The sequence below is a fragment of the Bacillus tequilensis genome, assembly GCF_012225885.1.
GTDB lineage: Bacteria > Bacillota > Bacilli > Bacillales > Bacillaceae > Bacillus > Bacillus tequilensis.
This window is the reverse complement of the sequence record NZ_CP048852.1, coordinates 1,021,836-1,248,774: the sequence shown is the minus strand read 5'-3', so window position 1 is coordinate 1,248,774 and position 226,939 is coordinate 1,021,836. Positions and strand designations below refer to the sequence as shown.

At 44.6% G+C, this 226,939-nt stretch carries 247 protein-coding genes, 1 tRNA gene, 11 pseudogenes, 3 riboswitches and 1 other annotated feature (2 of these 263 only partly in view); of the genes and pseudogenes, 111 read left to right on the top strand and 148 right to left on the bottom strand.

All coding sequences use genetic code 11. The annotated features are described in order from the left end of the window. The 15 genes from G4P54_RS06665 to G4P54_RS06595 form a co-directional block, all read right to left on the bottom strand. A protein-coding gene (locus G4P54_RS06665; RefSeq protein ID WP_167872162.1) for an HK97 gp10 family phage protein crosses the window boundary here: on the bottom strand, positions 1-154 show its beginning. The gene continues 332 nt to the left of window position 1, outside the view; 154 of the gene's 486 nt are visible here — the first part of the coding sequence; the start codon lies at positions 152-154; the stop codon falls past the left edge of the window. Continuing rightward, positions 151-507 carry a YqbH/XkdH family protein gene (locus G4P54_RS06660; protein ID WP_167872161.1) on the bottom strand — a complete coding sequence of 119 codons (357 nt, stop codon included), beginning with the start codon at positions 505-507 and terminating at the stop codon, positions 151-153. The genes G4P54_RS06665 and G4P54_RS06660 overlap by 4 nt, the downstream gene beginning before the upstream one ends. Beyond that, a complete protein-coding gene (gene yqbG, locus G4P54_RS06655; protein WP_167872160.1) occupies positions 504-887 on the bottom strand; it encodes a protein YqbG in 384 nt (127 codons plus the stop codon). Before yqbG ends, G4P54_RS06660 begins: the two co-directional genes overlap by 4 nt. A 21-nt stretch (positions 888-908) precedes the next feature. Further along, positions 909-1,844, bottom strand: a complete 936-nt coding sequence (locus tag G4P54_RS06650; RefSeq protein ID WP_024716390.1) for a phage major capsid protein — start codon at positions 1,842-1,844, stop codon at positions 909-911. Between the two features lie 24 nt (positions 1,845-1,868). After that, on the bottom strand, positions 1,869-2,696 hold the full coding sequence (locus tag G4P54_RS06645; RefSeq protein ID WP_167872159.1) for an XkdF-like putative serine protease domain-containing protein: 828 nt from the start codon (positions 2,694-2,696) through the stop codon (positions 1,869-1,871). Between the two features lie 19 nt (positions 2,697-2,715). Then, complete coding sequence (locus G4P54_RS06640; protein WP_167873837.1) at positions 2,716-4,203, bottom strand: phage portal protein; 1,488 nt, start codon at positions 4,201-4,203, stop codon at positions 2,716-2,718. A gap of 3 nt (positions 4,204-4,206) precedes the next feature. Beyond that, positions 4,207-5,508 (bottom strand): PBSX family phage terminase large subunit, encoded by a 1,302-nt coding sequence (locus G4P54_RS06635; protein ID WP_167872158.1) that lies wholly within the window; start codon positions 5,506-5,508, stop codon positions 4,207-4,209. Then, a complete protein-coding gene (gene xtmA, locus G4P54_RS06630; protein ID WP_167872157.1) occupies positions 5,505-6,302 on the bottom strand; it encodes a phage terminase small subunit in 798 nt (265 codons plus the stop codon). Before xtmA ends, G4P54_RS06635 begins: the two co-directional genes overlap by 4 nt. A gap of 117 nt (positions 6,303-6,419) precedes the next feature. Further along, positions 6,420-6,929: a sigma-70 family RNA polymerase sigma factor gene (locus tag G4P54_RS06625; RefSeq protein ID WP_024716395.1), complete on the bottom strand. Its 510-nt coding sequence runs from the start codon at positions 6,927-6,929 to the stop codon at positions 6,420-6,422. 114 nt (positions 6,930-7,043) lie between these two features. Beyond that, the gene (locus G4P54_RS06620; protein ID WP_167872156.1) at positions 7,044-7,250 is read right to left on the bottom strand and encodes an XtrA/YqaO family protein; all 207 of its coding nucleotides are present in this window, start codon (positions 7,248-7,250) and stop codon (positions 7,044-7,046) included. Continuing rightward, entirely contained in the window at positions 7,237-7,596 is a 360-nt protein-coding gene (locus G4P54_RS06615) for an XkdD/Y8K6 family phage-associated protein (RefSeq protein ID WP_167872155.1), read from the bottom strand. Before G4P54_RS06615 ends, G4P54_RS06620 begins: the two co-directional genes overlap by 14 nt. An 84-nt stretch (positions 7,597-7,680) precedes the next feature. Beyond that, complete coding sequence (locus tag G4P54_RS06610) at positions 7,681-7,848, bottom strand: hypothetical protein (protein WP_032682200.1); 168 nt, start codon at positions 7,846-7,848, stop codon at positions 7,681-7,683. After that, positions 7,848-8,648 (bottom strand): ATP-binding protein, encoded by an 801-nt coding sequence (locus G4P54_RS06605; RefSeq protein ID WP_167872154.1) that lies wholly within the window; start codon positions 8,646-8,648, stop codon positions 7,848-7,850. The genes G4P54_RS06610 and G4P54_RS06605 overlap by 1 nt, the downstream gene beginning before the upstream one ends. Then, a complete protein-coding gene (locus G4P54_RS06600; RefSeq protein WP_167872153.1) occupies positions 8,548-9,384 on the bottom strand; it encodes a phage portal protein in 837 nt (278 codons plus the stop codon). Before G4P54_RS06600 ends, G4P54_RS06605 begins: the two co-directional genes overlap by 101 nt. Next, entirely contained in the window at positions 9,371-9,550 is a 180-nt protein-coding gene (locus G4P54_RS06595) for a hypothetical protein (RefSeq protein WP_167872152.1), read from the bottom strand. Before G4P54_RS06595 ends, G4P54_RS06600 begins: the two co-directional genes overlap by 14 nt. A 177-nt stretch (positions 9,551-9,727) precedes the next feature. Between G4P54_RS06595 and xre the strand changes: the two genes are divergently transcribed. Together xre and G4P54_RS06585 are read left to right on the top strand one after the other, a co-directional pair. Further along, a complete protein-coding gene (gene xre, locus G4P54_RS06590; RefSeq protein ID WP_003232719.1) occupies positions 9,728-10,069 on the top strand; it encodes an HTH-type transcriptional regulator Xre in 342 nt (113 codons plus the stop codon). Positions 10,070-10,229: 160 nt separating this feature from the next. After that, a complete protein-coding gene (locus tag G4P54_RS06585; protein WP_167872151.1) occupies positions 10,230-10,826 on the top strand; it encodes an ImmA/IrrE family metallo-endopeptidase in 597 nt (198 codons plus the stop codon). 44 nt (positions 10,827-10,870) lie between these two features. On the opposite strand, the pseudogene G4P54_RS06580 reads toward G4P54_RS06585, so the two are convergent. Together G4P54_RS06580 and G4P54_RS06575 are read right to left on the bottom strand one after the other, a co-directional pair. After that, positions 10,871-11,535 (bottom strand): annotated as a pseudogene (locus tag G4P54_RS06580) (manganese catalase family protein). Between the two features lie 72 nt (positions 11,536-11,607). Next, a complete protein-coding gene (locus G4P54_RS06575) occupies positions 11,608-12,210 on the bottom strand; it encodes a poly-gamma-glutamate hydrolase family protein (protein ID WP_024716404.1) in 603 nt (200 codons plus the stop codon). A 106-nt stretch (positions 12,211-12,316) separates the two neighbouring features. Here G4P54_RS06575 and G4P54_RS06570 point away from each other — a divergent pair, with 106 nt between their 5' ends. Continuing rightward, entirely contained in the window at positions 12,317-12,694 is a 378-nt protein-coding gene (locus G4P54_RS06570; RefSeq protein ID WP_167872150.1) for a PH domain-containing protein, read from the top strand. 41 nt (positions 12,695-12,735) lie between these two features. Here G4P54_RS06570 and G4P54_RS06565 read toward each other — a convergent pair whose 3' ends face one another. Further along, the gene (locus tag G4P54_RS06565; protein ID WP_167872149.1) at positions 12,736-13,689 is read right to left on the bottom strand and encodes an N-acetylmuramoyl-L-alanine amidase; all 954 of its coding nucleotides are present in this window, start codon (positions 13,687-13,689) and stop codon (positions 12,736-12,738) included. A gap of 139 nt (positions 13,690-13,828) precedes the next feature. Between G4P54_RS06565 and G4P54_RS06560 the strand changes: the two are divergent. Further along, positions 13,829-14,057 (top strand): annotated as a pseudogene (locus G4P54_RS06560) (YciI family protein). 29 nt (positions 14,058-14,086) lie between these two features. Here G4P54_RS06560 and G4P54_RS06555 read toward each other — a convergent pair. From G4P54_RS06555 to G4P54_RS06545, 3 genes are all read right to left on the bottom strand, one after another. Next, positions 14,087-14,224, bottom strand: coding sequence for a PhrA family phosphatase inhibitor (locus tag G4P54_RS06555; protein WP_024716407.1), 138 nt, complete (start codon positions 14,222-14,224; stop codon positions 14,087-14,089). Then, on the bottom strand, positions 14,214-15,350 hold the full coding sequence (gene rapA / locus G4P54_RS06550; protein ID WP_081719943.1) for a response regulator aspartate phosphatase RapA: 1,137 nt from the start codon (positions 15,348-15,350) through the stop codon (positions 14,214-14,216). Before rapA ends, G4P54_RS06555 begins: the two co-directional genes overlap by 11 nt. Before the next feature lie 144 nt (positions 15,351-15,494). Continuing rightward, complete coding sequence (locus tag G4P54_RS06545) at positions 15,495-16,766, bottom strand: ATP-binding protein (RefSeq protein WP_167872148.1); 1,272 nt, start codon at positions 16,764-16,766, stop codon at positions 15,495-15,497. 148 nt (positions 16,767-16,914) lie between these two features. Between G4P54_RS06545 and G4P54_RS06540 the strand changes: the two genes are divergently transcribed. Beyond that, positions 16,915-17,379 (top strand): DinB family protein, encoded by a 465-nt coding sequence (locus G4P54_RS06540; protein ID WP_024716409.1) that lies wholly within the window; start codon positions 16,915-16,917, stop codon positions 17,377-17,379. A 225-nt stretch (positions 17,380-17,604) separates the two neighbouring features. Continuing rightward, positions 17,605-18,369 (top strand): sulfite exporter TauE/SafE family protein, encoded by a 765-nt coding sequence (locus tag G4P54_RS06535; RefSeq protein ID WP_024716410.1) that lies wholly within the window; start codon positions 17,605-17,607, stop codon positions 18,367-18,369. A 176-nt stretch (positions 18,370-18,545) separates the two neighbouring features. Here the strand turns inward: G4P54_RS06535 and G4P54_RS06530 are convergent. From G4P54_RS06530 to G4P54_RS06515, 4 genes and pseudogenes are all read right to left on the bottom strand, one after another. Continuing rightward, a pseudogene (locus tag G4P54_RS06530) lies at positions 18,546-18,761 on the bottom strand (glucuronate isomerase); the annotation flags it as partial. 119 nt (positions 18,762-18,880) lie between these two features. Then, a complete protein-coding gene (locus G4P54_RS06525; RefSeq protein WP_167872147.1) occupies positions 18,881-20,059 on the bottom strand; it encodes an NAD(P)/FAD-dependent oxidoreductase in 1,179 nt (392 codons plus the stop codon). A 39-nt stretch (positions 20,060-20,098) separates the two neighbouring features. After that, positions 20,099-20,521, bottom strand: coding sequence for a DUF1641 domain-containing protein (locus G4P54_RS06520; RefSeq protein WP_024716413.1), 423 nt, complete (start codon positions 20,519-20,521; stop codon positions 20,099-20,101). A 392-nt stretch (positions 20,522-20,913) separates the two neighbouring features. Beyond that, positions 20,914-21,411, bottom strand: a complete 498-nt coding sequence (locus G4P54_RS06515; RefSeq protein WP_167872146.1) for a cupin domain-containing protein — start codon at positions 21,409-21,411, stop codon at positions 20,914-20,916. 130 nt (positions 21,412-21,541) lie between these two features. Between G4P54_RS06515 and G4P54_RS06510 the strand changes: the two genes are divergently transcribed. The 3 genes from G4P54_RS06510 (at position 21,542) to G4P54_RS06500 (ending at position 24,137) form a co-directional block, all read left to right on the top strand. Next, positions 21,542-22,516 carry a DMT family transporter gene (locus tag G4P54_RS06510; RefSeq protein ID WP_167872145.1) on the top strand — a complete coding sequence of 325 codons (975 nt, stop codon included), beginning with the start codon at positions 21,542-21,544 and terminating at the stop codon, positions 22,514-22,516. Positions 22,517-22,632: 116 nt separating this feature from the next. Then, a complete protein-coding gene (locus tag G4P54_RS06505; RefSeq protein ID WP_167872144.1) occupies positions 22,633-23,385 on the top strand; it encodes an ABC transporter ATP-binding protein in 753 nt (250 codons plus the stop codon). Beyond that, positions 23,385-24,137, top strand: a complete 753-nt coding sequence (locus G4P54_RS06500) for an ABC transporter permease (RefSeq protein ID WP_167872143.1) — start codon at positions 23,385-23,387, stop codon at positions 24,135-24,137. Before G4P54_RS06505 ends, G4P54_RS06500 begins: the two co-directional genes overlap by 1 nt. Positions 24,138-24,182: 45 nt before the next feature. Here the strand turns inward: G4P54_RS06500 and G4P54_RS06495 are convergent, their stop codons facing one another. Continuing rightward, positions 24,183-24,995 (bottom strand): uroporphyrinogen-III synthase, encoded by an 813-nt coding sequence (locus G4P54_RS06495; RefSeq protein WP_167872142.1) that lies wholly within the window; start codon positions 24,993-24,995, stop codon positions 24,183-24,185. Positions 24,996-25,161: 166 nt separating this feature from the next. On the opposite strand from G4P54_RS06495, the gene G4P54_RS06490 reads away from it, so the two are divergent. Further along, positions 25,162-25,350 carry a DUF8096 family protein gene (locus G4P54_RS06490; RefSeq protein ID WP_003232781.1) on the top strand — a complete coding sequence of 63 codons (189 nt, stop codon included), beginning with the start codon at positions 25,162-25,164 and terminating at the stop codon, positions 25,348-25,350. 41 nt (positions 25,351-25,391) lie between these two features. Here G4P54_RS06490 and G4P54_RS06485 read toward each other — a convergent pair whose 3' ends face one another. Beyond that, a complete protein-coding gene (locus G4P54_RS06485; RefSeq protein ID WP_167872141.1) occupies positions 25,392-26,570 on the bottom strand; it encodes a macrolide family glycosyltransferase in 1,179 nt (392 codons plus the stop codon). Positions 26,571-26,589: 19 nt separating this feature from the next. Continuing rightward, complete coding sequence (gene yjiB / locus G4P54_RS06480) at positions 26,590-27,786, bottom strand: monooxygenase YjiB (RefSeq protein ID WP_167872140.1); 1,197 nt, start codon at positions 27,784-27,786, stop codon at positions 26,590-26,592. Positions 27,787-28,177: 391 nt separating this feature from the next. Here yjiB and G4P54_RS06475 point away from each other — a divergent pair, with 391 nt between their 5' ends. Next, positions 28,178-28,456: a hypothetical protein gene (locus G4P54_RS06475; protein WP_024716420.1), complete on the top strand. Its 279-nt coding sequence runs from the start codon at positions 28,178-28,180 to the stop codon at positions 28,454-28,456. A gap of 32 nt (positions 28,457-28,488) precedes the next feature. Here the strand turns inward: G4P54_RS06475 and G4P54_RS06470 are convergent, their stop codons facing one another. The 4 genes from G4P54_RS06470 to fdhF all read right to left on the bottom strand — a co-directional run bounded on the left by G4P54_RS06470 (position 28,489) and on the right by fdhF (position 33,540). Then, the gene (locus G4P54_RS06470) at positions 28,489-29,115 is read right to left on the bottom strand and encodes an NUDIX hydrolase (RefSeq protein ID WP_167872139.1); all 627 of its coding nucleotides are present in this window, start codon (positions 29,113-29,115) and stop codon (positions 28,489-28,491) included. Between the two features lie 75 nt (positions 29,116-29,190). Beyond that, on the bottom strand, positions 29,191-29,832 hold the full coding sequence (locus G4P54_RS06465; protein WP_024716421.1) for a DUF4352 domain-containing protein: 642 nt from the start codon (positions 29,830-29,832) through the stop codon (positions 29,191-29,193). Positions 29,833-30,029: 197 nt separating this feature from the next. Then, positions 30,030-30,590, bottom strand: a complete 561-nt coding sequence (locus G4P54_RS06460) for a helical membrane plugin domain-containing protein (RefSeq protein ID WP_024716422.1) — start codon at positions 30,588-30,590, stop codon at positions 30,030-30,032. Next, a complete protein-coding gene (gene fdhF / locus G4P54_RS06455) occupies positions 30,583-33,540 on the bottom strand; it encodes a formate dehydrogenase subunit alpha (RefSeq protein WP_167872138.1) in 2,958 nt (985 codons plus the stop codon). Before fdhF ends, G4P54_RS06460 begins: the two co-directional genes overlap by 8 nt. A gap of 148 nt (positions 33,541-33,688) precedes the next feature. Here fdhF and G4P54_RS06450 point away from each other — a divergent pair, with 148 nt between their 5' ends. Together G4P54_RS06450 and G4P54_RS06445 are read left to right on the top strand one after the other, a co-directional pair. Further along, positions 33,689-34,261, top strand: a complete 573-nt coding sequence (locus tag G4P54_RS06450; RefSeq protein WP_167872137.1) for a YjgB family protein — start codon at positions 33,689-33,691, stop codon at positions 34,259-34,261. A 100-nt stretch (positions 34,262-34,361) separates the two neighbouring features. Then, complete coding sequence (locus G4P54_RS06445; RefSeq protein WP_024716425.1) at positions 34,362-34,760, top strand: ribosomal maturation YjgA family protein; 399 nt, start codon at positions 34,362-34,364, stop codon at positions 34,758-34,760. A 9-nt stretch (positions 34,761-34,769) separates the two neighbouring features. Here G4P54_RS06445 and G4P54_RS06440 read toward each other — a convergent pair whose 3' ends face one another. After that, positions 34,770-35,669, bottom strand: coding sequence for a DUF2268 domain-containing putative Zn-dependent protease (locus G4P54_RS06440; protein ID WP_167872136.1), 900 nt, complete (start codon positions 35,667-35,669; stop codon positions 34,770-34,772). A gap of 125 nt (positions 35,670-35,794) precedes the next feature. Between G4P54_RS06440 and G4P54_RS06435 the strand changes: the two genes are divergently transcribed. Then, positions 35,795-35,962, top strand: coding sequence for a YjfB family protein (locus tag G4P54_RS06435; RefSeq protein WP_032682202.1), 168 nt, complete (start codon positions 35,795-35,797; stop codon positions 35,960-35,962). Positions 35,963-36,090: 128 nt separating this feature from the next. Next, a complete protein-coding gene (locus G4P54_RS06430; RefSeq protein WP_167872135.1) occupies positions 36,091-36,564 on the top strand; it encodes a YjfA family protein in 474 nt (157 codons plus the stop codon). Between the two features lie 50 nt (positions 36,565-36,614). Here G4P54_RS06430 and G4P54_RS06425 read toward each other — a convergent pair whose 3' ends face one another. Further along, positions 36,615-38,015 carry a polysaccharide deacetylase family protein gene (locus G4P54_RS06425; protein WP_167872134.1) on the bottom strand — a complete coding sequence of 467 codons (1,401 nt, stop codon included), beginning with the start codon at positions 38,013-38,015 and terminating at the stop codon, positions 36,615-36,617. Between the two features lie 249 nt (positions 38,016-38,264). On the opposite strand from G4P54_RS06425, the gene G4P54_RS06420 reads away from it, so the two are divergent. The 3 genes from G4P54_RS06420 (at position 38,265) to G4P54_RS06410 (ending at position 40,855) form a co-directional block, all read left to right on the top strand. After that, on the top strand, positions 38,265-38,477 hold the full coding sequence (locus G4P54_RS06420; protein ID WP_167872133.1) for a spore coat protein: 213 nt from the start codon (positions 38,265-38,267) through the stop codon (positions 38,475-38,477). A gap of 121 nt (positions 38,478-38,598) precedes the next feature. Continuing rightward, positions 38,599-39,588 carry a heme o synthase gene (gene cyoE, locus G4P54_RS06415; RefSeq protein WP_167872132.1) on the top strand — a complete coding sequence of 330 codons (990 nt, stop codon included), beginning with the start codon at positions 38,599-38,601 and terminating at the stop codon, positions 39,586-39,588. A gap of 116 nt (positions 39,589-39,704) precedes the next feature. After that, positions 39,705-40,855, top strand: a protein-coding gene (locus G4P54_RS06410; RefSeq protein WP_167871594.1) for an IS3 family transposase whose coding sequence is annotated in 2 segments (ribosomal slippage) — positions 39,705-39,978 and positions 39,978-40,855 — 1,152 coding nt in all. Because the reading frame shifts where the segments join, the coding sequence is not laid out codon by codon here. A 42-nt stretch (positions 40,856-40,897) separates the two neighbouring features. On the opposite strand, the gene G4P54_RS06405 is transcribed toward G4P54_RS06410, so the two are convergent. Then, positions 40,898-41,092 (bottom strand): hypothetical protein, encoded by a 195-nt coding sequence (locus G4P54_RS06405; protein ID WP_167871451.1) that lies wholly within the window; start codon positions 41,090-41,092, stop codon positions 40,898-40,900. A gap of 563 nt (positions 41,093-41,655) precedes the next feature. Here G4P54_RS06405 and G4P54_RS06400 point away from each other — a divergent pair. Further along, positions 41,656-42,026, top strand: a pseudogene (locus tag G4P54_RS06400) (YjdJ family protein). 144 nt (positions 42,027-42,170) lie between these two features. Further along, a complete protein-coding gene (locus tag G4P54_RS06395; RefSeq protein WP_167872131.1) occupies positions 42,171-42,365 on the top strand; it encodes a DUF4177 domain-containing protein in 195 nt (64 codons plus the stop codon). A gap of 56 nt (positions 42,366-42,421) precedes the next feature. Here the strand turns inward: G4P54_RS06395 and ybaK are convergent, their stop codons facing one another. Continuing rightward, positions 42,422-42,904 carry a Cys-tRNA(Pro) deacylase gene (gene ybaK / locus G4P54_RS06390; RefSeq protein ID WP_024716433.1) on the bottom strand — a complete coding sequence of 161 codons (483 nt, stop codon included), beginning with the start codon at positions 42,902-42,904 and terminating at the stop codon, positions 42,422-42,424. Positions 42,905-43,093: 189 nt separating this feature from the next. On the opposite strand from ybaK, the gene G4P54_RS06385 reads away from it, so the two are divergent. Then, positions 43,094-43,492 carry a hypothetical protein gene (locus G4P54_RS06385; RefSeq protein ID WP_167872130.1) on the top strand — a complete coding sequence of 133 codons (399 nt, stop codon included), beginning with the start codon at positions 43,094-43,096 and terminating at the stop codon, positions 43,490-43,492. A 217-nt stretch (positions 43,493-43,709) separates the two neighbouring features. Here G4P54_RS06385 and G4P54_RS06380 read toward each other — a convergent pair whose 3' ends face one another. After that, positions 43,710-44,012 carry a putative quinol monooxygenase gene (locus G4P54_RS06380; protein WP_024716435.1) on the bottom strand — a complete coding sequence of 101 codons (303 nt, stop codon included), beginning with the start codon at positions 44,010-44,012 and terminating at the stop codon, positions 43,710-43,712. A gap of 217 nt (positions 44,013-44,229) precedes the next feature. Here G4P54_RS06380 and G4P54_RS06375 point away from each other — a divergent pair, with 217 nt between their 5' ends. The 8 genes from G4P54_RS06375 (at position 44,230) to G4P54_RS06345 (ending at position 48,477) form a co-directional block, all read left to right on the top strand. Then, positions 44,230-45,393 carry a response regulator aspartate phosphatase gene (locus G4P54_RS06375; RefSeq protein WP_167872129.1) on the top strand — a complete coding sequence of 388 codons (1,164 nt, stop codon included), beginning with the start codon at positions 44,230-44,232 and terminating at the stop codon, positions 45,391-45,393. Further along, complete coding sequence (locus G4P54_RS21460) at positions 45,380-45,502, top strand: hypothetical protein (RefSeq protein ID WP_255210057.1); 123 nt, start codon at positions 45,380-45,382, stop codon at positions 45,500-45,502. Before G4P54_RS06375 ends, G4P54_RS21460 begins: the two co-directional genes overlap by 14 nt. A gap of 49 nt (positions 45,503-45,551) precedes the next feature. Further along, entirely contained in the window at positions 45,552-45,725 is a 174-nt protein-coding gene (locus G4P54_RS06370; protein WP_167871450.1) for a hypothetical protein, read from the top strand. A gap of 436 nt (positions 45,726-46,161) precedes the next feature. Further along, positions 46,162-46,407 (top strand): spore gernimation protein GerQ, encoded by a 246-nt coding sequence (locus tag G4P54_RS06365; protein ID WP_167872128.1) that lies wholly within the window; start codon positions 46,162-46,164, stop codon positions 46,405-46,407. Between the two features lie 16 nt (positions 46,408-46,423). Next, positions 46,424-46,792: a spore coat protein gene (locus tag G4P54_RS06360; RefSeq protein ID WP_167872127.1), complete on the top strand. Its 369-nt coding sequence runs from the start codon at positions 46,424-46,426 to the stop codon at positions 46,790-46,792. An 18-nt stretch (positions 46,793-46,810) separates the two neighbouring features. Then, entirely contained in the window at positions 46,811-47,947 is a 1,137-nt protein-coding gene (locus tag G4P54_RS06355) for a zinc-dependent alcohol dehydrogenase (protein ID WP_167872126.1), read from the top strand. Between the two features lie 17 nt (positions 47,948-47,964). Further along, a complete protein-coding gene (locus G4P54_RS06350) occupies positions 47,965-48,159 on the top strand; it encodes a hypothetical protein (protein ID WP_024716441.1) in 195 nt (64 codons plus the stop codon). An 18-nt stretch (positions 48,160-48,177) separates the two neighbouring features. Then, positions 48,178-48,477 (top strand): spore coat protein, encoded by a 300-nt coding sequence (locus G4P54_RS06345; protein ID WP_024716442.1) that lies wholly within the window; start codon positions 48,178-48,180, stop codon positions 48,475-48,477. A gap of 148 nt (positions 48,478-48,625) precedes the next feature. Here G4P54_RS06345 and G4P54_RS06340 read toward each other — a convergent pair whose 3' ends face one another. Further along, positions 48,626-49,723 (bottom strand): L-dopachrome tautomerase-related protein, encoded by a 1,098-nt coding sequence (locus G4P54_RS06340; RefSeq protein WP_167872125.1) that lies wholly within the window; start codon positions 49,721-49,723, stop codon positions 48,626-48,628. Positions 49,724-50,231: 508 nt separating this feature from the next. Between G4P54_RS06340 and G4P54_RS21625 the strand changes: the two are divergent. Then, a pseudogene (locus G4P54_RS21625) lies at positions 50,232-50,554 on the top strand (contact-dependent growth inhibition system immunity protein). A 170-nt stretch (positions 50,555-50,724) separates the two neighbouring features. Here G4P54_RS21625 and G4P54_RS06330 read toward each other — a convergent pair. The 3 genes from G4P54_RS06330 to G4P54_RS21455 all read right to left on the bottom strand — a co-directional run bounded on the left by G4P54_RS06330 (position 50,725) and on the right by G4P54_RS21455 (position 52,463). Further along, complete coding sequence (locus G4P54_RS06330) at positions 50,725-51,291, bottom strand: cysteine hydrolase family protein (protein WP_167872124.1); 567 nt, start codon at positions 51,289-51,291, stop codon at positions 50,725-50,727. 248 nt (positions 51,292-51,539) lie between these two features. Continuing rightward, positions 51,540-51,911 carry a YrdB family protein gene (locus tag G4P54_RS06325; RefSeq protein ID WP_167872123.1) on the bottom strand — a complete coding sequence of 124 codons (372 nt, stop codon included), beginning with the start codon at positions 51,909-51,911 and terminating at the stop codon, positions 51,540-51,542. Between the two features lie 417 nt (positions 51,912-52,328). Beyond that, positions 52,329-52,463: a hypothetical protein gene (locus G4P54_RS21455; RefSeq protein WP_255210045.1), complete on the bottom strand. Its 135-nt coding sequence runs from the start codon at positions 52,461-52,463 to the stop codon at positions 52,329-52,331. A 57-nt stretch (positions 52,464-52,520) separates the two neighbouring features. On the opposite strand from G4P54_RS21455, the pseudogene G4P54_RS21540 reads away from it, so the two are divergent. Next, positions 52,521-53,098, top strand: a pseudogene (locus tag G4P54_RS21540) (site-specific integrase); the annotation flags it as partial. 415 nt (positions 53,099-53,513) lie between these two features. Next, positions 53,514-53,706: pseudogene (locus G4P54_RS21230) on the top strand (hypothetical protein). Positions 53,707-53,735: 29 nt separating this feature from the next. Here G4P54_RS21230 and G4P54_RS06320 read toward each other — a convergent pair. Together G4P54_RS06320 and G4P54_RS06315 are read right to left on the bottom strand one after the other, a co-directional pair. Continuing rightward, entirely contained in the window at positions 53,736-54,485 is a 750-nt protein-coding gene (locus G4P54_RS06320; protein WP_167872122.1) for a Panacea domain-containing protein, read from the bottom strand. A 2-nt stretch (positions 54,486-54,487) separates the two neighbouring features. After that, positions 54,488-55,195 carry a RelA/SpoT-related domain-containing protein gene (locus G4P54_RS06315; protein WP_167872121.1) on the bottom strand — a complete coding sequence of 236 codons (708 nt, stop codon included), beginning with the start codon at positions 55,193-55,195 and terminating at the stop codon, positions 54,488-54,490. A 608-nt stretch (positions 55,196-55,803) separates the two neighbouring features. On the opposite strand from G4P54_RS06315, the gene G4P54_RS06310 reads away from it, so the two are divergent. The 4 genes and pseudogenes from G4P54_RS06310 to G4P54_RS21535 form a co-directional block, all read left to right on the top strand. Then, entirely contained in the window at positions 55,804-57,675 is a 1,872-nt protein-coding gene (locus tag G4P54_RS06310) for a T7SS effector LXG polymorphic toxin (protein WP_167872120.1), read from the top strand. 20 nt (positions 57,676-57,695) lie between these two features. After that, a complete protein-coding gene (locus G4P54_RS06305) occupies positions 57,696-58,004 on the top strand; it encodes a hypothetical protein (protein ID WP_100740753.1) in 309 nt (102 codons plus the stop codon). 53 nt (positions 58,005-58,057) lie between these two features. Beyond that, positions 58,058-58,357 carry a contact-dependent growth inhibition system immunity protein gene (locus tag G4P54_RS06300; protein WP_114168520.1) on the top strand — a complete coding sequence of 100 codons (300 nt, stop codon included), beginning with the start codon at positions 58,058-58,060 and terminating at the stop codon, positions 58,355-58,357. An 88-nt stretch (positions 58,358-58,445) separates the two neighbouring features. Further along, positions 58,446-58,741, top strand: a pseudogene (locus G4P54_RS21535) (tyrosine-type recombinase/integrase); the annotation flags it as partial. 129 nt (positions 58,742-58,870) lie between these two features. Here G4P54_RS21535 and G4P54_RS06290 read toward each other — a convergent pair. Continuing rightward, positions 58,871-58,943, bottom strand: a tRNA-Val gene (locus tag G4P54_RS06290). 173 nt (positions 58,944-59,116) lie between these two features. Between G4P54_RS06290 and G4P54_RS06285 the strand changes: the two genes are divergently transcribed. Further along, a complete protein-coding gene (locus tag G4P54_RS06285; RefSeq protein WP_167872119.1) occupies positions 59,117-60,307 on the top strand; it encodes a DUF819 family protein in 1,191 nt (396 codons plus the stop codon). A 55-nt stretch (positions 60,308-60,362) separates the two neighbouring features. Then, positions 60,363-60,911 (top strand): GNAT family N-acetyltransferase, encoded by a 549-nt coding sequence (locus tag G4P54_RS06280; RefSeq protein WP_167872118.1) that lies wholly within the window; start codon positions 60,363-60,365, stop codon positions 60,909-60,911. A 29-nt stretch (positions 60,912-60,940) separates the two neighbouring features. Here the strand turns inward: G4P54_RS06280 and metC are convergent, their stop codons facing one another. Together metC and metI are read right to left on the bottom strand one after the other, a co-directional pair. After that, on the bottom strand, positions 60,941-62,113 hold the full coding sequence (gene metC, locus G4P54_RS06275) for a cystathionine beta-lyase (protein WP_167872117.1): 1,173 nt from the start codon (positions 62,111-62,113) through the stop codon (positions 60,941-60,943). Then, positions 62,106-63,227: a cystathionine gamma-synthase/O-acetylhomoserine thiolyase gene (gene metI, locus G4P54_RS06270; protein WP_167873836.1), complete on the bottom strand. Its 1,122-nt coding sequence runs from the start codon at positions 63,225-63,227 to the stop codon at positions 62,106-62,108. The genes metC and metI overlap by 8 nt, the downstream gene beginning before the upstream one ends. A gap of 67 nt (positions 63,228-63,294) precedes the next feature. Further along, positions 63,295-63,416, bottom strand: a riboswitch (SAM riboswitch). Between the two features lie 167 nt (positions 63,417-63,583). On the opposite strand from metI, the gene G4P54_RS06265 reads away from it, so the two are divergent. The 3 genes from G4P54_RS06265 to G4P54_RS06255 are packed head-to-tail and all read left to right on the top strand — an operon-like array spanning position 63,584 to position 65,281. Continuing rightward, a complete protein-coding gene (locus tag G4P54_RS06265; protein ID WP_024714151.1) occupies positions 63,584-64,306 on the top strand; it encodes an esterase family protein in 723 nt (240 codons plus the stop codon). Positions 64,307-64,342: 36 nt separating this feature from the next. Beyond that, positions 64,343-64,858, top strand: a complete 516-nt coding sequence (locus tag G4P54_RS06260; RefSeq protein ID WP_167872116.1) for a YjcG family protein — start codon at positions 64,343-64,345, stop codon at positions 64,856-64,858. Positions 64,859-64,861: 3 nt separating this feature from the next. Further along, positions 64,862-65,281 carry a GNAT family N-acetyltransferase gene (locus G4P54_RS06255; RefSeq protein WP_167872115.1) on the top strand — a complete coding sequence of 140 codons (420 nt, stop codon included), beginning with the start codon at positions 64,862-64,864 and terminating at the stop codon, positions 65,279-65,281. A 40-nt stretch (positions 65,282-65,321) separates the two neighbouring features. Here G4P54_RS06255 and G4P54_RS06250 read toward each other — a convergent pair whose 3' ends face one another. Together G4P54_RS06250 and G4P54_RS06245 are read right to left on the bottom strand one after the other, a co-directional pair. Beyond that, the gene (locus G4P54_RS06250) at positions 65,322-65,678 is read right to left on the bottom strand and encodes a hypothetical protein (RefSeq protein WP_024714148.1); all 357 of its coding nucleotides are present in this window, start codon (positions 65,676-65,678) and stop codon (positions 65,322-65,324) included. 292 nt (positions 65,679-65,970) lie between these two features. Continuing rightward, the gene (locus tag G4P54_RS06245; protein ID WP_024714147.1) at positions 65,971-66,225 is read right to left on the bottom strand and encodes a hypothetical protein; all 255 of its coding nucleotides are present in this window, start codon (positions 66,223-66,225) and stop codon (positions 65,971-65,973) included. 116 nt (positions 66,226-66,341) lie between these two features. Between G4P54_RS06245 and G4P54_RS06240 the strand changes: the two genes are divergently transcribed. Beyond that, complete coding sequence (locus G4P54_RS06240; protein WP_167872114.1) at positions 66,342-68,621, top strand: ATP-dependent helicase; 2,280 nt, start codon at positions 66,342-66,344, stop codon at positions 68,619-68,621. 73 nt (positions 68,622-68,694) lie between these two features. On the opposite strand, the gene spoVIF is transcribed toward G4P54_RS06240, so the two are convergent. The 4 genes from spoVIF to yjcA all read right to left on the bottom strand — a co-directional run bounded on the left by spoVIF (position 68,695) and on the right by yjcA (position 70,158). Further along, positions 68,695-68,949: a sporulation-specific transcription regulator SpoVIF gene (spoVIF, locus tag G4P54_RS06235; RefSeq protein ID WP_024714145.1), complete on the bottom strand. Its 255-nt coding sequence runs from the start codon at positions 68,947-68,949 to the stop codon at positions 68,695-68,697. 132 nt (positions 68,950-69,081) lie between these two features. Further along, positions 69,082-69,234 carry a sporulation protein YjcZ gene (gene yjcZ, locus G4P54_RS06230; protein ID WP_032681920.1) on the bottom strand — a complete coding sequence of 51 codons (153 nt, stop codon included), beginning with the start codon at positions 69,232-69,234 and terminating at the stop codon, positions 69,082-69,084. 81 nt (positions 69,235-69,315) lie between these two features. Continuing rightward, on the bottom strand, positions 69,316-69,522 hold the full coding sequence (locus G4P54_RS06225) for a hypothetical protein (RefSeq protein ID WP_167872113.1): 207 nt from the start codon (positions 69,520-69,522) through the stop codon (positions 69,316-69,318). Positions 69,523-69,801: 279 nt separating this feature from the next. Further along, positions 69,802-70,158 carry a sporulation protein YjcA gene (gene yjcA / locus G4P54_RS06220; RefSeq protein ID WP_024714143.1) on the bottom strand — a complete coding sequence of 119 codons (357 nt, stop codon included), beginning with the start codon at positions 70,156-70,158 and terminating at the stop codon, positions 69,802-69,804. Between the two features lie 158 nt (positions 70,159-70,316). Here yjcA and cotV point away from each other — a divergent pair, with 158 nt between their 5' ends. From cotV to cotZ, 5 genes are all read left to right on the top strand, one after another. Beyond that, the gene (gene cotV, locus G4P54_RS06215) at positions 70,317-70,703 is read left to right on the top strand and encodes a spore coat protein CotV (RefSeq protein WP_167872112.1); all 387 of its coding nucleotides are present in this window, start codon (positions 70,317-70,319) and stop codon (positions 70,701-70,703) included. Between the two features lie 41 nt (positions 70,704-70,744). After that, positions 70,745-71,071 (top strand): spore coat protein CotW, encoded by a 327-nt coding sequence (gene cotW / locus G4P54_RS06210; RefSeq protein WP_167872111.1) that lies wholly within the window; start codon positions 70,745-70,747, stop codon positions 71,069-71,071. Between the two features lie 94 nt (positions 71,072-71,165). Then, positions 71,166-71,687: a spore coat protein CotX gene (cotX, locus tag G4P54_RS06205; protein WP_167872110.1), complete on the top strand. Its 522-nt coding sequence runs from the start codon at positions 71,166-71,168 to the stop codon at positions 71,685-71,687. A gap of 152 nt (positions 71,688-71,839) precedes the next feature. Further along, positions 71,840-72,328 carry a spore coat protein CotY gene (cotY, locus tag G4P54_RS06200; RefSeq protein ID WP_024714139.1) on the top strand — a complete coding sequence of 163 codons (489 nt, stop codon included), beginning with the start codon at positions 71,840-71,842 and terminating at the stop codon, positions 72,326-72,328. Positions 72,329-72,455: 127 nt separating this feature from the next. Then, on the top strand, positions 72,456-72,905 hold the full coding sequence (gene cotZ, locus G4P54_RS06195; protein ID WP_024714138.1) for a spore coat protein CotZ: 450 nt from the start codon (positions 72,456-72,458) through the stop codon (positions 72,903-72,905). 92 nt (positions 72,906-72,997) lie between these two features. Here the strand turns inward: cotZ and cotO are convergent, their stop codons facing one another. From cotO to G4P54_RS06145, 10 genes are all read right to left on the bottom strand, one after another. Beyond that, entirely contained in the window at positions 72,998-73,675 is a 678-nt protein-coding gene (cotO, locus tag G4P54_RS06190) for a spore coat protein CotO (RefSeq protein WP_167872109.1), read from the bottom strand. Between the two features lie 101 nt (positions 73,676-73,776). Beyond that, the gene (fabI, locus tag G4P54_RS06185) at positions 73,777-74,553 is read right to left on the bottom strand and encodes an enoyl-ACP reductase FabI (protein WP_024714136.1); all 777 of its coding nucleotides are present in this window, start codon (positions 74,551-74,553) and stop codon (positions 73,777-73,779) included. Positions 74,554-74,689: 136 nt separating this feature from the next. Then, positions 74,690-75,505 carry a bifunctional hydroxymethylpyrimidine kinase/phosphomethylpyrimidine kinase gene (gene thiD / locus G4P54_RS06180; RefSeq protein WP_167872108.1) on the bottom strand — a complete coding sequence of 272 codons (816 nt, stop codon included), beginning with the start codon at positions 75,503-75,505 and terminating at the stop codon, positions 74,690-74,692. 18 nt (positions 75,506-75,523) lie between these two features. Beyond that, positions 75,524-76,534, bottom strand: a complete 1,011-nt coding sequence (gene thiF / locus G4P54_RS06175; protein ID WP_167872107.1) for a thiazole biosynthesis adenylyltransferase ThiF — start codon at positions 76,532-76,534, stop codon at positions 75,524-75,526. Beyond that, positions 76,531-77,301, bottom strand: coding sequence for a thiazole synthase (gene thiG, locus G4P54_RS06170; RefSeq protein WP_167872106.1), 771 nt, complete (start codon positions 77,299-77,301; stop codon positions 76,531-76,533). The genes thiF and thiG overlap by 4 nt, the downstream gene beginning before the upstream one ends. Beyond that, a complete protein-coding gene (gene thiS / locus G4P54_RS06165) occupies positions 77,298-77,498 on the bottom strand; it encodes a sulfur carrier protein ThiS (RefSeq protein ID WP_167873835.1) in 201 nt (66 codons plus the stop codon). Before thiS ends, thiG begins: the two co-directional genes overlap by 4 nt. Then, positions 77,498-78,607, bottom strand: a complete 1,110-nt coding sequence (gene thiO / locus G4P54_RS06160; protein ID WP_167872105.1) for a glycine oxidase ThiO — start codon at positions 78,605-78,607, stop codon at positions 77,498-77,500. Before thiO ends, thiS begins: the two co-directional genes overlap by 1 nt. Continuing rightward, on the bottom strand, positions 78,591-79,208 hold the full coding sequence (tenI, locus tag G4P54_RS06155; protein ID WP_167872104.1) for a thiazole tautomerase TenI: 618 nt from the start codon (positions 79,206-79,208) through the stop codon (positions 78,591-78,593). Before tenI ends, thiO begins: the two co-directional genes overlap by 17 nt. Further along, on the bottom strand, positions 79,183-79,896 hold the full coding sequence (tenA, locus tag G4P54_RS06150) for a thiaminase II (protein WP_024714129.1): 714 nt from the start codon (positions 79,894-79,896) through the stop codon (positions 79,183-79,185). Before tenA ends, tenI begins: the two co-directional genes overlap by 26 nt. 80 nt (positions 79,897-79,976) lie before the next feature. Continuing rightward, positions 79,977-80,085: riboswitch (TPP riboswitch) on the bottom strand. Positions 80,086-80,145: 60 nt separating this feature from the next. Continuing rightward, positions 80,146-81,990 carry a monovalent cation:proton antiporter family protein gene (locus tag G4P54_RS06145; RefSeq protein ID WP_167872103.1) on the bottom strand — a complete coding sequence of 615 codons (1,845 nt, stop codon included), beginning with the start codon at positions 81,988-81,990 and terminating at the stop codon, positions 80,146-80,148. A gap of 232 nt (positions 81,991-82,222) precedes the next feature. On the opposite strand from G4P54_RS06145, the gene prpE reads away from it, so the two are divergent. Next, complete coding sequence (gene prpE / locus G4P54_RS06140) at positions 82,223-82,957, top strand: bis(5'-nucleosyl)-tetraphosphatase PrpE (RefSeq protein ID WP_167872102.1); 735 nt, start codon at positions 82,223-82,225, stop codon at positions 82,955-82,957. A gap of 12 nt (positions 82,958-82,969) precedes the next feature. Here the strand turns inward: prpE and G4P54_RS06135 are convergent, their stop codons facing one another. The 4 genes from G4P54_RS06135 to G4P54_RS06120 are packed head-to-tail and all read right to left on the bottom strand — an operon-like array spanning position 82,970 to position 85,735. Further along, entirely contained in the window at positions 82,970-83,869 is a 900-nt protein-coding gene (locus tag G4P54_RS06135; protein WP_024714126.1) for an RluA family pseudouridine synthase, read from the bottom strand. 14 nt (positions 83,870-83,883) lie between these two features. Then, a complete protein-coding gene (locus tag G4P54_RS06130) occupies positions 83,884-84,684 on the bottom strand; it encodes an NAD kinase (protein ID WP_024714125.1) in 801 nt (266 codons plus the stop codon). Positions 84,685-84,702: 18 nt separating this feature from the next. Continuing rightward, the gene (gene yjbM / locus G4P54_RS06125; protein WP_024714124.1) at positions 84,703-85,338 is read right to left on the bottom strand and encodes a GTP diphosphokinase; all 636 of its coding nucleotides are present in this window, start codon (positions 85,336-85,338) and stop codon (positions 84,703-84,705) included. 28 nt (positions 85,339-85,366) lie between these two features. Further along, a complete protein-coding gene (locus G4P54_RS06120; RefSeq protein WP_167872101.1) occupies positions 85,367-85,735 on the bottom strand; it encodes a UPF0738 family protein in 369 nt (122 codons plus the stop codon). A gap of 123 nt (positions 85,736-85,858) precedes the next feature. On the opposite strand from G4P54_RS06120, the gene G4P54_RS06115 reads away from it, so the two are divergent. From G4P54_RS06115 to G4P54_RS06095, 5 genes are all read left to right on the top strand, one after another. Next, positions 85,859-86,431, top strand: a complete 573-nt coding sequence (locus G4P54_RS06115; protein ID WP_167872100.1) for a CYTH domain-containing protein — start codon at positions 85,859-85,861, stop codon at positions 86,429-86,431. Positions 86,432-86,445: 14 nt separating this feature from the next. Then, positions 86,446-87,180 (top strand): bifunctional muramidase/murein lytic transglycosylase, encoded by a 735-nt coding sequence (gene cwlQ / locus G4P54_RS06110; RefSeq protein WP_277348618.1) that lies wholly within the window; start codon positions 86,446-86,448, stop codon positions 87,178-87,180. 254 nt (positions 87,181-87,434) lie between these two features. Beyond that, complete coding sequence (locus G4P54_RS06105; protein WP_003224612.1) at positions 87,435-87,833, top strand: globin domain-containing protein; 399 nt, start codon at positions 87,435-87,437, stop codon at positions 87,831-87,833. Further along, on the top strand, positions 87,830-88,729 hold the full coding sequence (gene spxH, locus G4P54_RS06100) for a protease adaptor protein SpxH (RefSeq protein WP_024714120.1): 900 nt from the start codon (positions 87,830-87,832) through the stop codon (positions 88,727-88,729). The genes G4P54_RS06105 and spxH overlap by 4 nt, the downstream gene beginning before the upstream one ends. Positions 88,730-89,042: 313 nt before the next feature. Further along, positions 89,043-89,210, top strand: coding sequence for a hypothetical protein (locus G4P54_RS06095; RefSeq protein ID WP_019713977.1), 168 nt, complete (start codon positions 89,043-89,045; stop codon positions 89,208-89,210). Positions 89,211-89,248: 38 nt separating this feature from the next. On the opposite strand, the gene pepF is transcribed toward G4P54_RS06095, so the two are convergent. From pepF to G4P54_RS06075, 4 genes are all read right to left on the bottom strand, one after another. Next, positions 89,249-91,078: an oligoendopeptidase F gene (pepF, locus tag G4P54_RS06090; protein WP_167872099.1), complete on the bottom strand. Its 1,830-nt coding sequence runs from the start codon at positions 91,076-91,078 to the stop codon at positions 89,249-89,251. Between the two features lie 228 nt (positions 91,079-91,306). After that, positions 91,307-92,428 carry a competence protein CoiA gene (locus G4P54_RS06085; RefSeq protein WP_240939774.1) on the bottom strand — a complete coding sequence of 374 codons (1,122 nt, stop codon included), beginning with the start codon at positions 92,426-92,428 and terminating at the stop codon, positions 91,307-91,309. A 187-nt stretch (positions 92,429-92,615) separates the two neighbouring features. Continuing rightward, positions 92,616-93,272, bottom strand: coding sequence for an adaptor protein MecA (gene mecA, locus G4P54_RS06080; RefSeq protein WP_167872097.1), 657 nt, complete (start codon positions 93,270-93,272; stop codon positions 92,616-92,618). After that, positions 93,239-93,379, bottom strand: a complete 141-nt coding sequence (locus G4P54_RS06075) for a hypothetical protein (protein ID WP_141770187.1) — start codon at positions 93,377-93,379, stop codon at positions 93,239-93,241. The genes mecA and G4P54_RS06075 overlap by 34 nt, the downstream gene beginning before the upstream one ends. A 168-nt stretch (positions 93,380-93,547) precedes the next feature. On the opposite strand from G4P54_RS06075, the gene G4P54_RS06070 reads away from it, so the two are divergent. Further along, a complete protein-coding gene (locus G4P54_RS06070) occupies positions 93,548-94,207 on the top strand; it encodes a TerC family protein (protein ID WP_167872096.1) in 660 nt (219 codons plus the stop codon). Between the two features lie 158 nt (positions 94,208-94,365). Here G4P54_RS06070 and spx read toward each other — a convergent pair whose 3' ends face one another. The 8 genes from spx to G4P54_RS06030 form a co-directional block, all read right to left on the bottom strand. Then, positions 94,366-94,761: a transcriptional regulator Spx gene (gene spx, locus G4P54_RS06065; RefSeq protein ID WP_003224599.1), complete on the bottom strand. Its 396-nt coding sequence runs from the start codon at positions 94,759-94,761 to the stop codon at positions 94,366-94,368. A 180-nt stretch (positions 94,762-94,941) separates the two neighbouring features. Beyond that, positions 94,942-95,520: a GNAT family N-acetyltransferase gene (locus G4P54_RS06060; RefSeq protein WP_024714115.1), complete on the bottom strand. Its 579-nt coding sequence runs from the start codon at positions 95,518-95,520 to the stop codon at positions 94,942-94,944. A 173-nt stretch (positions 95,521-95,693) separates the two neighbouring features. Next, on the bottom strand, positions 95,694-96,911 hold the full coding sequence (locus G4P54_RS06055) for an MFS transporter (protein ID WP_167873833.1): 1,218 nt from the start codon (positions 96,909-96,911) through the stop codon (positions 95,694-95,696). Between the two features lie 105 nt (positions 96,912-97,016). After that, on the bottom strand, positions 97,017-97,934 hold the full coding sequence (gene oppF / locus G4P54_RS06050) for an oligopeptide ABC transporter ATP-binding protein OppF (protein WP_024714113.1): 918 nt from the start codon (positions 97,932-97,934) through the stop codon (positions 97,017-97,019). A gap of 1 nt (position 97,935) precedes the next feature. Then, a complete protein-coding gene (gene oppD, locus G4P54_RS06045) occupies positions 97,936-99,012 on the bottom strand; it encodes an oligopeptide ABC transporter ATP-binding protein OppD (RefSeq protein ID WP_081719799.1) in 1,077 nt (358 codons plus the stop codon). 4 nt (positions 99,013-99,016) lie between these two features. Beyond that, positions 99,017-99,934: an oligopeptide ABC transporter permease OppC gene (gene oppC, locus G4P54_RS06040; protein ID WP_024714111.1), complete on the bottom strand. Its 918-nt coding sequence runs from the start codon at positions 99,932-99,934 to the stop codon at positions 99,017-99,019. Between the two features lie 3 nt (positions 99,935-99,937). Further along, positions 99,938-100,873, bottom strand: a complete 936-nt coding sequence (gene oppB / locus G4P54_RS06035; RefSeq protein WP_167872095.1) for an oligopeptide ABC transporter permease OppB — start codon at positions 100,871-100,873, stop codon at positions 99,938-99,940. Between the two features lie 94 nt (positions 100,874-100,967). Next, positions 100,968-102,608 carry a peptide ABC transporter substrate-binding protein gene (locus G4P54_RS06030; protein ID WP_024714109.1) on the bottom strand — a complete coding sequence of 547 codons (1,641 nt, stop codon included), beginning with the start codon at positions 102,606-102,608 and terminating at the stop codon, positions 100,968-100,970. Positions 102,609-103,079: 471 nt separating this feature from the next. Beyond that, positions 103,080-103,293 (top strand) — a binding site (T-box leader). A 58-nt stretch (positions 103,294-103,351) separates the two neighbouring features. On the opposite strand from G4P54_RS06030, the gene trpS reads away from it, so the two are divergent. After that, positions 103,352-104,344 (top strand): tryptophan--tRNA ligase, encoded by a 993-nt coding sequence (gene trpS / locus G4P54_RS06025; protein WP_167872094.1) that lies wholly within the window; start codon positions 103,352-103,354, stop codon positions 104,342-104,344. A gap of 34 nt (positions 104,345-104,378) precedes the next feature. Here the strand turns inward: trpS and G4P54_RS06020 are convergent, their stop codons facing one another. From G4P54_RS06020 to fabH, 9 genes are all read right to left on the bottom strand, one after another. Next, entirely contained in the window at positions 104,379-105,131 is a 753-nt protein-coding gene (locus G4P54_RS06020) for a YjbA family protein (protein ID WP_024714107.1), read from the bottom strand. Positions 105,132-105,336: 205 nt separating this feature from the next. Then, on the bottom strand, positions 105,337-106,248 hold the full coding sequence (gene appC / locus G4P54_RS06015; RefSeq protein ID WP_024714106.1) for an oligopeptide ABC transporter permease AppC: 912 nt from the start codon (positions 106,246-106,248) through the stop codon (positions 105,337-105,339). A 16-nt stretch (positions 106,249-106,264) separates the two neighbouring features. After that, positions 106,265-107,215: an oligopeptide ABC transporter permease AppB gene (gene appB / locus G4P54_RS06010; protein ID WP_024714105.1), complete on the bottom strand. Its 951-nt coding sequence runs from the start codon at positions 107,213-107,215 to the stop codon at positions 106,265-106,267. Between the two features lie 75 nt (positions 107,216-107,290). Then, entirely contained in the window at positions 107,291-108,919 is a 1,629-nt protein-coding gene (locus tag G4P54_RS06005) for a peptide-binding protein (protein WP_024714104.1), read from the bottom strand. An 86-nt stretch (positions 108,920-109,005) separates the two neighbouring features. Beyond that, positions 109,006-109,995, bottom strand: a complete 990-nt coding sequence (appF, locus tag G4P54_RS06000) for an oligopeptide ABC transporter ATP-binding protein AppF (protein ID WP_167872093.1) — start codon at positions 109,993-109,995, stop codon at positions 109,006-109,008. After that, positions 109,992-110,978: an oligopeptide ABC transporter ATP-binding protein AppD gene (gene appD, locus G4P54_RS05995; protein WP_024714102.1), complete on the bottom strand. Its 987-nt coding sequence runs from the start codon at positions 110,976-110,978 to the stop codon at positions 109,992-109,994. Before appD ends, appF begins: the two co-directional genes overlap by 4 nt. Before the next feature lie 187 nt (positions 110,979-111,165). Then, positions 111,166-111,951: a DUF2268 domain-containing putative Zn-dependent protease gene (locus tag G4P54_RS05990; protein ID WP_167872092.1), complete on the bottom strand. Its 786-nt coding sequence runs from the start codon at positions 111,949-111,951 to the stop codon at positions 111,166-111,168. 74 nt (positions 111,952-112,025) lie between these two features. Beyond that, a complete protein-coding gene (fabF, locus tag G4P54_RS05985) occupies positions 112,026-113,267 on the bottom strand; it encodes a beta-ketoacyl-ACP synthase II (RefSeq protein WP_167872091.1) in 1,242 nt (413 codons plus the stop codon). A gap of 21 nt (positions 113,268-113,288) precedes the next feature. After that, positions 113,289-114,227, bottom strand: a complete 939-nt coding sequence (gene fabH, locus G4P54_RS05980; protein WP_024714099.1) for a beta-ketoacyl-ACP synthase III — start codon at positions 114,225-114,227, stop codon at positions 113,289-113,291. A 163-nt stretch (positions 114,228-114,390) separates the two neighbouring features. Here fabH and yjzB point away from each other — a divergent pair, with 163 nt between their 5' ends. Beyond that, positions 114,391-114,624: a spore coat protein YjzB gene (yjzB, locus tag G4P54_RS05975; RefSeq protein WP_081719798.1), complete on the top strand. Its 234-nt coding sequence runs from the start codon at positions 114,391-114,393 to the stop codon at positions 114,622-114,624. 29 nt (positions 114,625-114,653) lie between these two features. On the opposite strand, the gene comZ is transcribed toward yjzB, so the two are convergent. From comZ to G4P54_RS05955, 4 genes are all read right to left on the bottom strand, one after another. Continuing rightward, positions 114,654-114,845 (bottom strand): ComG operon transcriptional repressor ComZ, encoded by a 192-nt coding sequence (gene comZ / locus G4P54_RS05970; RefSeq protein ID WP_024714097.1) that lies wholly within the window; start codon positions 114,843-114,845, stop codon positions 114,654-114,656. Position 114,846: 1 nt separating this feature from the next. Next, positions 114,847-115,812, bottom strand: coding sequence for a transcriptional regulator Med (med, locus tag G4P54_RS05965; protein ID WP_024714096.1), 966 nt, complete (start codon positions 115,810-115,812; stop codon positions 114,847-114,849). A 90-nt stretch (positions 115,813-115,902) separates the two neighbouring features. Further along, a complete protein-coding gene (locus tag G4P54_RS05960) occupies positions 115,903-116,460 on the bottom strand; it encodes a hypothetical protein (RefSeq protein ID WP_167872090.1) in 558 nt (185 codons plus the stop codon). 79 nt (positions 116,461-116,539) lie between these two features. Then, on the bottom strand, positions 116,540-117,274 hold the full coding sequence (locus G4P54_RS05955; protein WP_167872089.1) for a hypothetical protein: 735 nt from the start codon (positions 117,272-117,274) through the stop codon (positions 116,540-116,542). A gap of 249 nt (positions 117,275-117,523) precedes the next feature. On the opposite strand from G4P54_RS05955, the gene G4P54_RS05950 reads away from it, so the two are divergent. Beyond that, positions 117,524-117,709: a YjzD family protein gene (locus G4P54_RS05950; protein WP_024714093.1), complete on the top strand. Its 186-nt coding sequence runs from the start codon at positions 117,524-117,526 to the stop codon at positions 117,707-117,709. A 45-nt stretch (positions 117,710-117,754) separates the two neighbouring features. Here the strand turns inward: G4P54_RS05950 and G4P54_RS05945 are convergent, their stop codons facing one another. The 13 genes from G4P54_RS05945 to G4P54_RS05885 all read right to left on the bottom strand — a co-directional run bounded on the left by G4P54_RS05945 (position 117,755) and on the right by G4P54_RS05885 (position 131,021). Then, positions 117,755-117,934 (bottom strand): YjzC family protein, encoded by a 180-nt coding sequence (locus tag G4P54_RS05945; RefSeq protein ID WP_010329358.1) that lies wholly within the window; start codon positions 117,932-117,934, stop codon positions 117,755-117,757. Positions 117,935-118,034: 100 nt separating this feature from the next. Next, positions 118,035-118,979 (bottom strand): ornithine carbamoyltransferase, encoded by a 945-nt coding sequence (argF, locus tag G4P54_RS05940; RefSeq protein WP_167872088.1) that lies wholly within the window; start codon positions 118,977-118,979, stop codon positions 118,035-118,037. Further along, a complete protein-coding gene (carB, locus tag G4P54_RS05935) occupies positions 118,967-122,059 on the bottom strand; it encodes a carbamoyl-phosphate synthase (glutamine-hydrolyzing) large subunit (protein ID WP_167872087.1) in 3,093 nt (1,030 codons plus the stop codon). Before carB ends, argF begins: the two co-directional genes overlap by 13 nt. After that, a complete protein-coding gene (locus G4P54_RS05930; RefSeq protein ID WP_167872086.1) occupies positions 122,052-123,113 on the bottom strand; it encodes a carbamoyl phosphate synthase small subunit in 1,062 nt (353 codons plus the stop codon). Before G4P54_RS05930 ends, carB begins: the two co-directional genes overlap by 8 nt. A 69-nt stretch (positions 123,114-123,182) precedes the next feature. Beyond that, positions 123,183-124,340 (bottom strand): acetylornithine transaminase, encoded by a 1,158-nt coding sequence (gene argD / locus G4P54_RS05925; RefSeq protein ID WP_167872085.1) that lies wholly within the window; start codon positions 124,338-124,340, stop codon positions 123,183-123,185. Beyond that, positions 124,337-125,113, bottom strand: coding sequence for an acetylglutamate kinase (argB, locus tag G4P54_RS05920; RefSeq protein ID WP_167873832.1), 777 nt, complete (start codon positions 125,111-125,113; stop codon positions 124,337-124,339). Before argB ends, argD begins: the two co-directional genes overlap by 4 nt. A 14-nt stretch (positions 125,114-125,127) precedes the next feature. Next, entirely contained in the window at positions 125,128-126,348 is a 1,221-nt protein-coding gene (gene argJ / locus G4P54_RS05915) for a bifunctional ornithine acetyltransferase/N-acetylglutamate synthase (protein ID WP_167872084.1), read from the bottom strand. A 19-nt stretch (positions 126,349-126,367) separates the two neighbouring features. Beyond that, entirely contained in the window at positions 126,368-127,405 is a 1,038-nt protein-coding gene (gene argC / locus G4P54_RS05910) for an N-acetyl-gamma-glutamyl-phosphate reductase (protein WP_167872083.1), read from the bottom strand. Positions 127,406-127,608: 203 nt separating this feature from the next. After that, the gene (locus G4P54_RS05905) at positions 127,609-128,148 is read right to left on the bottom strand and encodes an MFS transporter (RefSeq protein WP_024714085.1); all 540 of its coding nucleotides are present in this window, start codon (positions 128,146-128,148) and stop codon (positions 127,609-127,611) included. Further along, positions 128,148-129,578, bottom strand: a complete 1,431-nt coding sequence (locus tag G4P54_RS05900; protein ID WP_167872082.1) for an FAD-binding oxidoreductase — start codon at positions 129,576-129,578, stop codon at positions 128,148-128,150. Before G4P54_RS05900 ends, G4P54_RS05905 begins: the two co-directional genes overlap by 1 nt. A gap of 63 nt (positions 129,579-129,641) precedes the next feature. Continuing rightward, complete coding sequence (locus tag G4P54_RS05895) at positions 129,642-129,812, bottom strand: YqaE/Pmp3 family membrane protein (protein WP_032681906.1); 171 nt, start codon at positions 129,810-129,812, stop codon at positions 129,642-129,644. Between the two features lie 68 nt (positions 129,813-129,880). Beyond that, positions 129,881-130,189: a metal-sulfur cluster assembly factor gene (locus G4P54_RS05890; protein ID WP_014663505.1), complete on the bottom strand. Its 309-nt coding sequence runs from the start codon at positions 130,187-130,189 to the stop codon at positions 129,881-129,883. A 64-nt stretch (positions 130,190-130,253) separates the two neighbouring features. Continuing rightward, positions 130,254-131,021, bottom strand: coding sequence for a prolyl oligopeptidase family serine peptidase (locus G4P54_RS05885; RefSeq protein ID WP_024714083.1), 768 nt, complete (start codon positions 131,019-131,021; stop codon positions 130,254-130,256). Between the two features lie 120 nt (positions 131,022-131,141). On the opposite strand from G4P54_RS05885, the gene yitU reads away from it, so the two are divergent. From yitU to G4P54_RS05870, 3 genes are all read left to right on the top strand, one after another. Continuing rightward, positions 131,142-131,954: a 5-amino-6-(5-phospho-D-ribitylamino)uracil phosphatase YitU gene (gene yitU, locus G4P54_RS05880; RefSeq protein WP_167872081.1), complete on the top strand. Its 813-nt coding sequence runs from the start codon at positions 131,142-131,144 to the stop codon at positions 131,952-131,954. Positions 131,955-132,057: 103 nt separating this feature from the next. Beyond that, entirely contained in the window at positions 132,058-132,210 is a 153-nt protein-coding gene (locus G4P54_RS05875) for a hypothetical protein (protein WP_167872080.1), read from the top strand. Beyond that, positions 132,211-132,408, top strand: coding sequence for a DUF3813 domain-containing protein (locus G4P54_RS05870; protein ID WP_003233010.1), 198 nt, complete (start codon positions 132,211-132,213; stop codon positions 132,406-132,408). It abuts the gene before it with no gap. A 31-nt stretch (positions 132,409-132,439) separates the two neighbouring features. Here G4P54_RS05870 and G4P54_RS05865 read toward each other — a convergent pair whose 3' ends face one another. Then, positions 132,440-132,895, bottom strand: coding sequence for a BsuPI-related putative proteinase inhibitor (locus tag G4P54_RS05865; RefSeq protein WP_338083794.1), 456 nt, complete (start codon positions 132,893-132,895; stop codon positions 132,440-132,442). A 17-nt stretch (positions 132,896-132,912) separates the two neighbouring features. Next, entirely contained in the window at positions 132,913-133,755 is an 843-nt protein-coding gene (locus G4P54_RS05860; protein ID WP_167872079.1) for a YitT family protein, read from the bottom strand. 137 nt (positions 133,756-133,892) lie between these two features. Here G4P54_RS05860 and G4P54_RS05855 point away from each other — a divergent pair, with 137 nt between their 5' ends. Next, positions 133,893-134,744 carry a DegV family protein gene (locus G4P54_RS05855; protein WP_167872078.1) on the top strand — a complete coding sequence of 284 codons (852 nt, stop codon included), beginning with the start codon at positions 133,893-133,895 and terminating at the stop codon, positions 134,742-134,744. A gap of 44 nt (positions 134,745-134,788) precedes the next feature. Here the strand turns inward: G4P54_RS05855 and G4P54_RS05850 are convergent, their stop codons facing one another. Both G4P54_RS05850 and G4P54_RS05845 read right to left on the bottom strand, forming a co-directional pair. After that, entirely contained in the window at positions 134,789-135,079 is a 291-nt protein-coding gene (locus G4P54_RS05850; protein ID WP_167872077.1) for a DUF3784 domain-containing protein, read from the bottom strand. A gap of 103 nt (positions 135,080-135,182) precedes the next feature. After that, positions 135,183-136,080, bottom strand: a pseudogene (locus G4P54_RS05845) (CvfB family protein). A gap of 98 nt (positions 136,081-136,178) precedes the next feature. Between G4P54_RS05845 and G4P54_RS05840 the strand changes: the two are divergent. The 7 genes from G4P54_RS05840 (at position 136,179) to G4P54_RS05810 (ending at position 143,456) form a co-directional block, all read left to right on the top strand. Beyond that, the gene (locus G4P54_RS05840; protein ID WP_024712986.1) at positions 136,179-136,670 is read left to right on the top strand and encodes a YajQ family cyclic di-GMP-binding protein; all 492 of its coding nucleotides are present in this window, start codon (positions 136,179-136,181) and stop codon (positions 136,668-136,670) included. Positions 136,671-136,776: 106 nt separating this feature from the next. Continuing rightward, positions 136,777-136,894: riboswitch (SAM riboswitch) on the top strand. 90 nt (positions 136,895-136,984) lie between these two features. Beyond that, positions 136,985-138,823: a bifunctional homocysteine S-methyltransferase/methylenetetrahydrofolate reductase gene (locus G4P54_RS05835; RefSeq protein ID WP_167872076.1), complete on the top strand. Its 1,839-nt coding sequence runs from the start codon at positions 136,985-136,987 to the stop codon at positions 138,821-138,823. A 90-nt stretch (positions 138,824-138,913) separates the two neighbouring features. Further along, on the top strand, positions 138,914-139,363 hold the full coding sequence (locus tag G4P54_RS05830; RefSeq protein WP_167872075.1) for a GNAT family N-acetyltransferase: 450 nt from the start codon (positions 138,914-138,916) through the stop codon (positions 139,361-139,363). 4 nt (positions 139,364-139,367) lie between these two features. After that, entirely contained in the window at positions 139,368-140,225 is an 858-nt protein-coding gene (locus G4P54_RS05825) for a GNAT family N-acetyltransferase (RefSeq protein WP_167872074.1), read from the top strand. Positions 140,226-140,336: 111 nt separating this feature from the next. Further along, entirely contained in the window at positions 140,337-141,605 is a 1,269-nt protein-coding gene (locus G4P54_RS05820) for an MFS transporter (RefSeq protein ID WP_167872073.1), read from the top strand. Positions 141,606-141,613: 8 nt separating this feature from the next. Further along, complete coding sequence (locus G4P54_RS05815; protein ID WP_167872072.1) at positions 141,614-142,729, top strand: mandelate racemase/muconate lactonizing enzyme family protein; 1,116 nt, start codon at positions 141,614-141,616, stop codon at positions 142,727-142,729. Between the two features lie 97 nt (positions 142,730-142,826). Further along, complete coding sequence (locus G4P54_RS05810) at positions 142,827-143,456, top strand: YitT family protein (protein WP_167872071.1); 630 nt, start codon at positions 142,827-142,829, stop codon at positions 143,454-143,456. Between the two features lie 44 nt (positions 143,457-143,500). On the opposite strand, the gene G4P54_RS05805 is transcribed toward G4P54_RS05810, so the two are convergent. After that, on the bottom strand, positions 143,501-144,259 hold the full coding sequence (locus G4P54_RS05805) for a phosphosulfolactate synthase (protein WP_024712979.1): 759 nt from the start codon (positions 144,257-144,259) through the stop codon (positions 143,501-143,503). Beyond that, the gene (locus G4P54_RS05800) at positions 144,256-144,942 is read right to left on the bottom strand and encodes a 2-phosphosulfolactate phosphatase (protein WP_167872070.1); all 687 of its coding nucleotides are present in this window, start codon (positions 144,940-144,942) and stop codon (positions 144,256-144,258) included. The genes G4P54_RS05805 and G4P54_RS05800 overlap by 4 nt, the downstream gene beginning before the upstream one ends. Before the next feature lie 185 nt (positions 144,943-145,127). Here G4P54_RS05800 and G4P54_RS05795 point away from each other — a divergent pair, with 185 nt between their 5' ends. The 3 genes from G4P54_RS05795 to cysC all read left to right on the top strand — a co-directional run bounded on the left by G4P54_RS05795 (position 145,128) and on the right by cysC (position 147,683). After that, on the top strand, positions 145,128-145,841 hold the full coding sequence (locus G4P54_RS05795) for a phosphoadenylyl-sulfate reductase (protein WP_024712977.1): 714 nt from the start codon (positions 145,128-145,130) through the stop codon (positions 145,839-145,841). A gap of 76 nt (positions 145,842-145,917) precedes the next feature. After that, entirely contained in the window at positions 145,918-147,087 is a 1,170-nt protein-coding gene (gene sat / locus G4P54_RS05790; protein ID WP_167872069.1) for a sulfate adenylyltransferase, read from the top strand. Then, positions 147,084-147,683, top strand: a complete 600-nt coding sequence (gene cysC, locus G4P54_RS05785) for an adenylyl-sulfate kinase (RefSeq protein WP_024712975.1) — start codon at positions 147,084-147,086, stop codon at positions 147,681-147,683. The genes sat and cysC overlap by 4 nt, the downstream gene beginning before the upstream one ends. A gap of 27 nt (positions 147,684-147,710) precedes the next feature. Here cysC and G4P54_RS05780 read toward each other — a convergent pair whose 3' ends face one another. Continuing rightward, the gene (locus tag G4P54_RS05780; RefSeq protein ID WP_167872068.1) at positions 147,711-148,517 is read right to left on the bottom strand and encodes an alpha/beta fold hydrolase; all 807 of its coding nucleotides are present in this window, start codon (positions 148,515-148,517) and stop codon (positions 147,711-147,713) included. A 203-nt stretch (positions 148,518-148,720) separates the two neighbouring features. Between G4P54_RS05780 and G4P54_RS05775 the strand changes: the two genes are divergently transcribed. Beyond that, a complete protein-coding gene (locus G4P54_RS05775) occupies positions 148,721-149,359 on the top strand; it encodes a pentapeptide repeat-containing protein (RefSeq protein ID WP_167872067.1) in 639 nt (212 codons plus the stop codon). A gap of 7 nt (positions 149,360-149,366) precedes the next feature. Here the strand turns inward: G4P54_RS05775 and G4P54_RS05770 are convergent, their stop codons facing one another. Beyond that, positions 149,367-150,818: an aminotransferase-like domain-containing protein gene (locus G4P54_RS05770; RefSeq protein ID WP_167872066.1), complete on the bottom strand. Its 1,452-nt coding sequence runs from the start codon at positions 150,816-150,818 to the stop codon at positions 149,367-149,369. Between the two features lie 79 nt (positions 150,819-150,897). On the opposite strand from G4P54_RS05770, the gene G4P54_RS05765 reads away from it, so the two are divergent. Together G4P54_RS05765 and G4P54_RS05760 are read left to right on the top strand one after the other, a co-directional pair. Continuing rightward, positions 150,898-151,548 carry a LysE family transporter gene (locus G4P54_RS05765; RefSeq protein WP_205781569.1) on the top strand — a complete coding sequence of 217 codons (651 nt, stop codon included), beginning with the start codon at positions 150,898-150,900 and terminating at the stop codon, positions 151,546-151,548. A gap of 49 nt (positions 151,549-151,597) precedes the next feature. Beyond that, complete coding sequence (locus G4P54_RS05760; RefSeq protein ID WP_167872064.1) at positions 151,598-152,107, top strand: DinB family protein; 510 nt, start codon at positions 151,598-151,600, stop codon at positions 152,105-152,107. Between the two features lie 101 nt (positions 152,108-152,208). On the opposite strand, the gene G4P54_RS05755 is transcribed toward G4P54_RS05760, so the two are convergent. Both G4P54_RS05755 and G4P54_RS05750 read right to left on the bottom strand, forming a co-directional pair. Then, a complete protein-coding gene (locus G4P54_RS05755) occupies positions 152,209-152,754 on the bottom strand; it encodes a GNAT family N-acetyltransferase (RefSeq protein WP_167872063.1) in 546 nt (181 codons plus the stop codon). Positions 152,755-152,987: 233 nt separating this feature from the next. Further along, positions 152,988-153,851 (bottom strand): AraC family transcriptional regulator, encoded by an 864-nt coding sequence (locus G4P54_RS05750; RefSeq protein WP_167872062.1) that lies wholly within the window; start codon positions 153,849-153,851, stop codon positions 152,988-152,990. Between the two features lie 123 nt (positions 153,852-153,974). Here G4P54_RS05750 and G4P54_RS05745 point away from each other — a divergent pair, with 123 nt between their 5' ends. After that, a complete protein-coding gene (locus G4P54_RS05745) occupies positions 153,975-155,342 on the top strand; it encodes an MATE family efflux transporter (RefSeq protein ID WP_167872061.1) in 1,368 nt (455 codons plus the stop codon). 36 nt (positions 155,343-155,378) lie between these two features. Here the strand turns inward: G4P54_RS05745 and G4P54_RS05740 are convergent. Beyond that, positions 155,379-156,183 (bottom strand): annotated as a pseudogene (locus G4P54_RS05740) (phytoene/squalene synthase family protein). A 266-nt stretch (positions 156,184-156,449) separates the two neighbouring features. Between G4P54_RS05740 and G4P54_RS05735 the strand changes: the two are divergent. After that, positions 156,450-156,929 carry a DinB family protein gene (locus G4P54_RS05735; RefSeq protein WP_167873830.1) on the top strand — a complete coding sequence of 160 codons (480 nt, stop codon included), beginning with the start codon at positions 156,450-156,452 and terminating at the stop codon, positions 156,927-156,929. 128 nt (positions 156,930-157,057) lie between these two features. Here the strand turns inward: G4P54_RS05735 and asnB are convergent, their stop codons facing one another. Then, the gene (gene asnB / locus G4P54_RS05730; protein ID WP_167872059.1) at positions 157,058-158,902 is read right to left on the bottom strand and encodes an asparagine synthase (glutamine-hydrolyzing); all 1,845 of its coding nucleotides are present in this window, start codon (positions 158,900-158,902) and stop codon (positions 157,058-157,060) included. 149 nt (positions 158,903-159,051) lie between these two features. Here asnB and G4P54_RS05725 point away from each other — a divergent pair, with 149 nt between their 5' ends. Beyond that, positions 159,052-159,609: a DUF2777 domain-containing protein gene (locus G4P54_RS05725; RefSeq protein ID WP_167872058.1), complete on the top strand. Its 558-nt coding sequence runs from the start codon at positions 159,052-159,054 to the stop codon at positions 159,607-159,609. 31 nt (positions 159,610-159,640) lie between these two features. Here G4P54_RS05725 and wprA read toward each other — a convergent pair whose 3' ends face one another. The 3 genes from wprA to G4P54_RS05710 form a co-directional block, all read right to left on the bottom strand. Beyond that, positions 159,641-162,325 carry a cell wall-associated protease WprA gene (wprA, locus tag G4P54_RS05720; RefSeq protein WP_167872057.1) on the bottom strand — a complete coding sequence of 895 codons (2,685 nt, stop codon included), beginning with the start codon at positions 162,323-162,325 and terminating at the stop codon, positions 159,641-159,643. A gap of 166 nt (positions 162,326-162,491) precedes the next feature. Further along, a complete protein-coding gene (locus G4P54_RS05715) occupies positions 162,492-162,848 on the bottom strand; it encodes a YisL family protein (protein WP_024712962.1) in 357 nt (118 codons plus the stop codon). 116 nt (positions 162,849-162,964) lie between these two features. Then, entirely contained in the window at positions 162,965-163,870 is a 906-nt protein-coding gene (locus tag G4P54_RS05710; protein ID WP_167872056.1) for a fumarylacetoacetate hydrolase family protein, read from the bottom strand. 154 nt (positions 163,871-164,024) lie between these two features. Between G4P54_RS05710 and G4P54_RS05705 the strand changes: the two genes are divergently transcribed. The 8 genes from G4P54_RS05705 (at position 164,025) to G4P54_RS05670 (ending at position 167,588) form a co-directional block, all read left to right on the top strand. After that, positions 164,025-164,948, top strand: coding sequence for a CotH kinase family protein (locus tag G4P54_RS05705; protein ID WP_167872055.1), 924 nt, complete (start codon positions 164,025-164,027; stop codon positions 164,946-164,948). Positions 164,949-165,090: 142 nt separating this feature from the next. Next, positions 165,091-165,261: an aspartyl-phosphate phosphatase Spo0E family protein gene (locus G4P54_RS05700; RefSeq protein ID WP_167872054.1), complete on the top strand. Its 171-nt coding sequence runs from the start codon at positions 165,091-165,093 to the stop codon at positions 165,259-165,261. A 393-nt stretch (positions 165,262-165,654) separates the two neighbouring features. Continuing rightward, a complete protein-coding gene (locus G4P54_RS05695; protein ID WP_167872053.1) occupies positions 165,655-165,876 on the top strand; it encodes a spore germination protein in 222 nt (73 codons plus the stop codon). A 14-nt stretch (positions 165,877-165,890) separates the two neighbouring features. Further along, positions 165,891-166,124 carry a spore germination protein GerPB gene (locus tag G4P54_RS05690; protein WP_024712957.1) on the top strand — a complete coding sequence of 78 codons (234 nt, stop codon included), beginning with the start codon at positions 165,891-165,893 and terminating at the stop codon, positions 166,122-166,124. 22 nt (positions 166,125-166,146) lie between these two features. After that, entirely contained in the window at positions 166,147-166,764 is a 618-nt protein-coding gene (locus G4P54_RS05685; protein WP_167872052.1) for a spore germination protein GerPC, read from the top strand. Continuing rightward, positions 166,761-166,937, top strand: coding sequence for a spore germination protein GerPD (gene gerPD, locus G4P54_RS05680; protein WP_024712955.1), 177 nt, complete (start codon positions 166,761-166,763; stop codon positions 166,935-166,937). Before G4P54_RS05685 ends, gerPD begins: the two co-directional genes overlap by 4 nt. After that, positions 166,937-167,338, top strand: a complete 402-nt coding sequence (locus G4P54_RS05675; RefSeq protein ID WP_167872051.1) for a spore germination protein GerPE — start codon at positions 166,937-166,939, stop codon at positions 167,336-167,338. Before gerPD ends, G4P54_RS05675 begins: the two co-directional genes overlap by 1 nt. Before the next feature lie 31 nt (positions 167,339-167,369). Further along, the gene (locus G4P54_RS05670; RefSeq protein ID WP_010333667.1) at positions 167,370-167,588 is read left to right on the top strand and encodes a spore germination protein; all 219 of its coding nucleotides are present in this window, start codon (positions 167,370-167,372) and stop codon (positions 167,586-167,588) included. Between the two features lie 36 nt (positions 167,589-167,624). Here G4P54_RS05670 and hlpB read toward each other — a convergent pair whose 3' ends face one another. The 5 genes from hlpB to addB all read right to left on the bottom strand — a co-directional run bounded on the left by hlpB (position 167,625) and on the right by addB (position 179,773). Next, positions 167,625-167,927 carry an HNH nuclease-like protein HlpB gene (gene hlpB, locus G4P54_RS05665; RefSeq protein WP_167872050.1) on the bottom strand — a complete coding sequence of 101 codons (303 nt, stop codon included), beginning with the start codon at positions 167,925-167,927 and terminating at the stop codon, positions 167,625-167,627. 14 nt (positions 167,928-167,941) lie between these two features. After that, positions 167,942-171,337 (bottom strand): exonuclease subunit SbcC, encoded by a 3,396-nt coding sequence (gene sbcC / locus G4P54_RS05660; protein WP_167872049.1) that lies wholly within the window; start codon positions 171,335-171,337, stop codon positions 167,942-167,944. Continuing rightward, on the bottom strand, positions 171,334-172,509 hold the full coding sequence (gene sbcD, locus G4P54_RS05655) for an exonuclease subunit SbcD (RefSeq protein ID WP_167872048.1): 1,176 nt from the start codon (positions 172,507-172,509) through the stop codon (positions 171,334-171,336). The genes sbcC and sbcD overlap by 4 nt, the downstream gene beginning before the upstream one ends. A 72-nt stretch (positions 172,510-172,581) precedes the next feature. Continuing rightward, entirely contained in the window at positions 172,582-176,286 is a 3,705-nt protein-coding gene (gene addA / locus G4P54_RS05650) for a helicase-exonuclease AddAB subunit AddA (RefSeq protein ID WP_167872047.1), read from the bottom strand. Next, a complete protein-coding gene (addB, locus tag G4P54_RS05645) occupies positions 176,273-179,773 on the bottom strand; it encodes a helicase-exonuclease AddAB subunit AddB (protein ID WP_167872046.1) in 3,501 nt (1,166 codons plus the stop codon). Before addB ends, addA begins: the two co-directional genes overlap by 14 nt. A 185-nt stretch (positions 179,774-179,958) precedes the next feature. Between addB and G4P54_RS05640 the strand changes: the two genes are divergently transcribed. Both G4P54_RS05640 and G4P54_RS05635 read left to right on the top strand, forming a co-directional pair. Then, entirely contained in the window at positions 179,959-180,396 is a 438-nt protein-coding gene (locus G4P54_RS05640) for a ferritin family protein (RefSeq protein WP_167872045.1), read from the top strand. 118 nt (positions 180,397-180,514) lie between these two features. Continuing rightward, complete coding sequence (locus G4P54_RS05635) at positions 180,515-180,844, top strand: four-helix bundle copper-binding protein (RefSeq protein ID WP_167872044.1); 330 nt, start codon at positions 180,515-180,517, stop codon at positions 180,842-180,844. A 36-nt stretch (positions 180,845-180,880) separates the two neighbouring features. Here G4P54_RS05635 and G4P54_RS05630 read toward each other — a convergent pair whose 3' ends face one another. Beyond that, on the bottom strand, positions 180,881-182,608 hold the full coding sequence (locus tag G4P54_RS05630) for an SgrR family transcriptional regulator (protein WP_167872043.1): 1,728 nt from the start codon (positions 182,606-182,608) through the stop codon (positions 180,881-180,883). 113 nt (positions 182,609-182,721) lie between these two features. Here G4P54_RS05630 and G4P54_RS05625 point away from each other — a divergent pair, with 113 nt between their 5' ends. Beyond that, positions 182,722-183,924, top strand: coding sequence for an MDR family MFS transporter (locus tag G4P54_RS05625; protein WP_167872042.1), 1,203 nt, complete (start codon positions 182,722-182,724; stop codon positions 183,922-183,924). Positions 183,925-184,032: 108 nt separating this feature from the next. After that, complete coding sequence (locus G4P54_RS05620; protein ID WP_167872041.1) at positions 184,033-185,187, top strand: AbrB family transcriptional regulator; 1,155 nt, start codon at positions 184,033-184,035, stop codon at positions 185,185-185,187. Positions 185,188-185,492: 305 nt separating this feature from the next. On the opposite strand, the gene ntdR is transcribed toward G4P54_RS05620, so the two are convergent. Next, the gene (gene ntdR / locus G4P54_RS05615; protein ID WP_167872040.1) at positions 185,493-186,482 is read right to left on the bottom strand and encodes an NTD biosynthesis operon transcriptional regulator NtdR; all 990 of its coding nucleotides are present in this window, start codon (positions 186,480-186,482) and stop codon (positions 185,493-185,495) included. A gap of 104 nt (positions 186,483-186,586) precedes the next feature. Here ntdR and ntdA point away from each other — a divergent pair, with 104 nt between their 5' ends. The 5 genes from ntdA to G4P54_RS05590 all read left to right on the top strand — a co-directional run bounded on the left by ntdA (position 186,587) and on the right by G4P54_RS05590 (position 191,517). Next, positions 186,587-187,912, top strand: a complete 1,326-nt coding sequence (gene ntdA, locus G4P54_RS05610) for a 3-dehydro-glucose-6-phosphate--glutamate transaminase (protein WP_167872039.1) — start codon at positions 186,587-186,589, stop codon at positions 187,910-187,912. Next, positions 187,884-188,729: a kanosamine-6-phosphate phosphatase gene (ntdB, locus tag G4P54_RS05605; protein WP_167872038.1), complete on the top strand. Its 846-nt coding sequence runs from the start codon at positions 187,884-187,886 to the stop codon at positions 188,727-188,729. Before ntdA ends, ntdB begins: the two co-directional genes overlap by 29 nt. A gap of 17 nt (positions 188,730-188,746) precedes the next feature. Beyond that, positions 188,747-189,799: a glucose-6-phosphate 3-dehydrogenase NdtC gene (gene ntdC, locus G4P54_RS05600; RefSeq protein WP_167872037.1), complete on the top strand. Its 1,053-nt coding sequence runs from the start codon at positions 188,747-188,749 to the stop codon at positions 189,797-189,799. A 71-nt stretch (positions 189,800-189,870) separates the two neighbouring features. Then, positions 189,871-191,079 carry an MFS transporter gene (locus G4P54_RS05595; protein WP_024712939.1) on the top strand — a complete coding sequence of 403 codons (1,209 nt, stop codon included), beginning with the start codon at positions 189,871-189,873 and terminating at the stop codon, positions 191,077-191,079. Positions 191,080-191,319: 240 nt separating this feature from the next. Next, a complete protein-coding gene (locus tag G4P54_RS05590; RefSeq protein ID WP_167872036.1) occupies positions 191,320-191,517 on the top strand; it encodes a hypothetical protein in 198 nt (65 codons plus the stop codon). Positions 191,518-191,543: 26 nt separating this feature from the next. On the opposite strand, the gene G4P54_RS05585 is transcribed toward G4P54_RS05590, so the two are convergent. From G4P54_RS05585 to G4P54_RS05570, 4 genes are all read right to left on the bottom strand, one after another. Then, positions 191,544-192,071 carry a MarR family transcriptional regulator gene (locus G4P54_RS05585; RefSeq protein WP_167873829.1) on the bottom strand — a complete coding sequence of 176 codons (528 nt, stop codon included), beginning with the start codon at positions 192,069-192,071 and terminating at the stop codon, positions 191,544-191,546. A gap of 75 nt (positions 192,072-192,146) precedes the next feature. Then, on the bottom strand, positions 192,147-193,646 hold the full coding sequence (locus G4P54_RS05580; RefSeq protein WP_167873828.1) for a monooxygenase: 1,500 nt from the start codon (positions 193,644-193,646) through the stop codon (positions 192,147-192,149). Between the two features lie 174 nt (positions 193,647-193,820). Continuing rightward, positions 193,821-194,327, bottom strand: a complete 507-nt coding sequence (lepB, locus tag G4P54_RS05575) for a signal peptidase I (protein ID WP_167872035.1) — start codon at positions 194,325-194,327, stop codon at positions 193,821-193,823. Between the two features lies 1 nt (position 194,328). Further along, positions 194,329-194,952: a TVP38/TMEM64 family protein gene (locus G4P54_RS05570; protein WP_081719735.1), complete on the bottom strand. Its 624-nt coding sequence runs from the start codon at positions 194,950-194,952 to the stop codon at positions 194,329-194,331. A gap of 148 nt (positions 194,953-195,100) precedes the next feature. Between G4P54_RS05570 and G4P54_RS05565 the strand changes: the two genes are divergently transcribed. The 3 genes from G4P54_RS05565 (at position 195,101) to G4P54_RS05555 (ending at position 197,334) form a co-directional block, all read left to right on the top strand. Next, a complete protein-coding gene (locus tag G4P54_RS05565) occupies positions 195,101-195,463 on the top strand; it encodes a YhjD family protein (protein WP_167872034.1) in 363 nt (120 codons plus the stop codon). A 204-nt stretch (positions 195,464-195,667) separates the two neighbouring features. Further along, positions 195,668-195,868, top strand: a complete 201-nt coding sequence (locus tag G4P54_RS05560) for a DUF3311 domain-containing protein (RefSeq protein WP_024712932.1) — start codon at positions 195,668-195,670, stop codon at positions 195,866-195,868. After that, positions 195,865-197,334, top strand: a complete 1,470-nt coding sequence (locus tag G4P54_RS05555; RefSeq protein ID WP_167872033.1) for a sodium:solute symporter family protein — start codon at positions 195,865-195,867, stop codon at positions 197,332-197,334. The genes G4P54_RS05560 and G4P54_RS05555 overlap by 4 nt, the downstream gene beginning before the upstream one ends. 38 nt (positions 197,335-197,372) lie before the next feature. Here G4P54_RS05555 and G4P54_RS05550 read toward each other — a convergent pair whose 3' ends face one another. Further along, on the bottom strand, positions 197,373-197,642 hold the full coding sequence (locus tag G4P54_RS05550; protein ID WP_024712930.1) for an excalibur calcium-binding domain-containing protein: 270 nt from the start codon (positions 197,640-197,642) through the stop codon (positions 197,373-197,375). A gap of 204 nt (positions 197,643-197,846) precedes the next feature. Between G4P54_RS05550 and G4P54_RS05545 the strand changes: the two genes are divergently transcribed. Beyond that, positions 197,847-198,746 carry an SDR family oxidoreductase gene (locus tag G4P54_RS05545; RefSeq protein ID WP_024712929.1) on the top strand — a complete coding sequence of 300 codons (900 nt, stop codon included), beginning with the start codon at positions 197,847-197,849 and terminating at the stop codon, positions 198,744-198,746. Positions 198,747-198,787: 41 nt separating this feature from the next. Here the strand turns inward: G4P54_RS05545 and comK are convergent, their stop codons facing one another. After that, positions 198,788-199,366, bottom strand: a complete 579-nt coding sequence (comK, locus tag G4P54_RS05540) for a competence transcription factor ComK (RefSeq protein WP_167872032.1) — start codon at positions 199,364-199,366, stop codon at positions 198,788-198,790. Between the two features lie 292 nt (positions 199,367-199,658). Between comK and G4P54_RS05535 the strand changes: the two genes are divergently transcribed. After that, positions 199,659-199,892, top strand: a complete 234-nt coding sequence (locus tag G4P54_RS05535; protein WP_024712927.1) for an IDEAL domain-containing protein — start codon at positions 199,659-199,661, stop codon at positions 199,890-199,892. Positions 199,893-199,918: 26 nt separating this feature from the next. Here the strand turns inward: G4P54_RS05535 and G4P54_RS05530 are convergent, their stop codons facing one another. After that, the gene (locus G4P54_RS05530; RefSeq protein ID WP_167872031.1) at positions 199,919-200,776 is read right to left on the bottom strand and encodes an SDR family oxidoreductase; all 858 of its coding nucleotides are present in this window, start codon (positions 200,774-200,776) and stop codon (positions 199,919-199,921) included. Positions 200,777-200,888: 112 nt separating this feature from the next. Here G4P54_RS05530 and G4P54_RS05525 point away from each other — a divergent pair, with 112 nt between their 5' ends. The 7 genes and pseudogenes from G4P54_RS05525 to phoE all read left to right on the top strand — a co-directional run bounded on the left by G4P54_RS05525 (position 200,889) and on the right by phoE (position 207,743). Then, the gene (locus G4P54_RS05525; RefSeq protein ID WP_167872030.1) at positions 200,889-202,418 is read left to right on the top strand and encodes an FAD-dependent oxidoreductase; all 1,530 of its coding nucleotides are present in this window, start codon (positions 200,889-200,891) and stop codon (positions 202,416-202,418) included. 254 nt (positions 202,419-202,672) lie between these two features. Further along, positions 202,673-203,050, top strand: a pseudogene (gene hemAT, locus G4P54_RS21620) (heme-based aerotactic transducer HemAT); the annotation flags it as partial. Between the two features lie 288 nt (positions 203,051-203,338). Further along, positions 203,339-203,854, top strand: a complete 516-nt coding sequence (locus G4P54_RS21615) for a methyl-accepting chemotaxis protein (protein ID WP_376746285.1) — start codon at positions 203,339-203,341, stop codon at positions 203,852-203,854. Between the two features lie 134 nt (positions 203,855-203,988). Further along, positions 203,989-204,549: a biotin transporter BioY gene (locus tag G4P54_RS05515; protein WP_167872028.1), complete on the top strand. Its 561-nt coding sequence runs from the start codon at positions 203,989-203,991 to the stop codon at positions 204,547-204,549. Positions 204,550-204,555: 6 nt separating this feature from the next. Next, positions 204,556-205,995 (top strand): acyl-CoA synthetase, encoded by a 1,440-nt coding sequence (locus tag G4P54_RS05510; protein ID WP_167872027.1) that lies wholly within the window; start codon positions 204,556-204,558, stop codon positions 205,993-205,995. 1 nt (position 205,996) lies between these two features. Next, positions 205,997-207,103 (top strand): acetyl-CoA C-acyltransferase, encoded by a 1,107-nt coding sequence (locus G4P54_RS05505; protein ID WP_167872026.1) that lies wholly within the window; start codon positions 205,997-205,999, stop codon positions 207,101-207,103. 58 nt (positions 207,104-207,161) lie between these two features. After that, on the top strand, positions 207,162-207,743 hold the full coding sequence (gene phoE / locus G4P54_RS05500) for a phosphatase PhoE (RefSeq protein WP_167872025.1): 582 nt from the start codon (positions 207,162-207,164) through the stop codon (positions 207,741-207,743). Positions 207,744-207,773: 30 nt separating this feature from the next. On the opposite strand, the gene G4P54_RS05495 is transcribed toward phoE, so the two are convergent. From G4P54_RS05495 to G4P54_RS05485, 3 genes are all read right to left on the bottom strand, one after another. Next, positions 207,774-208,745, bottom strand: coding sequence for an ABC transporter substrate-binding protein (locus G4P54_RS05495; protein WP_167872024.1), 972 nt, complete (start codon positions 208,743-208,745; stop codon positions 207,774-207,776). 226 nt (positions 208,746-208,971) lie between these two features. Continuing rightward, the gene (locus G4P54_RS05490; RefSeq protein WP_167872023.1) at positions 208,972-209,964 is read right to left on the bottom strand and encodes an acrylyl-CoA reductase family protein; all 993 of its coding nucleotides are present in this window, start codon (positions 209,962-209,964) and stop codon (positions 208,972-208,974) included. A gap of 72 nt (positions 209,965-210,036) precedes the next feature. Continuing rightward, complete coding sequence (locus tag G4P54_RS05485) at positions 210,037-210,486, bottom strand: GNAT family N-acetyltransferase (protein ID WP_167872022.1); 450 nt, start codon at positions 210,484-210,486, stop codon at positions 210,037-210,039. A 441-nt stretch (positions 210,487-210,927) separates the two neighbouring features. Here G4P54_RS05485 and aprE point away from each other — a divergent pair, with 441 nt between their 5' ends. Beyond that, positions 210,928-212,073, top strand: a complete 1,146-nt coding sequence (aprE, locus tag G4P54_RS05480; RefSeq protein WP_167872021.1) for a subtilisin AprE — start codon at positions 210,928-210,930, stop codon at positions 212,071-212,073. A 37-nt stretch (positions 212,074-212,110) separates the two neighbouring features. Here aprE and G4P54_RS05475 read toward each other — a convergent pair whose 3' ends face one another. Beyond that, a complete protein-coding gene (locus tag G4P54_RS05475) occupies positions 212,111-213,400 on the bottom strand; it encodes a M48 family metallopeptidase (RefSeq protein ID WP_167872020.1) in 1,290 nt (429 codons plus the stop codon). A 149-nt stretch (positions 213,401-213,549) separates the two neighbouring features. Between G4P54_RS05475 and G4P54_RS05470 the strand changes: the two genes are divergently transcribed. After that, the gene (locus tag G4P54_RS05470) at positions 213,550-213,945 is read left to right on the top strand and encodes a YhfM domain-containing protein (RefSeq protein ID WP_167872019.1); all 396 of its coding nucleotides are present in this window, start codon (positions 213,550-213,552) and stop codon (positions 213,943-213,945) included. A gap of 39 nt (positions 213,946-213,984) precedes the next feature. Here G4P54_RS05470 and G4P54_RS05465 read toward each other — a convergent pair whose 3' ends face one another. The 4 genes from G4P54_RS05465 to G4P54_RS05450 form a co-directional block, all read right to left on the bottom strand. Then, positions 213,985-215,526 carry a fatty acid--CoA ligase family protein gene (locus tag G4P54_RS05465; protein ID WP_167872018.1) on the bottom strand — a complete coding sequence of 514 codons (1,542 nt, stop codon included), beginning with the start codon at positions 215,524-215,526 and terminating at the stop codon, positions 213,985-213,987. Between the two features lie 117 nt (positions 215,527-215,643). Next, entirely contained in the window at positions 215,644-216,288 is a 645-nt protein-coding gene (locus tag G4P54_RS05460; RefSeq protein ID WP_167872017.1) for an SDR family oxidoreductase, read from the bottom strand. 64 nt (positions 216,289-216,352) lie between these two features. Further along, positions 216,353-217,348, bottom strand: coding sequence for a lipoate--protein ligase (gene lplA / locus G4P54_RS05455; RefSeq protein ID WP_167872016.1), 996 nt, complete (start codon positions 217,346-217,348; stop codon positions 216,353-216,355). Positions 217,349-217,360: 12 nt separating this feature from the next. Beyond that, a complete protein-coding gene (locus G4P54_RS05450; protein WP_167872015.1) occupies positions 217,361-218,095 on the bottom strand; it encodes an MBL fold metallo-hydrolase in 735 nt (244 codons plus the stop codon). 157 nt (positions 218,096-218,252) lie between these two features. Here G4P54_RS05450 and yhfH point away from each other — a divergent pair, with 157 nt between their 5' ends. Both yhfH and gltT read left to right on the top strand, forming a co-directional pair. Next, on the top strand, positions 218,253-218,387 hold the full coding sequence (yhfH, locus tag G4P54_RS05445; RefSeq protein ID WP_003244802.1) for a protein YhfH: 135 nt from the start codon (positions 218,253-218,255) through the stop codon (positions 218,385-218,387). Positions 218,388-218,656: 269 nt separating this feature from the next. Then, positions 218,657-219,946: a glutamate/proton symporter GltT gene (gene gltT, locus G4P54_RS05440; protein WP_024712909.1), complete on the top strand. Its 1,290-nt coding sequence runs from the start codon at positions 218,657-218,659 to the stop codon at positions 219,944-219,946. Between the two features lie 36 nt (positions 219,947-219,982). Here gltT and G4P54_RS05435 read toward each other — a convergent pair whose 3' ends face one another. The 4 genes from G4P54_RS05435 to G4P54_RS05420 form a co-directional block, all read right to left on the bottom strand. Then, entirely contained in the window at positions 219,983-220,390 is a 408-nt protein-coding gene (locus G4P54_RS05435; protein ID WP_167872014.1) for an ASCH domain-containing protein, read from the bottom strand. A 12-nt stretch (positions 220,391-220,402) separates the two neighbouring features. Next, positions 220,403-221,443: a M42 family metallopeptidase gene (locus G4P54_RS05430; protein ID WP_167872013.1), complete on the bottom strand. Its 1,041-nt coding sequence runs from the start codon at positions 221,441-221,443 to the stop codon at positions 220,403-220,405. Positions 221,444-221,577: 134 nt separating this feature from the next. Beyond that, a complete protein-coding gene (locus G4P54_RS21530) occupies positions 221,578-221,763 on the bottom strand; it encodes a hypothetical protein (RefSeq protein ID WP_309222365.1) in 186 nt (61 codons plus the stop codon). 96 nt (positions 221,764-221,859) lie between these two features. Continuing rightward, positions 221,860-222,636, bottom strand: coding sequence for a YhfC family intramembrane metalloprotease (locus G4P54_RS05420; protein WP_024712905.1), 777 nt, complete (start codon positions 222,634-222,636; stop codon positions 221,860-221,862). A gap of 128 nt (positions 222,637-222,764) precedes the next feature. Between G4P54_RS05420 and fabHB the strand changes: the two genes are divergently transcribed. Further along, a complete protein-coding gene (gene fabHB, locus G4P54_RS05415; RefSeq protein WP_167872012.1) occupies positions 222,765-223,742 on the top strand; it encodes a beta-ketoacyl-ACP synthase III FabHB in 978 nt (325 codons plus the stop codon). A 41-nt stretch (positions 223,743-223,783) separates the two neighbouring features. Here the strand turns inward: fabHB and G4P54_RS05410 are convergent, their stop codons facing one another. The 3 genes from G4P54_RS05410 to hemY all read right to left on the bottom strand — a co-directional run. Further along, positions 223,784-226,111 (bottom strand): YhgE/Pip family protein, encoded by a 2,328-nt coding sequence (locus G4P54_RS05410; RefSeq protein WP_167872011.1) that lies wholly within the window; start codon positions 226,109-226,111, stop codon positions 223,784-223,786. A 70-nt stretch (positions 226,112-226,181) separates the two neighbouring features. Further along, the gene (locus G4P54_RS05405; RefSeq protein WP_167872010.1) at positions 226,182-226,757 is read right to left on the bottom strand and encodes a TetR/AcrR family transcriptional regulator; all 576 of its coding nucleotides are present in this window, start codon (positions 226,755-226,757) and stop codon (positions 226,182-226,184) included. A gap of 144 nt (positions 226,758-226,901) precedes the next feature. Next, positions 226,902-226,939, bottom strand: the final stretch of a protein-coding gene (gene hemY, locus G4P54_RS05400) for a protoporphyrinogen oxidase (RefSeq protein WP_167872009.1). 1,375 nt of this gene lie beyond the right edge of the window; only the last 38 of its 1,413 coding nucleotides appear in the window; its start codon lies off the right edge, out of view; it ends in the stop codon at positions 226,902-226,904.

Genomic DNA, 226,939 nt, shown 5'->3' with positions numbered 1-226,939 from the left:
TATCAATCGTTTGTGTGCTGATGAGTTCAGATTGAACGATCTCCAGAAAATCTTGCCCGCACTCCTCGAGCCAACGGGACGCCTGTTGAGAAAAGGCGCCTGTGGCCGCTTCTTTTAATGACTTGTTTAGCTGTTTCAGCCCCGCTATTTTCATAGGCTTTCATCCCTGACTGCGATGACTTCCCAATGATGATGTCTGATCCTTTTCGGCAGCTTTAATTTATAGTTATGATTCTCCCAAATGACTTTATCGTTCACGCGGATGTCCGCGGACAACGGAAAATGGACGAGAAAGCTATGATATACCGTTTGATTCGGCTCCTTCTGGATCAGCTGCTGCGTTTTTTCTGTAAAATAACAAGGGACATCTTGTTCATCAGGTGTGTCAGGATATGAAATGACCGGCTGCAGCTTGTCCGCCGGAATCCCGAACCGGCCAGCAGACGGCGCTTGAGCCTCTTCATGATAAATGTCGCAGCGGTGAATGAGCATGTGCTGATAGCTCATAAGGACCTCACCTTCAGTATGGAGGACTCAGGGACGTAGCCCGGCGTAATAAACTCTTCGAGCAAATGATACACCTCCGGCCGCTGAATGCCGCCTTCTCCGGAAACCGTATAGGAATAATCGCCCATTTTTTCAGACTGATAGCTTGATGAGGCTGATTCATCGCTATTCACAAGTGCAAAATACTGGGCAAGCTTTACTAAAGCCAATTTCACCTTGTCGGGCAGCGGATCATACACACTGTCTTCAAAGCGGTGCCCTGTAATCAGAGCCGCTTCTGCTTCCGCCTCGATGATATCCTGGGCCAGCAGTTCCTCCGGTCTGTTTTTTACTCGATCATAGATCGAATAGGAGGCTACGTCAGTCGGTTTAATGAGCATGAGCTGACCACCCCGTTTCTATTATTCTTTTACGTTAATTAATTTCGCGCAGGCATCCTCTTCCTCGAACTTGCTGTCGAGCTTGGCCGTTAAGACGATAATGAATTTACGGGAGCGGATGTCTTTATCGACTTCAATTCGGATATTGCGGGAGAAGCCGAGAATGATATTTTTCGGATGTGTGAGAATGATATCAGAAGCGTCATATTGCGCGTCTCCCTCACCGACTGTGTACGGCTGGATATTGGATACCCCTTTGACCGGCACGCCGAACGCTGTTGACAGGCCGCCCTGAACAGCCTGGTCCCCTAGGTTTGTCTGGCGGTCCGCCACGCGGTCCTTCCATTCAACTTCTAAGCCGTGAGACGTATAAAATCTGAACTCCTGAGGAATACGCAAATATTTCGGCGGAACAGCCTTTAAGCCTTTCTTGAATGTCGCTCTGGACAATTCTTCACCGTTCATGTCAACGATGTGGGACACCGCTTGCTTGCGAATGCCGTCCAGCTGCGCCAGATACGGATCAGCTGATGCTGTATCGCCATTTACAATCAGCTCTTCAATATCAACGGCTGCACGCTCTGCTAAAATTTGCATGATCGTCTGCTGCAGGCCGTCTTTTTCAATGTTGTTTTCGAGTGTGTCATACGTAATGTTGATTTCCGCAATGACTTCCTTCGTGTTCAGCTGAACAGTGCTTGTCGTCGGAACTGTCAGCTCGTCGTTTGACAGTGCTTTTCCTTCTTGAGCAGCCCGCAGAATACGCTGGCCGAAGCCGATTTTCTCAAATTTTTGCGAGTCATTTTCCATTTGAATCACGCGGGATTCACTGAAAATGGTCGGCGTGTTTTGCACCATGCGGATAAAAGCCGATGCTTGCGCAGGGTTCATGAGTCCGCCGCTTTTTAAAGCAGAAAGCGACATTTCCGCTTTCCGAATGATATCTTGATTTCTCAATTGATTTCCTCCTCTTTGACTGGTTTACAGCAGTCCGCTCCAGATTGATTTTTTGACTTGCTCTGTATTACTGCCCGCTTCGTCCGCTGTCTGTTTAGACGCGCCTCGCGCTTTTTCCAACGCCTCGATGCGTTCGATCAGCGGGGCAAGCATATCCTCAACGAGCTTTTTCAGACGCTCGTCATCACCCGTCTGCTCAGGCTTTTCCTCCGTGTCTGTGTTTTTTTCAATCCGCTCAAGCCGTTTGAGCAGAGGGTAAAGCGCATGCTCGAATGATTCTTTCATGTCTTCTTTTCTCATTTCTTCAGTCTCCTTTCCTGTTTTGTCAGCCAGCATCTGCTTGAATACACTGAAGAATCCCGCTTTTTCAACCGGTTCTTCCTCATACACATCAGCAGTGCCCGCCATGCTGTAGCCAGTGATGATTCCAGCCTTGATCTGTTCCCACACCTCGTCAGACGCTCTTGTCACGAGCACCCACGAGCCTTTTGCAATCTGCTTTGACCCGATCATAAAATCATCGGGTGCCACATATGACTCGACTACAACGCCGGTTCCGCCCTCAAAGCTGTGATTGATATCAATCTCCCGCGCCTCCGCGAGAAAGCCGTGGGCCGCTTTTTCAATTTCCTCGGCGGTCATGAAATCGCCGTGGGCATCAGGAACATCAGGCTCATACACGATTCCGTACACGAGCTTTTGTTCATCCAGCTCACTCTTAGTAAATACCCGAACCTTTTTTTCAAATGACGGAGGTCCGGCTGACTTCGTAAAGAAAAATTCTGTCTGGTTAGCTGCCTTGTCCACATAACTGACAAAGCTGATTTTCGCATTTCTTAATTCCCGCGCCACCTGCTTGATTCACCTCCCTTCAGGACGTTTTGATAGCTTCGATGCTTTCTTTCAGCTCCTGCATGAGCGCAGCCAGATTTGTCTTTTCCGCATTCTGTCCTGCGGGCCGTTTATAGATTTCCTCAGGCCATTCCTCAAGCGTTTTGCCAAGCACCCGCCCCGCAAGGTCGCGTAAATCATTCGGCGAAACGGCTCCGGCTGTAATAAAAGGACCGAGCACTTTCGCAATCTCAAGCGGATCGCGAAAGTCCGGTCCTTTTAATGTCAGCCTGACGTCATGGATATTCAGCTCCGGCAAAAGCAGCGTGTTCAGTTTATTTACGAGCGTTTTTCGCTCCGGCTGAAAAACCTGCTCCTCCGTAATTTTTCTGGCGGTATCAGCTGTCGCCCGGTTGTATTCCTGAGCTTCGCCTGTGTACAGCGGCGGGAGGCGGAACGCCGAGCGGAGCTTATTTCTGCTTTTTTCATCATACTCAAGAAACAAGGCGTCGTTTTGGAGAATTTCCGCCAAAGATTTGATTTCCACGGACACCGGCGTAATATCCTCGCCCCCGTGGAGATCCTTCTCTTTCGCGATTCCTTCCGCTTCAATCAGGAGAAATTTATGGGCGTTTTCCACGCCTTCAAGGTCATTCATGTACTCTTGCAGCTCCCGGTAAGAAGCTTCCGACAGCATCCCGTTTTCCACTGTGATGGCAGCGGGTACGTGACGGCCCTGCTTAAAATACATAAAATTGAGCTCTTCCGCTTTTCGTGCTCCGTACAAATTGACGATATTGCCAACCCAGCGGGGCACGCCGTATACACCGCTTCCGATTTTGAGGTGAATGGCTTCATTTGCTTGATACTTCTCCGCCAATGTGCTCACATATTCACCTGTGCGCATGTCCATTTTTCGCGGATCGCCGTATTCTTTGAAAAATACTTTCTTTCCATTGATCAGCTGCACAAATTTCCGGAAGCGTTTTTGCCGTTTGATTTGTTTCATTTTTCCGTTTTCTTCATACATAAAAGATACTTCGACAGGGGCACCTGCTCCGCATACACGCATATTTTTCACATCTAAATATTCGATGCCGGCCGGTTTTCCCATCCCGTCGCGCAGCACTTCCATAAAGCCGTTGCCTGTTTTTTCCCTGTCTTCAATGGCATAGCCTAAAATCATTTCAGCTGATTCGTCAAAATGAAGACATTTGTAAAATGCCTCAAGTCTTGCCCAGTCTTTTTCCGCTCTTTTCTTTTTTGCCTGGTCGACGTCAGTAGCGTTGACATCAAACGTGTACTCAACATCGAAGCCAAAGCCTGTGATGTTGACTCTGTACGCATCAATGCATTGCTGAAGAATCGTCGAGTACTCAGCAATGGTTTTGAGCTCAGTAATATTGTAGGGCGGTGCGATAATATCCTCTCCGTACAGCTCAGAAAAGTCATCTTCATAGATTTGCTTTGTCTGAGGAGCGGCGGCATTGGCTTTGAATACTGTCGCTCTGACTGTTTGATTGTGTATCATTTATGACCTCCTCCTTTCCCTGTTCGGCCGAATTCGTTTGTGTGCTGTCTCTTTCATATCAGCCACCTCATAATCATCAAGCGCATACCAAATCGCAGATAGCGTATGCGGGTCAATCGTGAAATCATCCTCTATCAGCGCGCCGTTTTTATCTTTTGCGTACGTCAGCGTCTTGAGCTCATAGATGACATTTTCACAGCGGTCCGAACAGAAGATCTTTTTGAATCGTTTCACCTTTTTCGTGTATTGAAGCCTGGAGCCGGGAAACTTTCTGGCTCCGACCATTCGAAAGCCCTGCTGGCGGAAGTATTGGATGCTTTTCGGCTCAGCGGAGTCGGCTTTGATCAATTCCTGTGTGTCAATAAACTCACGCAGTTCCTCAGCGGTCCTGTCATCTGTCATTTTGTTTTGATAATACTCCCAATAAATGTAGAGATATTTTTTTTCTGGGTCGACAGCGAGCCGGACGACGGCATTATAAGATTCCTCAAACCCAAAATCCATGCCTGTGCGAAAAATCGGCTTGCTGATAGCTGCGATAGATTTTTTTACTTGATCATGCGGGAGCACCTCGAACTGCGGCAGCACCCTGATCCCGTTGACGCCGAATCGTCCTTTGCGGGCAATCCGGTACAGGTCAGGATCATACGCCTTGAGTCCGTCAAGCTGCTTCACATAGCTTTTCGGGAGAAAGAGGTTGTCGTTTGCTGTGGAATGATGATAATACGTATCCCCCTTCACAATCGTCCGCTTTTCGTAAAGTTCGCTGTCATCCAGTACAAACCGTTTATTTCGTTCATCACGAAAAAAATGCCGGTACGTCCAATTGGAGGTGCCGACAGGATTGGTGGTGCAGATCATATGAAGCTTCAGCTCAGGATGGCGAAGACGGCCGATTAATTCCTTGAAGCCTTCATACTTCACCTCTGAGCACTCTTCAATCCATATTAATGAAATATTATGAACCGATTTTAATTTCGCCGGATTGTCCATGCCTTTGAACATGATCCGGCTGCCGTTTTGAAATCGCAGCTGGAGCGGAGAAGAAAGGGATGCCACAGCCTTTGTGAGGCCAAGCTCTTCAATCACCTCTTGAAACAAGGCGAAAGTTGAATCCCGATGGGTGTCGAACACCTCGCGGATGACAAGGGCGGTCCGTTTTTCCTCCAGCAGCTTTAGCACGATTTTCAATGCCGTATGATAGCTTTTGGATGAGCCGTAGCCGCCGACGAGAAACTGGTACGTCTGCTCCCAATTGAACACGTAATCTTCGAAATGAGGGTTGATTTCTTTCACAATCATGACTTGTCCTCTTTTCGTTTGATCATGATTTCAATCGGCGCTTGGCTGTCATCCGTTTTCTCCGCTTTTTGTTTGGCAAGCTTCAATTTCTCGTTTTCAATTTTTTGTTTAAATTGATCCGGGAACAAATCAAAATATAAGGACAGCTTCTCGAGCGCCTTCATTTTATCGGCTAGTTTGATGGCGATGCCTTCTTTGCCAAGTTTTGCTTCCGTCACAATGGTGCCGTCCACGAGCCCGGAGTCTTTGACATCGACAAAGCTGATTTCCTTCATAATCGGATTATCATCTTCATCAAACAGCGGACCTGATTTCCCGACAGCCTGAACCTCTTTTTTTCCGAAGGTCACATAGTCCGTAATATCCGCAAACGCGATCTTGATATAAACCTGCAGCACGTCCATCGCTTCAATAAACATTTCATTGACCATTTCTTTTTTAATGCGTTTGATTTCAGCTGCAACCTTTTCATTCTTTAACAGACGGCTGCCCGTCACATGGGCGCTGTCCGGAGAATAGCCCGCTTTGATTGCTGACTGTGTGGCATTGAAGCTTTTGACGTAATACAGGCAAAACAGCCGCTGGCGTTCATTTAATTCATCATTGTCTATCCGGCGCTGTTTTGGTTCATTTCCAGCTTCAGAAAACAAGGCCGTTTTCCATTTGTCTTGTTTTTTCCATATGCCGATTGTTTTTGCGGAAACACCAATGATGTCCGCAATCGCTCGATTTGTGATCTTTCCCTGATGTTGTTGATAGATTGCTAATGCTTGTTCGCGCTGTTGTGTTTTCATGCTACGGCATCACCGCCACCTCCAGCATGGATGTCTATTCATAAAAGCGGCTGATCTTGCCAGCCGCTTATGTGTCATGCTCTATTCACTTATAGGTGGCAAACGTATGACAAGCTTTCAGGCAAGCGATCGATTCATTTCCTCCTGCTGTCTTTGCATCTTTATGATCGCCCGTTTGATGGTTGTTTGCACAGTGGATTTTTTTACGCCGAGAAGATCAGCGATCCGCTCATAGGAAAAGCATTCTACCTTGTGCAGCAAAAACATTTCTTTTTCCCTGTCCGTCAACAGGGATAATGCTTCTTGGATTCTCTCTCTGTCTTCTTCTGATACCTGGCCGTCCGGCTCAAACATCATAGCGCTGGAAAATGATTCGATGATTCTCGGGTCTTTGATCATCAGCCGCTGGTAGGCGTCACGCCGGTCAATCGCCCGTCTGATGCCGGGCTGTCTTCCTTTTTCAAGCCATTCTGTTACATATTCAAGATCAGTAATCATATTTCTGATGATTTTTTTATCCTTCAGCTCTTCAGCTGAGAGCACGGATTCATCCGCCTCAGCGAACGTTTTATATTGTGTTCTTGTTTGTTTGAGCGTGCGTTTATATTCAAATAATAAGTCTTGCATTCTATGATCCTCCTTATTTTTGACAATAAAAAACGGACACCAATCAACGCACAAATGCTGTGCAGTTGATCAGTGTCCGCAGGCTTTCCGTCTTGGACGTATTTTGTTTTCGCTTTAATTTAATTTGTAGCCGATTTCAAATTCCACACGGGCAAGGTCACCCTTTCTCGTTTCGACGAGCGTTTTTCCATGCTCAGGCGCTTCTGTGATCCATGCTTCTCGCTTGATGCCATCCACTATAATGACGCGGATTTTGCCTTCCTCCAGCTGGCTCTCCAGCGTGATAGAATCGATTTGCAGCAGTTTTTTAGGATTCATCATGTATCTTTTCCTCTCCTTCTGATTCAGCGCTTTTATTGGCCTTTTCTAATAGCTGAATAATATGCTCCTTTGAATGAACAGAATTCCCTCTCAGAAATTCAAGAGCTGCTTGAGACGCTTCCAGCAGTTCGGGCGCAGCCGCCATCAACGCGGCATTGCTTTTTTGCGAATACGAGCTGAGGTCAAATACAGCGGCAATCAGCCGCCCGTTTGAATATGGGAATCTTTCTTTTTCTTCTTCGCTGTAAGCTGAATAAATATAGATCGGTTTCGTATCCCCGCACGGGACAGCACGCCACGGCGCAGGGCTTTTCTCTGCTTGTTTTGTTTTTGCCAACACTTTCACTTCCCGTCGTCCTTATACCATTGTTCAATGTTTTTTTCTGTTTGCTTTGCCCGAAACAGCAAAGCGATTAGAGCAGTCAGCTGTTTAATCACGGACATTCAGCCTCGCTTTTCCCGCTGTCAGCATTTGCTCCAGCTTTCGAATAACAGGCGTTAAATCAGTGCCGGACCGGCAGTTCGGGCATGGATGAAAAACGGCACCAATCTCGGTATGCTCCACAATCACTTTTTTTGTCTGACATAGCTCGCACATTATCTGACGCCCTCCAATCTATGGTTCAGCTCGTATGCTGCTCCTTTGATAATCACTAAATAGTCGCTGCACATTTCGTAGATTCTCGTGCCGAGCGCTTCATCGACCCGGACAAGTGTTTCAATCGTCAGCTCGCTCGAAAGCAAAATCGGTTTATGATTTAAATAGCGGTAGTTAAGTACCGAATACATTTGCTCTAATTGCCAATCTGTAGCTCGCGGTTTGCCGTTAACCGGTTTAAATAGGTCATCTATAAACAGCACATCTGCCTGCTTCATTCGGCTCAGCTTCTGTTCCAAAAGGGCAAAGTCATTTTTCAGATCGGTGAAGCCTTCCACGAATGGAAAATAAATGACCGGCACATGGCGTGTTTTCATCAATTCATTGGCAGCAGCGGTCAAAAGGTGCGTTTTCCCTGATCCGGGCTGTCCTAAAAGGGCGATGCTGTTTTTCCGGTTGCCCTTGATTTGTTCATAATCCGCCACATACTCTTTTGCGCATTCAAACGCGTCCTTTATGGCCTGCGGCTTTCCCTCCGTGCGGAATTCTTTGAAGCCCAGCTGTCTGAAGGCGTGAGTAATCTCACTGGCACTAAGCATCCGCTTCACTTTCCGTTCTGCCATACAGCTGCACATCGTCCAAACCTCCAGGCCGTTCTGCCGGATGAGATAGCCTCCTTGATCCTTGCATCGAGGGCAATCATAGCGGCTTGCGTCTGATTCGGCCGGTTTGTCCGCCAGTAATGGACGTCTCCCTCTTCTCAGCTCGTCCAAAATGTGTTCGATTGTTCGTTTTGTCATCACTTTTCATCCTCTCATGTTGAATTGCGGTTTTCTTTTTGGCCTGTTCCGCGAAAAACCTGTCTTCAATGAATTTCGAGCAGTAACGAAAGGCCTTGATTGTTTCTGAAGCGGTGGTACGCCGGTTTTCAAAGGCTTGAAAGCATTCCTCAAGCCATTTGATTGTTTGCGTCACAGGAACGCCGATGGCGACAATACGGGCGATGGCTTGATAATCTCTTGAGGAAGGATACACGGTGCGTCCTTCTTGAGCCGACCGTAATTGTGTAAACCGCTTCGCAATGTGATCCACTGCATCATCAGCAGCAGTATATGTTTTTGTTTTATCTTTATCTGAGCGGACATCTGTGTCCGGTGCCTGCGGCAAAAATGACCGTTCCTTTATGCTCCGTTGTGCGATTTTGTCCGATCTGAAGCTGAATTTTTTGGAATGCTTTACCGAAATCATCAGTCCATATGGCGCACGGACAGCCTTAATGTACTCATGGATTTCGAGAAGCTCCAGCCATCTTCTGACGGTTTTCTCACTTACGCCGAAGACAGCCGCCATTTCTCTCGCTTTTAACGGCTTATGGCCAAGCACGATTCCCCAGCTTACACCGTCTTTTTCAATTTCTTTTGTTGTTGAGCTGATGAACCAGAGAAACAGCCATAGCGCAGGACCCATTTTGTCATAATGTTCTGAATTCAACAGCCCTGAATACATAGGAAAAGGATAGCTTTTATCGGTTTTCATATGCTGCCGATTCCCCTTTTAACATCATGTAGATTTGAAGCTGTTCTTGCGTTTCAAAGCGAAACACCGGAAGGCCGCATGCCGTAAACGAAATGGTGCCGCCGGATTGTCCGAGATGGCGCTGATCTATGGGATTGTCACTAAAAACAATGTGAATCGGATACATGGAATCACTCTCCTGATCTTTTTCGATACATTTCGTATCAACTGTTACCAAGTATAAACGATACAATATGTATCATCAAGTGATTTTTGATACTTTTTTTATCATGACTTTATTTTGATACAGATTGTATCTATAATCATAAGTAACTTAGGGAGTTAAAAAAAGAGAGGTCATAGTATGATAGGCGGCAGATTGAAGAGTCTCAGAGGGAAAAGGACACAGGAAGAAATCGCATCTCATATCGGTGTGTCACGGGCGCGATATTCCCACTATGAAAACGGGCGGAGCGAACCTGATTACGACACACTCCAAAAGCTGGCTGATTACTTTCAAGTAACCACTGATTACTTATTAACAGGGAAAGACAAAAAATCCGACGACGATATGTTTTCAGATCCCGACTTGCAGCTTGCATACCGTGATATGCAGGATTTTTCCCCAGAAAGCAAACAGCAGGCCATCGAATTTATCAACTATTTAAAAGAAAAAGAGAAAAACCGCAAACCGAAAAATAAATAATCTGTCTCTGTTCTCTAAAACATATAAAAAATAGACCGATATAAAGAAAAAAGTGTTTATTTTTTAAAGAAAAGGGAAAGATTTCAACATACTTTCTAGTCCTTTATGGGCTTTTCTTTCTCGCCAAAAACAGAACAAACGTTCGAAAGGGAGTATTCAATTGGGCGATTACTTATCACATCTGGAGGAATACGTAAAAAATTTATACAGCCGGCTGGGCATCACCTCCCCCCATCACATTGACATGCTGAAAATCGCAAAGGACCTGGATATTTGGGTTCATTTCGAGGATATGGGGAGCATGATGGTCAAATACGACGGCATGTACAGTATCGTATTGAACCAAAGAAAATCACGTGAAGAGCAATGGGAGGATTTTGGCCATGAACTGTGCCATGTGTTAAAGCATGCGGGCAATCATTTTCAGATGAACAAGCTCTTTCGGGAACTGCAGGAATTTCAGGCGAATCAATTTATGTACCACTTCTGTGTGCCAACCTTTATGCTGTTGCAGATTGAATTGCCGCAATGGAGAAGCCAGGCGCTCGCGACAATTGCAGCGGTTTTCCGAGTAACAAAGGAATTTGCGGAAAAAAGACTTGACATGTTTGAACGGCGTAAAGCAGGTATTCAATTTCAGAAGCGGCTTGCTTACTTATTATCACACAAGCGGCCAAATGCGTACGAGGAAAGCGATCAGCAGCACTTGCAGGTTGCCGAAGAAAAAGCGTTATATCATATCGGCAAAAACAGCTGATAAAAAAAGGGCTGGGGACACTGCCCCCAGCCCGGCATAGGCATTCATATTTTGACATCGGAGGAATGCCGCATTAGCGGCGGTTTAAGATGAGGCGCAATGTGAACCGCAATCGGAGCTGTATATACCTGAACTCGCCCCGGCCGTCACAGGCTTCGCCATGAGCCCATCTGCCTTGTGAGCTCACACAGGAATGCCTTTCTTCCAGCTCTTTAAAGACTTCATACCACATATTTGATGATAAGTATCCCGCGCAATCAAAAATGACAGCATATCTCTCACCTTAGGATCATCAGTCATGGCATAAAGCCGTGTCACCTGAAGGCGTCCATGTGCTTCCACATTTAAGTTGGCGCGAATACCTGAGGTTCAAATTTCCGCTTGAGATAATGTATTTTGCATTCCCCGGATAGCCATCGCACCCAAACCGGACACAATAACATGCTGATGATCATCGCTGACAACACTGCTGCCACAGCAGATTCACTTTTATAAGCATTTCCACATGCCCGATCTCTTCTGTCCCGACATCATAAAGAAATTTTTCTATTCGCATCTGCACGGCAGGTAAAACCCTGAAACAAATACTGCATCATGAGGCTGCTCTCACCGTATCGCCGCCCGGCACTTCTTGGCGCTTTTTCGTATAAACCGGATCGGGATAAGCTGGCTTAGCTTGATATTAAAGTTCTTTTATGTGGTATAACATCTTCATTCCTCCCCCACACGATCGCACAACATTTCCTATGAAGGAATGAGCACATCGTGCAGGTCCGTTCATTCAACCATAAAAACCACGCTTAACAGCTTCCACATATCGACAAAACAAATCGTTTTGTGTGTAGCTTTCATTACGGCAGGTAAAATTGCGGAACAACGCCTTTCGCTGGGCCGTGCTTACCTCCAGCTGCAGTCCCATTTCCCTTTTTGTCCGATTGACAATATTTTTCGGATGCACACCAGCCAGCCGGTCTTTCTCACTCGTAAGCTCGGCGCTGAAACCCGCTTCATTCAGCCGATCACAAATAAGCTTGGCCTTTTTACGATCCGCGCCCCCGACCAATGTATGCGGTGTTTTTGGATCGTGATACCCATGAATGGCTAATGCGTAATGGTGGGCGTTCACTTTTTCTAAAGCGATCGGCTCGTCAAAACGAGTGCTTGTCAGATGCAAAGAACGGTTGTTTCGCTGCTTTACACCTTCAAATAAATAAATCGAGCATTGATCGGAAAATGCTCGCACAAGCTCGCTGACGCCAGGCTCAATTCTTCCGCCGTGGGGACTGAGGACGATGTGCTCACTTCCGGTTTTCTCCTCATAAATAATCCGGTACTCCGATTCAGAAGCAGAAAGGGCTGCAAAGCCGTCATACATATCTTTCATGTTAAACGCTCTCCTTTACCAATCAGCACCAGTTTACTCTACTCATCTATGAATGAAAACCTTTTTATCGTATGATTTAAGAGATTACAGATTAGGAGGTTTAAACATGGGATTTTTTGATGGATTACTCGGCAATGCGTCAACACTGTCAACGGCTGCGGCGAAAGAAGAGCTGGCTCATATTTTACTGGATGGTGAGAAGATCGATGCAGCGTTTAAGCTGGTTCGCGATTTAATTGTCTTTACTGACAAACGGCTTATTCTTGTCGATAAGCAGGGCATCACAGGCAAGAAAACGGAGTTTCAATCCATTCCGTACAAAAGCATTTCCAGATTCAGCGTGGAAACCGCCGGCCGCTTTGACCTTGATTCAGAGCTGAAAATTTGGATTTCCGGCGCGGAGCTTCCCGCTGTCTCCAAGCAGTTTAAAAAAGATGAAGGCATTTATGATATTCAAAAGGTGCTTGCTGCAGTTTGTATGTAAGAAGAAAACGGAAGCTGTCAGGCTTCCGTTTATTAAATTCATTACAGTTTTTTCTCAATTTCAGCTTTCGTTTTCGGACCGTAAATCCCATCTGCCGTCAATCCGCTGACAGATTGAAAACGTTTTACCGCATTTGCTGTTTTCGGGCCATAGATGCCGTCGATGCCGTGATTTTTCGCACCTTTATCAGGATAAAAATAAAGGGCAGCTAAAGCGGTCTGCACTTGCTTTACGTTTGTCCCTTTCGTAAGCGGGCTTGTCACTTTGATCACTCCGGACGGAAGCGGATAGGAAGACACGGCATGGCTTTTAGAAGAAGATGCCGTCTGCGGCAGTTTAATCACCTGTCCGACTGTAATATGATTCGGGTCGGTGATATGATTTATGCTTTGCAGCGTTTTCACACTGACACCGTGCGCTGCGGCAATACCTGACAGCGTGTCCCCTTTTTTCACGTGATATTCAGATGCCGAAGAAGCGGCTGGAGCCTTTTTCGCTGATACGGCACCTGTTAATTCCTTCTCAATTGCCGCCTTCACTTGATCCCAGCGCCCTTCTGATAAAATGCGGTGAGGACAGTACTTTCCGCTCCAGTCCTGATGCTTTCTGACTCGATCGATTCCCCAGCCGCGCTCCTTCAAAAGCTGCGCAACAAATGAAATCGCCAAGGCTTCGGCAGCTTCATATTTTGGACCTCCCGATTTGCTGTAGCAAATCTCAACGCCGATTGATTTGCGGTTTCCTGGGCCGTTTGTGCCGTCACCCGTGTGCCAGGCGTTTCGGTTAAGCGGCAGGCCTTGAATCACCTCTTTATCATCGACTGCAAAATGAAAGCTTGTCGAGCTGGTGTTCCCAATCATATAGCTGATTTCATTAGCAGCTGACGCATCGTTTGCCGTGTTGTGAATGGTAATGTATTCAGCGGACATTGCATTGGGGCACTTCAGCACGTATTTCGCCTCAGAAACCAAATTTTTCTTCACTTCAATGCTCACCTATCATCTCTCCTTTTATTTTTTCATAAATAGGTGGCATTCGTAGGACGAAAAACTCGTATCATCCTTCACCGCGATATGGATAATTGTGCTAAACTGAAGTTCAAAAGAAGGGGACACCATCTTGAATACGTACTTAATGCTGACAACCAGAACAGAACAACTCAATCAAGAGCAGCAGCCGGACACGATGAGTTTTTGAACCGCCTGCAGGCAGAAAGATGTTCGGGCCATTCAGCGACGCCACAGGCGGAACGTACGTCACCGAAGCAGGTTCGCAAAAAGAGGCAGTGAAAATTGGACATGCCGATCCGCTGGTGGTAAGGGGTTCTTCTGAACTGACCATAAAGGAATGGAGGCTGAAATAAAAAAGACCCCAGAGGGTCTTTTTTTCTCATCATCGTGTTTGATTGCGTGCCGCAATATGAAATGTGTTGCTATCTGTGCCTGCTGTTTCTCCTGTATGGACCATCCCCTGAGTAAAGCTGAACCCAACCGCAACGAGCAACAAACCTGACATCCATTTAGATTTCATATAAACAATCTCCTCTCTGGATTTGTTTTTGTGCGTGCACCATTTTCTCATAAAATGAAAGTGCTTTTTCGGGCTGTCCGTTTTCCATATAGAATTGGGCAGCATCATGCGCAAGTTCTTCAATATAAGGATACAGCATATGTTCTTCAAGAAATTGAAAGGTGTGTGAGACTGATTCTGTGTCAATGTTTTTTCCGTATAACGCATGTAAAAATTGAAAAAGCTCTACAAATAATTCATCACTGTATTGACGGGCGATTTCCAATCCTTCACGATACTTTTTTTGCGCTTCGGCATCATTTTTTTGTTTATACAGAACCTGTGTTAAAGAGTAGATAGAATGCGGAAGATTATCGAACTTTTCCGACTTGCAAATAGAAACAGATTTCTCAAAGTATTCGGCTGCCTTTTGCAGTTCACCCATTTTCTCATAGCAGTTTCCGAGATTATACAGGGCGGAACTGATCAGACGGGGATTGCCTTCTTTCTTTGCAAGATCTAAAGCCAGTTCTAAGTGGGGCAATGCTCTTTCTGGATACTGCATGTCATCATAATTTCCTGCAATAACGAATTCACATTGGATTCTGCGGACGGTGTACGTTTCATACATTTGGTACGTTTCTAATGCCTGAACGGCATAGCTCATCGAAACATAGGTTTGTTTTAAATTGTAAAAAATCTCGGCCATTTTAAAAGCAAACTCGGCTTTCTCAATATCATCCGAGACGAGGGCAAGATTCTTTTCTGCCCGTTTATAATACATCATGGCACTGACAAACATCTTCTGCTTAAATTCATACATTCCGCGAAAAAAATGAAAGTAATAATCAAGAAGCCCTGTCAGCTTGTACTGATTCCCTTCGATGTCTTCTAATAATTCCGAAAATTCAAGATGCGACGTGTCCTCTCCAAAAGGCTTAATGTAATCCAGCATGACACGATGCCTGAACTCCATTAAAGAATAATACAGCAGCAAATCTTGGTCTTCTTCCATATCCTCGATTTCTCTCTCTACTTCGAGCTTGACCCGTTCGGCTTCAGCCACGTGAAACTGGCGGATATGGGTATACCATTCATTAATTTTAAGCCCGACATAAGAGGACGGAATCGTCTGCTTCATCCTCAATTAATCCCCCCTTTTTGAGCTACCCAGGATATGTCATATTTTATCATATTTGCAAGAAAAAGAAGAACGCAAAATAACCGCAATTGTCGAATTTCGGCTAACCGCAACAAAAAAGCACAGGTTTTTCAAAACCCGTGCTTTCGTTTAGTGAAAACCAACTTTGTTTCTTTCCATCCAGCTTCCCTGCCGGCTTTTTCTATGCTCTCCTGTCATATCTTTCACCATGGTTTCAATCTGAAGGTTTCCTTCTTGGTGCCATTGAAGAGCTGAAGATACATATAATTCCCCCAGCTGTGCAAAGGAAAAACCATCTGTAAGTTTTGCAGCTTTTTTTATTTCTCCCTCACTCATAAAGATGTCGAAGCCTCTCATTTTCATATATTCCAGTCGCAGCTCTTCATCCGGAAGCCCTATTTCATAAGCACGGTCAAACCGTCCTGCACGATTCATCAAACCTGGATCGATCTTTTCGGGATAGTTTGTCGTACCGATAAGAAATAGCCCCTCTTTTGATGTTGCGCCGTCTAGTGTATTGAGAAAATAGGATCGCACATCTTCCGGCATCGAATCTATATCCTCAATGACCAGAACAGCTGGAGCAAGACGTCTCGCTGACTGAAAGACTTCTTCTATTGTCTCGCTTGACGTAAATTCAGTAATTTGCCAATAGGCAACAGGTGCATCGATACTGCCTGCGATTGATTTCACTAATGTCGTCTTTCCGTTTCCGGGCGGTCCATATAATAGAATACCACGCTTGTAAGGAATGTCATACATTTGATAAAACGATTTATCACTATGAAAAAACTGATCAATTGATCTGTATATCTCTTTTTTCAATAGCGGCTCCATGATCACCTGACTCCGTTGAACCTCTTTGACAATGGCTTCCTGCTCTCTTGCCATCCCTCCATCTTCATCCGTAAAAACGGTCACCTTCTGTTTGCTTTGTTCCCAGAGACGCGGTCTGACTTCCTCTAGAAATGCCCGCATCTTTTCATCGTTAGTCGCAAACAGACAATCGAAACTTAGAATGCTCCCGTCTTGAAAATATGGAATTCTGGCAAAAGCAACGCCCTTTTCTGGATATGCATATACACTGTTTCTTATCGATTTATGGACGGTATAATCCGGTTCTTTTTCATCCTCATCGTAAGCAAATGTTTTCTTTTCAAGCTTTTCAAATATATAAGCCACATGCTCAGGCTCTATTGAACCGCCGCGGACATCTTCTTCAAGAAGCTCCCAGTATTCAGTATTCGGGTCATCACTGGCATAGAGCTCATAAAAAACACCGTACTGATCATAAAGCGTCTCTTCAATCCGTGTGATCAGATAACAGAATGTACCGTATCCTGCAGCAGCTCTATCAGTCTCTTTTTCTTCATACTGATAAATGAAAGGTATGTTTGTCATATTTGTACTCCATTTCATATTTTGTTAACGTTATATATACGAGTGACATCATATTTTGTTTCATCCCACAGCATATTACTTGTGAAATGCTAACCGTTGATATAGGATTTCATTGCACCATTTATTTTTACATATGGAGGAGATCATCATGAGCCAATCCGCTCAAATTGTCAGCCATTTTTTATCCCATCGAAACGTGACCAATGAGCTGGCTGAAAAAATCAGCAAAGACCATTACAGCTACAAGCCGACTGAAACGTCAATGTCAGCGGAAGAGCTGGTCAAACACATTCTTACGTCTTTCCACCTGTTTGCCAATGTCATTAAAGAGGGCAATGGCTCACCATTTCAAAACAAGCAGGAAGAAACAGAAACAGATCTCAATGTTCTGGCAAAAACATATACAGAAAAAACGGCCGCTATCCTTGAACAGCTGACTGAAGAACAGCTGAACAGAGAAATTGATCTGACAGCCGCTTTCGGCAGAAAAGTCACAGGCAGCGCGCTGCTTCAGCTCGCAATGGAGCATGAAATACACCATAAAGGCAACCTGTTTGTTTATGTACGGGAAATGGGCCACACGGAGCTTCCTTTCTATCAGCAGCGCATGTAACGTAAACAAGAAAAAGATACCTGTTCATGGGTATCTTTTTTTTATGCCTTCCGTTCACTGCCAGATTTCGTCCAGACACTCATTAAAGGGCTCATGAATAAAGATATTGAGCAAACCAAAATTTCAAGCATCAGACGTGCAAAAATTCAAAAAATTTAATTGATTAACATGACCTAATCATATATAATCTGATAAAAATAGTCGGGTTTTCAGGAGGCCTTTATCATGAGTGTAAGCATCATATTGATGGGTTTGTTTGTCGGAGCCTTAGTCGGATTGACAGGAGTCGGCGGAGCAGCCTTATTAACTCCCCTTTTAATTGTGCTTGGAATTAATCCTTCCATTGCGGTCGGTACGGATCTTGTATATAACTCGATTACCAAGCTGTTTGGCGTCGCCTCCCATTGGCGGCAGAAAACGATTAATTTTAAGCTGGTCAAATACTTAGCCATCGGCAGTATTCCGAGTGCTTCGCTAGCCATTGGCATACTGCATTTGTTCCCCGCCTTTCATCAGCATCAGGAAGACATTATTAAGCACGCTCTTGGCTATGTGTTAACCCTGGTTGCCATCTCAATCATCGTGCGTTTGTTTTTGGACCGAAAACTTCGTCCGAACCGCTGGCAGCTGATGCCGCTTGAAAACAAGCGGGCACTGACGATTCTTATTGGTGTTGTGTTTGGATTTATCGTGGGATTAACATCAATTGGTTCCGGGTCATTATTTGCAATTGCCATGATTTACTTATTCAACATGAAAGCGTCACAGATTGTCGGAACCGATATTGCGCATGCTTTTCTTCTCGTTACGGCAGCAGGCATTTTGAACGCAAGCTTTGGCAGCGTGGATTACATGCTGGCAGCTAACCTGCTGCTCGGTTCGATTCCCGGCGTGCTGATCGGGAGCCATCTCTCGCCTCGATTCTCCCCGCGCCCGCTGCAATTTATTATGGCGTCCATCATTTTGATCAGCGGCTTAAAACTGATTTAATAAAAAAGGCTGTCCCCTCGGAGGATAGCCTTTTTCATTATAACGTCACACCCGATGTAAAAATGGCAAGTTCTCTGATGGTTTACAAGCCTGCTTTCGCCACCTCAATCATAGAATGGATAAACTCCCGCAGCACATCATCCTTCACTAAAAGGCCTGCGTTAACATCATGAGACGGATTGCTGTTCGCCATTGGCTCTCATGATGCGCTAATTTGTTATGGTCCCCATACAGCCAGGCTTCCATAATGTTTTGAAAGTCTTATTTTCATAGATTTCTTTCGGGCTTAAGTGGCAGTGATAATCAATCGGCATGTCTTTCGCATCTTTATGATAGAGGGTGATAGCGATTTCATTTTCCAACAAAAAATTTTCGCCTATAAAGGGCTCCATGTCCCCACCGTCTTTCATTCGATTCCAAAATGTTAACGTTAGCAAATAAACAAAAAAGACATTGCCGGAAAGCGTCCCGAAAGGAACGCTCCCTGCAATGTCGAAGTCGACAAAAAGGATTAATAAGCGAGGCTGAAAAGTCCTTTAATATGTGTCAAATATCGTACATTACTTGCTTCTTTCATCAAGGAAGCAGGAAGACCTTTAAGCGGTGTAGAATTAGCACCAATAATGGCAACCGCGTCTTTGCGTCCAAGGCTTGCAAGTGTACCAGAGTTTACTGGCTTGAATGTTTCAAGCGTTTTGCCTTCTAAGTAAGCAAATAGGTTGTAACCGATCAGCTCACCCATTTGCCATGCGATTTGCGCAGTTGGCGGGTATGGACGGCCGTCTGCACCAAAGTAAACTGCACTGTCTCCGGCAACGAAGACATCCTCATGAGATGTAGATTGCAGGAAGTCGTTTACTGTCGCGCGTCCGCGGTTCACTTCAAGACCTGATTCACCGACTAATGGGTTGCCTTGTACGCCGCCAGTCCAAACAAATGTGTTGGCAACGACTTTAGATCCGTCTTTCAGATCAATTACGTTTCCTTCTACATTTGTAACAGGAAGACCTGTTAAGAACTCAACGCCGCGTTTTTCAAGGCTTGCAGTTGCACGTTCGATAAGATCATCCGGAAGAACAGGAAGGATTTTCGGACCTGCTTCAACCAGTTTCAATTTGATTTCTTTATGGTCTACGCCGTATTTTTTCGCAAGGTTTGGCATGATGTCAGCAAGCTCACCTACAAGCTCAACACCTGTTAAGCCGCCTCCGCCGATAAGGATTGTTGCATCAGCTTCGTTTTTCGTTTTAGAGTACTCGCGCACACGTTCTTCAACATGCTGATAGACTTTGTTCGCATCAGCAGCTGATTTCAATACCATGCTGTTTTCTTGAAGGCCCGGGATGCCGAAGTAAGCCGTTACAGAACCAAGACCTACAACAAGCGCATCGTAAGATAATGTAGAACCGTCAGCAAGCGCAACTTCTTTTTTATCAACAGAGAAAGAGCCTACTTCCGCGATTTTAAGATCAATGTCTTTGCCTTTGAAAAGTTTTTCAAGTGGCATTGCAACCGCTTTTTCAGACACGTTGCCTGCTGCAAGACGGTGTAATTCCGTAATGATTTGGTGAGTTGGGTATTTGTTTACCACTGTCACGCGTGCTTGTTCTTTTGTATAATGTTTGCGAACTGTTAGAGCAGAAAGAACTCCGCCATAACCAGCGCCTAGAATGACAATATGTTTTGACATCGTATATCCTCCGTCCTTTATATCAATTTGAATCTGAGATTATTTTTGTTTTTCGCGTTCGTTCAAAACTTCAAGGTAGCTGTTAGCAAAACGGAACAGCTTTTGAGCTTGAGGATCTTTCAGCATGCGCAACAGGCCGAAAAGACCAATTGTTTCGTTGCTTGCATCCGCGCGGTCTTTCGCTTCGATTGCAGTTGCAGCTACTTCTTTCGCTGTGTCTTTTACAGGCTCAAGAATTTCTGTGATCGCACCGACAGTGTCGCTTTTTAGCACTTCGTCAGTTGCTACAGACTGAGCGAAATCATAAGACTTCGTTAAAATATTCACTAACTCAGTCAGCTTTGGAAGCTGGTCAACTAAAACAGTCAGTGATTCTTGAACTTCTGGCTTTAACAGCTGATCAATAAGATCTTGCTGGCTTTGGCTGACAGACGCGTTTGTTTGATCGATTGTTTCTGGCATATCCAATTCTCCTTTACTATAAGCAGTTTGCTGATTTTTTTTGGAAAGGGTAGTGCCTCTCCCTGCTCTTACGCTTGAAGGCATAAGAATAAGGATTGTGAATTCGTGCACAATCATTTACAAAAATATATGTTTACTACCCAGTTTTTCATCTTGCCATATTCAGTATTATTTTTATCTCAAAAATAAACAATTGAATAAGTCAAAATCCTTTACTCTCTCTGAAAATAGCAAACATAAAAAACTCCAATTCGATTACCTTCTATATGATAACACTTTTTGAACAAAATTTGAACGTGAATTGCTTCGATTATGAAATTAATTTATATGGAGCCCGTGTCATAACGTTTCTGCAGTACTAGTTATTGACAATCCAACAATTTTCTCCCCCTTCAATTGACCCATATTGCCAAAAGAGGAGCTCTTCTTCCTGTGACCGGATCACTAGCCGGCAATGAGACCTGCTTGATTTGTTTCAGCGCTTCCTCCCGCTCATCCGGCTCACCCGTCTTCAAATCATACTGAACGCCTCCCGGGTAAGCGCCGATCACCATAAAATCGGGACTTGCGCTTATTTTTTTATGGCCGACTCCGGCTGGGATCACAACGGCGTCGCCCGATTTAAAAGGAATGGCGGACCCTTTTTCTCCCCCAAACTGAATCATGGCCTCTCCCCGGACTGCAATCAGCACTTCATGCGTATTGCTGTGATAATGATGATATGGAAAAACACTTCCTGACCAGCTGTTTGACCAGCCATGACGGTTGACAATCCGCTCTGCCTCGCCGGTGTCTTTGAGCGCGTTTTGATACACAACGAGCGGAAAATCAGGGTGATTCGGAATTCTGCCGTCATCCTGAAAGAAGTACGTCTGTGTCTTTGCTTCCATCAATGTCACCTCCTTCTTTAGTCTTCCACACTTAGCGGTTCGCAAAACATGCTGTTTTTCTCACGATTCCATTGCCCTGCATGATACCGAATAGTATAGTATAAAAAATAATGCCAAAATGAGGGATATCATGAAAGCAATCGTTATCGGAATATTAGCTTCACTCTTTTTCGCCGTTACCTTTATTTTTAATAGAGCGATGGAGTTGGCCGGGGGCAGCTGGCTTTGGAGCTCTTCGCTGCGCTTTATTTTTATGGCGCCGTTTTTATGTTTGATTGTCATCATGAGAGGGACGTTCGCTCCTCTCTTACAAGAGATGCGGAAAAAGCCGATCTTTTGGATTAAATGGAGCTTTGTCGGCTTCGTGCTTTTTTACGCGCCGATCACATTTGCGGCAGGATATGGTCCCGGATGGCTTGTAGCCGGAACTTGGCAAATTACCATTGTAGCCGGTGTGCTCTTATCTCCTTTTTTCTATGTCAAAAAAGACATGCCGGGCGGGCCGCAGCTTGTTCGGCAAAAGATTCCCCTTGTTTCACTTGGCACTTCCATGATCATCCTGATCGGAGCGGCGCTGATTCAGCTTCAGCATGCCGAATCGCTTTCAGGGAAGATGCTGCTTTTCAGTGTGCTGCCGGTTGTTATTGCGGCTTTTGCCTATCCGTTAGGAAACCGGAGAATGCTTGAACAATACGGAGGCCGGCTTGATACATTTCAGCGTGTGCTTGGAATGACATTGGCAAGCCTTCCGTTCTGGCTTCTATTAGCAGCTTACGGCTGGTGGTCAGACGGCCTGCCGACAGCGGGTCAAACCGTTCAATCCTTTATCGTGGCCGTCAGCTCAGGCATCATTGCGACTGTTTTATTTTTTTGGGCCACTGATATGGTTAGAGACAGCCCGCAAAAACTCGCGGCCGTTGAAGCCACTCAATCCGGTGAAGTGATTTTCGCGCTGCTTGGCGAAATTGTTCTGCTGTCAGGCGTTTTCCCGTCCCTTTTATCATTTGCCGGTTTATTCATTATTATTGCGGGGATGATACTACATACCTTTGCATCACAGCCGAGAAAACGGAGAAAGAAAGCACAGTCAAATCTGACTGCGTAGCATCTGCAAGAGAATGGGTAAAAATCTGTTCTCCTTTATTTGTGCTACTAAGAATCTATTACACGTGATAGTTAAATATCTTGTCAGCCTACTTATATTGAAAGGTGATTATTGTTATGGAAGCAAACGATCAAACACAAAACATACCAGCCATCTCCTTCAGATCAGTCCGAAAAAGCTATGAACAAGACGGACAAACTTATGATGTACTGCGGGATGTCAGCGGAGACATTCGCCAGGGCGCAATCGTCGCCGTTTTAGGTCCTTCCGGTTCAGGAAAAAGCACCCTCCTGTCCATGTGCAATTTAATGAGAACGCCTGACAGCGGCGAAGTCAACATATACGGAAAGGAAGTCCGAGAATGGAATGTCAATAAGCTGAGGCGAACCGCTGCCCTTGCGTTTCAATCTGCGCCCGTCCTCGACGGGACAGTGCGTGACAATTTAAGTCTTGTCCAAAGGCTGCATCAATCCCAGTTATACCCTCCTGAAGAGCTCGCTTCTCTTGCAGGGCTGCCGCCAGAGCTGTTGGACAGAAGTGCGAGGGACTTATCGGGCGGACAGCGGCAAAGGCTGTCACTGGCCAGAACGCTCGCAAACCCTTCCTCTATTCTGCTGCTGGACGAAATCACGTCGGCCTTGGACCCAGTTTCTGCTCTGGAGATTGAAGAGCTGATCAAACGTCAGCATCGAGAGAAAAAATGGACAGTCATGTGGGTCACTCATAATATGGAGCAGGCAAAACGAGTAGCCGATACCATTTGGTTTATGGCGGATGGCCGGCTGCTGGAAATCGCTGAAACCGAAGCATTTTTCTCCGCTCCGCAGCATGAAGCCGCCAAGGAGTTTTTGAAAGGAGGAACCCGATAATGGATTACCTTTCTCTCTCTTTAACGATGATCTTTGTTTTGATCGCCTTGTTTTTATCAAAATCCTTTAAAGCCGGCGTAGAAAAAGACATGATCATTGCCACCATCCGGGCCGCGGTGCAGCTGCTTATCATCGGTTATGTACTCTCGCTGATTTTTCGAGGAAACCATCCTGTTTTTATCCTGCTGATGGTGCTGTTAATGCTGGCGGTGGCGGCGCAAAATGTCATCAAACGAAAGAAAAATACAATTGGTTCGTTTTGGAGGGTGTTCGCCGCGTTAGCGATTGTAGAAATTGTAACGCAAGGAATTCTGCTGTCTCTTCACATCATTCCGCTTACGGCCCGCTATGTCATTCCGATCAGCGGGATGGTCATCGGAAATTCGATGGTGCTCTCAAGTTTGTTTTTAAACCGGTTGAGCGCAGAAGTCGGCATTCGCAAAGAAGAAATTCAATTAATATTGTCTCTGGGCGGCACACCGAAGCAATCCATACAGCGTATTCTTACTTCCGCAATGAAAATGAGTATGATCCCGACGCTGGAAAGCCAGAAAACGCTTGGTCTTGTTCAGCTTCCAGGCATGATGACGGGCCAGATTCTAGCCGGAGCGGACCCGATTCAAGCGGTTCGCTTTCAGCTCTTGATCGTGTTTACCACGATGGCGTCTGCCGCGCTGACATGTGTAATCTTAAGCGTGCTGACATACCCGCCATTATTCACCGCGCATCAGCAGCTGAAGGAAAATGGGTGACAGACAAAAGCCGCTTTTCCCTTAGAAAGCGGCTTTTTGGTCTGATTATGCCTTTTCTTCATAATACTTGGACAGCTCAACAATCATCGCGCCCATCCGCTCAATCTCCGGCGCAAGCAGCCTCGTGATGCCTTCTTCCCGCAGTGCTTCAGCAGTCACTTTTCCGACAGCAGCTGCGATGGCGCGCTCTTCGAATACAGCCTTTACTTCATTGATATAGCCGCGCTCCTTGGCAAAATCAAACAGAGAACGAACCTGAATGGCCGTTGTAAAACAAACAGCGTCGATCTCATTATTCATCAGCTCACGGCATAACCGCTCCACCGTTTCCTCCTCTGGCGGGATGTGCTGATAAGGCAGAATCGGCAGGACAGACGCGCCTTTTTCTTCAAAAAATGCCATGAGAGCCGGCGCTTTTTCTCCATGCAGCTGCACCATGACTTTTTTCCCTGAAAAGTCATGGGACTCCAAGGAACGAATTAAACCTCTTGTTGTCCCGTCTTCATCCGAAGCTTCAGGTATGATCCCAAGCTTTTTCAGCGCAGCCAGCGTTTTGTATCCCCGGCATGCCGCTTTCGCCTGGCGAATTGCCTGCAGAAACTCATCTTTCAGACCGATTTTCTCTGCCATATCGACAAGAGTTTCCGTTCCGATGCCTGTCGTGAAAATGACCCAGTCAGCTTTTTCCTCGACAAACGTTCGCAAGTCCGGCTCCACCTGCTTCTCTGCTAAGTAAACCGTTCCTTGGAGAGGCCGGATGACAGGAGTTCCGCCCTGTTTTTCAATGATCGTGCTGATCTCTTCGGTTTTTCGGGAGCCCCCGATCGCCACGCGCTTACCATGTAACCCTTTTCCCATACCCGTTTCCTCTCCTCTTTGCATAGGCTTTTTTATGTAATAAAGCTATTGTGGCGCAAACCAAGGGAGAAATCAAGATAAACTCAAGCCTCTAAAATCCATTTGAATACGCCTGAAGCTTGCTGTAATATAAACAGCAGACACGTTTGCTAACGGAGGATCGATCATGGAGACAAAAAAAGAAGAATATGAAACAAAAGGCTACGATACATCGATCGTTTACGAATTCAATGAATATCCGGACGCCCGCAGCGGACGCTGTGACAATTGTGATTACACACTGTTCAAAAGCTCTGTAAAAGGCGGAAAATTCCTTAGAGAATGCCGAAGATGCGGGATGAAAAAAAACATTTAACAAAAAACCGAAATCGAATGTTCGATTTCGGTTTTTTTGATTTATTGGGGAACAGCAGATTTTTTCATGAACGCTTCAATCGCAGCAGCCGCACGGTCCGCTCCGCCTGCTTCTTTTACATCTTTTTGCATATTCTTGACGCGGCTGAGCACCTCTCGATCGCCGGATACGGCCTGCACCGCTTCCTGGAGTCTGGAAACCGCCACTTCTTCTTTCGGCAAATAAATGCCGAGCCCTAATTCATCGACACGCTTTGCGGTGAGCTCCTGCTCAAACATTTGCGGAATAACAACTAGCGGCACACCGGCATTCATTGCCTCCATCGTGCTGTTCATCCCGCCATGAGAAATAAACAAATCGGCCTTCTCCAATATCTCAAGCTGCGGCACGCTTTGGCGAATGGTAAAATGAGCAGGGATATCACCTAGACTCTCAGGATCAATCGTTTTCCCGACCGACATGATCACTTGCCATGAAGAATCCCTAAATGCCTCGATGCACATCTTGTAAAATTCCGGCCATGCATTAAACGCCGTACCCAAGGAAATCAGCATAAGCGGGCGATCATCCTTTTCAATCGACAAGCTTTCTTGTTCCGTCCGTTTTCCAAGAGATGGTCCGACAAAACAGAAGCGGTTATCAAACGTCTCGTTCTGAATTTGAAAAGACTTTGGCATAAAGACAATATTTAAGGCTTCCGGCACAGCTAATTGTTCAAATGAAACAGCCGGCAATTGCTCTTTCTCCAAGTAGGCTTTAAATTCAGCCTCTGCTTCTTTTATCTTTTTCAGCATGTCTTCACTTCCGAGCTGAAAGGATTCATTTTGAGCGTATGATGAACAGAGCTTGATAACCGGTACATGAAGCTTGTCTGCAAATAATTTACCTGCCAGGGCGACAAAATCATAGATGATCAAATCTGGCTGATCACCCTTATATAAATCCTCAAGCTGCGGCAGAATGCTGAGTGATTCCTTCAAGAAACTGAGCGTCGTCTCATTCTTTTCCATCTTCTCCTTGATTTCCTTAGGATCAATACTCAAGGAAGTATGATAGATCAACGCTTCTCCACCGGCTTTCTGAACAGCAGGCGCAAACTCCTCAGTCGTCGCATATGTGACACGATGCCCTTTCTCACAAAGCTTCTCTACTAAAGCAAGCGTAGGATTGACATGTCCGTACGCAGGGATATTGATCATCGAAATATGGTGCTTTTTCATGAATCTCCAGTCTCCTTATCTAATCCATTTTCACACGAAAGCTCTTTAATCCGTATATCACGCTGTTTTCAATCGGAGTGATACTGACGCATTCCATATGAGGAAAAGCAGAAATCAAAGCCGTTAACGCGATCGTTGCTTCAAGACGGGCAAGCGGCGCCCCAAGGCAAAAATGGATGCCGTGGCCAAACGCAATATGCGGATTGGGATGGCGGCGGATATCAAACATGTGCGGTCTGTCAAACTTTGCTTCATCACGATTTGCCGATGCCACAAACGCTAAAACCATATCACCTTCTTTAATGAGATGCCCTCCGATCTCCGTATCCTGCTTGGCAATGCGCCTTAAAACCGGAGCAGGCGCCCTGAAACGCAGGGCTTCCTCGACAGCCTGAGGCATCAGTTCAGGATGGGTGCGAAGGTCATCGTATATATTCGGCGTTTCTAATATGCTGTACATCGCGTTTGAAATCAGGTTTGTAGTGGTTTCGTTCCCGGCCACCAGCAGCAGCGTGCAGAACGGAATCAGCTCTTCTCCGGTCAGCTTTTCGCCCGTTTCTTCCGCTTTCACTAAAATGGAAATGATGTCCTGTCCCGGTTTGCTCCGCTTTTCTTCTATGATGCTGGCAAAAAACGCCGCCAGTTCTTCCTCGCACTTGTTTCGTTCTTCCAAAAAGGCGTTTTCCGCTTCTTCACTATTATCCTTCGGTGTGCTGACCAGAAGATCAGACCATGCTTTAAACTGATCCATATGCTCTGAAGGCACTCCCAGCAGCTCAGATATCACAATAACCGGAAGCGGGTATGAAAAATCGTGAACAAGGTCAAATTCGCTTCGCCTCCGAAATTTTTCAATCAGTTCATCTGTGATTTCCTGAATTCTCGGTTCCCATTGCTTCATCACACGCGGTGTGAAGGCTTTATTTACTACAGAACGGATTTGCGTATGCCTTGGCGGGTCCATGTTAATGATGGAATTCCCAATAGAGCTGGACTGCTGCGGCGGCACATAACTGGAAAACAGCTCTTTATCCCCAATGACTTTTTTGACATCATCATAAAGAAAAACACTCCACACTTGGCTTTCTTCATCAAAGAAAACAGGCGCATCCTTTCTCATCGATTCGTACCACGGAAACGGATGATAAGCATCCTGTTTGTTTTTCCCATTGAGCAGTGCACGCTGCAAAGCTTGCCGGCGGTTTAACACATTCATGTATTGTCACTCCTCTTGAAAGAATTCAGCAATTGACGTTCTTCTTCACCTCCCGCTTTCAAAAAAGAGAGGGACAAGTAAGTATAGACAGATTGATAACAGCAGGCAGGCGATCACGATGTCCGATGCAGGCATCATATATTCCCTCTCGAATTTCGTTCATCTTACCATAATCTCTCAATTTTTTTCTATTCAGCGCTGCCGTTTTGGCTCAGAACGTGACCTTAGGCATAAACATACATATTCAATATGCATTCAATTGCACACACACCCAAAAAAAACACCCTTACTCTCAATCAATAGCACTAACCTAAAAAAATGACTTTTCCATTATATTAAGCAGGCTGATTCTGTGATTGAATAGAAAGTAAAAGGTGAAGGAGAGAACAACATGACAGCACAGACTGATTTCAAAAAAATAGTTGTCGGCACCCTGCTTTCCCTCGCATTTGTATTATTTGTGTTCTCTTTTTCTGAGAGACATGGAAAACCGCTTGTTGAAGGAAAAAATCAGGAAAACTGGCATACTATCGTCGACAAGGCTTCTGTCGAGATTTACGGCAGCCGATTTGTTGAAGAAAATAAATTAAAGCAACAGCTCGGCCATAAACAAGCCGATTCTATTTTGACCCTTCTGAAGCTCTCCAGTAAAAAACATATTGCGCTATAACAAAGAAAGAGCCTTTCAGGCTCTTTCTTTGTTTAGTCAAATATCGTTTTCTTGCCCGGATGGCGGAGAAAGTCAAACAGCATGCTGAGCTGTGAAGGTGTGTTACGTTTCGGTGAGAGCGGCGGGAGCCTGTCTTCGGGAAAAAAAGCGGCATGATTCGTCTCAATCCCGGTTTCCCCCTGCCCACCGGTTATGCTGCATTCAATGAAGATCTTATAGTAATGATAGGGCTGCGGCGGATGAGGGTGCTTATGGCTGTCCAGCACAGCCAGCAATCGAGACGGTTTTGTATCATACCCCGACTCTTCTTTAATTTCCTTGACCACATTGTCTGCCGGTGATAAACCAATCTCGCAAAACCCGCCCGGCAGCGACCACAGCTCATCATGCTTCTCCCGGACAAGCAGAATCTGATTCTCCTGAAATACGGCGCCGCGAACATCGGCTTTCGGTGTTGGATAGCCGCTCTCCCCATCCCATAAATCAGTGATAAGCTCAATTTCTGTCTGCGAGTAATCCGCCATCATTTCTTGGCTTAGCCTCATCAGCTCTTCGAACCTTTCCCTGTCATATACATCCTTGGAAAAAGCAAGCCCCGCCTGCGCGATCGCCTGAATCCGCTGGGCCCGTTCCAGCCATTTGGTTTGCATTCTTATCACTCATCCTTTCACGTTAATTTTCACTATAAAAAATGCACGTTTCACTAATGAAAACGTGCAGCTGCAAATCAAGTTCTAATCTAACTTCACCAAATAATCCATATCGTCCTTTACTCTCTCTTCAGTATTACTGCTATTTGTATCAGCTAAAAACGGATTATATACCAGTGTGTAATGTTTCTGTTCTCCTTTAGGGATGACGTAACTGAGTACACCTGTAACCTTTTTCCCTGATGTCAGTGTTCCTGTCATCAGGATCCTGCTCTTCTCTTCTATTGAAAAAACCGGCCGGACTGATTTATTGTTCTTGTCTTTTAAGTCTAACCCGAGAAAATTGTATTGCATTGAATCTTTCCCTATGTTTTCTATCGTAACTTCTATAATGAGCCGTTCCTCATTATCTTTTATTGTTTTTGGCTTCGAGTCTACAGCTCCTCCCAATTCGGAATATTCACCTTTTTGCACTCTATCAACTTTATTCACTGTAAAATTCGTATGTCCTGCTTTAAACGTTTCTCCAATTTTATGTATTTGATCATCTTTTTTAATCTTCGGCTCACCGCCTTTTTTCAGTTCCTTATCAAGTTCCTTTTCAAGCTCTTCCTGTGATTTTTTTTCTTTCGGCTTTTCCTTTTCAGACGCATCGCTTGATTGGCTGCACGCAGAAAGTGCAAACCCGATCGTCAAGACAAATAATAGCAATAAGACTTTTTTCATGATCGTTCCCCCATCTAAAGTAATCGTTTTCTATTATAATCAGATTTTTCCTTTTCTCAACAGGTAAGAAAGCATCATTTATTTCTATTTCATCCGTTACAAACTTACTTATTTCTAGAATATGAATACTTTTTACTAGTTCATTAGACCTTTTCATCAAAAAACCCGAGCTGGCAGCAGCCGGCTCGGGCGGGTGGTCAATCTCGCTTATTCATTCCTCTTTTTTCTCGGGGTTCCTGATGGTGTTTTTGGTGCTCCGGAGGCTGTGTTGTCCGTTCCAGCTCATTGGTGTCTTGTCCCATTCCTTTTAAAAACGAAAAGAGCAATGTAATGGATTTGTTGATTTCCGGGTCTTTGAGCGAACGGATAATATCAAAATAACCTGTCTTTTCTTCGCTGTTTTTCTGCTCTACAGCGTTTGCCACACCTGCATTCACTTTCAAAATGAGAGGCTCGAGCTGTTTCACATCCAGCATGCCGAGCGTCCCAAACAGAAGCAGCAGATTTTTCATCGTGTTGGCTGTTTCCTCTGTATCTGCCTTTTTCACCAGGATATCAAGAACTTTGTCCCCTTGGCCAAAAAGGCCGCGGAGCAATGGCAGGACACCGCGCTCGTTCATATGGCCCAGCATATGCAAGGTTTCAAGAATCGCTTCTTTGTGATCAACTAGCGCATCTTCAATCTCCCGCAGGTCACGCTTTCGCTGATCCTCTTCCGTTACTTCGATTTTCTGAATCCGTTTAATCGCTTTAGCCATTATGCCCAATCCCCCTTTTTACTGCGTCGCCAGGAAAAATATAATCCTTCCGCGCCCATTTCTTTTGTACCTGCACACCGATTTGCGGCTGCGGATTGCCGTTGCGGTGATTGATCTTAGGCAGCGGATTGGTTCCTTCGCGCTTCAAAATTTCCAATTTGGCTGACGTTTCTTTGTATGCAGGCGTATCGGTATCTTTATCGGCATGGCTGCCTGTCAACAGGTTGATCGCGGCTTCTCCCGAATCGTTCATCGGCAGGTATACTTCCTTCCCTTTGACACGATCTGTGATCAGGCACTTCACTTTCACATTTCCGAAAGGCGATGTGAGCCTGACAAGAGTGCCGTCCTGAATCCCTCTTTCTGCCGCGAGCTCAGGAGAAATTTCTAAAAACACTTCCGGCGTTTTCTTCGATATCCCTTTTGATTTATAGGTCAAGTTCCCTTCGTGGAAATGCTCCAAGAGCCGCCCATTGTTGACGTGGATATCATATTCCTCACCGAATTCCTCAGGCTCTGTCCATTCAACCGGATAGAGAATGGCTTTGCCGTCCGCAAATGGAAAGCGCTCGGTAAACAGTAAAGGTGAATCCTTTCCATCAGCGCTTACAGGCCATTGCAGGGAGTTATAGCCTTCAAGACGGTCATAGGTGACGCCGGCATAAATCGGCGACAGCTTAGCCGCTTCCTCCATAATGTCTCCAGGGTGCTCATAGTGCCAGCCGGCGCCAAGCTTATTGGCTACCTCCATAATAATCTGCCAGTCCGGCTTTGATTCACCCATCGGTTCAAACACCTGGTACAGCCGCTGAATCCGGCGCTCAGTGTTTGTAAAGGTTCCTTCTTTTTCAAGGCTCGGGCTCGCAGGAAGAACAACATCGGCAAACTCGGCTGTACGTGAAAGGAAAATATCCTGCACCACAAAGAAATCAAGCTTTTCATAGGCGGCGTGCACATGATTGATATTTGAATCGACCAGACCCATTTCTTCACCTTTGACATACATCGCTTTCAGCTGGCCGGAATGGATTTTTTCGATCATTTCGTGGTTGGTCATGCCCGGCTCCTTCGGCAGCGGCACACCCCACGCCCGCTCGTATTTATGGCGGACTTGTTCGTCGGTTACATTTTCATAGCCCGGCAGTTTGTCAGGCATGCTTCCGAAGTCACTTGCTCCCTGCACGTTGTTATGGCCGCGCAATGGATAGGAGCCTGCTCCCGGTTTCCCGTAGTTTCCTGTCACAAGCAGCAGATTTGAGATTGCCGTGCTCGTGTCGCTTCCGCCAATATGCTGTGTCACGCCCATCGCCCACAATGCGCACACACTGTCAGCTTGGCTAATCATCTCCGCCATTTGGATCAAGGTTTGTTGATCAATTCCGGTTTTCTCCTCAGCATATTCAAGGGTATATGGCGCCAGGCTTTTTACATATTCATCCCGGCCATTCACTCTTTCACGCAGAAAGCGCTCATCGGCTTTGCCGTTTTCAATTAAATATTTGGAGATGGCGTTCAGCCAGACGATATCCGATCCGGCACGCGGCTGGACAAATAAATCGGAGCGCTCTGCCATTTCGTGTTTTCTGATATCGGCTACGATCACTTTCTGCCCTCTCAGCTTATGAGCGCGTTTAATGCGAGTAGACAAGACTGGATGCGATTCTGATGTGTTTGAACCGATAATCAAAACAAGATCCGCTTGCCCGATATCTGTAATTGATCCTGAGTCACCGCCGTAACCGACTGTCCGAAACAGGCCGGCAGTCGCAGGAGACTGGCAATAGCGCGAGCAGTTATCCACATTATTTGTGCCGATGATCCCTCTGGCCAGCTTTTGCATGAGGTAGGATTCTTCGTTTGTACATTTAGAAGAGGTAATAAAGGCAAGCGAATCCGGGCCAAACTCTTCTTTTAAATCTGTGAACTTGCTGGCAATCAGCGATAACGCTTCCTCCCACTCCGCTTCACGGAAACGGTCGCCTTCACGGATCAGCGGCTTTGTCAGGCGCTCCTCGCTGTTTACGAAATCCCAGCCGAACTTTCCTTTCACACAGGTAGAAATGCCGTTGGCCGGCGCTTCCTCCTGCGGCTCGACTTTCAGAATGTCTCTGCCCTTTGTCCAGACATCAAAGCTGCAGCCGACGCCGCAATACGTGCAGACGGTTTTCGTTTTCTTGATTCGTTCATCACGCATGGCGGATTCCATATCAGAAATGGCGAGAATCGAGCCGTAGCCTGTCTCTACGCCTTTCGTGACTTCGATCATCGGGCGCAGCGTTTCGTTGTTGATGCCTGTTAAATATCCGGCTTCCCCTTCCATTCCTTTTTCCATCATCGCGTTACACGGACAGACGGTTGAACAGTGCCCGCAAGACACACACGACGATTCATTGATCGGCACATCATTGTCCCAAATGACGCGCGGGCGTTTCCGATCCCAGTCAATGGTCAGTGTTTCTGTGACCTGAACGTCCTGGCACGCTTCGACGCAGCGGCCGCACAAAATACATTGATCTGGATCATACCGGTAAAACGGATGGGATTCATCCTTATGGTAAGGCTTATGATCAAACGGGATGCTTTGGTGATTGATTTTCATTTCCTTCACCGTATTATGTATTTCGCATCCCCCGTTGTTGTAATCGCAAACTGTGCAATAAAGCTCATGATTATATAAAATCTTATCCATCCCGATGACCTGAGCTTTTTTGACATCAGATGAAAGTGTATCAATGACGTCCCCATCCTTTAACTCAGCGGAGCACGATCTCTTCAGCTCGCCATTGATGCTGACAATGCACGTATCGCATGTTTCAATCGGCCCTAAGCTTGGATGATAGCATACTTGCGGCACTTCAATTGAACTGTTATTTAAAAGCTGCAGCACCGTCTGCTCTTCGGACGCTTCCATTTCGACGCCGTTTATTGTGATTTTTTTCTGTCCAGCCATCTCCATTCCCCTTTCTTGCTTGTGTATATACCGAATTACCCATTTCTGTTCCCTTACAAGAGATCAATAAAACATACAAAGCACACCCGCATGTTTTATTGCATAAACACGGGGAAACGAGATGATAGACAAAAAAGGAGGGATCAGCATGAAAAAAGCTATATCCGTTTTAACTGCTGCTGCACTGACAGGCTCTCTTTCCGGCTTGGGAGCGACGTCCTTTTCAACACCGGCAAAAGCCGTAACGCAAACAAACACGCTCACTGAAAACAAAAGCCAATCAGCCGCTGAGCTTGTCAAAAACCTTTACAACACCGCCTACACAGGAGAAATGCCTCAGCAAGTGCAAGGCCTAACTGTTAACAAAAGCACAAAAAGCGATGTCCACGCTGTACTAGGGGAACCAGAACGGCCGTCCGAAGGAGACAATCGATTTGATTTATATCCCTGGAATATGGGCCAGCCTGGTTACGGGTTTTCCTATCATAAAGACATGACGATTTCAGAAATCCGATACTTTGGGACCGGGGTCGAACGGCAGCAGAATTTAGGCGGCGTTACCCCGGAAGTGCTGTGGAATGAAATCGGTCCCGCGAACCGAGTGTTAACCGTCCCGTTTACCGATGAAATCGACTATGTTTATGACACAGGCGGATATGAACTTCATTTTGTAATCGGCAAGGACCAAACCGCCGACCATGTAAACCTTAAAGCAAAATAAACCCTTTCGCGGCTGTGCAGCCGCTTTTTTATTGGACAAACAACTGGTATATTCCTTACAATACATGGGAGATGAATTGGAGACGGGGTATGAATTGTCAATGAAGCGAAATCGATGGATATATGCAGCTTTCACCATACTGATTATTGGGCTGGGGCTGGGATCCAGAGCGTTCTCCTATGTTCTTCCGGATACTCTCAACACGTATCTGGGAGATTCGCTGTGGGCTGCCATGATCTTTACGGGATGCGGGTTTCTATTTCAGAAGATGAAAACAATGAAAACGGGCCTTATCAGCCTTTCTTTCTGTTTTTTCATTGAAATCAGCCAGCTGTATCACGCCGAATGGATCGATCGGATCAGAGACACTTCTCTTGGCGGACTTGTACTGGGGTACGGATTTTTATGGAGCGATATCGAAGCGTATACAATTGGAATAGCGGCGTGTACCGTTATAGAGCTGCTCATTTTGGAAATCAAAAAGCGTCTCAATATGTGACGCTTTTTTTCATTTAGAAAACAGCCCGCACTGAGAAAGAACGGTCTCCGTATCCAAGAGTGTGGCCTCGTTTATCGTGACTTGATGTTTATCCATAAATGACTGAACGGCATGATATCCTACTGCATAACCGGCAAAAGCCGATAATCCTGCAGGCTCAAAACCTTGTTCTTTAGCAATTGGATCACCAAACATGTAACGGCTTACTTCCGAGAAGCCTTTTACATCCAGCACCTCATGGATGACTTCAATGGAATACTGCAAGTCTTCTTGATCAAAACGTGTGACCCAAGGACCCAACTGCTCCTCGCCGAACAGCTCTTTGGCAAATGACTCAGCCAACCCTTCAATCACAAGATAATCCCCGACACTCACTGAGCCATGATGAAAGTCAGCATACGAAAACCGCAAATTATGATGAAACTCATGAGCAATAATAGATGGAATCCTTGGCAGGTTATAACTGTTCGGATCAATCCATACATGAATAAATCCCGGTATCCCGCCAAACCCGCAGTAGCCTTTCTGCAGCTGAAGCCTTTTGGGATCAGCGATGTAAAGGCCGAATCTGATCTCGTCAGCATTTATCCGCAGCTGTCCGCGCTCAGCAAAACGCATGCATTGACGAAGCGCAGATGCAGCTGTCTCTGCAGCATGTGATTTTTGTAGTTTTTGCAGTGCTTTCAGCCCGGTTTCAGCATCACGGACATCCAAATAGCCAAGCATTTTCACAGCCATCATCACATCATAGCCGTTTGATTCCTTCGCTTTCAGCGGAACTTGGATGGCGTTCCACATGTTTTCAAACGGTTTCATCATCGTATACCGAAATTCATCCTCTCTTTTCTGTTCTTCCATCGAAAACAGCTTTTCATATTGCTCAAAGGTCTTTTCCATTACAAGATTCATCCTGATTCCCTCCTTGCCACAAACATACGGTATGCCGCAGCGTAAGGGTCAACAGAGAAATTAAGCCGATTTTCACTGTAAATTCAGCCAGAGCCGCCGATAGGTAAGGCATAGGAGGTGGAACGATGGATATTCCTGCTTTATCAGTTGCGATGCATCAAGCATCCCTTGCCCAAAATGTTGATATCGCTTTAACGAAAAAAATGCTGGACACCGCCCAGCAAAATGCCGATCAAACCTTGAAGATGATTCAGCATCCGACACTCGGACAAACCATTGATATAAAAGCTTAATCTCACGCCAAAGGCGGCCAAGAGCTCCATACTCCCGGCCGCCTTTATTGTTCACAAAAAAGCATGCATGTTTCGATTGTTCCTTCGTATGATGTATTGTTTGCCATATGAAGGAGGTCATAAAGGACATGAAAAAACTTTTAACAAAGGCTTCATTGGTGTTATTCGCAGTACTATTTATTTTTGCCGCCAACGGAGCGCCCGCCAATGCGGAAACCCATGCCTATGATGGAAAAAGCCCTTATTACAATGATTGTGCGTCCAGCGGCTCTACAAAAAAGTCCTCAAACTTAGTAAATGCCAACAATCAAGTCATCGGAGTGGTCGAGCTTAAATTCAGCAGTACATGTAAAACGGCTTGGGCAAAAATCACGATGAACCATACATTGACGACAGGCTTTGAAGCGAATGCCGAAATCACCCGAAACACGGACGGAAGGAGATATAACTGTGATTCTGCAGGGGGCAACGGGAAAGCGGTGACCGGCCAAAAGTCTTGTTATACACCAATGGTATATGATTTAGATCCAAGGACTTCCTATGCTTTCGGCAAGTATTCAGGACCCAATCTGAATGTTTGGGCCACCACAGGCTCTTATTAAATAGAAAAAAGGCTGTCCAAACGGGCAATATCCGCGGCAGCCTTTTCGTATTAATTCGCTTCTCTTTGTTTTTTAACCTCTTCAAGCTGAGAGACCGTCACCAATTGATAGCCTTGATCTGTGAGCTTTTTGATAATTTCATCAGCCGCATCAGCAGAAGTTCGGTAAATGTCGTGAATCAAGACGGTTCTTCCATCTCCCGCCTGGCTCATGACACGGTCAACGATTGTTTTCTTGTTCCGGTCTTTCCAATCTTCCGGATCAACATCCCATAACGCGACGTCCATTTTCAATTGACTCCGCAGCTCATCATTAATGCCGCCGTATGGAGGTCTTACAAGCGCCGGACGGTATCCGCTTATTTTTTCAACGATGTCTTGCGTGTCATTGATCTGCTTTAACGCTGCTTTCACTGAAAGTCTTGTGAGAAGCGGGTGGCTCCATGAATGGTTGCCTACCTCATTCCCCTCTTTCAGTATTCTTTTAAGCGTTTCAGGATAATATTGCACCCTGCTCCCCAAAACAAAAAAAGTGGCATGCCCCTTATATTTTTTCAAGGAGTCTAGAATCTGGTTTGTTGTCGCAGGATTCGGGCCATCGTCAAAAGTAAGCGCAATGACTTTTTGGTTTGGATCAATTGTTTCCTCTTTAGGTAATGAAATTACTTCATGCTTCGGCTTTTGTTCTTTGATTTTATTTTTGTTTTTTTCTTTATCAATATATTGTTCTTTCATGATATCTTTCAAAAGGCTTTTCTTAATGGCAATCGATTGCTCTCCTAGATTGCCTGCTGCGACCTGATATGTATCAAAATAAAATTCGATATAATCTTCCTTGATGGCAAAGCGGCTGAAATTATCTTTTTTCGGTGCCGTTCCTTCCTTTAACAGCGCATCGTCCGCAGCAAAGGCTTTTTCTTTTTTCAGCTCATGATAAGCAATTAGCGAAAGCTTATGTAAATAGTCGGCGTCCTCTTTGAATATATCATCAATTGAAAGGAAAGCTTGCTTACTAAAATCATAGTTAAACGTTTTTGTCACATTTTGTCCATGTGCGCCGCCGATATATTTATATTCATGAAACACAATCGCTACCGTCTGCTTGGCATAATGGACAATTTTATAATCAATATTTAACTCGTTTCGCTTTGTCGTATGCTCCTGATCAACATCTTTTGTTTCCTTCTGAAATTGGCGAACCTCTTTCTCTGCGAAACTCTTTAATGCCGAATCCATTTTTTTATTTTTGAAAACGGGATAGTTCACCGCATAATTGAACGTTTTCCCGTCATTCACAAGCGTTGCGATCTCGACATTTCCATACTGAGAATCAGTTTTCACTTTATTCATGACCGTTTCTTTTTCCAATGAATTATGAAAAAAGCCGATAAGGCCCGCCACACATCCAACTGCTATCAATACATAAAACCATTTAATTCTTTTTGCCAACAACCAAAACTCCTTCTTTCGTAACCATTTCGATTTATTCTTCATCAGATAGAACTGCATCTATTTGAAATATTTTTGTAATATTAAAGTAACATACATTTCACATTTGTAATACTATGAGATTTAGAAGTTCTTGTCAATCCTTTTCATGGATTTCACCCTCAAAACAATCGATTTCACGATTGTACATACACCCAACTCACACATCAAGAATATGGTAAATGGAGACAAAAAACTAGGGAGGTTTTCCTCTTGGATTATCTTTTAAATGAATTTGAACAAATTACACCTTATGATGAACGACAGCCTTATTATTATCCGCGCCCGAGACCGCCTTTTTATCCGCCTTATTATTACCCAAGACCGTATTATCCGTTTTATCCGCGTCCACGCCCGCCTTACTACCCTTGGTATGGTTACGGCGGAGGATATGGCGGAGGATACGGCGGAGGATACGGGTACTAAGTGCCGTTTGCCAAAATGGGGGCAGTCCAGCTCCCCATTTTTTAATTCAAAAATGACAATATCATGACAAATATAGGAAATAATTGCGATTCCCTAACCCTCTTGTTACGATAACAAAAGCATGCAGTTTTGGGGGAGGCGTCTATTTTTGGAGAATACGAGAGATTCTGCCGCTATATCTGAAACGAAATACATAAAAGCTTCGAACCGGGTAACAGTTTATGATTTTATCAAACTTGCAAAACCCGGCATTATCATATCAAACTCGATCGCAGCCTTTGGCGGATTTTGGATCGCGTTTACAAGCGCAGAAAAACCATTAACCGGAATGTTTTTTTTGATGACAATGGTGACAGCAATGCTTGGAACCGCCTTTGTCATGGCTTCCGGCACTGTTTATAACAACTTTTTTGATCGGCATATGGACGCAAAAATGGCACGCACCCGCAGCAGAGCCTCAGTCACTGGAAAAATGCCGCCAGCCATGATTTTAACCTATGGCTCCGTTTTAGGGATCGCAGGTCTCGCAATGCTGTATTCCCTCAATTTATTAACTGCCCTTCTCGGACTGGCCGCTTTTATTTTTTATGCGATTATTTATACAGTATGGGTGAAACGAACCTCTGTGTGGAGCACATTTGTCGGAAGCTTTCCGGGAGCCGCGCCGCCGTTAATGGGGTACTGTGCCGTAACCGGAGAAATCAGTACGGCTGCGGTGCTGTTGTATGCGATTATGTTTCTATGGCAGCCCCCGCATTTTTGGGCGATTGGGATCAGACGCAAAGAGGAGTATCGGACAGCGGGTATTCCGCTTCTGCCTGTTGTAAAAGGGAATCAAGTAACGAAAGTAAAAATGATGCGATATATTGCAGTTCTCGTGCCGGTCACGTTATTATTGCCTTTTTCTCTCGGCACCGGCCGTATCAGCCCATTTTATTTCTTAGCTGCCTTGGTTCTCGGAGGCATATGGATCAAAAAAAGCATCCAAGGATTTAAAACCGACGATGACGTGAGATGGGCAAAGGATATGTTTGTCTACTCGCTCATTTATTTTTGCTTGCTGTTTTTGATCATGATGATTGATTCATTTGTGATGTTTTTGATCAAATGATGAAAAAAGAGTCACACATTTGGGACTGACCCCATAAGATGAGACAAATAAAAAACACCTTCAAGTTTGAATACGGATGATTGTTATCCGAAATTAGACTTGGAGGTGTTTTTTCTATGGGGACAAGAGTGAGTTATCCGGTTGAAGTGAAACAGAAGGCTGTAGAAATGAGATTGGCAGGCGTACCTATGAAAGAGATCATGCAGGAGTTGAATATTAAGAATAAGACACAGGTTCAGACATGGGTTAGATGGCATAAGGCTGGGGATACACATCGATTCGAACAGCCTGTTGGAAAGCAATACACTTACGGAAAAGGTCCGGAGTATTCTTCCGAATTAGAGAAAATGCAGGCAGAGATTCGTTACCTGAGACAACAGAATGAAGTTTTAAAAAAGTACAACGAATTGGAAAGGAAGTTGATAGCGAAACGTCAGTCGAACTTGTAGAAATATTGAACAGCACAATGACCATACAGGATATCTGTATTCATTTAGGTATCTCTCGAGCGTCTTATTATCGCTGGAAGAAGAATCCGATGAAGGATCATCCCAAGCGCCATTTGGAAAAACAAATCGGCACGTTGTGCCGAGAGCACAAGTATCGATATGGATATCGAAAAATCACAGCTATACTAAAAAAGAGTATGCATATTAACCATAAAACGGTTCAACGTATTATGCAGAAAAATCAATGGCAGTGCCGGGTTAAGGTGAAAAAGCGCAAGAAGGATGGGCAGCCATATGCCGTGGTCGATAATATATTGGATCGGAACTTTCAGTCTGATCGCCCTCTTGAAAAACTAGTAACGGACATTACGTATTTGCCTTATGGACAGAAACAATTGTACCTTTCCAGTATATTGGATTTATACAATGGAGAAGTGATTGCTTTTACGATTGGGGATAAGCAGGATACAGCCTTTGTCTTAGACACACTTGATCAGCTGCCAATGTTGCCTGAGAACTGCGTGTTACATAGTGACCAAGGTTCTGTGTATACATCTTACGAGTATCAAAAAGCTGTTAAAACAAAAGGCATTACCATGAGCATGTCCCGCAAAGGGACGCCCGCTGATAATGCCTCCATCGAATCGTTTCATTCCTCACTAAAGTCTGAAACGTTCTATCTTAACAGCATTGATCGAACTACGACCGCCATCGTAGAACGCACTGTCATAGAATACATTCATTATTATAACAATATTCGTATCCAAACTAAACTAAACAACCAATCACCGATAAACTATCGGCAATTGGCTGTTTAAAAGGTGTTTTGATCCCTGTCTCAAAAACGGGGGTCAGTCCCTTTAATGTGACTCTTTTTTGTTGGGAAAAACAGCATCTAATAGAAATGTCACGGCAAAAACCACAGCCATGCAGATCAAAAATCGGACAATCTCACTCAAAATCCAGCTATCAGCAATGCGCATACCATCGGTTTCTCGAAGGCTGGCGCATATGGAAAAAATCATAAGTATGTTTTTTAGCGTTTCTTTGTTCATGAAATACCATCGCTTTCTTGAAAATGATTACTGAAATACAAAATAACAGATGAAATAAAATGCAGCTAGGTACATACCGTGTCCTCAGCGTTGGGCGTTTTGATTGACTGAAATCCTAGTTTTTGTTTAACAAGCCATTTGCAAAGCTCAGGCGAACAGATGAAAACCGCTTGAGTGTAAAAGCATATCTTTTGCGATAAACTAAGCGGCGGAATAATGGCATAAAAAAATATATCCTTAATAAGTGAATCGGGAAAATGCGCTTTTTTCTTAAAGCTAATACAAGAAAAAATAAACCGATAAACGAAAAGACAGCACGTCCCCCAGCCAGCTATCGGGTGTAAACTAAAGTACAATAGTAAAATTGCTAAGAAATACAACAGAATCTCCAATCTATAAAACCGAACACCTTTTCCATCATCAGGTATTATAAGCCAAAATCAAACAGAAAAACAGGCTTTTGTCTTGTATGTAAGAACACAAAGAGAAATCGCCCCGCATAACCATATCATGGTAGTATATATTTATTTTTCCTATGTTTATAGATTTGGAGGTCTGCAAAAGTGAAAGGCATGCTTTTAATGATACAGCTTGGATTTTCTTTCATGGTTTTTCTGTTTTTAGCCGCTGTCAATTGGTATCAAGGGAGCGAGCTTATTTCAGATCGATTTGATTGGAACTATACTGCTAAAATTTCAAAACTCCTTAATGAATCGATACCATCACAAGTCCCAAACAAATTTCACAGCTTGATTTTTTCATTTACTCTGCAAAACACGATCCTGTTATGAGTATGCTAATGATCCTCTCGTTTCTATATGTTTTGGCCGCACTTTTTTTACTTATTTACTCAGTCAAATTCAATAAGCAAAAGATTCATTTGGACTGTGATGAAAACACAACCCATAAATTCAATGGCTTCCCTAACTCCTAGGAAGTTATGCGGCAGCCATGCAAGCGTCATATGGCAATGATTTGTTTGGCGGGGAATTAAATAAACTGTTACGGTTCATATTTTACCAAGTTTTTGGAACATCCTCCTCACTATTACGTATATCTTAATTGGAGGGATGAAACGATGAAAGAGTATGAATTTGTAAGAATTGAACTTAGTACTATGAGAAGACGGCCTAAAGAAGACTACCAGCAAATCATCCATGACTATGCGAATAGAGGCTGGAAATTCGTTCAGATTTTTGCTCCCAGTATCGACGGGTATGGAGCAGCCGCTTATTTTGAAATCATATTTGAACGAGATGCCGAAGAAGCTTAGTCTTATTGACTAAGCTTCTTCGGTTACGCAATATTTACATCCTCATTGCCGGTCCTCTATACGATTTCTGCAAATTCGGCATTGCATGCTTTCGCTAAATCTTGTGGCGCTGCCTTTAGCTGCATGCCGATTTTCCCTGCGCTGACAATGATAAAATCTAGTGTTTCAGCGGCTGCATCAATATAGGTTGGGAACGATTTTTTCATGCCAATTGGTGAGCACCCGCCGCGCACATATCCGGTTATTCCCAGAAGTTCCTTCATCGCAATCATTTCTATTTTCTTTTCACCTACTACTTTGGCTGCCTTTTTCACATCTAATTCCTCAGCAACAGGTACAACAAAGACGTAATAATGGTTTGCTCCTGCCGTTGCCACCAAAGTTTTATATACATACTCGACAGGATATCCGATTTTTTCAGAAACAGTGATGCCGTCTGCCGGTTGGCCGCCTTCTGTTTCGTAACCTAATAACTCATAGGAGATGTTCTGCTGTTCTACCAAACGAACCGCATTGGTTTTCGCCATTTTTTTCGCCATATTTTCCCTCCGCTATCAAAAAATACTGCTATCTTCAATATATTAATACTATCATCGAAAACAGACATATTCTACTAACCTGCATGTTAAAAAAAGAACCTCTAGAAAGCCAAAACAAGAAACAAAAAGGAATGAACGAAATGTATCAACATACAATTTGTATGAATGTAAAATTAAGGAGTGGTTACTTTGTATCATTATTTTTATGGGCCTGCGTTAATTCCTTACTTTTCACATACTCGTAACCCCACTCAAAGAAATCAAGACTTTTCAGAAAGACAGCGAAGAAGAGAAATCACATTGAATGTAGATGGCTCTATCCCGCCATCTTCCTCTGAGGATATCGGAGACGGCTTTTATTCTTACGCATGGACGAACCAACAGGTCATCAATCCAGGTGAATACCTTGTTTGTTATCTCGAAGGAAGGAATATAAACGTGATAAATGGCGGTTTTACTCCGCGTGATACTGCTCCGTTATATGCAATCGCAAGCTTTCCAAGGAGAAGAAATCAATGGGTCATTACGATCCATAATCCTGTTCAAACGCAAAGAGCCCTATCTCTTTATTTGATTGCGAAAAGGTAATAATAAACGGGTAGGAACGCTTTGACACAAGCTCTTTTCCTGCCCGTTTTGGACTTATGATTTTGGCCCCCTCTTCCCTTTGAAGGCAGTGACGCAGGAAATTTGCCCACGTAAGTTCCTAAACACATGTCCCCCCATTCACAAAAAAATGGACACTAACCTAAAGCACAGAGTTCTCTGTCTAATGATTAGTGTCCATAAGCCTTCCGTCTTGGACCTATTCAATTTTGGTGTCCTTTTCATCATTCACATTGCTTTTCACTAACCATTCTACTTCCGTTAATTCTTGTTTTTGAACATCTATCGTGTGCTTTTTCGTAAAATGGATTTTAACAGCTTCTTCGTTTTCCCAAATCTCCCAAAGCATTATTTTGCGTTCTGATGGTTCAAGCGGATAGGCATGGAATGTAATACATCCTTCTTCCTTGTTCGTTTCTTCCTCAAGTTTTTTGAATTCCTTCATTATCTCATTAAGGTCTTTATCACTGATGATTTTTAAACATGCAGTTATGTAGTGCATCGATAATCCCCCTTACATTTATTTATAGCTTTTCATTATAACATTTTCTTGAAAATTGTAGAGGTCATTTATATATCGTTAAACGACATCGGGAGCCTTTAGACAATTTATGCTTATTTCGTCCTTAAATAGAAAGATTTTTCAAAAAAAATATTCTATTAGAGGGTGTCCTTGGTGGTATAATATTAAATATATGTAAAGAAAAGGAGGTATTTGATTGTCTGTTTCGGATTTAATCCCATATCATTATGTAACTACAGACATGAATCATTGGTATGTTGTAATAAAGCAGGGTCGAGTTAAGAAAGCAAAAGAAATGAAACAAAAAGTGGAAAAAGAATTCGACATGATGGAGAAAAATGAAAAAGCAGCAGTCTATCTTCAGCTATTAAAGTTACGGCACGAAATAATGCTGTCGTATCTCGAACCTGACTCTGTTAAAAATATAGATGGTGTTTATTCTGATCTCAAAAAGACAAAGGAGAATATGGCTCCTGAATCCCTCACGAATACAATAGAGTTCTATTATCATTTTTTTACCGGTATGTATCATTTCCGAACAAGAGATTTAGTTATTGCCCTAACATATTATCGCGAAGCTGAAAAATATCTTGATTTATTAGATGAAAATGCCAATACAGATAAAGCAGAGTTCTATTTCAAAGTGTCAGAGGTCTATTATTATATGAAAGAGACTCATTTCTCAATGAATTATGCCCAACGAGCATATTCTATATTCAAGGAGCAAAAAGACGCTCAGGGTAACCTTACATATGGCAAAGAAATGGTCCAATGTCAGTTTGTTATCTTTGGAAACTGGCTAGATAAAATGTGTTATGAAGATGCTTTAGAAACAGCCAAAAAAGCTTTAAATGATGCTATAAAAATCGGGAAGCAACATTTAATTGGTTCAGCTCATTTTAACGTGGGATTATGTTATAATAACCTTGAAGAACTTGACAATGCAGAGAAATATTTTCAAATCGCCTATGACATTCATAAGAACCGAAAGCACATTTATGAATCCAAAGCAATTTTTAATCTTGCATATGTCAAAGCAAAGAAGAATGATTTAAAGGCTGCATTAGAGTTATACCAGGAAGGTCAGAAGGTTGCTGCCCGACACAACAACCGGGAAGTAACCGAGAAATTAAAACTGGTTAAAGGTCTTTATTTATCATTCGACTTACAAACACTTAGAGAAGTGTTCAAGTTCTTCAAAGAGAAAAATCTTTATGGTGACATGGAAGAATATGCTGTTGCTGTTGCGGATTTTCTGACCAACAAACAAGACAGACATGACGCGGTCGATTTTTATCAAATGGCAATTGAAGCACGCAAACAAATTCAAAGGGGGAAGCATTTAAATGAAAAAATGTAAAATTGCAATTTGTTTAGCGCTCTTGCTTGGCGTTGTTGGAGTATCTGGCGCTTCATACGCTCTTTCTGAGCAGTCCACTTATAAGGTTGCAGATAGAGCAGCAACTTAATATGATAACGAAAAACCCCATATGGAAAGTCCAAAATGGGGTTTTTCCTTTGTTTTTATTTAAATCATGCGACGCGGTTGTATTAATACAAGCTGAAAAGAAAAACGGCAAATGGGTAAAATCAAATAATCCAGAAAATGTTGTCGTATCCTTTGCAGGAACCGATCTCGGAAAAGACCCGATCAATGATGGCGCAAAAGGCGTTAGCTCAGCGGATAAGTGAAAGTGCCAAGCTCATTTGTCAGTGCAGAAAACAACGGAGAAACTTTTATGAATAGCTTTAAAACGAAATAAAGGACACCTTTCAGGGTGTCTTTTCTTAAACTGCGAAGGATTCTCCTGTATCTTCTGATTGAACCATCCCCGCATCCATATACAGCTTTACATCTCCTGAACATCCTGCAACCCTTCACTAAAACATTCCAACAACAAAAAATTCATAATACAAACGGCAATAAAAAATAATACAAAATGAAGATTACTGTAAAGATTCCAATAATCACAAAAAAAGACCGCCGCAGCAATCATCCTCAGCCATCACAATAAATGAATATTCCAACCATTTAAGATAATTTACCAATTCCAAAAAAATATTAACGGATATTTTCCTTCTATTTCTGAAACAATACAATTGATGAAAATAAGGAGGTTAATTAGAAATGGGTAATCAAAAATTAGCTGATCATGAATCGTTGGATTTACATGAGGTTATTAATTTCAAAACCCTTTGCTTAGCGAAATCAAAACTAATGCAAGGGCTCGTATTTGATCAAGATTTGAGAGCATTAATGCAAAAAGATGTTGAACAGTCCATGCAAGCGCTTGGAGAATTACAAGCAGTTTATCAACGCGCACCTTTTGAAGCTCCAGTTCCTCAAAACCGTCCAACACCAATCATAAATTAAAAAGGAGGCAAATTCATTGAACCAGGACTATTTAGACCCTATAAACGCGCTACACGTGCCAGAACTAGCAGATACCACATTTGCGATGGATTTACTTCTTCGTGCCAAAGAAGGTGTGCGCAATATTGCTGTCGCATTAACGGAGTCTGCATCACCTGATGTTAGAACCCTCTTACGAAAACAGTTAATGCAAGGTATTGCCATGCACCAAGAAATTACAGAACTAATGATTAGTAAAAAATGGTTCCATCCAACCGAACTAAGTGAACAGTATAAACTAGACCAACTCTCTGCCAACAATACAGTGATGATTGGAAAAATGAATCTATTCCCAGTTGAGACCAATAGAAAAGGTATGTTTGACCGGACACCTGATGAACACTAACACTGGAGGCTATATATCATGAAGGCAGTTACGTATCAAGGTATTAAAAATGTTGTAGTCAAAGAAGTTCCAGACCCAAAAATTGAAAAACCAGATGACATGATTATTAAAGTAACGAGTACCGCTATATGCGGGTCTGATTTACATTTAATTCACGGCATGATTCCTAACCTGCAAGAAAACTACGTTATTGGTCATGAACCAATGGGAATCGTCGAAGAAGTCGGTCCAGGTGTGACTAAGGTAAAAAAGGGAGACCGAGTCATTATCCCCTTTAATATAGCATGCGGTGAATGCATTTATTGTAAAAACTCTCTGGAAAGCCAATGTGATAATTCGAATGATAATGGGGATATGGGTGCCTATTTCGGATATTCTGGTACGACTGGTGGCTATCCAGGCGGGCAAGCCGAATATCTAAGAGTGCCCTTTGCCAACTTTACTCATTTCAAAATTCCAGAGACTTGTGAAGAACCTGATGAAAAGTTAGCTGTTATTGCGGATGCGATGACGACTGGTTTTTGGAGTGTTGACAATGCAGGCGTAAAGGATGGAGATACAGTTATTGTTCTTGGCTGTGGCCCGGTTGGTCTTTTTGCTCAAAAATTCTGTTGGTTAAAGGGAGCAAAGCGAGTCATTGCCGTTGATTATGTCAATTATCGCCTGCAGCACGCCAAGCGCACTAACAAAGTAGAAATTGTTAACTTTGAGGACCATGAGAATGTAGGAAGTTATCTTAAGGAAATCACTAAAGGTGGCGCAGATGTTGTCATCGACGCTGTTGGTATGGACGGTAAAATGACTGATATGGAATTCCTCGCGAGCGGGATGAAACTTCAAGGTGGAGCATTAAGTGCTTTTATCATAGCTTCACAAGCTGTGCGTAAAGGCGGGACAATTCAAGTTACTGGCGTTTACGGCGGCAGATACAATGGTTTCCCTTTTGGAGATATTATGCAGCGAAACGTCAATATCCGCTCTGGACAAGCACCCGTGATTCATTATATGCCATATATGTTTGAATTAGTTTCGACCGGAAAAATTGATCCAGGAGATGTCGTAAGTCATGTACTTCCACTTAGTGAAGCAAAGCGCGGCTATGAGATTTTTGACACAAAAATGGATGATTGTATAAAAGTCGTGTTGAAACCTTGAGGAAGGAGGTATAAAAAATGAACTACGCCTTACATGAAGTGCTTGAGGTCCATGAGATGGCTGCATTTAAGACCACTTGTTTAACGAAATCCAAAACGATGAGAGCGTTAGTTACAGATCAGCTTTTAAAAGATATTATGCAGCAAGACATTAATGTATCCACGAAACAGTTACAAGAATATGCTTCTATCCTTTCTAACGCAAAGCAATAAACTAGGAGATGAATGAACATGAATCCAATCATTGAAACTTTAACTGGTATGGACGCACTATCGGATCAAGTGGTTGCAATGGATCTACTCATTTCAGCTAAAAGCGGCATTAGAAATTATGCCATGGCAGTTACGGAATCAGGAACACCGGAAATTAAAGAAATGCTTACTCGCCATTTAGTGGAAGCTCTTGATATGCATGAACAAATATCCGCGTATATGGGAGAAAAAGGATGGTACCATGCTTGGGATACAAACCAACAAATCAGTTTGGATTTAAATAATATTAATACAGCATTGAACTTACCGACATTATAAAAAATCCCTAGGAACAGTTTAACAATCACCACATTAAACTGTTCCTAGTAAATCATTTTGAGATTATTTCGTAGAAGCAAATAAAATGAATACTTCTTGCTTACTCGTGTTTGTTTTACACTATATGACAATGAATTGACTATTTTTATTATGAAAAGGTCGGGGCCGGAAATTCACCGATTTTCATACGAAGTAAACTATAAGGTTTCTGTCGCAGGTCTTTTCCATAATGAAATCTAGGCTGCCGATGTAATTGGTTGACAATGACATACAAATATTGATCCGGTCCAATTGAAAAAGTATCCGGCCACAAAATTCTCGGATCATGTGCAATAGTTCCTATCATACCATTTGGAAATATTTTACGAATACTGTTGTTTTCATAATCTCCAGTATAAACAATTCCCTTTGCATCGGTTATTATTCCATCAGACGCACCTTTTTCTCCCCAATACTCCACATGATAAGGTAAATCCATGTCCGGTATCGTTCTGTCTCTCAGGGCTTCTGTCGAGATAGAGAACAAGTGACGACTGCTTAGCGGAGCAAAATATAATATCTTTCCATCAGGAGAAATCGCAAGACTATCAGAAGCCAATCTAAATGGAGAAGTTGAGCCATCTTTGTTTCGATTCATTAAAATTTGACCTTCTATTTTCGGTAAAAAATAGGGATCGGGCGAAGTTGAATTTGCCCCATTTAACCGCCTAAACGCGTTTCCATTTGATAAATCTACGACGATAATAGCTCCAGGTCCTCTTGAAGAAGAATCCGTTATATAGGCGTAACCTGCTTTTCCAACTCGAAAATCAAAACGGACATCATTCAGATAAGTTGTAGGCAGGACAGCATCTTCTGTAAAAGTGTATACTTTTCTTATTGTATTGGTTTCTAAATCAACAGCGACTAATTTTGCCCCCCCTTTAATAGGTTCAGAAAAATTGGGTGCCGCTGTATCTAATACCCAAAGCGTTCCCCTTCCATCGGCAACGACACTTTGAACACTGATGAAAGTCATTGTGAGATTCTCGGGATTAACCAAATTGGTTTGTAAATTAGGGTACGGCTTCAATTTATCCCCAACAATTTCCCCCACCGTAAATTTAACATCGTCTCCCCACTTCGGAAAGCAAATGAAAATACGACCGGTTTCTGAAACAGTAACACCTGTAGGCATAGCCCCATAAAATGCATAAACTAGTTCAAAATCACTGAAATATTTTTCACTAGGCAACATAGGTTTCATAAGATCCTCCTCAAGCATTCAAACGGGATATAACCTATATATGATGTGATTTTTTTCTAGTGCATGGTTCTTAGTAAGTTTTCTATACGAAAAGACGAATGAATTGATAAGTTAAAGGTCTCCAGATGAAGACGAATTCACTTAGCAGGAGCAAGAATATTCCTGAATTAACGCAGACCAAGTACAATATTCTCATATTTAGGACACTTTAAAATTACAGATATAACCGGAGAAGTTTTGCAGGCGTTTGTCAATCAGCTACATATGAGCATAATCTTGCCGATAAAGCATCCGAGCTACTTTCGGAATAGTGGGCGAAGTGCTAAAGAAATTTTCGCGCAAAGGAAAGTTTGCAAAGTAAAGAACTTATTAATGGTTTAAGAAAATGAGATGAAAAGTACCCTGACTTAGAAATGACAAACGACATTGATAGAGCAGAAAGTTATATAGAATAGGATACATACCATTTCTCAGATTTGAAGTTAACATTTCTTGGTGGTGATAAGTAATGATTGAAATCGAAGTTTCTGATCCTGTGTTTAGATTCCTTGGCGGATATTTCCATCAGGATATTGATTCACCAGAGTCATCACTTCGTGAATACTTAGAGGAGATACCAAAAAAAGAGCAAGAACATGATATAGCAGCACTTAAAGAATATTTATAAACAGCGATTATTCGGATAAAGAAAAGAATGATTTTATCGATGTAGCTCCCTTGTACAACACCTATTTACAATCGCCAATAGTTATTTTTGAATATTCCAAAAAACGAGCCCCTTTTAAGGGGCTCATTTTGTCGCGTGTGTATTTTAGTTGTTACTTTCAATAAATCGATCTTCTTTACCTGCTTTGATTAGTTTTGCATTTTCGCTCCCTTCTGATTCGTGTTGTTTTGGAATAAAAAACGCCTTTCACTAAAGTGAGTTAGGCGTTTGTACTTAATAGTTATATTAGTGATTCAATTAAAAAGCGCCTGCCGATATTGTGTCATAATTTTATTCAGTGAGCTTTTATAAAATCAGTTATTAATTGTTCTGTTGTTAATATTGTGGCAAACTCATCGTGCAATGTGGCTATAGATACATTATGGATAGTATTTGCATCATAATATGTATTATTCTGATCCTTCATACCAAAGGCTGCCGTTGCATCAGAAATCAGGTATGTATCAAATCCTAAATTGCCACTCATTCTTGTAGTTGTTGATACACAGTGAGGCGTAGTTAAACCAGTTATTACTACAGTTGTTATTCCATTTAATTTTAAGAAATCTTCTAAATTAGTACCAATAAAACTACTATTTACTTTCTTGGTTATAATTACTTCTTCATCCATAGGTTTAACTATCTCCTTTATAGCAACCCCCTCATTCTTTGGATGAAATACAGATTGAGGTTTATCAGAAGTGTGTTGTATGTATATTACCGTCCAACCTTTTTCTCTCCACAATTGTAGTATCTTTCTAATGTTTTCTTCCGCCTCTAGGTTATTTCGTTCCCCCCATTTTTTATCATCGAAGGCTTTTTGTACATCCACAATTATTAAAGCTTTTTTCTTTTCTCCCACAAGAGAACCTCCTAAGTTGAATTTGTTATTTATTACTACATTTTAAATACTGATTTTACTTTTGTACACTGGGCTCAATGATAAATTTCAAATAACATCCTCCATACTGGGAAAACGTTCGAATATATTCCCTCTAAAACCACCACCGTGCTCAAGCCGTTAACCGCCAGTTGTCTATTCTGAGACTTACCAGAAGCAGTTTACAGAGAATATAAAAAAGCACTCTAAAAGGAGTGCTAAATTAAAGACTATTGATTTAGAAGCCATTTGATACGCTCAGCTGAAAATATATAGTGGAGTATTATAAGACATAGAAAGCTGAGACTAACTGTTTTTAAATCACTAAAATAAAGCGCTGCAACAGCTATTCCAAAGATCATTAATTCAATAACTAATCTTGTTATCCCGTTTACAGCTATTACAGTTTGTCCATTTCGACTAGGATCATTAGGTACTGCAAATACAGTCCAGATAATCATAACTACAATCGGTAATACAAAAGTTAGAACATATTTAAAAAAACCATTAAAATGGGTACAAACAAACACCCCTATGGAGATTAGTGCAGCAATTTCAAGGGCGAATCTTAAAAGTAAATTAGTTTGGTTCAGTTTTTCCAACTCCTCTATATTAAAAAGCCCTCCCGCAGAAGATGCTCTTTCTCTACTTTATTTCATTGTATAGAAGCTTTTTTGTTCTTCCCCTTTTGATTCTCTTGGAGTTTTTGGAGAGATCGTCTCCACTTTTGAAGATATAATACCGACTGTTACTGTTACTAATGCTCCAATTAATGCTATGACTATGAGTATTATGAAATATGACAAATTTCCCCCTCCTATCTAGATAATTATCCAAATAGACAGGAATTTGTCTACAATTTGCAGAATTTGTCGAACGAAACTGTTGAATAAATCCATATTTCGTCAGAGGGTATTAACATGTACGTAATACTGCTGCTGTTTTAACACCGATAAACTATCAGCAATTGGCCGTTTAAAAGGTGTTTTGATCCCTGTCTCAAAAACGGGGGTCAGTCCCTAATTCAATACTTTTCTTTTCATGCTGTCATCCGGCAGAACCGCAATATCAAAGAATAAAACCACCGCAATCACCCCGAGAAGCCAGCCATTTGTTTTATCACGCTTTGCAATGATTGTTTCATCACCGATCATTTTTAAATCATCTGCTCTCACTCAAGAACAGGTATATATTGTTCGGGTACTTTTCATAATATTAAATGGCGTTTATATTATCTTGCAGCTCTAATCGGCGGGCTTCGTAGAGGAGAAGCTCTTGCTTGCGAATGGCACTTGGATGTAGATTGGGACAAAGGTGGAATATACGTAAATAGATCAATTTCTAAAAACAATTAACGGAGAGCCTCACGTTAAAAGTCCAAAGTTAAAAAGTTCTCAACGATTCGTTAAAATGCCTGATTTTTATACGGATGAGTTGGCTAAATATTATCGCATATGGAAGAAAGAAAAACTTATGCTCGGTGATACCTAGGAAGGCGGAGAACATCAATATGTAACCTTACTACTATACAACCCGTACCGCAAAATGGACTAAAATAAAAAAGAAGTACGGCCTAAAAGATGTTCGTCTTCATGACTTGCTGCATACTATGGTGCCTCTCCTTATGGAAGCTGGCGAAAATCTCAGTGCTATTCAAAGAAGAGCTGGACTTGCCAGTGCTCGAACAACTAGTGATATTTAAGGCCACGTTACCGAGAAACTCGAAAATAGCACAGTAAAACACTTTAACCAGTTCGATCCTAGAAGCCTAGCACAAAAACAGAGTTGATTTTGAATTCCCCTTCAAAATCAATTCAAAAAAATAATTTCGTCCCAAATTCGTCCCCAACTCGATGAATGATGACAAAATCAATAAATAAGCAAAGTAAAAAACCCTTGCTGCGCAAGGGTTTAAGCTATGATTCCGACTGGGCTCGAACCAGCGACCTCTACCCTGTCAAGGTAGTGATTACCTTCTGAGCTGTTATTTTTATTCCTGACAAATACTTATCCATCAAGGGATTGCAAATTTAAGATCTGATCTTTTCTGATTAAAAATAATGATTGTTGGCAGGTTTGGACAACAACTCGCCAACAATTTTCCACTTAAAACCAGAGATTGAATCCACAGCCTTGCCAATATTTTCTCCATTGATAAAAGAACTTATGTTCGCATATAATTTATTCAAGGAGATGAAATCAAAATGACCGATTTTGAACGGAAAGTGTATCGGATTATTTTTTAACATGAGCCGCTTCGGGAAAAATCCCTCCCTGGAACAATTGAAAAGGAAAACCGGCAAAGATGATCAGACGATCCGTGCTGCTGTGCGAGGCTTAATGATGAAGGGTGAATTGAAGTGGGATAAGCAGAAAAAACGTTGGGCTTTCAATTAATAAAAAAACTCTCTAATATAGAGAGTTTTTTAAGTTGCATATTGATGATATTGAATAATCAGATCATCTGTAATCTCACAATTTTGGCCAGGCTTGTAGGCTCTAGCCCATGGTCCACCTTCCTGATGAGTCTTGTCAACTAAATGAAAAGCATCTAATTCACCATACTTCAACAGAGTATCTTTTATGCATTGCAAAGCAGCTGTTCCATACTCAGAAGTCCAGATTTTTATTAGAGAGGGCGTGTATGCAACCTCTTGAGTTCTGAGTAAAAACGTTTCGTCTTCTTTGTAATCAATTTGAGAGCTTCCGTGTATTCTATATCTATGAAATATGTCTTCGACCACAGGACCATATTTAAAGGCAACGATTGGATCTTTAAATAACTTTGATCCAGTTCTAAGTAAGAATTCAGAGTAAATATAGTAAAGTAATTTTTGTAATTTCAAATGTGATACAGGATAAATGGCAAGTACGAATTTAGCAACATCATAAGCAGAAAGTTGTTGATCGTTTGACACAACTTCTATAAAATCATCAATTCGATTTGTAATTATAACATCATCAAAGAAAGAGTCCATTTGTACTACCGAATCCCAAGAAATATCGTCTGTTGTTAACTTATGAATTCCGAATTGCACATGTCCACATTCTTTTTTTATCCTAGTTATAAATAACTTGATATATTCTTTATCAAGCTGGTCTTCACTCGAATAATGCCAACCGTATCTTCTTCCACCAGAGAAATCACTTACGATTGCAATAAAATGAAAAGCCATAACTAAACACCTTCCATTTCCAGTTCAATTTCCGTTGAATTTTTGTAAATTTCAGCCCACTTTTTATGTTCTTGTTTGTGATCTTTATGTGACAAATCATTTTGTGTTCGATCTTTTAAACACCAGATTTGTATTTCCCAAGGGAAGTATTTCCATTCCTCGCCGTATAAATAAATATGAAAGGCTTTATAATTGCCTTTCGAAGAATCCATGAAATCAATTCGATTATTATAAATCTGTTTTAGTTGTTGACATGTTTTTTGAAAACAGTTCTTATTATGATCAAAAAACGTTGGGTGTATTCTAAATCCTAATAAATCATTTAAACATTTATTTATCGGGATTTTCCCCTCTTCCTTTTTGCCAACAAGATAATACTTAAGTTTGTTAACAATCGAAGTAGTTTCTTTCGTCCTTAACCTTAGAATTAATTCTTTGTATTTATTCTCCAAATCAGTATATGCACTGTAAAGAAGTAGTTCCTCCCTGTAATTGGAAATTAACTGCAAGAATAAACTATCGACTGAAAAAGTATTCTCCTCATTAATATGAGTAACATGATTAATTTGTTTTCTTTTTAAATTTATTAGATCATCTTTCTTTTCTAGATGAAATTCAGTTGAAATTTCTTTATGCGCATTATTGATATCAATAATTAATTCATAAAAGGTATCACAGAATGATTCCATTTCACATGTACAATTAATCACTTTACTCTTCCCCAATTTAGAATTATCGGATTGGTGTTTAATTCATCTAATTCCTTTTGATTCCGTTTTATTCCCTTTGATTCTGTTTTATTCTGTTTTATTCCCTTTGATTCCGTTTGATTCCGTTTGATTCCGTTTGATTCCCTTTCATTTTACTCTTTCTTGTTTCCATCTACAATGATTTGGAACCAATTTTTAAAAATTCTATTACCTAAACTTAAATACATTAAACCTTATGCCAGTCTTTAATTCATCAAATCATTGAACCCCCTTTTTAAATAAGCGAAAAAGTATGACAAAAAACCCTCCTCATTTCGAAAAGGGCTCATTCATCATACGGCCGGCACTTCTTCCGGCCGGCTTCTAATTCTTTTTTAAGGGCTTGTACATGTCCAAGCACAAACAGTGCAACTGTCCCCACTTTTTTTAACCAGGCAGCTACCTGCCTATCCTTTTAACCTCTCTTCTCAATTGCTTAACAACACACGAATGAGAATAAAGACTCAGACCTAATTAATCATTTTCCTCTTTCGAAATACTTATTGGTCTTTTTCTTCTTTCTTCCATGGTAATATCTTGGTTAGGAATCCCAATGAAAGGATATGAACATGAAAGTACTTGAAGCAAAGACGTTGCTTGCCGAAGCAGATAAACGCGCAAAGGAATACAAGGAATTAAGAAGTCAGATGGTCAATCTAAAAAAGGCCTTTAAAGCCGTAGCTGATTTAGATGACAGTGAGTTTTCTGGAAAAGGTGCCGACAACATTAAAGCATTTTATCAAGACCACGCAGGTGTGGCTGACAATTGGATTGATCTAATTGATATGAAAATTGCTTTCTTGACAAGCATTTCAGGCACTTTAGAGGACGCCAGCTTGTCTGATGCATATATAGAAGAATCCTTCTTAGAACACGAGCTGGCCAACGCCTACACAAAATCAAAATCCATAATGTCTGAACAAAAGAAAGCGATGAAAGATATCTTACATGATATCGACGATATTCTTCCGCTTGATTTGTTCTCGACAGAAACCTTTAAAGACGAACTCGCCGATGCGGAGAACAAACGCAAAAAAACAGTCAATAAAGTAGGCAGCGTTGACGAAGCACTTGTTTCTGAATATGCCCAGTCCGAGCCAAACGAGCAATTCATCAAGAAGGACTTTCAAAAGCTGGAGGAATCCACAGGCAAAGGCAAAAATGCTACGCCCATTCACTACAACGCCAAGGCGTACCGTGAAAGTGACATACATAAGAAAAAAGGCGATATTGAGAAACAAACTGAAGCTTATTTGAAGATCAAGAAAGATGAAGCGAAAGAACGAGAAATAAAAGATTTAAAGAAGAAGCTAGCTGACGGAGTAACGGATCCGGATGAATACTTAGAAATTGCCAAGAAGGTCGGATATGAGAACCTTACCCCTGAACAGCTTGAATTTGTTTCATTTCTTGAACAGCGTAAAGCTTTCATGGATAACGGAAAAGAAGTGTTGCAAATCATAGGTGATGGCGCCAAAGGTGCGATTGTTGGTTTATACGATCTTGCCAAGGATACCGGTGAAGGAGCCATTCAATTCGGATGGAATATCGGTTGGACAATTGATAATCTTAACAAAGATCCTCAAAAAGTGCTGGATACCGTTTTGGAATACGACTATCAAGCTGCCTTTCAAAGTATGGTTGACACATTGAAGGATAATTGGGATACAAAAATGATACACGGGGATGCATACACACGGCTGCACTATGTTACTTATTTGGGCGGAAGTCTTCTGTTATTGAAAGGTGGAAAGTCCTCTGTCTCAACGGGCTCGAAAGATCTTGCTAAAGTTGGAAAAGCAGCTAGTGAAAAGATTAAGAATGGCAAACCATCTGTCAAACCTTATGTTAATCGATATACTCCAGCATTAGAAGGGATTCTACAAGACGTCGGGAATACTATTAACGTTAAAAATACTCCGTTATTAAAAAGTATTGCGGAAAATGAAAAAAGCAGTGTACTCTTCAAGTCAGAAAAACCAAACGGTGGGAATCATAGAGAAACTGGCAGTCTTAAGAGTAATATTCCTGATAGTAGCATTAAGCACTCAGACATAGGTGATTTTACTAAAAACCCGAAAACAGGTGATATTTCAAAAATGAAAGGTGGAGGACATGGACAAAGTAACATTGAATTTCTTGAAAAAAATAATATAGACTATAACATAAATAAAGTATATGAAAATGGTGTTAGAGTAGGTAATGTTCCCGGACACAAGGTGAAAGCAAAAAGATCAGGCTCCAATCAATCTTGGTTTCCCGAAAGTTGGACAGAGTCTGATATTGCAGCAGCCGGTGCAAAGATTGCTGAATTACCCGAATTCGCTAATGCAGAAAATGGTGTGACTATATTCGGAGAGTATAAAGGTGTTAGGGTTGGAGTTATTAAAACAAATGGAGAAATAGGAACCATTTTCCCCGATGCAACTAAACAACCATAGACAAAGTATGGAGGATCAATATGAATCTAGAGAAAAAAATGGAAGCTATATTAATTAAAAGAAAAAAACTTAATCTTAATGATGACTATGGAATTCAAAAAAGTTGGGATGAAATAATTGAAGTGCTCTCAGAAAATGAAGAAAATACAATTAACTATCTAGAAAATTGTAATAAAGAAGATTTATATTGGATCAGTGAGGTATTTGAAGATTTAGCTGAAAGTTTGCAAAGTAAAGAACTTATTAATTGCTTAAGAAAATTAGATGAAAAGTACCCTGACTTAGAAATGACAAACGATATTGATATAGCAGAGAGTTATATAGAATAAGATACGCACCATTTCTCAGATTTGAAGTTAACATTTCTTGGTGGTGATAAGTAATGATAGAAATCGAAGTTTCTGATTCTGTATTTGGATTCCTTGGCGGGTATTTTCATCAGGATATTGATTCTCCAGAATCAGCACTGGACGAATACTTAGAAGAGATTCCAAAAGAAGAGCAAGAAACTGATATAGCAGCATTAAAAGATTTTATTAACAGTGATTATTCGGATGAAGAAAAGAATGATTTTATCGATGAAGCTGCTGACGGAGTGGACATTCGTAGTTACGGAGTATCTCCATTAGTATGGCTCGAACAAGTTATTCAAAAAATAGAAAAGAATATTGAAACTTTATAATCCATAAAAGGTCCCTTGAAAATTCAAGGGACCTTTTATTACTTCAAAAGCCCTTTAATTTTTGCTTTCGTTTTCGGTCCATAAATGCCATCAGGATTTATTTCACAGTGGTAAAGGAAAACCTTACTACTATACAACCCCTACCGCAAAATGGACTAAAATAAAAAAGAAGTACGGCCTAAAAGATGTTCGTCTTCATGACTTGCGGCATACTATGGTGGCTCTCCTTATGGAAGCTGGCGAAAGTCTCAGTGCTATGCTGGACATGCCAGTGCTCGAACAACTAGTGATATTTATGGCCATGTTACCGAGAAACTCGAAAATAGCACAGTAAAACACTTTAACCAGTTCGATCCTAGAAACCTAGCACAAAAACAGAGCTGATTTCGAATTCCCCTTCAAAATCAACTCAAAAAATAATTTCGTCCCCAATTCGTCCCCAACTCGATGAATGATGACAAAATCAATAAATAAGCAAAGTAAAAAACCCTTGCTGCGCAAGGGTTTAAGCTATGATTCCGACTGGGCTCGAACCAGCGACCTCTACCCTGTCAAGGTAGCGCTCTCCCAGCTGAGCTACGGAATCATGATATGTATGTGTTGCTGGGTATGTTGTTGTCTTTCTGACAAGTTCTATTATATAACCACCCCTTCTATTCGTCAACTGCTTTTTCAGAAAAACTTTTCTTCGGACTTGCTGTTCATTTCCCTGGCTATTATAATATATCTTAATTTTCAAACAATAGAGGTGATGGGGTTTTGCATTCTTTGATTTCTTCCGATGATGTTTGGGTATTGTGGGGGTTTATTGCGGTGTGGGCGGCAGTGAGCATCGGGCTGGAGCAGCGCTTTAAGTGGGCGTCCGCTGTGTCGGGCGCGATTATCGCGCTTGCAGGTGCTATGGTGTTTACAAACGTAGGAGTGCTTCCTGTTGAGTCGCCTGTATATGATACCGTATGGACCTATGTGGTGCCGCTGGCGATTCCCCTTTTGCTGTTTCAGATCAATGTGCGGCAGATTTTTAAAGAAAGCAGGCGTTTGCTGTTTATTTTTTTGATTAGCTCCGTTGGAACAGTGCTTGGCAGCATCCTCGCTTTTTTTCTGCTCAAACAGCATATTCCTTATTTAGATAAAATCGGCGGGATGATCAGCGCTTCTTATATCGGCGGCGGGGTCAACTTTGCCGCGATGGCGGCAAAGTTTGAGACGCCTGGTCAATATGTGTCAGCTACCGTTGTGGCGGATAATTTTATGATGGCGCTTTTGTTTTTTATGTTAATCGGCATTCCTGCACTTAAATGGTTTCAGCGCCATTATGCCATGCCGTTTGAAGAGAAGGTAAAAGCCGATGGAAACAGCGGAAACAGTGCTGAAAGCTATTGGAAACGGAAGGATATTTCCTTAAAGGATATCGCTTTTAATGCCGGTGCTGCTTTTGCGCTTGTTGCGGTTAGTGTGAAGGTTTCCGGTTATTTTAAAAGCGTTTTTTCTCATCCCCTGCTGACCGGTACGCTTGGCGATCAGTACCTGGTGCTTACATCTTTAACTGTTCTTATCATTTTTCTTTTCCCGCGTTTTTTTGAAAGGCTCAATGGATCTCAGGAACTTGGAACCTTTTTGATTTATTTGTTTTTTGTGGTAATCGGCATTCCTGCAGATCTGCGTTTAATCTTCACTAATGCGCCTCTTATTCTATTATTCGTGTTTATCATTGCGATCAGCAATTTAGCGGTTTCCTTAGCTGCCGGAAAATTGTTCCGCGTGCGGCTTGAAGAAATTCTGCTCGCCGTCAACGCTACTGTCGGGGGACCGACAACTGCGGCTGCGATGGCAATTGCCAAGGGATGGAGGGAGCTTGTCGCCCCGATCATGCTTGTCGGTACGCTCGGCTACTTAATTGGGAACTATGTCGGCACCTTTATGGGAAATTGGTTTTCTTCCTTCTTATAAAAAGGATATTTGCACTTTCAATAGAATGATGTAAGAAGAATGGAGAGATTACTGTATGTTAAAAGGAAAAACTATTTATGTAAGGCCTTTGCAAGTGGAAAATGCCGAAGAAAATTTGCGGCTGCAAAGCGAGAATCGGAATTTTTTCGAACAGTTTTCTATGATACGCGCAGACGATTACTATACGGTTGAGGGGCAAAGAAAACGAATAACCGAGTATCAGGAAAGACTTGAGAACGATGAAGAATATCATTTTGGCATTTTCACAGTGTCAGACGATACATTAATCGGGACGGTTTCGCTCTTTCAAATCATCCGCGGGGCGCTGCAAACTGCGTTCATTGGGTATTTTTTAGACAAAGCCCACAATGGAAAGGGCCTTATGACAGAGGCGGTCAGGCTGGTTGTTGATTATGCGTTCCACGAATTGAAACTGCATCGGATTGAAGCCGGTGTGATGCCCCGTAATCTTGGGTCCATGCGTGTATTAGAAAAAGCGGGATTTCACAAAGAAGGCATCGCCCGAAAAAATGTAAAAATTAATGGCGTTTGGGAGGATCATCAAGTCCTCGCGATTCTGAATCCTGATGATGAACAACAATAAAAGAAGCCGGGCCAACCCCGGCTTCTTTTTTAACGAACTGCCACTGGCGCAATTTCTTTCAGCGCTTGTTCGAAATCGTGTTCTAAATCGTCTGCATGCTCGACTCCGACGCTAAGACGGAGCAGGCCATCAGTGATACCGCGTTTTTCACGCTCTTCCTTAGGCATTGCCGCGTGAGACATCGTTGCCGGATAGGACAAAATCGATTCCACGGCGCCAAGGCTGACAGCGAAGACTGGAAGTGACACATTCTCGACTAACTTCTTAACGGCCTCTTTGCTTTCAAGCTCAAAAGATAGCACGGCGCCCGCTCCCGTTGACTGGCTTTTATGGGTTTCAGCGCCGGGATGATCAGACAGGCCCGGATAATACACGCGCTTCACCGCCGGGTGCTTCTGGAAAAACTCCGCAAGCCGCTGCGCTGTTTGGCTCGCTTTTTCTAAACGGACCTGCAATGTTTTTAATCCGCGCAGCACGAGCCAGCAATCTTGCACGCCAAGGACGGCGCCAAACGAGTTTTGCAGCTTATACAGCTGCTTCCCAAGCTCTTCATCTTTGACAGCAGCCAGACCTGACAGCACATCGCTGTGGCCGCTTAAGAATTTTGTTGCGCTGTGAAGCACAATATCCACGCCGAGATCAAGCGGCCGCTGCAGTGCAGGTGTCATGAATGTATTGTCCAGAAAGGTCAGACAGCCGTTTTCTTTTGCAAGCTGGACAACCGCTTTTATATCAGTGATGCCAAGTGTGGGATTTGACGGTGTCTCCATATAAATGACTTTTGTGTTCGGCTTGATATTTCGCGCTACTTCGTTTGTATCCGTCATGTCAACAAACGTATGCTCAATACCAAATCGGGTCAGCACCTCTGTCACCATGCGGAAAGTTCCGCCGTACACATCTTCTGTCACAAGAACGTGATCGCCCTGTGACAGAAGTAAAAATGCAGTTGAGATCGCAGCCATGCCTGAACTGAAAGCAAAGCCTCTCGTCCCGCCTTCCAATGCGGCAATTGTGTCTTCGAGAGCTGTTCTTGTCGGCGTGCCTGAGCGGCTGTAATCATATGCGCCAAACTCTTCAAATGAAGATTGATGAAAGGTCGAAGCGTGCTGAATCGGTACACTGACCGCTCCTGTTGCGCCGTCTGTTTTAAATGGATTATGCACGAGCTGGGTTTCCAGCGTCCAATTATGTTTACTCAAATGAAACAGCTCCCTCTTTGACCTGATGTAACGCCTGTTTTAAGTCCTCTTTTAAATCTTCAGCATGTTCAATTCCGACAGAAAAGCGCAGCAATCGATCGCAGACCCCATTTGCGATCCGGATCTCTTCAGGTATATCCATGTGTGTCTGTGTGGCAGGGTATGTAATAAAGCTCTCCACCCCGCCGAGGCTTTCAGCAAAACAAATGGTCTTCAGTGCTTTTAAAAACGGGTTGACCCACTCTTCTTTTTGCAGACGGAAGGACAGCATGCCGCCTTTGCCCGGATACAGCACATCGGCAATTTCTTCCTGATCTTCTAAAAACACCGCAAGTGATTGCGCGTTGGCCTGATGCTGGCGCATTCTGAGACTGAGCGTCTTCATTCCTCTCATCAAAAGCCATGAATCAAATGGCGGCAGGACAGCGCCGATTGCATTTTGATGCTGAAACATTTCCTCTCCAAGTTTTTCATCCTTTACAACGACAAGTCCCGCAAGCAGGTCGTTATGCCCGCCTAAATACTTGGTTGCGCTGTGAATCACAATGTCAGCTCCCAGCTCAAGCGGCTGCTGCAAGACCGGTGTATAAAATGTATTATCAACGATCAGCAGAAGACCGTGCTCTTTCGTCATCCTGGCAATATGTTCAATATCCGCCTCCTGCATGAGCGGATTTGTCGGTGTTTCCACAAATACCGCTTTTGTATTCGGCGTAATCTTAGAGCGTAAACAGTCCTCATCGCTGAAATCATCATAATGAAACGTCAATCCGTATTTTTTCCATTCATTTTCAAACAAACGGTACGTGCCGCCATATAAGTCAGATGAAACGATCAGTTCATCACCGCTTTTAAACAGCGCCATAATGGTTTGGATGGCCGCCATTCCCGAACTGAAGGCAAGCCCTCTCGCTCCGTTTTCTAAGCTGGCGATCGCGTCCTCGACAAGCTGGCGTGTCGGGTTTTTCGTGCGGACATAATCAAAACCGGTCGATTCCCCGACTCCTCTGTGGCGGTATGCTGTTGATAAATAAATAGGAGCACTCACTGTCCCCGTGACTTCGTCGCTTCTGTTCCCGATTTGGGCTAATTTCGTTTCAACATGCTGTGACATATAGCTGACACCTTCCCTTTTCATAATAAAAACCCCTTCTTCATAAGAAGAAGGGGTTTAACGCTTCTTCTTATCTTCCAAGCATAAAAACGCTTGCTGGATTTAGCACCTTGGCGCTTTGCACATATGCAAAACAAGCCGGTTGCTGAGGTTTCTAAGGGCCAGTCCCTCCACCTCTCACGATAAGAAATATCGATTTCAATTTTCTGATTGTTTTATATTAGCGCAATTTGCAGTTTATTTCAACACTTTTTTCTTCGAGTTCCGAACCGTTTAAAGAGGGAAATTTCTAATAATTCATGGTACAATAATGGAAAACAGCAAGAAAGTCTAGTCATGTCCTGGAGGAATGTATTATGGCACCGAAAAACGGCACAGTGCAAGAAAAGAAATTCTTTTCAAAAGAGCTTAACGAGGAAATGACCTTGCTCGTTTACCTGCCATCCAACTACTCCCCTCTTTATAAATACCATGTCATTATCGCGCAGGACGGCCACGATTATTTCAGGCTGGGGAGAATCGGCAGACAGGTCGAGGAACTGCTGTCTAAACGGGAAATAGACCGGAGCATTATTATCGGCGTTCCATATAAAGATGTAAAAGAGCGCAGAAACACCTACCATCCGGAAGGCTCAAAATTTTCGGCGTATAAACGGTTCATCGCCCATGAGCTCGTTCCGTTTGCGGATGACGAGTATCCAACGTATCAGGTCGGCTACGGTCGAACGCTGATCGGAGACTCGCTCGGAGCGACCGTGTCACTTATGACAGCGCTTGATTATCCGAATATGTTCGGAAACATCATCATGCAGTCTCCCTATGTTGACAAACATGTATTGGAAGCTGTGAAACAGTCAAACGACATCAAACACCTCTCTATCTATCACCAAATCGGAACAAAAGAAACTGAAGTCCACACGACAGACGGAAACATTCTCGACTTCACAGAACCGAATCAGAAGCTGAAACAGCTGCTTGAGCAGAAGCTTTCCGATTATGATTTTGAACCATTTGACGGAGATCACAAATGGACATACTGGCAGCCGCTCATCACGCCGGCGCTGAAAAAAATGCTTTGATACTCTATCATACTTTATTTCCAGGAGGGACATACTATGAAATACGGAATTGTTTTATTTCCATCAAAAAAACTCCAAGACCTTGCGAATTCTTACAGAAAGCGCTATGACCCGAGCTACTCCCTGATCCCGCCCCATTTGACGCTGAGAGCCTCGTTTGAATGTTCGGAGGAGAAAGCGGATCAGCTTGTATCACATCTGAGAAGCATCGCCAAGGAGTCCCATCCGATCGTTCTCAAACTGACAAAATACAGCTCATTTGCGCCTGTCAATAATGTCATTTACATCAAAGCAGAGCCGACGGAAGAATTAAAAACACTCAATGAAAAGCTATACACCGGTGTGCTGGCGGGTGAACAGGAATATAATTTCGTTCCGCACGTGACGGTCGGCCAAAACCTTTCCGACGATGAGCATTCAGATGTGCTGGGACAATTAAAAATGCAGGAAGTGTCGCATGAAGAAATTGTTGACCGGTTCCACTTGCTTTACCAGCTGGAAAACGGATCGTGGACAGTTTACGAAACCTTCTTGTTAGGCAGAGGAGAATAATGTTTGGAAGCAGTGATCGCAAAAAATGAAGAACAAATGAAAGATGCTTTTTATGTAAGAGAAGAAGTCTTTGTCAAAGAACAAAACGTTCCTGCCGAAGAAGAAATTGACGAACTTGAAAATGAGGCGGAGCATGTTGTCGTATATGACGGCGAAAAGCCTGTCGGCGCCGGAAGATGGCGTATGAAGGATGGTTACGGCAAGTTAGAGCGGATTTGCGTATTGAAAAGCCACCGCTCACACGGTATCGGCGGCATCATTATGAAGGCACTTGAAGAAGCGGCCGCAGACGGCGGCGCTTCCGGCTTCATGTTAAACGCGCAAACGCAGGCTGTGCCGTTTTACAAGAAACACGGGTATCGTGTGCTTTCCGAAAAAGAATTCCTTGATGCCGGCATTCCCCACTTGCAAATGATTAAATGATCGCATCACTTAAGGCCCTTATGTAGGGCCTTAAGTTATTTCAAGCTGCTTTGTTTATAGAAATAGTAAGACATACAATTTCTACATTTAAAGGAGGCATTAAGATTTTACTTTTTAATAATTCTTTCCCTTCGCTCTGGATTGCTGAAATCTCAATATTCTGGAGAAAATAAGGGATTTGGGACTTTGTCAAATCTTTTAAGGGTTTTATTCGATCATCAGCAGCTGTAACAAATGAAAATGATGAACAACCGCTAAAAGATAACTTTACATTACTGTCTGTGTCTTCAAATATCATTATTATTTCATCACCGAAAGAATAAGAATCCAATTGCAGGACCCGTGCATCCCAATAGTGTAAACTTTCAAGATCTCTTTGGATCTGCTCCGCTTTCATAAAAAATCACCTCGATGTCATTTGGTAAATTAATCATAACTGCTGCCAAAATTATTTAAATTGCATTAACAAATCTTCTCTGACGGAATTCTCCCGGTTTTTAGATTTCCTAAAATATTTAACTTGAGGGTTAATGTATAAAATCATTATATCACCCAGCCTTTTTACTATTTTCCCAAAGTCTTTTATGACATATTTATTTTCTCCCTGCCTATTCAAGGGCCATTATTTATTTTTAAATGATATCTAACATTCTGCAATAAAAAATCCCCGAATTCATATCGGAGATTTTTTATCTATATTCATTAATGAAGAATCCTTTTTGATATCTTATCCCTTCCTTATGTAGAGAACGCTTACGTTTCATCTCGTTTACCTTTCTTTCAGCGGCCGTTTGGTTCTCCTGCTGCTTTTCCAGTTCCTTATATACCCGCTGAAAGGGGACATAGCTGATTTTTTCGGTCCCGGCGTAATCCTGTTTGTGTCCAATCGTTCTATTAGCATATTGAGCGTATTGCTGGTTCTGAATGTGACCTGCATATATCATACGATCCCCACCCCTCTGCTGTCTCTTTTCCCTTAAACTTACTTTTTGAAACACATTTCTTTTGATATGATAGTCATTGTCTGTAATGAACACCTTTTGATTGGGAGGACCCCTTTTTGAAATGCGCCCGACTGAATGATCGAACTATACATTTACATACATATTCGAGAGAACATTATCAATTCCTCTTTGAAGAAGGAATAAAAGGGCATTTATTTTGTTCTCATTGCGGAAAATCCGTTTTGTTAAGGCTCAACATCGCCGATCCGCCGGAATTCATCCACCGCCAGCCAGGCGATTTTCCGGCATGTGAGGAGGCGTGCGAACCGAGGCCCGCTATAGAGGAAAAAAAAGAAGACGATCAGGAATCTGGTGTCATTCGTTTGCCCAAGGGAAAAGCGATTGCCGCTGACCCGTCTCCAGCTGTAACGGAATGGCAGCGGCCGAGAAGCATTAAACCCAGAACACCATTTGTACCAAAAACAATAGAACCTGATACGAGCCTTTTTCCGTCTGTCGGCTTAAACACGGATCAGCTGAAAGCGGTCACGGAAACAGAAGGTCCGCTGCTTGTGCTTGCAGGTGCTGGAAGCGGAAAAACACGCGTGCTGACCGCTCGTGCCGCCCACATGATCGAACACTTGGGCATACCGCCGGAAAACATGCTGCTTGTCACTTTTACAACAAAAGCCGTCGCCGAGATGAAAGAGCGTATGGCAAAGCAGTACGGATTACAGCCGGCAAAAGTCAGAAGACTTGTCACCGGAACATTTCACAGCTTGTTTTATAAGATCTTGTATCACTACGATGCCGCTAAATGGAACGGCGAGCATCTGCTGAAAATGGAGTGGCAGCGGGAACAATATATGAAAAAAGCACTCTATGAAGAAGGTATTGATGAGAAAGAGTTTCCCGTTGATCAGGCCCTGCAGCAGATCGGTTTCTGGAAAAACACCTTTGTGCCGAATAAACGCATTCCTTTAAAAGAGGAGTGGGAAAAACAAGTCTATCGTTTATATGAACACTATGAACGCCAGAAAAAAGAACAAAACCAATTTGATTTTGATGATATGGCTTCGGCCTGCTATGAATTGTTTATTGATCGTCCGGATCTTCTGGAACGATACCAATCTCGTTTTACGTATATCTTAATTGATGAGTTTCAGGACATTAATCCCGTTCAATATAAAATCATGCAAATGCTCGCCAGTCCGGAACAAAACCTGTGCTGTGTCGGGGATGATGATCAGTCCATCTACGCGTTTCGCGGAAGTAATCCGTCGTTTATTCTTGATTTTCAAAAGGATTACCCCGAGGCGAGGACGATCTATTTAACCGCTAATTACAGGTCTACGCACCCGATCGTCTCAAGTGCCGATATCGTCGTGAAAAAGAACAAAAACAGGTATGCCAAAACGCTTGAAGCCGCCCGGGATGACATCCAGGTCCCTGTGCTGTTTTATCCTTATGACGAAGAGGAAGAAGCCACAATGGTCGTTTCCGATATGAAAGAAAAAATTCAAAACGGAGCCAATCCAGAAGACTTTGCGGTTCTTTACCGTACAAACAGCGGAGGCCGCGCCATTTATGAAAGGCTTCATCATTCGTCAATTCCGTATACAGCAGACCGCGGCGTTCAGTCGTTTTACAGCAGACGGATCGTCCGCCAGATTCTCGCATACTTGTATGCCAGCCAAAATGAGGATGACACCGAAGCGATTAAGCACTTGCTGCCCGCCTTGTTTTTAAAACAGTCCGCTTTGAACACGCTGAAGGCGCTCTCGATTACCGAGGATTGTTCCATGATTAAGGCATTGGCCAAACTGCCTGATCTGAAGCCATTCCAGCTCGATAAAATCAAGAAAATCGTACCATTTTTCGCAAGCCTCCGCACAATGAAGCCGGTGGAAGCAATCACCTTTGCAGAAGGAAAAATGGGCTTCTCCGAGTATTTAAAGAAACGGGGCAATGAGGGCAACAAGCTGGAAAAAGGTTCTGATGACCTGCGTGACATCAAGGTTGTCGCCAAGAAATTCAAAACGATTCCTGACTTTCTTGCCCACGTAGACCATATGCGGGCCGCTGAAAAAAACAAAACGGCTGAAAATGGCGTTCAGCTGATGACGATTCACCGGTCAAAAGGCCTTGAATTCAAAACAGTCTACGTGTTAGGCACGGTAGACGGCTCGATTCCGCACGATTTCTCATTAGAAACGGCAAGAAAAGGAGACGAGGCCGCTCTTGAGGAAGAAAGACGCCTTTTATATGTAGCCATGACCCGGGCGAAACAGCATTTATATTTGTCTTGTCCCGCCAACAGGCGCGGCAAAACAGCTAACCGCTCAAGATTTTTGTATCCCCTTCTACAGAAAGCGATACAGCCCTTGCATCAATAAAAGCCCGGCAGATTACTGCCGGGCTTTCAATCTAAAAAAAGGCCCGCTGCAGTGAGTCAGCCAGGCCATCTATTTATTTATTATCCATCATTTTAGAAATCGTGCCAAAGTCCAGCTTTTCTTTTCCGCTTGTGATCGATTCCACAATTTTGTCTTCTAATTCTTTTGGCACACGTCTGTTTGCCAGCTGTGCTACGCGGCTAATGACACTTCGGACTGTTTTTTCATCTTTAAAATTAGCGTTTTGGAGTGAACCGGCAAGATTCATTACATCCTGCATTTTCACACCTGTTTTCTTTTCAATGTTCTTAAAAAATTGATTATCCATAGTACGCCTCCTTTTGGCGGAGTAATACAGTATTTTTATGAATGCACATCATACAATGTGCTTTTCCAAAATGTTAAAAATAAACACAAGGTAAGGAAGCACAGGTTATGACCTGTACTTCCTCAATTCATCTTAAAAGAAAGATGCACCTACGATGATGAGGAGAATGAATAATACGACTAACAAAACAAATGTTGAACCATAGCCGCCGCCATAGCCGCCAGCGTAACCGCCACAGCAGCCGCCGTAGCCGTAGCCGCCTCCGAATCCGTATCCAAAGCCCATAGATAAGCACCTCCTTTACTCTCTATACACTATGTGAGCCGCTTGATTCGGCTTGGATAAACGCATAGGGCGATTGCGGATTTACGATGGGTCATGCTGAGACTGGCGTTTTTTGAGCAAGGCTTCCGTTTTCTCAGCAATCTCTTCGATTTCCTCTTCAAACGCCAGACCAGCTTCATCAAATGCATCTAAGTCTTTTCTGATACGGCTCATCGTGCCTTCGTGCTCTTTTTGCTTTTGTTCGTGAGGTTCATATCTTCCTTCTATCCATTTTTCAAACTCATTCACTTCTATCCCCCCACTCATGATATATGCTGATCAAAGCCGCTCCGTTAAAAAACAAAAAACCGGAAATCTCCGGTTTCTTTGCCAGGCTATTGAGGTTTTTTCTTTTTATTGCCGCACCCGCAGCCTTTCTTTTTAATCTTTTTTGATTGATACGACGGATCTGTATATGGAGATTTTTGGGAAGGTTTATTGACTTGATTCATTTTGTTCCCTTCCTTTCCTTATGTCATATATGCTACTTTATGCGGGTGCTGATGAAAAGTTGCTGATAGGAACGCCTCATTCCTGCAGCCATTTTGATACGAGTGTTTCGATGATGCCGGCGAGACCGGCGATCGCCAGCAGTAAAATCAGCCACTGCGCCGCTTGCGGGATCAATGCCTGGCATAAAATTAAAAAGCCGGCGCACCACACACCTGTACACCAATAGCAGCTCAGCAATTCACCAATAAACGCCCTCACACCCGTCCCCTTAATCACAATATACGTTTCCACGTTCCCGTCCGCGCCCTTTTCCTCCTTCTCTTCATGAAACAGACTGCGAAGCGGCGCCATAATCGTGTCAAACACCAGCAGCCGGGCAAGCCGAAAAACCGCAAGCGAAAGAAGAACAATTGTCAGCCCATTAATAACCACTTGTTCACTCCTTTTCAATCATGATCCCTTCACATATATGCCAAAATCCTATTCTTCATGAATTGTATCTTGTCCGGCGGAAAATTAGTTATTTTTATTATTCCGCTCTGCACCCCAATTGCATTATATAGAGTATGGATAAGAAAGGAGTGAAGGTTATGTCATTTGAAGAAAACGTTGCATCCCTGCATCCTGACATATTTGAGCAATTATCAAATGAATTCGAGCAGCAGATCGAAGTGATTGATTGCGAAAATATCACAATAGATACGTCACATATAACATCTGCCCTTTCTATACAAGCCTTAGTGACAACATTAATTATCCTGACGACACAGCTCGTCATCGCCGACGAGGACTTAGCTGACGCCGTAGCAAGCGAAATACTCATTCTTGATAACTCCCAAATCAAAAAAAGAACGATCATTAAAATTATCAACAGCCGAAATATCAAAATTACTTTGTCTGCCGACGAAATAATAACCTTTGTACAGATCTTGCTTCAGGTGTTAAACAGCATTCTCAATGAACTTGACGTCCTTTAACCCTTTCTTTTTCACAAACTTAAAAGTCGAGGTGAAACCAAATGTCAGATAACGATAAAATCAAAGAAGAGCTTGCAAAGCTTCCAGAAGTTGATCCAATGACGAAAATGCTGGTCCAAAATATATTTCTAAAACATGGCGTTACGAAAGACAAAATGAAAAAAGTATCAGACGAAGAAAAAGAAATGCTCTTAAATCTTGTAAAAGACTTACAAGCTAAATCACAAGCCTTAATAGAAAACCAAAAGAAGAAAAAAGAAGAAGCGGCCGTGCAAGAGCAAAAGAACGAAAAACCGCTAAGCCGCAGAGAGCAGCTCATTGAACAGCTCAGACAAAGACGGCAAAACAACAACAACAATTCAAACTAATGATAAAAAATAGGGTACTTCATCAGGATATATGCCTCAGTCAAAGTAAGAGGCTCGCTCATTTAATAATAGTAAAAGTAAAGGAGGAATAGATATGGAAAGCAGACCGTATTCTTGGGTTGCACTTGATCCAGACTGTGACCATCCATTAGAGCACAAAGAGAAAGAGAGAGAGAAAGAAGAAAGAGAAAGAAAATGCCATTGCGATATTTGCTGCAATCACCATGGGTTTGACAACGATAACGCCTTTATCAATCAAGATTTAGCTCAAGCAAATCTTAACAAACAAGTCTCCGATGAGACAATTATTATCAGAGACTCTTGTGACATCAACGTTACATCTACAGACATTCAAGCAGTAACATCAGTAGTAACAGCACTAAATGCTGCTGTCGTAACAGCAACTCTGACATCCATTGCTGACGGCGTAATTGCCGAATTAGTCGCTCAGGATTTATTGCAGCTTACAGCTAACAAACAAGTAAACCGCCAAAAACTTCTCATCGAATGCTCCCGCGGCGTAAACGTCACAACGGTAGATGCCGATATCGCAACGCTTATCTCTACAGCAACAAACACCCTTGTAGCTATCCTGGTTATCACTCTTGTCCTCTAAGGGACCTAAAGCAGAGCCAAAAACGCTCTGCTTTTTCTTATTTTCCAAGCATATGATGAATATATAGACGTTCACCCACACCAAGTGGGGCACGGGTACATATGTTGTTAAGGACTAAAGTCAAATACCCTATAAAGAAGGAGCTGAAATCAATGAGCTGCGGAAAAACCCATGGCCGGCATGAGAACTGTGTATGCGATGCAGTGGAAAAGATTTTAGCAGAGCAGGAGGCAGTTGAGGAACAGTGTCCGACTGGCTGCTATACGAACCTTTTGAATCCGACAATTGCAGGTAAAGACACAATTCCGTTTCTCTTGTTTGATAAAAAAGGCGGATTGTTCTCCACATTCGGAAACGTGGGGGGATTTGTGGATGATATGCAATGCTTTGAATCCATTTTCTTCCGCGTTGAAAAATTATGCGATTGCTGCGCAACACTTTCTATTTTACGCCCGGTCGATGTCAAGGGCGATACCTTGAGTGTCTGCCACCCTTGCGACCCGGATTTCTTCGGGCTAGAAAAAACAGATTTCTGCATTGAAGTGGATCTCGGATGCTTCTGTGCCATTCAATTCCTGTCACCAGAGTTAGTTGACAGAACATCGCCTCATAAAGATAAAAAGCATCATCACAATGGATAAACACTTGTAAAGAGGAATCCCCTTCCAAACTCTATTACAGGTGCAAATCATTCAGCTGCTTCCAGCGTGAGGCGGCTGACTCTCCATCATTTCGCCAGTCTCAAATTTATAAGGCAGGAGGGATAATATGAGCCAGAAAACATCAAACTGCGTGCGTGAAGCTGTAGAAAATATTGAAGAACTGCAAAACGCTGTTGAAGAAGACTGCCCGACCGGCTGCCACTCTAAGCTTTTATCTGTCAGCCATTCGTTAGGCGATACAGTGCCTTTTTCAATATTTACATCAAAATCAACGCCATTGGTCGCCTTCGGAAATGTCGGCGAACTGGATAACGGCCCTTGCTTTAATACTGTATTTTTCAGAGTCGAAAGAGTGCATGGAAGCTGCGCAACACTGTCATTATTAATCGCATTTGACGAACACAAACACATCTTGGACTTCACTGATAAAGATACGGTGTGTGAAGTGTTCCGACTTGAAAAAACGAACTACTGTATTGAAGTGGACTTAGACTGCTTCTGCGCAATTAACTGCTTAAATCCTCGTTTAATCAACCGCACGCACCATCATCATTAAATGATTATGCTGAAAAGCTTGCAGGCCTGCAGGCTTTTCCCGATGTAAAAAAGCTGTCCGGGAACATCTTCCGGGCAGCTTTTTCATTTTCATCAAAAACCGAGCGGGTGCAGAGAGGTAATATCATCGATTGCCAGTTCAGTCGGCGCGCCGTTTCCAGTCGTGCGAAGCAGAACAGAATCATTTCTCCTTCCGACAATCACGCCCCTGTACGTTCTTCCATTGGCTTCAATCAGACAGAGGGCTCTCGGCATGTTATGCGGCAGCTTTGTTAAAAAATCGATTTTTTCATGAATAGACATCTTGCTCATCGGTTTTTTTACTTTTCTTGCCGGAGGTGCTTTTTCCTCCGCTTTGGCAGCATTATGGACAGCTTCCGGTTCTTTTTCAGGCTTTTGGGCTTCAAGCGCAGGCTCTTCCTTTTTTTCTGCTTTCAGAGGCTCGTGTTCGGCGGTTTCTTCAACGGCTTCAGGCTCTGCTTTCTGCTGGTCCTTTATGTTCTCTGGCTCGCTTATCTCCTGTGTTTCCTGACTGACTGGTTCATCTGCAGCCTTTGGATCTGCTTGCTGGACAGCCGCCATGGCTTCCTCCTGTTGTTTCTCCGGGTAAGCCGGCTGCTGTTCCTCAAACTTTGGCGGATCAGGTTTTTCGGCCTTTCTTTTGATGACAATCTCCTGCATGGATGACCTCGCTGTTTCTGCATAATCCGGCTGAACAATATACATGAGCGGGCTTTTATCCGCGTTTCTTTTCTTATTAGACATCTTCATCCCTCCGATTGTGTCATATTCTATCTATATGACAGAAAGCTGAAAATCAGAAGAAATAAAAAAGCAATCCCTGTTTGGGATTGCTTGAAATAGATCCTTGCTTAGCGGGCAGTGATATGAAAACCTGAATCAACGTGAAGGTTTTCACCTGTAATGCCTCGGGACATATCGCTGAATAAGAATGTAGCTGTATCGCCCACTTCTTCAGGTGTTGTCGTGCGGCGAAGCGGCGCACGCTCTTCGATGTCTTTCAGGATAGAGTTGAAATCGCTGATGCCTTTTGCAGATAAGGTTCTGATCGGACCAGCAGAAATGCTGTTAACACGGATATTTTCTTTTCCTAAGTCAGCAGCTAAGTATTTGACACTTGCATCAAGAGACGCTTTCGCTACGCCCATGACGTTGTAGTTTGGCATCACAAGCTCTCCGCCAAGGTATGTTAAAGTGACAATGCTGCCGCCTTCAGTCATCATCGGACGTGCCGCTTTGACAACAGCTGTCAGAGAATATGAGCTGATGTTATGAGCCAGAAGGAAGCCGTCACGATTTGTGTTTAAGTATTCGCCGACAAGCTCTTCTTTGTTGGCAAACGCGATACAATGCGCAATACCGTGGATCACACCGACCTGCTCCTTAATGCTTGCGAAGCAAGTTTCAATTTCCGCGTCGTTTGTTACGTCGCAAGGAAGAATAATGGAATCGTTGCGTTCTAACGTTCCGGCAAGCTCGTGAACAGATTTCTCCAAGCGTTCGCCAGCGTATGTGAAAATCAAACGTGCACCCGCTTCATGTAAAGAGCGCGCAATTCCCCACGCGATACTTCGTTTGTTGGCAACCCCCATTACAACAATGTTGCGGCCTTCAAGTGAAAAATTCATATGTATAAAGCCTCCTATATTTAATAAAGACATAGTATTAGTACCTGATCTTAATTCCTATCATATCATAACCTTGTCCAGATGAAAAGCTCATCCGAAAGACAAACGTGAAAGAGACCACCATCAGCTGGTGATCTCATCGGCTTGTGTTGAAGCTGTTTCGTTTAAAAGCAAAATGATTTGTCGGCCCGTGACCTGATCCGATGCCGAGCGTGTTTTCAACCGCTTCACGGACAAAATTGGCCGCAGCCTCGAATGCCTGATGAATGCTGTCTCCTTTAGCCGTTTGGGCTGTTAAAGCCGCCGCAAAGGTGCATCCTGTGCCATGTGTATGCTTTGTATCAATATAAGGATGGCTGATTTGCATAAACATGCTCCCATCAAAAAGAAGGTCAGTAATGTGATTGTCCTCAGGCTGGTGCCCGCCTTTGATAATCACATGCTGCGCACCCATCTCGACGAGCTCCTCCGCCGCTTTTTTCCGATCATCCAGCGAGCTGATTGTCATTCCTGTCAGTGTTTCTGCTTCCGGGATATTCGGCGTAATCGCGTAGCTTCTTGGAATGAGCAGCTCCTTTAAGGCAGCAACTGATTCATCACGCAGCAAGGATGCCCCGCCCTTTGCAATCATAACCGGATCAACAATCACACGGCTAAACCCGTACTCATCAATTTTCCTCGCCACTTCTTCGATCATTTCGGCATTCCAGAGCATCCCTGTTTTTACAGCGTCCGGTCTCAAATCCTCGGCAACAGCATCAATTTGCTCTCTCAGCGCCTCTGCGGTCAGCGGATACACTCCATGGACGCCAAGCGTATTTTGGGCGGTTACCGCCGTAATCGCAGACATACCGTAAACGTCAAGCTCTTGGAAGGTTTTAATATCTGCCTGTATCCCTGCGCCGCCGCCTGAATCAGAGCCGGCGATTGTCAATGCTTTATAGATACTCATTACACTACACTCCTTTTATTACCCGATCCATTTATAATAAATGGACTTTGCCCGGGCAATATCATTCGTTCCATGGATTAACGCTCTGCCGTCCCGGAACAGCACCATTTTCATATCATCCGAGCGGCAGGAAATTAAATACGGATTCGCAGCTACTTCAAGCCCGGCCTGTCTCAGCTGTCCGGCAAGCACGTCAAGATCCGCTTCTTTTGTAAAGGAAGATCTGATTTGCACTGTGTTCCTGCCGCACAATACAGCCGCTTTTGTTTGGTTCTCATATGACAAAAACGGAAAATCCTTCGTGCCGCAGCTTGGACATGCGTCATGTTTGAGACCAGCCGCTCTCACCTCTGAACGCTCATTTTTCCACAAGTCAAAGGAGCGCAGCACCGGCTCGCACTCCTCTCCCGTCAGCAGCTTCAGCGCGTCTGTCACTTGAAAGACCGCTACCTGCAAAACAGCCGGACTGATGATGCCGGCTGTGTCACATGTCGCTCCGCCTATCGGAAGAGTATCGAGCAGGCAATGCAGGCAGGGGGTCGCTCCCGGTACTACCGTAAAGGTGAGGCCATAGCTTCCTACACAGGCACCGTAAAGAAAAGGAATTCCTTCTTTTACTGCAGCGTCATTTACGATCAGGCGGGTTTCAAAATTATCTGCCGCATCCACAATGATGGAAGCGCCTTTAATCAGCTCGAAGATATTTTCGGCTGTCACATCCATGACAAAGCCCGTCACATCGACTTCGCTGTTAATCGAACGGAGGCGACGCTCAGCAGCGGCCGCTTTCGGCATTTCTTTTCTGACATCATCCTCTGTATACAGCTGCTGGCGCTGCAGGTTGCTCCATTCAACATAGTCTCTGTCGGCAATCTTCACAGAACCGACTCCCGCTCTCACCAGCATTTCCGCACTCGCTGTTCCAAGCGCGCCGGCGCCAATAATCACAGCGCGCGCTTCTTTCAATTTTTTCTGACCGGATAGGCCGATCGGAGTAAACAGCTCCTGTCTGGAATACCTGACCGTCATACAGGAATACCTTCTCCCGGGCTGCTTGCCGTTCCGTATTGCTTAAGCGGAATGCGTCCCGCCTCATAAGAAAGGCGTCCTGCTTCGACCGCTAGCTTCATGGCACGAGCCATTTTCACAGGATCATTTGCGCCAGATACTGCCGTATTGAGGAGTACGCCGTCCGCTCCGAGCTCCATTGCGTATGCCGCGTCTTTCGGCGATCCGATGCCGGCGTCCACGATGACCGGCACTTTCGCCTGTTCAATAATAAATGACAGATTCAAAGGATTTAAGATTCCCTGTCCCGACCCGATCGGAGACGCACCCGGCATGATGGCATGAACGCCGAGCTCCTCCAGTTTTCTCGCTAATACAACGTCATCAGACGTATACGGGAGCACAATAAAGCCTTCTTCAAGAAGCTGTTTAGACGCTTTTAATGTCTCAACAGGATCAGGCAGCAAGGAACGGCTGCAGCCGATGACTTCGACTTTAATCATGTCACAAAGACCTGACGCTTTCGCCAGCCTTGCAATCCGGACCGCTTCCTCTGCTGTGCCAGCGCCTGCAGTATTCGGTAGCAGCGTATATTTGGATAAATCAAGCTGTTCCAGAAAATTAGGCTGAGACGCTTCAAAAATGTTCATTCTCCGCACAGCAAATGTTAAAATATCAGACTCGGAAGCAGCCACCGCTTCCTTTTGAATTTCAAACGATGGGTATTTCCCCGTGCCCAGCAGCAATCTTGATTGGAATGATTTGCCCCCAATTGTTAACATGCTCATCCGCCTCCTACAAAATGGACAATTTCAATGACATCGCGATCACAAAGCTCAACCTCGTGATAATGTTCTTTGCCGATAATTTCTTTATTTCTTTCAACGATGACAATTTTATTTTCAAGCTCATAAGACGCCAGCAGGTCTTGAATGGTACCTGTGTCTTTTTCCCACTTCACGTCTTTACCGTTCAGCTGTAGCATCATATGTGAACCGCCTCCTTGCGATCAATTCGGAATGCGTGCAGCCAGTCTTGATTGACCTCTTTATTCATGATGAGATCACTGATCAAAGCACCCGTTGCCGGAGCAAGCAGAATCCCATTTCTGAAATGGCCCGCCGCAAATACAATACGGCTGTCCTCGGGGTGTCTGCCGATGTACGGTTTCCCATCCTTTGTCCCCGGCCGCAGTCCAGCCCAAAAACGATCCACCTTCATATTCTGAATGGCCGGCAGCATCGTTTTTGCTTTTTTCATAATCGATTCCAATCCGCCAAGATCCGGTGTTTCACTCCAGTCACCCGGCTTCATCGTCGCACCGACAACCAGTCTGCCGCTTTTTCTCGGTACGATATAGCAATGGTCATGGTAAAGTGTTGTTGTCAGCGGGATATCATCGTTCCACACGGACAGGCACTCCCCTTTCACAGAGAAAAATGCATGGTTCAGCCCGAGCTGTTTAAAAAGCATCCCGCTCCATACCCCGCTGGCAACCGCGACATGATCCGCCCACACGATACCCTTCGGTGTCTCAATGGACAGCGCATCACCGTCACGTTCGACATGCAGAACGGGCGTATGCTCAAAAATCTCCGCCCCGAGCGCTTTCGCTGCTTTCGCATATGCCTTGCAAACAAAATAAGGCTCTACGTGCACATCATCCTGAATAAAAGATGCTCCGAAAATGTCATCAGACGTATACGGCTCTTTATCTAACACTTCATCTTTGGTATGCCAGCTGACAGAATCCAAGTCATCCATCTTCCTCAGCCGCAGCACATCTTCTTTAGAAAACGCAAGCTTAAACATGCCGCCGTTATGCTGCCTGATATCAATACCAGATAATGTGTAAAGCTCTTCACCAAGACCTCTGTACAGACGCTGGCTGTGCAGGGCGAAATCAAAAAACGCGTCACGTTCCTCGCACTCGGCGTGGGCGCCCAGCATTCCGGCAGCAGCACTTGTTGTTCTGCCGCCTATTGTTTCGCTTTCAAACAATGCGATGCTTTTGTTTTCCTTTGCTAAATGGTAAGCAATGGCGGAACCGATTATGCCGCCTCCAATGACAACTGCATCATAATGCTTTTTCATAGCGCATCTCCTTTAGCTTACGGGAATATCGTCTGGCAGCTTCCAAAGGATCAGCAGAGGAAAATATTCCTGACATCACTGCGATGCCGTCTGCTCCTGCTTGTTTTACATCTCTTAATCTGTCCGGCGTCATTCCGCCGATCGCGATAACCGGGATGGAAAGCCGCTGTTTTATATCTGACAGCAATGACATCCCTCTGCCTTCAAGACCCTTTTTACAATCCGTTTCATACACATGGCCAAACAGCACGTAGTCTGCGTCTTCCTTTTCTGCTTGAACCGCTTCCTCAAACGAATGCACCGACCGCCCGATATGAAGGTGAGGAAATCTGGCTCTGACCTGCTTCGGCGAAAAGCTGCTGCTTGGCAGCTGCACGCGATGAATCGTGGAAAAAAGCGCAATATCCACTCGCCCATTCATGATCAGTTTTCGTTTGTCTACCCCGCCTTTAGAAATAAGCTCAAGCAGTTTCAAAATGTCAGCCGCCGTTTTTGACCGTTCCCGAATGTGAATAAAATCAACTTCATTGTGAATAGCGATCACCGCTCTTGCCAGCTCTTCAACCGGCTTGCAGTCATCCGTTATGGCGTGAAGCTCCACATTCCTCCACCTCTTCTTTTATACCGCTTTCAGACCAGCCTTCTTTTTGATAGGCCATTCCCCAAAATTGATATTCATAGTAGCTGGAAATCACAAAATTTTCTTTCATCTTGGCGCGCACTTCTTTCGTGCTGTTTTCCGCCAGCTCATTAAAACGATTGATTTGCTCTTCAACCTGCTGTTTGAACCAGTCACCGCCATATGTGCTGATCCATTTCTGATAAATCGGATGCCCTGGATCACACGTCAGCAATTTCTCCCCAACCTCGTAATACAGCCAGTAGCATGGCAGCAGGGCCGCTAAGATCTCAGCAAAATTCCCGCTCAAAACCGAACGGTACATATGGGATGTATAAGAGTATGCCGTAGGAGACGGCTTAAACGCCTTGCGCTCTTCCTCGCTGATTTCCAACAGCTCCGCAAACTCGCGATGAAGCGCCATTTCCGCCTCATATGTACCTTGGGCGTGGCTCGCCATCCGCCCCGTTGTATAAAGGTCTTTTGCATAAGCGGCACCGAATGACTGTACCTTCGCAAAATGCGTTAAATAATAAGAATCCTGAAGCACGTAGTATGTAAAACGGTCAATGGGAAGCGTTCCGTCACCGATTCCCTGAACGAACGGATGAACAAAGCTCCCCTCCCACCATTCTGAGGCTGCACTGCGGCATTCTTCTGAAAACTTCACACATCATTCCCCCTGTCTGAAAAATAAAAAACCACTCTCCCGCAAGGAAAAGTGGTTTGGAATTGGCATAGTAAAATAACACAAATACCGCTCCACTTCCCTACGCAGGTCTGAACCTGTTCAAGTTATGAGGGTCTAAAAGTCACACTTTTATCTCAGCCCTTATGAAGGACACCCCTAGTGGTTATACGAATCATATTGAATTGTTCTGCACCTCTATATTAACACGAATCCCTATTTGGTCAAGATTTATCCTTCCAATGTTTTCTTAAGATCCGTTACATACCCCCTGGATCCGGTAACAATTAAGCGGTCTCCCAGCTTCAGCCTTGTATCCCCATGAGGAACAATGCTGTCGACCCCTCTGAAAATCCTGACAAAAATGACGTCGCCTGTTAAAGGGAATTCCCGTAATATGACACCGTCGTATGTGCTGTTTTCCATATTAATTTGATACAGCGAAGACTCCTGATTCGTGAGAAGCTTCATGACACCAGGCGCTTCTATCAGCGCACGAAGCAGCGTTTTGGTCGACAGCAGAATAGAAAAAATACTGATTCCCTGCTCCTTCAGAGCTGCTTCATTCTCCGGCGATCCAACGCTGGCAATGACTCTTTCTGTACCTTTTTCTTTTGCACGTAATGCAATGTCCGTATTCATGTCTTCATTCCCTGTCGCCACCACAAGGATATCAGCATCAAAAATACCGAGCGAATCAAGGGTTTCAAGCTCATAATCAGAAATCGTTTCAACTGTAAATACTGAGTCTGACAGCTTTTCCTCAGCATTTTCCTGATAGACATGAACAACCCGCACGTCATACTCGTTCTCCGGCAACTCAAGTGTAACAGGCAAAGTCATTTGATTGGCGCCGATGAACGTAATCGTCTTTTTCTCCTCCGGCTGCTCTTCCCGTTTGTACAATTTTTTAAAACAGATCGGCGTAAAAATACTTGCAATAACGGCTACTAAAATTAGCGCGCCTGACATATTCGCACTAATCACGTGAAGCTGCTGTCCGATTGTCGCAGCGGCAATCACGAGCGAAAGCGTTGATGTCAGCAGGAAACCAGACGCGAAAATGGTTCGGTTATCATACCACCTCTTTAAGTACAGGACAGGAATGATTTTGCTGACTAACAGCGCCAGTAGCAGAAGCGGAATCATGATTAAAATGGTTTTATCTTGGAAAAGAGTCCAAATATCCAGCTTCACACCGACCATTACAAAGAAAATCGGTATTAAGAACCCGTAGCCGAATGAATCCAGCTGCTGAACAAGCTCTTTGTTTGGTGAAAGAAGGGAAACGAGAACACCCGCTAAGAAAGCGCCGAGAATATTTTCTGCCCCAAGTGATTCAGAAAGGGCAACGAGCACGATGATTAACGTGAAAATGGCACGCGTCCCGATCTGGACCGTCCCTTTTGACATAGATTGAACAAAAGAGCGATGTTTAAAGACCCGGCCGAAAAAGTAAAGCACCACTCCGGCAACAAACAGAATCATCAAGAGCCACATGTTCCCGCTGTCCTCTCCGTATAAAGAAGAAAAAACTGCAAGAAGAATCATCGTAGCCAAATCCGCAATAACAGCAACGAGCAAAATAATCTGGCCGATATTTGAATTCATGATCCGTTCTTCTTTCAGCGTTGGAACGACAACGCCTAACGAAATCGTTGAAATAATAAGCGTCATTAAAAAAGCATTTTGAATAAATCCAGCCAGGACGAACCCATAGGACAAGAGCAATGATAAAATAAAAATACCGGCAAAAATAACAGATGCCGCAGCAAACGTATGAGGCGCTTCCTTGCCGTTCGGCAAAAGCTGCTTTTTCTTTCCTTTCTCAAACGATGAAAAATCAATTTCAAGTCCGCTTAAAAACATTAAAAAGATAAATCCGAGCATCGAAAGTGTCTGGAGCCATGTATCACCCTCCACAACTAAATTAAGACCGCTTTTTCCAATAATCAGCCCCATAATGATTTCAGCAACAACAACCGGGATGCTGAGTTTAAACCGATGTAGAAGGATAGGTGTCAAAAATGCAACGATAAGTACAACAACTAAAGATGCAACAGATGTATGGGCCATAATCAGAACCTCCTTTTTTGATCAGGGTTATTCCAGTTCTCAATCAAAGAACAGAACCACATGTTTTAAAAAACATAACGCGATTTTAACAAGGGTGATGATGAAAAATAAAGCAATAAGGTCTTAATCCTGTTTAGAAAATCATTCTTCTATAATTTGCACATAAAAGCTTGTGATGACTCACAGCACTTTGCATCATAATAAATAAAACAATCAGCAAGGAGGCTACCGCATGGCTTACGATATCATCAGTGATATTCACGGCTGCTATGACGAAATGACGGCATTAATCCAAAAGCTTGGCTACACAATCAAAAATGGAGTGCCTGTCCACGCAGAAGGCAGGGTGCTTGTTTTTGCCGGAGATTTAACTGACAGAGGACCAAAATCAATAGAGGTCATCCGTTTTGTAGCCGGTGCTTACGAAAAAGGCGCAGTACGTTATGTCCCGGGAAATCATTGCAATAAGCTGTACCGCTACTTAAAAGGAAATCCGGTGAAAGTGATGCATGGGCTGGAAACAACAGCGGCAGAACTTGAAGAATTTTCTAAAGAAGAAAGAAAAGCAGTCAGCGAACAGTTTATGAAGCTGTACGAAACGGCCCCGCTTTACGACATCTTACATAACGGAGAATTAGTTGTCGCCCATGCTGGCATAAAGGCTGACGATATCGGCAAATATACCGGCAGAGTGAAAGACTTTGTGCTTTACGGCGATGTGACGGGCGAAACGTATCCGGACGGCAGGCCTGTCAGACGTGATTGGGCAGCCGCCTATAACGGAAAGGCTTGGGTGGTATACGGTCATACGCCTGTAAAAGAGCCTCGAAAGGTTAATCGGACCATCAATATTGATACAGGCTGCGTGTTCGGAAATAAACTGACAGGCTTTCGTTTTCCAGAAATAGAGACCGTTTCCGTCCCAAGCACCCTTCCTTATGACGAATCGAGATTTCGCCCCATATAAAAAAGGAGAGAATCATGGATTCTCTCCTTTTATCAGTTCTTTCAAATCTTGAGGCAGCGCAGCATGAAATGTCATGTTCTTCTGTGTCAGCGGATGGATAAACGAAAGGCGCTCGCTGTGCAGGGCCTGCCGGCCGATTGCCCGTCTCGTCCCGCCATACAGTGTATCACCGCACAGCGGGTGTCCGAGGTAGCTCATATGCACGCGAATTTGGTGGGTCCTGCCTGTCTCAAGCTGCAATGTCACCGAGGTCATATCATCGGTTGCGCGTGTAACATAAAAATGAGTAACCGCTTTCTGGCCATCCGGTGTCACCATCCGTTCAATAATACTGTCAGGATGTCTGCCAATCGGAGCATCGACTGTTCCCTCCGCCTGCGCCATCCGCCCGTGAACGACTGCCGCATACCGGCGTTTCACAAGTCCGTTTTTCTGCGCTGACGATAAAATGGAATGAGCAAAGCGGTGCTTGGCAACAAGCATAACACCTGATGTATCCCGGTCTAGCCGAGTGACAAGGTGCACCGTTGCCCGCACTCCGTTTTTTTGATAATGATGGATAAGTCCATTCGCAATGCTGCCGGAAGGATGTTCTCTTGAAGGGATGGAAGATACGTACGGCTGTTTGTTTATCACAAGCACATGATCATCCTCATAAAGGATATCGAGCGGAACAGGCTCTGCCAATAGCGTCTCGCTCACCTGTTCCTCAGGAAACTTCACAACAAGAAGATCTCCCTCTCTCAAAACGTATTTGACCGTCACATGCTCACCATTGATCAGCAGGTCTCCCCCGCCAAACTTGATATCGGTCAGCAGACGTTTCGAAATTCCCAGTTCACCGGCATATTCTTTTACAGTCATCCCGTCTTCAGCGGAAGTCATGTTCTTTTTGATATAAAAATGCTCCACGATACGTCCTCTTTCTATTCACCTTTTCCGATAAACGAATCCTGGACTCTTTTCCAAAATGGAAACGGACGGAATCGCGCAAATCTCACATTTTCAGATGCCACCTGGCAGCGAATCGATTTGACATCTTTATGAAGAAGAGTTAAATGATCAATCGTCACTTGAAAGTCAACTTCGTTTCTCGGCTTAATCATGCAATCATGATGCGAGGGGAGAAGCAGCGGCGATCCGACCGTCCGGAATACGCGGTTATTAATAGAAGCCATTTCCGCAAGCTGGATCGCTCTGATAGACGGATGAATAATCGCTCCGCCCAGCGCCTTATTGTAGGCTGTGCTGCCGGATGGCGTTGACAGGCAGAGACCGTCGCCCCGGAAGGTTTCAAAAAGCTGCCCCTTGATTTCCACATCAGCCACAAGGCTTCCTTCTATGCTTTTAATCGTGCATTCATTTAATGCTAAATATCTTTCTTCCCGCTCATTTTCGTGATAGGTCACAATCACTTCAAGCAGCGGATATTCAACTGTATGATACGGTGTTTTTGCAATCGCAAGAACAAGTTTTTCAATTTCATGAGGAACCCAGTCGGCATAAAACCCGAGATGACCCGTGTGAACGCCGACGAATGCTGTTTTGTCCAAGCGGTCGCTGTATCTGTGAAAAGCGTATAAAAGCGTTCCGTCGCCTCCGACTGAAATGACGATTTCCGGTTCGTTTTCATCCAGCTCCATATCAAAATCCAATAAATACGCCTGTATTCTGCTTTTCAGCGTATCAGAAACTTGATCTCCTTTTGATGATACGGCAAATTTCATGCTTTTCTTCCCCTTTACCTATTGTTGCTCGCTGCCTTTTTTCTTTCTTGAAAAGGCAGCTTGAGCTTCTTGTACTTCACCCCTGATCTCCGACATCTCCTCATCAAGCCGGGAAGCCGCTTCAGAAGCGCGCTGAAGCCTTAGTTTTACTTTTTCAGGGATGTTTCCGCTGTATTTATAATTTAATGAATGCTCAATGGTCGCCCAAAAATTCATCGCCAGCGTGCGGATCTGTATTTCCACCAGAACATGCTTTTCTCCGGACACCGTCTGTAAAGGATACACGACGACAAGGTGATATGACCGGTATCCGCTCTCTTTATGTTCCGCAATATAATCCCTCTGATCCACAACGGTGAAATCTTTTCTGGCAAACAGCATGTCTTTCACGATTTCGATGTCATCGACAAATTGGCACATGATTCTAAGGCCTGCGATATCCTGCATGGTTTCAATTTCATGCAGCGGTATGCTTTTCCGTCTCGCTTTTTCAAGTATGCTCGCCACAGGCTTGACTCGTCCGGTCACAAATTCGATCGGCGAATGGTCATCCTCGTATTCATATAGTGTGCGGATCCCCTTGAGCTTTACTTTCAACTCTTCGACAGCCTGGCGGTACGGCACTAAAAAACGCTCCCATTGTTTGTCATCCATCATACATCCCCCAATTCCGAACCAGTTTCTATAAAAACACGCGTTTCACTTTATCTTCCATTTCTTCTCCGTAGTTCGCATTATCTTTTATATTTTCTAAAAGATATTCCAGCTCCTCGTGCAGGCCAGAAAGTTCAATCGATTCGCCTCCGGTCTCTAAAACAACCGGAATTCTTTGTGCGTGGGCCTGCTTGAGTTCCGGCCACACATGTTCCTTTATAATGACATATTCAAAAGAATCAGCTAATTCAAGTATGTATACAAAAGCAAAGTGGTCAGAATCAACAAGCATTTGACCTGACGGCTTGCGTTTCGCTTCGATTCCTTCTGCCTCACAGGCAAGGCGAAGCTGATCATCCGATAATGTTGCGTTCATGATTTCGATTCTGTTTTGCATAATGCGCTCCTTTTTAAACAAATTACAGATTCATTTTATCATATCAAGCTCGATATTGATAAACCTAACATCTAAAGAGATAATAGTAAAAATAAGATTTACAGGGCGGAAAGGAAGAGCATCATGAGCCAAGAAATTGAAATAGAATTTAAAAACATGCTGACCAAACAAGAATTTAAAACCTTAACAGCCGAACTCCAGCTGACAGAAAAAGATTTTACAGATCAAAAGAATCACTATTTTGACACAAACTGTTTTGCACTGAAACAAAAACAAGCTGCGCTTCGAATACGCAAAAAAAACAGCGAGTATGTTCTCACGTTAAAAGAACCGGCAGCTGTCGGGCTTTTAGAAACACACCAACGGCTTTCGGATGTTTCAGATCTAGCCGGCTTTTCAATCCCCGAAGGCCCTGTGAAGGACCAGCTGCACAAGCTTCAGGTCGATACAGACGCCATTCAGTACTTTGGATCTTTAGCAACAAACCGCGCTGAAAAAGAAACAGAAAAAGGCTTAATAGTTTTAGACCACAGCCGATATTTAAATAAAGAGGACTATGAAATCGAATTCGAGGCGGCAGACTGGCATGAAGGCAAACAAGCTTTTGAAAAGCTGCTTCAGCAATTCAGCATTCCTCTGCGCGAAACCAAAAATAAAATTCTGCGTTTTTATGAAGAAAAACGAAAGTCTATATAAGGTGGAATGACATCGTGAATGTAACGAATTGGACATCTTTACTTCAGCTTCAGGCATTACAGTCCATATCTAATGCACGCAGCACAGGCACTCAAAATGCGGAAAGCCCGCTCTCAAGCTTCAGCTCTTTGCTCAGCCAATATACAAACGGACTGACGAATCAGCAGCCAACAGCAGCTTCTGCATCGCCAAGCCCGCTCAGCCTGCTGAACAGCGCTTCTTCAACAGCGCCGTCACTGCTTTCAGCTTTTGGGCTTAACTCATATACAAATAGCAATTCAGACTATATTACAAAAGCGGCAGAAAGCACCGAAACAGCTGATGCAGCTTCATCTTCAAACAAACAAGAAGCCAAACAGATCAGTTCGGGAGACTTCTCCGTTGACAGCGCAATAAAAAAAGCCGCTGATAAATATGGCGTCGATGAAAAACTGATCCATTCCATCATCAAGCAGGAATCAGGTTTTAACGCAAAAGCAGTCAGCGGAGCAGGTGCGATGGGCTTAATGCAGCTGATGCCGTCAACGGCAAGCTCACTCGGTGTTTCTAATCCGCTGGACCCGCAGCAAAATGTAGAAGGCGGTACGAAATATTTAAAACAAATGCTGGATAAATACGACGGCAATGTGTCTATGGCCTTAGCGGCTTACAACGCCGGACCGGGAAATGTGGACCGATACGGGGGTATTCCTCCTTTCCGAGAAACGCAAAACTATGTAAAAAAAATAACTTCAGCTTATTACGCGTAACCAGAGCGGCCCTTGCCCTCTGGTTTTTTTTACGGAGTGAAATCCTACGCATTCCTGATTTTTATGTGATATGATATGAAATACAACCCCGGCTGTCAGCCGAAACTTGTAATCAAACGCATAAAAGGCAGTTTGTTTGTAGAAATGGTGCCTTGTTGCTAAAATAAATCTAGATGAATTCATGAAATACAGAAAATTACTTTTCGCAATAGGATTTATGATTCCTATTAGCCATATTTAAAGGAGTAGTCAACATGGGACAATCGTTTAACGCACCTTATGAAGCGATTGGAGAGGAACTTCTATCGCAACTTGTTGATACTTTTTATGAACGTGTCGCGTCTCATCCTTTGCTGAAGCCGATTTTTCCTAGTGATTTAACAGAAACCGCCAGGAAACAGAAGCAATTTTTGACTCAGTATTTAGGCGGTCCCCCGCTTTATACTGAGGAACACGGCCACCCCATGCTCAGAGCAAGGCATCTTCCCTTTCCAATTACAAACGAGAGAGCTGATGCATGGCTCAGCTGTATGAAGGACGCAATGGACCATGTAGGGCTGGAGGGCGATATTCGCGAGTTTTTGTTTGGACGGCTGGAATTGACAGCAAGGCATATGGTGAATCAAACGGAAGCGGAGGATCGATCATCTTGACAAACTATCAGCATGAGCAATACTTCGCCCATTGCCACGGTCATCCAAAAAAACCGCTTGAAATCTACATGTTTGTAGACCCTTTATGTCCTGAATGCTGGTCCTTAGAACCCGTCATCAAAAAGCTGAAAATCAGATACGGACGCTTTTTCACCTTACGCATAATAGCTTCCGCAAGCCTTACCGTTTTGAATAAGAAACGGAAAAAGCATCTTCTCGCAGAAGCATGGGAAAAGATCGCAAGCCGCTCCGGCATGTCATGTGACGGCAATGTCTGGTTCGAGCAAGATCAGCCGCTTTCATCACCTTATATGGCAGCTCTCGCTTTTAAAGCAGCCGAACTGCAAGGACGAAAAGCCGGCATGCAATTTCTCAGGAACATGCAGGAGAGTCTGTTTGTTTCAAAACAAAACATTACGGATGAAAACGTGCTTTTGGAAATCGCGGAAAAAACAAGTCTCGATCTTGAAGAATTCAAAAACGATCTCCATTCTCAAAGCGCTGTCAAGGCGCTTCAATGTGACATGAGAATTGCCGCTGAGATGGATGTTTCCGTTAATCCGACGCTGACGTTTTTTAATACACAGCATGAGGACGAAGGACTTAAAGTACCAGGCAGCTATTCATACGATGTATATGAAGAAATCTTATTTGAGATGCTTGGCGACGAGCCGACGCCTTCGGAAACCCCGCCTTTGGAATGTTTTATTGAATATTTCCGCTTCGTTGCCTCTAAAGAAATTGCGCTTGTATATGATCTGAGCCTTGAAGAGGTAGAAAAAGAAATGAAAAAATTGGCGTTTGCTAAAAAGGTTGCAAAAGTGGAAGCCAAACACGGAATGTTTTGGAAATCTCTCAGCACTTATTCTGATGAATATCAATCATGTGAAAAATAGCCGCAGGCGTGAATATGCTTGAGGCTGTTTTTTTACGCCGGAACCGAACATACGTTCCGTTTATAGTGCTAAAGAAACCGCGCCGGGATAAGCGCGGTTTCGTATGTCTTAACGACAACAAAGGGGATGGGAGAAATTTTTCACGGTCAAACAAAGGGGTAATGTTTGTTTGTGATCAATTTCACATCCTTATGATAACAAAAGATGTCGACTTTTGACAACCTCTATGCTTAATGTTCATATTTTTGTCACAAAACATAACGACGTGTATTCACTCATATCCTAATAAGGAAAAAGGACGAGGAGGAACGCCATGATGTATACTGTCATCTCCATTGTATGTATTGCTGTTTTTTTCTGTTTGAATATATTAGGCATGATGCATATGCTGCCGCTTTACATTACCTCTCCTCTGCTGTTTCTGTCTATTTTGTTCACTCTCTACCGGCTGAACCACAGGAAAACCTTTAAAGGGTTTTAAAAAAGCCTGTGCGGCCATTTCTGCACAGGCTTTCTTTTTTATGACTGCTCGACTTTCATCAGCAGTTCTTCCATTTCATCTAGTTTTTCCTCAAACATTTTGCATGCAGCTTCGATCGGCTCTGGAGACGTCATATCAACACCCGCTTTTTTCAGGACATCAATCGGGTATTGTGAGCTTCCAGCTTTCAGGAAGTCAATATAACGGTCAACTGCCGGCTTTCCTTCTTTTAAAATCTGGTTGCTTAACGCTTGGGCAGCACTGTATCCTGTCGCATACTGATACACATAGTAATTGTAATAGAAGTGCGGAATCCGTGACCATTCAAGACCGATTTCCTTATCAATTACCATGCCGTCTCCGAAATACTTTTTATTCAGATCGTAGTAGACACTTGTCAGAAGCTCAGGTGTGAGCGGCTCCCCTTCTTGCGCCTTTGTATGGATGAGATGTTCAAATTCAGCAAACATCGTTTGTCTGAAAACAGTCCCTCTGAAGCCCTCAAGCATATGGTTGAGGATGTATAAGCGCTGTTTTTCATCATCTAAATTGTTCAGCAGATATTCGCCAAGAAGCGCTTCATTTGTTGTAGACGCAACTTCTGCAACAAAGATGCTGTAATTGCCGTACGGATATGGCTGGTGCTTTCTCGTATAGTAGCTGTGAACGGAATGGCCAAACTCGTGCACGAGCGTAAAGAGATTATTGACGTTATCATGCCAGTTCATCAAAATATACGGATTCGTGCCGTAAGATCCCGATGAATAAGCGCCATTGCGTTTTCCTTTATTTTCATAAACGTCGACCCAGCGGTTTTCCAGCCCTTCTTTTAGGATGGCGGCGTATTCTTCTCCTAAAGGTGCAAGGCCTTTTAGCATGTAATCTTTGGCTTCCTCGTACGTGACCTTCATTCCCGCATCCTTCACAAGCGGTGTATACAGATCATAGATATGCACCTCATCAAGCTCAAGCACTTTCTTTCTCAGTGCGATATAGCGGTGCAGGAGCGGCAAATGCTTATTAATCGTTTTGACGAGGTTGTCGTATACTTCCTCAGGAATACTGTTGTTAGAAAGCGCAGCTTCACGCGCTGACTTGTACTTTTTCACTCTGGCGTAGAAGTTGTCCTTTTTCACAGTGCCGCTTAGCGTCGTGGCCATTGTATTTTTATATTGACCGTATGTTTTATATACTTCCTCAAAGGCATTTTTGCGGACTTCACGGTTTTCACTTTCTAAGAAGTTAATAAAGTTTCCGTGAGTGATCTGTTTTTCATTTCCCTCTTCATCTTTAATGGACGGGAATGTAATCTCGGCGTTATTTAACACGCTGAACGTATTGGAAGGTGACCCTAGCACTTCAGAAGCTTCAGCAAGCAGCGCTTCTTCCTTTTCGCTCAGTACGTGAGGGCGCTCCTTTGTAATCTCCTCAATCGCATGGGAGTACAGTTTCAGTTCTTCTTTTTCAAGAATAAACTGCTGCAGCTTGTCTTCTTCTATGGATAAGATTTCCGGAACCAAATAAGCTATCGCGCTTGCGGCCTGTGTATACAGGTTTCCCGCCTTGTCATTCAGCCCCTGGTAAAAGGAGTTCCCGGTATCTTGGTCAGAACGCATATGCGCATATGTGTAAAGCCTGCCCAGCCGCTCCATCACTTTATCTTGGTACGTAAGAGCCTCGTACAAATGATCAGCTGAATCTGCCAGCTTTCCTTTATACTTAGATAAATTCGGAATTAATTCTTTTACAGCTTGAAATTCTTTATTCCAGGCCTCATCATTAGGAAAAATATCCTCAAGTCTCCATGTGTCTTCTGCCTTTACCTCACTTCTTTCAGGCAGTTGGTTTGCTTTTTTTTCCTCAGCCATGGTGATCCCCCTCGTTTTCTTTGATTCAAGCCAATTGAAAAAACCGCTGTTTCTCAATAAACTTGTGTTGTGAATATCTTCCGGTTTTTCACTGCCTTTTGTCAAATCATATGCAGTAATGAAGAGGACGAATGCCAAAAAAGCAGTAAAAACACGAAAAACCTTTCCTTTTGTGCCTCTCAAAGCAGCCCACCACCTTTGTCTTAGGGTGAGCCAAATGAGATAAACTCATTCTATAAAACAGCTCCGGTCTCTCTCAATGAGATCCTGTAATGAGCGAACACCCTCTGCAGGATGATTCAGCACATATACTTCTTTCTGAGTTTCCCTTAAAAATCCCTTCTTACACAAAAAATCAATGTACTGCTTCACCGCTTCAAAAAGACAATCTTCACTGCATTCATATCTGAGCGACATATTTTTTTTATGAATATGCAGTTTGCACTGCTGTAAAACGGCTGAAAAATGAATCGGCGCACGTTTAGCTCCGAGATCCGTAATAAACAGATAAAGATACCCCTGCCACACAAAAACTGGACTCTTAAAAACGGCTCCTTTTTTAACAGGGACAAACACTTCAGTCGGAAGAAACGGAAGGGACGTCTGCCGCTTTTCATAAAACAGCATCCTGAGGCGATTTAATTCCTTGGAGATGAACCGATGGGGTTTATGGCGAAAACGAAGAATGGCCTTCATCCAGTTGTCATAACGCAATGAAGACTTAGATTCAGTAAAAAAAAGATGTCTTGCAGATGCCAGATGGATTGGAATGGTTTGTATGGAGCAATAAGAATGGTTCGTGTAAAACGGAATGATGTGGCTGAGCCGGCAGAAAGAACGTGTTTCCGGGCAATAACATATCAGTTCCCTGCATGGACCGGCATTGATAAACTGCCAATGGAAAGCAGAAAGCTGATAAAAGGATGGAGCAGTGCGTTTTAAGCGGCTGTACCCCATAATCCACTGCGGGATGATTCCCGCTTGTTTGAAGCCCGCTGTCCGTTTTTGAAAGACATCTGGAGCGATAGTAGCGCATTGATATTCAACAGCAAGCATATGCCCCTTAATATTTCCCATGATGTCAGGTCTTTGATTGATGCTCTTGATATACGGTTCCAATAGCGGAGAAGCTTGCTGCGTTTTCAGCCACACATACAGCTGCCTTTTTCCTTCTAAGTGATAGGCGCTCTCCGGTTCAATGTCTATCGAACAGGATTTGTTCTGTTTATGGGCGAAATGCGGCGCTTTTTGAGGTCCGAGCTTCACAGCAAGCTCACCCCCGCACACCGGGCAGAAGAATCGTCTCTGCTTTAATTTCTGCCTTTGCGAAGCGCCTAGAAGGTGAAACATTTGGCCGTCTTCAGTTACAGCACTAAACACTTGTCATCTCTCCTTTCCAGATAAGGTATACTTTTCTGGAAAAGATGAGCAACTCCTGTTCACCGTATTTTCCGCATGTATGGATGTTTTTATTTTTGGCCTCAAAAATGGCATTTCAACGCATGAAAAAACCGATTTCCGGGAAGAAATCGGTTTGCTATGATGCAAAGTGTTTTTTTATTGTTTCTAGAGCATGCTCTGAAATAACCAGCTTGCCGTACTCTTCAAGACGGTGTATGCTGATTGAGGATTCATTTGCGTACTCCAGCAGGATGCTTAGCTGATTTTCAACCTCTTCATCAATCATATTGCCAAAATCTACATATAAATAATATCGGTTCTCAAACGAATATAAAGTCGTTCTGCTTCCGTTAACGTTCAATTTAGATAGAGAAATAACATCCTCAAAATCGCCAAACCGCAAGACAAATTGAAGCTTTTGCTCCTTCTCTTCCTGATTGACGGCTTGCTCTTCTTTTTGGAAATCATCCAGCAAGGCGTCAAGATCCTCAGATGCTGGTTCTTGCTTTTTATCCTCAGGAATCGGCAGTTCGAGCTTTTGTCCGTCTTTGGAAAGCTGGGCTTTTGTGACGATGATTTCTAATCCTTTGTCCAGTGCCTGAACTTGAATCCAAAGAGGGCCTTCCACAGCAAATTCCTCTTCCTCATGAACTTCATCCATGACTTCCCAGAATAGTTCTTCACTGCGCTCACGGTTATACCAAATTTCTTCTCTGTCAAAACCGCGATCTTCGATATCTCCGTAAGACATATAAAATTTTACTGTATGCTCGTTAATTCTTTCAATTTCCATTTGCCAACCTTCCCTTCTATATAAGATGTTGAAGGGACATCTAAGCTCCCGATTAATTGTACTTTACTACACTTTACCCATTCCGTCCACATCTTAACCTTATGCAAGGCCAGTGTGAATTCCTTTGTATTTCTATTTTATGATAAAACAGTCACAAAAGAAATAAAAATGCACCTTTTCCCAAAAAACGGCAGATCTGCGGCTCATATCATAAAATACGACCTGTCTCATATAGTAGTAGTACAAGCGATGGGACGAAAGCGAGGTGCCGATTCATGGAGCATGACTATCTGATTTCTCTGCTTGTTATTGTCGGGATCGATCTAATCCTCGGCGGAGATAATGCGGTCGTCATAGCCATGGCCAGCAGAAATTTGCCAGACAAGCAAAGACAGCAAGCCATTATTCTCGGAACATTTATCGCCGTGGCCATGAGAATCGGATTAACAAGCGCAGCGGTATATCTTTTGAACATTCCGTTCTTGCAATGCACCGGCGGAGTTTTTCTGCTGTATTTAGGATATCAGCTGCTGATTGAAAAAAAAGACACGCAGCACATCAAAAGCAGCACCTCCCTGTGGAGAGCGATACGAACGATTGTGCTTGCAGATCTCTTCATGTCACTGGACAACGTCATCGCAGTTGCGGGAGCGTCACACGGTGAGTTTTCTCTCGTTGTCATAGGTTTGTGCGTATCTGTGCCGGTTATTATTTGGGGCAGCAAACTCATCCATATTGCATTGGAGAAAATACCGCTTCTGATTTACGCGGGCAGCGGGCTGCTGGCTTACACAGGAGGAGAAATGATTGTAAGAGACAAAAAGCTGTCTTTTTTCATGGCACAGCACGGTGCCGTTGAAACACTCCTCCCCATTTTAACGGTTGCGTTTGTCATCCTTGCGAGTATTTATTATCAGCAGGTTGAAAAGAAATAAAGGAAGGCTGATGACTCAGCCTTCCTATTCTTCAAAGGTTTTCAAGCACGCTGAGCTGAAAAAATGACAAGACACTAAACACAAATCAGTTTTAAGGTCTTGTCAGCAATCTAAAAAAGAAGGCTGATAACTCAGCCTTCTTTTGAAAATACGATTTATTAGTTTGCCAAACGCTGTGCTTCTCTTAATTGGAAAGAGCGGACTTTTCTTGGCAGGAAACGTCTGATTTCGTCTTCGTTGTATCCGACCTGCAAGCGTTTTTCGTCAATGATGATCGGACGGCGAAGCAAACCTGGGTGCTCGTTGATCAAACGGTACAAATCTTGCAGCGGCATAGATTCAACGTTCACGTTCAGTTTTTGGAATACTTTTGAACGAGTTGAGATGATTTCATCTGTTCCGTCCTCAGTCATTCGAAGGATTTGTTTTATTTCATCAATTGATAAAGGTTCAGAGAAAATGTTTCTTTCTTCAAATGGAATCTCATGCTCCTCGAGCCATGCTCTCGCCTTTCTGCATGAAGTACAGCTTGGTGATGTGTATAATGTAACCATTCATCTTCACTCCTCTAATTAGTAGGATGAACATCTATTTTATTCTTAAATTGAAATTACTCTAAAAAAGGAATCTTTACAGGTATTATACTATAAAAAAGTAAGTGTGAACAGTATCCTAAGAAAAAAATATGTCAATCCGGCAAATTTTTAATGTTAATGATCTGTTCTAATTCTCAATTAGCTTAACTGATCGAAAATATTTTTTTGTTTTTCTTCATCAATGATTTTCAAGACCTCATGTGTTTTTTCGTACGATTCCCCGTACCATTTCTCATCTTTATAAGTATGAATGTTTTCATATGTCTGCTTCATGGCTTCTAAAATTTCTTCTTCTGATTCTGTTTTTGGTGACCAGTACAGAATCTCCATCTTGCTTACTTCATTCGTAGCCAATGACCGGCGCCGGTACCCAATTGACTGAGCATGCTTGAAATGCTCTCTTTGATAAAATCTAAGGCGTTTTTCTGTATCAGTATCATCTTCATCAACAGGCTCCACCTCGAGCAATATCGGCTTGTTTTTCATTTTCAGCTTCGCGATCAATTTGCCGCCAAGCCCCTGCCCTCTTGCATCCTTAGACACATATAGATAATCTACGAAGATAAAAGAATCGAATTCCGCAAACATTAAAATATGATGTTTGCCTTCGTCTTTATGATAAATATCGCTCCGCTCTTTCAGAAGAGCTTCCATATGCGCTTTTGATTTCATTTCTTCAATTGGAAAGTACTCGCTAAGCTTTTCATACCAGTTCATTGATTTGCTCCTTATGAGTTCATTGTCTTCATACTTTTAGATATACCCCATTTCTTCTTGTTTAAACAGCTTTACATCTATAAAGACGTACGAACTTCCGCCATGGTTTCATTTTTTTTCAGCAAAAAACGGAGCCAGATGCTCCGTTCATTTTGACGTAGATGTAAAAACTCTCATAGAACGCGGTTTTCCCGCTTATAATGAAGCAGCTTGGGCTGCGCCAGTGCAATAAGAAATGTCATGCCGTATAATGCTGCGGACGCGAGAAAAGCTGTTTTCGCACCAGCCGCATCAGCCACGAACCCCATAACGGAGTAAGTGATGCCTGACCAAGGAGTCAATATCGCATTTTTTGCAGCCATGATCCCGATACGCATCTGCTCGGGAATGACCTCCTGCAGGATCGTTTCCTGGCAAATATCACGCACCTGATAAAAAGGCCCCATTGCAGCACAAGCCAGAGCGCATAAAAGCGGAAATGGAGAAAATGAAAACAAAAGAGTCAGCACTGACATCACAAGCGAGCTGAACATAATGGCATAGCCCATGTTCTGCGCAAAAAAGGCAGAAAAACGAATGGCAATCACACTGCCAATCATTGCACCTATAAAATAAGAAGCGTTAAACGTCCCCCACCACACCTCTGTTTCATGCAAAACAGCCGAAGTAAATGCGAGTAGAATAGCAGATGACCAAACAGAACCCGCCAGCGCTTCTATCATGTCCATTACAGCAATGTCTCTTACAACCGGGATGAGCATTAAATCCTTCCATATACTTCTGGCAGATGCAGTTTCAGCAGTTCCTTCAGTCTCTTTTTCCTTTACGAGAAGCATACTGATGGAAGCTCCTGAAAGAACAAACAGGCAAATAGCTGCACCAACAACGAATTCAAAAGGCACGGCATACGTCAGAAGGCCTCCAAGGCCCCAGCCTGCTGTTAAAAACAATTGATTCGAGAGGGAGATCACACCATTCGCTTTTACATATTGCTCTTTTGGAACAATCATCGGCAGGAGCGCAAATCTCGCCGGCTGAAAAAAAGCGCCCGCGAAAGAAAAACAGAAAACAAACAGCAGCGTTACCCAAAAGGAAGCTTGTCCGTTATGACTGACGGTGTATGCCATTAATATTGTAAAGACCGCTCTCAGCAGATTTGCAAGTGCAAGCACCTTTTTAAAACCGAGATTGCGAATCATCGGTGTGATGCAAAAGCTTGCCGCTATACTCGCAAACGACATGAACGATAAAACAAGACCCGCCAAAAAGACGGAGTCAGTCATTTGATAGACCCGGACCATTAAAACAATTGTAACAAGGACTCCTGCTAAAGATTGAAGAGATTGAGACAGCAGCAGCGCAAAAACATTTTTGTTATGCAGAAAGTGAATCGCATTTCACCTCCGCTTTTTCCTCTCATTGTAAATGTTTCCACTCTTATTTTCTATGATTGCACAAAAAATTCTTCAAGAGAAATCTCTTGAAGAACTGTCTGCTCATGAATAAGCTTTATATTCTGACTCTGTGCACATCACAAAATGTCCCGGTTTCACTTCACGGAATTCCATCGTTTCTCCATCTTTTAATTGATGGACTGACGGATCGTATTTCTGGCGGACGCGATTTCTCTCATGGTCCGGATCAGGAAGCGGAATCGCTGAAAGCAATGACTTTGTATACGGGTGAAGCGGGTTTTCATAAAGTTCATCTGCCGGCGCAAGCTCAACCAGTTTCCCGAAATACATCACTCCGATACGGTCGCTGATGTATTTGACCATCGATAAATCGTGGGCAATAAACAGATATGTGAGCCCTTTTTCTTTTTGCAGTTCTTTCATTAAATTCACGACCTGCGCTTGAATGGATACATCCAAAGCGGAAATCGGCTCATCCGCGATAATGAATTCCGGATCAACAGCCAGAGCTCTGGCAATCCCGATTCTTTGGCGCTGGCCGCCGGAAAATTCATGCGGGTAGCGGTTGGCGTGTTCCTTGTTTAAACCGACTGTTTCCAAGAGCTCATGAACCCGCTGCATCCGCTCTTTTTTCGTTTTCGCCAAATGATGAATATCGAGGCCCTCAGCAATAATATCAGCAACTGTCATTCTCGGATTCAGGGATGCGTATGGGTCTTGGAAAATCATCTGCATTTTGCGGTTGAACTCCAGCAGCTTTTTCCGCGATTTTTTCCCGTGCACATTTTCGCCGTTGAACAGCACCTCACCATCGGTCGCGTCGTAAAGCCGAATAATGCTTCGCCCTGTTGTTGATTTACCGCAGCCCGATTCACCAACCAGACCTAACGTTTCACCCTTATAGATATCAAATGATAAATCGTCTACAGCCTTAACCGTTCCCCTCGGCGTGACAAAGTGCTGTTTTAAATGTTTGATTTCTAATAGTTTCTCAGTCAATTTATTCACCTTCTCTCACTAAGACAGGTTTTTCATACGTGTTTGCCAGTTTGCGCATTTTCGCTTTTACCGCTTCAGGCGGCTCTACCTTTGGCGCGTCAGGATGAAGCAGCCACGATTTGACATAATGAGTATCAGACACCCTAAACATTGGCGGCTCCTGTTCAAAATCAATTTTCATCGCGTAAGGGCTTCGCAGCGCAAAAGCATCTCCTTTTGGCGGGTTCGTCAAATCAGGCGGCGTGCCGGGAATGGCAGTCAATTGCTCCTCTCCCGAACTTTCCAGTGTCGGCATGGATGCAAGCAGCCCCCAAGTATACGGATGTCTCGGATCATAGAAAATCTCGTCTACCGTACCTGTTTCTACAATCTGTCCCGCGTACATGACAGCGACTCGGTCAGCAACGTTAGCCACCACACCAAGATCGTGTGTGATAAAGATGATGGATGTGTCAATTTTCTTTTGCAAATCCTTCATCAATTCCAAAATTTGCGCTTGGATTGTTACATCAAGAGCAGTTGTCGGCTCATCGGCGATCAGAAGCTTCGGATTCGCCGCAAGAGCCATCGCAATGACAACCCGCTGTCTCATCCCGCCTGAAAACTCATGCGGAAATTGATTGACCCTTTTTTCCGGCATCGGGATGCCGACTAAATCCAGCAGCTCAACGGCGCGTTTTTTCGCCGCTTCCTTTGAAATCTTCTCGTGTTTAAAAAGCACTTCCGTAATTTGTTTGCCGACCTTCATCGTCGGATTTAAAGAGGTCATCGGATCCTGGAATATCATCCCGATCTCTTTTCCCCGGACATTTTGCATCTCTCTTTCGGACAGCTGCACCAGGTCCTTGCCGTCAAATAAGATCTTACCGCGCTTAAAATAGCCCGGAGGCATTGGAATCAGCTTCATGATCGCTTGAGAGGTCACACTTTTTCCGGAACCTGATTCTCCGACGATGGCCAGCGTCTCTCCTTTATTCAAATGAAAATTCACCCCGCGGATTGCCTGAACCTCTCCGCCATATGTTTTAAATGAAATCGCTAAATCGTTTACTTCTAATAGGCGTGTCACCCGTATCACTCCCTTATTTACGTAACTTAGGATCCAATGCGTCTCTTAATCCGTCGCCGACAACGTTAAAGCCAAACATTGTAATGCAGATAAATCCGGCAGGGAAGAATAAACGCCACGGATAATAGGTCAATGCAGGCAATCCGTCAGAAGCCATCGTTCCCCAGCTTGCCAGCGGAGCCGGAACACCAAGTCCCAAATAGCTTAAAAAGGCTTCTGTAAAAATCGCAGTAGGCACTGTCAATGTCATCGTGACCAAAATAGGGCCCATTGCGTTTGGCACGATATGCTTAAACAGCAAACGAGACGTTTTTGCACCAAGTGTCTGTGAAGCAAGGACATACTCCTGATTCTTCAGCTGCAGCACTTGTCCGCGTACAATTCTGGCCATATTAATCCAGCCCGTAATCGTCATCGCAATAATAATTGTAAATAGCCCTTTCGGAAGAACGACCATCAGTAAAATAACCATTAATAATGAAGGAACTGCCCAAAGGATATCGGCGATACGCATCATGATTTCATCCGTTCTGCCGCCGCGGAAGCCTGAAATGCTCCCCCAAATGACGCCGATCAGCAAATCAAGAACAGCGGCCGCGACACCGATAAAGATTGAGATTCGCGCACCAACCCATGTCCGGACGAAAATGTCCCGTCCAAGGTCATCTGTTCCGAACCAGTGATCTTTTGAAGGCGGCTTATCCGCATTTAAGAGATTAGTAGTTGAATAATCATATCTTGAGAAAACCGGCGCAAAAATCGCCATAAGAATAATAAGTACAATAATGATAAGCCCGACCATTGCAAGCTTATTGCTGCGGAAGCGAAGCATCGCATCTTTCCAGAGGGAAAGGCTCTTTTTACTTATTTTTTCTGCATCGCCGGCATTCGCTGCGGCTGGTTCAAACATATTTTTTGGAATGTTCTGCATGGCCTAGGCTCCTTTCTTTGCTTTGGAAAGCTTGATTCTTGGATCGATAATGCCATATAGCACGTCTACGATTAATACACACAATAGCAGGATGACGCTGAAGAACACCGTTACACCCATAATGACTGTGTAATCACGGTTTGTAATACTGTTTACGAAATGTGCACCAAGTCCCGGAATACCAAAAATCGTTTCAATAATGAAGCTTCCCGTTAAAACTTGTGCGGCCATCGGGCCCATGTATGTAACAACTGGCAAAAGAGCGTTTCTAATGGCGTGACGCACTGTGACGGCCAGACGGGACAGCCCTTTTGCTTTCGCTGTGCGAATATAGTCACTGTTTAACACTTCGATCATGCTTGAACGGGAAAGTCTGGCAATAAACGCCATCGGCATGGAAGAAAGTGCGATTGAAGGCAAGAAGGTGTATGCCCAGGACTCCCACCCCGCGACTGGAAACAGACCAAGCTTCATGGAGAACACATATTGCAGAACAGCCGCCATGATAAAGCTCGGAACTGAAATGCCAAAGATGGTCAAAATCGCGACAGTATAATCCTGCCACTTATTATGGTAAAGGGCTGCAATGACCCCAAACAATACACCTAACGCTAAAGCGAGGAGAATAGCTTCTGCTCCAAGAGTGAATGAAACGGGGAAACCCGAATTGATCAGGTCGTTAACACTCTGACCTTTATATTTAAATGACGGTCCAAAATCCCACATTGCAACTGATTTTAAATAGCCAAGGTATTGAACAAACAGCGGCTTGTCCAACCCATAGTGTTCATTTAAGTTGGCTTCAATTTCAGGCGGAAGCTTTTTCTCATCCGAAAATGGCCCGCCCGGTGCTGCCTGCATTAAGAAAAAAGTCACGGTTACAATGACAAATAGAGTGATAACCATGTAGATTAAACGTCTTCCGATATATTTCAGCAAGGGGAAACACCTCCATTGTTTTTACATGATCAGTAAGAAAGGTATATGGGTAATAGGTCCCATATACCTTGAGGTTTGTTGTTTTCACATAGACTTATTGAAAGTACGCATTTCTGAAATAAATTTCTCCAGTTCCAGTAATGATAGTTCCTTTCAGATTTTCGTCCTGCACCCAAGGGATCGTATAAAAATAGATTGGTGCAACAGGCATATCATCCATAAAAATCTTCTCTGCTTTCTTAAGCAGTTCGATACGCTTGTTACTGTCCGTTTCAGTTTGGGACTCATTCAACAGCTTTTTAAATTCCGCGTTTTCCCAGCCAGTATCATTATTTCCTCCGTCTTTATCCTTGAACAATTCAAGGAAGGTGATCGGATCATTATAGTCGGCAAGCCAGCCCATACGCCCGATTTGATAGTCTAGGCTGTGAAGTTTGTCGATATAGACGTTCCATTCGGAATTATCAAGCTCAACATTTACACCAAGGTCTTTTTTCCACATTTCCTGAACAGCTTGAGCAAGTTTCGCATGCGCATCATCCGTATTATAAGACAATTTAATTGTCGGCAGGTCGGAAGCTTTGCTCAGGCCTAACTCCTTAAGACCTTTTTTCAAATATTCTTTCGCGGTTTTCACGTCGTTATCGTCGAAATAACCTTTTTTATTATCTTCAAATCCCTTCATTGACGGTGGAACTGCGGCCATAGCCGGAATTTGTTCGCCCTGCGTCACGTTTTTCACGATCGATTGACGATTGATTGAATAGGCCAGCGCTTTACGAATGTTTACATTATTCAATGGCTTTGCCGTCGTATTAAATTTGTACCAGTAAACACCAGCAATCGCTTCAACGTGTAACGAATCATCTTTCTTCAGAGTTGGCAGCGATTCAGTCGGAAGCTGGCCAAGCGGCATCCCTGCCCAATCAAGTTCACCAGCTTGGAATTTCTTAAGCTCAGTATTGTTATTGTTGATCATGACCATTTTGATGTTTTTCAGCTTAACCTTGTCTTTATCCCAATATTGATCATTTTTTTCAAGAGAAATAGATCCGCTGTGTTTCCAAGATGTCATTTTAAATGGTCCGTTGGAGACGTAATCTTCGCCCGCATTGGTATACCATTTTCCATTTTTCTCAGCAACCTTTTTGTTGACCGGCATATAAGTATAGAACGCAGTCAATTGAGTGAAAAACGGTGTCGGATGATTCAATTCAACTTTTAACGTCTTATCGTTCACCGCTTTTACAGCTACGTCATCCAAGCTTCCTTTTCCTGTGTTTGCAGCTTCCGCGCCTTTGATGTAATAAAGCTCATAAGCATACTGCGACTCATTAACAGGATCAAGAGCCCATTTCCAAGCATATTCAAAGTCTTGTGCTGTTACAGGGTCGCCGTTTGACCATTTTGCGCCATCACGAATTGTAAATGTATATGTCTTTCCATCTTTGCTCGTTTCAATTTTAGAAGCTGCGCCTTCTTCAGGCTCACCATCTGCATTAATGCGTGTCAATCCTTCAAAAGTCTGACGGATAACACCCCCTGATACTGAATCTTTTGCTAATCCCGGATGTAAAGAATATGGCTCAGTTTTAATATTAATGTTAAGTGTCGTCTTTCCTTTACTGTCCTTTTTCCCTTCACCGTTTGATCCGCCGTTGCCGCCAAAGCCGCACGCGCTCAGCACGAGAGTGAAAATGAGTATCAACGTGACAATCGACCAACGTTTTTTCATATTCGCAAACCCCCTAATCATAATTTTTCAGCTCCTTACGGCTAAACACTCAGAAATATCAGACAAATGAACCTAAGTTTCCGAAACTTTTATTCTGTTCCGTCTTTTCTGATTATTTTTGTAAAAAAGCTGTAACACTAGAGTGAACAAGTTCATTATAATGAAACAAATAATTTATTGCAATATTATTTTATCAATTTAAAATATTTGAACTTCGTTAGTTTTTCTTCCACGAACGTAATATCCTTCTATCGATTAAAGCATAAATTGATTAAAAACTATTTTAGGAGTTTTGTATCCATATTGCTTTTTACATATAATATATTGCTGTTATCACGCTGATATCAGTTATCATTTAAGGATTTTTCAGCGCCTGTGTTATGTATATCATTACAATATTACCGGGAAAAAGAATGTTTTTTGATGATGACAATTGGTTATAATTGATTTATAATGAAGCAATCAAAAGAAAAGCCTGCTATGAAAAAGAGTAGTACACATTTCACCCGTTTGAAGAGAGTCTGCGGTGCTGGGAGCAGATAACGGGCAATGCGGAATGGACTTTGGAGCAGCTGACCGAAACCGAAAAAGTAGGCTCAGCCGGAGCAGTCTCCGTTACAAACGTCAGAGTGATTCCATTTTAATGGAATAATCAGGGTGGTACCACGGTTCATTCGTCCCTTTTTTACAGGGGAAGAATGAGCCTTTTTTATTATGTTTTAAGAAATGAGGTTGATGTTTACATGAAACAAACGATTTTTTCAGGCATTCAGCCAAGCGGCTCCGTTACGCTCGGCAACTATATCGGTGCGATGAAGCAGTTTGTCGAACTGCAGCATGATTATAACAGCTATTTTTGCATTGTGGATCAGCATGCGATAACCGTTCCTCAAGACCGGCTTCAGCTAAGAAAGAATATCCGCAGTCTGGCGGCGCTTTACCTAGCTGTAGGACTTGATCCGGAAAAAGCGACATTGTTTATTCAGTCAGAGGTTCCCGCCCATGCGCAGGCCGGATGGATGATGCAGTGTGTCGCGTATATCGGCGAGCTTGAACGGATGACTCAATTTAAAGACAAGTCCAAAGGCAATGAAGCTGTCGTCTCCGGCCTGTTAACGTACCCGCCGCTGATGGCCGCTGATATTCTGCTGTATGGAACAGACCTTGTGCCTGTTGGTGAGGATCAAAAGCAGCACCTTGAGCTGACGCGGAATCTCGCCGAACGCTTCAACAAAAAATATAACGACATCTTTACAGTTCCAGAAGTGAAAATTCCAAAAGTCGGCGCACGCATCATGTCTCTGAATGATCCATTGAAGAAAATGAGCAAATCAGATCCAAACCAGAAATCTTATATTACGTTGCTTGATGAACCGAAGCTCCTTGAAAAGAAGATCAAAAGCGCTGTGACAGATTCTGAAGGCATAGTGAAATTTGATAAAGAAAACAAACCGGGCGTTTCCAATCTTCTTACGATTTATTCAATCCTCGGCAATACGACAATTGAAGAGCTTGAAGCAAAGTACGAAGGAAAAGGCTACGGCGAGTTTAAAGGTGATTTGGCAGAAGTCGTGGTGAACGCATTAAAACCGATCCAAGAACGCTATCATGAACTGATTGAATCTGATGAATTAGACCGGATTCTTGATGAAGGCGCGGAACGGGCAAACCGGACAGCAAACAAAATGCTGAAAAAAATGGAGAATGCCATGGGTCTTGGCCGAAAAAGACGCTGATCAAAAAAACCGCTCTTTAGCAAGAGCGGTTTTTTCAGTTTACCTTTGATTCGTTTTCTATTTCCCACAGCTTTTCAAAGAAAGGCTGCCCTTTTATCAGGTTTTCGCAAAAAGCCAGATGCTTGTCCGACCAGCCTTCAATTGTTTCGTTATACAGCATGTCCCAAATCTCTTCAAAGCTCATCCGCTTGATTTGTTCATACATATGCGGGTTCCACTCTGTGTACCAGTAGCCAATTTCAGCGCGGTTTTTCAGCCCTTTTAATTGGTCAAGCGCCATAAACATCAGCTGCTTGATTTGCCGTTCTTTTCTTGTCAGTCCTCTGACGTGTTCCGGAGCTAATGATAAAATGTGATATTCTTTTGAGGATTCCAGCTTCTTTGGCTCAAATTCATAAGTTTCAGGCTCTACATCTTTTACCATTTCATAAACGAGCTGCTCCTGTCTTGGAATCAGACGGCTTTTTCTGACAGGGATTGTGTAGCCGATTGTGTCGACAGCCAAAATGCCGATTCCGTCTGTTACGACAAAACAATACTCAAGCTTAGTCCGCTCGTGATTTTTTCGAATGTACGATTTTTGATGTACGTCTTCAAGCAAACCTTTCGGAAGCTCAGACAGATCGTTTTCTATGTAATGAAACAGCACTGACGGCACCCTTAACAGCGGCACCTGATCCAAAAGCTCAACCGTATCTTCCTTGCGCCATTCATGAAAGTGACATACATTGTAGCCATTTTCTTCCCCTTCAAACCAATTGACCCACACATCATGAAGAAATAACATCTCTAACCCCTCACTTTTATAAAAACTGTTGTCCACAGTATAGGCAAGGGACAGAGAAATTATTCCAAGGAGATTGAGGAAATCTGGAATTGCTGGATTTATATAAGAATCACAAAAAGCAGATCTCTTTGTATATTTTCTGACAAAAGGAGATCTGCTTTTCTTCTGTTTTTGTTATATTTTATAACAAATATTATTTTCATTTTTATTTAATATTCTTCGGATCAAGTGCATCCCTTAGGCCGTCACCGACAAAGTTGAAGCATAGAACGGTTATTAAAATTAATAGCCCGGGAAATAATGGGTACCACCATGCTTGAATCATTACTGTGAAATTCTGCGCATCTTGGAGCATGTTTCCCCAGCTTGCGATTGGCGGCTGAATTCCGAAGCCCAAGTAGCTTAACGCTGATTCAGCGAGAATGACAGATCCTACTTTGAGCGTCGCCGAGACGATAATCGGCCCCAATGCATTGGGCAGAATATGAGAAAAAATAATTTTATGTGTCTTTGTTCCAATTGTTTTAGCGGCGAGAACATATTCCCTTGAACGAAGCGACAAAAATTCTCCCCTTACCAACCGCGCTGTCGTGGTCCAGCCTGTGAGACAGAAAATTAAAATCAGTTTGTCCACACCTGGTTTAAAGATGGTGACAAGTGTGATAAGCAAGAAAATATCAGGAATAGATAATACAATGTCGACCAGACGCATGATGACAGCATCCACGATTCCTCTGAAATATCCAGCTATTGCTCCTAAAACCGTTCCGATCAAAATCGAACCGACTACAGACGCAAAACCAACCAATAAAGAGACACGCGCTCCATACAAGATCCTACTGAAAATATCACGTCCGAATTTATCCGTCCCCATCAAATGTTCGAGGCCCGGCGCCTTATATTTATCAAGCAGGCTTTGCTGCTCCTGGGGATAAGGCGCAATCAAAGGAGCGAAAACAGCAGACATAATAATGATAAACAGCAGGACGGCTCCTAGAACGGCCAGTTTGTTTTTCGAGAATTTTTCCCAGAATATCTTGGTCATCGTATCTGGTTTTTTCGAAATATTTTCTTTCAGCCTGATCTCCGGCGAGGGAGTGGTTTGCAGCTCTGACATCTCCGTTTCCCTCCTTTTAATATTCGATCCGCGGATCAACAATCGCGTAAAGGATGTCTGCAATGAGGTTTCCGACAACGACAAGAACCGCGGAGATCACAGTCATTGCCATGATAACCGGATAATCACGCTGGAATGCCGAATCGACAAACAGCTTTCCTAACCCCGGCCAAGTGAAAATTTGTTCAACAACGACAGATCCGCCGATAAATGAAGGAATCATCAAACCGAAAATTGTAATGACGGGTAATAATGCATTCCTCAATCCATGTTTAAATAGCACTCTATTCTCTTTAAAACCTTTTGCTCTCGCTGTGCGAATATAATCTTGTTTTAAGACATCAAGCATATTGGATCTCGTGTATCTCGTCAGTCCGGCCATGTCAGCTGTAGCTAATACGAATGCAGGCAGAATTAAATGATGAATCCGGTCAAATATATTGAATTCGGTATTCAGCGTCTCGACACCACCGGTTGGAAACCAGCCGAGATTTACTGATAACACCATAATCAAAATTAATCCAAACCAAAAGTTTGGAATAGCCAGACCTATAAACGAGGTAAATGTAATGCCATAGTCGAGCTTTGAATACGGCCGCTTTGCCGACAGGACACCGAATGGAATAGAAATCATAAGAGCCATAATCGTTGAAACGAGCATCAGCAGCAGCGTATTGGGCAGCCTTGCCATAATCAATTCTGAAACAGGCGTCCCTTTTCTGACAATAGACGTTCCGAAATCACCCTGCACCATGTTGCCGAGCCACTTTAAATATTGAACGTACTGAGGATCATTCAGACCATATTTTTCAATAAACTGCTCTCTGTCAGCCTGGCTGATTTTCGGGTCCATCATTAACGTCATCGGGTCTCCGGGTGCGGCTTTCATAATAACAAATGATAGAATCGTAATTCCCAATAAAATTGGAATAGACATGACGGTTCTTCTGATAATATATGCAGCCATATACTTGTCCCCCTTTACTTTCCTTATTAAAAACAGAAGAGGGAGAAAACGCTCTCCCTCCCCTTTAAGGGAAAATTATTTTGCAAGCCACCATTTTTCGATATTATATAAATCACGTTTCGGATGGTATTTGTATCCTTCAAGATTTTGCGGCATTGCCATATGGTTGTTAGGGTAATACAAGAACGTATACGGCTGATCTTCCGCAATTTTTTGATAAATCTGCTCATATTCTTTTGAATATTGCTTTCTGTCGCTGATTGATTTTGCATCTTTCATGAGTTTATCCGCTTCGGCATTTTTATACCAAACGAAGTTTAAACCCTTTTTAATCTGGCTTGAATGGAACGTGTCATATTGATCAGGGAATGTGGATAAACTCCACCCCATGACCATTGCATCAAAATCCCAATTCGGAGGACTCATTTGTTCAACGAGAGCACTCCATTCAACGATTTGGGTCTTTACTTCAATGCCTATTTTTTTCAGCTGCTCCTGAACGACGACAGCGATGTCTTCACGGACTTTATTTCCTTGGTTCGTTTTAAGCGTAAACGAGAATTTCTTTCCGTCTTTATCTAAAATGCCATCACCGTTCGTATCTTTCCAGCCGGCTTCTGCGAGCATTTGTTTCGCTTTTTTCTCGTTGTACGCAAATTTCGGAACATCTATATCTTTAGGATAGTTCCAAGATAAAGGGCTTTCCGGAATGTAAGCTACCTTTCCGTCCCCATCTAATACTTGGTTGACGATTGACTCGCGGTCAAGAGCGGTTGTCAGCGCCTGACGGACCTTTTTATCCTTAAATAGTTCTTTTTTTTCATTCCATCCGATGTACACATAACTTAATGCCAAATCAGTAACGACTTTCACGTTATTGAATTTTTCAGCCATTTTATAGTCAGTGGCGGGCACATTAAAAAAGTTAATATCGCCTGCCTGCAGCTGTGTAACGGCAGCATTTGCATCAGGAATGACTTTATACGTCACAGTATCTAAATACGGTCTTCCATCAAAATAATCATCATTCGCTTCGAGCTTAATATATTGGCCCTGCTTCCATTCTTTAAACTTAAATGGACCTGAACCGATCGGTTTCTTTCTGTTAAACTCATTTTCTTCTAAATCGGCAATCGGAACATTACCGAGAATGTGCTTCGGCAGAATGGCTGTGCTGTCTAACGCATTGTTATAGAAATTACCGTCTTTATATTTCAGTTTGAACAATACTTCGTAATCGCCTTTTTTCTCTACGGATTTCAGCATTTCATATGTTGAGCCGCGTTCTCCCTTATAATCTTTGCTTAAAGGGACACTGTACGTAAATACGACGTCATCTGCAGTCAGTTCTTTCCCGTCATGAAACTTAACGCCTTTTTTGATTTTCACATCGTATGCCAGACCGCCGTCCAATTCTTTAATGCTTTCAGCGAGCGACAATTTTACATTTAGTTTTTCATCCGTTTTCGTTAAAAAGCTGTACAGCATATTTTCAATATCCGTACTTGCATCGTCCGTAGAATACAGAGAATTAAAGAGCGTGGGTTCCCCGATTGACCCGACAACCAAATCTCCGCCTTGCTGCGGTTTTCCTGCTGACTTTTTCTCGCTGCTGCTCGATTTTGATCCTGAGCAGGCCGATAAAAAGATGGCCAGAACCATCAATACACTTAGCATCATCAGTACGGTTTTCCGTCTTTTCATTAGATATTCCCCCTCTTGAAATGTTCGTACTTCTCAGCTGTTGTTTATGTAGTGCATACCCCCTCTCAAAGCTAGTCGGGCAACGATTAGCTATAAAGGTGACAAGCCACAAAATGGCTGGGAGCAGCTTCTTTGAATTCTGGTATTTGTTCCTTGCATATCGGCTTTGCGGCAGGACATCTTGTGTGGAAAACACAGCCTTTTGGCGGATTGGCCGGACTTGGCAGTTCCCCCTTCAGGACGATGCGCTCACGTTTGACAGATCCTTTTCTTCTTGTAACCGGGACGGATGATAAAAGAGCCTGTGTATAAGGATGAAGCGGATTATCGTAAAGTTCATGCTTACCGGTCAATTCCATCATTTTGCCAAGATACATCACTCCGACTCTGTCGCTGATATGGCGGACGACACTTAGATCATGAGAGATAAATAGATACGTCAGATTAAATTCTTCCTGTAATTCTTCCATTAAATTAATCACTTGGGCCTGAATGGATACATCAAGCGCAGAAACCGGCTCATCTGCAATGATCAGCTCGGGATTCAACGTGAGCGCTCTGGCGATGCCGATCCGCTGCCGCTGGCCTCCCGAAAATTCATGGGGATAACGGCTGGCAAACGATGGGTGAAGCCCCACTCTCGCAAGCAGTTCTTCGACTTTTTCGTTTCGTTCGCGCATCGTATACATGCGGTGCGTATGAAGCGGCTCCTTAATGATAGAACGCAATGTCTTTCTTGGATTCAAAGAGGCAAATGGATCTTGGAAAACCATTTGAATATTTTTGCGGACACTTTTCCGCAGCTTCTCCTCTGACAGATTGGAAATATCCTGCCCTTTAAAAAAGATTTGGCCTTCTGTCGGTTTGTAGAGCCTGATCATCGTCCTGCCGGCAGTCGATTTTCCGCAGCCTGATTCTCCGACAATTCCGAGGGTTTCTCCCTTATGTAATGAAAATGAAACACCGTCCACTGCTTTTACATCGCCGACTTTTTTTTGAAAAAGACCTGAGCGGATCGGGAAGTATTTTTTTACGTCACGAAGCTCTAAGATTGTTTCTTGATTAGCTGCTGTCATGATTGTTCGGCACCCTCTTCCTCATATAAAAAGCATCTCACCGTTCTTCCGCTTTTGTGCGTCAAAAGCGAAGGCTGATTTGTCCAGCATTTATCCATGGCTTTCGGACACCTTGGGGCAAAGCGGCAGCCCGGCGGCAGATTATCCGGTGTCGGCACGCTGCCTTTAATCGCATTTAATTTATCAATCTCTCCATCTATGACGGGAATCGATGTAAGCAGGCCTTCTGTGTAAGGATGCAGCGGCTCTAAAAATAAGTCGTCAACGGCGGCGGTTTCTACGACTTGTCCGCAGTACATGACAATTACTCTGTCGGCTGCTTCTGATACGACACCTAAGTCATGGGTGATGAGAAGAATCGACGTATTGAACTTCTGGCAGAGATCCTTCATGAGCTCCAGCACTTGGGCTTGTATTGTCACATCCAGAGCTGTCGTCGGTTCATCGGCAATGAGCAATTTAGGGTTACAGCTAAGTGCGATGGCAATCATCACCCTCTGTCTCATTCCTCCGGACAGCCTGTGCGGATACTCATCCATCATTTGCTCAGCCCGCGAGAACCCAACCATCTGCAAGAGTTCAACAGCTCTTTGACTGGCTTCTTTTTTCTTCATGTTTTTATGGTAAATCAGCACTTCGGTAATTTGTTCTCCGATTGTTAACACCGGATTAAGGGAGGTCATTGGTTCCTGAAAGATCATGGATACTTCGTTTCCGCGGATTTTGCAATAGTCATTTTCAGTGAATGAGGTGAGGTCTTTGTCTTCGAGTTTAATAGAGCCGTCCATGATTTTTCCGCCTGAGCTTTGAACAAGGCCCATGATTGATAAAGAAGTAATGCTTTTCCCGGAGCCCGATTCACCTACAAGCGCGACGGTTTCGCCTTTGCTGATGTGAAAATCGACACCGTCAACCGCAGGGATCGGCTCCTTTTTTCTGAAAAAATAAGTCTTTAAATTATTCACTTCTAAAAGTGTGCTCATGCTAGCTCTCCTTCCCCCTCTTGTTTCAAACGTTTGCAAGAGAAAGCAATCCCTTTATTCAGAAATAATAAATAATATTGAATTATCGAAAATTTTATATTTGTATATTATTACAATCATTTTGCAAAATCAAGAATTTTTTAGGATAAATGTAATATTATTAATGAAATTCCATTATTTTATCCTGTTAAAGCATTACATTCAAAAAGGTTTCAGCAGGAATGGACAGCCCGTCTGCCGTGTTTGCTTTGTTGGCCGTTAAATATTTTTTTACAATATTGAATCCGACCGCATATCCAAGCATTTTTGGCTGGTATCCTTTGCCGAATAACAGCTGGGAGAATAATCGATTATCTCGTTTAATATCCTGATGGGGCGCAATCTTTTTCTCGTATAAAGCTTGCAGCTGCTCCTGGGTATACCAAGATATCCATTCAGCTGTTTGACTTCGGCCGAACCTCTCATAAACAGCATATTCTGCAAGTCCTTCCATGATGATTGTATCAAGTAATGTGACATCCTTTTCCTCTTTCGTCAGACGCTCTAACCGGCAAACATGATGATATTCATGTGTCATTAGGGCAGATACCGATGCAAAATTTAAATCTGACGACAGAAAGAGGAACATTTTGTCTTGAAAAGCGAGCCCTGATTTTGATCCGAATTCTAAACGAATTCTTCTGTTTCGCTCATCAACCGGGAGCGGGACAATCTGGACATCAGGACCTTGCCATTTATTTTTGAGGTACTGTTCTTCCTTTTGAATATGCTCGTAAAAACCTTTTTCTTTCAGCTTGGATGCAGTATGAATACCTTCTTTTATGTTTTTAAACATTCCATGATGCTGAAGATGGCCCAGAATGCCTTTCCAGTTCTTTTTCTCCGCACTTGAAAAAAGCGGGACAATGTATGGCGCCAAATCATCGATTGAAGCAGCCTGCCGGAGCCATTTATATGTTTGTTTCACACTCATGTGATCGCCTCCTCATTTTATCCTATGCGCACAAAAAAAACCGGCTACCTTTAAAGGCAGCCGGTTTGGCGTGATTATGATTGATATTTCTTAAAGATTAATGTTGCATTATGTCCGCCGAATCCCAATGAGTTGCTGAGAACATAATTGAGATCCTGTCTGCGGGCTTCATCAGGCACATAATCCAAGTCACATTCTTCATCAGGCGTTTGAATATTGATTGTCGGCGGGATCACACCTTCTTTAATGGCAAGCACAGAGAAAATCGCTTCAATACCGCCGGCCGCTCCTAAAAGGTGGCCAGTCATCGATTTTGTAGAGCTTACCGCAAGTTTATGCGCATGCTCACCGAATACGGTTTTAATCGCCATTGTTTCGTATTTGTCATTGTAGTACGTGCTTGTCCCGTGAGCATTGATATAATCAATTTCTTCAGGGGCTATTCCCGCATCTCTAATGGCTTCTTTCATCGCTCTCGCTCCGCCTTCACCATCTTGTGCCGGCGCTGTAATATGATAAGCGTCGCCCGTTGAGCCGTAGCCAACAATTTCTCCGTAAATTTTAGCGCCGCGGGCCAGGGCATGCTCAAGCTCTTCAAGAACGATAATCCCTGCACCTTCACCCATGACAAAGCCGTCACGGTTTTTATCGAACGGGCGGCTCGCTGTTTTCGGGTCTGGATTAGTAGACAGCGCTTTGTTGGCACTGAAGCCCGCGAATGACATTCTTGTCAGAGGCGCTTCTGTTCCGCCTGTGACCATAACGTCTGCATCGCCGCGCTGAATGACTTTAAACGCGTCACCGATTGAATTCGTTCCTGTAGCACATGCAGTAACCGTACAAGAGTTAACCCCTTTTGCTCCTAACGCAATAGAAATCTGGCCTGTCGCCATGTCAGGAATCATCATTGGCACGAAAAACGGGCTTACCCGTCTTGGGCCTTTTGTTAAGAAAATTTCAAATTGAGATTCTAGCGTTTCAAGTCCTCCGATACCGGATCCTACCCAAACACCGACTCTCGGCGCGATCTCATCTGTAATGTTAAGATCCGCGTCTTCAACCGCCATTTTGGCAGCGACAACCGCATATTGTGTAAAGCGGTCCATTTTTCTTGCTTCTTTTTTATCCATATAATCTTCAACATTGAAGTCTTTTAACTCTGCGGCTACTTTTGCCGGATATTCTTCAGCGTCAACACGAGTGATCGGACCGATTCCGGACACACCGTTGATCGCGTTATTCCAGCTTGTATCGACGTCGTTGCCAAGCGGAGATAAAGCTCCAAGGCCTGTAACAACTACTCTTTTTTTACTCATCTTGTGTGCACCTCACTTTTTTTATCGGCCCCAGCGGATTGCAATGGCGCCCCATGTTAATCCTCCGCCGAACCCTACCATTACGACTACATCGCCGTCTTTGATTTTACCAGCTTCCAATTCTTCTACTAGAGAGATCGGAATAGATGCGGCAGAAGTATTTCCATATTTATGAACGGTTTTAGACATCTTTTCGACAGGAAGCTCTAAACGCTCGCGAGCGGCTTCCATGATGCGGATGTTCGCCTGATGCGGAATCAAAAAGTCGACATCCTCTTTTGAGAGCCCGGCTTTTTCAATGACATTTACGCATGATTCTCCCATTTGGCGGACTGCAAATTTGAAAACTTCTCGTCCATTCATGATTGTATGTCCTTTTTCATTTAGGTACAAGTGCTGACCGCCTGTGCCGTCTGCTCCCAGTTCAAATGAAAGGATTCCTCTGTCATCGCTGACCGGTCCGACTACCGCAGCACCTGCTCCGTCTCCAAACAGAACGGCTGTATTGCGGTCTTCCCAGTCTGTAATGCTTGAGAGCTTTTCTACACCGACAACAAGAACATGCTTGTAGGTTCCGGATTCAATAAATTGTTTACCGGTTATAACCCCGTACATGAAGCCAGCACAAGCCGCGCTGATATCCATAGCACACGCTTTCTTCGCGCCGAGCTGTTCTTGAATCATACAAGAGACCGTAGGAAATGACTGATCAGGCGTAACAGTCGCAACCAGGATCATATCCAGATCCTCCGCTGCCACTTCAGCTTGTTCCAGCGCCTTTTTCGCAGCTGCAACAGCCATATGTGATGAAAGCACATCATCTGCGGCAATTCTTCTTTCTTCTATTCCTGTTCTAGTACGAATCCACTCGTCAGAAGTTTCAACCATTTTTTCAAGATCATGATTTGTTAAAACTTTCTCAGGAACGTAACGTCCAACACCAAGTATTCCAGCTTTCATGAGGGAAGACTCCTTTATATCGTAAATTTAGAGATCAATCAGGTTGTGATCAATTATTAGTATCAGGTACTAATTCTATCTTATTTTTTTTCGCATGGCAATATATTCGTCTAAACTATCAGTTCATCTTACTCATAGAATGTTGTATATAGAAAGGAGGCGTATGCAGTTGGATGTGTTTTCAAAAATGATGTTCGGTGATTCCCCAAAACAAACAGCTGAGAATGAAGAGCAACAAGAAGAGGAGGTTTCCGAGACAAACGATGATGAAGAGACAATACAGTACATGCATATTATGGACCAAATCGGTTCAATTATGAACTCACTTGATCAAATTAAGCCCGCTTTAAAGGAACTTGCTCCGATGATTTCAGCTATTAAAAAGAAAATCATGTGAAAAGCCACTTTCGAAAAAGTGGCTTCTTTTTATTCGGTTTCAGAGTTCGCGTCAGACTTGCCAAGCTCATAAGCCTCAGCCATAACCGTTGTAAATAGATTCATAAACGGCTGTATGGCTTCCATTGACAGCTCGATTCCTGATTTTTCAAGCTGTTCTTTCGCTTCAGGAAGATATTTCATAGCAATTTGCATGAACTCAAGTGCTTTTTCATGTTGCATCTCACATCACTCCATACTCGTTTTTTGGCAGTTCGCCTGTTTTGTTGTATGTTTTGATCAGCTTGGCGATTCTTTGCTGAAAATCTTTATCGACAAGCGGGCTGAAAGTTCCCATTTCAACGACTCTCGTTTTCAGATCGTAGTAATGATCGCCGCCTTCAAGGGTGCCTTTGTTGAATTGCTCAGCGATGATTTCATAGGCCTTGTCCACATTCTGCACAGTGCTGGTTAATACGGTATTCTCGCCCAGATCCGATTGATCTGTGACGTAGCCGATGGCATAAAGGCCGTCTTTTTTGATTTGCTGAATAACAGGAACATTATACCCGTCTCCTGCGGGATAAACAACATCCGCGCCCTCGTTCTTCATTTTTTGATAAAGCTTTACTGCTGTCATATCATCATCCCAATGATCCGTATATTCCGTGTTTACTTCTATATCCGGATTTTCATATTTGGCTCCTTTGATAAAACCGTCAACTTCAGGCTGCCATGTAAAAGAAGCAATCACGCCAACCTGATTCGTTTTCGACATATGGGCGGCTGTCATTCCGCCAAAAAAGCCAATTGCTTCCCCGCTGAAATGGACACTCGTCACATTATCAGCTTTCGCCTTTGCATTAGAAATGACGAATTCCATATCTGGATAATCTTCGCTGACCAAGTTAAACACCTCTGCATATTCACTCCCATGGCCATAGAGAAGATTGACGCCCCGCTTATGAAAATCCTCAATCGCATTTATAATATCTTCATCTGTTTTAACGCCTTCTTTATAGTAGACATCCACATTGTATTTTGATTGTATATTCAGTAATCCTTTATACCCTTTTGTGCCCCATACGAGGTCATTAATCGTATCAGGAAAGAGCATGCCGACCTTCTCAACTTTTCCTTTAAACGGAGTTTGTCCACATCCGCTCAATAAAAGGAGGACAGAAAAGATCATGACAAGCCTTTTGATCAAGTCATGTTCAACTCCTTTTGACAAGCTATGACATGTAGCATTTTTATACGTTTATTGTATCTAGAAAACTCGAAACATGGAAGGTTTTTCTTAATATTTGTCGAAAATTGATGAAAATTGTCTTTTCCACTCGGAAATTTTTGTTTTCGCTTCTTCTTTTGTGGTTTTTTCTGTGACTGGCAAATCGAAAAACTGATTTTTGCCAGTGCGGCTTGGTTCGAGCAGGAATCTCAGCAGTTCGTCAGCCACATCGCCTGTGTAATAGCCCTCTTCCTCGGTTTTTTCTTTCCACGGCCCATACATTTTCGGCAGAATCACTGTTGTTTCCGATCCTGGCTTTTCACGTTTTTCCCATTCTTTTCGGTCTTGTTCATATACTAATATATAGGGAGAATCAAATTGGTCTACAGGCAAAAAGCCGCCAAACTGGATACAAATTGTATCATATTTTTGCTCCTCAATGTGTTCAAGCTGGCGAAAGAGTTCATTTCTCCCAAGCCACATGAGTCTTTCTTCTAGGTACATTTGTCTCGTTTCATCTTCTGTTTCCGCCAAAATAACGTCAACATGTATGCCTTCTTCCATCATTCGCTCGCACAATGAAAGGCCGAAAAATTCGTCTGCACCTACAATTAGCGTTGATTCCATTGCATCTGCCGCCCCTCTGGTTGCATTTTTCCAAAGCAAAACAGCCTCCGCAAAGAGAAGGCTGTTATTATTGTATTCTCTATAACTCTTTTTCATGACTGCGAAAGAATTTGCAGATTGATGCATAAATTCTGTTTGGATGCTCAAATAAGTGATATGTCATGTCGACCGGGGAGCCTTGCTTTTGCTGCTTTTCCTTGAATACTTCCGCATGTACGCTGTACGGATAGGGAGCTCCGGTCATACGCTGCCATATATGAACCGGCACACCGCTCGGATAGCTTTCAATTGTTTTGTAACGGAGCACTTCGGCTTCTTTTTCAGAAATTCCGCAGCTTTCCGATACTTCTTTTAAAAATTGTTTATAGAAAAATTTATTTTCTTTCTCGGATTCATAATGAGCCTGAAGATCGAGACAAGGATTCAACATCGCGGCTGAGCGGATATGGTCCGGGGAAAAACGAAGCAGTTCATCGGCTACGAGAGCACCCATGCCTTCTGCTAAAATATGAATCTTCGGATTGAGTATTTCCTGTTTCAGCACGAAATGTATCAGCTGCTTGGCATAGGTGACCGCTTTTTCCGCTCCCCAATGCCTTCCAAACAGATTGCTGTTAAAAAGAGTATATCCTTCATTCCTCAGCATATTCAGCAGCTGATTTCTGCCGTAATGCTGAAGCCAAAAGCTTGAATCATTCCCGACAAAGTGGGTTCTGTCCCCCAGGATAAAGATGCCGAAGCCGTTCGGGCGATAGGGCAGATGAATGACATTATGCTCCGTTCCTAATTGAAAATACCTTTCCGTTATTCCCATCGCTTGCCCGCCTCCTTTCACACTCCATCTCACGCTATCTTATGTAAAAAGAAAAGAAACGAATAAGGTAAAGTCCTAGCCTTTTACAGTTTTGGCTAATATACCATTGACGTTTTTTATATTTTATCATTAAAGTGTGACGAATCAGACTCTTTTGTCACCTCACTTTCTTCTAAAATTGGATTCCCCCTTCGCTTTTTGTATGGTATGATAACTTTTAGAATAGATTGAGAAGGACGAGGTGGAAACGTGCGATATATTATTGCCTTTATTTGGACGTTCCTTTTATCACATATGGCATGCTACTTGATTGCCAGCATGAACAGCGCTGCGTACAATTTCAAATCATCATCTATCATTGCTGTTGTACTGTATGTCTTAATCATGGTTTTAGCGGAAATCATGCCTATGAACAAAAATGCAAGCCAGCATTAAAAAGCCAAAAACCCAAAACATTTATTGTTTTGGGTTTTTTCTTGATCACGGCTTTCTTTTATAAGTCCACAGCCGGTTGTGATTTGATGTTTCGGGAAACATTTCCCCTGCCGACAGATGGATTTTTTGAGGATTTTTAACCATGCTTCCCGTCTCGCCGATTTCAACATAAATGCCATTGTTGGGCGCTTTTTGCCCGGGCCGGAATTGATGCTGCTGTCCCACTGTTTTTCCTCCTTTTCCTTTTTGCTGTAGTATGCGCCTAAGCGGCTGTGAATATGTTTCCATCAAAAAAACCGCTGAGTCTAACCCAGCAGTTTTTCGCTTATTCCTCTTTGTATAAAATGGCCTTCAGCAGCGCTTTTTGCACATGCAGACGGTTTTCCGCCTGCTGGAATACCGCAGAATTCGGCCCGTCAATAATCTCCGCAGTCACTTCTTCTTCACGGTGCGCAGGGAGACAATGTAAAAATGTATAGTCAAGCTTGGCATGGCTGACCAGCGCCGCATTCACCTGATAAGGCGCAAAGACAGCGAGACGCTCTTGTTCTTCCGCTTCCTGCCCCATGCTTGTAAACACATCGGAATAAATCACATCAGCGTCTTTTACAGCTTCAATCGGATCAGCCGTAAGCGTGATGGAAGCCCCTGTTTGAAGCGCAGCAGATTTCGCGGCTTCAACTGCTTCATCCAATACCTCGTATCCCTTTGGCGAAGCGATCGAGATATCACAGCCCATTTTGGCGCAGCCGATCATTAAGGAGTGCGCCACGTTATTTCCGTCACCGACGTACGCGACTTTCACGCCTTTAAGCTTCCCTTTCGTTTCCTTAATCGTCAAAAGGTCCGCCAGCGCCTGGCATGGATGGTATTTATCCGTAAGTCCGTTGATGACCGGAATATCAGCTTCTTTGGCAAGCTCCTCCACCTTTTCATGCTCAAAGGTCCGGATCATGATGGCATCCACATAGCCTGACAGCACTTTTGCTGTATCAGCGACAGTTTCACCGCGCCCAAGCTGAATATCGTTCCGGCTTAAGAAAAGGGCGCTCCCGCCCAGCTGCGCCATGCCGGCTTCAAATGAAACACGAGTCCGCGTTGATGATTTTTCAAAAATCATCGCCAAGGTTTTGCCTTGGAAAATAGGCTGGATTTTGTTTTGTTTCAGTTCACCGGCTTCTGCGAGCAAGGCGTTTATATCCTGCTTGCTAAGATCCTTTAATGTTAATAAATCTTTTCCGTATAAACTGGTTTGCGTCACTGTGTGCATGATGCCACTTCCTTTTTATAGAGATCTTTGAGAGATACAGGCTGAGGATGGCCCGAACCGCTTTGTAAAAACGCCCGCACGGTTTCTTCTTCTGTAAAGACGGTAATGCCGTGCGTCATCGCTTCCAAACGTTCTTTGCGGGCTTCATCGGAACCGCTCAGATTGATGTGAAGCGCTTTTCCTTCCTGTTTCATCCATGAGGCAAATGTTCCTTCATGAATCGTAAAACCGGCTTTTTCCGCTAACTCCTTCAACTCTTCCGGGCCGTTTTGCAAATAAATGCTTCCTTTTAGATTCCAGACACGTGTATAGATTTTTTTCAAGGCACTGTCGGCATCAAATGCAACACACATGCCTTCTCCTGTTGATTTCATTTCCGGCCCAAGCTTGACATCCACATCCTGGATTGCGTGAGACGAAAATACAGGGAACTTCACGGCAACCCCATGATGATTTTGAACTTCCGGGTTTAGATCTTTTAAAGACGCCCCCGCCAGCAGACGTGTGGCGAGCGGGATCATCGGAACGCCCATTACTTTGCTGACGACAGGTACCGTGCGGCTCGCTCTCGGATTCACTTCAAGAACGAGAATATTGCCATTGTCAATCACAAATTGAATGTTCATGATGCCTTTAAAGGAGAGCTTTCGGGCGATTTTTTCCGCGGCATCTTTTATGCCCTGCTGCAGTCCGCTTGTAATGGACGGTCCGGGAAGGATGGCAAAGCTGTCTCCCGAATGGACACCAGCCCGTTCAATATGCTCTGTATATGTCGGGATAAAGATATCCTCACCATCGGAAATCAAATCAATTTCGACTTCCTTTCCTGACACATACTGATCAATTAAAATCGGGTACGGCATGCTGTTCTCACCATGCAGCAGCTGAGAAAGCTCGGCTTGCGAGTGAACAATGATCATGCCCATTCCGCCGATGACATAAGATGGCCGGATGAGCACCGGATAGCCGATCTCATCAGCTTTTGCAGCAGCCTCTTCTTTTGTATAAGCGATTTCTCCTTTTGCGTGGTTCAATCCAAGCTCATCAAGAAGCTGATAGAACTGATCGCGATCCTCTAACACGTCGAGCGTTTTAAACGATGTGCCGAGCAGGGTAATGCCGGCTTTTTCGAGCGCTTCAGCAGCATTGATCGCGGTTTGGCCGCCAAATTGCACGATAGCAAAATCAATGTTTTCCTGCTCCGCTACGTTTAAAATGTGCTCCGTCGTCATCGGTTCAAAATACAGACGGTCTGCAATTTCATAGTCGGTGCTGACTGTTTCCGGGTTATTGTTAATCATGATGGTTTCGAGCCCAAGCTCTTGCAGTGTCAGCACACCGTGAACGGCACTGTAATCAAATTCAACGCCTTGGCCGATCCGAATGGGTCCTGAACCAATAATCAGCGCGCGTTTTTTCTCTTTGCGGCTGATGTCTCCATCGCTCTCTCCGAAATAGGTGGAGTAGAAGTAGTTTGTTTTTGCATCAAATTCAGCCGCGCATGTATCGACAATTTTGAAGGAAGGCACAATGCCCATCTCCTTGCGAAGCGCGCGCACCTCTTCTTCTGTTTTGCCGATAAGCGAGGCAATCGTTGCATCTGAAAATCCTTTTTCCTTCGCTTTTTTCAATAAGTCAAAAGAGAGATCGCCGCCCGCTTCCATTATGCGGTTCTCCAGTTTGATAATGTTATTAAACGCGTGCAGGAAAAACGGATCAATTTTTGTTTTTGCATGAATGTCATGAATCGTCACGCTGCGGCTTAACAGCTCCATGACCACGAAAAATCTGCGGTCGTCCGGCGTGACTGCCAATTCCCATAGCGCTTCAATCGACAAGCCGCTGAGCTCTGGAAGGTGCGTACCGATATTTTTCAGTTCAAGAGATGCCGCAGCCTTTTGTACCGCCGCTTCTAAATTCCGTTCAATCGCCATCACTTCTCCGGTCGCTTTCATTTTTGTGCCGAGCTTGCGGTCTGCGTTTTTGAATTTATCAAACGGCCAGCGCGGAAATTTGACGATGACATAGTCCAGCGCCGGTTCAAAGCTTGCGTAAGTCGAGCCTGTGAGCGGATTTTTCAGCTCGTCAAGAGTGTATCCGACTGCCAGTTTTGCAGCCATCTTCGCAATCGGATAACCGGTTGCTTTAGACGCCAAAGCCGATGACCGGCTGACACGCGGATTCACTTCGATGACGTAATATTGCTTGCTGAATGGATCAAGCGCGAATTGAATGTTGCAGCCGCCTACGACATCAAGTGCCGAGATGATCGTCAGACTTGCCGTCCGCAGCATTTGATACTCTTCATCCGTTAACGTTTGTGAAGGCGCCACAACGATGGAGTCACCTGTGTGCACACCGACCGGATCGATGTTTTCCATGTTGCACACGGTAATGCATGTGTTATTGCTGTCACGCATGACTTCGTATTCAATTTCTTTAAAGCCGGCAATGCTTTTTTCCACAAGGCATTGATTGATCGGGCTTGCTAATAGCGCCTGCTTGATCATGGCTGTAAAGGCTTCTTTATCAGGAGCGATTCCTCCGCCCTTTCCGCCTAATGTGTAAGCAGGTCTGATAATGACAGGAAAACCGATGGATTCCGCAAAACGGATGGCGTCGGTTTCGTTATCAACAATTTCACTCTCCGGCACGGGCTGGTTCAATTCGTTCATTAACGAACGGAATTTTTCCCGGTCTTCTCCTTTTTGTATCGTCTCAACGGATGTGCCGAGAAGCTTGACGCCGTGTTCTTTCAAAACACCCGTTTCCTCAAGCTCCACTGCTAAATTCAACGCGGTCTGCCCGCCTAAATTGGCAAGAAGTCCATCAGGCTGTTCTTTCTTAATGATGGCAGCCAGGCTTTCCGCTGTCAGCGGCTCAAAATAAATTTCATCAGCGAAGGCTTCATCGGTCATAATGGTCGCCGGATTGTTGTTGACGAGGATCACCCGATAGCCTTCCTCCTTCAGCGCGATGCATCCTTGAGTGCCTGAATAATCAAATTCTGCCGCCTGACCGATAATGATCGGGCCTGAGCCGATTACTAATATGCTTGAAATACTGGTGTCTTTAGGCATGCGCGATTTCTCTCCTTGCTGGTATCACATTCTTTAGATAATCATCAAAAATCCATTCGCTTTCCGCCGGTCCGGGATGGGCTTCCGGGTGGAATTGAACACTCATGACAGGCCATTTTTTATGGGAAAGCCCTTCAACTGACGTATCATTGACATGATGAAATCGGATCTTGAATTCTTCTTCATTAATGGACTGTTCATCAACCACATAGCTGTGATTTTGGCTTGTCATAAAGACGCGTTTCGTTTCTCGGTCGATGACCGGATGATTTGCGCCCCTGTGTCCGAATGGCAGCTTGAATGTATTCCCTCCGAACGCGAGCGCGATCAGCTGATGTCCAAGACAGATGCCGAGAGTCGGATAACGGCTGATGATGCTTTTGAGCTTTCCTAAATACGGCTGAATGGCTTTTGGGTCTCCAGGTCCGTTCGATAGCACAATGCCGTCCGGCTTTATATCGTATACAGCTTCCATTTGCTGATACGGCACCACGGTGACCTTGCAGCCTCGTTTGACAAGTGACGACACGATTGACTTTTTATAGCCGAAATCGATGAGGGCGATATGTTTATTTCCGCCGCCAAGTGTTATGATTTCCTGTGCGGAAGCCTGTTCTGCCACGTTCTCAGGCTGAAGAGCGATCTCAGTTGCTTCTTTAGAGGCTGTGACAGTCGCACCCATCGTTCCGTTCGCACGGATTTTTTTCACGACTGCCCTCGTATCCACATGGGTCAACAGCGGGATGTTCCATTTCTGCAAATACTCCTTGAGGCTGTATACCGCTTCATGATGAGAAAAATGATCACACGCCTCGTAGACAACCGCGGCTTTTATTTGCGGTTTCTTGCTTTCAAAATCCTTTTCATTAATGCCGTAGTTGCCAATCAGCGGGTAGGTAAATACGATAATCTGTCCTTTGTATGATGGATCTGTCAGCACTTCCTGGTAGCCTGTCATTCCTGTAAAAAAAACAGCTTCCCCCGTGCAGTTTTCATGATCGTCCAGCTCTCCGCTGAACGCCGTTCCATCTTCTAACACTAAATAACCTTCCATTTAACAGCCCACCTCTTGATGAATAATTAATTATAAAAATGAATTTTTATACCTTCGCACCAAAAAAAATTATTGGTTTACAGCGGAATGCTGAGCGATTGCCTGTTTCAGCTTACTGATTGCTTCTGCTATTTCATCCTTTGTCACGGTGAGCGGCGGCAGCAGGCGAATGACGTTCGGACCGGCTGGCAGTACAAGCAAGCCTAATGTTTGCAATTCAGTAATGATGTCAGCAACCGGGCCATCACACTCAATTCCAAGCATTAATCCTTTCCCGCGGATTTGTTTGACAAAAGGGCTGTTTAGCTCAGCCTCGAGCTGTTCTTTTAAAAATACCCCTTTGTCAGCAGCCTCTTGCAGGAAATCAGGCTGGAATACAATTTGCAATGTGGCATTCACAGCAGCCATCGCCAGCATATTTCCTCCGAAAGTGGTTCCGTGAGAACCAGGGGTAAACGCTTTTCCTAGCTGTTTTTTTCCGATAACAGCGCCGACCGGAAAGCCGTTTCCCAATCCTTTTGCGGCTGTGATAATATCCGGTGAGAGTCCGAAGTGCTCGTATGCAAATCCCTTTCCCGTCCGTCCGATGCCAGTCTGGATTTCATCAATGATCAGAAGGGCCTCTTTTTCCTTGCAAAACGACTGGACGGCTGTTAAAAATTCAGCGCTCGCCGGATTGACTCCGCCTTCCCCCTGAACTGTTTCAAGCATCACTGCGGCAATGCCGTCTTCCTCTTCAAAAGCCTCAAATGCAAAAGGGTCGTTGTACGGCAAGTAGTGAAAGCCTTCAAGCATCGGGCCGAAGCCTGTTTTGATTTTATCCTGTCCGGTTGCAGCCATCCCTGCATATGTGCGGCCATGGAACGATTGAAGGAACGTGATGATTTTCGTTTTTCCAGTTGCTTTTCGGGCGAGCTTGATCGCGCCTTCATTCGCTTCCGCCCCGCTGTTGCAGAAAAAAACGAGGTCTCCCGCACTGTGTGCAGCCAGCTTCTGTGCCGCTTGCTCCTGGAGACTGTTTTGAAACAAATTCGATACGTGCCATACGCTGCCGAGCTGTTTTTTGACTGCTTCTGTCACCGCTTCATGGCAGTGGCCCAGATTGGATACCGCAATCCCCTGAATGAAATCGAGATATGTTTTGCCGTTTTGATCCTCAACGTACGTTCCCTTTGCTTTTTTGATGTCAACATCCCAGCGGCCATAGGTTTGAAACAAGCTGCTCATGAAACAGCCTCCTTTGTTTTGACGATTTTTGTTCCTTGAAAGGTATGTTCTGCGAAGAATGCTCCTTTGCCGTTTACGATCATAACTTCAGACACCTGATCTGATAAAGCCGACAAGGCTGAATTGACCTTCGGAATCATCCCCCCTGTGATGACTTCCTGCTTGATCAGTATTTGAATCTCCTCAGGAGTCAGGACGTCGAGACGCTGCTTTTCTTTCATGATTCCATCTACATCTGTAACGAACATCAGCTTATCGGCTTCAAGCGCTCCGGCGACAGCTGAAGCGGCCAGGTCGGCATTCACATTCAGGGTCTTGCAGTCACTTGTCATAGACAGCGGCGCAATAACAGGAATGATGCCTTTTTCCATCAGCGCATTCACCATGGATGCATCGACTTTTTTGATTTCTCCGACTTCCCCGTATGTTTCCGGATCGAGATAATCCGCCTCCAAAAGACCGCCGTCCTTGCCGGAGACCCCTGCGGCACGCAATCCGTGTTTGGCAAGCTCGGCAACGAAAAATTTATTCACAGAGCCGGATAAAACCATCTCCGCCACTTCGAGCACCGGCTTCGTTGTTTTCCGCTGGCCTCCCGAAAACTCGGTTTTGATATTTAACCGTTTCAGCATATTTGTGATTTCCGGGCCGCCTCCGTGAACGATTGCCAGTTTCCATCCTGACGCCATCAGTTCTTTCAGGTTATGAAAAAATTCCTCAGACAGCTCACGGATGACACTTCCTCCGCATTTAAAAACGATTGTTTTCTTCATCATGCTCCCCTTTATTACGTGCGATAGCTCGCGTTAATTTTGATATAGTCATAGGTCAAGTCACAGCCCCACGCTCTTCCGTTCCCATCCCCTTCATCCATCTTGATAACAATGGTGATTTCATCTCCTTCAAGGTATTCCTTGGCGAGAGATTCAGAGAATGGCTGAGGTTCGTTATGCTTAAACAGGCATTGGCCCCCGAGGTAAACCTCTACTTCTTCTGCCGTCACTTGAGCTGCGGAGTGTCCGATGGCTCCGATGATGCGCCCCCAGTTGGCATCTGTACCGTAGACCGCCGTTTTCACGAGACTTGAGCCAACAATTTTTTTGGCAATGACGTTTGCATCAAGATTGTTTTTCGCCCCTTGTACTTGGGCTTCAATTAGTTTTGTCGCGCCTTCTCCATCTCTGGCAATCTCTTTAGCCAAATCCTCACAAGTGAGCAAGAGCGCTTTTTTAAAGACAGGCCAGTCTGGATGATCTTCCGTCAGGCACTCATTTTCGGCGCAGCCATTTGCCATCACCAAGACCATGTCGTTTGTGGATGTTTCACCGTCAACTGTGATTTGGTTAAATGAAACGTCAGTGATATCACGCAGCGCCTTTTGCAGCGTTTTTTCTTCAATTGCCGCGTCAGTTGTCACAAATCCCAGCATCGTGGCCATGTTCGGATGGATCATCCCTGAGCCTTTGGCCGCTCCGCCGATCTTGACTGTTTTGCCGCCGATTGTCAGCTCATAGCACGTCTGCTTGATCACCGTATCAGTTGTTAAAATCGCTTCCTCAAAATCGCCTGATCCCGCAGGTGTTTCTTTCAGCAGCTCGATCCCCGCATGGATTTTTTCCATGTCTAAATGCTCGCCGATGACGCCCGTTGATGAAACAGCGACAAGCTCCGGTTCAATGCCAAGCTGCGAAGCAAGGCTCTCCCGCATTGTGTATGCGTCCTTTAAGCCCTGTTCTCCCGTGCAGGCGTTGGCAATGGCGCTGTTGACGATGACGGCTTTCAATGCTGATCCATACTTCAAGCTGTCTTGTGTGACTTTGATCGGCGCGGCTTGAAAATGGCTTTGAGTGTAAACCGCTGCACTTGCTGCCGGCGTCTCGCTGATAATGACGCCGAGGTCTTTTTTCGAGTAGCGCAGACCGCAATGCACGCCCTTTGCCTGAAACCCTTTTGGTGAGGATACACCACCTGTTACTTTTACTATTTGATCTTCACTTAACTGAATCATGATTCGATTCTCTCCCGTTCTATGGATAAATTGGCGTCATGGTGAGCCCAGTCTCTTCATTCCAGCCATTCATGATATTAAAGTTCTGCACAGCCTGACCGGCGGCACCCTTCATTAAATTATCGATCACCGAGACGATCGTAACCCGGTTCGTTCTCTCGTCAAGCGTTACGGCGATATCACAGAAATTGCTGCCGTACACTTCCTTCGTTTGCGGATACTGCCCTTTTGGCCTCACTCTCACAAAATATGAATCTTGGTAAAATTCCGAATACAAATGATGCAGGTCTTCTGCCGATAGGTCAGAGGTTACTTGCGTATACATCGTCGCCATGATGCCTCTTGTCATCGGAACCAAGTGAGCGGAAAATGTGATAGGTCCGAGCCCCGGCTGCCATTTTCGCAACGCCTGTTCAATTTCAGGCGTATGCTGATGTTCATTGACTTTGTAAATTTTAAAATTGCCGTTCAGCTCAGAAAAATGAGTTCCCACGGATGCTTTTCTTCCCGCTCCGGAAACACCGGTCTTTGCGTCAACAATAACGAAAGATTCATTGAGCAGTTTTTTTTGCGCCAATGGCGCGAGGCCAAGTAAAACAGCCGTCGGAAAACAGCCTGGATTGGCAATGAGTTTCGCCTGTTGAATTTGCTTTGGATTCAGTTCCGCCAGCCCGTAAACCGCCTCATGAACCACTTCCTTCGGTGCAGCTGTCCGTTTATACCACTTTTCATATTCAGCCGGCTCTTGGATCCTCAGATCACCTGACAGATCAATAACCGGTATTCCCGCACCTGCCAGCTGCGGAGTCAATTCACTTGATACTCCGGGGGGCGCAGCGAGAAACATGATATCTATTTCGTGTTTGATCGTATTCATATCAATCGGCTTCAGCTTCTGATCGGCTAAGCCGGTAAGATGAGGATAAACCTCGCTATAGACATTCCCTTCTCCGCTGGATGAATAAAGTATACATTCCTCTGCATGAGGGTGATGCGAGAGAATCCTGACAAGTTCGGTGCCTCCATATCCTGTAGCGCCTACAATTCCTATTTTCAAAACAAGTTCACCTTCTTGGTCTTTGTGAAATTATTTAACATTATAACATGAATAAAAATTAATTCAATCGTATATTTAATATTTTTATTCACTTGTAAATTTTCTGTTCAATGAAAAATCCGTTCCCAAAAAACTGTGCTTTTGAAGGAGAAAACGTTGATTTACCGCTTTTTTCAATGGCATAAAAAAACAGGCTGACCAAGTCAGCCTGTTTTCATCATCATCAATCCGCTCAAAAAATAAAGAATAGAGCTTGCATAAAAAATCATTTGCACTGTAAAAAAATCGGCAAGAAAGCCGCCGAGCATGATGGCTGCCGCTGAAAAAACCGCAGTCCAAAAATGGTAATTTCCAATTTTCTTTCCGCGCTCTCCGCTGTCTGTAAAGTCGGCAATCAGCACTTTTTCTCCATGCTTTTGCATTGCTCCCAAGAGCCCCAACAGCACTTGGACGATATACACTTGACCGACGCTTCCGATATGCGGAACATACAAAAGCAGCACGGCCATGCCCCAAGAGTTCGCGAGCAGGAAATAACGGCTGTCGAGCCTTTCAGACAGCCGGCCGAGCAGCGGATAAATAAGCGCCCCGCTCAATCCGAACAATCCGTAGGAAAAACCGAACTGCGTGTAGCTTGAGCCGATATTTTTCACAAACAATATATAAAACGGAAAGATCAAGCTGCTTGCGAAGAACACGCTGCTTTGTGATAATGTCAGCCATTTTAATTTGTTTTTCCCCATTATTTATACCTCTGATAAAAGTAATTCATGAAGCGCTCATCCGGGTCATAGATTCGTTTTTTCTGAAAAAACTCGTCGCTTTTCGGATATGCCTGTCTCATTTGCGCTTTTGTCTGGTAAGTCATATACGGCAGATAATAGCTGCCGCCATGCTTGATGGCAACGTCTGTCATGCGTCTGATGATCCTGGCAGTATCTTCCTGATCTTCTTTTGAAAATCCTTCATTTATTAGAAGCACAAGCGAAAACATATCATCCTTTGCATAGGAAAGGTCGGCCTTTTCATTTTTCTGCACGTAGCGGATCGTAATGTTTAACAGGTTCAGATCTTCGCCCGACAGCGTTTGTCTCAAGTCATCAATATAGGATGCATACTCCTTCACAGGCACAAAGTATTCTTGCAGAACATCTGTGTTGTCATTGTTTTCATATTCAAGAAATTTGGATTCGGACCGCATGACGTTATTGCGTGAGATTTCTGTGCCGTTTTGGCCCACAAAATAGGATTCCTGCGTGTTCCATAGCCAATTCCTGCCCCATTCATACCGTCTAGACAAACCGAGTGCAAACTTTGTGGCTCCCGTATACTCATCTTCTTTGAGGTCGTTGTAAGATGGCAGTTGCTCCTGATGATCAGCCAATACGTAATTCGTGACATACATGTCTTTTAAAAATCCTTTTTTCGCTGTTGAAATTCGGGCCAGATGCATTCTGACATTCGGATTTCCTTTTACGTGCTTTGTAAAATAGCCTGCGTATGCGCTGTAATTCATTTTTTCAGTCTGCATGGCATACAGCTCATCATCTGTCAGTTCAAGCGTTACATCAAGAATCACGCCAAAAAGACCGTACCCTCCGATGACTGCCGTAAACAAATCATCTTTTGGGGTGACGGTGACGATCGTTCCGTCCGCTTTTAAAAGCCGAAATGATTTGACTGTATCAATCAGCGAGCCGTAGCGGATATCTCGTCCGTGAGCATTAGCGCTGAGAGATCCGCCAATAGTAAAAATGTTTTGTGACTGCATGACTTTTACCGCGAGTCCATACGGATTCACGTATTTTTGGATGTCATTCCACGTTGCACCGCTTTGCACTCTGATGGTTTTTTTCTCTTGATCGAGTGACAGGATTTTGTTGTAGCCCGTCATGTCGAGAACGATGCCGTCCTCATAATATGTATGGCCGCCCATGGAGTGCTGCGCCCCGGCGATTGAAATCTTTATGTTTTTTCGATTAGCCTCTTTGACCGTGTCAATGAGCGTTTCCTTTTCCTGCCCTTTCACTGTCTGCTTAATTTTCACAGGCATCAGGCGGCTGACATCCGTCATCTCGCTTGTGACTGCTTTTTGATCCGAGTAAACAGAGTACGCAAACAGGGCCGCATACGCGCCTGTACAAAGCGCGAATGCAAGCAATTTCTTTTTCATGACGCTCTCCCTGCAGTTTTTTACGAGACCATTATACCATGGCCGCGCCTTCATTTTTCTGAATTATCTCCTTGAGCGTTTTTCGGCGCGGCGGTCGGCGACGATAAAGCAAGCGTGAATCGCGCCCGGCAGCCAAAAAATACAGGTCAAGATGAGATTTAGCAAAGCCTGAAACGGTTTTCCCGAAAACAATACAGCGAGCGGCGGGCATAAAACAGCCAGCAGGTACATCATTTCCTTTCACCTCTTTCAGCGGTAAAAAAGGACAGCCTCGCATGTCAGGCTGTCCTCTTTTGTTTTGTTTATTGAATGCCAAGTGCGATTTTCGCATATCTGGACATTTTATCTCTTGTCCAAGGCGGATTCCATACAATGTGAACCTCTGTCTCTTTCACTTCAGGAAGGTCCGCTAACGCCTTTTTCACTTCATCCACGATAATCGGCGCTAAAGGGCAGCCCATTGATGTCAGTGTCATCGTCACGTGCGTTAAGCCGTCTTCATCCATATCAACGTCGTATACTAAGCCAAGATTCACGATATCAACGCCAAGCTCAGGGTCGACAACCTGTTCCAGGGCGCCCATGATGTTTTCTTTTAATGCTTCTTCCACGTTCCCTCACTCCTTTTTTTCTACAGTATAACGTAAATTCAGCCAGTGTTAACACCTTTACGCTTTATAAATGCATATCAAACCATTCAATCGTTTTTAACACAGCTGTTCGCGGGACTTTATGATCGGCGTTCTCATCTCCGATAAATTGGAGGCGTTCCGGCTGCTCGCTGTAATGGGATTTGATCGTATCATAAAATGCCCGGGTCGGCGCGTACGGCACGACTTTATCTTTTGCGCCGTGCCAAAATAATAGCGGGCGCTGTCGCAATTTGTCCGGCTGGAGGCTGAGATCACGCAATTCGAGACGCTTCACCAGCTCCTGCACCTTTGCTTCCGGCACATCGATATCAATGCCCTGAGATTTGATATGGTCAATCTGCTGCTGAAAAAGCTCCACATAGTTCGGGCTTCCCATCAGGCTGACGCCGGCTTTTATCCAATCATAAGCAGTCAATGCGCCAAGCGTTGTGATGCCGCCCATTGATGTGCCTGCGAGGCCGATGCGGCCGCCGTCTATCAGGCCCTCTTTTTCAAAATGGGTTTTGAGTACGCCGATCTCTTCAATCTCATTGAGCACGATGTCCCAAAAATGGCCGGCAAGCTCTTCAACAGCCATCTCTTCTCCCCGTTCGCCATGGTGCAGAGCCTCCGGCAGAATGGCTCTGAAGCCTTTCTCCGCAAGCAGATAAGCAATATGAAGGTTATGTTCCTTCGCGCTTGTAAAACCATGTATAAACATCACGAGAGGAACAGCGCGGTTCCTGTTCTCTTCCTTCACAATATGTAAAAACGGAATACCGGAAACGGTTTGGTTTTCAATTTGAATCACAATGTGCCCCTCCTTAGGATAACCATAATCATAAGTGTAACATGTAGACAATAAAGATGGTAAAAAGCTACACTGTAAGTAAGGCAAAACAAGCAAAATCTAAGGTTAAAGGAGCTTTTCATGGAGACAAAACCCTACGTAATCGCATTAGATTTAGATGGAACGTTATTAAAGGATGATAAAACCATATCAGAAAACACCCTTCGGACGATACAGCGCTTAAAAAATGACGGGCATTATGTCTGCATCGCAACAGGGCGTCCGTACCGTTCAAGTTCCATGTACTACCAGCAGATGGAGCTGACAACGCCAATTGTCAATTTTAACGGAGCTTTTGTCCATCATCCGCAGGACGATAGCTGGGGAAGGTATCATACGTCGCTGCCGCTTGATGTTGTTAAACAGCTGGTGGATATCAGCGAGAGCTACAACGTACATAATGTGCTTGCTGAAGTGATTGACGACGTGTACTTTCATTACCATGACGAGCACCTGATTGATGCCTTTAACATGAATACGACGAACGTGACGGTCGGAGACTTGCGGGAAAATCTCGGTGAGGATGTGACGTCTGTCCTCATTCACGCAAAAGAAGAAGATGTGCCGGCCATACGCTCCTATTTGTCGGATGTGCATGCCGAGGTGATTGACCATAGAAGATGGGCTGCGCCGTGGCATGTCATTGAAATTATTAAAAGCGGCATGAATAAAGCGGTCGGCCTGCAGAAAATCAGCGATTATTACGGCGTGCCGAGCGAGCGGATCATTGCTTTCGGGGATGAAGATAACGATTTGGAGATGCTTGAATTCGCAGGCTGCGGCGTTGCGATGGGCAATGGAATTGACGCGGTCAAGCAGATTGCCGACCGAACAACGGCTGCAAATGAAGAGGACGGCGTGGCAAGGTTTTTGAAAGAATATTTCTCACTTTAAAGACCGGCCCGTATTAATTTTTCCCACTCATAAACGTTACTTCGCACCACCATACTATTGAAGACGACTCATCTCGTCAAAGTATGGAAGGGGGCATCTCACAATGGGTAAACGAAGCAAATCCAAAAGGTTTATTCAGCAGGGTAAAGACTCCATCGGGCTACACGCCGCAAGATTTCCATATCGGTCTACATTAGAAGAAGCTCAACAGCATGCCGCGGCACAAGACTCGGCCGAAAGACAGGTTGAATTTTAAATGAGAAACGAACTCTTTCAGCAGGCTAAATCATTTGTTCAACAGGCTGTCATGGTGACAAACGGCTTTGAGGAAGGCGATCAGGAGCAAGCGATTCTGAGAGCCAAAAATGCTGTATCTTCTGCGTATGCCAATTCGACAGATGCGGAACGTCGCCAGCTGCATCAATTTCAAAATCAGCTGGACAAACTGCAATAAAAAAAGGCTATGGCGGGTACGCCATAGCCTCTTATTTGACTTCAAACTGCTGAACAGCCTGAACCTGCTTGAGATGCTCCGCTCTGCCCTTAAATGTCACCTTCACCTCATAGGTTCCAGGCTCAGGGACTTCCTTCCACACATCAGAGAAATCGTATGTTTCTCCGGGTTCAAGCGTCAGGTTTTGAAAAGCCTGCGTAAACATTTTGTCTTTCGAATAACGGTATCTTTCTTTGTGCTCAGAATCATACACGACAAGTTCAAATTTTTGTCCTGTGCTGAATTGGAACTCGACAGCACGTTCGCTTTGGTTCTTCAGCGACATGTTAAACTTGATTTGTTCAGGCTCCTGAATTGCGTCAACAGATAAAACAACCTCTTGATTCTCCATTCCGCCTGATACCTCCTTATCGGGTTCTGTCTGCTCATCTTTCCCGCAGCCTATCAAAAGCAATACGGGAAGGAGCATCACAAGCAGCCGTTTCACGACTCCACCTGCTTTCGTCAGTCTTTTCTAAAGAAACCAAAAATCCCTGTCGTTTGCACAATGTTCGTAAATGCTTTCGGATCAACTTCTTTGACGATCTTCTCTAAATCGTACAGCTCATACCTCGTAATAACGATAATCATCATCTCTTTCTGTTCGTTCGTAAAGGCTCCCTTGGCCGGAACAGTTGTGATGCCGCGTACCATTTTTCCGTAAATGGCTTCCTTGATTTCGTCCGCTTTTTTCGTCACGATCATTGCCGTGAGCTTCATGTGGCGAGTGTGAATGGCGTCGATCACCCTCGTTGTCACATACAGTGTAACCAGGGTATATAATGCTTTCTCCCAACCTTGCAATAATCCTGCCGTCAAGATGATAATCCCGTTTAAAATGAAGAAATACGTGCCGACGGGTTTATCCTTCCACTTTGCAAGCACCATGGCGACGATATCAAGCCCGCCTGTCGAAGCGCCGTATTTTAATGTTAAACCGATACCGACTGCGGAAATGACACCGCCGAACACCGCGTTCAGCAGGATGTCATGAGACAGCCTCATTTCCGGCAGGATCCCCATAAACACTGTAGTCAGCCCGACACTTAATATGCTGTACACCGTAAACGATTTGCCGACCTTCAGCCATCCTAAAATACCGACCGGAATGTTTAAGAGGAACAAGAGCGTTCCCGTCGATATGTAGAAGGGGGCATATTGATCAACGACACTTGATAAAAGCTGGGCGACACCAGTAAAGCCGCTGGCATATACATCTGCCGGAATCAAAAATAAGTTCAGCCCGGCCGCATTAAGCAAAGCGCCAATGATGACGATGAGTAATTTTTTTGTTTGGTCTAGTACCATGGCATGTTCCTCCGCTCTTTCTTCTTTATTATGTTTTCCCTTAAAACAAATATTTGAACACGATTTTGACAAATTAATATGATATAGTTGGCTTAACTCTCATGTTAACGAGCAATAACGGAAAGAAGGGAAGCAATATGACAGTTCATCTCATCGCTGACAGCGCAGCCGATCTGCCCCGTTCTTATTTTGAAGAAAACAGCATCGGCTTTATTCCGCTCAGAGTTTCTCTCGGCGATAAAGAATTCGAAGATGCGGTCACGATTGATGCGGGTCAAATATTTGAAGCGATGCAAAATGGAGAGACGCCGAAGACGTCCCAAGCTTCACCGCAAACGATTAAAAATATGTTTTTGCAATATGCCGAAACAGGTGATCCCGCTCTTTACATTGCCTTTTCCTCAGGCCTCTCCGGCACGTATCAGACAGCTGTGATGATCGCCAATGAAGTGAAGGAGGAATTCCCCGGTTTCGATTTGCGGGTCATTGATTCCAAATGCGCTTCATTAGGATACGGCCTGGCTGTCCGGCATGCTGCCGATCTCTGTATCAACGGGAATACAATACAAGAAATCGAAACGTCTGTAAAGAACTTTTGCGAACAGCTTGAGCACATTTTTACCGTGGATGATCTCACATATCTTGCGAGAGGCGGCCGCATCTCCAAAACGTCTGCTTTCGTCGGCGGTTTGCTGAATATTAAACCGCTGCTCCAGATGGAGGACGGCAAGCTTGTGCCTCTGGAAAAAATCCGCGGACAGAAAAAACTTTTCAAGCGGATCATCGAGCTGATGAAAGAACGCGGTGATCATTGGGACAATCAAACCGTCGGGATCAGCTACGCCGCGAACGAAGAAAAAGCCGCTGACATGAAACACTTGATTGAGGATGCGTTCAAGCCGAAGGAAATCATCATGCATCCGATCGGTTCTGCGGTTGGCTCACACGCCGGTCCGGGCGCATTGGCGATATTTTTCTTAAGAAAATGAGCAAACAAAAAAACCTCCAGGTCATTTGATAAATGCTGGAGGTTTTATCGTAATCTTTTATTTACATAAATGATGACTCCTGCACCATATGCCAGAATGATTGGAGGTATCAGCTGATCTTGCCCCTGATAGGAAATAAAACCGTTTAAAAGAATAAATATTCCTGAATTCAGAAAAAAGTAACCCGCAATTCTAGCCAGACGATCCTTGTCACGTATCCGAGACTCCTGGAAACCGGACAGTAGCCATGTCTGTTTTTTTATTCCTGCCATATAAGCAACCCAAAAGAAAAGCATCGCAATCAAGATCAATAAAATATTGATACGTATGTCCACGATCCTGCCCTCCTGCTCTCTAACTGACGTGTCTCCCCTCATGATACGAAACGGAATTTTATTTGTGAAGTGCTTATATAAAAATAGAAGGCGCTAAGGCCTTCTATTTTTTCTCATATGTCCATCCGTTTTCCTGATACACTTTTCCGTTTTTCATCAAATGGCCGAGCGCGCGTTTAAAGGCGGCTTTGCTCATGTTAAAACGTTCTCTGATATCGTCAGGCTGGCTTTTGTCGCTGTACGGCATGGCGCCGTTTCTCATTCTCATGTACGTCAAAATGGACTCGGCATCAACAGACATGGCATCCTGTTTTCTCGGAAGCAGCGACAAGTTGACTGAACCGTCTTCTTTCACTTGAATCACCCGTCCCGTGACTCTTGAGCCGAGTCTTGGCTCCTCTTTTCTTTCTGAAGGATGGATAAAGCATCGGATACCGTCGTCCGTGATGACGAATGAACCTGTCGCGATCAATCTGTACACCGTACCTGTCAACTCTTTATTCATCAGATCTTCTGAGGCGTCGGTAAACAGTTCGCTGATGATATCTTCCGGCGCAGGTTTCGCAAACATACGCCCCCGGTTCGTCACCTTCAGCATACAGTAAAGCTTATCCCCTTTTTGCGGCCAGACATCTTCGTATGGCGGCAAATGCTCAGTTGCGACAAGCGCGTCCTTCGATAAACCGACATCAACGAAAACGCCCATATCTTCCACTTTATCCACCACTTCGACCCAGCCGTACTCATCAGCGCTGATGACCGGAATTTTCATCGTAGCCGCAAGCCTTTCCTGCTGGTCGACGTATATAAAGACCTCTACCTCGTCTCTGTCTTCGATATCCTCAGTTATTTCACTGTTATGTAAGAGAATCGTATCTTCTCCATCGGTTAAAAAGTAACCGAAGTCCGTTTGATGATCTATACTTAAGGTTAATTGCTGCCCTGGTCTCATGCTATCGCCCTTCCTGTTCCGCTTGTTTATCTGCGGATTCTGTTAACATTTTTTCCAATCATCACAAATTGATTCTTTGTTCTGTTGGAAGTTTCTCTTTATTCTACTATAATCAACACATAAGTTAAATGTTATGGAGGTTTTCATATGGCAAAAGAAAGTTCATTTGATATTGTATCCAAGGTGGAATTGCCTGAAGTGCAAAATGCGATCCAAATCGCTCTGAAGGAAATCAGCACACGCTATGACTTTAAAGGAAGCAAAAGTGATATTTCTTTAGATAAAGAAGAGCTTGTCCTCGTTTCTGATGATGAATTCAAATTAAGCCAGCTGAAAGATGTGCTTGTCGGTAAATTGATCAAACGAAACGTGCCGACAAAAAACATTGAATACGGCAAGATTGAAAACGCTTCTGGCGGAACGGTGCGCCAGCGCGCAAAGCTTGTTCAAGGCATTGACAAGGACAACGCCAAAAAAATCAATACGATCATCAAGAACTCCGGACTGAAAGTAAAGTCACAAGTTCAGGATGATCAAGTGCGCGTCACCGGAAAAAACAAGGATGACCTGCAGCAGATTATCACAGCGGTTCGAGGAGCAGATCTGCCGATTGACGTCCAATTTATAAATTTCAGATAAATTTTCTGAATCCTATTGATTATTGTCTTTATTTTCGGTAAATTTGGAGAAAGGGAAAACGTCAGGAAGCTTTTGGCACTTCCCGAACACAAAAACTTCATATCCGTTCTTATCAAGAGAAGCAGAGGGACTGGCCCGACGAAGCTTCAGCAACCGGTGTAATGGCGATCAGCCATGACCAAGGTGCTAAATCCAGCAAGCTCGAACAGCTTGGAAGATAAGAAGAGACAAAATCACTGACAAAGTCTTCTTCTTAAGAGGACTTTTTTTATTTCTCTTTTTTCCTTGCTGAATGTGAATAAAGGAGGCAGACAATGGGACTTTTAGAAGATTTGCAGAAAAAGGTGTTAATCGGCGACGGCGCCATGGGGACACTCCTCTACTCCTATGGCATTGACAGGTGCTTTGAGGAGCTCAATATTTCAAAGCCGGAGGAAATTCAGCGCATACATAAAGCGTACGTTGAGGCGGGAGCCAACATCATTCAAACGAATACGTACGGGGCTAATTATATTAAATTATCCAGACACGGACTTGAGGATGATATTAAAAAAATGAATCAGGAGGCAGTAAAGATTGCGCGGGCTTCAGCAGGCGATGCGTACGTGCTTGGAACAATGGGCGGCATCCGCACCTTTAATAAAAATGCGTACAGTCTTGACGAAATCAAACGCAGCTTTCGCGAGCAGCTGTACCTGCTGCTGCACGAAGAGCCGGATGGCTTGCTGCTGGAAACGTATTATGATTTGGAAGAAGCCCGTGAAGTCCTGAAAATCGCCCGAAAAGAGACCGGGCTTCCGATTATGCTCAATGTCTCCATGCATGAGCAAGGCGTGCTGCAGGACGGAACGCCGCTTTCTGACGCATTGCGGTCGATTGCGGATCTCGGGGCAGATATCGTCGGCATTAACTGCCGGCTAGGCCCTTATCACATGATTGAAGCGCTCAGCGAAGTGCCGATTTTTGATGACGTGTTTTTATCAGTTTATCCGAACAGCAGTCTTCCTTCGCTCGAAGAAGGCCGGCTCGTCTATGAAACAGACGACACGTATTTTCAAAACAGCGCGTCAGAATTCCGCAAGCAAGGCGCGCGGGTGATCGGCGGCTGCTGCGGCACTACGCCGAATCACATCCGGGCGATGGCGGAAGCGGTTGGCGGGCTTGCACCGATTACGGAAAAAGAAGTCAAAACCCAGGCGAAGGAATTCATTTCTGTTCAGCACGAGCGGGCAGAGCCCGGCTTGAACGAGATCGCGGCGGAAAAACGCTCCATCATCGTAGAGCTGGACCCGCCGAAAAAATTGAGCTTTGATAAATTTCTGTCCGCCGCTGCTGAACTAAAGGAAGCGGGAGTCGATGCCCTGACACTCGCGGACAATTCCCTTGCGACCCCGCGAATCAGCAATGTTGCCTGCGGCGCCCTCGTGAAGCAGCAGCTCGATATACGCTCCCTTGTCCATATTACGTGCCGTGACCGAAATATTATCGGCTTGCAGTCCCATTTAATGGGCCTTGATACATTGGGACTGAATGACGTGCTGGCTATTACGGGGGACCCTTCAAAAATCGGGGATTTTCCGGGCGCGACGTCTGTGTATGATTTAACATCCTTTGATTTAATCAGGCTGATCAAACAGTTTAATGAAGGGCTGTCCCTGTCTGGAAAGCCGCTTGGCAAGAAAACGAATTTCTCAGTCGCCGCCGCATTTAATCCTAACGTCCGCCATCTGGATAAAGCGGTAAAACGGCTGGAGAAAAAAATAGATTGCGGCGCCGATTACTTTGTTTCACAGCCTGTCTACTCCGAGCAGCAGCTTGTCGATATCCATAACGAAACAAAGCATTTGAAGACGCCGATCTATATTGGCATTATGCCGCTCACAAGCAGCAGAAATGCTGAATTCATTCACAATGAAATTCCCGGAATAAAGCTGTCTGACTCAATTCGCGAAAAAATGGCCCTCGCCGGCGAAGACAAAGAGAAACAAAAAGCGGAAGGCCTTGCGATAGCACGTTCCTTATTGGATACGGCATGCGAGCTGTTTAACGGCATCTATTTGATTACGCCTTTTCTCAGATCAGACTTAACCGCTGAGCTCACTTCGTATATCCAGCAAAAAGATGAACAGCGCCAAAATATATCCTTGCATTAACACCAGAAAGACCGCCTGAACCAATCGGGCGGTCCTTATTTGACTGATCCGTGTTACGATAAAGAAAATCAGTTTATAAGGAGGAACATCATGCTCGAAGTTAAAACCATTCCTGCGGAAGATACATACGACATCCGGCGCCGCATCCTGCGTCCCCATCAATCCATCGAACAATGTAAATTTGAGCAGGATCACGCGGAAGGCGCCTTTCATCTCGGTGCGTTTTATGAAGGAACACTAATCAGCATCGCTTCTTTTTCTCCACAGAATCAGCCATTATTGACAGAATCTCCTTCATATCGGCTGCGAGGCATGGCAACACTTGAAGAATATCGTGATCAAAAAGCGGGCAGCACGCTGATCAAATACGCTGAGCAGAACCTGGCAGATAGAGGTGTGCAGGCGGTCTGGTGCAATGCGAGACACCACGTCAAAGGCTACTACGCGAAGCTTGGCTGGGAGGAGCTTGGCGAGCCATTTGACATTCCCGGCATTGGCACTCATATCGCCATGTACAAAACACTCGGAACAAGCAGGTGATCTGATGGGCGTAATGGATGAGCTGATTGAGCTTCATGAAGAACATGTCCCCGGATTATTGCGGCTTTGCAGGCAAGCCGATTGGCCTGATTATGGCGAACAAGAACTGACACTGCTTGTCCGGCAAGGACGCTTTTTCGGTTATCAAAATATCAGCGGAGACATCATTTCCTGCATCGGCTTATTTTTGTTTGGCGGCCTTTCTTCTATCGGCCTCGTTATCGTGGACAAAGATTACAAACGGCTCGGTCTCGGGCGGCGGATGGTCCGCGCGTGCCTCAGCAGAACCGACGAAAACACGGCCATCAGGCTTTGTTCCACAACAGAAGGTTTGCCTCTTTATGAAAAAGCAGGTTTTCATACGGCGGGTTCAGTGCGTAAATATGGCTGTCACAGCTTTCACCGGATCGAAACACAAGAGGATCTTGACGCTGAACTGGCGTCCTTTAGAAAACAAGACTTCCAAGAATTGGCCGCGGCCGATTTGGCAGCCTTTGGCGGAGATCGATCAAACCTTTTGCAGCAGCTTATTTCCGCCTCAGAGGAATGCGTCATCGCCAGAAACAATGACGGACATCTGATTGGCTACGGTTTGTCCGTACAGACACCAGCTAATTTGAAATTCGGCCCCATCATCGCCTCTTCATCAGACATTGCTGCACAAATCGTGAACAGGCTGGCCGCCGGTACTCAAGGTCCGATGCGCATCGATATACCGGCTGAACACACATCTTTTCATGACAGGCTGACAGAAATGGGATTTCACGCAGTCAGAGCGCAGCCGCTTATGCTGTACCAGAAAAAGATGCTTCCCAGCCAAAATGGACACTTATACGCATTGATTTCCCAGGCGCTCGGTTAGCCCTCCTTTTTCCCGAACAGGCATTTTCTGTTCGGTTTTTTGCTGTCTGAACGTTGAATAAACGAAGCTATCAGGGACATTCTAAACAGAAGAAAAGGAGTGTGCTCTGAGATGGAATCATCAAAACAAAATAACGGAATGACGATTGTTGCAATCGGTTCAATCCCTTTAATATTAACCCTTGGGAACTCAATGCTTATTCCGATTTTGCCAAAAATGAAATCTGAACTTCATTTATCACAATTTCAAGTCAGTCTCGTGATCACCGTTTTTTCCTTGATTGCAGCGTTTGCGATTCCGATTGTCGGTTATCTCGCAGACCGATTCTCAAGGAAAATCATCATTATTCCCTGCTTAATTTTGTATGGTGCCGGCGGTTTGCTAGCCGGGTTTGCGGCAGGTTTTTTTGACAATGCATACCCTTGGGTCATGGCAGGACGGGCGCTCCAGGGAATCGGGGCGGCGGGGACCGGCCCGATTGCCATGGCACTGACGGGGGATCTGTTTAAAGGCGCCCAGGAAAGCAAGGTACTCGGCCTCGTTGAAGCTTCAAACGGCATGGGGAAAGTGCTTTCTCCGATCATCGGCTCGCTGATCGCTCTGCTTGTCTGGTATGGCGCGTTTTTTGCCTTTCCGGTGTTTTGTATCATTTCGATCGTGCTGACTTGGATTTTTATTAAAGAAAAGAAAAAGGAAAAAGAACCGCCCCCGATCGGAAAATATGTGAAAGGGCTGTTAAGTGTTTTTAAACATGAAGGCAGATGGCTATTTACCGCTTATTTAGCGGGAGCGACCTGTCTGTTTACTTTATTCGGCATTCTCTTTTACCTTTCAGATGTCCTTGAAAAAACATACGATACCGATGGCGTCAAAAAGGGCTTGATTTTGGCGATCCCGCTTTTGGTCATGTGTGTGACGTCTTATACAACCGGCAGCAAAATCGGGCAAAAGCAATCGTTAATGAAAAAGCTGATCGTACTCGGGTTGGCATTTATGACCGTTTCTTATGCGGCATTGTCTTTCATTGAGAATCTCGTGCTTTTTATTAGTGTTCTTGTGCTGAGCAGTATCGGATCAGGACTGGTTCTTCCTTGTGTAAACAGCTTTATTACCGGAGCTGTCGGCAAAGAAAGACGGGGATTTGTGACATCGCTGTACGGATCGGTTCGTTTCTTAGGGGTGGCGATTGGGCCCCCGATTTTCGGCCGCCTGATGCAATGGTCCAGACCCGGCATGTTTTTAAGCATTGCGGGTTTGACGCTTGTTGTCGGCATTCTCGTGATCCTGCTGATCCATGTGAAGCAAAACAAAAAAGAAACAAAAGAAAAAGACGAACCTAAAATGGCTGGCAATCGCCTTCAGCCTGCTGAGGAAAGGTAGCTTCCAGTTTGAAAATTGTACAGGTTGAGACCTTTCCGCTGTTACACCGATTAGAAAAGCCCTACGGAGACGCGAACGGGGTTAAACGATATCGAACTTGCTATCTCATCAGAGTTGTCACAGAAAGCGGGATTGACGGCTGGGGCGAATGCGTTGATTGGCTCCCGGCTCTCCATGTCGGCTTTACCAAACGGATCATCCCGTATCTTCTAGGAAAACAGGCTGGCAGCCGCATGCCGTTAGTGCGCACAATTCAAAAATGGCATCAGCGGGCGGCCTCCGCTGTAAGCATGGCGCTGACAGAAATCGCGGCCAAAGCGGCGGATTGTTCAGTTTGCGAACTGTGGGGCGGGCGGTACAGAGAAGAAATCCCTGTATACGCCTCATTTCAATCGTATTCAGACGAGCCGCAATGGATCAGCCGTTCTGTTTCCAATGTTGAAGCTCAATTAAAAAAGGGCTTTAAGCAAATCAAAGTCAAAATCGGCGGGATGTCGTTCGAAGAGGATGTCCGGCACATCAATGCGCTGCAGCATGCGGGCGCAAGCTCCGTTATGTTGATTCTGGACGCAAACCAAAGCTACGACGCCGCAACAGCTATGAAATGGGAACGCTATTTCACTGAATGGACGAACATCAGCTGGCTTGAAGAGCCTTTGCCCTTTGATCAGCCAAAGGATTACGTTTTGCTGCGCAGCCGTTTGTCTGTTCCTGTTGCTGGCGGAGAAAATATGAAAGGTGCGGCCCAATTTGCCCCCCTCCTTTCACAGCGCTGTTTGGATATCATTCAGCCTGATGTCATGCATGCCAACGGAATCGATGAGTTTCGGGACTGCCTCCAGCTCGCGCGTTATTTCAGTGTCAGAGCGTCCGCTCACGCATATGACGGGTCGCTTTCACGGCTCTATGCTCTATTTGCGCAAGCCTGTCTGCCTCCATGGTCTAAAATGGAGAACAATCAAATTGAACCAATCGAGTGGGACGTCATGGAGAATCCTTTTACAGATATCATCAGCCTTCAGCCTACAAAGGGAAAAGTGCACATCCCGAAAGGAAAAGGCATCGGCTCAGAAATCAATATGGAGATCGTCAATCGCTATAAGTGGGATGGCTCAGCATATTAGGCTGGGCCATTTCTTTTATTTACAGACATAAATGATGGACAGCCTCATAAAATGGAAACAGCGGACAAGTCTTTTTCATAAAGGAGCAAATGACGTAATGGCTGAACTGCTGATGAAAGCAAAACTCACGTTTATGATTGTCGTAGGCGGCGTATTACAGGGACTCGGCATGTCCTTGTTTTTATTTCCGCACGATATTCCGACTGGCGGAGCAGCAGGTATTGCGGTGCTGCTGCATTATCTGTTTCACATTCCCCACGGTTTTTCCGTATGGGCTGTGAATGTGTCGATGCTTTTTACCGCTTTAAAATGGCTGGAGATGAGAACTTTCACCGGCACCCTCGCTTCGATTACGGTTACATCCGTCTCGGTCTTGATCTTTGATGCGGTTTTTCCTGATATCACATCAAACCTGTGGCTTGATCTGGCTAGCGGCGCTGTGTTATTGGGACTCGGCATCGGGCTTTTATACAAATACAAAATTTCAAACGGAGGATTCGGGGCCCTTGCTCTGATGATTTCCATTTACCGCGGCGGGAATCCCGGAACGATCCTGCTGATCATGAATTGCATTATTTTTATGGTGACCGCGTCTATTATCGCTTGGGGCATTGTGATTCAAGCCTTGATATGTCAAGTGATATCAACAAGAGTCATCGACTTCATCTATAACATCCGTCTGACCTCCCTCCCCTATCTCACGCCTATGTACCGCCATAAAAAATAATAAACAGAGGCTCTCTTCACGGCGAGAGCCCCGCAGCCGCAGTGTTACAAATAAAACGTATCGGATCTCAGCCCTAAGCGCAGCGTCTCCAACGCAATCGCATCGTGAAATGGGATATTGGCCAGATTCACATTCGACCCGATCCTTTGAATAAATCCTTGCTGGAGCGTTTTATTCGGCGCTTCAAAAATCAGCCTGGTGATATCAATATCCGAGGACATGATGTCATCGACAATTTGAAACCTGACATCCCCGCTGCTGGAACAGATCCCTCCTGTCCCGCTTTCTCTCGCCTCCGTAATCACTTTTTCCGCCCCCGCTTCCATATCCTCAACGATATACTCAAGCCATTCCTCAGAGCTTTGCCGGCTTGATAATTCCGCATCCTTGCTGCCCACCTCGCTGAGCACAATAAATTCATCGGAAAAATCTGCAATGTAAGCCGCTTTCTCCTTATTCGTCATCGGGAGTGTACCGTTTGAAATCTCAATATATTCACAGCCGAAATAGGTGCAGTACCGATGAAATTCATTCACTTTTTTCTGGCTTACATACTTCTCAAACAATGTGCCGCCAAAGAAATATTTAATGTCATGCTCTTTCAGCGCGCTGATTTTTGTTTCGAGTTCTTTCGTAAGTAATGATGTGCCCCAGCCAAATTTCACAAAATCAATATAGTCGGATGCTCCGGCTATCACATCCTTGAAAAATTGCAAGGGATAGCCGTTATCAATTAAAATGGTCTGACCGGCTTCTCTTGGCTTGCTTGTTCTCACTGGCAATTCTAGTGAAAAATCATTCATATTCTGACCCTCTCAATCGTTGGAACTTCTCTGTCTTGTTTCACTTTCATCACAAAATCGCCCGGCAATTCTTTTGTACAGTATGCTATGTCTTCCGGATCAAACAATGGCTGGCGGCGGTCAAAAAACTTCTCCGCAACAGAGGAGCGTTTGATTCTTTCAATCGCCTCCGCGGCCGTTACCTCGTTCGTCCCTTCAATAATGCCCTTTATATACTCCGCACACGCCGCGTCGTCATCGCCTGACGAATGGGAAGCGACAATGTTCATGATACAATCCCCACCAGCCAGCGTTTTCACATGCTCTGCCGTTGTTCTGGCGTTGGAAAATCCGGTCACGAACAGATGCTTGGCGTTCAGCGCTCCTAATGCTGCTGTGACGCCGTTAGTTGTTTTCTGAATCAGGCGCTTATCCCCCATATCCTGCTTCGCCATGCGTTTTGGCGAATTGTCTAAATCAAATCCGCTGATACCGACCCCCTTTTCCTCCCCCGTCAATACGTAATCAGGATAAGTGTCTTTCAGCCTAAAAGCTTCCTTTGCTGTTCCGGCCAATAAAATCTCTTTCGCCCCGCCGATAAAGGCATAATGGGCGACTGTAAAAGCTCTGATGACATCAATGACGATGTTAATATCCGCCGGGGCAAGCGAATGATGATGCCCCTGGTAAATGGCAATCGGCATACTACCTCTCCTTGGGCAAAAAACCATTTTGCTTAAAAGCATATTCAGCCGGTTTCTTAATGGTTCCGCTCCTCATTTTAGCCGGGTGCCGCATCCAAAAATCTGAACCTTTATGCAAAAAATGAATAGTCTGCCTATAACTCGATCAATAGATCATAAAAGCAGATGCAAACGGGGGGAAAACGTTGAACGAACAAATCATCACATATGACACATGGAACGACAAACTGTCCAAACAGATAACGGACCAATTGATCGATGAGCTCGACGTGCTGAAATGGGCTTACCGAACATACGGGGAAAAGATTGTGTACGCGTGCAGCTTTGGCGCAGAAGGGATGGTGCTTCTCGACCTTATATCAAAAATCAGCAAAAACGCCCACATCATCTTTTTGGATACAGGGCTGCATTTTCAGGAAACATACGAGCTGATCGAAACCGTCAAAGAGCGATATCCGGGATTTACAATCCAGCTTCTCGAACCTGAGCTAAGCTTAAAAGAACAGGAGACGCAATACGGAGGAGAGCTTTGGAAGCATAACCCGAACCTCTGCTGCCAATTACGGAAAATCGAGCCGCTGAAAAAGCACCTGTCCGGCATGACAGCTTGGATTTCAGGGCTGCGCCGGGAACAGTCATCTACGAGAAAGCATATTCAATATGTGAATCTGGATCAGAAGTTTAAGCTCATCAAAATTTGCCCGCTCATCCACTGGACATGGGATGACGTTTGGACGTACATCCGCCTGCACAATTTGCCTTATAACAAACTGCACGACCAACATTATCCGAGCATAGGCTGTGAAATGTGCACATTGCCTTCCTCGGACCCGAACGATGAAAGGGCTGGAAGGTGGGCCGGACGTGAGAAAACAGAATGCGGCCTGCATCAAGAATAATGGCCTTTGTGCCTGTTTAAAAGCTTTCAGCAGACGCAGAAAAACAAAGGAAACGTAAAAATGGAGGTTGAACGCGTTGAATGGAAATGAGCCCCATGGAGGGGTGTTAATCAACCGCTGCGATCCCGCATGCCATTTTGAGGGGTGCACGTGCGAAGCAGAGCTGGATCAGCTTGCACTGAGCGACCTGGAGCTTATCGCGATCGGCGGCTACAGCCCGTTAACAGGCTTTTTGGGAGAAAAGGATTATCATTCCGTTGTGAAAGAGATGAGGCTGGCAAACGGCTTGCCATGGAGCCTGCCGATTACGCTGCCTGTCGGAGAAAAAACAGCAAAACAGCTGTCTGCCGGCGATTGCATCAAGCTTGTGAAAGACGGCATCACCTACGGCATGATCACAGTCACTGATATCTATCAGCCTGATAAAACACAAGAAGCACTGTCTGTTTTTAAAACAAACGACACTGCCCATCCCGGCGTGAAAAAACTGCTGGCGCGTCCGGATTACTATATCGGAGGGCCTATCACGGTCAGCCGCCTTCCCGACAAATCCTTCGAACAGTTTTATGCAGCACCAGCAGAAACAAGGGCGGCCTTTAAAAGACTCGGGTGGAAAACGATTGTCGGCTTTCAAACCAGGAACCCCGTTCACAGAGCGCACGAATACATTCAAAAAACAGCGTTAGAAACGGTCGACGGTCTGCTGCTTCATCCGCTTGTGGGTGAAACGAAGTCAGACGATATCCCGAGCGATATCAGAATGGAGAGCTACCTGGTGTTGCTTGATCACTATTATCCAAAGGATCGTGTCATGCTGTCAGTTTTCCCTGCCGCCATGCGATATGCAGGTCCGCGGGAAGCGATTTTCCATGCCCTCGTCCGCAAAAATTACGGCTGCACCCATTTTATTGTAGGCCGTGATCATGCGGGGGTCGGCAGCTATTACGGAACCTATGACGCGCAAAATATTTTTCAAGCATTCACTGAGGAGGAGCTCGGCATCAAGCCATTGTTTTTCGAGCACAGCTTTTACTGCCGGAAATGCGGAAACATGGGCACTTCAAAAACATGTCCGCACAGCCAAAGAGACCATATCCACTTATCAGGCACAAAAGTAAGGGAGCTTCTCCGCCAAGGCAAAAAGCCCCCTAAAGAATTCAGCCGGCCAGAGGTCGCAAACGTGCTGATCAAGGGGCTTCATCAACAGCCCGTCGCCATCCAGCAAAACAGCGGGGGATTACAGTGACACACAATCCAAACATCATTTGGCATACCGCTTCCATCTCAAAGTCTGACAGACAATCCTTAAACGGACATAAAAGCTGCGCCCTCTGGTTTACCGGGCTGTCCGGTTCAGGAAAATCAGTGCTTGCCAACGCTGTTGATGAAAAGCTTTACCGCATGGGCATTCAAAGCTATGTGCTGGACGGTGATAATATCCGCCACGGATTAAACAAAGATCTTGGTTTCCAGACTGAAGACAGGATTGAAAACATCCGCCGCATCGGAGAAGTGGCGAAGCTGTTTGTTGACAGCGGGCAAATGATTTTAACGGCTTTTATTTCTCCATTCAGAGAGGACCGCAACATGGTCAGAGCCCTCTTTCCTGAAGGGGAATTCTTCGAAATTTATGTGAAGTGCCCGCTGCATGTGTGTGAAGAGCGCGATCCGAAAGGACTTTATCAAAAAGCGCGAAACGGAGAGATCAAACATTTCACCGGGATCGATTCTCCGTACGAACAGCCGCTTTCACCCGATTTCATCATTGAGTCAGACCAGACATCTATTTCGGCTGGAGCTGATTTGATCATTAGTGAACTGCAAAGCAAAGGAATCATATAAAAAACCCGAGCCATATCGGGTTTTTTCTTATGATCCGGCAAACTGCGCAATCAAACTGCTGATCTTCTCTTTTTCTTCATAAAAAGCCCCGTGCCCGCTGTTTACAAATGGAACCAATTCCGAGTGTTTGATGCCGCGCCTTAATTCTTTCGCAAAATCAAATGGCGCAATTTTATCCTTTCTTCCGTGGAGAATCAGCGCCGGAACCTGGATTGACGCAAGATCCTTTCTGAGATCCTCGTCTCTTAATGCAATGCCCGAGTGGATCGTCCCGTAAGAGGAAGCCTCCAGCATCAGATTAAGAAACCACAGCCTGAGCTCCGGAGACACTTTTTTCTCAAAAAACTGTGTCCCTAAATCAGCCAGTGTTTTCGGCCGATCCGTTTTAAATTGTTCAATCATATCGTCAATATCCTGCTTCCTCATTCCGTATGGATAACCCGGGCGTTTTGTAAATGCGGGCGCCGCTGCAGACAATAAAATCAGCTTGCCAATATCGGCTCCTTCATGTCTTGCCATATAACGGATGGCAATAGCGCCGCCCATTGAAAACCCGGCAAGAACCGCGTTCTCAAGCTGCAGCGTATAAATGACAGCCTTCACGTCATCGGCCATCGTATCATAATCGTAGCCTTCCCACGGGCGGTCAGATTGCCCATATCCACGTAAATCAACGCCAATGAAACGGAAACCTCTTTTCGGAAGCTCATTCATTTGATATTCAAACATCTTATGATTCAGCGGCCACCCGTGCAAAAAGATGATCGGCCTTCCGTGTCCGATATCCTCTACAAACAGTGTCACATGCTCCTCGGTTTTGACGTAATGCCCCATTCCGCATTCCTCCTGTTCCCTTTTCTTTCCCGGCTTAAAACGTCTTGACGTACAGGAATCTTTCCATTTATGCTTACAAAACAAGCGGGCTGCTGTCTCAAGAAAAGGTTCTTTACGATTTACTATATGTATCAATCTCTATAACGATTTATTTAATTGTTCCCGGAGGCTTTTGGTTTTCGGGCAGTAAAGGATGTCATCATATGAATAAAATAGCCATTCAAAAACCGAGCATACCTGAAAATCTGCAAACCGCAGATTTTCAGGAAACCGCGACGCAGGACGATGTGGTCAGCATGCGTTTGTTTGAAGATTGTACAATCTGCGGCGAAGATATCGACAGACTTTGTGTGGAAAAAACGGTTTTCAAAAATGTCATGTTTATCGATGTGTCTTTCCGGCATATGGAGCTGACTGATGTGATCTTTGAAAAATGTGATCTGTCAAACTCAGATTTCAGCGGAGCTGTCATTCACAGAACTTCAGTTAAACAGTCAAAAATGGTTGGAATGAATTTGGCGGAATCAACGCTGCGGAATGTTTCATTCGAGGAGTGCCACGGACATTTCAGTTCATTTTCGTACTCAAATATGAAACAAGTTCGCTTTGAGCACTGTGCTCTTATGCAAAGTGAGTGCAGCAATATGGCGCTCCAGCACACACACTTTGACGGGTGCGAGCTGGAAGGCGCGAACTTTTCCGGAACGTCTCTTCAAAACATGGACATCAGCACGTGCCGCTTTGAACAGCTACATGTCTCCCTCGACAAATTGAAAGGCTGCAAAATCGCGCCGGAGCATGCGATTGCTTTCGCCAGAGCGCTGGGAGCTGTCATTGTATAACAAATGCTTAGGACATCAGGCGGCGTGCTGTCTCGGCTGCCGCTTTAATGCCCGTTTCCAAATCGCTAAGAGATGCATAGGAATATGAGAGCCTGATGCTGTTTCGGTCTTCACCGTCATAAATGGAACCGGGATTCACAAGCACCTGCCGTTTCAGCAATTCATAAAAGAAACGGCTGACAGGCAAGGTTTTATGAAACGTCACCCAAATATAAAAGCCGCCGGCGGGAATCCGCCACGAGGCGATGTCACCCGCATACCGCTCGAGAAAATGAACAGCGGCGTCTCTCCTTTGTTTGAGCACCCTGCGTACCCAAGTCAGATGATCTTCATAATACCCCTGTGACAGCCACTCAGCCGTCGCCCACTGGGACAGGCCGCTTGATCCGTAGTCTGTCTGCATTTTAATGTCCGCCAGCCTTTCCATAACCGGCTCCGGACCGGCAAGCCAGCCAATTCGCAGGCCTGGGCTGACCGTTTTTGAAAACGTACCCAGATACAGAATATTGCCCTCATGATCCATTGCTTTCAACGGCTGCGGCGGTTTTTCTTCAAACCATAAATCACCGTACGCATCATCCTCAATGATGGGCAGCTGCTCTTTTTTTGACAGGCTGATGATCTCTTTCCTTCGCTGCTCTGACATAACGGTGCCTGTCGGATTATGAAACGACGGATTCGTGTAAAGCAGCTGTCCTCCGTATTGTTTTCGGTAAGAAGAAACAAGCCCCGCCTTCATTCCTTCTTCATCCATCGGCAAGCCGCGAAGCCGCATACCCGCTGATTGAAACACATACAAAGATTGAAGATAAGAAGGTTTTTCAGTCAAAATGACAGATCCCCGTTTCAAAAGTCCGATTGAGATGAGCTGAAGCGCCTGAAGCGCACCGGACACAATTAAAATCGATGACGGTGATACATGGACCTGCTTGCCTTTTAAATGGTCTGCCACCGCCTCCCTCAGCTTAAGATTTCCTTTCGGCTGCTCATATCCTAAAGACAGGTCGGGCGGATTGATCTGCTGAAACATCCGGCGTATTTTTTCAGCAGGCAGCAGATCCGGCGAAAGCTCTCCTGTGCCTAATCTGATGATATCCGCTCTTGGTTCGTTTTGATTAATAGCTTGAATGATTGAAGAATTAGGGTGATGAATGCCTGCATGGACGTAATCGCTCCAGTCAAGGGGAGGCTCAGCTGCCAGCATGCTCCACGTACTGTTTACAACCTTCGTGCCGCCTCCTCTTCTCCCCTCTAACAGGCCTTGAGACGTGAGTTCATCAATGGCTGCAGTCACTGTGCTGCGGTTGACTTGAAAGATGTCGGCCAGCGTTCTCTGTGAAGGGATTTTCGTCCCCACAGCCCACTCTCCGTGAAGGATTTTGTCTTTTATGTATTGTTCGATCTGCCGATGGAGCGGAACATCCGACCTTCGGCTTGGCTGCCACTGCGACATGGTCATGCCTCCTTTTTTCACATTATACATTTGGCTGGGTCTAATCCCAACCAAATGGCTGGAGACTTAGGAAACAATCTCCCTTATGATTGAAAAAAACAGATATGAAGGGAGTTTTTTCAGCATGAATGCAATCATTCATGGAGCTGTGCTTGCGTTTGGCTTAATTTTGCCGCTGGGGGTGCAGAATGTATTTATTTTTCAGCAAGGCGCGTGGCAAAGGCATATTTGGCTGGCACTCCCCGCCGTGATCAGCGCTTCCGTCTGCGATACCCTGTTAATCGTTTTAGCCGTTTCGAGTGTATCAGTCATTGTGCAGCAAACGCCTATTTTTGAAACGATAATGATGGCCGGGGGATTTTTGTTTTTGCTTTATATGGGCTGGATAACTTGGAACAGCCGTCCGAAAGCAAATCAAAATGAGAAAAATACGTTCACAGCTAAAAAGCAAGCTGCGTTTGCGGCCGCCGTTTCTCTTTTAAACCCGCACGCTATTCTGGACACGATCGGCGTCATCGGCACGAGCTCGCTCAACTATTCCGGGCTTGAGAAATGGCTCTTTATGGCTGCCTGCATCGCTGTCTCTTGGATTTGGTTTATCAGTCTAGCGATAGCGGGGCGGCTGTTTCAGACGATAGATACGAGCGGCAGGCTTATGCAGATCGTAAACAAATGCTCTGCGGTGGTGATGTGGGCTGCAGCAGGGTATTTCGTGGTGTCTCTTTTCAGCAATTAAAGGAATAACAATTGAGACAGCGAATGTCTTAGAAAAGGAGGCAATGCTGATGACTGATGCAAAACAGTTATATGACTATCATTCTTGGGCAAACGAGCGAATCTTTCACCATATCGAAAAACTGCCGGAAGAAACGGCTTATCAAGAAGTAAAGAGCGTATTTTCTTCTGTCAGTGACGTGCTGCTTCATATGTGCAGAGCTGACTACTTTTGGCTGAACATTCTTTCCGGATCAGCCTACCAAGAGATTATAGACAGCGCAGGCAAATTTGAGTCCGCGAAAGGTAATATGGCAGCGATTAAACAGCACGCCGCCGAGTTGGTGCCACAGTATCATGATTTCTTCAGCCGCCAGACGGACTTAGAGCAGACCTTCTCCATGCAGCATCCAAAACTCGGGACACTTGAATCAACCTATACAGACACCATCCAGCATGTTGTCAATCACGGCACTTATCACAGAGGGAATGTGACCGCCATGCTGAGGCAGCTTGGCCATTCAGGCGTGCCTACTGATTATGTATTTTATTTATATGAAAAGAATGAAAGCAAGGGCTGACCTGCCCTTGCTTTCATTGATTAGAATGTGTTTGCGGGAGTGCAGAAGGCGCATTGCTTATGCTGACCGCTCCGATAAACAATCATAGGCACTCGTCAATTCTATTTACTGTGTTGTTGTTTTATCCATTCCTTCTTTAGCAGTGCGTATTGGAAAGTGTTTTCATATTTAGGTGTTCCATCCTCGTATTTCGTAAATGAAATAAATTCAAGAAAATAACCTTCTTTACGCATACCCGCTCTCTCACATAATTTTTGTGACCTGTAGTTGTCATCCTCAACATATGCATAAAGCCTTCTTGCTCCTTTTTGTATAAAGAGATACTTAAAAAAAGCCTTCACACTTTCACTTGCATACCCCTTCCCTTCAAACCGAGCATTGAAGTTCCAGCAAACAGCATAGGTATCTTGTTCTTCTTTCACATAATATAGTTCTCCGATTAGAGCATTGCTGTCTTTTAAGCACACTGCAATATAAGAGTCATCATTGCTTCTTTCTTGAACTCTCAAGGCAGCTTCTTCTAGCGTAGACATTTTGTCATCAAGAAAGCAATTCACTCTTGGATGAGCCGAATATTCTAACAACCCTTGAGCATCTGTTACGGAAAAATTTCTTAATATTAATCGATCGGTTTCAATTTTTTGCATATTAGACCTCCTCATTTACATGTAGCCGACTCATTTCTATGAACAGATTGCACCATATCCCGTTAATGGTCAATAAGAAAACAACGAAAACATAATGAAAAGAGCCCGCTCATTAGCAGGCCTTTGTGCAGGACAAGTTTTATTGGATCTTTCGTGTTTCCTTCGATAGCTCGCACTCCCCCATAAAACGCCCGCCGCCCTAGATTGTTGTTTCATATCCGCCACTCTTCCTGTTATTGAACTTTTCGGCTGACAATTTTCCGGTATTCAATTGGTGAAATGCCTTCTATCTGCTTAAAAAGTTTTGAAAAGTACGTCGGGTCTTCCATTCCGACCGTTTCCGCAATGACGCCCATTTTATCATTTGTAGAGGATAGCAGGCGCTTCGCTTCCGTCATTCTCACACGATTCGTATATTGTGCCGGCGTGACACCGAGCACCTGCTGCATGCAGCGGCTCACATAATCCTGGTTATAATGAAGGGCGAGCGATAGGTCTTTGATTGTTGTTTTTTCTTTATAATGCTCCTGTAAGTACTGGGCCGCCTCCCAGGCTACCCGCTCTTTCGCGGACGGTATTTGAAACGCCTCCTTTTGAAGATGCAGCATCAGCTCCTCAAATAAGATTTGTTTTCTTAGCGGCAAATCGGAGTTTTCCGCCGAGTAATCAATCAGTCTTTTAAACTGCTGCGCCATGAACTGCGGGCGCTGCACCTTGCCTTTTCTCGGCAAAGCCAGTCCGTAGCGGGACGGCTGCTCAAAGCTCCCTTTTTCCTGCTGAAGCTCAGACCAATTGCTTCCTCCCTTTGCCGTAAATTCATATCGATGTTCATCAAAGTGAAGCCAATAATAGAAGGTTGCTTCATCACTGCCCTTCGTCCCATAGTGTTCAAGACCGGGAGAAAGCAAGATGTACTCGCCGCCTTCAACAGAGAACGATTTTTCATTTTCCGTGATATAAAGCGTCCCCTGCTTGACGTAAATCAGATCAAACACAGAAAAAACGCGCTTCACATGGGTTTCTCCCTTTTTAAACATCCCTTCTCCGGCTGCGATAAATACCGGAAAAGGCGGGACTGTAAACAGGATGCGAGGCATGTTGATCATCCTCCTTTTTAAGTCGGATTTTTGCAAGAAGTTTCGTTTCTCTCCCTTTTTATTATAAGGAAATGGAGGTACACTTTAAAACGTTGATTTTATTTACGAAAGGGGTTAGACACAATGAAACAAGCTGTCTTCAAATCAACCGCTTTGAAAAAACCCGCTGACAAAACGTTCTCATTATTTTCGCTTACTTGGCCAATCTTTATTGAGGTCTCATTATATATGTTTATGGGGAATGCCGATACACTGATGCTCAGCCAATACTCGGATAACAGCGTGGCAGCAGTCGGCGTCAGCAACCAGATTTTGAATTTAATTATCGTGATGTTCAGCTTTATTGCAACAGGAACGACCGTTATCATTTCACAATTTCTAGGGTCACGGAAAAAGAAAGAAGCCGTGGAAGTCGCTTATGTATCAATCGGCGCCAATTTCTTCATCAGCCTTGCCATCAGCGCCGCCATCTTTTTTGCAGCCGTCCCTCTGCTTCATATGATGGGATTATCAAACGAGCTGATGCCTGATGCGAAAGTCTTTTTACAAGTTGTCGGAGGTCTGTCCTTTATTCAGGCTTTAATCATGACATTCAGCGCGATCTTAAAAAGCTACGGCTACACAAAAGATACAATGTTTGTCACGATCGGCATGAACATTTTAAACATCGCCGGAAACTTTGTTGTTATTTTCGGTTTGTTCGGCTTTCCTGTTCTCGGCGTTGCCGGTGTGGCGATGTCTACATCTATCGCCCGCGTCATCGGATTAATTGCGATGATCGTGATTGTCAACAAACGCATTCAACTGAAGCTGTCGTTGAAAAAAGTCTTTCATATGCATAAAGACCACTTGCGCAAGCTGCTGAAAATCGGCATCCCTTCTGCCGGAGAACAGCTTTCATACAACCTGTCACAAATGATTGTTACGTATTTTATCGCCATCATGGGTGCGCAGGCGCTGACAACAAAAGTGTATACGCAAAATATTACGATGTTTATTTTGCTGTTCGGCACTGCCATCAGCCAGGGCACACAAATTTTAATCGGCCGCTTTATCGGCGGCAAACAGTTTGATGCCGCGTATGAGCGCTGCATGAAGAGTTTATATTGGGCCCTCGGAATTGCTGCGGCTACATCAATTTTAATGACGATCTTTTCAAAAGACCTGATCGGCATCTTTACACAAAGCCCTGACATTATTGCCACTGCGAGCCTTTTGATAGCCATGACGATTATCCTTGAACCGGGCCGCTCGTTTAATGTCATTATCATTAACTCCCTGCGTGCTGCCGGGGATGCGAAATTCCCGGTTTACATGGCAATGATTTCGATGTGGGGCATCGGCCTCCCGCTTGCTTATCTGTTCGGCATCCACCTTGGATTCGGCCTTGCCGGCATTTGGATTTCCTTTATCGCGGACGAATGGATACGCGGAATCTTAATGTACAGAAGATGGCGCTCCCGTATTTGGATTCAAAAAGGTATGGCGTAACACCCGGCTCAACAAAGCCGGGTGTTTTTTTATCGTTCAGACAGAATTCGCTCTGCTTCGCTGCGCCTGTTCAAACACATTGTACTGCTCAGTCCTGATTTTTTCTAAAACAGCTCGGTACAGGTGAGCTGCCGTTTCCACCGCCTTTTGCGAATACTTAGGGAAAAGCGGCAAGGCATCCAGGCACTCTTCAAGATAGGCTTCCGCTTCAAAAGCGATATACTCCCACGTCATCGTGAACGCTTTATTTACAGTGCCTTTTTGGAGATCAGCCTCTGTATAGCCGAATTGCTGCATAACCTGGCGGGGAATGCGGTTTTTTTGCTGATCTGAGCCAAGATCACTTAAGAAGCGAATCAGCTGTATGGCCAAGCCGAGAGAGACGGCTGCTTGTTTGAGCTGATCTTGTTTGCGGCGTGTCAGTATCGGCAGCAGCATCAATCCGGCAGCACCGCCCGTCCGATATGCGTACATGAGCAGTTCATCAAGGCCATCATACGGCTTGGCGTCTTCTTTTTGTGCGGCAATAAACTCCCGAAAAGGTTCGCTGTCCAATGCAAAGGTCTGATACGCATGATCAAAAGCCTTCCATATATGGTGATTACCGTTATTTGTCCTTTTGTAAACATGATCAGCCTCAGCTTCAAATGAGGGCAATGCCTTTTCGTCTGCACTGGCCGCCGTGTGGCAAAACGACAATACTGCCCAAGCGGCTTGTCTTTGCTTTAGCGGGAGATATGATAATGCTTTGAAACAGGCTGGCGCGTATTCGCCAACAATCTGTCCGCATTGCTGGTAAGCTTCTTTTATCTCTTTCATTTTTCTCACTCCTATGTATCACTGCTTCTTCAAGTCTAGTATGTTTTTTCCTAATTGTATATGAAGAAAATGCCGATTTTTCCTTTGTAAAAGTAACCATACGCAGCATGCTGCTAAACCTCGGATACCTAGTCTGAACAGAATCATCGACGAGATATGCTTTTTTATTTTTAATGCTATACAACAGATAGAATGTAAACATTTCTCGATCATTACTTCAATAAAAGAGGAATCATGGAAAAAAGGGCTAATTGTTATTTGATACATGATAGGATTGGAGTGAGTTCAGTGATAAAATTTTTCGAATATAACTGGCAGGTTAGAGATCAATGGTTTGCTTGGTGTCATCAACTAACCACTGAAGAATTACTTAAAAACCGTCTTGGCGGAGTAAAGAATATTTTATATACCCTTTTTCATATTATTGATGTGGAATATAGTTGGATTCGTGCGATCCAAGGAAAAGAAGATATCTCTGTTCAGTTCGCTGATTATCAAACACTCAATAAAGTGAAATCTCTCTCAAATACATTCCGAAGTGAAATAATTGATGTTTTAGAAACACATTCAGATCAAATAAAAGATGAACTTGTAAGCGTTCCTTGGGAGAAAAGTGTTTTATATACGCGAGACGAAATATTACACCATATCATCGCTCACGAAATTCACCATATTGGTCAACTTTCTGTATGGGCTAGGGAATTAAAGGTAAGCCCGGTATCAGCTAGTTTTATCGGCAGAACATTAAAACCTATTCATTCTTATTGAAGGAACGCGGGGACAATTCGATCGTGCTGTTGTACAAAAAAGGATAGATAGAGCATATATTTCTCTGCCCATCTATCCTTTTATTTAAATCTATACATCTCTGGCTTTTCATCACATTTGCATTGAACCTATCTCTCATCAATATCAATGCGGTACGCTTCAAACCATGTATGGATTTGGGCGAGGTGGGCGATCAGCTGAGGCCCTTTCATGAGCTGGCCGAACCACGGAACCTTGAAGGAGGAGCCTTCTGTTTCTAAAAGCTGATCCAATTGTTTTCTGTCCAGCAGGGTATGGAGCACGGAGTCCTTTTGCCCTCTGATCGTTTTCAGCCATTCGCTGACGCCTTTTGTATATTCCGGGTGGTGTGTCTTCGGATACGGGCTTTTTTTGCGATACAGGATATCATCAGGCAAAATGCCTTCAAGCGCTTTACGCAAAATGCCTTTTTCCCGGCCGTCATGCATTTTCATTTCCCACGGAATATTCCAGACGTATTCCACGAGCCGGTGATCGGCAAACGGCACCCGCACTTCCAGGCTAGCCCCCATGCTCATGCGGTCCTTTCGATCCAAAAGGTTCGTCATAAACCAAAGCATATTTAAATAGAACAGCTGCCTTCTTGCTTTGTCCACGCCGGTTTCTCCGTCTAACAATGGCGTTTCCGCCAAGGTTTCTTCGTATTTGGCATTGACATATTCTTTGAGATTCAATTTGGTCTGCCATGAATCAGAAAGCAGCTTGATCCGCTCCTCTGTCGACCTCATCCACGGAAAGCCCGACTCAGCGTCTGCCATATGGAACCACGGGTACCCGCCGAAAATCTCATCCGCGCACTCTCCCGACAGGCTGACGACAAAGTCCTTTTTGATTTCCCGGCAAAACCACAGCAGAGATGAGTCGACATCCGCCATACCAGGCAAGTCTTTGACAAGCACGGCTTCCTCCAAATGATCGACGAGATCCTGTTGGCTGATGATGCATCTGTGGTGGGTCGTGCCGAAGGCCTCTGTCATTTTTTCAATCCAAGGCCCATCGTCATTTGGCTGAAAAGCGCTTGCTTGGAAAAATTTATCGTTCTCTTCGTAATCAATCGAATAAGTATGAAGCGGCGCTTTTCCTTCCTTTTCAAAATGGCCCGCCGCAATCGCTGTAATCGCGCTTGAGTCAAGTCCGCCGGATAGGAACGTACAAACCGGCACATCGGACACAAGCTGCCGCGTCACCGCGTCCTGAAACAGCGATCTGACATTGGCAACCGTGTCATCAAAGCTGTCCGTATGTGTTTGGCTTTCGACATTCCAATAACGCCAAATATTCAGCCCGTCTTTAGAAAACGTAAGCGCATGAGCTGGCCGGACTTCTTCTATGCCTTTAAATACGCCGGTCCCAGGGGTTCTGGAAGGTCCGAGCCCGAAAATTTCAGAAAGCCCTGTTCTGTCCACCCGCGCTTTTACCTCAGGGTGTGCGAGAATCGCTTTGATTTCTGACCCGAAGAGAAAAGAAGATCCTTGCTCCGTATAAAAAAACGGCTTCACGCCGAGACGGTCTCTCGCGGCAAACAGCAGATCACGCTTTTCATCCCACACAGCAAAAGCGAATATGCCATTAAGATGATCTACACAGTCTTCCTGCCATTCAATGTAGCTGTGCAGCAGCACCTCGGTATCTGACGTCCGCTCAAACCGATGGCCCCGTGCCTGCAATTCTTTGCGCAGATCTTCCGTGTTATACAGCTCACCGTTGTAAATAATGGTGTACGTATCCCCTTTATAGGTGCATGCCATCGGCTGGCGCCCGCCTTCAATATCGACAACCGCAAGCCTTTTATGTCCGAATAAAACATGATGCTCTCCCCAAACATTAGAATCATCAGGACCCCGTTTGGAAAGAGTGTCTGTCATTCTGTACATCGTTTGTTTTTCCTGGACGAGCTGCTTTTTAAAATCGACCCAACCCGTAATTCCGCACATGTGATATCAGCTCCAATCCCGTTTCTTTCAGCACCTTAGTAAGTTTATGCAACTATAGGCAGATAGTTGATTTGTCCACAAAAGAGTTGTATGGAACAGGCTTGAATTGGAAAAAAAGGAGAGGAAAGAAGAAAAAGGAGACGGCTTGCATGAAGCGGAAACAATTGTTATATCAAGAAGAACAAAAATGGGAATACGGCACCATCCTCATCGAAGACGGCCTCTGTTTAATCGAAAACGGAGAAGGCGATATCCTGCTGGCGGACAGTATGCGCCACAGCCCAATCTGGATACAGCATAAAGGAAAATGGGAACAGGCCGGCTTTCAGGGTCAATTGGCACTGACTTGCGGCGGCGAAAACATCTCCCTTTCAGGCGGAGAACGCATCCGTTATGAAAAATCGGTCAAGCGGCCTCTCATGGCGCTTTTAGATTCGCTTGATGACGAAACCTTTCTCGCATTTTTACAGCATTTGCACAGCTTCGGCTTATCGGTATTCGATTGCGTGTTTTCTTATAATAAAGGAGTCTTTTCGCATACATCGGAGGAGCAGGGTGTTTCTTTTTATCACTTTTCAAACGACACCGCCCAATGTGCCATGCAGCATCACTACAGCCATGACGGGAGAGGCGACCGATTCGAATGGACGGCTTCAAATGGAAAGAGATCCATTATGTATTCAGCGGTGCAGCGGGGCCGCAAATAAAAAAAGCGGTGCAGCGAGCACCGCTTTTTGATTACTTTTCAACAACGACTTTTACATCCTTGCTTTCTTTTTTATCTGTATCAGCAGCTGTGACGTACAGCACGGTTCCGGCTTTTTGTTTTTTGATTTTCACCGTGAACGTTCCTTTCGCGTCTGCTTTGGCAGAAGCAATGACTTTCTTTGCTTTGTTTTTCACTTTGATCATCGCCTTGCTGTTCGCTTTTCCTTTCACTGCCGTATCCTTCGTTTTCACTGCGTTTACTTTCGGTGTTCCGGAAGGTTTTCCTTTGACAACGACAACTTTATAAGAGGTTTTTGCATCGCCTTTTGCCGCTTTCACATACAGGACTTGATCTTGTTTTTGAGTCGGGATATTGACTTTGAACGCACCGTCTTTCCCGGCTTTGGCGCTGCCGAGTTTTTTCTTGCCGCTCATTACCTCGATCAGCGTGCCTTCCTTCGCTTTTCCTCTTACGGCTGTTTGTGTGCTTTCCAGCTTGTTGACCTTGAGCTGCAGATCAGCTGCACTGACAGCCTTCATGACATTCAGCCGTCCGTAGCCTGAGTGCCAGTCTACACCAGGCGTCTTCGGAATGACGATTGGATCGCCATTATCGTCATACAATTCCTCCTCTTCGCCATCGACGCTTTCAAAGGAAATATCGTCCGCCGTCTTTTTCAACATATCCTCAACTTCTGTTCTTTTCAGCTTAGGGTTTTGAGCAAACAGCAAGCCTGCAGCTGCGGCAGCATATGGCGTCGCCATGGATGTTCCGCTCATGTACGTGACATTTCCGTTCGGCACTAAGCTCGGGATATCAGACCCTGGAGCGGAGATGTCCAGACCTTTTCCATAGTTAGAAAAATCCGCGGTCATATCCATGCGGTTCGTTGCGCCGACTGACATTACATATTTAGAAGATGCAGGATAGGATAATGAATTGGCTCCGTCATTCCCGCTGGCTGCGGCAACCAAAACATTTTTGTCAGCTGCGTATTTCAAAGCAAATTCAAGCACGCGGCTGTAGCCTCCGCCTAAACTTAAATTAATCACCTTTGCTCCTTTGTCAGCAGCATATTTGATGCCAAGGGCAATTTGTTCAGTATCTCCGGAGCCTGTTGAATCAAGCACTTTTACCGGAATAATTTTCGCTTTGGCGTTCAATCCAGTCATTGAATAGCCGTTATCGCTTTGGGCGGCAATAATGCCGGCGACGTGTGTCCCATGCCCCTGATCATCCATTGCGCTGTTATTCCGCCCGACAAAATTGTGTCCGAGATCTGTTCTTACTTTTCCTTTTAAATCAGCAAGGGTGCTGTCCACACCTGTGTCTACTACCGCAATCAATGTATCGTTCAGCTTGCGTTTGGACAGCAAGCTGCTGGCAGGTTCGTATTTCAGATCCGCATTTTTGACCCCGCCGTTTTCACCGTTGTTTTTAAGCGGCCATTGGTAAGGATACTGAATATCGTTTGAGAGGCTTTTGTATTCCTGCACAGGCTCCGCAAACTCTACATTAGACATCTTGGATAATGTCGCAGCAGCGCTTTTGACCCGTTTGGCACTTGCCGTATATGCGCCGTTCTGTTTCTCATCTTTTGGAATTTCAAATGAGTATAGATTGTCAAACAGTTTCTTTGCCTTTTTCACATTGGAAATGTCTTTTTTCGATTGCGCGCTTGCAGAGAAGCCCTTCATTTCATTATGTACGGATGAGAGGCTTTTATTGTTCTTCACCTTGAAAATGACCTTTGTTGTCTGAACTTCACTTTTCGCGGCAATATTGTTTTCTGTTAGAATCGCCCCTGCTGTTTTGCCTTGCAGCTTGTTGATGTTTAATTGTTCCGCCTGTTTCTTTATCTCCTCTTTAAGGAAAGACGGGACTGATTGTAAAGCTGTATCGTAAAGACGATTGATGGCTTTTTGATCCTTTTCAGTCACCTTATATGATGATGACGCACCGTTTTCTGACACATCATCAAACATCGGTTTTAATGTCACAAGATCCTGATAGATTTCATTTCTCGCTGTTTTATTGAGTGCGAGTTTCGCAACGATAAACGGCGCCGCTTTATAGTAAAGGCTTGTCAGCTCTTTGCCTTCTGCTGTTTGGCTTAACTGCTCATCACGAATCGCTCTCAGCTTGTCGAGGATGCTTTTTCCTGATTTCTTCTGATCGACACTCATTTCCACCGGACAAGCTTCTTCCTCTTCTAAATCTGACGGCTGCTTTTTGGTGCCTTTATATCCAATCGTATACTTGGCTTCCGCAGCTGCTTTCGCCGTTCCGCCATCCTCTGGTTCTTCGTCTCCAAGGTATTCAACTTTTACATAGTAAGGGCCGCTCCACGCGTATGGAAAATTAATTTCGCTTTTTCCATCCTCCGCTGTGTAAGAACGGTACATCTCAAACGTTTCATCTTTAAGCGCTTTTTCCTTACTTGGATATACAGATACATTCAGTATGGAATCACTCTTTACAGTCAGTGCCATATGTGAGTTTTTCTGAATATCTGCTTTTCCCGGGGTCACTTTGTACCATTTCACCTGTTCCGGTTCCTTCATGGTCCCTGTCTGCTCTTTTCCGTTTTCCAGAGCAGGCGCCTTATCGATTGCACCGGCAGCAGCCGCTTTGGTTCCCGGAGAAAAAAGGCTGAAGATCAGTGCAATAATGAGCACTGCCGCCACAAACGAACTGAATTTTTTACGTTTCATGATATCCCTCCTGCAAAATAATGAATCTCCTTGAAGGTATCATAAATTCATAGGACGAGATACCGCTTACAGGGAATTTTAAGGTTATTTTAAATGATTTGGAATATACGGGAGTAAACGCCTAAAAACCCGACTCCATCAAAGGGCCGGGTTCACGCTTTTTCTATTAAAACAATTGAAAACCGATTGGCAAATGCAGACCGAGCAGCACTGTCAGGACAAGAACGATGACGAAGGCGATCCATAGGCCTCCGGTAGATTTTTCTTTTTTCTTGCGGATGAGGAGCATTTCCATCAGGCAGATGGTGATAATGCCAAGAATCATTTTGCCGGCGTATTCTCCGTTCCAATTGGCAAAACGGACAAACAGCTCAGCTCCTGTCAAAATAATAAGGATATAGAATAACCGCAGAATCATATGAGTGATTTTTGCGCCCTTCGCACTTCCTGACGCATACAGCGAGTAGCTGACGAAAAGCAGAATCAGCGCTACCACCCATGTCGTAATATGTATGTGTGTCATACAGGTTCCCCCTATCAGATAAAATTACCCCACTTATAGTACCATGAACTTGTCCTCTGCCACAAAGATGAATCTCAGAAAAAACGGGCGGATCCAAAACCGCCCTCCTGTTTGGTTCAGCCGATTTGGTTTGACAGCGTTCCGATCCGGTCTATCGTAATGTCGATTTTATCGCCTGACCGCAGGAATTTAGGCGGCGTAAAGCCCTTTCCGACCCCAGACGGCGTCCCGGTGGCAATAATGTCTCCAGCTTCAAGCGTCATCCCTTTTGAGAGGGTTTCAATTAATTCCGGAATGGAAAAAATCATATCGCTTGCCGAACCGGATTGGCGCAGCTCGCCGTTGACTCTCGTTTCAACTTTAAGGCGGTCAGGCTCCTGAATTGATGATTTATGTACAAGCACGGGTCCCATCGGACATGTCGTATCCAGACTTTTTCCGATAAAAAACTGCTTATGCCTTTTTTGCAGATCACGCGCCGTGATATCATTCACAATCGTATACCCGAAAATATGGTCATATGCGTCTTCTTTTGATATGCGGGTGCCGCTTTTTCCGATGACGACAGCAAGCTCTCCTTCATAATCGAGCTGAGAGGTGACCTCTTCATGACTGCTTACGATATCACCATGCCCTGTTACGGTTACCGGCGATTTAGTAAATACCATCGGATGCTCTGGAATGTCAGCCTCACTCCCCATTTCAATCGCATGATCCCGATAGTTTTTGCCGATGCAGAGGATATTTTTTGACGGCCTGGGAATGGGTGCATGGAGCTTCACCTCAGATAATGAATACATAAATGACCCCAGCTCATCATTCGGTTTCTTTGCCCACTCGGCCAGCTGCCTTGCATGCGCAACAAACTTCTCCCCTTCTGCGATACATTCAATCAGCGATCCCGGAATCGTCTCAAGTTCAAACAGTTTTTTTTCAGCCTTTTGTAAATCCATAATTTTCTCATCATCAATGATCAGGCCGACAAACATTCGGTTGTAAAGTTCCCCTGTCGCAAATTTCATGTTATTCCTCCATCATCTTTTAAATCAGAATGCTCCTTCATGTATTCTCTGTCGAATGCTGAAATTCCTTTTTCTCATATCCGTTTTCATTTCGTTTCAGGACGGGCCTGCTGCACATATCATACAAATGTCGTTTTGAGGAGGAGGTAAGAATATGGAGAACGTACATTTATTTTTTCATCGGCAGCAGCTGAATCATAAAGGCACATCCAAGGGGCTGCTGGTTACAGACCGAGCAGTTTCTCCCATTCTTCTCACACAGCGTGACAGAGCGGAAAAGGCATCCTATGAAATCAGCTGGGAAAAGTCCCTGCTTGGCGAACGCACACTTTTTTTGAATGCGGAACAGGATGATCCGTCACTGATGCGGCGCAGGCTCGCCTATTGTTTTTTTGATCAGATCGGCGTTCCTGCTCCCGCTGCCTCGTACAGTTTTTTGAGCATCAACGGCCAGCCGGAAGGTATTTATTTGAGCATCCGGAACCATCACTTGGTCCATAGAGCAGACTGCCTGTTGAAGACCGTCGATCCGAGGGTACCTCTTTCCATTTTTAAAGAGGAAGCTTCCGCGTTTTCACACGAATTTCGCACGCTGATCTGTACAGCAGAAGATGACGAGTTGGCTGACCGGATTAAAATGTATCTGGATGTCAAACGGTTTTTCCTGTGGCTGATCGGCAGCGCCTGCACCAGCCAAGGCTTTTACTATGCATTTTGCGCAAACGAATCCGGACGGCTCCTTGTTACCCCGATGGAGACAAGAGCACTGGCGGCACCCGTTAGATCTGATGAAGATCCTCTGCTGACTAAAGGACGGACGCTGGCGGCAAGGCTGCTCTCCATACCCGCCTTCCGGTCGCAATATCATACTTTAATGAAGAACGTACTGAACCGCTCGTTTACCATTGAACGATTGGCTCCTTTCATCAGCGATTGGCTCTTTGACATTTGTCAAAAATCTGATGATGATCCTTTCATAAAAAAAAGCCCCTCGCAATTCGAAAAGGAGCAGACAAACATACTTAGAGAAATTGAAGAGCGGCAGGACTGTCTACAAGCACACTTAGCCAGACTATAGTCCTTTATTCATGAAAAAGGCCGCAGCAAAAAATGTCGCTTTTTTAGTCAAATTGACGAAAGGCAACCTATTCAGCAAAAATGGGTTATACTAACGATATCCTGTATTTATCAAAATAAAATCTGGAATTGGAGATAGTGTAATGGATAGTAAAATTGAAGAAATGAGAACCACACTAATTGAAACAGCACAAAAATATGGCATGAATTCAGAGGAAACGATTCAATGCAGCCAAGCGCTTGACAGTTTACTAAACAGCCGAATTAAAGAAGAAATGATCTTTGGGGGATATGCTGAAAACTCCTGTATGTGAATCTTTTTCTATAACGGTTTGAATACTGCTCCGCTTTTTGCTCTGCACTTCTGGGATATACCTCAGGGCTAGAGTGTGCCAGCCCAAAAATGAAATCCGCAACACGATATACTCCAAAAAGCATTTCTACACGCCAAAGGAACTGAATCAAAAATCACGCGGCGGATATGCGGCAGTCACTGCCGTATTTCTGCTCAGTCTAGACAATACCCGCTTTTAAAAATATGTAAACGTAACGGCCGAAAAAAAATAGTCGAAGCTGATATGCCCCTTTAAATTTTTCTCACACATATGTGCGTTTGTCATAAGCTATCGTGAAAAGCCCAATTGAAAACAAATTCTATTTTTACTTTACTTGGCTTTTTTCAATTTTACAACAAAGGATGTGCTCGTATGCCGGCCATTGTCGGGGCGTTTAAAATTAATGCGATTGGTACGAGCGGAGTCGTTCATATCGGGGACTGCATTACGATTTCTCCTCAGGCACAGGTCAGAACGTTTGCCGGTGCCGGCAGCTTTAATACCGGCGACAGCCTCAAGGTGATGAATTACCAAAACGCGACGAATGTGTATGATAACGATGCGGTAGATCAGCCGATTGTAGGCAATGCGTAAAAGGAGTGAGGCTCATGAATTTCTATATTAATCAAACGATCCAAATTAACTATATACGCCTGGAATCAATCAGCAACTCCTCCGTTCTGCAAATCGGAAGCGCCGGATCAATTAAATCCCTGTCAAACCTGTATAATACGGGAAGCTATGTCGAACCAGCACCAGAGGTTTCAGCCTTAGGGCAGCCGGTTCAGCCGCAGGCACCCGATGCAAGTTCATTGGTCCCTCTCCAGCCACCTGGCCGTTAATTATATGAAAGAGGTGAAGACCATGTATGATCAATCTGTTTCCTCTTACTTACAAAACTTGAATTCCTTTGTTCAGCAGCAGGCACTCCATATCCAGCAGCTCGAACGCCAGCTGAATGAGATTCAATCTGAAATGAATTCGATGAAGCAGCGGCCGGCCACTACCATTGAGCGTGTGGAGTATAAATTTGATCAGCTGAAAATCGAAAGGCTTGATGGGACATTAAATATCGGTTTAAATCCGACTGATCCGAACAGCGTTCAAAACTTTGAAGTCAGCCAATCGACACCTGGAATCGGAATGATGCAGCAGGAAGAGGGCGCCCAGCTCATGCAGCAAATCCGCCAGAATGTCGACATGTACTTAACCGAAGAAATCCCAGATGTTTTAGAGCAGCTCGAAAACCAGTACGACAGCAGGCTGGACGACACAAACAGACATCATATCATTGAAGACATCCGAAAACAAATGGACAGCCGCATCCACTATTACATGTCCCATATCAAAAAAGAAGAAAATACTCCGCCTGCACAATATGCGGAACATATCGCCGAGCACGTGAAGCGTGACGTAATCCGTGCTGTAGAACATTTTCTGGAGCATATCCCAGCAGAAATGAAAGGAGATGAGCAAGCATGATCTTTACCGTCATCAACCGCAGCCTGGAGGTCGGGGATATCCGGATGAATGGTGTGTCCAGTTCCTCTGTATTCCACATCGGAGACACTGAATCCATCTATCTCTCTTCGATTTTTGATACACCGCCTGAATCTCTTATTATCGGGCCGCTTGCTCCGATTTCGCCGGCATAATGTTAAAACGCATCCCACGCATCAGAATGATTAAATTCAACTCACTTGGTATAGCAAGCGTGTTTCAAGCCGGTGACACAAACGAAATCGATATGAGTATAAGAGTATTTGCTGTTCAGCGCTCGCTGGCTACGTTTTACTATAACGAAGGCTCATTTAACAGAAAGGAGTACCCGATTTTTCAGCAGCAGGTATTGAGGCAGCTTCCTGAAACAAGCGTACAAAGCGCATTTTGCCACGAGATGCCGGCTATTTTTGTTCGCAATGTCAAAATTCAAGGGGTCTCAGCTGCTTCTGTTTTTCATGCTGGATCAGCTTCGGTTGTTCGCGGTGACGCGAGAATCAAACATATCAGGCAGATTCAGTCTCCGCGCTCACAATCGCCCGCCAAGAGCATATAATAAACAGAGACTTCGATAAAGGGTGTCGTTTATGCCAGCAATTGTCGGGCCTATAGCTATCAATTCCATATCGGGCGGAGTCGTAAACTTTGGTGATTCCTTTTACTTATCTCCGAAAAGCTCTTCAAAATCTGCGCTCGGTTCGGGAGCAGGAAATACGGGAGATTTCCTTCTATTAAACAACGCAGTCAACGCGACAAATTATATAGACCCCGATGTCAGCGATCAGGATATGGTTGGAAACGGATAAAAGCAGCCGCTCTGCAAAGAGAGGGCTGCTTTTTAGTCATGTTTTCTTTTGTCGATCATTTGATTTCTTTGTTTTGATCAGCTTCTCTGGCGGCTGTTTTCGGATCCATTTGACAAATCGGGCAAGCTGCGGGTCGCTTCTGAGTTCATTGATTCCGTTTAAGCGAACCGCAAGCTCTTGATTGGTATATAAGGCATGAATTTGTTTATGGCAAGGAATACAGAGCATTGCTGTCGGCAGAAACGTTCCGCCTTCCTCTTTCGGTGTGAGGTGGTGCTCTGTCAGTTGGACATCGCTCCGGCCGCACAGCTCACATATTCCGGCAGTCTGCTTTGCCATTTCCGCTGTCCTCCTTACATCAATTCAAGTGACACCCGTGTGCCGCGTCCGCTCGGTTCAGCCGGATGGACGATCAGCTTTTTCGGAAGCCGTGCCCGCAGTTCCTGCACATGGCTGATAACACCGACAGACAGATTGTCTGACTGCAGTTTTTCCAAGGCTGTCACAACCGTATCAAGCAGATCTTGATCCAGGGTGCCGAACCCTTCATCTAAGAAGAAGAACTGAAGCGGGTATTCTCCGCGAAGCTGGATCTGGGCAGACAGCGCAAGAGCGAGAGAAAGCGAGGTGAGGAAGGTCTCTCCTCCAGACAAGCTGGATACCGGGCGTTTGACGCCTCCATTTGCGTCATCACGCATCACGAATCCGCCTTCTGAATCCACTTCGATGGCATAGCGCTGTCTCGTCAGCATGCCAAGTCTTGCTGAAGCGTCCCGCGCTACGCTTTCAAGCTGCTCCTCAGCTAAAAATTCGACGAATGTGTTCCCTTTAAACACAGCTTGCAGCTTGTCCAGCCTGTCGATATGCGTCTGCCATTTTTTCAGCTCAGCCTCAATTTCGTTAAACCGTTTATGATGGTCGCGAATAACGGCCAGCGCTTTCACTGCCGCGCCTTTTTCCTCTATCGCAGCGCCAAACGCGTCCTCAGCTTCCTGTAAAGCCGTAACGGTTTCGCTCCATTCACTCTCTGACAAGGCTCGGCCGGCAAGTCTCTCCGCTACACGCTTTAAGTTTGCGGCATTTTGCTTCAGTTTATCCATAAACTGGTCTATGCCCGTTTTTATCTTTTCAAGCTCTTCCGCTGGGATAAGACTTCGCTCCACCTCTTCAGTCCGGGTAAAGCGAGTGCCTTTCGCATGCTCAAGCCAATCGGATTCGGCCTTTTCCAACCTGTCCTTCGCCTCTTGAAGAGTCAGCTCGCTTGCTGAAGCGCGGCTTTTCGCCTGATTGAGCCTCATTTGTGCGCTTTGCAGTTCTTCATATAGAGATTGTTCTTTTTCTCTTAACAGCTTAAGATCTTGCTGAACAGAGCGGAGTTTGGCTTGGATCGAATCTCCTTTAGCATAATCTCCTAGTTCGCGCTCATAATCAGCTATCACGTTCTTGATGCGTTCAGCCGCATAGTGAAGCTCCAGCTTTTCCCGTTCAAGCCGATGTCCGGATTCCCGCAGCTTTTCCTTTTGTGCTTCATGCTCAGCAAGAAACGCGATGCTCTTCTCAATTCGTTTTTCACAATCTTCTGCAGCCCGGTCCTTTTCTTCAATGGCTTCCTGCCATTTCTCTGCTTCATTGATAGATTGATCCTGAAACGCTTCGTCAAACGCTTTTAGACGGCTGTCCAACGAGGACTGAAGCTCGGCGATGATGCTTGCGATACGATCCGCCTCTCTTTTTTCAAAACCGATTTTTTCATTAAGCTGCTCGGCCTTTTTTAAAGACTCCTGATAAGCGCTGATCATTTGAGCCATTCGTGTTTTCACAGAAAGAATATCCTGCTTGACTCGTTTCCATTCAATGTTGGCAGTATTGAATGCCTCATGCACCGGCTGATTCTCGTAAGAAGCTGCCGCTTCAAGGTTTGGTGCTTGCTGAATCTTTTGCAAGAACGGACACTGTTCAATAAAACGCGCAGACTGTTCTTCAAGCGTGATTTTGGCTAAAAAAATCTCTTGGCTGAGAGCTGCCGCTTCCGTCAGCAGCATATCTGTCTGTTTGATGTTCTCTTCAAGGCCGCTGTCGAGCTCATATGTTTTGTGTACTGAGGCAGACGGATCATGATGCGTTGAACCGCAAACAGGACAAGGCTTTCCGGCTGTCAGCTTTTCGGCTAACTCTTTTGTCAGCAATGCCACTCTTGCTTTTTCGCGCTGCATCTGAAGCGTCTGTTGTGTCTTTCTAGCCTGTTCAGTTATACGTATTAATGACCGCTCACTCTCGCACACCAAATGGTACACGGTTTGTACAGCCTCATACGCTTGAATGATGTTGTTTTCTTCCGCTTTCGTCTTTTCGACGAGTGTACTCTTCTCCTCATTCAGCTTCTGAAGCACAAGGTTCAATGCGTCACTTCGTTTTTGCTCTTTTGTGATTTGCTCCTCAGTCTGCCTGATGCGTAATGCCATCTCTGCAGCCTGTTGGCAGCTTTTTCGCTCATCGGATGTCACCTGCAGGGATTTGAGCTGCTGCTTCAATTCCGTCTGCCTGTTTTGCCCCCGTGTCAGACGGTCTGTTACAGCCTCCAATTCATTCATGACAGAGTGAAGAGCCTCTTCTTTTTGATGGAGTTCAGCCTTTTTGCGCTCTTCCTCTTGCTTGGCCTCACTCAGTTTGATTTCAATCTCCTGCAGGCGGGAAAGCTGTTCCTGCTCGGTTAAAAGCTCAGGCTCTTTCTCGCTTTTATGCCGGCGCCACGCTTCATACTCTTCATGTTTTTGATGAAAGAAAGCGGTCTGGTCTGCTAAATCCTTTTGAGCAAGCGTTTGTTCCTTTTCAGCTTTCTCCTCCTGCTGGATGGCTTCTGCATACCGATTCGCATAGGGCTTCAGAGCAGCGGCTTTTTCAGCTTCCAGCAGACGCTTTTTCATGTCGTCTACGTGCGGCTGTTCCTCTTCGAGACGTTTTTTCTCTTCTTCATAAGCGGCTTTTTCCTTTTGAACATTCCAAATCTCCTGATGTTCAGTAAACCGCTCTTTTGCCTGATCCCGATTCTTCTTCATCGCTTCCAGCCGGGATTCAGCTTGTTCGAGAGCCTGTTCCGCCAGCTCAACCGCTTCTGAACTCGCTTCCCCGAGGCCGGACTGTTCAGCAAGCATTTCGTTTTTTCTCGCATTGGCTTCCTGTGCCTGCCGTCTCAGTTTTTTCACGAGCCGGTCTCCATACTGCTCCAAATGAAATAAGCGCTGGAGCATATGCCTGCGCTCCGCTCCTTTTAAAGACAGAAATTCAGCAAATTTCCCTTGCGGCAGGACCACCGCTCTCGTAAAATCGTCAATCGTCAGCCCCAAGAGCTCCTCGACTCTTTTATTGACTTCGATGGCTTTATCGGCCAGCACTGTATGCTCATCCTTAATCTCAATGAAGCGGCAAAGTGCCGTTTTCACCTTCATTTCATCCGTTCTTTTAAACACGCGCTCGACTTTGTAAGAGATTTGATGGTTCGTCTGAAGCGCAAAGGTAAAGGAAACAGACAGCGTATCTTCCGCATGGTTTAAAATTCCGTGTGTATTGTTCGCCGCCCGCTCCACCTTTCCGTATAAAGCAAGCGTCATTGCGTCGAGAATAGAGGATTTACCGCTTCCTGTCGGGCCGAAAATGCCGAAAACACCGGCGCCGGAAAGGCCTTCAAAATCAATCGTCTGCTCCTCTCTAAAGCTGTGGAGCCCCTTTATCGATAAGGCGATCGGCTTCATTTCGCATCCTCCTCTTCAACGCCGGATGCAAGCTCTAAAAACAGCTTCACCATTTCTTCATCCGGCACCGCGCCGCCAGTTTGTTTTTCATAAAATTTTTTAAAGCGGTCTTCGATCGACACATGCTTCACCTCGACCCGCTCCCGCTCTTTGTTTTGTTCTTCAAAAACCGGCCTGATATGGATAAAGCCCGGGTGCGCCTTCCGCAGCCTATGAATTTCTTCAAGTGACAGCTGGTCCGTCACACGGATTTCAAGGTCAATCCAGGCATTCTCATCCCTGCCTTCATCCAGCCAGCTGTACACCTCGCTCAAGCCATTTGCCGCTTTCCACTTCACAAGAGGCTTGCCGCTAGACAATAACACTTCATGCCAAGACGCCTCTTCTCCCGGCTTCGCGTCCACGATTGTCACCGATTTGGCGTAGCCCGCTTCAGAAAAGCTGTAGGCGAGCGGAGATCCGGAATAACGTGCAAGCGTCCGCGCCCGCTTGATCGTTTGCGGGCGATGCAAATGGCCGAGCGCCACGTAAGCGGCATCCGCCGGCAGGCTTTCAGCAGCCACCGTATATGCGCCGCCGACTTCAATCGGCCGCTCTGAATCCGTTTGGTTTCCGCCTGCGACATAAATATGGCTTGCGGCAACCTTTACTGCGTCTTTGCGAAACCGGCTCGTCATATGCTCAAACGCCTGCCTGATTTTCACATCATAATGATCGCGGAGCAGCTTCTCATCAAATGTATCGGAAAGCACTTCATTTAACCGCGCTTCAGATGGGTACGCCAGCGCCCCCACCGCCAAAAGCTCACCTGCTGAAGGCACTTCTATATGAAGCGGTTCCGTTGTCGGATAGCCGATTAAATAAATGCCGTGTTCATGTGTCAGCGGTGAAGCGGCGGACAAACGGTCAGGATTATCGTGGTTTCCGGCAATGACAACAATCGGGCGCTTCCCTCTGTCGCTGAGCGCAGACAGGCTTTCATAAAACAGCTGCTCGGCTAAAGCCGGCGGGTTCACGGTGTCAAACGCGTCCCCTGCCATTACGACGGCATCGATCTGCTCTTCCTTTACAATCGTATTCAATTCATCAAGCACATCTGCCTGTTCACTCAGCCTGCTTCTTCCTTCCAGCGTTTTTCCAAGATGCCAGTCAGCCGTATGTAAAATCCGCAAATGCTTTCACCTCTCTTTTATATGGAAAACGAGATCCGCTCCGCCTGAAATCACCGGAGCTTACGGATCTCGCTATAATGTCAGAATGTGCCCTCCGTCAAAGAAATAAAGCGCACATCCCTTTACCTTTGTTTTTGCAATTTGCTCAACTGCCTTCGTGTACAGCTGAATTTGCGTTTCATATCGTTTCTTCAAGATCGGGACCGCTCCTTCAAATCCGTGCTGGAATTTGCCCTTAATCCGGTCCGATTTATAGTCCAAAAGATATAAACCGCCGTCAGTTTCATAGAGACAATCAATGATTCCCTGCACTAAAAGCGGCTCATCCGCCTCCTGTGCATCAGGATAGATCTCCTTGGCTGGAAGCGCCAAACTGAACGGTACTTCCCTATTCTTCCATTGCGCGCTGATCAGCTGTCCGCCGATTTCCGTATGGAAGAATTGCACGATTTCTTCTATATCAATAGCGGTTTTTTGTTCTTCCGTGAGCAGTTCTTTTTCATAAAGCTTATGAACCGTCTGCTCCGCTTCTTCTATCGTCGGCACATGTGTCAGTGAGATATGCTGCATCACCGTATGCATGGCCGTTCCTTTCTCTGCCGCCGTCAGGCCTTTTTTCATCATGAAAGCGGGCCGTCTGTACAGCATGCTGCCGTCAGCCGGTTTAACAGGGGCCCTGCCGCTGTATTCATCCTCGTACTCTCTTTTTCTCTTGATCTCAGATACCGACTGCTTTGTGCTAATTTGCGTCACCTCGTGATACGGGTAGGTCCAGTTCAACTGCTCGCGGGCTTTTTCATCAAATGCAAACGAGCCGGGAACTGGTTCACCTTGGCGAATCGATTCTAGGCGCTCGCTTTTTTCTTCCATTCTTTCCTCCAAATCATCATCCAGCAAATCATAGGAATGGATCATTCGGACGGCAAAACGAGCCGGGTGTCCTGATATATCAGGACGCGCTGTCGCACCGTTTTCAGCCAAAGTCTCCATATCTCTGTGTCTGGCAAGAGCCGGCCCGATGAAATCTAAATACGTTTTTGCCTGATAGCGGTCAAACTCCGGAAGAAGCCAGTCAGTTTGTGACGCGGATGCCTGCCATTTTGCGAGCTGTTTCTGATGATCCTTGCACGAACCAAGCAGAAACAATTTTTCCTTTGCTCTTGTTAATGCAACATAGAGTACCCGCAATTCCTCTGACAGCAGCTCCCTGCGCATTTTTTTCTTCATCGCAATGAGCGGAAGCGTCGGATAGCTGATACGCAATTGCGGGTGAATATACTTCGTGCCAAACCCGAGCTCCTTGTCCAGCAGGTACGATTTGTTTAAGTCCATCATGTTGAAATTGCGGCCGAGACCCGCTGCAAACACAACAGGGAATTCAAGCCCCTTGCTGCTGTGGATCGTCATTAAGCGGACAACATCCTCCTGCTCGCTGAGCGCTCTCGCCGTACCAAGATCATCGCCCCGCTCCTGCATGCGTTCGATAAATCGCAGGAAACGGAACAGGCCGCGAAACGCCGTTGATTCATATTGGCGCGCCCGGTCGTAAAGGACGCGCAAATTGGCCTGGCGCTGTTTTCCGCCCGGCATCCCGCCGACATAATCCATATATTTCGTGTCGCGGTACACTTCCCAAATCAGCTCAGATACTGAGTGGTTTTTCGAAAACGCGCGCCATTTTTGCAGATGCCCGTAAAAGGTTTGCAGCTTTTGATAAAGCTCGCCGTTCCGGTCGCCGGCTGCCAAGTAGTCTTTCATCGCTTCATAGTACGGAGCTTTTGTGTTTTCAAGCCGGATCAAAGACAGCTCGTTTTCATCTGCTCCGACAATCGGTGAGCGCAGCACAGAGGCAAGCGGTATATCCTGATACGGGTTATCGATCACCTTCAGCACCGAAATCGCGACGGCGACTTCGACCGCTTCAAAATAGCCTGACGTTAAATTGGCGTAAACCGGTATGCCCTGTGCTCTCAGCTCCTCCATGATTTGCGGCGCCCACGGCATGGAACGCAGTAAAATCACGATATCGCGGTATTGAATATTGCGGTGTGTTTTCGTTTTTCCGTCATACACCTTAAACGGTGATGAAATCAGTTTGCGAATTTCCTTAGCGATCGCTTTCGCCTCGAACTGCACCGTTTCCAGCTCTTCTGCTTCCTCGCCTGCATCCGTCTCTTCTGCGTTGTCGATCAGCAGCAGCTCCGTTTCCGTCTCGCCATTGTCCGGATACGCCGCGCCAAGCTTCAGCTCAGCCTGCTCGTCATAATCCACCTCACCGATTTTGCCGCCCATCAGCTGTTTAAATAAAAAGTTTGTGCTGTCTAAAATATCAGCCCGGCTTCGGAAGTTTTTATTCAAGTCGATCTTCCGTCCCGTTCCTATTCCGCTCTCTGTAAACCGTTTGTATTTGGAGAGGAAAAGAAGCGGCTCCGCAAGCCTGAATCGATAAATCGACTGTTTGACATCTCCTACCATAAACAGGTTTCCAGTCTCCTCCGGCCCGCTTGTGACAAGCTGCAGGATCGATTCCTGCACGAGGTTGGTATCCTGATATTCGTCAACGAGCACCTCATGAAACTGCTCCTGATAAAATCTTGCTGCCTCGCTCGGACCGCGTTCGCCTTTGTCATTTTCAGCTGTCAAAATCGCCAAACAGTAATGCTCCAAATCAGAAAAATCAATGATTGATTTTTCCTGCTTCGCGGCTTCGAATCGCTTTCCATAGCTAATGACAAGCTGTACGAGTGTATCAATGACAGGCTTCATCTCGGCTAGGCTTTTCAAATGCTGTTCAGGACTTCTTGTGAAGTAGTCGGTTTTGAGCTTTTCAAGCAGTTTTTTCGCACCATTTCGCAAGTCTGTCGCTTCATCAAGCAGCGCGGGATCAAACTCGTCCCCTTTTACCGCCTTCGCGCGCTTAAATGAGACGGCAGGCACCCGCTTATAAAGTTCATTGAAATCGTCCTGATGCTGAATCAGTTCATCAATCTGCGCAAGATCATCAAGGAAATTGTCAGCGCGCGGCGCCGGTCCGCCCGGCGCTTTTGTCAGTTCAAGGGCGCGCAGGAGCTTTTCCCTCGCTCCGTTAAGCACCATTGCAATATCCTCTTTGACATATTGATAAAACGAAAGCTCTTCGATCGCGCTCTTTTCAGATACATCATATAAATGAACAAAGCTTTCCAGCCATGCCTCCGGGTTTGGATGGGATCGGGAATACTCGTACACCTGTTTGACGAGAAATTGCAGATCCAGATCATGCCGGTCTGTCGTGTAGCGGTCAACCAGCTCAAAAAACGCCTCGTCACCCTTTGCGTATTCGTCTTCGAACAGCTCATCCAGCACTTCATCCCCAAGCAGCTCGCCTTCGGTCTGATCGGCAATCCGAAAGCCCGGATCAATATCGATCAAATAGTAATATTTTTTCAGCACTTGCAGGCAAAAGGAATGAAGTGTCGAAATGCTGGCCCGGTTTAAAAGAGACAGCTGGCGTCTGATATGCAGCGAGCCGGGGCGCTTTACGAGCTCTTTTTCCAAGGCATCCGCAATTCGGTGTTTCATTTCTGCCGCCGAGGCGTTTGTAAAGGTCACAACGAGAAGCCGGTCTACATCAATCGGGTTTTCTTCCGCTGTGATTTTCCGGATCATTCGCTCAACGAGCACAGCGGTTTTCCCGGAGCCCGCAGCAGCCGCCACAAGAATATCCTGGCCGGTTGAAACAATGGCATTCCATTGGTCATCTGTCCACGTGCTGTCTGCCGGTTTAGGAATGTTCATTGCCATCCGCCTCCTTTTTTATCCACTCAAGTATCGTCTTGTCCTTTTCAGCCTTTAATGTGCGATACTCGTTTTCTTCTAATGATTCATCAAATTGGCATACTGATTTGAACGCACAGTATGTGCATGGCGTCTTGTTCTTCATTTTATAAGGCTCAATCGATACGCGTCCGTCGGTGATTTGTTCGCCAGCTTCTTGGAAGGTGCGGCGCACATGCTTCGTCAGCAGCTCAAATTCCTTTTCGCCGACTGCCGCCGAGTCCGATCTGAGAGAGCCGTCTTTTTTCAAGCCGGCGTTGACGATATTTGACCGTCCCTCTTGAAGGGTCGTATCCATGAGGCGAACCGCTTCCTGATCGCCGAGGAGCAGGCCCTTCATTTTAAATTTCTTAAAGATCTCCTGTTCAATCTCGTCAAGCCCGAGCGGGAGGTTAGATTGAATCATCGGGTCATGAATATGGAAATACAGCACCCCCGCAGGCGTCGCTCTCATTCCGAGCCAGTCGGCTGAGTGTGTAATCGATAAATCAAGGTATGTCAGCATTTGCAGCGCCAGGCCGTAATAGACTTCCGCTAAGTCAAGGCCTTTGTCGCTTGATTTATAATCGACAATCCTTAGAAGCAGGCCTTTTGAGCTTTCCGCTTTATCAACGCGGTCAATTCGCCCGACGAGCTCCATCGTGCAGCCGTTTTTCAGCTTAAAGGTCAGCGGCGGGAGCGGCCCTTTTCCTCCAAAGCCCAGTTCAAGCCCAATCGGCACGAATCCGCTCGCTTTCGCATGCTCGCTTAAAATGCCGGACACGCGTGTCACAATTTTTTGCAGTTTTCCCTTCACATAATAATGGCGGTTTGAGCTGAGCAGAATTTCTTTTTGCAGTTTCGGCGCCAGCCGTTCAACCGCATCATAGGAAAACAGTTCACACTGCTCTTTCGTTAAATCGCGCCAATCCAGCTTTTGCTCCCGCAGCCGGTCTGAAATCAGCTTTAAGCTGGAATGAAACAGCTGGCCGATGTCCGGTGCTTCAAGCTTGAAAAATTGCCGTTCCTTCAGGTGCAGCCCGTGTGACGCAAAATGGGAGAACGGGCACGCGTTAAAGGTTTCCATCCTCGACACACTGCCTTGAATGCGTTCACCATAAAGCTGCCTTGACACGCTGCGTTCAAGCTGCTTTACTTCATTACGGAAAAACAGGCTTGAAAACAGTTTTTTCGATTGCAGCCTGTCCGGGTCGCTCATCAGCACATTGTACGTGCTCCACCAAACGTCGCTGATCTCGTATTCCCGTGTCCATAATCTAAGCTGGCTCGCAGTAAAGGACTGTGCCACGCTTTTATTGACGACATACATCAGCTGTTCCTCATCGCTGACCTGTTCAGGTTCATTTGTCAGCAGCCGCTCCTTATGGTGCGGAAACAGCTCTTCCAGCCGCTTAATAACAATCGACGGCAAAAGCGTTTTTCCTTCCGCATCGGCAATCGGATACGAGACGTAAAGCCTGTCAGACGGACTGGAAAAAGCCATATAGATGAGAAAATGCTCGTCAAGCAGACGCTCTCGCCCGCCTGAGGAAAGCTCAACCCCAACCGTTTTCAGCCATTCCCGGTCATCGTCCGACAGCACTCCGTTTTCATCAGGGCGCGCCGGGAGAACACCATCGTTTGCCCCCAGCACAAAAGTGCAGGAGGTGTCATACATTCTGGACAAATCCATATTGCCGACAAACACCTGGTCAAGCGCAGGCGGAATGACAGAAAATGTAAGCGACTCCGCGCCGGCTTCCATCATTTGCTGAAACAAATCTAGAGAAATCTCATCATCTCCCATCATTTCAACAAACTCCTCAAGCAGCTGAACGACTGCATCCCACGCCTGCTGATGCTGCTGCGCTTCAATGATTCTGCCGTCTTCTTCAGCACGCTGTCTTTCCTGATCCAGCTTAAGCGGCACATCCGTCTCTTCTAAATAGCGGTAGAGCGCCTCCGCCTTCTCCTGAACCGTCTTTGCTTTTTTCATTCGTTTCTGGAGCTGAAAAAGCGGCGGAACAATCCAGTCGCGTGTGTCATTCAGCATGTTTTCCATTTCGATTTCCTGGTCGGTCTGCGTAAAATCATCATCCAATGACACAAAACGTCTGTAATGGAAACGGTCGCCCTTTGTCCAGCGATCGCCTTTGATCCCGTAGGCGATACAGTAATTTTCAAGCTGATCGACCTGTTCTCTCACCTTATTCTTCGGCTCGTTAAGCGGGAATAACAGTTCGGTTTTCACGCAGCGAAACACCGCTTCATAACGCCAATTCCCTTTCAAAACATCAAGGCTCGAGCGGATAAATTCAATTAACGGATGGTTCAGCATAGATGCTTTTCCGTCAATGAAATAAGGAATCTCGTAATCAGCGAACACTTCCTTCACCATATCTTTGTAGTCTTCCGGCTGGCGTGCAAGAATCGCTACATCCTTATAGCGATAGCCCTTCTCTCTGACAAGGGCGTGAATTTCCCGGGCAATGCCTTCAAGCTCTGCTCGTCTGTTTGCGGCCTGCATCACAGTAACAGCCTCTTGTTTTTCTGCATATGGGATGGCCGGACGCGTTTCATACTGCGCCTCTAGATGCGCCAATTCCGGTGTGCGTGTATGCCTTTCACTCCCGCTAGGCTCTTTATACGTAATGTCCAGATTTAATTCCTTCGCCTTTTCGTGCAGGCGGTAATAGGTTTTTCCCGTCATTCTGAATAATTCCAGTTCATGCGGCTCCCGTTCGTCAGACGGCTTGTCCGCTGTCAGCGAAAACGTGATGTGCTCTGCGTGAACCATAAGCTGCTCCAACACCCTGAATTCCTGCGGCGTAAATTGATAAAAGCCGTCCACATAGATATGTGCGCCCTTTACATCCTCCGAAAGAGGAATATGCTCCGCCAGCAATGTTAAATAATCCTCTGAGTGAAGATATTGCCCTGCGAGGCTTTTTTCCATCTGCTGATACAGAATCGATAAGTCATGAAGCTTTTCAGATAAAACACGTTCCCCGCGATACTCGGAAGCCGTTCCGCTTTCCGCCATCCGGCGGATATCTTCCGGTTCCAGACAATACCGCTTAAATTCTGTCAGCATCCGTTCAACCTGGGCGGTGAATCCGCTTTTGTCACTCGCTTTTTGATAAACTTTGAACTCCTGTTTATGCTCCTCAATGAGTTTTCGCAGGAGCATCTGTACACCTGTGCTCGTCAGAAACGGCCTGCTCATTCCTCCCGTATGCTGGAGAATGCGCCATGCCAATCGTGAAAAGCTGAACACTTGAGCGCGTATCATTCCGCCCATATCAGGCGTTTTAGCAAGCTCGTATTCCATTAAAAACGTCATTTGATCCGGGACTAGAAAAATGATCGGTTTCCCGAATGGAGCCCGGCGCAGTTCATCCTGAATGCTGTCGATGATCAGCTTCGTTTTTCCACTCCCGGACCTGCCTACTAAAAACTCTGCTCCCAAATTAGAAGACCCCTCTCTTTTTATCTCTATATATTTTATCGAATGTTGACGAAAATGACCAATCTCATCTATTGGTAAAAAACGGCCTTTCACATTGAAAAAACTGAATTTCTCAGCACATGTCTCTCCGCCCTACATATACTTTTTACAGAAGCCCAATTCTTCAAGAATGGAGTTGAATCCCCTTGTACTACAACTATTATCCATATCCGGCGCCATACCGGGATGATCCTGTTTTGATTCGGAATCTGAAAAAGGCCATTAACGGAGAATTCAGCGCGGTTCAATGCTACCGCAAGCTTGCCAAACTTGCCAGCCGCGATGACGCCAGAAAACAGATTGAAGAAATCAGGCGTGACGAAATGCGCCACCTCCGTGAATTTTCCACATTGTACGGGACCATTACCGGCAAACACTTCATGCCGAAACAAACGGAAGAATGCCCGGACAATTTCACGAGAGGACTGGACGCCGCTTTTAAAGATGAACAAGAAACAGTCGACTTTTATTTGCGCGCGGCGGAGGAAACCTCAAATGTAAAAGCGAAGGGCATCTTTACGCGCGCCGCTCGCGATGAACAAAATCACGCTGTCTGGTTTCTGTACTTCTTAATGGAACGTTAAATATACCCGCAAAGTGAATCCACACATATCCCCTCATCCAAAAAACACACTCACCTGTTTTTTTCACATGCAGCCGGGAAACATAAAACCATACACTGGCATACAGGGGGAATCTGTCATGGAGCAATATTCAGAAGCTTGTATCGAGGCTTGCATGAATTGTATGAAGGCTTGCAATCATTGTTTTACAAAATGCTTGGAAGAAAGCGCGCACCACAAGCTCAGCGGCTGCATCCGGCTTGACAGAGAATGCGCGGATATTTGCGCGCTGGCGGTCAAAGCCATGCAAACGGACAGCCCGTTCATGCAAGAAATTTGCGCACTTTGCGCCGACATTTGTGAAGCGTGCGGCACAGAATGCGAAAAACACGAGCACGATCATTGCCAAGCGTGTGCGATGTCCTGCTTTAGATGTGCTGAACAATGCCGTAATATAGCAGCGTCATAAAGGACGGAGAGGGTTCAAAAAAGGAACCCTCCTTTTTTATTTGGACAGCCACACGGCGTACAAATCAACCCATCCCTCTTCATCAAGCATGAGGCCTTTCACATTCCCGCTTGATTCCACCTGAAGCACACTTTGATACAGCGGAATCGCATTGAACTCCTGTACAAGCCGGCGGTCAATGTCATGTAGCAGCTGGATTCTCGAACAGCGGTCAGGGATCGAAAAAATCCGTTCTGTCATTCTAGAGCATATTTGTTCCAGCTTTTCAGATAGATGCTGGAACAAAAAACTGTTCTCCGACAGCAGCAAATGCAGAAAACCAAACTCACTGTCTTGATAAAACGTCGCACTATCATGAATGATATCCGCCATTTGCACAATTTCCGGCCGGCGGAGATCAGCAGAATCACAGAATTGAAGTGTAAGCCTGATGCCATGCCGGGCGCAAACATTTTGAATCCACTCGGCGTCCTCACGATGATCAGCTTCCGAAAAGGTAGACAGCACAAGCGTTTCTCCCCCGTACCCGCTCTGCTTCAGCAATTCAAAAGGTGATACGTCTTCCCGTTCAAAAGGGTTCTGATGCAAAAAAGACGAAACCGGAATTCTGCGGTGCCCTCCCGCTTCCTTAACGAGCCGTTCAGAGGAAATCAGCAGGCGGAGCGCTTTTCGAAAGCTTCGGTGCTGAAGAGGCCCATTCTTTTTCAAATTGAGCGACAAGTACTGGACATGCCGTTCATCAAAAACAGTTTGCCGATCAGGACCTGTTTGTTTTTCTTGAATGGTAAAACCATTCATCTCTCCGGCTTGCTCAGAAAACACAAACTCAACGCGATCCAAAAAGGGGCGTCCCTTGAAGTAACGCTCATTGGCTTCAAGCACAAGCATCCGGCTGTGATGCTGATTTACCCGAAAAGGACCTGTTCCGTTGATCGCGCCGCCCTGTTCTGCCGGCAGAATAGACAGCCGTTCATCACAAAGAACATACGGCAATAGCTCATTCGGCTGATCGAGTATGAACTCGACACAATAAGGGCTGTTTTCCAGAACTTGCTTCACCCCGTGTAACAGCCATTTATACGGGTTATCAGCACGTGTCAAAAATCGCTGAAACGTAAACGCAACATCCCGCGCTGTCAGCGGCTGTCCGTTATGAAAAGACACACCCTTCCGAAGAAAAAACCTCCATTGTTTTTTTTCGTGCTCTTCCCATCCGTGAACCAAATGAGGCTTCGGCTCCCGCACAGTTGGATCATACGTGAGCAATGTATCAAATATCTGCTTAACGAAATGCCCTTCAGATCGCAAAAATATTTGGCAAGGATCCAAACTGCTGACATCTTCAGGCGTGATGAACAGCCGGAGCACATCCTTTTCTCCATCCCCACCGGTCTCTGTCACAAAGCCGAACACCTCAGAAAACCACATATCATATTCGTTTTGAAGCCCCGGAAACGCGGACTGATACTGCTGAAGCAGTTCCTTTGCTTTTTTAAGCTTTCCAGCCATTGTATAATCCTTGGCTGTTTGAAGCAGCAGCTCCTCAGGCCGGCGAAGAAACGCGATTTTAGATTTACGGCCTCGCCCCGCACCGCTTTTCCGGATAATCCAATTCTCGTTCTCCAGCTTATGTAAAATGAGCTTTGCATTTCTTTCTGTACAACATAAGCAGTCTGCAATCTCTGTGAGCGTCATTTGGTACATCTGCCCATACACAGCGCATCCCGCTTTTACAAGTTCCACATAATGCTCAATCAGCTTCAATCCCCGCACCTCCCGACAAAAGGGGAAACTTTTTCTCTTTTTTTCTTCACTTTTTGGGCCGCCGCCCCTTCTATACACTACTACTATACCAAACAGCGAAAGGCGGCGATCACATGCTGACCAGCTTTCAATCTATAAAATCGAGATATACCGCTCCCGTTTGGCTCCGCTTTTTCGGCGAAATGCTGACAAGCCTGACAGGTGCAATGATGGGACCTTTTATGGTGCTGTACCTGCATGAACAATTAAACGGCAGCGTCATGATTCCAATGCTGATCATCAGTCTTCAGCCATTTGCCGATATTTGTCTGACGCTGATTGCTGGACGGGTGACGGACCGGCTTGGGCGGCGAACAGCGATTTTGATCGCATTGCTTCTGCAAGCAGCAGCCATGACGGGGTTTGTGTTTGCAGATCAAGCGTATGTTTTCGCCCTTCTCTACGTCATGAATGGCATCGGAAGATCGTTGTATATCCCTGCTTCCCGCGCTCAAATTGCCGAAAGCACGCCGGAAAGCAGACGTTCAGAAGTGTTTGCGGTTATCAATGCGATCTATTCAGCGGGCCTGACGGCAGGGCCGCTAGCGGGGATGCTGCTGTACAAACATAACCCCGTGTGGATATTCGCTTTAGATGCCGCGGCATTGTTCAGCTACTTTCTGGTTGCTGCACTAAAACTGCCGGAAACAAAGCCGATCATAACAGCTGGCACACCGGCGTTTTCCGGAAGCTTTACGATATACAGGCCTGTACTGCTTCTTTTGCTGCTTTCTCTCCCCATCAGCATGTTATATGCGCAAACAGAAACAACCTACAGGCTCTTCAGCAAAAACATGTTTTCTGATTATCTGTCCATGCTGACCATCTACTCGGCGGTAAAAGCTTTATTCAGCTTTGTTCTTCAGGTTCCTCTTGTAAAAGCGACCGAAAAGCTTTCGATGAAAACGATCCTTTTGATCGCTTATATCTGCTACGCCCTTGCGGCTGCCGGCTTCGCATGCTCAACCTCCCTGACAATGCTTTTAGTGACGGCAGCGGTGATGACGGTTGGCGAAAGCATCGGACTCACCCATATCCAGACCTTTATTTCAACATTGGCGCCGCCTCATCTGCTTGGCCGGTTTTATGCGATATACGGCCTGCATTGGGATATTTCCCGCTCAATCGGACCTTTGGCAGGCGGGATGATCCTGACATCGTTTGGCGGAGAAGTGATGTTTTACGCCCTTGCCGTGTGTATACTGGCAGCATGCTTATGCCTGACTTACACAATAGATAGGCTCGAACAAAAAGTCATAAGGAAAATGAATGGCTAATCGAAAATAATTCCTAATTTCTTTATCACCGAAAATATATTATAGTAATTATACATTCACTACGTGAACCATTTGGAGTGTTACGTGAAAAGGAAGAAGGGTTTTACATTGAAGAAAGACGAAAATCTCCTCAAAGATCTATGGTTTATCGCAATCAGTGCAGCCGGGGGGTTTATTCTTTCATTAACCGGAATATCGATTGGATGGATGATCGGAACGCTGATTGTCGCCTGCTGCCTCTCCATGATACGGCCGGCATGGCTGATGATGGCGCCAGATCAAAAAGGAATTAACCGCCGGTGGCTCGCTCTCGGGCAGATGATCCTCGGCATCGAATTGGGCCAAAAGCTGAACTTATCCGTTCTCTCTGTTCTCAAAGATCATTGGTTTTCAGTCAGCGTTATGCTGATATTGTCTATACTGCTGGCCATGCTGTCAGGATATGTGCTTTGGCGTTTCAGCAAAACGGACATGTTGACAAGCTTTGTCGGCACAGCTCCAGGCGGACTGTCTGCCATGCCGAGCATCGCGCAAGAGGTCGGCGCCAATACCGCCATTGTCAGCCTCGTTCAAATGATGCGGGTGCTGCTCGTGGTGCTTTCCATTCCGTTTTTGGTCATTTTGATCTATACAAAACAAGATTCTTCCGCTCGTGCCGCAGCAGAATCGCTTTCCACAGCAACGACTGATATCAGGCTCGCTCCCCTTTTGTGGACCGCTATTCTGATTCTGGCTGCCTGGGGAGCTTGCAAAGCTGCTAAATTTTTAAAATTTCCGGCCCCATGGCTGCTCGGAAGCATGCTCGGTGTAGCAATTGTACACGTTGGCGGCGCTTCGGTGACAGGACACGACATGACGGCATGGTGGCCGTCACAAGCTAACCATGTGTCCCAAGTATTTCTCGGAGCCACGATCGGCTCTAAAATGTACAAAAGCATGTTTGTCGGCGTCACCCGTATTGTCATCGTCGGGTTTGTCTCGTCCGTCGGTTTAATCGCAGCTATGTTTTTAAGCGCCGTAATCGTTTCCGAGCTGACAGGAATCTCGCTCATCACTTCTGTTCTGGCATTTGCGCCCGGCGGCATTGCAGAGATGGCGACGACGTCTGTTACCTTGCATGCTGATTCCACCTTTGTCGTTGCAGTTCAGGTCATACGCGTTATTCTAGTCATTGCCCTGCTGCCGCCGTTTTATCGTCTGCTTCACCATCTTCATGGTGAAAAAAAAGATCATGAAAGCCCGATCAGCCGCAGTAATGCCTAATGAAAAAAGGGTTCAAGAACTTTTAAACCGCAAACCATCAAGATGGGGACATATAAGTGTGAAAAGCTTCGAACAAGATGAACAACAAAAGATGATTCGAAGTATATTAACGCCAAATTCATTTGATAAAAAATGGATCAGATTTGAAGTGAGTGCTGACAGAAGGCGAAATGAGAGACGAAGAAATCGTTGACGACTTTGGTATAGAAGCGTTTATGAAAATTCCAAAAAACAGGCTTCCTGATAGAAAAAGAGGTTATATATGAATAACCTCTTTTTCTATACAAGGAAGGCGAAATCTCTAGTTAAGTTGATTCTCTTATGATAAGACTTGTTGGCAGTTTAATAATGTTTCTGTTTAAAGAAGTGTTGCCCGAAATATACTCGATTATTTTCAACACAGCCTGTTGACCTAATTCTATGATGGGAATATCAATTGTTGTTATGGTCGGAGTCACTACTTGGCAAATCAATTGGTTGTCAAAACCTATTACAGCTAAGTCTTCTGGAACATGAAAGCCGTTTTTTATCGCCTGTTTAATAATCCCTGCGGCGACTTGATCATTTCCCGTAAAGATTGCTGAGGGTCTGTCCTTTAGATCCTTTATCTTATGAAAAACACGAAAGCCATCCTCGATATTAAACAATTCACCGAATATCCATTCGTTTCTATGATGTAAATTGTAATCTTGTAAAGCTTTCAAGTACCCCTCTTTCCGCTGACATTGAGCTTCGCTATATGGCGTGTCAAAACAAAATCCAATTTTTTCATGCCCTCTTTCAATTAAATGTACCACCCCCATGTATGCGGCTTCAAATTCATCATATCCAATGATCGTGATGTCCGCTGAGTGATGATATTCATTACATAATAAGATCGGACCATACCTTAAAAAATGCGATATCTTATCCCAGTCATTTTCTAAAGTTCCAAGAATAACACCATCAACTTCTTTGTGCTTCAATAACTCTAATAGTTCCAGCTCTGTCTGTTTGTCATAAAAGGTTTGAAATACAATTACCTTGTAATTCTTAGACAGTGCTTCATGAGAGACCCCTTTTATTAATTGTGCAAAAAATGGATGGTCGATACTCGGAACCGATAAAGCTATCGTTTGTGTCTTATTTCTCCTAAAATTCCGAGCTAAATAATTGGGAGTGTAATCAAGTTCGTTAATCGCCTTTAAAATCATATCTCTTTTTTCTTTCGATACATAAGGGTGATTATTCAATACTCTTGATACTGTGGTTTTAGACACGTTACATAATCTTGCTATTTCATCAATTGTAGGCATATTTTCCCTTCCTCAAAAAAGTTATTGACATGTTACCGGTTTCAGAAATTAGGATAAATTTGTATCAAATTTTCCACATTATAAACTCATTGGAGGTACTGTTCATGCAAAAACAAGTCAGAGTTTCAGGTAAAAGTAAAGAAAACATGTTACTGCTAAAGCACTTAAAAGGTGACGTACAAGGAAAAGAACTTGTTATTGAAGACAGTATTGTAAACGAGCGTTGGAGACAAGTATTAAAAGAAAATACCGATATTGAAAATGACCTTTTCAACTACCAAAAAAATCGTGAAATCAGTAAAGTCCCTTTTATGCCTGTAGACAGATTAATAACCAATGATGAAGTGGATGATATCTTAACTGCATTAACTAGCGTTTTGCCAACTGGAAAATTTACGAGTGGTTCCTATTTAGAGAAATTCGAAGACGTTTTATCTACATATTTACATAAAAGGTATGTAATTGCAACCAGCAGCGGAACGGATGCTATTATGATAGGATTATTGGCTTTAGGGTTAAACCGCGGGGATGAAGTGATCATGCCAGCTAATAGCTTTTCAGCTACTGAAAATGCTGTGTTAGCTGTGGGAGGCGTGCCTGTCTATGCAGATATTAACCCACAAACATTCTGCCTCGACCCTAACAAAATTGAGGAAGCAATAACGCCTTATACAAAGTTTATTCTCCCTGTGCATCTATACGGAAAACATTCAGAAATGAAGCAGATCCGCCAAATAGCAAATCGTTATAAATTGAAAGTAATTGAAGATGCTTGCCAAGGAATTGGACTGACAGACTTAGGAAAGTACGCAGACATCACTACATTAAGTTTTAATCCATATAAGAATTTTGGTGTATGCGGTAAGGCTGGGGCAATAGCAACTGATAATGAAGAACTCGCCAAAAAATGCATTCAATTCAGTTATCATGGTTTTGAAGTAAATGTGAAAAATAAGAAAGTCATCAATTTTGGATTTAATTCAAAAATGGACAATTTACAGGCTGCAATTGGTTTAGAGAGAATAAAGCACCTTTCATTAAACAACTTCAAAAGACTATTCTTGGCTGATAGATACATTACTCAATTAGCAGAATTACAGAATAAAGGCCTTATTGAATTACCGGAATTAAGCGAAGATCATGTGTGGCACCTGTTTCCTATTAAGGTAAAAGCAGAGGATAGGACAGATATCATGACGAAATTAAATGAAGATTATGGTGTTCAAACAGATATATATTATCCAGTACTGTCTCATATGCAAAACACTCCTTTAGTACAGGACAAGTACACAAAACTCCAATTGGTCCATACGGAAAAGGCACATAGTCAGGTACTGCATTTGCCTTTATATCCGTCATTTACTTTAGAAGAACAAGACAGAGTAATGGAGGGACTGTTCAGTGTTATTAAGCAAAAAGCTGGAGTATAAAACGTTATCCAAGGTTGAACATCCTCAGTATATTGTTTTTTGTGATTTTGATGAGACGTATTTTCCGCATACAATCGACGAACAGCAACAACAAGACATATATGAACTCGAAGACTATCTGGAACAAAAAAGTAAAGCTGGGGAACTGCTAATTGGATGGGTTACTGGGAGCAGCATAGAATCTATTCTCGATAAAATGGAACGAGGAAAATTTAGATATTTCCCGCATTTTGTCGCTAGTGATCTTGGAACTGAAATCACGTACTTTTCAGAGCATAACTTCGGACAGCAAGATCATGAGTGGAACAGCCGTATAAATGAAGAGTTTAGTAAAGAAAAGATAGATCGAATTGTGAAACAGCTACACGACAATTATAACATTCTGTTGAATCCTCAAACTCAATTAGGAAAGTCACGGTATAAGCACAATTTTTATTATCAGGAACAAGATGAAATAAACGACAAGAAAAACCTGTCAGCCATTGAAAAGATCTGCGAGGAATACGGAGTTTCAGTTAATATCAATCGATGTAATCCGTTAGCAGGTGATCCGGAAGACAGCTATGATGTAGATTTTATCCCCAAGGGAACAGGAAAGAATGAAATTGTAAAGTTTATGTTAGAGAAATACAGCCTAAATGCCGAAAAAGCTATCGCATTTGGAGATAGCGGAAATGATGTTCGTATGTTACAGGCTGTAGGGAATGGATATCTGCTGAAAAATGCAACACAGGAAGCTAAAAACTTGCACCAACTTATAACTGATAGTGAGTACTCAAAAGGAATTACTAATACCTTAAAAAAATTAATTGGTTAATAAGGAGGAAAATAGATATGAAGAAGATTGGTATCATAGGTGCAGGTGGTATTGCCAGAGCGCACGCAACTGCTTTATCTACAATAAAAAACGCAGAGTTAGTAGGGGTATATGACATAAATCAACAAAATGCGGAAAGCTTTGTGAAAACTTTCGGTGGGAAGACATATGAAAAAGCAGATGAACTCATTGATGCCTCAGAAGGTGTAATTGTAGCATCACCAAACTTTTGCCATAAAGAACACGCTTTACAGGCATTGGCAAAACATAAGCATGTATTGTGTGAAAAGCCTATGGCTATTTCTCTCGAGGAAGCAAGCATAATGAAAGATACCGCTGAAAGGTCAGATGTAAGAGCTAGTATGGGATTTAATTATCGATATTTATCTTATGTAAATATCTTAAAAAGCTTAATTATCAATAATGAACTAGGTAACATACTGTCCATAAAAGTACACTTCAAGAAAAATAGTGCAATTAGACGCAAAAAGTTTACTTGGAGAGATGACGCTAATAGTAAAAAGACAAGTGGATCATTAGGGGATCTGGGTATTCACCTTATCGACTTGGTATGGTATTTGTTTGAGAGTGATTTCATCCCAGAATCAGTAAGAGCAAAGATGAACACAAATGTAAAAACAAAAGAGGATAAACAGGTACTTGTAGATGACTATGCAGAAATTTATGGTCAACTGAAGAACAAGGTATTTGTAAATATCATCACATCAAAATGTTCTGTGCCTGAAGACTGCGGTTTTAGCATTGAGGTAGTTGGACACAAAAAAGAGTTTAAATATCATACAGGCAATCCTCATGTTTACAAGCTCATAGATGGCTTGAATGTGGCAGACTGCTCAGTGCCGCAAAGTCTATTAAATGATCCGCCAAACGAATTTTATGGCTGGGCTGATTCTTTTAGAAGCGAGTTAATCAATTGGATTGAATCAACTCAGAAAGAATGGGTGGAGATCCCTTCTTTTCACGATGGTTTTAGATCTCAAAAAGTATTAGAAATGTTCTTTGAGAAAGATTGCGACTCTCAAACAAGGTCTGCTTTAGCAGTCAATTAGTATTTCGAAGAGGGAAGTTACTAAAAAAGCAGGAATCTATTTTCCTGCTTTTTCATATAGGGGTGTGATGAATGTTAAGAGGGACATATTTATTTGGATATGCTTTCTTTTTCACAGTAGGCATTATCCATATATCAACAGGGAGTTTGACACCATTTCTATTAGAGTCTTTTAACAAGACGACAGATGATATTTCGATCATCATTTTCTTTCAGTTTACCGGATTCCTAAGCGGAGTGTTAATCGCACCGTTAATGATTAAGAAATACAGTCACTTTAGGACACTTACTTTAGCGTTGACAATCATGCTTGCAGCATTAAGTATCTTTTTTCTAACTAAGGATTGGTATTATATTGTCGGAATGGCTTTTCTCTTAGGCTATGGGGCAGGTACATTAGAAACGACAGTTGGTTCCTTTGTTATTGCTAATTTCGAAAGTAATGCAGAAAAAATGAGTAAGTTGGAAGTCCTCTTTGGATTAGGCGCTTTATCTTTCCCATTATTAATTAATCCCTTCATCGATAGCAGTAACTGGCATCTACCGTATTACTGCATATTTACCTTTTTGTTCGTCCTATTAGCAGGATGGTTAATTTTCTTGTCCAAGAACCGAAAGCACGCTAAAAATCATGCTAACCAGCAAGTGGCCTTGCCACATGCAGGAGCGTTTCAATACTTTATAGGAGATAGAAAAAAATCAAAGCAATTAGGCTTTTTTGTATTTTTCGCTTTCCTATATGCTGGAATTGAAACGAATTTTGCCAACTTTTTACCTTCCATCATGATAAACCAAGACAATGAACAAATTAGCCTTATAAGTGTCTCCTTTTTCTGGGTGGGGATAATCATAGGAAGAATACTGATTGGCATAGTAAGTAGAAGGCTTGATTTTTCTAAGTACCTCCTGTTTAGTTGTAGCTGTTTAATTGTTTTGTTGATTGCCTTCTCTTATATAAGTAACCCAACACTTCAATTGAGTGGTATTTTTTTGATTGGTCTAAGTATAGCGGGCATATTCCCCATTGCTTTAACCCTAGCATCAATCATTATTCAGAAGTACATTGACGAAGTGACAAGCCTATTTATTGCTTCAGCAAGTTTCGGAGGAGCCATCCTCTCTTTCTTAATTGGATGGAGTTTAAATCAGGATACGATCTTATTAACAATGGGAATATTCACAGCTATGGCGGTCATTCTAGCAGGTATTTCTGTAAAGATTAGAAGAACGAAAACAGAAGACCCTATTCACTTTGAGAGCAAAGCTTCAAAAACACAGTAAAAAACCCATAAATGAAAGATACTAATAGACAAACCAAAGGTAAATACAAGTGATCGAGAAGCCCATAGTTGAACATCAAGAAATTGAAGGAGACGTGGCAGAGTTATCAGAAAACGCAGTTGTATACTTTTAAAAGAAAAGTAATCCCAAAAATCCTCTCGAAGTATTTTGAGCATTCATCTAAAGCCAAAGATCGATTCATGTAAACTAAAGGAGAAATCTTGAAATTAATGCGGCGTTATGATAAAAAAAATGGTAAAGGGGCGTTTTCTGCGCGACAATCCCGACAAGGCAATGCATTTATATTACGGATTATGTTTAGGCATCTGGCTGATTTACAATTTGGTGACATCCGGCTCCCCCGGACTGCCACTTACGATTTTAGCCGGAGGAAATTTGATTTACCTCGCCATCCTGAAAAAGAAAGAAGAAACGTGAAAAACACGCACCTCAGTGCGTGTTTTTTATTTAAAAACGCTGTGCAGACCCTCTTCTATTTCTTCTGACGACGGATACCATTTTGTCACGAGATCACGAAACAGCCGTTCCGCAAAAAGAATCTCTTCCTCTGTATACTGGTCAAAAAAAGACAGAAAACGCTGCTCGACCTTCTGATGATAATACTTGTGCAGCCCATGCAGTTTTTTCCCAGCCGGCGTCAAACGAAAGTAAACTTCCTTTTTATTATCGCTGAGCTGAGTTCTGTGAAGGAAGCCTGCGCCGAGCAATTTTGTACTGATGCGCGACACTGTCGCTTTTGTCGTATTCATTTTTTCTGCTATCGACGTGACATTGATCGGCTCATTGTCTCCAACACAAGAAAGAACATGAATTTCTGTCATCGACAATTGAGATTTGCTCCCATGCTCGGCATCAAGCTTCTTCAATTCGTCAGCCAAAAAAGCTTTAATAAGCCCCTCCCATTTCTCCTGCTGGTGAATGAGCTCCGCATACAATTCAAAAAGTTTGTGTTTCGTATGATCTGTGTTCATCGGGTTTTTCACCTTTTCCATTCGATTGTTTCTTCTATCATACCGTTTTGTTACAGATGAAACAATCGAATTGCGTTACACCCGGCTGGTGACGGAAAGCCAGCGGCTGACCCCTGTTTGAATCACACCGGCACAATCAGGCGCCGATGCATCTATTGCCCATGCAACATGTCCATCAGGGCGAATCAATATTGTATGCACGTCCCGCAATTTTCCATCTGGTTCTGCAAGCGAGGCGGTTACCGTGCGCAAGCCTTTTATTCGGCTATGATCATCAGCTTCTTGTATCAATGACAGCAAAACGAATGTCCCGTTTTGGAGAAAGCTGTACAGCCGTTCCGAACTGCCGTCGGAAAGAATCAGCTCCATGTCAGGAAGCCTTGACCCGTTCAAACGATGCGGCGGCATATCGGGATCAGCTTCATACCTGACATCGAGCGCAGAAATTTGCCCCGCTATATATCGATTTACTTCAGGGAAGGCAAGCAGCTCAGACATCATACTTCGCAAATGGAGGCCTGCTTGAGAGAAATCGATCAGCTTCGTCTGTGCCTCCGCGTTTCTCAGAAGCTCTTCCGCAGCAGGGTGCCGCTCCTCATGGTAGCTGTCCAAAAGCCATAACGGCGCAGTGCCCTTCACAGCTGCTGCCAGCTTCCACCCGAGGTTCATTGCATCCTGAAGGCCGACATTCAGCCCTTGGCCGCCTGCTGGAAAATGAATATGCGCCGCATCACCCGCAAGAAAGATTCTTCCGTCCCGATACCGCTTCGCTTGGCGTGCGGCATTCCCGAACCGCGACATCCACGAAGGCTCTGTTAGACCGAAGTCAGTCCCGCAGATTCGTATGAGATCGGCTTTCAGCTCCTCCTCAGTGACTGGCACATCTTTCGGCGTCTGCGTGCGATAAGGGCTGATCACGACGACTCGGTATTGTTTCGGAGAAAGCGGAACGATCATGACACCACCTTCTTCTGTGCAAAGGGACAGCACGCCTGACGGCGGAGGAGAATGGAGCGCCGCATCTGCAAGGGCAGCGGTGATGGTGCTGTCTGTTCCCGGAAACTCAATTTGCGCCTGTTTCCGGACGGTACTTCTGGCTCCATCGGCACCAACAGCAAACTGGCTTGTGACCGTCCGCACACTGCCGTCACGATCCTTGAAAATCGTTTGCACCTCTGCCCCGTTTTGCGTAACCGACAGCGCCTCTGCTCCTCGAAACACCTCTGCCCCCAAGCTTCGCGCATGTTCCTCAAGCAGCTGCTCTGTTTTAGCCTGCGGAAGCAAAAGCGTGTAAGGACAGCTCGTATCCATTGCAGAAAAATCAAGACGGGTATCCAGCATCGAAAAGTGCCCGGAAGGTATTTTGCTTCCTTTGGATACGAAACGCTCCAGCAGCCCTCTCATCTCAAGCAGCTCCAGCGTGCGGGGATGCAGCGTCAACGCCTTGGAATGCGGAACAGGCTTTTCAAGCCGCTCAATCACACATGTCTTCACCCCGGCTATCGCAAGCTCGGAAGCCAGCATAAATCCGACCGGCCCTCCCCCTATAATCACAGCTTCCACATTCATCGTGATCACTCCTTTTGTTTTACTTAAAACGATTATGAACCCTTTGAAAATAAACTCATATCAAATTATAAACATATTTTTGTTACATCCGTAACAATATTGATTATAGCTTCTTGCAAATTTTTCTTCAACACATTTTTCCAAACAACAACAAAAAAGACGCCCTTAATTGACGTCTTTTTATTCAGCATCGGAAATCACACCGACAATATTTTTTTCTCTGATCGGGCCAAAATGCCGGCTGTCGAAGCTGTATATGCGATTATCTCCAACGACAAAATATTGCCCTTTCGGCACCTTGCTTGTTCCTGTCACATCTTTCAAGGTAAAATCACCTGTTACATGGCTCCCGGCAGAAACAGACTTCAATTGCTTCAAAAATGGTTCAGCAACCCGCTTTCCGTTCACATACAGCTGATCATCTTTATATTTGATTGATTCACCGGGCAACCCGATTACCCGCTTAATCAGCACTTTTTGATCAGGGCCTTTAAAAAGGACAATATCAAAGCGATGGATGGTTTTAAATCGATGCGAAAATTTATTGACTAACAGTTCGTTCCCTTCCTGAAAGGTCGGGTTCATACTGACGCCTTCCACCTTGTAATCAATGAAGACGGCATTTTTAACCTGAATGACGAGAACGACGGACACTACACCGGCAAGAAACCAAAACCGTTTTTTCATGTTACTGTCTCCCTCCATCATGCTCATGCTGACTGGCTCTCACATGCAAATACCGCTCTACCTTTTTTCCGACATACCATAAGACAGTGATCACCAATACAGCAATGACCGTTCGAATCGGCTGTGTAATCAGTGCGTGCAGATCATATCCGATGAAGCTGATCATAAAAATCATGACAAGCTTTCCCGAGGCTGCCGCCAAAATAAACTGCCGCGTTCCGATCCTTGACAAACCCGCAACAACATTCACCGCCGCTGACGGTGTAAACGGAAAACAAAGCAGAAGAAACAAAGGACCAAAGCCGTGTCTTTCCACCCATACCATCAGCTTTCTGACCGACGGATGACTGCGGATAAATCCAAGCAATCTTCTCTGACCGTATTGACGGACGATCAAAAATACAAGAATAGATCCAGCAGTTGATCCCGCCCAAGACAGAATGAACCCTTCCCACAAGCCAAACGAATTCGTATTCGCCACCACAAACACAATCAGCGGCAAAAACGGGAGAAATGCTTCAATTAAAGGCAGCAGCACAGCAATAAGAGGACCGAAAGCCCTATAGCTTTGAAATAATTCAGTTACATGTTCTTGCGTGAAATAAGATAAAAAATGCTCCAACATTTATACTCCTTACCGGGTTTGTCTATCCTTATTCTACACATTATCAGCAGAAAACTAAAAAGTTTTGGTGATTTTTTCTGTCTTGAATCATTTCACCAGCCGATATAGAATATAAACAGAACAAACGTTCCCGAAAGAAGGAGTCAGCATGCCGCATCTGCAGGAGGAAAACTACAATTTAATTGAACGGGCGCTTTTTTTGCCCATGGCTATTACGATTTTTAACCGTGATCTCGCCGGAATTGAGGAAAGCACTTTAAAATTGAAACATCCCTATAAAAAGCTTATCAGCGAATCATTAAAAATAGCACAAAAGGATTTGATCGAGGTCAGAAAAGAGCTGCGAAAAAGAAAAATTGCAATTCACGAGGCGGAGCGCGATGAGGCCTTTACACTTTATGTATTTGTGATCGATCGTTATGAAGAAAAGCACCGCTATTTTAATCCGCGGATCCGTGAGCAGGTCAGTGAATTATTAACATACTATCTATTCGCCCCGGACAGGACCTGAGCCTTTTGGATCATACTGCTCCTTCCGCCTTCGGGCGATTCTATAAAAATTTCAGACAATTCACACTATACAATTAAAATAAATTTATTTATAATTCGTACCACAGCCTTTCACCCCAAAAAATGACATGTACTGTCATCTCGACGACAACATTTTCAGTACGGTCGGGCTTGTATACCCCACCCTAATTCGAAGGAGGATTTTATGAAACTGATTCACATTCTCGCCGCCTTGCCCTTTATCGGAATCTTACTCGGCACCCCTTTTGCAAATAAAGTGACCCCCTACGTGTTCGGCATGCCGTTTATCCTGGCCTATATTGTGATATGGGCTCTTTTGACCTCTGCGCTGATGGCAATTGTGTATGTCCTCGACAACGAAAATAAAAAGGAGGAAGCAGAATGAACGCAGCGCTCATCATCATTTTCGGCGTCCTGCTCTTAAGCATTTTTCTCGGCATACGCGCCCAAAAAGGAAAAGACATGAACCTTGAGCAGTGGACCGTTGGAGGCCGCGGCTTCGGAACCGTATTTGTTTTCTTATTAATGGCAGGCGAAATTTACACTACGTTTACGTTTCTCGGCGGCAGCGGCTGGGCTTACGGGAAAGGCGGGCCGGCCTTTTACATCATCGCCTACGGCTGTCTGGCCTATATCCTTTCTTATTGGCTCCTGCCGGCGGTTTGGACATACGCGAAACAGCATAAGCTGATGTCGCAGTCTGATTTTTTCACCAGAAAATATAACAGTCCGCTTCTTGGCGTTCTCGTCTCATTGGTAGGTATCGCCGCTCTTATTCCATATCTTGTGCTGCAGCTGAAAGGCCTTGGACTGATTGTATCGGAAACGTCATACGGCAAAATCTCTCCGGCCGCCGCCATCTGGATCGGAGCTGTTTCCATCACGGTTTATGTTATGGTTTCCGGCATTCACGGATCCGCTTGGATATCGGTTGTAAAAGACATCATGATTTTGGCTGTCGTTCTGTTTTTAGGTGTGTATTTGCCGATTCATTATTACGGCGGATTCCAAGACATGTTTCAGCAGATTGAAACGGCAAAGCCGGGCTTTCTGACGCTTCCGGAAACGGGGCAAAGTGCGGCGTGGTTCAGCTCCACCGTGCTCTTGACAGCGCTTGGGTTTTACATGTGGCCTCATACGTTTTCCGCTTCGTATTCAGCCGAAAACCCAAAAGTGTTTCGCAAAAACGCCATCATCATGCCTTTATACCAGCTGGTCCTGCTCTTCGTCCTTTTCGTCGGCTTTGCCGCTATTCTGCAAGTTCCGGGGCTGAAAGACGCAGACGGGGATCTATCGCTTTTGAGGCTGTCTCTGCAAACATTTGACCCTTGGTTTGTCGGGATTATCGGCGCTGCCGGATTGCTGACCGCGCTTGTGCCGGGGTCTATGATCTTAATGTCCGCCTCCACGCTGTTTGCAAAAAATGTGTACAAAGTGTTCGCACCCCGCACGACAGAACAGCAAGTCTCAATGCTTGCCAAATGTTTAGTTCCAGTGATCGCGCTGATTTCGGTGTACTTTACCTTCAGGGGAGGAAATACCATCGTTACGCTGCTATTAATGGGCTACAGCCTTGTCACACAATTATTCCCGGCTCTTTTGTTCAGTCTGTTCAAGCATAATATGGTGACGAAGCAAGGAGCTTTCTGCGGCATCATTACAGGTGTCGGAGCGGTTTCTTATATTACATTGACGGAAACGACGATTGGCACTTTAATTCCGGCGCTGCCGCAAGCAGCAAAAGACTTGAATGTCGGCATAGTCGCTCTGCTTTTGAACATGACGGTCATGGCGGCAGTAAGCTTGGCGACAAGAAAAACGAAAAGCGCCGCGGCTGATCAAGCGGCATAAATGAAAAAGCAATCTGAAATCAGATTGCTTTTTCTTCTTTAACGTTCGCAGGCGATTAAATCTTTATCGCGGTCTTTATTTTTATTGGCATCATAAAGCGTTTTAGAGACGTAAGGCTTGTACTTCGTTTTTCCGCCTTTATTTTTCACCTTCGACGTGCGGGCCACCCCGCCTTTATATACTTTGTTTAACTCCTTGCAGTTCTTATAAACCTTTACCTTTGTTTTAGCTTCCGCCACATGATCTGCTCCGTATGAAAAACCGAAAACGAGACCGAGTGACAGCAAAACCGCCGCCGTTTTCTTCATGACGATATACCCATCTCCCATCCAATATTTAGTTGTTTTATAGCTGGATTTATCATAATTCATACAATCTTATTTGACAAGATAAATATAGAAGTAAGTCTGTTTTTTTGTCTTTCAGCAGTCAAACTGCCAAAACATGTTTTTCTCTATATGCTGCGGGGGTACACGTACGAATATACACCAAACAGAATAGGAGCGTTGATGATGTCTGATTCAAACCTTAGCAATCCTTTAACAGCATTTTTTCACGATGAATTCCCTGAACAATATCAAGAACCGCCCGGCCTGCAAAAGAACATGAAGCCGGTGCCGGATTGCGGGGAAAAAAGCTATAAAGGAGCGGATAAACTGATTGGCCGAAAAGCGCTTGTCACCGGCGGCGATTCCGGTATTGGCCGCGCTGCCGCAATTGCTTACGCCCGGGAAGGCGCCGATGTGGCCATTAACTATTTGCCTGCGGAGCAGCCTGATGCCGAACAGGTAAAAGAACTGATAGAAGCAGAAGGACGAAAAGCAGTGCTGATCCCCGGAGACTTGAGCGACGAGTCCTTTTGCCGGGATTTGGTCAAACAGGCCCATCAGGAACTTGGCGGATTGGATGTACTGGCGCTGGTTGCCGGTAAACAGCAAGCGGTCCAAAACATTGAAGACCTGCCCACTGAACAAATCTATAAAACATTTGAAGTGAACGTCTTTTCCCTTTACTGGGTTGTAAAAGCGGCACTTCCGTATTTGCCGGAGGGAGCTTCAATTATCACTACGACCTCAGTTGAAGGCTACAACCCAAGCCCGATGCTGTTAGATTACGCAGCAACGAAAAACGCCATTATCGGTTTTACTGTCGGACTGGGAAAACAGCTGGCTTCCAAAGGCATCAGAGTGAATTCAGTTGCGCCTGGGCCAATTTGGACGCCGCTGCAGATTTCCGGAGGCCAGCCGACGGAAAACATACCGACATTCGGTCAAAGCACACCGCCATCACCGCTAAACCGAGCTGGACAGCCGGCAGAATTAGCAGATGTTTATGTATTTCTAGCTTCAGAGAATTCAAGCTATGTGACCTCTCAGGTATATGGCATCACCGGCGGAATTCCGACGGCCTAAAGCAAAGGAGCTGTCCTGTTCGGTCAGCTCCTTTCTATTTTCTAATATCGCTCCCCGAGCTCTCGCAAAATAAAATCATAAATCATCTTCGTCCGCTCTTCCTTCGGGTACAGCATAAATTCCTGCCGTTTCGGCACGCGGTGTTCGATTCGATCTTGGAATTTGGTTCTGAGCCACGCTGTCCGGTAAACCTGGTTTTCAAACGAATTGCAGGAGATCGGCAGCTCCATCGTTTTGCCGTTCGAAAAGGTCACTTCTGTATCGTCGAATTCAGTCGGTTTGAATTCTTTCACATGCACATGGGAAATCCAGCCGCATTGGGGTCTTGTCGAAGAAAGTGTAGGGAATAAAAAGATTTGGTTCGAAGGGTCCACCATAATCGGCGGTTTGTGGGAAATTTTTGTCACTTCATAAGTTCCCGCTTTTCTTCCCGCATAGCTTGATCCGAAAAACCGGCAGCTTCTGTCGACAATTTGCAGCGGCTTCATGCTGACGTAAAACACGCAGTCTTTTTCAATAATTTCGGAACAGATTTTGCCATCGATTTCTTCTGGCAGCACGGCGATTGTTGCGCCGTTTACTTCATACGATTCTAAGGGTGCGTCTGTTTTTTGACTCATATTATGGCCTCCATCCTTTTTCTGCAAAATTTATACTAATAATCTATCATCTGTTTTTATAAAACGACAGTTTTTTTTACCAAATAAGCTAAAATCATCTTTTAATGATATTTATTAGCTCTAAATTACTAGTAATAAACCGATTTTACGTCCATAGGATCTGCTGGTTTACGGCATTTTGCAGGATATGTCGATAGATTGCCAAGTATTAGTTGTCTAAAGATTATAAAAATTTATTGATTTTTTCGATTGTTATCCATATACTATAAAAAAGGCATTGGGGGGATTCTTTATGAAAGAGAAAAAATCGTACACTGAGCTCATGAAGTCCCGCAACACGCAACAAACAAAAGAATTTGATGTCACAATGACGGATGTCTACATTCAAATGGTGCTCGATGAATCCTTGTATAAGCGCCGTCTGACCATGCTGACGGACCAAATCAACAAAGCCTTGGACGAAAAAGATAAAGATGCGTTTTTGACGCTCTCTAAAGAATATGCAACGCTCAAACAGAGCGAATAAGCCAATCCTTAAGGATTGGCTTTTTATTACCCATTCACAATCGTGCCGCCATTGACGTGAATCGTCTGTCCTGTAACATATGAGGAATCATCGCTGGCAAGGTATAAATAGCTTGGCGCCACTTCCACCGGCTGCCCCGGGCGTTCCATTGGCACGTCTGAACCAAACACTTCCACATCCTTTGCCGCAAAGGTGGCTGGGATAAGCGGTGTCCAAATGGGACCCGGCGCTACTGCATTGACCCTAATGCCCTGTTGAACAAGTGACTGGGAAAGGGACCTTGTAAATGTGACGATGGCTCCTTTTGTCGCTGAGTAATCGATCAGCGTTTTACTCCCTTTATAAGCGGTAATTGAAGCGGTATTAATGATGGAGCTGCCTTTTTTTAAATGAGGCAGCACTGCCTTTGTTAAGTAAAACATGGAGAAAATGTTCGTTTGAAAGGTTCTGATCAGCTGATGGCTTGTGATTTTTTCAATGCCTGGCTGGACATGCTGCTCAGCTGCGTTGTTGACCAGTATATCAATGGACGGAAACGCTTGGCTTGCCTGCCTGACCACATCATTGCAAAACGCTTCATCTCCGACATCTCCCGCAATCAGCAGACATTTTCTCCCTTCCTTTTCTACATACTGCTTTGTTTCCTCGGCGTCCTGATGTTCATTCAAATACACAATGACCACATTAGCCCCTTCTTTTGCGAATAACACCGATACAGCGCGTCCGATTCCGCTGTCTCCTCCAGTAATAATTGCGGTTTTGCCCTCTAATTTTTTCGCTTTCTTCGGCTTATCAAAAACCGGACGGGGATCCATGAGATATTCCAAACCCGGCTGCTGGTTCTGATGCTGAGGCGGCAATGTTTTCTTTTTTTGATTCGCCAATGAGCTCACTCCTTTTCAACCTTATTAGGTTATGAACAATGCCTGCTTCCTATGTATGAAAAGATAGAATATGGAAAAATTAAGGGATAAATCTGATTGGAGGTATAATGGCTTGGCTAATCCATATTTTGCAAAGGAAGCACCTGAAACATACTGGAGAACATCAACCGACCTGCCTTCTTTTCCGGCCCTTGAAGAGGATACCGAATGTGATGTCACCATTATCGGGGGCGGAATTACGGGAATCACAACAGCGTACGAACTCACAAAGAGAGGCTTTCGTGTCGTATTGATTGAAGCAAATCAGGTTCTCAATGGCACTACTGCCCATACAACCGCTAAAATCACCGCACAGCATGACATGATTTACGATGAGTTTATCCGCCATTTCGGATTGAATCACGCGAGGCTTTATTATGAAGCAAATCAAAACGCAATTGATTACATAAAAGGAATTGTGGATGAACATCAAATTGATTGCGAATGGATCGAACAAGATGCTTATCTTTACACGGCAGATGAAAACGCTGTGCAAAAAATCCGCACTGAGCACGAGGCATACACAAAGCTCGGCATTGAAAGAGACCTTATCAAGGAACTTCCGATTCCCGTTGGTTCTAAGCTGGCGCTTGTCATGAAGAATCAAGCCCAATTTCATCCGCTGCAATACTTAAAAGCGCTTCTCGGGCAGATTGTTCAAAAAGGCGGACGGGTTTTTGAAAACACAGTTGCGCTTGATATCAAAAAAGGAGAAAGGCCTGAAGTCATCACAAAAAACCGGCACGCCATTAAGAGCCGCTTTATCATATGCTGCTCCCACTTCCCTTTTTATGATGGCGGCGGATTATATGCAACGAGAATGTACGCTGACAGATCCTATGTCCTTGCCATCAAGCCGAAAATTGAATATCCCGAGGGCATGTATTTGAGTATCGATAAGCCGTCAGTGGCGCTCCGCTATACCATCGCCAATGGAGAAAAACTGATTCTCTTTAGCGGAGAAAGCCATAAAACCGGCCAGGGAAAAGACATGTCGACACATTACGAAACACTGAGAAAAGCGGCAGAAAGCACCATCGGCATCGAAAACATCTCGTATTATTGGTCCACCCAGGACCTTGTGTCAATTGACAAAATTCCGTTTATCGGACCGATGTCGGAAAACGAGGACAATATTCTTGTCGCGACCGGTTTCAAAAAATGGGGCATGACGTCATCAGCTGTCGCGGCCACTCTTTTGTCAGACCTTGTGGAGAAAAAAGACAATCCATACGAAAGCATTTTCACGCCGTCCCGTTTCCATCTAAATCCCGGATTGCAGAAAGTGATTTCCTACAATGCCGATGTCGCCAAGCATTTGATTAAAGGAAAGCTCGAAAAGCCTGATGTCCAATTTGACGAGATTGCGCCAGGAGAAGGGAAAGCTGTCACCATAAACGGCAGGCGAGCGGGGGCTTTTCGGGATGAAACAGGCTGCCTCCATCTCGTCGATACGACGTGCACCCATTTGGGCTGTGAGGTCGAGTGGAACGACGGCGAGCACACGTGGGATTGCCCATGCCACGGATCACGCTTTAAACCAACCGGCGAGATTGTAGAGGGTCCGGCGATTAAACCTTTAAAACAAATAAACCTTGATTAAACCGTTCATTTTAATGAACGGTTTTTACAAATATTTTTAATTTGCAGCTTCATTCGTGCTCCTCTTGACCGATAAAAAAGAAAAAGGCTTAAAAAGCCAAAAACTAAACATTATTTTTCCCAAGGGGGATCACTGGATTGTTATTTAAAAAAGATAGAAAACAAGAAACAGCCTATTTTTCTGATGCAAACGGACAGCAAAAAAACCGCATCCAGCTCACAAACAAACATGCGGATGTCAAAAAACAGCTCAAAATGGTCAGATTAGGAGATGCCGAGCTTTACGTGTTAGAGCAGCTTCAGCCACTCATACAAGACAACATCGTATCCATCGTCGATGCGTTTTACAAAAACCTTGACCACGAAAGCTCATTGATGGATATCATTCATGACCACAGCTCAGTTGACCGCTTAAAACAAACGCTAAAACGGCATATTCAGGAAATGTTTGCAGGCGTGATTGATGATGAATTCATTGAAAAACGAAACCGAATCGCCTCCATTCATTTAAAAATCGGCCTTCTGCCAAAATGGTATATGGGCGCATTCCAAGAATTACTTCTGTCAATGATTGACATTTACGAAGCCTCTATTACAAATCAGCAAGAACTGCTGAAAGCTATTAAAGCGACAACTAAAATCTTGAATCTAGAACAGCAGCTTGTACTTGAAGCGTTTCAAAGCGAATACAGCCAAACCCGTGATGAACAGGAGGAAAAGAAACACCTTCTTCATCAGAAAATTCAAGACACCTCTGGATCGATTGCCAATCTGTTTTCAGAAACGAGCAGATCTGTCCAAGAGCTTGTGGACAAATCTGAAGGCATTTCCGAAGCATCCAAAGCCGGCACAGTGACATCCAGCACAGTTGAAGAAAAGTCAATCGGCGGGAAAAAAGAGCTTGAAATCCAGCAAAAACAGATGAACAAAATTGACACAAGCCTTGTCCAAATCGAAAAAGAAATGGTCAAGCTGGATGAGATCGCACAGCAGATTGAAAAAATCTTCGGCATTGTTACAGGTATTGCTGAACAAACAAACCTTCTCTCACTCAATGCTTCTATTGAATCTGCCCGCGCCGGCGAACACGGCAAAGGCTTCGCCGTAGTGGCAAATGAAGTGCGGAAGCTTTCTGAAGACACGAAAAAAACCGTCTCTACCGTGTCTGAGCTTGTGAACAATACGAATATGCAAATCAACATCGTATCTAAACATATCAAAGATGTGAATGGACTAGTCAGCGATAGCAAAGAAAAAATGGCTCAAATTAACCGCTTATTCGATGAAATTGTCCACAGCATGAAAATCAGCAAAGAGCAGTCAGGCAAAATCGACGTCGATTTGCAGGCCTTTCTCGGAGGGCTTCAGGAAGTCAGCCGAGCCGTTTCTCACGTGGCCGCTTCTGTTGATTCGCTTGTCATACTGACAGAAGAATAAACATTAAAAACCGGTCTGCCATGCAGCCGGTTTTTTCATATCTATTATGTTAACCTTTATCAATAAAACGTTGACATAACAATTGTCTGCCTTTATTGTATAACCATATTTAATTATGGTTTGGAGGATTTCATATGCTTAGATTAATAGACATGATGCATATTGCCATTTTTACCGCGCTGATGGCCGTGCTTGGCTTTATGCCCCCTCTCTTCTTATCTTTTACACCCGTTCCGATTACATTACAAACGCTTGGTGTTATGCTGGCAGGCAGCATCCTCAAGCCTAAATCTGCTTTCTTGAGCCAGCTTGTCTTTTTGCTGCTTGTCACGTTCGGAGCGCCGCTTTTGCCGGGCGGACGAGGCGGCTTTGGTGTTTTTTTCGGACCGAGCGCAGGCTTTTTGATCGCCTATCCTTTCGCTTCATGGCTGATCAGTTTAGCCGTTTCCAAATTGCGAAGGGCGACTGTATTGCGGCTCTTTTTCACACATATCCTATTCGGCATCATCTTCATTTATTTGCTCGGTATACCTGTGCAAGCTTTTATGATGCATATTGATTTTTCACAGGCCGCCTTCATGAGTCTTGCATATGTGCCTGGTGATTTGATAAAAGCGGCTGTATCCGCGTTTCTGGCAATTAAAATCACCCAAGCCTTGTCTCTTTCCGATACGATGTTTACAAAAGGAGGCTGACATTTCATGACAATTACTCATCCCTATTCAGCTATTGCCGAAACATCGCCACGCCGTGTGGCCATACATACTGAATCAGAGCAAATCACGTACCGGGATTGGGTCCGTCTTGTCTCTCAAACCGCAAATTGGCTGCGGTCGCTGCCGAAGATGCCGAACCGTGTGGCGATTTTGCTCCCAAACAGTCTTGCGTTTTTACAGTTGTTTGCCGGAGCCGCAGCGGCGGGATGCATCGCAATTCCTATCGACATACGCTGGAGCGCGGCAGAATGTAAGGATCGCCTGGCCATAGGCAATGCGGATCTTGTGGTTACTTCAGCCTTTTTCAAAAATAAACTGATAGAAAGCAAAACGCCTGTTGTTTTGCTGGATCACTGTATGGCAGCGATATCAGAGGCATCCGCTGTATCCCTGCCTATGATTGACCCTGAACATCCCTTTTACATGGGATTTACGTCAGGTTCGACAGGAAAACCGAAGGCCTTCACACGATCTCACCGCTCATGGATAGAGAGCTTTGCCTGTACGGAAACAGATTTTTCAATTTCAGCAGATGATACGGTATTGATTCCCGGAACGTTAATGTCCTCACACTTCCTATATGGGGCTGTCAGCACTTTGTTTCTCGGAGGAACCGTTTGTTTGCTGAAAAAGTTCTCCCCCGCTCAAACGAAGGAATGGCTGAACCGTGAATCAATCAGCGTTCTCTATACCGTACCGACGATGACAGATGCCCTCACCCGGATTGGGGCCTTTCCAGACTGTCCCGTCAAAATCATTTCATCGGGTGCAGACTGGCCGGCTGAAGCTAAGAAGAAGCTGGCCGATACATGGCCGCAGCTCAAGCTATACGATTTTTACGGCACATCAGAGCTTAGCTTTGTGACATATTCCTCACCTGAAGACAGCAAACGGAAGCCCCATTCAGCCGGCCGCCCGTTTCACAACGTCCAGATTGAAATCCGTAACGCTGCCGGGGAACGCTGTCAGCCTGGGGAAATCGGAAAAATATTCGTTAAAAGCCCGATGCGTTTTTCCGGCTATGTCAATGGCAGCGCACCGGATGAATCCGGCTGGATGACAGTTGATGATATGGGCTGTGTCGATGAGGAGGGCTTTCTATACATATCAGGAAGAGAAAACGGGATGATCGTGTACGGAGGATTAAATATTTTCCCAGAAGAAGTTGAACGTGTGCTTCTCTCCTGTCCAGAAGTTGAAAAAGCCGCTGTCGTTGGAATCCCTGATGAATATTGGGGAGAAATCGCCGCGGCCGTCATTCACGGAAATACGAATGCCAGAAAGCTGAAAGCCTGCTGCAAACAGAAACTAGCTTCCTATAAAATACCGAAAAAATGGGTGTTTACAGACAGCTTGCCAGAAACGAGCAGCGGAAAAATCGCCCGTTCCATCGTGAAGAAATGGCTAAAAGAGGGTGCAGTGTAACTTGAATGCGGTTATTGTTAATGCAAAACGAACGATCTTTGGTAAACAGAACGGGCTGCTGAAGCCATTTCTTCCGGAAGATTTGGCAGCCCCCATCATCAGCTGTCTCAGCCGAAAGCTGGAGAATCAAATCGATGAGGTCATTTTCGGGAACGCGACCGGCAGAGGCGGGAACCTCGCCAGGCTGTCAGCACTGCAAGCCGGACTGCCTTTTTCGGTTCCCGGGATGACGATTGACAGACAGTGCGGCTCCGGCCTTGAAGCTGTGCGCTATGCCTGCACGCTCATTCAAGCGGGAGCCGGTACGATGTATATCGCGGGCGGCTCAGAGAGCAGCAGCCAATCGCCTTTTTCAGAGCGGGCCCGCTTTTCTCCAGAGTCTATCGGCGATCCCGACATGGGCATCTCGGCAGAATATACGGCGTCACGCTATTCCATCAGCAGAAGCATGCAGGATGAATATGCGCTTCTCAGCCATCAACGCAGCAGAAGCGCGCATGATGAAGGATGTTACCGAGAAGAAATTGTTCCGCTCGGAGAATTGGAGACGGACGAAGCATTTCTGAAAAAGCGGCCGATAGAAGCGATCATTTCCCGTGCGAAACCGGTTTTCGACACCAGCTCCGGGACAGTCACGGCAGCCAACAGCAGCGGCATATCAGACGGAGCGGCCGCTCTCCTTGTAATGGAAGAAGAAAAAGCGGCAGCGCTGGGGCTTAAACCTGTGCTCCGGTTTATCGGCAGCGCCGTCAGCGGGATCCACCCAAACTATCCGCCCGCAGCACCGGTTGATGCGATCCGAAAGCTCTTAGCTGCACACAATATAACACCTGAAGATGTCGATTTATTTGAAATCAATGAAGCCTTTGCCGTCAAAATTTGTGTCTGCTCGCGAGAACTCGGTATCCCCTTTTCAAAAATCAATGTGCGCGGCGGCGCGTTAGCTCTGGGTCATCCGTATGGCGCATCGGGTGCAGCTCTGGTTACAAGATTGTTTTATGAAGCGCAAAGACGGACAGACTGTCAATATGCCGTTGCGGCCATTGGAAGCGGCGGCGGAATCGGACTGGCTTTATTATTTGAAATTCTTCCCTGGACTTTTTCATAGGATGCGTTGCTTCGGTTTAGTATAATAGCGGTATGACCAAAGTCAGGAAGGGGATTATATGACAGCTGTTTGTTTAGTAAGACACGGAGAAACTGATTGGAACCGGCAGCAAAAATGCCAAGGCAAAACTGATATCCCGCTAAACGCGACAGGTGAACGCCAAGCAAGAGAAACCGGAGAATACGTAAAGGATTTTTCTTGGGATGTCATTGTAACGAGCCCGCTGAAAAGAGCGAAAAGAACTGCGGAAATCATTAATGAATTTCTGCATCTTCCGATTGTTGAAATGGATGATTTTAAGGAACGCGATTACGGCGATGCGGAGGGCATGCTGCTGGAAGAACGGACAAAGCGCTATCCGGATAAAGTCTATCCGAATATGGAAACGCTGGAAGAGCTCACTGACAGGCTGATGGGCGGTTTGGTAAAAGTGAATCAGGCGTATCCAAACCAGAAGGTGCTGCTCGTCGCGCACGGCGCAGCCATTCACGCACTGCTGACGGAAATCTCCGGCGGTGATCCAGAGCTTCAAAGCACACGCCTTGTCAACGCCTGTCTCAGCAACATTGAATTTGCAGAAGAGAAATGGCGGATTAAAGACTATAATATCAACAGCCACTTATCCGGCTTTATCAAATAAGAAAAGACAGGCGTCCGCCTGTCTTTTCTTTTATTTTTTATTAGCTGGCATCTCTTTCTGAAGCTCATTCAAAATGGCGTCCGCCCCGTCCACACTGCGGCGCAGAGACCATGCTGCGCGGTCCACGCGGTACACGTGCCCGTTTTTCACTGACTTCAGCTTCTTCCAAAGCACATTCTCTTCGATTGGGCGTTTGCCGTCCGCATTGATATCATCTGTTTTTCCTGTCATCAGGATGATCACATCCGGATCTGTTTTCAACAGCTGCTCCAGCGTCATTTTCACGTTCACTGAATCGCCGCCATTGCTTGATTCGCTATTGCTTGACGTGCTGATCGCATATCGGTAGCCAACCTGTGTTAAAAGTCTTGATGTGAAGAAATTCTCATCTCTGGCCATAATCGTGTCATTTGTGCTGCCAATCAAAAGTACGGATTGGCTGTTCGCGCTGATTTTCTGCTTTGTCTCGCTCATCTTTTCTTCGTGCGCCGTCAGCTTTTTCTCCATTTCCTTCTCCTTGCCGACAGCTTTTGCAATCGTAAGTGAAGCGTCAATTGTATCCTGGTAATCAGCATTTAAATTATGGAGCGCGATCGTCGGCGCGATTTTTTTCAGCTGATCGTACACCTTCTTATGACGGGTTGTGTCAGCAATAATGAAATCGGGTTTTAATGAAGCGATTTTTTCCATGTTTGGCTGTGAGCGAGTGCCGACAGATGTGTAGCCGTCCATTTTCTTCAGCACATCTTTGTTGATCAGCTGCTTTGCTTTATTGTCATCGGCAACCCCGACAGGCGTAATGCCGAGATCAAGCAGCGTGTCGATAAAACCAAGCTCAAGAACAACAACCCGCTTCGGATTCTCAGGCACATTTGTCTTCCCCAAATCATGTGTGATTGCGACTTTATTTTCTTTGCTGTTTTGACTGCCGCTTGAAGATGAGCAGGCAGCCGTTAAGACAGAAAGAAGTAAAACTGTAAGAATAATCAGTGTTTTTTTCATACGTTCCAGTCTCTCCTGTATATAGTTTCTGCGATGAAGATGTCCAAGAAATAGTATAACATGGAATGATAATCATTATCACAAATTATTTTTGAAAAGTTCAGCTTATAAGAAAAACTCGTTTCTCACATAATGAAGTGGATGGATCAAAAACAAACGAAAGCGTAACATGATGTACACAAAAAGGCTTGCAGAAAAACCCAGCCTTCTCTGCAAGCCTAACCTGTTAAAGCTTTACAAGCACTCTTCCTTGAATGTGATTTTGCAAAATATCTTTTAACGCTGCCGGCGCTTCTGCCAATGATACTTCTCTGTCCACGACAGCCTCCAGCTGATCAGGCTTGAGATCAGAAGACATGCGGTCCCAAACGGCTGCCCTGACCTCCATGGGACAGTACACTGAATCAATTCCGAGCAGGCTGACCCCGCGAAGAATAAATGGATACACCGTTGCGGGAACTTCTCCCCCGCCCGTTAAGCCGCTCACTGCGACAGCTCCGCCATATTGAATTTTGCTTAACAGCGAGGCAAGCTGTTTGCCGCCGACAGGATCGACCGCTCCCTGCCATTGCTGTTTGGACAGCGCCTTAAGCGTTCCGTCATAGACATCTTCCCTGCTGATCACTTCGCTTGCACCGAGACGCTTCAAATAATCAGCCGCCTCCCGGTTTCCGGTGCTTGCCGCCACTTCATAGCCCCGCTTGTTCAGTATCGACACCGCAATTCCGCCGACACCGCCGGTTGCTCCTGTGACAAGCACGCTTCCTTTTTCCGGAGACAGGCCGTTCTGTTCAAGCCGATGCACCGATAACGCCGCGGTAAATCCAGCCGTTCCGTATATCATCGCTTCTTTTAATGAAAGATTCTCCGGCAAAGGCACCAGCCAGTCACCAGGAACTGAAGCATATTCACTTAATCCGCCATCGCGGGAGACACCGAGCTCATAGCTTGTCGCAATCACCTCATCCCCCTCGGTAAAACGCGGATCATTGGAAGAGACGACCGTACCCGCAGCATCAATGCCCAAAATAAGCGGATACTCTCTGACGATATTGCCGCCTGCTTTTCCAGCCAGACCATCTTTATAATTGATGCCGGAATAAGCAATTTTAATGAGGACACCGTCCTTCGGCAAATCCTCTGTTGACATGGTTTTCACATGGACTGAAACATCATCGGCATTTTTCTCTGCCCGCAATGCTTGAAATAACGTTGACATTCGGCACACTCCTTTTCATTTCTATCGTAACCGAAGAACGTCCAAAAAACCAAATCATCAAGCTCCCATTTTTCACTTAGCCGGCACATTGAGATGATAGTGAACAAATGCAGTTTCCTCTTCATAACCGTTTTGCTCATACAAACTTCTTGCCGTCCGATTGTGGTGTTCAGTTTTAAGCGATAAACAGCTTGCCCCATTTTCTGCAGCAAAATCCTTTGCGGCAGACAGCAGCCGTCCGCCGGCTCCCTTTGTTCGCGCATGAGGTGCAACAAATAAGTCATTTAATATGTAGATTCTTTTCATTGACACAGAAGAAAACGTTGGGTAGAGCTGGGTAAAGCCTATGAATTCTCCTCTTTCTTCCGCGATCAAAATAATAGACTCGTCATGTTCCAGACGCGCTTTCAAAAAAGCCTCTGCCCCCTCCAAATCGGACGCCTGCTTATAAAATTCCCGGTACTGGTTAAATAACGGCGCGATGGATGTTGCATCTGATGTGTTTGCTTGGCGAATGTTCATTGTATTTCCTCCCTCTCTATAATCGTTTCATTTTATATTCAATAGAATTTTCTGTAAAGTTCATTTTTCAGAATACTTTTATCAGCATGCATTGAAAAAATATCACAATAGTAATCGTTAAACCCACGGAAACATATGCAGGCCATTTGAAGTGTTTTTTTCGACACGAATTTGCCGGGGCGCAGGAGCATTTAACCTAAAAAAGGATGGAATCTCAGCGGAATGAACATTTACACATGTCTATTTTCGTTCTTTTCTGTATGAAAATAGTTATTTCGAGTCTCTACAAAAATAGCGAGAGATGATATACCTAAATAGAGATAAAATCATCGCGAAAAAATGGGTCTACTAAAATATTATTCCATCTATTACAATAAATTTACAGAATAGTCGCCCAAATAAGGCTAATCTGAATATTTTTTCAAAAGGAGAGGGTAAAGAGTGAGAAGCAAAAAATTGTGGGTCAGCTTGTTGTTTGCGTTAACGTTAATCTTTACGATGGCATTCAGCAACATGTCTGCGCAGGCTGCAGGAAAAAGCAGTACAGAAAAGAAGTACATTGTCGGATTTAAACAGACAATGAGTGCTATGAGTTCCGCAAAGAAAAAGGACGTTATTTCTGAAAAAGGCGGCAATGTCCAAAAGCAATTTAAGTATGTGAACGCAGCCGCAGCAACATTGGATGAAAAAGCTGTAAAAGAACTAAAACAAGATCCGAGCGTTGCATATGTGGAAGAAGATCATATTGCACATGAATATGCGCAGTCTGTTCCTTACGGCATTTCTCAAATTAAAGCGCCGGCTCTTCACTCTCAAGGCTACACAGGCTCTAACGTAAAAGTCGCTGTTATTGACAGCGGAATTGATTCTTCTCATCCTGACTTAAACGTCAAAGGCGGAGCAAGCTTCGTACCTTCTGAAACAAACCCATACCAGGACGGCAGTTCTCACGGCACACATGTAGCCGGTACGATTGCCGCTCTTAATAACACAATCGGTGTTCTGGGCGTAGCGCCAAACGCATCGTTATATGCAGTAAAAGTTCTTAACTCATCAGGAAGCGGCCAATACAGCTGGATTATTAACGGCATTGAGTGGGCCATTTCCAACAATATGGACGTGATCAACATGAGCCTTGGCGGACCTTCCGGTTCTACAGCGCTAAAAACAGTCGTTGACAAAGCCGTTGCCAGCGGTATCGTCGTTGCGGTTGCAGCCGGAAACGAAGGCACATCCGGAAGCTCAAGCACAGTCGGCTATCCTGCGAAATATCCTTCTACCATCGCGGTAGGTGCGGTAGACAGCAGCAACCAAAGAGCTTCATTCTCAAGCGTAGGTTCTGAGCTTGATGTGATGGCTCCTGGCGTATCCATCCAAAGCACACTTCCTGGAGGCAAATACGGTTCTTACAATGGAACGTCTATGGCGACTCCGCACGTAGCCGGAGCAGCAGCGTTAATTCTTTCTAAGCACCCAAATTGGACAAACACGCAGGTCCGCGATCGTTTAGAAAGCACTGCAACAAACCTTGGAAACTCTTTCTACTATGGAAAAGGCTTAATCAATGTACAAGCAGCAGCACAATAATAAAAAAAAGAAGCAGGTTCTCCATACCTGCTTCTTTTTATTGATCAGCGTCCTGTTCTGAGGCAGGATGCTCTGATGCATTCTCTTTTTCGGCGTGTTGAATCCGTTCCATAATGGAAGGGTGGCTGCCTCTGAAAATCTTTACAAGCACGGGAGGATCAACCTGACTCAGTCCCGTCACAGCCAAATCCTGAAACGTTTTGACAGCGGCTTCTCTATTCTCCGTCAGTTCAATCCCATATTGGTCAGCCTGATTCTCCTCATAGCGCGAGACAGCATTAGAAAAAGGCGTAACCGCAAAGCTCAAAATGGAAAACAAAAGCATTAGCAGCGGCAGTGCTGCAAGATCATGCCGTCCCTCCAAATGAAACATGCGGCGGGTAAAGCGAACCATCCGCTTAAAAAGCTTATCAATGATATAAAATCCGGCTAGCGACACGAGCAAATAGCCAGCCAGCCCGATATAAACATGCTTCATGACATAATGGCCCATTTCGTGGCCCATAATAAAGAGAATTTCTGAATCGTCAAGTTTGTTCAGCGTCGTATCCCACAATACAATCCGTTTGTTAGCCCCAATTCCAGTGACATAGGCATTAAGCGCATTTGTTTTCTCAGACATGTTCACTTCATACACATGGTCAGCCGGAATATTAGCTTCTTCTGCCAGCTCTAAAATTTTGGTTTCAAGCTCTTTGTTTTTTAACGGATAGAAATCATTGTATAAAGGATCGATAATGACCGGCTGAATAAAAAACAGAAACAGCGAAAATGGCACTGTTAACAGCCAGGCGTATAACCACCATTTTTTTTCATGTCTTTTGATCAGCCAATAAAACACGAGAACGCAAAGCGTAAAGATTGGGAAGCTGATCCAAAAGCTGATAACCTGATCCTTAGCCCAGCTCGCTGCTGTCTGTGTGGAAATGTTGTAGTCAAGCGATACTTGATAGCCTATCCAATCTAAAGGCAGCGTCACCAACGCTGTGATCAGCGAAAGCACAAACACAAAACCACTGATCTGCAAAAACCGAAAAGGCACGGCTGCTTCCATCCACTTCTTGATTTTCTTTGACGCGCCGCTGACAAGCAATACAAAGAACAAGAACCAATCAAGAGGAATCTCGATAAAAAATAAAAAATTCTTTACATTCGAATACTGCTCGGCCACTGCCAATTCAGACGGCTTCATGAAAGAAGCCGGGTCAGCCTGCGTCCCTTTCACAGCCTCCGGTACTGCGGAATCACCGGACAGAAAAAAATACCAATAAAAAAACAGCCCGTACAGCACGTAAGCAAGCCCTGCTGCCGCAATCCACTTGCGCATAACGCCTCACTCCTCACATCAACCCGTTACTTCTATTGTAATCATAAATTGAAATTCTTAGAACCAAGCTATGTGTCCGTACTTTTCATTCCTTTTAGGCATGGAAACCCGGATCACTGGGAAAACTAACAATGTTTGGAGTGATGCAAATGAAAAAAATAGTGGCAGCCATCGTGGTAATCGGTCTTGTGTTTATTGCATTTTTCTATCTTTACAGCCGGTCAGGTGATGTGTATCAATCGGTAGACGCGGATTTGATTACACTGTCTTCAAGCGGCCAGGAAGATATCAAGATTGAAAAAAGGCAGCATGTCAAAGATATGCTGGACATTATGAATCAGGGAAAACAGCTGAAAACAGAAAAAACAGCAGCTCCTGATTACGAAGGGACAATCAAATTTCATAAAGACCGGTACGACTCATTCAGACTGTGGATTGACGGGAGCCGGCAAGCCGTTTTTTTGAAGGACGGCACATATTACAAATTAAGCAAAAATGATACAAAGGCGCTGCTAAACATTATTAAAAAAGAAGCAAAGGATTGAAAATGAAAAAGCGAAGCTCGCCGCTTCGCTTTTTTCGTATTATTGAGGCAAAATATCTCTCAGCGCCCGTCTGAGCAGCTTCCCCGTCGCATTTTTCGGAATGTCGTCAAGAAAAGTAATCTCGGCAGGCCGTTTGTATTTCACCAGATGTTTTTCACAGTGCTCCATGACATCCGCTTCTGTTACGCCAGAGCGTTTCGGCACAACATATCCCTTTACCGCTTCCCCGCTTTGAGGGTCCGGCACGCCGATGACAACCGCCTCTTTGACATCCGGGTGGCTGTACAGCACCTCCTCCACCTCACGCGGATACACATTGTATCCTCCCACAATAATCATGTCTTTTTTCCGGTCAACAATGTAAAAATAACCGTCCTCATCCCGTCTTGCCAAATCCCCGGTATAAAGCCACCCGTCTTTTAACGCATGCTTTGTTTCCATCGGCATTTTATAATAGCCTTTCATCACATTGGGGCCTTTCACGATCAATTCGCCGACCTTGTGAGCAGGAAGCTCGCGTCCGAGCGGATCTACGACCTTGTTTTCGACATGTAATATACTTGTCCCGATCGAGCCCGGCTTTCTGCCCCTGTCAAATGGGTTAAAGCACGTCACGGGTGATGCTTCTGAAAGCCCGTAGCCTTCCAAAATGGTCACGCCGAATTTTTCTTCAAATGCCGTCAGCAGTGCGACTGGCATGGCCGCACCTCCAGAAATGCACAGACGGATGGAAGAAAAGTCATCTTTTCTCCCCTTTTCATGCTGAAACAAGTAATTATACATCGTCGGCACGCCGGCAAAAATGGTGGCCTGCTTTTCTTTAACAAGCTTAAAAACAGATGCCGGACTGAATTGAGGTTCAATCAAGATCGTTGCGCCGCTCATTAGAGGGGCATTCATGCAGACGGTTAAACAAAACACGTGAAACATGGGAAGAGCGCAGACCACATTGTCCGTCTCATCCATTCCCAAATAGCCGGCGACATCGTTGGCATTGCTGTACAAATTCTGATGGGTCAGCATGGCGCCTTTCGGTTTTCCCGTCGTTCCTGACGTATATAGGATGACCGCGGTATCATCAGGGACAAGCTCCGGGCTTTGTTTAGGGACAGATGCCGGACGCAGCATTTTTGCAAACGTTGTCATTTTCATTTTGACCTCTGGATCGGAAGCTTCAGGCTCGGCGTCTCCCGTCGGACACAAAATGACGAGTTCAACCTTTGGCAGTGATTCATGCATGCTTTCATAAAGCGGCAAAAGCTGATCAGCGCCTACGATCGCCTTTACATCCCCGTTTGTCAGCATATAACCTATTTCTGTCGGCGTATACATCGGATTGATAGGCACGGCCACAACCCCAGCCTTTAACGCACCAAAAAACGCGATGATAAAATCAGGCGAATTGCCAAGCAGCAAAGCAAGATGGTCCCCTTTCTCCATACCGGCTTCCTGAAGGCTGTCCGCAAATAGCTGAATGTGTGCATTCAGCTCCTGATACGTCATCATGTGATCCTTAAACCTGCATGCGGTGCTGTCGGGCTTCTCAGATGCTGTCTCTTCCAATTTCGAAACGAGATTCATTCTCCCACCCCTTAAAGTGAATGAATAGTCATTCATTATTGAAGATAAGCTTTCTCATTCATTATAGGGAAACAGAAAAAAACACTCAAGAGCAAAAAGCCCCGAGTGTCAGTACTGTTATAGTTTCTTTAATGCTTCGGCAATCGGTGTATCTCCTTCTGTCAGGTCAAAGGCCCGATTTTCCGTATTGGTTTCATCCAAAGAGGCAATGACCGTTTTCGCAACGTCCTCACGGGAAATGAATCCCCGCTCCAAATCGGCGGCTGCTGAAACAGTTCCCGTCCCAGGCTCATTGCGAAGGCCTCCCGGGCGGATAATCGTATAGGTTAAACCGCTTGCTTCCAAAATTTTATCAGCATAATGCTTGGCCACATAATATGGTTTAAGCGACTCATTCCAATTTTCACGGTTGTGGGCTTGCAGGGCGCTGACCATAATAAACCGTTTGATTCCTGCGATGTCCGCGGCTTCAATGGCTTTTGCCGCTCCATCTAGATCAACCAGCAGCGTTTTATCATAACCTGTGCTGCCGCCGGAACCCGCTGTGAAAATCATCGCGTCGCAGCCTTTTGCCGCGGCGGCGATTTCTTTCGGGCTGCCTTCAAGATTGGCAAGCACGGCTTCTGCACCGGCAGCTTCGAGAGGCGCTTTCTGTTCTTCTTTTCTGACCATCGCTCTGACGGAATGATCAGGATTGTCTTGGAATAAAGAAACAATCCTTTGTCCGATTTGTCCGTTCGCTCCGATTAAAAACACCTTCATGTGAATCCCTCCTGTCTCCATTATTTCAAAAACACAGCCGCTCATTCAAACAATGTGTTTTGCCTTAATAAATCAGATCAAGGAAATCCTCTTTCGTAATGTTCCCAAAGTAATGCTTGAGATTTACACCTTCCAGCACATCAGCGATGACGCTGCGTTCGTATTGTTTTCCGACCAGCAGGTTTTCAACTTCAGATACATCGCCGGCACCGAAGAAATCTCCGAAGATTTTGCAGTCCTCAATTTTGCCTTTCTTGACTTCCAAGCGCAAATCAATCGACCCAATCGGGTAACGTTTCGAATGATTGAGGTTAAATTTCGGTGAGCGGCCGTAGTTCCAATCCCAATTCTGATAGCGCTCTTTCGAAATTTGATGAATGACCTCCCAATCTTTTTCCGTCAGCTTATACTCCGGAACATTTTGAATATCATTTGTGTTAAAGATATGGCGAAGCAAATGGCTGCGGAATTCTTCCGTCGTCATTTTATCATCGAGAAATTCACTGATGTTAGCCACGCGGCTTCTAATCGACTTGATGCCCTTTGATTCAATTTTATCCTTTTTCACCTTTAATGCTGACACAACATGATCAATGGCAGAATCAAACATGAGGGTGCCATGGCTGAAAATGCGTCCTTTTGTCGCAAACTGGGCGTTTCCGGATATTTTCCGGCCACCCGCTACAATATCGTTGCGGCCGCTTAACTCCGCTTCAACGCCAAGCTGGCGTAATGCCTGAATTACAGGTTCAGTGAACTTTTTGAAATTATGAAAGCTGTCTCCGTCATCCTTTGTGATAAAGCTGAAGTTCAAGTTCCCCAGATCATGATATACAGCGCCTCCGCCTGATAAACGGCGGACGACGATAATCCCGTTTTCCTCTACATATTTTGTATTAATTTCTTCTATTGTATTTTGGTTTTTCCCAATAATAATAGACGGTTGATTCACATAAAAGAGCAAATACGGCTGATTAGGATCTAAATGCTTTACACAGTACTCCTCGATAGCAAGATTGATCCGCGGATCATTAATATGTTGATTGTCTATAAATAACATGGTGTTCCCCCTTTATCCTTCCCACACAAAACCTGATGCCGCAATATTCACTTCGCCGTTAAAAACGGTTTTCGCTTCTTTGCGAAGATGGTCATGCACGCCGAAATGCGGCAAATGCGTCAGCAGCAGCTCTCCCGCTCCCGCTTCTTTGGCAATTCGCCCGGCCTCCAAGCTGTTCATATGCCCTGCGCTTGTCCCATCTTGATCGGCATAAAAATTGCATTCTGAGATTAGCAAATCGGCATTTTCCGAAAACGGAATAAATGAATCCTGATAGCTCGAATCAGCGGTATATACGACAGTGTGGCTGCCGTCGGTAATTCTCATAGCATAGCACGTGACCGGGTGAATCGTTTTTAAAAAGGTAATTGTAAACGGACCGATAGTCAGCGGCTGATCCGGCTGATAGGCAATCCCTTTCGTATGTGTTTTATATGTAAGCTTTTGAAACTGTTCTATATCAGCATCATGTCCGTAAATCGGAAGCGTATCGTCTCCTTTGCCGAGAAATGAACCGACTTGCTTGGCAAACTGGAGCGGCCCGATGTCAGCAATATGGTCATGATGATAATGAGACAGAATGACCGCATCCAGCTTTTCCGCCGGTACATATGTGAGCAGCTTAGATAATACGGCACTGCCGCAGTCGACAAGCAAAGAATAATCACCCGATTGAAACAAATAGCCTGACGTCGCTTCATTTGCGGCTGGAAAACCGCCATAGCATCCGATAACTGTAACTTTCATAATGTCCTCCTATCTTTTCAAAAAAGTTGATCCCCCTTCAATATACCCATTTTTCTTAAAAAAAGCATGTTTTAAACATTGTATCAAAACAGTTATTGATTTTTAAAATCTGTTATATTACAATAAAATGACTACAAATGGAAAAGAGGGATTGGTTATGCTGGGAAAAATCACAGAATTTTTTAGAAACCTGCCTTCGAAAAAGTGCGCGGAATGCGGAAAAAAGATTGAAGAGCAACATGAGTGTTATGGTAATATCTGCAATGACTGTATAAAAGTAAACGATTTGTAATGAGCGAAAATCCCGCGCCTTACGCGCGGGATTTTCTTATTTTTTCTCGTATTTCTTCATTTGAAATGATAGTCAGGTTAGGTCAAAGTTCACCAGTTTTTAGATAATTCTGGTGATTTTCATAATACCATTGAATATTCTTTATTTTCGAAATATAATTTACTATAGACGAATTCATTTCTTATCTATTATAATTTGATCTAATAGTGAGATTAAATATATGTCTATTCATGATATATGTTGATACTTTGTTTTTCGGGAGGTAATCTATGAAAAGAATTAGGTTTGGATTAGCCACACAAATATTCGTTGGACTTATTTTAGGTGTCATTGTTGGCGTTATTTGGTATGGTAACCCAGCATTGCCAACTTACCTGCAGCCAATCGGGGATCTCTTTTTACGCTTAATCAAAATGATAGTGATTCCTATTGTTGTCTCAAGCTTAATCATCGGTGTAGCCGGTGCAGGAAATGGAAAGCAAGTCGGTAAATTAGGCTTCAGAACGATTCTGTACTTCGAGATCATCACAACATTTGCCATTATTCTCGGACTAGCCCTTGCAAACATCTTCCATCCGGGTACAGGAGTTAATATACACGAAGCTCAAAAATCGGACATCAGTCAATATGTTGAAACCGAAAAAGAACAAAGCAATAAATCAGTGGCGGAAACGTTCCTGCACATTGTGCCGACAAACTTCTTCCAGTCCTTGGTTGAAGGGGATCTTCTTGCCATCATCTGCTTTACAGTGCTATTTGCATTGGGAATTTCCGCGATCGGTGAAAGAGGCAAGCCTGTATTAGCCTTTTTCGAAGGCGTCTCCCATGCCATGTTCCACGTTGTAAACCTTGTGATGAAAGTAGCGCCATTTGGCGTTTTCGCGCTAATCGGAGTGACTGTGTCTAAATTCGGGATCGGTTCTCTTCTCTCTCTCGGAAAGCTCGTTGGATTGGTGTATGTCGCGCTTGCTTTCTTCTTAATTGTCATATTTGGAATTGTCGGAAAAATCGCCGGCATCAGCATCTTTAAATTCCTTGCATACATGAAGGATGAAATCTTACTGGCGTTCAGTACGTCCAGTTCTGAAACAGTTCTTCCGCGCATCATGGAAAAAATGGAGAAAATCGGCTGTCCGAAAGGCATTGTTTCATTTGTGATTCCGATCGGATATACGTTTAACTTAGACGGTTCCGTTCTCTATCAATCTATTGCCGCGCTGTTTTTGGCGCAGGTATACGGCATTGACTTGACGATTTGGCACCAAATTACGCTTGTGCTCGTCCTAATGGTGACATCTAAAGGGATGGCCGCTGTTCCAGGAACTTCTTTTGTTGTCCTGCTTGCAACCCTTGGCACCATCGGCGTTCCGGCTGAAGGACTTGCCTTTATTGCCGGCGTAGACCGTATCATGGATATGGCACGTACAGTTGTCAACCTGACTGGAAACGCGCTTGCGGCCGTTGTGATGTCCAAGTGGGAAGGCAAATTTAATCCTGCAAAAGCAGCAACTGTTATGTCCCAATCGAAACCAAATCAAAACGCAACCATTTCCGGTTAATAAAAAGCCAGCGGGGTTCTTGCCCCACTGGCTTTTTTAGTCTTTCACAAGCTCAAACAGCTCTGTAATCAAAACCGTATCTTCATTCAGCTCCAAGTCACCATTTTGGATCAGCTCCGCCCATGCGGTCCGATGGTCTTCCTGAAATTCCTCAATTCGCTCGACATTGCCCTCTCCTTTGACTAACCTCATATCAGGCGCTCCAAAGGTCGTTTCAAACACATCTGTCACTTTTATATTGCATCTCGGTTTGTCATGCTTATCATAAACGGTAACAAGCTGCCCCGCTGTTTGATACACTTCACTTAATTCATCTTTTGAATATAAAGATTTCGGTGCGCACGTGGCTGTTTTTTCCCCGGTGAGGATTTGCTGAATCAGCTGTTCCCCTAAGCCGTCATCGCCTTCCCAGCCGAATGTGCTTTTCAGCTCATAAATTTTCATTTCAACTCCCTCCTATACCATTGATGACTGTACATAATAGTACAGAAGCTTAGCCGTATGACGAAGAGATGATTTATGAGTGCGTTCAAACGCATGCGACGCGTCAATTCCCGGCCCGATGAGGCCATGCACAATATCGTGCCCGGATTTGATTGCTGCCGATGCATCCGACCCATAGTACGGATAAATATCAAGCTTATAGTCGATATGATGCTTCTCAGCTAAATGGACTAAATGCTTTCTGAGCTGATAATGATACGGCCCGCTCGCATCCTTTACACAGATTGATACTGAATATTCATCCGTCGCCTGCCCATCACCGATCGCCCCCATGTCAACCGCCAAATATTCGACCGTTTCAGGAGGAATATTCGAATTTCCGCCGTATCCGATCTCTTCATTATTGGAAATAAGAAAATGAGTTGTATACGGCAGTTCAATGTCTTCTGTTTGAATTTGATGGATTAAGCGAAGCAATAAAGCGACGCTTGCTTTGTCATCCAAATGGCGCGATTTAATAAATCCGCTTGATGTGATCTCGACGCGGGGATCAAACGACACAAAGTCACCGACGCCAATGCCGAGCTCCTCCGTATCTTTCCGGCAGTGAACAGGCTCATCAAGGCGGATCTCCATATTTTCTTGATTCCGTTCAGCTTTTCCCGCGTCCTTGTACACATGAACAGACGTTTGATGCATTAAAATGGTGCCTGTATACGTCTTCCCAGAGGCGGTTTCAATTTGGCAATACTCGCCCTCAATCGAGTTGTAGCGGAAGCCGCCGATCAAATCGATTTTCAGCCGGCCGTCAGCTTTAATTTCTTTTACCATAGCGCCGAGGGTGTCTACGTGCGCCGTCAGCATGCGGTGCCGGGATGTATCGTGTCCGGGAAGCGTTGCAATTAAGCCGCCCTTATGATTCCGAACCGTTTCTACCTTCCATTCTCTTAAAAGGCTTTCAATATAGTTGATCACCTCATATGTATTTCCTGTCGGGCTTGGAATCGATACAAGCTCTTTAATGAGCTCCATCGTTTTACGTACGGACGTCACAGGACATTCCTCCTTTTATTTTTCTATTTAAAATATACTCTTTTCTCGAGGAACTCGTCCAATCTTTTCCTATCAATCTCTCATATGCTGTAGAGAGCATGGGAAGAGGAGGGGTATCTATGTGCTGTCGTCATTCACATGAACGGAAACATCATTGTCACGATTGGTTTGATGATTTTTGGTTCTTTGACGAGTGGTTCGATGAAGATTTCCACGACCATTGCGAGAAAAAGAAAGAACGCCATGACCCTTGCGAGAAAAAGAAGAAAAAGAAACACCATTGTTTCTCTTGTAAAAAACACAGACACTCTTGCTGTCATTGGTAAAGACTGAGTCAGACATATTCTGATAACCCATGCTTAATGAATATTTTCATTCACATGTTTCCAAGCGGGCTGTGCTGCTGCTTGGACCTTTTATTGAAACAGCCCTTTTGCTTTTACAATCCAATAAACTGATACGGCCGCTAGCAGAACAACAATGATCTCAACAGCAGCAGCCTGTTCTATTATTCTTTTTTGGTATAAAACCGCCGGCACATTAAAGAGCGCATGTAAAAGAATTGAATACAGCAAAAACAGCAGCCGGCGGCTTTTAACCGCATACAGGACAACTAGCGACAAGCCGATCTGGACAGCAATCGCACTCATTCTTTCTATTCCGCCCAGCAGCCATTCATACGAAGGAGTATGCAGCAGCTGCTCCCGAATGGGCAAAAGCGCCTGTTTCATGTCATCATTAATCAAAAGCTGTTCAAACGTTCCGCTATTAATCGCAAACGCATATACAATAAGCGAGATAGAGGACAAGCCTGTAATCATGACAGCCTCAAGCCCTCCATGGCCCGTTCCGAACGCCAACCCGTCCGACCAGGCTTGATGGCGCTTCAAAAAAAATCTCATCATGATATACCTTCCGCACTCCTCAAAAATCCCGGCCATCAAGCAGCCGTAAATGCCATACCACAATGGATTTCGCATGGCTTCTTTCGTCATTTCATTCATTTGAAGTACATAAACATGAACGCCGCCCTCCAACAGCTGGGCAAAGACAAAAAACGTGAGAGCGCCAATAAAAAATACTTTAAGCGCAGCGCCATACTTTCGCTTAAACCATACAATCAGCCCGATCGGCAACAAAAACGCAATAGCCCCTGATATCGCCATAAAGACTATTGCTCCTTGACTGACCATCTTTCAGCCTCCTTTTCTATTTCATATATTCTCTATTTCATCATTTCTCTTTTTTTATGAAAAAACCTTCTTTTTAGTACCAGATACTAATATCTAGTGTTATAATCTGACCATAAGGAGTGATTCATATGTCAAAAGCAAAAATCACGGCTATCGGGACCTATGCGCCGAGCAGACGCTTAACCAATGCCGATTTAGAAAAAATCGTTGATACATCTGATGAATGGATCGTTCAGCGCACAGGCATGAAAGAACGCCGGATAGCTGATGAACACCAATTCACCTCTGATTTATGCATCGAAGCAGTGAAGGATCTTAAGAGCCGTTATGAAGGGACACTTGATGACGTGGATATGATCCTTGTTGCCACAACAACATCCGATTACGCCTTTCCAAGTACGGCATGCCGTGTGCAGGACTATTTCGGCTGGGAAAACACCGGCGCGCTGGATATTAATGCGACGTGCGCCGGACTGACATACGGCCTTCATTTGGCAAACGGATTGATCACATCCGGGCTTCATCGAAAAATTATCGTCATCGCCGGAGAGACACTCTCAAAAGTAACGGATTATACTGATCGAACGACATGCGTTCTGTTTGGCGACGCTGCGGGTGCGCTGTTAGTGGAACGAGATGAAGAGATACCTGGATTCCTTGCGTTTGTCCAAGGAACAAGCGGAAACAGCGGAGATATTCTGTACCGTGCCGGACTTCGGAATGAACTAAACGGAGTGCAGCTTGCCGGTTCCGGTAAAATGGTCCAAAACGGACGCGAAGTGTATAAATGGGCAGCGAGAACCATCCCCCGCGAATTTGAACGCCTTTTACAGCAGGCAGGATTGACAAGCGGCGAGCTCGATTGGTTTGTCCCTCACAGCGCGAACTTGCGCATGATCGAATCGATTTGTGAAAAAACACCGTTCCCGATTGAAAAAACGCTCACCAGTGTCGAATACTACGGAAACACGTCCTCTGTTTCGATTGTATTGGCCCTGGATCTTGCAGTGAAAGCCGGGAAGCTGAAAAAAGATCAAACTGTGATGCTTTTTGGATTTGGCGGCGGTTTAACCTATACAGGATTGCTTATCAAATGGGGTATGTAATAAAAAAAGAACTTGTTTCCAAGGAAACAAGTTCTTTTTCATTATGAAGCCGGCTGTTCTTCTGAAGTTTCTTCCTTCCGGCTTAAAATCGTAAAGTAAGTGATCGTCAGCGCGATCATGACGAGGGCAATGCCGATGAGTACACCGGCCATTTGCCACATGTAGCCAAAATCACCGTTTGAAATGACCGCTCTGAATCCATTAATGCTGTAGGTCATCGGCAATGCGCCGTGGATGACTTGATAGAAATTCGGAAGCAATTCAAGCGGGAAGGTTCCTCCGCTCGCTCCCAGCTGCAGCACTAAAATAATGACTGCGATAAATCGTCCCGGGTTGCCCATCGTTGTCGCCAAAAATTGAATCAGCGCAAGGAAAGCGAGACTCGTAATCATCGTAAACACGTAAAATCTCCACGCGCTCTCAACCTCGAGACCAAGTCCCAGAAGCAGAACCGTCGCCACAATCAGCGACTGAATGATTCCAACGAGCATCATGACATTGAATTTGCTGAAGAACCACTCAAAACCGTTTCTAGGACGTCCTGACGCTTCCTTCAGCGGGAAGACTACCGTCAGCATGATGCCGCCGACATACAAGCCCATTGACAGAATATAAGGTGTCAGCCCTGTACCGTAGTTAGGCACCGAATGAATGGCGTCATCATTGGTTTTAACCGGATCGGCAATCATGCCGTATGTTTGATCGTCAGCATCGACATCTCCTGTTTGATCAGCCGCACCTTTTAGCTTACTGGACAGCTGTCCTGTGCCGTCCAATAGCTTGCCTAAGCCTGTATCAAGTGATTCAGATCCATCTGCAAGTTTTGATGATCCGTTTTGGACTTGTTTAGAACCGTCTAACAGCTTCAGCAAGCCGCCGGATACTTTGCTGCTGCCTGTCACCAATTGCTCTGAGCCCGCTTTTGCTTTGGCAAACTGCTTATTATATTCACCAATTCCGGCTGTCAGTTTATTTTGGTTTTCTGTCAGGTTCTGTGAGCCATTGTATATCTTTTCGGCTCCAGCCGTTAATTTGTCAATCGCATCTTGAACCGATTTTGTGCCGTTGTAAAGTTGCGATGTAGCTGCCGGCAGTGCCTTTACCTGTGCAACCTGCGCTTTCACTTCTTCCAGAGAGCTTTTTATCTCTGAAATGTCAGGCAGTTGATCAGCTGTAGGAAGCTGGCCTACTATTTGATCAAAATCAGGCACATCAACTTGCGGAAGCTGCTTTTCAGCAGAAGCGATCAGCTGGCTTTTTTGCTCTGCTGTTAAGAAATCACTCGAGTTGATGAGATTTTTAAATGCCTGATCTCGGTTTTTCAAGCTGTTTTCAAGGTCAGTCAGCTGCTTTTGAAATTTCTTCATCGCAGTTTCTGACGTGTCCAAGTTGTTCACAGCTGTTTCAAGCTTCGTTAAATCGAGCTCATTAATGAGCTTTTCCGCTTTTGCTGCTTTCTCGGCTCCTGCTTGTGCTTTACTGTTGAGCTGATCCAGCCCGTTTGTAATTTTAGGCAAGCCCTGCTGCGTTTTTTGCAGGCCGGCGAGAAGCTCATTCAGCTTGCCTGTCAGCTGCCCTGAACCTGCAGCAAGCTTACTTGAATTATCATAAATTTGGTGGCTGCTGTCCTGGAATTTTCCAAGCGAGCTGTCAAGCGATTGGATGCCGCTTGTCACCTGTGCCGCTCCATCTGCAAGCTGCGCCGTTTTGTCACTGATGGTGGCTGTGCTTTCCTTCAGCTTATCCAGATTTTCTTTCAGCTGGGTGCTTCCGTTTTTCGCATCCTTTGTGCCGTCATCAATTTTTTTCGCGCCGCTGCTCGCGTCGCTCAAACCTTTTGCGATATCCTTAAACTTATCAAAAATAACTTTCGTATATTGCTCGGTCACTTCTTTAGAAACAGAGGCTTTGAGTTTATCAATCGCTTTTTCACCGATCGTTGCCCCCACATAGTTGGAACCGGCATTTGTATGGTATTTCAAATCCAATTTTTTCGGATTTTTGTCCAGCACAGTGCTGGCATTCTTTGAAAAATCCTCAGGAATCTCGACAACCAAATAATATTTTTGATTTAATAAGTCCTTTAACGATTGGTCGAGATCACTGGAAAAATGCCAATCAAAGTTTTTATTATCCTTTAATTCTTTAACCAGATCGTCACCGATTTGAAGTTTTTCTCCTTCATACGTTGCCCCTTTGTCTTGGTTGACGACAACGACCGGCAGCTGGTCAACTGTGCCATACGGATCCCAATAAGCCTTTAAGAACACCCCGCTGTAAATAAGCGGGACAAACAAAATGGCAATGATGGGAATTAATAATTTTTTACTCGTTACGATGTCTTTCCACTGACTTCGTATTGTGTTCATCCTGATGCCTCCATTCTAAAACTGACTCACCATGAAAAATGGTCATTTTCTTGCAAAAACAAAGGATTATCTAGTTGGCTGACAATCCTTTGACTACATACAATTCAAGCAGTTCCGCAATTGTCTCTTTGTCGAGCGGGGGATGCTGTTTTTCCCAATCAAAAATGAGCGCAATATAAAGCTTCAGCATTACAAAAGCTGTCAGTTCAGGGTCGCACGGCTTGATTGCACCGCTTTCGATCCCGTCTTCAATCTTATTTTTGATATAAGACAGAATGCCTTGCTCCATTTTTTGGATCACATCCTGAACTGCCATTGTACCAATCTCGGCATTTTCTTGGAAAATTTTAATCGTCAGCTGATGTGTTTTCCTGAATTCCAGGATGGCAAACAGCGCCCTGTGCACATTTTCGTGGAACGGGAGGTTCGGCTCCATCGCTTCGTCTGCTTTTTGTTTCATTTCCTTCAATAATGTAGTGAAAATCTCGTCAAACAGCTCTTCTTTGTTTTTGAAAAAAGTATAGATGGTTCCCTTCCCCACGTTCGCAAGCTTTGCCACAAGATCCATTGTCGTCGCTTTATATCCGAACTGTGTGAAAGACTTTGTGGCGGCCTCCAAAATCAGCTTTTTTCGATCTATTGACATTATATTCACCTCAAAACTGACCATTTGAACATTTCAGTCATTAAGTACATATGCAAATGTATCACAACCAACTGCTCAAATCAATCATTTTTTTCACAATATTGCCATCGCACAACAAAAAAACCTCCGTCATAGCGGAGGTTTTTAGCTGAATAAATAGGTAAGCGCGTCAGACACGGCAG

What these genes read in the sequence shown, in the direction of transcription:
- G4P54_RS06660 (WP_167872161.1), bottom strand. Translation starts at nt 507, where the DNA reads ATGAGCTATCAGCACATGCTCATTCACCGCTGCGACATTTATCATGAA.
- yqbG (WP_167872160.1), bottom strand. Translation starts at nt 887, where the DNA reads ATGCTCATTAAACCGACTGACGTAGCCTCCTATTCGATCTATGATCGA.
- G4P54_RS06635 (WP_167872158.1), bottom strand. Translation starts at nt 5,508, where the DNA reads ATGATTGTGAAAGAAATCAACCCTCATTTCGAAGATTACGTGTTCAAT.
- xtmA (WP_167872157.1), bottom strand. Translation starts at nt 6,302, where the DNA reads ATGAAAACACAACAGCGCGAACAAGCATTAGCAATCTATCAACAACAT.
- G4P54_RS06625 (WP_024716395.1), bottom strand. Translation starts at nt 6,929, where the DNA reads ATGCAAGACTTATTATTTGAATATAAACGCACGCTCAAACAAACAAGA.
- G4P54_RS06620 (WP_167872156.1), bottom strand. Translation starts at nt 7,250, where the DNA reads ATGATGAATCCTAAAAAACTGCTGCAAATCGATTCTATCACGCTGGAG.
- G4P54_RS06610 (WP_032682200.1), bottom strand. Translation starts at nt 7,848, where the DNA reads ATGTGCGAGCTATGTCAGACAAAAAAAGTGATTGTGGAGCATACCGAG.
- G4P54_RS06605 (WP_167872154.1), bottom strand. Translation starts at nt 8,648, where the DNA reads ATGACAAAACGAACAATCGAACACATTTTGGACGAGCTGAGAAGAGGG.
- G4P54_RS06600 (WP_167872153.1), bottom strand. Translation starts at nt 9,384, where the DNA reads ATGAAAACCGATAAAAGCTATCCTTTTCCTATGTATTCAGGGCTGTTG.
- G4P54_RS06595 (WP_167872152.1), bottom strand. Translation starts at nt 9,550, where the DNA reads ATGTATCCGATTCACATTGTTTTTAGTGACAATCCCATAGATCAGCGC.
- xre (WP_003232719.1), top strand. Translation starts at nt 9,728, where the DNA reads ATGATAGGCGGCAGATTGAAGAGTCTCAGAGGGAAAAGGACACAGGAA.
- G4P54_RS06575 (WP_024716404.1), bottom strand. Translation starts at nt 12,210, where the DNA reads ATGAAAGATATGTATGACGGCTTTGCAGCCCTTTCTGCTTCTGAATCG.
- G4P54_RS06570 (WP_167872150.1), top strand. Translation starts at nt 12,317, where the DNA reads ATGGGATTTTTTGATGGATTACTCGGCAATGCGTCAACACTGTCAACG.
- G4P54_RS06555 (WP_024716407.1), bottom strand. Translation starts at nt 14,224, where the DNA reads ATGAAATCTAAATGGATGTCAGGTTTGTTGCTCGTTGCGGTTGGGTTC.
- G4P54_RS06545 (WP_167872148.1), bottom strand. Translation starts at nt 16,766, where the DNA reads ATGACAAACATACCTTTCATTTATCAGTATGAAGAAAAAGAGACTGAT.
- G4P54_RS06540 (WP_024716409.1), top strand. Translation starts at nt 16,915, where the DNA reads ATGAGCCAATCCGCTCAAATTGTCAGCCATTTTTTATCCCATCGAAAC.
- G4P54_RS06535 (WP_024716410.1), top strand. Translation starts at nt 17,605, where the DNA reads ATGAGTGTAAGCATCATATTGATGGGTTTGTTTGTCGGAGCCTTAGTC.
- G4P54_RS06525 (WP_167872147.1), bottom strand. Translation starts at nt 20,059, where the DNA reads ATGTCAAAACATATTGTCATTCTAGGCGCTGGTTATGGCGGAGTTCTT.
- G4P54_RS06520 (WP_024716413.1), bottom strand. Translation starts at nt 20,521, where the DNA reads ATGCCAGAAACAATCGATCAAACAAACGCGTCTGTCAGCCAAAGCCAG.
- G4P54_RS06515 (WP_167872146.1), bottom strand. Translation starts at nt 21,411, where the DNA reads ATGGAAGCAAAGACACAGACGTACTTCTTTCAGGATGACGGCAGAATT.
- G4P54_RS06510 (WP_167872145.1), top strand. Translation starts at nt 21,542, where the DNA reads ATGAAAGCAATCGTTATCGGAATATTAGCTTCACTCTTTTTCGCCGTT.
- G4P54_RS06505 (WP_167872144.1), top strand. Translation starts at nt 22,633, where the DNA reads ATGGAAGCAAACGATCAAACACAAAACATACCAGCCATCTCCTTCAGA.
- G4P54_RS06500 (WP_167872143.1), top strand. Translation starts at nt 23,385, where the DNA reads ATGGATTACCTTTCTCTCTCTTTAACGATGATCTTTGTTTTGATCGCC.
- G4P54_RS06495 (WP_167872142.1), bottom strand. Translation starts at nt 24,995, where the DNA reads ATGGGAAAAGGGTTACATGGTAAGCGCGTGGCGATCGGGGGCTCCCGA.
- G4P54_RS06490 (WP_003232781.1), top strand. Translation starts at nt 25,162, where the DNA reads ATGGAGACAAAAAAAGAAGAATATGAAACAAAAGGCTACGATACATCG.
- G4P54_RS06485 (WP_167872141.1), bottom strand. Translation starts at nt 26,570, where the DNA reads ATGAAAAAGCACCATATTTCGATGATCAATATCCCTGCGTACGGACAT.
- yjiB (WP_167872140.1), bottom strand. Translation starts at nt 27,786, where the DNA reads ATGAATGTGTTAAACCGCCGGCAAGCTTTGCAGCGTGCACTGCTCAAT.
- G4P54_RS06475 (WP_024716420.1), top strand. Translation starts at nt 28,178, where the DNA reads ATGACAGCACAGACTGATTTCAAAAAAATAGTTGTCGGCACCCTGCTT.
- G4P54_RS06465 (WP_024716421.1), bottom strand. Translation starts at nt 29,832, where the DNA reads ATGAAAAAAGTCTTATTGCTATTATTTGTCTTGACGATCGGGTTTGCA.
- G4P54_RS06460 (WP_024716422.1), bottom strand. Translation starts at nt 30,590, where the DNA reads ATGGCTAAAGCGATTAAACGGATTCAGAAAATCGAAGTAACGGAAGAG.
- fdhF (WP_167872138.1), bottom strand. Translation starts at nt 33,540, where the DNA reads ATGGCTGGACAGAAAAAAATCACAATAAACGGCGTCGAAATGGAAGCG.
- G4P54_RS06450 (WP_167872137.1), top strand. Translation starts at nt 33,689, where the DNA reads ATGAAAAAAGCTATATCCGTTTTAACTGCTGCTGCACTGACAGGCTCT.
- G4P54_RS06445 (WP_024716425.1), top strand. Translation starts at nt 34,362, where the DNA reads ATGAAGCGAAATCGATGGATATATGCAGCTTTCACCATACTGATTATT.
- G4P54_RS06440 (WP_167872136.1), bottom strand. Translation starts at nt 35,669, where the DNA reads ATGAATCTTGTAATGGAAAAGACCTTTGAGCAATATGAAAAGCTGTTT.
- G4P54_RS06435 (WP_032682202.1), top strand. Translation starts at nt 35,795, where the DNA reads ATGGATATTCCTGCTTTATCAGTTGCGATGCATCAAGCATCCCTTGCC.
- G4P54_RS06430 (WP_167872135.1), top strand. Translation starts at nt 36,091, where the DNA reads ATGAAAAAACTTTTAACAAAGGCTTCATTGGTGTTATTCGCAGTACTA.
- cyoE (WP_167872132.1), top strand. Translation starts at nt 38,599, where the DNA reads ATGCAGTTTTGGGGGAGGCGTCTATTTTTGGAGAATACGAGAGATTCT.
- G4P54_RS06405 (WP_167871451.1), bottom strand. Translation starts at nt 41,092, where the DNA reads ATGAACAAAGAAACGCTAAAAAACATACTTATGATTTTTTCCATATGC.
- G4P54_RS06395 (WP_167872131.1), top strand. Translation starts at nt 42,171, where the DNA reads ATGAAAGAGTATGAATTTGTAAGAATTGAACTTAGTACTATGAGAAGA.
- ybaK (WP_024716433.1), bottom strand. Translation starts at nt 42,904, where the DNA reads ATGGCGAAAAAAATGGCGAAAACCAATGCGGTTCGTTTGGTAGAACAG.
- G4P54_RS06380 (WP_024716435.1), bottom strand. Translation starts at nt 44,012, where the DNA reads ATGCACTACATAACTGCATGTTTAAAAATCATCAGTGATAAAGACCTT.
- G4P54_RS21460 (WP_255210057.1), top strand. Translation starts at nt 45,380, where the DNA reads ATGAAAAAATGTAAAATTGCAATTTGTTTAGCGCTCTTGCTTGGCGTT.
- G4P54_RS06365 (WP_167872128.1), top strand. Translation starts at nt 46,162, where the DNA reads ATGGGTAATCAAAAATTAGCTGATCATGAATCGTTGGATTTACATGAG.
- G4P54_RS06355 (WP_167872126.1), top strand. Translation starts at nt 46,811, where the DNA reads ATGAAGGCAGTTACGTATCAAGGTATTAAAAATGTTGTAGTCAAAGAA.
- G4P54_RS06350 (WP_024716441.1), top strand. Translation starts at nt 47,965, where the DNA reads ATGAACTACGCCTTACATGAAGTGCTTGAGGTCCATGAGATGGCTGCA.
- G4P54_RS06345 (WP_024716442.1), top strand. Translation starts at nt 48,178, where the DNA reads ATGAATCCAATCATTGAAACTTTAACTGGTATGGACGCACTATCGGAT.
- G4P54_RS06340 (WP_167872125.1), bottom strand. Translation starts at nt 49,723, where the DNA reads ATGAAACCTATGTTGCCTAGTGAAAAATATTTCAGTGATTTTGAACTA.
- G4P54_RS21455 (WP_255210045.1), bottom strand. Translation starts at nt 52,463, where the DNA reads ATGATCGGTGATGAAACAATCATTGCAAAGCGTGATAAAACAAATGGC.
- G4P54_RS06320 (WP_167872122.1), bottom strand. Translation starts at nt 54,485, where the DNA reads ATGGCTTTTCATTTTATTGCAATCGTAAGTGATTTCTCTGGTGGAAGA.
- G4P54_RS06310 (WP_167872120.1), top strand. Translation starts at nt 55,804, where the DNA reads ATGAAAGTACTTGAAGCAAAGACGTTGCTTGCCGAAGCAGATAAACGC.
- G4P54_RS06305 (WP_100740753.1), top strand. Translation starts at nt 57,696, where the DNA reads ATGAATCTAGAGAAAAAAATGGAAGCTATATTAATTAAAAGAAAAAAA.
- G4P54_RS06300 (WP_114168520.1), top strand. Translation starts at nt 58,058, where the DNA reads ATGATAGAAATCGAAGTTTCTGATTCTGTATTTGGATTCCTTGGCGGG.
- G4P54_RS06280 (WP_167872118.1), top strand. Translation starts at nt 60,363, where the DNA reads ATGTTAAAAGGAAAAACTATTTATGTAAGGCCTTTGCAAGTGGAAAAT.
- metI (WP_167873836.1), bottom strand. Translation starts at nt 63,227, where the DNA reads ATGTCACAGCATGTTGAAACGAAATTAGCCCAAATCGGGAACAGAAGC.
- G4P54_RS06265 (WP_024714151.1), top strand. Translation starts at nt 63,584, where the DNA reads ATGGCACCGAAAAACGGCACAGTGCAAGAAAAGAAATTCTTTTCAAAA.
- G4P54_RS06260 (WP_167872116.1), top strand. Translation starts at nt 64,343, where the DNA reads ATGAAATACGGAATTGTTTTATTTCCATCAAAAAAACTCCAAGACCTT.
- G4P54_RS06250 (WP_024714148.1), bottom strand. Translation starts at nt 65,678, where the DNA reads ATGAAAGCGGAGCAGATCCAAAGAGATCTTGAAAGTTTACACTATTGG.
- G4P54_RS06245 (WP_024714147.1), bottom strand. Translation starts at nt 66,225, where the DNA reads ATGATATATGCAGGTCACATTCAGAACCAGCAATACGCTCAATATGCT.
- spoVIF (WP_024714145.1), bottom strand. Translation starts at nt 68,949, where the DNA reads ATGGATAATCAATTTTTTAAGAACATTGAAAAGAAAACAGGTGTGAAA.
- yjcZ (WP_032681920.1), bottom strand. Translation starts at nt 69,234, where the DNA reads ATGGGCTTTGGATACGGATTCGGAGGCGGCTACGGCTACGGCGGCTGC.
- cotV (WP_167872112.1), top strand. Translation starts at nt 70,317, where the DNA reads ATGTCATTTGAAGAAAACGTTGCATCCCTGCATCCTGACATATTTGAG.
- cotW (WP_167872111.1), top strand. Translation starts at nt 70,745, where the DNA reads ATGTCAGATAACGATAAAATCAAAGAAGAGCTTGCAAAGCTTCCAGAA.
- cotX (WP_167872110.1), top strand. Translation starts at nt 71,166, where the DNA reads ATGGAAAGCAGACCGTATTCTTGGGTTGCACTTGATCCAGACTGTGAC.
- cotY (WP_024714139.1), top strand. Translation starts at nt 71,840, where the DNA reads ATGAGCTGCGGAAAAACCCATGGCCGGCATGAGAACTGTGTATGCGAT.
- cotZ (WP_024714138.1), top strand. Translation starts at nt 72,456, where the DNA reads ATGAGCCAGAAAACATCAAACTGCGTGCGTGAAGCTGTAGAAAATATT.
- cotO (WP_167872109.1), bottom strand. Translation starts at nt 73,675, where the DNA reads ATGAAGATGTCTAATAAGAAAAGAAACGCGGATAAAAGCCCGCTCATG.
- fabI (WP_024714136.1), bottom strand. Translation starts at nt 74,553, where the DNA reads ATGAATTTTTCACTTGAAGGCCGCAACATTGTTGTAATGGGGGTTGCC.
- thiD (WP_167872108.1), bottom strand. Translation starts at nt 75,505, where the DNA reads ATGAGTATCTATAAAGCATTGACAATCGCCGGCTCTGATTCAGGCGGC.
- thiF (WP_167872107.1), bottom strand. Translation starts at nt 76,534, where the DNA reads ATGACGGTCAGGTATTCCAGACAGGAGCTGTTTACTCCGATCGGCCTA.
- thiG (WP_167872106.1), bottom strand. Translation starts at nt 77,301, where the DNA reads ATGAGCATGTTAACAATTGGGGGCAAATCATTCCAATCAAGATTGCTG.
- thiS (WP_167873835.1), bottom strand. Translation starts at nt 77,498, where the DNA reads ATGCTACAGCTGAACGGTAAAGACGTGAAGTGGGAAAAAGACACAGGT.
- thiO (WP_167872105.1), bottom strand. Translation starts at nt 78,607, where the DNA reads ATGAAAAAGCATTATGATGCAGTTGTCATTGGAGGCGGCATAATCGGT.
- G4P54_RS06145 (WP_167872103.1), bottom strand. Translation starts at nt 81,990, where the DNA reads ATGGCCCATACATCTGTTGCATCTTTAGTTGTTGTACTTATCGTTGCA.
- prpE (WP_167872102.1), top strand. Translation starts at nt 82,223, where the DNA reads ATGGCTTACGATATCATCAGTGATATTCACGGCTGCTATGACGAAATG.
- G4P54_RS06130 (WP_024714125.1), bottom strand. Translation starts at nt 84,684, where the DNA reads ATGAAATTTGCCGTATCATCAAAAGGAGATCAAGTTTCTGATACGCTG.
- yjbM (WP_024714124.1), bottom strand. Translation starts at nt 85,338, where the DNA reads ATGGATGACAAACAATGGGAGCGTTTTTTAGTGCCGTACCGCCAGGCT.
- G4P54_RS06120 (WP_167872101.1), bottom strand. Translation starts at nt 85,735, where the DNA reads ATGCAAAACAGAATCGAAATCATGAACGCAACATTATCGGATGATCAG.
- G4P54_RS06115 (WP_167872100.1), top strand. Translation starts at nt 85,859, where the DNA reads ATGAGCCAAGAAATTGAAATAGAATTTAAAAACATGCTGACCAAACAA.
- G4P54_RS06105 (WP_003224612.1), top strand. Translation starts at nt 87,435, where the DNA reads ATGGGACAATCGTTTAACGCACCTTATGAAGCGATTGGAGAGGAACTT.
- G4P54_RS06095 (WP_019713977.1), top strand. Translation starts at nt 89,043, where the DNA reads ATGATGTATACTGTCATCTCCATTGTATGTATTGCTGTTTTTTTCTGT.
- pepF (WP_167872099.1), bottom strand. Translation starts at nt 91,078, where the DNA reads ATGGCTGAGGAAAAAAAAGCAAACCAACTGCCTGAAAGAAGTGAGGTA.
- G4P54_RS06085 (WP_240939774.1), bottom strand. Translation starts at nt 92,428, where the DNA reads ATGTTTCACCTTCTAGGCGCTTCGCAAAGGCAGAAATTAAAGCAGAGA.
- mecA (WP_167872097.1), bottom strand. Translation starts at nt 93,272, where the DNA reads ATGGAAATTGAAAGAATTAACGAGCATACAGTAAAATTTTATATGTCT.
- G4P54_RS06070 (WP_167872096.1), top strand. Translation starts at nt 93,548, where the DNA reads ATGGAGCATGACTATCTGATTTCTCTGCTTGTTATTGTCGGGATCGAT.
- spx (WP_003224599.1), bottom strand. Translation starts at nt 94,761, where the DNA reads ATGGTTACATTATACACATCACCAAGCTGTACTTCATGCAGAAAGGCG.
- G4P54_RS06060 (WP_024714115.1), bottom strand. Translation starts at nt 95,520, where the DNA reads ATGAACTGGTATGAAAAGCTTAGCGAGTACTTTCCAATTGAAGAAATG.
- oppC (WP_024714111.1), bottom strand. Translation starts at nt 99,934, where the DNA reads ATGCAGAACATTCCAAAAAATATGTTTGAACCAGCCGCAGCGAATGCC.
- G4P54_RS06030 (WP_024714109.1), bottom strand. Translation starts at nt 102,608, where the DNA reads ATGAAAAAACGTTGGTCGATTGTCACGTTGATACTCATTTTCACTCTC.
- trpS (WP_167872094.1), top strand. Translation starts at nt 103,352, where the DNA reads ATGAAACAAACGATTTTTTCAGGCATTCAGCCAAGCGGCTCCGTTACG.
- G4P54_RS06020 (WP_024714107.1), bottom strand. Translation starts at nt 105,131, where the DNA reads ATGTTATTTCTTCATGATGTGTGGGTCAATTGGTTTGAAGGGGAAGAA.
- appC (WP_024714106.1), bottom strand. Translation starts at nt 106,248, where the DNA reads ATGTCAGAGCTGCAAACCACTCCCTCGCCGGAGATCAGGCTGAAAGAA.
- appB (WP_024714105.1), bottom strand. Translation starts at nt 107,215, where the DNA reads ATGGCTGCATATATTATCAGAAGAACCGTCATGTCTATTCCAATTTTA.
- G4P54_RS06005 (WP_024714104.1), bottom strand. Translation starts at nt 108,919, where the DNA reads ATGAAAAGACGGAAAACCGTACTGATGATGCTAAGTGTATTGATGGTT.
- appF (WP_167872093.1), bottom strand. Translation starts at nt 109,995, where the DNA reads ATGACAGCAGCTAATCAAGAAACAATCTTAGAGCTTCGTGACGTAAAA.
- appD (WP_024714102.1), bottom strand. Translation starts at nt 110,978, where the DNA reads ATGAGCACACTTTTAGAAGTGAATAATTTAAAGACTTATTTTTTCAGA.
- G4P54_RS05990 (WP_167872092.1), bottom strand. Translation starts at nt 111,951, where the DNA reads ATGAGTGTGAAACAAACATATAAATGGCTCCGGCAGGCTGCTTCAATC.
- fabF (WP_167872091.1), bottom strand. Translation starts at nt 113,267, where the DNA reads ATGAGTAAAAAAAGAGTAGTTGTTACAGGCCTTGGAGCTTTATCTCCG.
- fabH (WP_024714099.1), bottom strand. Translation starts at nt 114,227, where the DNA reads ATGAAAGCTGGAATACTTGGTGTTGGACGTTACGTTCCTGAGAAAGTT.
- yjzB (WP_081719798.1), top strand. Translation starts at nt 114,391, where the DNA reads ATGCAGTTGGATGTGTTTTCAAAAATGATGTTCGGTGATTCCCCAAAA.
- comZ (WP_024714097.1), bottom strand. Translation starts at nt 114,845, where the DNA reads ATGCAACATGAAAAAGCACTTGAGTTCATGCAAATTGCTATGAAATAT.
- G4P54_RS05960 (WP_167872090.1), bottom strand. Translation starts at nt 116,460, where the DNA reads ATGGAATCAACGCTAATTGTAGGTGCAGACGAATTTTTCGGCCTTTCA.
- G4P54_RS05955 (WP_167872089.1), bottom strand. Translation starts at nt 117,274, where the DNA reads ATGGGAATAACGGAAAGGTATTTTCAATTAGGAACGGAGCATAATGTC.
- argF (WP_167872088.1), bottom strand. Translation starts at nt 118,979, where the DNA reads ATGCACACAGTGACGCAAACCAGTTTATACGGAAAAGATTTATTAACA.
- carB (WP_167872087.1), bottom strand. Translation starts at nt 122,059, where the DNA reads ATGCCTAAAGACACCAGTATTTCAAGCATATTAGTAATCGGCTCAGGC.
- G4P54_RS05930 (WP_167872086.1), bottom strand. Translation starts at nt 123,113, where the DNA reads ATGGAAGGTTATTTAGTGTTAGAAGATGGAACGGCGTTCAGCGGAGAG.
- argD (WP_167872085.1), bottom strand. Translation starts at nt 124,340, where the DNA reads ATGAGCAGCTTGTTTCAAACCTATGGCCGCTGGGATGTTGACATCAAA.
- argB (WP_167873832.1), bottom strand. Translation starts at nt 125,113, where the DNA reads ATGAAGAAAACAATCGTTTTTAAATGCGGAGGAAGTGTCATCCGTGAG.
- argJ (WP_167872084.1), bottom strand. Translation starts at nt 126,348, where the DNA reads ATGATTCAGTTAAGTGAAGATCAAATAGTAAAAGTAACAGGTGGTGTA.
- G4P54_RS05905 (WP_024714085.1), bottom strand. Translation starts at nt 128,148, where the DNA reads ATGGGGAAAAACAAATTAAAATGGCTGACATTATCACAAAGCAGCGTG.
- G4P54_RS05900 (WP_167872082.1), bottom strand. Translation starts at nt 129,578, where the DNA reads ATGAAAAAGAAATTGCTTGCATTCGCGCTTTGTACAGGCGCGTATGCG.
- G4P54_RS05895 (WP_032681906.1), bottom strand. Translation starts at nt 129,812, where the DNA reads ATGATGTACCTGCTGGCTGTTTTATGCCCGCCGCTCGCTGTATTGTTT.
- yitU (WP_167872081.1), top strand. Translation starts at nt 131,142, where the DNA reads ATGGAGACAAAACCCTACGTAATCGCATTAGATTTAGATGGAACGTTA.
- G4P54_RS05875 (WP_167872080.1), top strand. Translation starts at nt 132,058, where the DNA reads ATGGGTAAACGAAGCAAATCCAAAAGGTTTATTCAGCAGGGTAAAGAC.
- G4P54_RS05870 (WP_003233010.1), top strand. Translation starts at nt 132,211, where the DNA reads ATGAGAAACGAACTCTTTCAGCAGGCTAAATCATTTGTTCAACAGGCT.
- G4P54_RS05860 (WP_167872079.1), bottom strand. Translation starts at nt 133,755, where the DNA reads ATGGTACTAGACCAAACAAAAAAATTACTCATCGTCATCATTGGCGCT.
- G4P54_RS05855 (WP_167872078.1), top strand. Translation starts at nt 133,893, where the DNA reads ATGACAGTTCATCTCATCGCTGACAGCGCAGCCGATCTGCCCCGTTCT.
- G4P54_RS05840 (WP_024712986.1), top strand. Translation starts at nt 136,179, where the DNA reads ATGGCAAAAGAAAGTTCATTTGATATTGTATCCAAGGTGGAATTGCCT.
- G4P54_RS05835 (WP_167872076.1), top strand. Translation starts at nt 136,985, where the DNA reads ATGGGACTTTTAGAAGATTTGCAGAAAAAGGTGTTAATCGGCGACGGC.
- G4P54_RS05830 (WP_167872075.1), top strand. Translation starts at nt 138,914, where the DNA reads ATGCTCGAAGTTAAAACCATTCCTGCGGAAGATACATACGACATCCGG.
- G4P54_RS05825 (WP_167872074.1), top strand. Translation starts at nt 139,368, where the DNA reads ATGGGCGTAATGGATGAGCTGATTGAGCTTCATGAAGAACATGTCCCC.
- G4P54_RS05820 (WP_167872073.1), top strand. Translation starts at nt 140,337, where the DNA reads ATGGAATCATCAAAACAAAATAACGGAATGACGATTGTTGCAATCGGT.
- G4P54_RS05810 (WP_167872071.1), top strand. Translation starts at nt 142,827, where the DNA reads ATGGCTGAACTGCTGATGAAAGCAAAACTCACGTTTATGATTGTCGTA.
- G4P54_RS05805 (WP_024712979.1), bottom strand. Translation starts at nt 144,259, where the DNA reads ATGAATGATTTTTCACTAGAATTGCCAGTGAGAACAAGCAAGCCAAGA.
- G4P54_RS05800 (WP_167872070.1), bottom strand. Translation starts at nt 144,942, where the DNA reads ATGCCGATTGCCATTTACCAGGGGCATCATCATTCGCTTGCCCCGGCG.
- G4P54_RS05780 (WP_167872068.1), bottom strand. Translation starts at nt 148,517, where the DNA reads ATGGGGCATTACGTCAAAACCGAGGAGCATGTGACACTGTTTGTAGAG.
- G4P54_RS05775 (WP_167872067.1), top strand. Translation starts at nt 148,721, where the DNA reads ATGAATAAAATAGCCATTCAAAAACCGAGCATACCTGAAAATCTGCAA.
- G4P54_RS05770 (WP_167872066.1), bottom strand. Translation starts at nt 150,818, where the DNA reads ATGACCATGTCGCAGTGGCAGCCAAGCCGAAGGTCGGATGTTCCGCTC.
- G4P54_RS05765 (WP_205781569.1), top strand. Translation starts at nt 150,898, where the DNA reads ATGATTGAAAAAAACAGATATGAAGGGAGTTTTTTCAGCATGAATGCA.
- G4P54_RS05760 (WP_167872064.1), top strand. Translation starts at nt 151,598, where the DNA reads ATGACTGATGCAAAACAGTTATATGACTATCATTCTTGGGCAAACGAG.
- G4P54_RS05755 (WP_167872063.1), bottom strand. Translation starts at nt 152,754, where the DNA reads ATGCAAAAAATTGAAACCGATCGATTAATATTAAGAAATTTTTCCGTA.
- G4P54_RS05750 (WP_167872062.1), bottom strand. Translation starts at nt 153,851, where the DNA reads ATGCCTCGCATCCTGTTTACAGTCCCGCCTTTTCCGGTATTTATCGCA.
- G4P54_RS05745 (WP_167872061.1), top strand. Translation starts at nt 153,975, where the DNA reads ATGAAACAAGCTGTCTTCAAATCAACCGCTTTGAAAAAACCCGCTGAC.
- asnB (WP_167872059.1), bottom strand. Translation starts at nt 158,902, where the DNA reads ATGTGCGGAATTACGGGTTGGGTCGATTTTAAAAAGCAGCTCGTCCAG.
- G4P54_RS05725 (WP_167872058.1), top strand. Translation starts at nt 159,052, where the DNA reads ATGAAGCGGAAACAATTGTTATATCAAGAAGAACAAAAATGGGAATAC.
- wprA (WP_167872057.1), bottom strand. Translation starts at nt 162,325, where the DNA reads ATGAAACGTAAAAAATTCAGTTCGTTTGTGGCGGCAGTGCTCATTATT.
- G4P54_RS05715 (WP_024712962.1), bottom strand. Translation starts at nt 162,848, where the DNA reads ATGACACACATACATATTACGACATGGGTGGTAGCGCTGATTCTGCTT.
- G4P54_RS05710 (WP_167872056.1), bottom strand. Translation starts at nt 163,870, where the DNA reads ATGAAATTTGCGACAGGGGAACTTTACAACCGAATGTTTGTCGGCCTG.
- G4P54_RS05705 (WP_167872055.1), top strand. Translation starts at nt 164,025, where the DNA reads ATGGAGAACGTACATTTATTTTTTCATCGGCAGCAGCTGAATCATAAA.
- G4P54_RS05700 (WP_167872054.1), top strand. Translation starts at nt 165,091, where the DNA reads ATGGATAGTAAAATTGAAGAAATGAGAACCACACTAATTGAAACAGCA.
- G4P54_RS05695 (WP_167872053.1), top strand. Translation starts at nt 165,655, where the DNA reads ATGCCGGCCATTGTCGGGGCGTTTAAAATTAATGCGATTGGTACGAGC.
- G4P54_RS05690 (WP_024712957.1), top strand. Translation starts at nt 165,891, where the DNA reads ATGAATTTCTATATTAATCAAACGATCCAAATTAACTATATACGCCTG.
- G4P54_RS05685 (WP_167872052.1), top strand. Translation starts at nt 166,147, where the DNA reads ATGTATGATCAATCTGTTTCCTCTTACTTACAAAACTTGAATTCCTTT.
- gerPD (WP_024712955.1), top strand. Translation starts at nt 166,761, where the DNA reads ATGATCTTTACCGTCATCAACCGCAGCCTGGAGGTCGGGGATATCCGG.
- G4P54_RS05675 (WP_167872051.1), top strand. Translation starts at nt 166,937, where the DNA reads ATGTTAAAACGCATCCCACGCATCAGAATGATTAAATTCAACTCACTT.
- G4P54_RS05670 (WP_010333667.1), top strand. Translation starts at nt 167,370, where the DNA reads ATGCCAGCAATTGTCGGGCCTATAGCTATCAATTCCATATCGGGCGGA.
- hlpB (WP_167872050.1), bottom strand. Translation starts at nt 167,927, where the DNA reads ATGGCAAAGCAGACTGCCGGAATATGTGAGCTGTGCGGCCGGAGCGAT.
- sbcC (WP_167872049.1), bottom strand. Translation starts at nt 171,337, where the DNA reads ATGAAGCCGATCGCCTTATCGATAAAGGGGCTCCACAGCTTTAGAGAG.
- addA (WP_167872047.1), bottom strand. Translation starts at nt 176,286, where the DNA reads ATGAACATTCCTAAACCGGCAGACAGCACGTGGACAGATGACCAATGG.
- G4P54_RS05635 (WP_167872044.1), top strand. Translation starts at nt 180,515, where the DNA reads ATGGAGCAATATTCAGAAGCTTGTATCGAGGCTTGCATGAATTGTATG.
- G4P54_RS05625 (WP_167872042.1), top strand. Translation starts at nt 182,722, where the DNA reads ATGCTGACCAGCTTTCAATCTATAAAATCGAGATATACCGCTCCCGTT.
- ntdR (WP_167872040.1), bottom strand. Translation starts at nt 186,482, where the DNA reads ATGCCTACAATTGATGAAATAGCAAGATTATGTAACGTGTCTAAAACC.
- ntdA (WP_167872039.1), top strand. Translation starts at nt 186,587, where the DNA reads ATGCAAAAACAAGTCAGAGTTTCAGGTAAAAGTAAAGAAAACATGTTA.
- ntdC (WP_167872037.1), top strand. Translation starts at nt 188,747, where the DNA reads ATGAAGAAGATTGGTATCATAGGTGCAGGTGGTATTGCCAGAGCGCAC.
- G4P54_RS05595 (WP_024712939.1), top strand. Translation starts at nt 189,871, where the DNA reads ATGTTAAGAGGGACATATTTATTTGGATATGCTTTCTTTTTCACAGTA.
- G4P54_RS05590 (WP_167872036.1), top strand. Translation starts at nt 191,320, where the DNA reads ATGATAAAAAAAATGGTAAAGGGGCGTTTTCTGCGCGACAATCCCGAC.
- G4P54_RS05585 (WP_167873829.1), bottom strand. Translation starts at nt 192,071, where the DNA reads ATGAACACAGATCATACGAAACACAAACTTTTTGAATTGTATGCGGAG.
- lepB (WP_167872035.1), bottom strand. Translation starts at nt 194,327, where the DNA reads ATGAAAAAACGGTTTTGGTTTCTTGCCGGTGTAGTGTCCGTCGTTCTC.
- G4P54_RS05570 (WP_081719735.1), bottom strand. Translation starts at nt 194,952, where the DNA reads ATGTTGGAGCATTTTTTATCTTATTTCACGCAAGAACATGTAACTGAA.
- G4P54_RS05565 (WP_167872034.1), top strand. Translation starts at nt 195,101, where the DNA reads ATGCCGCATCTGCAGGAGGAAAACTACAATTTAATTGAACGGGCGCTT.
- G4P54_RS05560 (WP_024712932.1), top strand. Translation starts at nt 195,668, where the DNA reads ATGAAACTGATTCACATTCTCGCCGCCTTGCCCTTTATCGGAATCTTA.
- G4P54_RS05555 (WP_167872033.1), top strand. Translation starts at nt 195,865, where the DNA reads ATGAACGCAGCGCTCATCATCATTTTCGGCGTCCTGCTCTTAAGCATT.
- G4P54_RS05550 (WP_024712930.1), bottom strand. Translation starts at nt 197,642, where the DNA reads ATGAAGAAAACGGCGGCGGTTTTGCTGTCACTCGGTCTCGTTTTCGGT.
- G4P54_RS05545 (WP_024712929.1), top strand. Translation starts at nt 197,847, where the DNA reads ATGTCTGATTCAAACCTTAGCAATCCTTTAACAGCATTTTTTCACGAT.
- comK (WP_167872032.1), bottom strand. Translation starts at nt 199,366, where the DNA reads ATGAGTCAAAAAACAGACGCACCCTTAGAATCGTATGAAGTAAACGGC.
- G4P54_RS05535 (WP_024712927.1), top strand. Translation starts at nt 199,659, where the DNA reads ATGAAAGAGAAAAAATCGTACACTGAGCTCATGAAGTCCCGCAACACG.
- G4P54_RS21615 (WP_376746285.1), top strand. Translation starts at nt 203,339, where the DNA reads ATGAACAAAATTGACACAAGCCTTGTCCAAATCGAAAAAGAAATGGTC.
- G4P54_RS05515 (WP_167872028.1), top strand. Translation starts at nt 203,989, where the DNA reads ATGCTTAGATTAATAGACATGATGCATATTGCCATTTTTACCGCGCTG.
- G4P54_RS05510 (WP_167872027.1), top strand. Translation starts at nt 204,556, where the DNA reads ATGACAATTACTCATCCCTATTCAGCTATTGCCGAAACATCGCCACGC.
- phoE (WP_167872025.1), top strand. Translation starts at nt 207,162, where the DNA reads ATGACAGCTGTTTGTTTAGTAAGACACGGAGAAACTGATTGGAACCGG.
- G4P54_RS05495 (WP_167872024.1), bottom strand. Translation starts at nt 208,745, where the DNA reads ATGAAAAAAACACTGATTATTCTTACAGTTTTACTTCTTTCTGTCTTA.
- G4P54_RS05490 (WP_167872023.1), bottom strand. Translation starts at nt 209,964, where the DNA reads ATGTCAACGTTATTTCAAGCATTGCGGGCAGAGAAAAATGCCGATGAT.
- G4P54_RS05485 (WP_167872022.1), bottom strand. Translation starts at nt 210,486, where the DNA reads ATGAACATTCGCCAAGCAAACACATCAGATGCAACATCCATCGCGCCG.
- G4P54_RS05475 (WP_167872020.1), bottom strand. Translation starts at nt 213,400, where the DNA reads ATGCGCAAGTGGATTGCGGCAGCAGGGCTTGCTTACGTGCTGTACGGG.
- G4P54_RS05470 (WP_167872019.1), top strand. Translation starts at nt 213,550, where the DNA reads ATGAAAAAAATAGTGGCAGCCATCGTGGTAATCGGTCTTGTGTTTATT.
- G4P54_RS05465 (WP_167872018.1), bottom strand. Translation starts at nt 215,526, where the DNA reads ATGAATCTCGTTTCGAAATTGGAAGAGACAGCATCTGAGAAGCCCGAC.
- G4P54_RS05460 (WP_167872017.1), bottom strand. Translation starts at nt 216,288, where the DNA reads ATGAAGGTGTTTTTAATCGGAGCGAACGGACAAATCGGACAAAGGATT.
- lplA (WP_167872016.1), bottom strand. Translation starts at nt 217,348, where the DNA reads ATGTTATTTATAGACAATCAACATATTAATGATCCGCGGATCAATCTT.
- G4P54_RS05450 (WP_167872015.1), bottom strand. Translation starts at nt 218,095, where the DNA reads ATGAAAGTTACAGTTATCGGATGCTATGGCGGTTTTCCAGCCGCAAAT.
- yhfH (WP_003244802.1), top strand. Translation starts at nt 218,253, where the DNA reads ATGCTGGGAAAAATCACAGAATTTTTTAGAAACCTGCCTTCGAAAAAG.
- gltT (WP_024712909.1), top strand. Translation starts at nt 218,657, where the DNA reads ATGAAAAGAATTAGGTTTGGATTAGCCACACAAATATTCGTTGGACTT.
- G4P54_RS05435 (WP_167872014.1), bottom strand. Translation starts at nt 220,390, where the DNA reads ATGAAAATTTATGAGCTGAAAAGCACATTCGGCTGGGAAGGCGATGAC.
- G4P54_RS21530 (WP_309222365.1), bottom strand. Translation starts at nt 221,763, where the DNA reads ATGACAGCAAGAGTGTCTGTGTTTTTTACAAGAGAAACAATGGTGTTT.
- G4P54_RS05420 (WP_024712905.1), bottom strand. Translation starts at nt 222,636, where the DNA reads ATGGTCAGTCAAGGAGCAATAGTCTTTATGGCGATATCAGGGGCTATT.
- fabHB (WP_167872012.1), top strand. Translation starts at nt 222,765, where the DNA reads ATGTCAAAAGCAAAAATCACGGCTATCGGGACCTATGCGCCGAGCAGA.
- G4P54_RS05410 (WP_167872011.1), bottom strand. Translation starts at nt 226,111, where the DNA reads ATGAACACAATACGAAGTCAGTGGAAAGACATCGTAACGAGTAAAAAA.
- G4P54_RS05405 (WP_167872010.1), bottom strand. Translation starts at nt 226,757, where the DNA reads ATGTCAATAGATCGAAAAAAGCTGATTTTGGAGGCCGCCACAAAGTCT.